This is a genomic window from Mesorhizobium sp. WSM4840, assembly GCF_055811755.1.
The window spans coordinates 55,642-248,067 of the sequence record NZ_JBVVQD010000007.1 but is presented as its reverse complement, the minus strand read 5'-3'; the positions used below and the strand labels follow the sequence as shown (position 1 = coordinate 248,067).

189 protein-coding genes, 1 tRNA gene and 7 pseudogenes (1 of these 197 only partly in view) are annotated in these 192,426 nt (G+C 62.9%); 94 read left to right on the top strand and 103 right to left on the bottom strand.

Annotation, left to right across the window (positions count from 1 at the left end):
- Positions 1-66: 66 nt before the first annotated feature.
- Positions 67-1,050 carry a GlxA family transcriptional regulator gene (locus AC0L3I_RS13000; protein WP_473527128.1) on the bottom strand — a complete coding sequence of 328 codons (984 nt, stop codon included), beginning with the start codon at positions 1,048-1,050 and terminating at the stop codon, positions 67-69.
- Positions 1,051-1,169: 119 nt separating this feature from the next.
- On the opposite strand from AC0L3I_RS13000, the gene bcoG reads away from it, so the two are divergent.
- The 7 genes from bcoG to AC0L3I_RS12965 all read left to right on the top strand — a co-directional run bounded on the left by bcoG (position 1,170) and on the right by AC0L3I_RS12965 (position 8,995).
- On the top strand, positions 1,170-2,081 hold the full coding sequence (gene bcoG, locus AC0L3I_RS12995; RefSeq protein ID WP_292179699.1) for a 3-dehydrocarnitine:acetyl-CoA trimethylamine transferase BcoG: 912 nt from the start codon (positions 1,170-1,172) through the stop codon (positions 2,079-2,081).
- 28 nt (positions 2,082-2,109) lie between these two features.
- A complete protein-coding gene (locus AC0L3I_RS12990; protein WP_473527127.1) occupies positions 2,110-2,739 on the top strand; it encodes an HD domain-containing protein in 630 nt (209 codons plus the stop codon).
- Positions 2,736-3,809 carry a 3-hydroxyacyl-CoA dehydrogenase NAD-binding domain-containing protein gene (locus tag AC0L3I_RS12985; RefSeq protein ID WP_473527126.1) on the top strand — a complete coding sequence of 358 codons (1,074 nt, stop codon included), beginning with the start codon at positions 2,736-2,738 and terminating at the stop codon, positions 3,807-3,809. Before AC0L3I_RS12990 ends, AC0L3I_RS12985 begins: the two co-directional genes overlap by 4 nt.
- A gap of 4 nt (positions 3,810-3,813) precedes the next feature.
- Complete coding sequence (locus tag AC0L3I_RS12980) at positions 3,814-4,977, top strand: acyl-CoA dehydrogenase family protein (protein WP_473527125.1); 1,164 nt, start codon at positions 3,814-3,816, stop codon at positions 4,975-4,977.
- A gap of 3 nt (positions 4,978-4,980) precedes the next feature.
- Positions 4,981-7,059, top strand: a complete 2,079-nt coding sequence (locus AC0L3I_RS12975) for an acetate--CoA ligase family protein (RefSeq protein ID WP_473527124.1) — start codon at positions 4,981-4,983, stop codon at positions 7,057-7,059.
- Positions 7,052-7,834 carry a carnitinyl-CoA dehydratase gene (locus AC0L3I_RS12970; RefSeq protein ID WP_473484408.1) on the top strand — a complete coding sequence of 261 codons (783 nt, stop codon included), beginning with the start codon at positions 7,052-7,054 and terminating at the stop codon, positions 7,832-7,834. Before AC0L3I_RS12975 ends, AC0L3I_RS12970 begins: the two co-directional genes overlap by 8 nt.
- Before the next feature lie 219 nt (positions 7,835-8,053).
- A complete protein-coding gene (locus AC0L3I_RS12965) occupies positions 8,054-8,995 on the top strand; it encodes an alpha/beta hydrolase (RefSeq protein WP_473484410.1) in 942 nt (313 codons plus the stop codon).
- 79 nt (positions 8,996-9,074) lie between these two features.
- Here the strand turns inward: AC0L3I_RS12965 and AC0L3I_RS12960 are convergent.
- From AC0L3I_RS12960 to AC0L3I_RS12940, 5 genes and pseudogenes are all read right to left on the bottom strand, one after another.
- Positions 9,075-9,242, bottom strand: a pseudogene (locus tag AC0L3I_RS12960) (FAD-binding protein); the annotation flags it as partial.
- 79 nt (positions 9,243-9,321) lie between these two features.
- Positions 9,322-10,308 (bottom strand): Gfo/Idh/MocA family protein, encoded by a 987-nt coding sequence (locus AC0L3I_RS12955; RefSeq protein ID WP_473484412.1) that lies wholly within the window; start codon positions 10,306-10,308, stop codon positions 9,322-9,324.
- A 166-nt stretch (positions 10,309-10,474) separates the two neighbouring features.
- On the bottom strand, positions 10,475-11,050 hold the full coding sequence (locus tag AC0L3I_RS12950; RefSeq protein ID WP_473484414.1) for a YceI family protein: 576 nt from the start codon (positions 11,048-11,050) through the stop codon (positions 10,475-10,477).
- 53 nt (positions 11,051-11,103) lie between these two features.
- Positions 11,104-11,682 carry a cytochrome b gene (locus AC0L3I_RS12945; protein ID WP_473484416.1) on the bottom strand — a complete coding sequence of 193 codons (579 nt, stop codon included), beginning with the start codon at positions 11,680-11,682 and terminating at the stop codon, positions 11,104-11,106.
- A 192-nt stretch (positions 11,683-11,874) separates the two neighbouring features.
- On the bottom strand, positions 11,875-12,765 hold the full coding sequence (locus AC0L3I_RS12940; RefSeq protein WP_473484418.1) for a LysR family transcriptional regulator: 891 nt from the start codon (positions 12,763-12,765) through the stop codon (positions 11,875-11,877).
- A 96-nt stretch (positions 12,766-12,861) separates the two neighbouring features.
- Here AC0L3I_RS12940 and AC0L3I_RS12935 point away from each other — a divergent pair, with 96 nt between their 5' ends.
- Positions 12,862-13,857 (top strand): aldo/keto reductase, encoded by a 996-nt coding sequence (locus AC0L3I_RS12935; RefSeq protein WP_473527123.1) that lies wholly within the window; start codon positions 12,862-12,864, stop codon positions 13,855-13,857.
- A gap of 172 nt (positions 13,858-14,029) precedes the next feature.
- Here the strand turns inward: AC0L3I_RS12935 and pheT are convergent, their stop codons facing one another.
- The 8 genes from pheT to infC all read right to left on the bottom strand — a co-directional run bounded on the left by pheT (position 14,030) and on the right by infC (position 21,157).
- A complete protein-coding gene (gene pheT, locus AC0L3I_RS12930) occupies positions 14,030-16,438 on the bottom strand; it encodes a phenylalanine--tRNA ligase subunit beta (RefSeq protein WP_473527122.1) in 2,409 nt (802 codons plus the stop codon).
- The gene (locus AC0L3I_RS12925) at positions 16,435-16,857 is read right to left on the bottom strand and encodes a GFA family protein (RefSeq protein WP_473527121.1); all 423 of its coding nucleotides are present in this window, start codon (positions 16,855-16,857) and stop codon (positions 16,435-16,437) included. The genes pheT and AC0L3I_RS12925 overlap by 4 nt, the downstream gene beginning before the upstream one ends.
- Positions 16,854-17,939 carry a phenylalanine--tRNA ligase subunit alpha gene (pheS, locus tag AC0L3I_RS12920; protein ID WP_473527120.1) on the bottom strand — a complete coding sequence of 362 codons (1,086 nt, stop codon included), beginning with the start codon at positions 17,937-17,939 and terminating at the stop codon, positions 16,854-16,856. The genes AC0L3I_RS12925 and pheS overlap by 4 nt, the downstream gene beginning before the upstream one ends.
- Before the next feature lie 95 nt (positions 17,940-18,034).
- Positions 18,035-18,436, bottom strand: coding sequence for a 50S ribosomal protein L20 (rplT, locus tag AC0L3I_RS12915; RefSeq protein WP_473484423.1), 402 nt, complete (start codon positions 18,434-18,436; stop codon positions 18,035-18,037).
- Between the two features lie 38 nt (positions 18,437-18,474).
- Positions 18,475-18,678 (bottom strand): 50S ribosomal protein L35, encoded by a 204-nt coding sequence (gene rpmI / locus AC0L3I_RS12910; RefSeq protein WP_006201248.1) that lies wholly within the window; start codon positions 18,676-18,678, stop codon positions 18,475-18,477.
- A 274-nt stretch (positions 18,679-18,952) separates the two neighbouring features.
- The gene (locus tag AC0L3I_RS12905; RefSeq protein ID WP_473527119.1) at positions 18,953-19,609 is read right to left on the bottom strand and encodes a methyltransferase family protein; all 657 of its coding nucleotides are present in this window, start codon (positions 19,607-19,609) and stop codon (positions 18,953-18,955) included.
- A gap of 239 nt (positions 19,610-19,848) precedes the next feature.
- Complete coding sequence (locus tag AC0L3I_RS12900; RefSeq protein ID WP_473484425.1) at positions 19,849-20,493, bottom strand: methyltransferase family protein; 645 nt, start codon at positions 20,491-20,493, stop codon at positions 19,849-19,851.
- Positions 20,494-20,620: 127 nt separating this feature from the next.
- A complete protein-coding gene (gene infC, locus AC0L3I_RS12895) occupies positions 20,621-21,157 on the bottom strand; it encodes a translation initiation factor IF-3 (RefSeq protein WP_077374810.1) in 537 nt (178 codons plus the stop codon).
- 211 nt (positions 21,158-21,368) lie between these two features.
- Between infC and AC0L3I_RS12890 the strand changes: the two genes are divergently transcribed.
- Entirely contained in the window at positions 21,369-22,145 is a 777-nt protein-coding gene (locus AC0L3I_RS12890; protein ID WP_473484427.1) for an alpha/beta hydrolase, read from the top strand.
- 104 nt (positions 22,146-22,249) lie between these two features.
- Here the strand turns inward: AC0L3I_RS12890 and AC0L3I_RS12885 are convergent, their stop codons facing one another.
- Positions 22,250-23,263 carry a 1-aminocyclopropane-1-carboxylate deaminase gene (locus AC0L3I_RS12885; RefSeq protein WP_292179742.1) on the bottom strand — a complete coding sequence of 338 codons (1,014 nt, stop codon included), beginning with the start codon at positions 23,261-23,263 and terminating at the stop codon, positions 22,250-22,252.
- A 171-nt stretch (positions 23,264-23,434) separates the two neighbouring features.
- On the opposite strand from AC0L3I_RS12885, the gene AC0L3I_RS12880 reads away from it, so the two are divergent.
- The 3 genes from AC0L3I_RS12880 to AC0L3I_RS12870 all read left to right on the top strand — a co-directional run bounded on the left by AC0L3I_RS12880 (position 23,435) and on the right by AC0L3I_RS12870 (position 25,495).
- The gene (locus AC0L3I_RS12880; RefSeq protein ID WP_473527118.1) at positions 23,435-23,899 is read left to right on the top strand and encodes an Lrp/AsnC family transcriptional regulator; all 465 of its coding nucleotides are present in this window, start codon (positions 23,435-23,437) and stop codon (positions 23,897-23,899) included.
- Between the two features lie 235 nt (positions 23,900-24,134).
- A complete protein-coding gene (locus AC0L3I_RS12875; protein ID WP_473484431.1) occupies positions 24,135-24,638 on the top strand; it encodes a DUF2852 domain-containing protein in 504 nt (167 codons plus the stop codon).
- Between the two features lie 98 nt (positions 24,639-24,736).
- Positions 24,737-25,495, top strand: coding sequence for a M48 family metallopeptidase (locus AC0L3I_RS12870; RefSeq protein WP_473484433.1), 759 nt, complete (start codon positions 24,737-24,739; stop codon positions 25,493-25,495).
- A 236-nt stretch (positions 25,496-25,731) separates the two neighbouring features.
- Here AC0L3I_RS12870 and AC0L3I_RS12865 read toward each other — a convergent pair whose 3' ends face one another.
- Positions 25,732-25,950 (bottom strand): hypothetical protein, encoded by a 219-nt coding sequence (locus tag AC0L3I_RS12865; protein ID WP_473484435.1) that lies wholly within the window; start codon positions 25,948-25,950, stop codon positions 25,732-25,734.
- Between the two features lie 110 nt (positions 25,951-26,060).
- On the opposite strand from AC0L3I_RS12865, the gene AC0L3I_RS12860 reads away from it, so the two are divergent.
- The 6 genes from AC0L3I_RS12860 (at position 26,061) to AC0L3I_RS12835 (ending at position 31,854) form a co-directional block, all read left to right on the top strand.
- Positions 26,061-26,720: a phosphoribosylanthranilate isomerase gene (locus AC0L3I_RS12860; RefSeq protein WP_473484555.1), complete on the top strand. Its 660-nt coding sequence runs from the start codon at positions 26,061-26,063 to the stop codon at positions 26,718-26,720.
- 86 nt (positions 26,721-26,806) lie between these two features.
- Entirely contained in the window at positions 26,807-28,057 is a 1,251-nt protein-coding gene (gene trpB, locus AC0L3I_RS12855) for a tryptophan synthase subunit beta (RefSeq protein WP_473484437.1), read from the top strand.
- A gap of 2 nt (positions 28,058-28,059) precedes the next feature.
- Entirely contained in the window at positions 28,060-28,899 is an 840-nt protein-coding gene (trpA, locus tag AC0L3I_RS12850; protein WP_473484439.1) for a tryptophan synthase subunit alpha, read from the top strand.
- Between the two features lie 95 nt (positions 28,900-28,994).
- A complete protein-coding gene (gene accD / locus AC0L3I_RS12845; RefSeq protein WP_473527117.1) occupies positions 28,995-29,921 on the top strand; it encodes an acetyl-CoA carboxylase, carboxyltransferase subunit beta in 927 nt (308 codons plus the stop codon).
- Between the two features lie 125 nt (positions 29,922-30,046).
- The gene (locus AC0L3I_RS12840) at positions 30,047-31,372 is read left to right on the top strand and encodes a bifunctional folylpolyglutamate synthase/dihydrofolate synthase (protein ID WP_473527116.1); all 1,326 of its coding nucleotides are present in this window, start codon (positions 30,047-30,049) and stop codon (positions 31,370-31,372) included.
- Between the two features lie 62 nt (positions 31,373-31,434).
- On the top strand, positions 31,435-31,854 hold the full coding sequence (locus AC0L3I_RS12835; protein WP_473484442.1) for a VOC family protein: 420 nt from the start codon (positions 31,435-31,437) through the stop codon (positions 31,852-31,854).
- Positions 31,855-31,895: 41 nt separating this feature from the next.
- Here the strand turns inward: AC0L3I_RS12835 and AC0L3I_RS12830 are convergent, their stop codons facing one another.
- The 13 genes from AC0L3I_RS12830 to AC0L3I_RS12770 all read right to left on the bottom strand — a co-directional run bounded on the left by AC0L3I_RS12830 (position 31,896) and on the right by AC0L3I_RS12770 (position 50,090).
- Positions 31,896-32,177: a cupin domain-containing protein gene (locus AC0L3I_RS12830; protein ID WP_065011517.1), complete on the bottom strand. Its 282-nt coding sequence runs from the start codon at positions 32,175-32,177 to the stop codon at positions 31,896-31,898.
- A gap of 225 nt (positions 32,178-32,402) precedes the next feature.
- Complete coding sequence (gene trxA, locus AC0L3I_RS12825) at positions 32,403-32,726, bottom strand: thioredoxin (protein WP_027152031.1); 324 nt, start codon at positions 32,724-32,726, stop codon at positions 32,403-32,405.
- Positions 32,727-32,800: 74 nt separating this feature from the next.
- Positions 32,801-36,313 carry a double-strand break repair helicase AddA gene (addA, locus tag AC0L3I_RS12820; RefSeq protein WP_473527115.1) on the bottom strand — a complete coding sequence of 1,171 codons (3,513 nt, stop codon included), beginning with the start codon at positions 36,311-36,313 and terminating at the stop codon, positions 32,801-32,803.
- Positions 36,310-39,432: a double-strand break repair protein AddB gene (gene addB / locus AC0L3I_RS12815; RefSeq protein WP_473527114.1), complete on the bottom strand. Its 3,123-nt coding sequence runs from the start codon at positions 39,430-39,432 to the stop codon at positions 36,310-36,312. The genes addA and addB overlap by 4 nt, the downstream gene beginning before the upstream one ends.
- On the bottom strand, positions 39,429-40,175 hold the full coding sequence (locus tag AC0L3I_RS12810; protein ID WP_473484557.1) for a nucleotidyltransferase family protein: 747 nt from the start codon (positions 40,173-40,175) through the stop codon (positions 39,429-39,431). The genes addB and AC0L3I_RS12810 overlap by 4 nt, the downstream gene beginning before the upstream one ends.
- Before the next feature lie 20 nt (positions 40,176-40,195).
- Complete coding sequence (tsaE, locus tag AC0L3I_RS12805; RefSeq protein WP_473527113.1) at positions 40,196-41,707, bottom strand: tRNA (adenosine(37)-N6)-threonylcarbamoyltransferase complex ATPase subunit type 1 TsaE; 1,512 nt, start codon at positions 41,705-41,707, stop codon at positions 40,196-40,198.
- Between the two features lie 8 nt (positions 41,708-41,715).
- Positions 41,716-44,280, bottom strand: coding sequence for a sensor histidine kinase (locus tag AC0L3I_RS12800; protein ID WP_473527112.1), 2,565 nt, complete (start codon positions 44,278-44,280; stop codon positions 41,716-41,718).
- Positions 44,281-44,468: 188 nt separating this feature from the next.
- Positions 44,469-45,869 (bottom strand): adenosylhomocysteinase, encoded by a 1,401-nt coding sequence (gene ahcY / locus AC0L3I_RS12795; RefSeq protein WP_473527111.1) that lies wholly within the window; start codon positions 45,867-45,869, stop codon positions 44,469-44,471.
- A gap of 215 nt (positions 45,870-46,084) precedes the next feature.
- The gene (locus tag AC0L3I_RS12790) at positions 46,085-46,381 is read right to left on the bottom strand and encodes an HPr family phosphocarrier protein (RefSeq protein WP_123146245.1); all 297 of its coding nucleotides are present in this window, start codon (positions 46,379-46,381) and stop codon (positions 46,085-46,087) included.
- On the bottom strand, positions 46,378-46,779 hold the full coding sequence (locus AC0L3I_RS12785) for a PTS sugar transporter subunit IIA (protein ID WP_473484455.1): 402 nt from the start codon (positions 46,777-46,779) through the stop codon (positions 46,378-46,380). The genes AC0L3I_RS12790 and AC0L3I_RS12785 overlap by 4 nt, the downstream gene beginning before the upstream one ends.
- Positions 46,780-46,940: 161 nt before the next feature.
- On the bottom strand, positions 46,941-47,402 hold the full coding sequence (locus AC0L3I_RS12780; RefSeq protein WP_473527110.1) for an HPr kinase/phosphorylase: 462 nt from the start codon (positions 47,400-47,402) through the stop codon (positions 46,941-46,943).
- A gap of 120 nt (positions 47,403-47,522) precedes the next feature.
- Positions 47,523-49,304 carry a sensor histidine kinase gene (locus AC0L3I_RS12775; RefSeq protein WP_095493999.1) on the bottom strand — a complete coding sequence of 594 codons (1,782 nt, stop codon included), beginning with the start codon at positions 49,302-49,304 and terminating at the stop codon, positions 47,523-47,525.
- Positions 49,305-49,388: 84 nt separating this feature from the next.
- Complete coding sequence (locus AC0L3I_RS12770; protein WP_023796909.1) at positions 49,389-50,090, bottom strand: response regulator transcription factor; 702 nt, start codon at positions 50,088-50,090, stop codon at positions 49,389-49,391.
- Positions 50,091-50,433: 343 nt separating this feature from the next.
- On the opposite strand from AC0L3I_RS12770, the gene AC0L3I_RS12765 reads away from it, so the two are divergent.
- From AC0L3I_RS12765 to AC0L3I_RS12750, 4 genes are all read left to right on the top strand, one after another.
- A complete protein-coding gene (locus AC0L3I_RS12765; protein WP_473484459.1) occupies positions 50,434-52,044 on the top strand; it encodes a phosphoenolpyruvate carboxykinase in 1,611 nt (536 codons plus the stop codon).
- 83 nt (positions 52,045-52,127) lie between these two features.
- A complete protein-coding gene (gene arfB / locus AC0L3I_RS12760) occupies positions 52,128-52,565 on the top strand; it encodes an alternative ribosome rescue aminoacyl-tRNA hydrolase ArfB (protein ID WP_473527109.1) in 438 nt (145 codons plus the stop codon).
- Between the two features lie 173 nt (positions 52,566-52,738).
- Positions 52,739-53,212, top strand: a complete 474-nt coding sequence (gene lysM, locus AC0L3I_RS12755; RefSeq protein WP_473527108.1) for a peptidoglycan-binding protein LysM — start codon at positions 52,739-52,741, stop codon at positions 53,210-53,212.
- Positions 53,213-53,451: 239 nt separating this feature from the next.
- Positions 53,452-54,069, top strand: a complete 618-nt coding sequence (locus AC0L3I_RS12750; protein ID WP_473527107.1) for an alpha-ketoglutarate-dependent dioxygenase AlkB — start codon at positions 53,452-53,454, stop codon at positions 54,067-54,069.
- Between the two features lie 44 nt (positions 54,070-54,113).
- Here the strand turns inward: AC0L3I_RS12750 and AC0L3I_RS12745 are convergent, their stop codons facing one another.
- The 10 genes from AC0L3I_RS12745 to hisB form a co-directional block, all read right to left on the bottom strand.
- A complete protein-coding gene (locus AC0L3I_RS12745; protein ID WP_473527138.1) occupies positions 54,114-54,557 on the bottom strand; it encodes a GtrA family protein in 444 nt (147 codons plus the stop codon).
- An 87-nt stretch (positions 54,558-54,644) separates the two neighbouring features.
- A complete protein-coding gene (gene coaA / locus AC0L3I_RS12740; RefSeq protein WP_258120878.1) occupies positions 54,645-55,604 on the bottom strand; it encodes a type I pantothenate kinase in 960 nt (319 codons plus the stop codon).
- A gap of 24 nt (positions 55,605-55,628) precedes the next feature.
- A complete protein-coding gene (locus AC0L3I_RS12735) occupies positions 55,629-55,955 on the bottom strand; it encodes a phosphoribosyl-ATP diphosphatase (RefSeq protein ID WP_473484467.1) in 327 nt (108 codons plus the stop codon).
- Between the two features lie 60 nt (positions 55,956-56,015).
- Positions 56,016-56,810: an imidazole glycerol phosphate synthase subunit HisF gene (gene hisF / locus AC0L3I_RS12730; RefSeq protein ID WP_473484560.1), complete on the bottom strand. Its 795-nt coding sequence runs from the start codon at positions 56,808-56,810 to the stop codon at positions 56,016-56,018.
- Complete coding sequence (locus tag AC0L3I_RS12725; RefSeq protein WP_473527106.1) at positions 56,807-57,643, bottom strand: arginase family protein; 837 nt, start codon at positions 57,641-57,643, stop codon at positions 56,807-56,809. Before AC0L3I_RS12725 ends, hisF begins: the two co-directional genes overlap by 4 nt.
- Entirely contained in the window at positions 57,640-58,389 is a 750-nt protein-coding gene (hisA, locus tag AC0L3I_RS12720) for a 1-(5-phosphoribosyl)-5-[(5-phosphoribosylamino)methylideneamino]imidazole-4-carboxamide isomerase (protein ID WP_473527105.1), read from the bottom strand. Before hisA ends, AC0L3I_RS12725 begins: the two co-directional genes overlap by 4 nt.
- 3 nt (positions 58,390-58,392) lie before the next feature.
- Positions 58,393-58,683 (bottom strand): DUF1330 domain-containing protein, encoded by a 291-nt coding sequence (locus AC0L3I_RS12715; RefSeq protein WP_473484473.1) that lies wholly within the window; start codon positions 58,681-58,683, stop codon positions 58,393-58,395.
- Between the two features lie 4 nt (positions 58,684-58,687).
- A complete protein-coding gene (gene hisH, locus AC0L3I_RS12710; protein ID WP_473527104.1) occupies positions 58,688-59,338 on the bottom strand; it encodes an imidazole glycerol phosphate synthase subunit HisH in 651 nt (216 codons plus the stop codon).
- Position 59,339: 1 nt separating this feature from the next.
- Entirely contained in the window at positions 59,340-59,816 is a 477-nt protein-coding gene (locus AC0L3I_RS12705; RefSeq protein ID WP_473527103.1) for a DUF2628 domain-containing protein, read from the bottom strand.
- A 3-nt stretch (positions 59,817-59,819) separates the two neighbouring features.
- Entirely contained in the window at positions 59,820-60,419 is a 600-nt protein-coding gene (hisB, locus tag AC0L3I_RS12700; RefSeq protein ID WP_473527102.1) for an imidazoleglycerol-phosphate dehydratase HisB, read from the bottom strand.
- A gap of 224 nt (positions 60,420-60,643) precedes the next feature.
- On the opposite strand from hisB, the gene hslV reads away from it, so the two are divergent.
- The 5 genes from hslV (at position 60,644) to AC0L3I_RS12675 (ending at position 64,958) form a co-directional block, all read left to right on the top strand.
- Entirely contained in the window at positions 60,644-61,195 is a 552-nt protein-coding gene (gene hslV / locus AC0L3I_RS12695; protein ID WP_192357920.1) for an ATP-dependent protease subunit HslV, read from the top strand.
- A 73-nt stretch (positions 61,196-61,268) separates the two neighbouring features.
- Positions 61,269-61,799: a GNAT family N-acetyltransferase gene (locus AC0L3I_RS12690; protein WP_473484479.1), complete on the top strand. Its 531-nt coding sequence runs from the start codon at positions 61,269-61,271 to the stop codon at positions 61,797-61,799.
- A 28-nt stretch (positions 61,800-61,827) separates the two neighbouring features.
- Entirely contained in the window at positions 61,828-62,427 is a 600-nt protein-coding gene (locus AC0L3I_RS12685) for a DUF2585 domain-containing protein (RefSeq protein WP_473527101.1), read from the top strand.
- A 4-nt stretch (positions 62,428-62,431) separates the two neighbouring features.
- On the top strand, positions 62,432-63,745 hold the full coding sequence (hslU, locus tag AC0L3I_RS12680; protein ID WP_473527100.1) for an ATP-dependent protease ATPase subunit HslU: 1,314 nt from the start codon (positions 62,432-62,434) through the stop codon (positions 63,743-63,745).
- Between the two features lie 253 nt (positions 63,746-63,998).
- Positions 63,999-64,958 (top strand): DUF1402 family protein, encoded by a 960-nt coding sequence (locus AC0L3I_RS12675; RefSeq protein ID WP_473527099.1) that lies wholly within the window; start codon positions 63,999-64,001, stop codon positions 64,956-64,958.
- Positions 64,959-65,110: 152 nt separating this feature from the next.
- Here AC0L3I_RS12675 and AC0L3I_RS12670 read toward each other — a convergent pair whose 3' ends face one another.
- Entirely contained in the window at positions 65,111-65,518 is a 408-nt protein-coding gene (locus AC0L3I_RS12670; RefSeq protein WP_473527098.1) for a cupin domain-containing protein, read from the bottom strand.
- A gap of 99 nt (positions 65,519-65,617) precedes the next feature.
- Between AC0L3I_RS12670 and AC0L3I_RS12665 the strand changes: the two genes are divergently transcribed.
- Positions 65,618-66,052: a DUF4437 domain-containing protein gene (locus tag AC0L3I_RS12665; protein ID WP_473527097.1), complete on the top strand. Its 435-nt coding sequence runs from the start codon at positions 65,618-65,620 to the stop codon at positions 66,050-66,052.
- Positions 66,053-66,219: 167 nt separating this feature from the next.
- Positions 66,220-67,166 (top strand): IS630 family transposase gene (locus AC0L3I_RS12660; RefSeq protein WP_473527096.1). Its coding sequence is split into 2 segments (ribosomal slippage): positions 66,220-66,558 and positions 66,561-67,166, totalling 945 coding nucleotides; the frame shifts between segments, so codons are not numbered across the junction.
- A gap of 55 nt (positions 67,167-67,221) precedes the next feature.
- Here the strand turns inward: AC0L3I_RS12660 and AC0L3I_RS12655 are convergent.
- Genes AC0L3I_RS12655 through AC0L3I_RS12645 form a run of 3 tightly spaced genes read right to left on the bottom strand, consistent with a single transcriptional unit; the run spans position 67,222 to position 69,933 of the window.
- The gene (locus AC0L3I_RS12655; protein ID WP_473527095.1) at positions 67,222-68,451 is read right to left on the bottom strand and encodes an NAD(P)/FAD-dependent oxidoreductase; all 1,230 of its coding nucleotides are present in this window, start codon (positions 68,449-68,451) and stop codon (positions 67,222-67,224) included.
- Positions 68,452-68,456: 5 nt separating this feature from the next.
- Positions 68,457-68,771, bottom strand: a complete 315-nt coding sequence (locus AC0L3I_RS12650; protein WP_473527094.1) for a MocE family 2Fe-2S type ferredoxin — start codon at positions 68,769-68,771, stop codon at positions 68,457-68,459.
- Positions 68,772-68,823: 52 nt separating this feature from the next.
- On the bottom strand, positions 68,824-69,933 hold the full coding sequence (locus AC0L3I_RS12645; RefSeq protein WP_473527093.1) for a fatty acid desaturase family protein: 1,110 nt from the start codon (positions 69,931-69,933) through the stop codon (positions 68,824-68,826).
- A 174-nt stretch (positions 69,934-70,107) separates the two neighbouring features.
- Between AC0L3I_RS12645 and AC0L3I_RS12640 the strand changes: the two genes are divergently transcribed.
- The 8 genes from AC0L3I_RS12640 (at position 70,108) to AC0L3I_RS12605 (ending at position 79,733) form a co-directional block, all read left to right on the top strand.
- The gene (locus tag AC0L3I_RS12640) at positions 70,108-71,139 is read left to right on the top strand and encodes a LacI family DNA-binding transcriptional regulator (RefSeq protein ID WP_473527092.1); all 1,032 of its coding nucleotides are present in this window, start codon (positions 70,108-70,110) and stop codon (positions 71,137-71,139) included.
- A 381-nt stretch (positions 71,140-71,520) separates the two neighbouring features.
- On the top strand, positions 71,521-72,462 hold the full coding sequence (locus AC0L3I_RS12635) for a sugar ABC transporter substrate-binding protein (RefSeq protein ID WP_473527091.1): 942 nt from the start codon (positions 71,521-71,523) through the stop codon (positions 72,460-72,462).
- A 153-nt stretch (positions 72,463-72,615) separates the two neighbouring features.
- Positions 72,616-73,692 carry an ABC transporter permease gene (locus AC0L3I_RS12630; RefSeq protein ID WP_473527090.1) on the top strand — a complete coding sequence of 359 codons (1,077 nt, stop codon included), beginning with the start codon at positions 72,616-72,618 and terminating at the stop codon, positions 73,690-73,692.
- 2 nt (positions 73,693-73,694) lie between these two features.
- Positions 73,695-74,462, top strand: a complete 768-nt coding sequence (locus tag AC0L3I_RS12625) for an ATP-binding cassette domain-containing protein (RefSeq protein ID WP_023796933.1) — start codon at positions 73,695-73,697, stop codon at positions 74,460-74,462.
- 127 nt (positions 74,463-74,589) lie between these two features.
- The gene (gene iolG, locus AC0L3I_RS12620; protein ID WP_473527089.1) at positions 74,590-75,591 is read left to right on the top strand and encodes an inositol 2-dehydrogenase; all 1,002 of its coding nucleotides are present in this window, start codon (positions 74,590-74,592) and stop codon (positions 75,589-75,591) included.
- A 23-nt stretch (positions 75,592-75,614) separates the two neighbouring features.
- Positions 75,615-76,409 carry an SDR family oxidoreductase gene (locus AC0L3I_RS12615; RefSeq protein WP_473484506.1) on the top strand — a complete coding sequence of 265 codons (795 nt, stop codon included), beginning with the start codon at positions 75,615-75,617 and terminating at the stop codon, positions 76,407-76,409.
- A 287-nt stretch (positions 76,410-76,696) separates the two neighbouring features.
- Positions 76,697-78,253: an acetolactate synthase large subunit gene (locus tag AC0L3I_RS12610; protein ID WP_473484508.1), complete on the top strand. Its 1,557-nt coding sequence runs from the start codon at positions 76,697-76,699 to the stop codon at positions 78,251-78,253.
- 388 nt (positions 78,254-78,641) lie between these two features.
- Positions 78,642-79,733: a 3-deoxy-7-phosphoheptulonate synthase gene (locus AC0L3I_RS12605; RefSeq protein ID WP_473527088.1), complete on the top strand. Its 1,092-nt coding sequence runs from the start codon at positions 78,642-78,644 to the stop codon at positions 79,731-79,733.
- A gap of 211 nt (positions 79,734-79,944) precedes the next feature.
- Here AC0L3I_RS12605 and AC0L3I_RS12600 read toward each other — a convergent pair whose 3' ends face one another.
- Entirely contained in the window at positions 79,945-81,054 is a 1,110-nt protein-coding gene (locus AC0L3I_RS12600) for a Gfo/Idh/MocA family protein (RefSeq protein WP_473527087.1), read from the bottom strand.
- Positions 81,055-81,209: 155 nt separating this feature from the next.
- Here AC0L3I_RS12600 and AC0L3I_RS12595 point away from each other — a divergent pair, with 155 nt between their 5' ends.
- From AC0L3I_RS12595 to phnN, 9 genes are all read left to right on the top strand, one after another.
- Entirely contained in the window at positions 81,210-82,055 is an 846-nt protein-coding gene (locus AC0L3I_RS12595) for a MurR/RpiR family transcriptional regulator (RefSeq protein WP_473488534.1), read from the top strand.
- 216 nt (positions 82,056-82,271) lie between these two features.
- A complete protein-coding gene (locus tag AC0L3I_RS12590; protein WP_473527086.1) occupies positions 82,272-84,206 on the top strand; it encodes a bifunctional 5-dehydro-2-deoxygluconokinase/5-dehydro-2-deoxyphosphogluconate aldolase in 1,935 nt (644 codons plus the stop codon).
- Positions 84,207-84,241: 35 nt separating this feature from the next.
- Positions 84,242-86,092 carry a 3D-(3,5/4)-trihydroxycyclohexane-1,2-dione acylhydrolase (decyclizing) gene (gene iolD, locus AC0L3I_RS12585; RefSeq protein WP_473527085.1) on the top strand — a complete coding sequence of 617 codons (1,851 nt, stop codon included), beginning with the start codon at positions 84,242-84,244 and terminating at the stop codon, positions 86,090-86,092.
- Between the two features lie 171 nt (positions 86,093-86,263).
- A complete protein-coding gene (gene iolE, locus AC0L3I_RS12580) occupies positions 86,264-87,181 on the top strand; it encodes a myo-inosose-2 dehydratase (protein WP_473527084.1) in 918 nt (305 codons plus the stop codon).
- Between the two features lie 47 nt (positions 87,182-87,228).
- Positions 87,229-87,441 (top strand): DUF3329 domain-containing protein, encoded by a 213-nt coding sequence (locus AC0L3I_RS12575; protein ID WP_473488530.1) that lies wholly within the window; start codon positions 87,229-87,231, stop codon positions 87,439-87,441.
- 308 nt (positions 87,442-87,749) lie between these two features.
- Positions 87,750-88,562, top strand: a complete 813-nt coding sequence (iolB, locus tag AC0L3I_RS12570) for a 5-deoxy-glucuronate isomerase (RefSeq protein ID WP_473527083.1) — start codon at positions 87,750-87,752, stop codon at positions 88,560-88,562.
- Positions 88,563-88,715: 153 nt separating this feature from the next.
- Complete coding sequence (locus AC0L3I_RS12565; RefSeq protein ID WP_473527082.1) at positions 88,716-89,423, top strand: DUF1045 domain-containing protein; 708 nt, start codon at positions 88,716-88,718, stop codon at positions 89,421-89,423.
- A gap of 92 nt (positions 89,424-89,515) precedes the next feature.
- A complete protein-coding gene (locus tag AC0L3I_RS12560; protein ID WP_473527081.1) occupies positions 89,516-90,655 on the top strand; it encodes an alpha-D-ribose 1-methylphosphonate 5-triphosphate diphosphatase in 1,140 nt (379 codons plus the stop codon).
- Positions 90,652-91,281: a phosphonate metabolism protein/1,5-bisphosphokinase (PRPP-forming) PhnN gene (gene phnN / locus AC0L3I_RS12555; RefSeq protein ID WP_473527080.1), complete on the top strand. Its 630-nt coding sequence runs from the start codon at positions 90,652-90,654 to the stop codon at positions 91,279-91,281. Before AC0L3I_RS12560 ends, phnN begins: the two co-directional genes overlap by 4 nt.
- A 172-nt stretch (positions 91,282-91,453) precedes the next feature.
- On the opposite strand, the gene AC0L3I_RS12550 is transcribed toward phnN, so the two are convergent.
- The 3 genes from AC0L3I_RS12550 to AC0L3I_RS12540 all read right to left on the bottom strand — a co-directional run bounded on the left by AC0L3I_RS12550 (position 91,454) and on the right by AC0L3I_RS12540 (position 95,234).
- Positions 91,454-92,449 (bottom strand): ABC transporter permease, encoded by a 996-nt coding sequence (locus AC0L3I_RS12550; RefSeq protein WP_473527079.1) that lies wholly within the window; start codon positions 92,447-92,449, stop codon positions 91,454-91,456.
- Positions 92,450-92,530: 81 nt separating this feature from the next.
- On the bottom strand, positions 92,531-94,078 hold the full coding sequence (locus AC0L3I_RS12545) for a sugar ABC transporter ATP-binding protein (protein WP_473527078.1): 1,548 nt from the start codon (positions 94,076-94,078) through the stop codon (positions 92,531-92,533).
- A 193-nt stretch (positions 94,079-94,271) separates the two neighbouring features.
- Positions 94,272-95,234, bottom strand: a complete 963-nt coding sequence (locus AC0L3I_RS12540) for a sugar-binding protein (protein ID WP_473527077.1) — start codon at positions 95,232-95,234, stop codon at positions 94,272-94,274.
- Between the two features lie 610 nt (positions 95,235-95,844).
- On the opposite strand from AC0L3I_RS12540, the gene AC0L3I_RS12535 reads away from it, so the two are divergent.
- Entirely contained in the window at positions 95,845-96,984 is a 1,140-nt protein-coding gene (locus tag AC0L3I_RS12535) for a LacI family DNA-binding transcriptional regulator (protein ID WP_473527076.1), read from the top strand.
- 288 nt (positions 96,985-97,272) lie between these two features.
- On the top strand, positions 97,273-98,205 hold the full coding sequence (locus tag AC0L3I_RS12530; RefSeq protein WP_473527075.1) for a polysaccharide deacetylase family protein: 933 nt from the start codon (positions 97,273-97,275) through the stop codon (positions 98,203-98,205).
- Positions 98,206-98,238: 33 nt separating this feature from the next.
- Here AC0L3I_RS12530 and AC0L3I_RS12525 read toward each other — a convergent pair whose 3' ends face one another.
- A complete protein-coding gene (locus AC0L3I_RS12525) occupies positions 98,239-98,562 on the bottom strand; it encodes a winged helix-turn-helix transcriptional regulator (protein WP_473527074.1) in 324 nt (107 codons plus the stop codon).
- Between AC0L3I_RS12525 and AC0L3I_RS12520 the strand changes: the two genes are divergently transcribed.
- Together AC0L3I_RS12520 and AC0L3I_RS12515 are read left to right on the top strand one after the other, a co-directional pair.
- The gene (locus AC0L3I_RS12520; RefSeq protein WP_473527137.1) at positions 98,561-99,592 is read left to right on the top strand and encodes an NAD(P)-dependent oxidoreductase; all 1,032 of its coding nucleotides are present in this window, start codon (positions 98,561-98,563) and stop codon (positions 99,590-99,592) included. The two genes, AC0L3I_RS12525 and AC0L3I_RS12520, sit on opposite strands and share 2 nt — an antisense overlap.
- Positions 99,593-99,711: 119 nt before the next feature.
- A complete protein-coding gene (locus AC0L3I_RS12515; protein WP_473488519.1) occupies positions 99,712-100,080 on the top strand; it encodes a hypothetical protein in 369 nt (122 codons plus the stop codon).
- On the opposite strand, the gene AC0L3I_RS12510 is transcribed toward AC0L3I_RS12515, so the two are convergent.
- Positions 100,072-101,148 (bottom strand): D-alanine--D-alanine ligase family protein, encoded by a 1,077-nt coding sequence (locus AC0L3I_RS12510; protein WP_473527073.1) that lies wholly within the window; start codon positions 101,146-101,148, stop codon positions 100,072-100,074. The genes AC0L3I_RS12515 and AC0L3I_RS12510 overlap by 9 nt on opposite strands.
- A 946-nt stretch (positions 101,149-102,094) precedes the next feature.
- On the opposite strand from AC0L3I_RS12510, the gene secDF reads away from it, so the two are divergent.
- Positions 102,095-104,650, top strand: a complete 2,556-nt coding sequence (gene secDF, locus AC0L3I_RS12505; protein WP_473488517.1) for a protein translocase subunit SecDF — start codon at positions 102,095-102,097, stop codon at positions 104,648-104,650.
- Here secDF and AC0L3I_RS12500 read toward each other — a convergent pair.
- The 4 genes from AC0L3I_RS12500 to AC0L3I_RS12485 all read right to left on the bottom strand — a co-directional run bounded on the left by AC0L3I_RS12500 (position 104,645) and on the right by AC0L3I_RS12485 (position 108,561).
- Complete coding sequence (locus tag AC0L3I_RS12500; RefSeq protein WP_473488516.1) at positions 104,645-105,766, bottom strand: cysteine desulfurase family protein; 1,122 nt, start codon at positions 105,764-105,766, stop codon at positions 104,645-104,647. The two genes, secDF and AC0L3I_RS12500, sit on opposite strands and share 6 nt — an antisense overlap.
- A gap of 49 nt (positions 105,767-105,815) precedes the next feature.
- On the bottom strand, positions 105,816-106,313 hold the full coding sequence (locus AC0L3I_RS12495; protein WP_473488515.1) for an EF-hand domain-containing protein: 498 nt from the start codon (positions 106,311-106,313) through the stop codon (positions 105,816-105,818).
- A 190-nt stretch (positions 106,314-106,503) separates the two neighbouring features.
- Positions 106,504-107,781 carry an MFS transporter gene (locus tag AC0L3I_RS12490; RefSeq protein WP_473488514.1) on the bottom strand — a complete coding sequence of 426 codons (1,278 nt, stop codon included), beginning with the start codon at positions 107,779-107,781 and terminating at the stop codon, positions 106,504-106,506.
- A gap of 3 nt (positions 107,782-107,784) precedes the next feature.
- The gene (locus AC0L3I_RS12485; protein WP_473488513.1) at positions 107,785-108,561 is read right to left on the bottom strand and encodes an MBL fold metallo-hydrolase; all 777 of its coding nucleotides are present in this window, start codon (positions 108,559-108,561) and stop codon (positions 107,785-107,787) included.
- Between the two features lie 37 nt (positions 108,562-108,598).
- On the opposite strand from AC0L3I_RS12485, the gene AC0L3I_RS12480 reads away from it, so the two are divergent.
- The gene (locus tag AC0L3I_RS12480) at positions 108,599-109,267 is read left to right on the top strand and encodes an ArsR/SmtB family transcription factor (protein ID WP_473527072.1); all 669 of its coding nucleotides are present in this window, start codon (positions 108,599-108,601) and stop codon (positions 109,265-109,267) included.
- Positions 109,268-109,290: 23 nt separating this feature from the next.
- Complete coding sequence (locus AC0L3I_RS12475) at positions 109,291-110,118, top strand: nucleoside phosphorylase (protein WP_473488511.1); 828 nt, start codon at positions 109,291-109,293, stop codon at positions 110,116-110,118.
- Positions 110,119-110,207: 89 nt separating this feature from the next.
- Here AC0L3I_RS12475 and AC0L3I_RS12470 read toward each other — a convergent pair whose 3' ends face one another.
- Complete coding sequence (locus AC0L3I_RS12470; protein ID WP_473488510.1) at positions 110,208-110,879, bottom strand: hypothetical protein; 672 nt, start codon at positions 110,877-110,879, stop codon at positions 110,208-110,210.
- Between the two features lie 264 nt (positions 110,880-111,143).
- Here AC0L3I_RS12470 and AC0L3I_RS12465 point away from each other — a divergent pair, with 264 nt between their 5' ends.
- A complete protein-coding gene (locus AC0L3I_RS12465; protein WP_473527071.1) occupies positions 111,144-111,518 on the top strand; it encodes a YbhB/YbcL family Raf kinase inhibitor-like protein in 375 nt (124 codons plus the stop codon).
- Between the two features lie 417 nt (positions 111,519-111,935).
- Here AC0L3I_RS12465 and AC0L3I_RS12460 read toward each other — a convergent pair whose 3' ends face one another.
- Both AC0L3I_RS12460 and AC0L3I_RS12455 read right to left on the bottom strand, forming a co-directional pair.
- Positions 111,936-112,625 (bottom strand): SRPBCC family protein, encoded by a 690-nt coding sequence (locus AC0L3I_RS12460; RefSeq protein ID WP_473527070.1) that lies wholly within the window; start codon positions 112,623-112,625, stop codon positions 111,936-111,938.
- Positions 112,626-113,050: 425 nt separating this feature from the next.
- Positions 113,051-113,224 (bottom strand): annotated as a pseudogene (locus tag AC0L3I_RS12455) (winged helix-turn-helix domain-containing protein); the annotation flags it as partial.
- Between the two features lie 234 nt (positions 113,225-113,458).
- Between AC0L3I_RS12455 and AC0L3I_RS12450 the strand changes: the two are divergent.
- Complete coding sequence (locus AC0L3I_RS12450; RefSeq protein ID WP_473527069.1) at positions 113,459-113,851, top strand: GFA family protein; 393 nt, start codon at positions 113,459-113,461, stop codon at positions 113,849-113,851.
- A 45-nt stretch (positions 113,852-113,896) separates the two neighbouring features.
- On the opposite strand, the pseudogene AC0L3I_RS12445 reads toward AC0L3I_RS12450, so the two are convergent.
- Positions 113,897-115,404, bottom strand: a pseudogene (locus tag AC0L3I_RS12445) (winged helix-turn-helix domain-containing tetratricopeptide repeat protein).
- 135 nt (positions 115,405-115,539) lie between these two features.
- Here AC0L3I_RS12445 and AC0L3I_RS12440 point away from each other — a divergent pair.
- On the top strand, positions 115,540-115,785 hold the full coding sequence (locus AC0L3I_RS12440; RefSeq protein WP_473527068.1) for a DUF1127 domain-containing protein: 246 nt from the start codon (positions 115,540-115,542) through the stop codon (positions 115,783-115,785).
- Positions 115,786-115,962: 177 nt separating this feature from the next.
- Positions 115,963-116,367, top strand: coding sequence for an alpha/beta fold hydrolase (locus AC0L3I_RS12435; RefSeq protein WP_473527067.1), 405 nt, complete (start codon positions 115,963-115,965; stop codon positions 116,365-116,367).
- Between the two features lie 32 nt (positions 116,368-116,399).
- Here the strand turns inward: AC0L3I_RS12435 and AC0L3I_RS12430 are convergent, their stop codons facing one another.
- Together AC0L3I_RS12430 and AC0L3I_RS12425 are read right to left on the bottom strand one after the other, a co-directional pair.
- Positions 116,400-116,930: a dihydrofolate reductase family protein gene (locus tag AC0L3I_RS12430; RefSeq protein ID WP_473488502.1), complete on the bottom strand. Its 531-nt coding sequence runs from the start codon at positions 116,928-116,930 to the stop codon at positions 116,400-116,402.
- Between the two features lie 124 nt (positions 116,931-117,054).
- Positions 117,055-117,993 (bottom strand): LysR family transcriptional regulator, encoded by a 939-nt coding sequence (locus AC0L3I_RS12425; RefSeq protein ID WP_473527066.1) that lies wholly within the window; start codon positions 117,991-117,993, stop codon positions 117,055-117,057.
- A gap of 150 nt (positions 117,994-118,143) precedes the next feature.
- Here AC0L3I_RS12425 and AC0L3I_RS12420 point away from each other — a divergent pair, with 150 nt between their 5' ends.
- The gene (locus AC0L3I_RS12420) at positions 118,144-118,566 is read left to right on the top strand and encodes a RidA family protein (protein ID WP_473488500.1); all 423 of its coding nucleotides are present in this window, start codon (positions 118,144-118,146) and stop codon (positions 118,564-118,566) included.
- 346 nt (positions 118,567-118,912) lie between these two features.
- On the opposite strand, the gene AC0L3I_RS12415 is transcribed toward AC0L3I_RS12420, so the two are convergent.
- Positions 118,913-120,784 carry a tetratricopeptide repeat protein gene (locus AC0L3I_RS12415; RefSeq protein ID WP_473527065.1) on the bottom strand — a complete coding sequence of 624 codons (1,872 nt, stop codon included), beginning with the start codon at positions 120,782-120,784 and terminating at the stop codon, positions 118,913-118,915.
- 128 nt (positions 120,785-120,912) lie between these two features.
- Here AC0L3I_RS12415 and AC0L3I_RS12410 point away from each other — a divergent pair, with 128 nt between their 5' ends.
- On the top strand, positions 120,913-121,209 hold the full coding sequence (locus AC0L3I_RS12410) for a hypothetical protein (RefSeq protein WP_473527139.1): 297 nt from the start codon (positions 120,913-120,915) through the stop codon (positions 121,207-121,209).
- Here the strand turns inward: AC0L3I_RS12410 and AC0L3I_RS12405 are convergent.
- Positions 121,160-121,393 carry a hypothetical protein gene (locus tag AC0L3I_RS12405; RefSeq protein WP_473527064.1) on the bottom strand — a complete coding sequence of 78 codons (234 nt, stop codon included), beginning with the start codon at positions 121,391-121,393 and terminating at the stop codon, positions 121,160-121,162. The genes AC0L3I_RS12410 and AC0L3I_RS12405 overlap by 50 nt on opposite strands.
- Positions 121,387-121,704 (bottom strand): hypothetical protein, encoded by a 318-nt coding sequence (locus tag AC0L3I_RS12400; protein ID WP_473527063.1) that lies wholly within the window; start codon positions 121,702-121,704, stop codon positions 121,387-121,389. Before AC0L3I_RS12400 ends, AC0L3I_RS12405 begins: the two co-directional genes overlap by 7 nt.
- 222 nt (positions 121,705-121,926) lie before the next feature.
- Between AC0L3I_RS12400 and AC0L3I_RS12395 the strand changes: the two are divergent.
- Together AC0L3I_RS12395 and AC0L3I_RS12390 are read left to right on the top strand one after the other, a co-directional pair.
- A pseudogene (locus tag AC0L3I_RS12395) lies at positions 121,927-122,052 on the top strand (LysR family transcriptional regulator); the annotation flags it as partial.
- 63 nt (positions 122,053-122,115) lie between these two features.
- Entirely contained in the window at positions 122,116-122,835 is a 720-nt protein-coding gene (locus tag AC0L3I_RS12390) for a LysR family transcriptional regulator substrate-binding protein (protein ID WP_473527136.1), read from the top strand.
- Here the strand turns inward: AC0L3I_RS12390 and AC0L3I_RS12385 are convergent.
- The 10 genes and pseudogenes from AC0L3I_RS12385 to AC0L3I_RS12340 form a co-directional block, all read right to left on the bottom strand.
- Complete coding sequence (locus tag AC0L3I_RS12385; protein WP_123146634.1) at positions 122,777-123,523, bottom strand: peroxiredoxin-like family protein; 747 nt, start codon at positions 123,521-123,523, stop codon at positions 122,777-122,779. The two genes, AC0L3I_RS12390 and AC0L3I_RS12385, sit on opposite strands and share 59 nt — an antisense overlap.
- 210 nt (positions 123,524-123,733) lie before the next feature.
- The gene (locus AC0L3I_RS12380; RefSeq protein ID WP_473527062.1) at positions 123,734-124,441 is read right to left on the bottom strand and encodes a peroxiredoxin-like family protein; all 708 of its coding nucleotides are present in this window, start codon (positions 124,439-124,441) and stop codon (positions 123,734-123,736) included.
- Positions 124,442-124,533: 92 nt separating this feature from the next.
- Entirely contained in the window at positions 124,534-125,886 is a 1,353-nt protein-coding gene (locus AC0L3I_RS12375; RefSeq protein WP_473527061.1) for a dihydrolipoyl dehydrogenase family protein, read from the bottom strand.
- Positions 125,887-125,900: 14 nt separating this feature from the next.
- The gene (gene cydB, locus AC0L3I_RS12370; RefSeq protein WP_473527060.1) at positions 125,901-126,899 is read right to left on the bottom strand and encodes a cytochrome d ubiquinol oxidase subunit II; all 999 of its coding nucleotides are present in this window, start codon (positions 126,897-126,899) and stop codon (positions 125,901-125,903) included.
- A gap of 18 nt (positions 126,900-126,917) precedes the next feature.
- Positions 126,918-128,285: a cytochrome ubiquinol oxidase subunit I gene (locus tag AC0L3I_RS12365; protein WP_473527059.1), complete on the bottom strand. Its 1,368-nt coding sequence runs from the start codon at positions 128,283-128,285 to the stop codon at positions 126,918-126,920.
- 17 nt (positions 128,286-128,302) lie between these two features.
- Positions 128,303-129,637, bottom strand: coding sequence for an NAD(P)/FAD-dependent oxidoreductase (locus AC0L3I_RS12360; RefSeq protein ID WP_473488540.1), 1,335 nt, complete (start codon positions 129,635-129,637; stop codon positions 128,303-128,305).
- A gap of 106 nt (positions 129,638-129,743) precedes the next feature.
- A complete protein-coding gene (locus tag AC0L3I_RS12355; protein WP_473527058.1) occupies positions 129,744-130,895 on the bottom strand; it encodes a patatin-like phospholipase family protein in 1,152 nt (383 codons plus the stop codon).
- 123 nt (positions 130,896-131,018) lie between these two features.
- Positions 131,019-131,802: pseudogene (locus AC0L3I_RS12350) on the bottom strand (3-hydroxybutyrate dehydrogenase).
- Positions 131,803-132,014: 212 nt separating this feature from the next.
- Entirely contained in the window at positions 132,015-133,214 is a 1,200-nt protein-coding gene (locus AC0L3I_RS12345; RefSeq protein WP_473527057.1) for an MFS transporter, read from the bottom strand.
- Between the two features lie 70 nt (positions 133,215-133,284).
- Positions 133,285-133,473 carry a hypothetical protein gene (locus AC0L3I_RS12340; protein WP_473488488.1) on the bottom strand — a complete coding sequence of 63 codons (189 nt, stop codon included), beginning with the start codon at positions 133,471-133,473 and terminating at the stop codon, positions 133,285-133,287.
- Between AC0L3I_RS12340 and AC0L3I_RS12335 the strand changes: the two genes are divergently transcribed.
- Together AC0L3I_RS12335 and AC0L3I_RS12330 are read left to right on the top strand one after the other, a co-directional pair.
- Complete coding sequence (locus AC0L3I_RS12335) at positions 133,431-133,892, top strand: GTP cyclohydrolase I (RefSeq protein WP_473527056.1); 462 nt, start codon at positions 133,431-133,433, stop codon at positions 133,890-133,892. The two genes, AC0L3I_RS12340 and AC0L3I_RS12335, sit on opposite strands and share 43 nt — an antisense overlap.
- A 13-nt stretch (positions 133,893-133,905) precedes the next feature.
- The gene (locus AC0L3I_RS12330) at positions 133,906-134,781 is read left to right on the top strand and encodes a patatin-like phospholipase family protein (protein ID WP_473527055.1); all 876 of its coding nucleotides are present in this window, start codon (positions 133,906-133,908) and stop codon (positions 134,779-134,781) included.
- A gap of 203 nt (positions 134,782-134,984) precedes the next feature.
- On the opposite strand, the gene AC0L3I_RS12325 is transcribed toward AC0L3I_RS12330, so the two are convergent.
- Positions 134,985-135,389 (bottom strand): DUF1223 domain-containing protein, encoded by a 405-nt coding sequence (locus tag AC0L3I_RS12325; RefSeq protein ID WP_473527135.1) that lies wholly within the window; start codon positions 135,387-135,389, stop codon positions 134,985-134,987.
- 39 nt (positions 135,390-135,428) lie between these two features.
- On the opposite strand from AC0L3I_RS12325, the pseudogene AC0L3I_RS12320 reads away from it, so the two are divergent.
- A pseudogene (locus AC0L3I_RS12320) lies at positions 135,429-135,638 on the top strand (redoxin domain-containing protein); the annotation flags it as partial.
- A 272-nt stretch (positions 135,639-135,910) separates the two neighbouring features.
- On the opposite strand, the gene AC0L3I_RS12315 reads toward AC0L3I_RS12320, so the two are convergent.
- The 6 genes from AC0L3I_RS12315 to AC0L3I_RS12290 all read right to left on the bottom strand — a co-directional run bounded on the left by AC0L3I_RS12315 (position 135,911) and on the right by AC0L3I_RS12290 (position 140,827).
- A complete protein-coding gene (locus tag AC0L3I_RS12315) occupies positions 135,911-136,819 on the bottom strand; it encodes an alpha/beta hydrolase (RefSeq protein WP_473527054.1) in 909 nt (302 codons plus the stop codon).
- A 66-nt stretch (positions 136,820-136,885) separates the two neighbouring features.
- Positions 136,886-137,476: a TetR/AcrR family transcriptional regulator gene (locus AC0L3I_RS12310; protein WP_473488484.1), complete on the bottom strand. Its 591-nt coding sequence runs from the start codon at positions 137,474-137,476 to the stop codon at positions 136,886-136,888.
- 240 nt (positions 137,477-137,716) lie between these two features.
- Complete coding sequence (locus AC0L3I_RS12305; protein ID WP_473527053.1) at positions 137,717-138,535, bottom strand: oxidoreductase; 819 nt, start codon at positions 138,533-138,535, stop codon at positions 137,717-137,719.
- A 424-nt stretch (positions 138,536-138,959) separates the two neighbouring features.
- Positions 138,960-139,036, bottom strand: a tRNA-Arg gene (locus tag AC0L3I_RS12300).
- 151 nt (positions 139,037-139,187) lie between these two features.
- The gene (locus tag AC0L3I_RS12295) at positions 139,188-140,672 is read right to left on the bottom strand and encodes an ATP-binding protein (RefSeq protein ID WP_473488443.1); all 1,485 of its coding nucleotides are present in this window, start codon (positions 140,670-140,672) and stop codon (positions 139,188-139,190) included.
- Positions 140,669-140,827 (bottom strand): hypothetical protein, encoded by a 159-nt coding sequence (locus AC0L3I_RS12290; RefSeq protein WP_473527052.1) that lies wholly within the window; start codon positions 140,825-140,827, stop codon positions 140,669-140,671. The genes AC0L3I_RS12295 and AC0L3I_RS12290 overlap by 4 nt, the downstream gene beginning before the upstream one ends.
- A 139-nt stretch (positions 140,828-140,966) precedes the next feature.
- Between AC0L3I_RS12290 and rpmH the strand changes: the two genes are divergently transcribed.
- The 5 genes from rpmH to yihA all read left to right on the top strand — a co-directional run bounded on the left by rpmH (position 140,967) and on the right by yihA (position 144,796).
- The gene (rpmH, locus tag AC0L3I_RS12285; RefSeq protein WP_008833937.1) at positions 140,967-141,101 is read left to right on the top strand and encodes a 50S ribosomal protein L34; all 135 of its coding nucleotides are present in this window, start codon (positions 140,967-140,969) and stop codon (positions 141,099-141,101) included.
- 16 nt (positions 141,102-141,117) lie between these two features.
- Positions 141,118-141,471 carry a ribonuclease P protein component gene (rnpA, locus tag AC0L3I_RS12280; protein ID WP_473488441.1) on the top strand — a complete coding sequence of 118 codons (354 nt, stop codon included), beginning with the start codon at positions 141,118-141,120 and terminating at the stop codon, positions 141,469-141,471.
- 13 nt (positions 141,472-141,484) lie between these two features.
- Positions 141,485-143,299, top strand: coding sequence for a membrane protein insertase YidC (gene yidC / locus AC0L3I_RS12275; protein ID WP_473488440.1), 1,815 nt, complete (start codon positions 141,485-141,487; stop codon positions 143,297-143,299).
- 202 nt (positions 143,300-143,501) lie between these two features.
- Positions 143,502-144,140 (top strand): CatB-related O-acetyltransferase, encoded by a 639-nt coding sequence (locus AC0L3I_RS12270; RefSeq protein WP_473488438.1) that lies wholly within the window; start codon positions 143,502-143,504, stop codon positions 144,138-144,140.
- The gene (gene yihA / locus AC0L3I_RS12265) at positions 144,137-144,796 is read left to right on the top strand and encodes a ribosome biogenesis GTP-binding protein YihA/YsxC (RefSeq protein ID WP_473488437.1); all 660 of its coding nucleotides are present in this window, start codon (positions 144,137-144,139) and stop codon (positions 144,794-144,796) included. The genes AC0L3I_RS12270 and yihA overlap by 4 nt, the downstream gene beginning before the upstream one ends.
- A gap of 99 nt (positions 144,797-144,895) precedes the next feature.
- Here yihA and AC0L3I_RS12260 read toward each other — a convergent pair whose 3' ends face one another.
- Complete coding sequence (locus AC0L3I_RS12260; protein WP_473488436.1) at positions 144,896-145,615, bottom strand: TetR/AcrR family transcriptional regulator; 720 nt, start codon at positions 145,613-145,615, stop codon at positions 144,896-144,898.
- A 161-nt stretch (positions 145,616-145,776) separates the two neighbouring features.
- On the opposite strand from AC0L3I_RS12260, the gene AC0L3I_RS12255 reads away from it, so the two are divergent.
- A complete protein-coding gene (locus AC0L3I_RS12255) occupies positions 145,777-146,958 on the top strand; it encodes an HlyD family secretion protein (protein WP_473488435.1) in 1,182 nt (393 codons plus the stop codon).
- An 82-nt stretch (positions 146,959-147,040) separates the two neighbouring features.
- Entirely contained in the window at positions 147,041-148,573 is a 1,533-nt protein-coding gene (locus AC0L3I_RS12250) for a DHA2 family efflux MFS transporter permease subunit (RefSeq protein WP_473527134.1), read from the top strand.
- Positions 148,574-148,717: 144 nt separating this feature from the next.
- On the opposite strand, the gene msrB is transcribed toward AC0L3I_RS12250, so the two are convergent.
- The 4 genes from msrB to AC0L3I_RS12230 form a co-directional block, all read right to left on the bottom strand.
- Positions 148,718-149,218, bottom strand: a complete 501-nt coding sequence (gene msrB, locus AC0L3I_RS12245; RefSeq protein WP_095494149.1) for a peptide-methionine (R)-S-oxide reductase MsrB — start codon at positions 149,216-149,218, stop codon at positions 148,718-148,720.
- Between the two features lie 215 nt (positions 149,219-149,433).
- Entirely contained in the window at positions 149,434-149,991 is a 558-nt protein-coding gene (locus AC0L3I_RS12240) for a fasciclin domain-containing protein (RefSeq protein WP_473527051.1), read from the bottom strand.
- Positions 149,992-150,210: 219 nt separating this feature from the next.
- On the bottom strand, positions 150,211-150,909 hold the full coding sequence (locus tag AC0L3I_RS12235) for an anti-sigma factor (RefSeq protein WP_473488460.1): 699 nt from the start codon (positions 150,907-150,909) through the stop codon (positions 150,211-150,213).
- Positions 150,906-151,445, bottom strand: a complete 540-nt coding sequence (locus tag AC0L3I_RS12230) for a sigma-70 family RNA polymerase sigma factor (protein ID WP_473527050.1) — start codon at positions 151,443-151,445, stop codon at positions 150,906-150,908. The genes AC0L3I_RS12235 and AC0L3I_RS12230 overlap by 4 nt, the downstream gene beginning before the upstream one ends.
- Positions 151,446-151,628: 183 nt before the next feature.
- Here AC0L3I_RS12230 and AC0L3I_RS12225 point away from each other — a divergent pair, with 183 nt between their 5' ends.
- Positions 151,629-153,125 carry an amidase gene (locus AC0L3I_RS12225; protein WP_473488432.1) on the top strand — a complete coding sequence of 499 codons (1,497 nt, stop codon included), beginning with the start codon at positions 151,629-151,631 and terminating at the stop codon, positions 153,123-153,125.
- A gap of 100 nt (positions 153,126-153,225) precedes the next feature.
- Entirely contained in the window at positions 153,226-154,119 is an 894-nt protein-coding gene (gene argB, locus AC0L3I_RS12220; RefSeq protein ID WP_095494100.1) for an acetylglutamate kinase, read from the top strand.
- Here the strand turns inward: argB and bchE are convergent.
- Positions 154,082-155,701, bottom strand: a complete 1,620-nt coding sequence (gene bchE / locus AC0L3I_RS12215) for a magnesium-protoporphyrin IX monomethyl ester anaerobic oxidative cyclase (protein ID WP_473527049.1) — start codon at positions 155,699-155,701, stop codon at positions 154,082-154,084. The genes argB and bchE overlap by 38 nt on opposite strands.
- Positions 155,702-155,820: 119 nt before the next feature.
- Positions 155,821-156,297: an Lrp/AsnC family transcriptional regulator gene (locus tag AC0L3I_RS12210; RefSeq protein WP_029347288.1), complete on the bottom strand. Its 477-nt coding sequence runs from the start codon at positions 156,295-156,297 to the stop codon at positions 155,821-155,823.
- Between the two features lie 135 nt (positions 156,298-156,432).
- On the opposite strand from AC0L3I_RS12210, the gene phhA reads away from it, so the two are divergent.
- Positions 156,433-157,269, top strand: coding sequence for a phenylalanine 4-monooxygenase (gene phhA / locus AC0L3I_RS12205; protein WP_192364451.1), 837 nt, complete (start codon positions 156,433-156,435; stop codon positions 157,267-157,269).
- A 237-nt stretch (positions 157,270-157,506) separates the two neighbouring features.
- Here the strand turns inward: phhA and AC0L3I_RS12200 are convergent, their stop codons facing one another.
- The gene (locus AC0L3I_RS12200; protein ID WP_473488429.1) at positions 157,507-158,268 is read right to left on the bottom strand and encodes a GGDEF domain-containing protein; all 762 of its coding nucleotides are present in this window, start codon (positions 158,266-158,268) and stop codon (positions 157,507-157,509) included.
- A gap of 161 nt (positions 158,269-158,429) precedes the next feature.
- Between AC0L3I_RS12200 and AC0L3I_RS12195 the strand changes: the two genes are divergently transcribed.
- On the top strand, positions 158,430-159,137 hold the full coding sequence (locus AC0L3I_RS12195) for a pyrimidine 5'-nucleotidase (protein ID WP_473488428.1): 708 nt from the start codon (positions 158,430-158,432) through the stop codon (positions 159,135-159,137).
- Positions 159,138-159,176: 39 nt separating this feature from the next.
- On the opposite strand, the gene AC0L3I_RS12190 is transcribed toward AC0L3I_RS12195, so the two are convergent.
- Positions 159,177-160,016, bottom strand: a complete 840-nt coding sequence (locus tag AC0L3I_RS12190; RefSeq protein ID WP_082982714.1) for an LOG family protein — start codon at positions 160,014-160,016, stop codon at positions 159,177-159,179.
- A 159-nt stretch (positions 160,017-160,175) separates the two neighbouring features.
- Between AC0L3I_RS12190 and dapD the strand changes: the two genes are divergently transcribed.
- The 6 genes from dapD to AC0L3I_RS12160 all read left to right on the top strand — a co-directional run bounded on the left by dapD (position 160,176) and on the right by AC0L3I_RS12160 (position 165,455).
- The gene (gene dapD, locus AC0L3I_RS12185) at positions 160,176-161,030 is read left to right on the top strand and encodes a 2,3,4,5-tetrahydropyridine-2,6-dicarboxylate N-succinyltransferase (RefSeq protein WP_473488427.1); all 855 of its coding nucleotides are present in this window, start codon (positions 160,176-160,178) and stop codon (positions 161,028-161,030) included.
- Positions 161,031-161,057: 27 nt separating this feature from the next.
- Positions 161,058-161,429 carry a DUF805 domain-containing protein gene (locus AC0L3I_RS12180; protein WP_473488426.1) on the top strand — a complete coding sequence of 124 codons (372 nt, stop codon included), beginning with the start codon at positions 161,058-161,060 and terminating at the stop codon, positions 161,427-161,429.
- Positions 161,430-161,450: 21 nt separating this feature from the next.
- A complete protein-coding gene (locus tag AC0L3I_RS12175) occupies positions 161,451-162,173 on the top strand; it encodes a hypothetical protein (protein WP_473527048.1) in 723 nt (240 codons plus the stop codon).
- 84 nt (positions 162,174-162,257) lie between these two features.
- Positions 162,258-163,427 (top strand): GGDEF domain-containing protein, encoded by a 1,170-nt coding sequence (locus AC0L3I_RS12170; protein ID WP_123146162.1) that lies wholly within the window; start codon positions 162,258-162,260, stop codon positions 163,425-163,427.
- Positions 163,428-163,659: 232 nt separating this feature from the next.
- Positions 163,660-164,859 (top strand): succinyl-diaminopimelate desuccinylase, encoded by a 1,200-nt coding sequence (dapE, locus tag AC0L3I_RS12165; RefSeq protein WP_473488424.1) that lies wholly within the window; start codon positions 163,660-163,662, stop codon positions 164,857-164,859.
- Between the two features lie 2 nt (positions 164,860-164,861).
- Positions 164,862-165,455, top strand: a complete 594-nt coding sequence (locus AC0L3I_RS12160; RefSeq protein ID WP_123146160.1) for a transporter — start codon at positions 164,862-164,864, stop codon at positions 165,453-165,455.
- On the opposite strand, the gene truA is transcribed toward AC0L3I_RS12160, so the two are convergent.
- Genes truA through def form a run of 4 tightly spaced genes read right to left on the bottom strand, consistent with a single transcriptional unit; the run spans position 165,452 to position 168,220 of the window.
- The gene (gene truA, locus AC0L3I_RS12155; RefSeq protein WP_123146159.1) at positions 165,452-166,207 is read right to left on the bottom strand and encodes a tRNA pseudouridine(38-40) synthase TruA; all 756 of its coding nucleotides are present in this window, start codon (positions 166,205-166,207) and stop codon (positions 165,452-165,454) included. The genes AC0L3I_RS12160 and truA overlap by 4 nt on opposite strands.
- A 16-nt stretch (positions 166,208-166,223) precedes the next feature.
- Positions 166,224-166,733 (bottom strand): GNAT family N-acetyltransferase, encoded by a 510-nt coding sequence (locus AC0L3I_RS12150; RefSeq protein ID WP_473488422.1) that lies wholly within the window; start codon positions 166,731-166,733, stop codon positions 166,224-166,226.
- Entirely contained in the window at positions 166,730-167,665 is a 936-nt protein-coding gene (gene fmt, locus AC0L3I_RS12145; RefSeq protein WP_473527047.1) for a methionyl-tRNA formyltransferase, read from the bottom strand. The genes AC0L3I_RS12150 and fmt overlap by 4 nt, the downstream gene beginning before the upstream one ends.
- A 9-nt stretch (positions 167,666-167,674) precedes the next feature.
- Positions 167,675-168,220, bottom strand: coding sequence for a peptide deformylase (gene def, locus AC0L3I_RS12140; RefSeq protein WP_473527046.1), 546 nt, complete (start codon positions 168,218-168,220; stop codon positions 167,675-167,677).
- 105 nt (positions 168,221-168,325) lie between these two features.
- Here def and AC0L3I_RS12135 point away from each other — a divergent pair, with 105 nt between their 5' ends.
- Entirely contained in the window at positions 168,326-169,585 is a 1,260-nt protein-coding gene (locus AC0L3I_RS12135; protein ID WP_473527045.1) for a DNA recombination protein RmuC, read from the top strand.
- Between the two features lie 4 nt (positions 169,586-169,589).
- On the opposite strand, the gene AC0L3I_RS12130 is transcribed toward AC0L3I_RS12135, so the two are convergent.
- A complete protein-coding gene (locus tag AC0L3I_RS12130; protein WP_123147327.1) occupies positions 169,590-169,994 on the bottom strand; it encodes a GFA family protein in 405 nt (134 codons plus the stop codon).
- A gap of 99 nt (positions 169,995-170,093) precedes the next feature.
- On the bottom strand, positions 170,094-170,924 hold the full coding sequence (locus AC0L3I_RS12125) for a transglutaminase-like domain-containing protein (protein ID WP_473488418.1): 831 nt from the start codon (positions 170,922-170,924) through the stop codon (positions 170,094-170,096).
- Between AC0L3I_RS12125 and AC0L3I_RS12120 the strand changes: the two genes are divergently transcribed.
- The 3 genes and pseudogenes from AC0L3I_RS12120 to sugE all read left to right on the top strand — a co-directional run bounded on the left by AC0L3I_RS12120 (position 170,854) and on the right by sugE (position 171,792).
- Positions 170,854-171,144 carry a hypothetical protein gene (locus tag AC0L3I_RS12120; protein ID WP_473488461.1) on the top strand — a complete coding sequence of 97 codons (291 nt, stop codon included), beginning with the start codon at positions 170,854-170,856 and terminating at the stop codon, positions 171,142-171,144. The genes AC0L3I_RS12125 and AC0L3I_RS12120 overlap by 71 nt on opposite strands.
- On the top strand, positions 171,137-171,262 hold the full coding sequence (locus tag AC0L3I_RS12115; protein WP_023801558.1) for a hypothetical protein: 126 nt from the start codon (positions 171,137-171,139) through the stop codon (positions 171,260-171,262). Before AC0L3I_RS12120 ends, AC0L3I_RS12115 begins: the two co-directional genes overlap by 8 nt.
- Positions 171,263-171,477: 215 nt before the next feature.
- Positions 171,478-171,792: pseudogene (gene sugE / locus AC0L3I_RS12110) on the top strand (quaternary ammonium compound efflux SMR transporter SugE).
- 87 nt (positions 171,793-171,879) lie between these two features.
- Here sugE and AC0L3I_RS12105 read toward each other — a convergent pair.
- A complete protein-coding gene (locus AC0L3I_RS12105; protein WP_023801556.1) occupies positions 171,880-172,308 on the bottom strand; it encodes a DUF6481 family protein in 429 nt (142 codons plus the stop codon).
- Positions 172,309-172,539: 231 nt separating this feature from the next.
- Here AC0L3I_RS12105 and AC0L3I_RS12100 point away from each other — a divergent pair, with 231 nt between their 5' ends.
- The 4 genes from AC0L3I_RS12100 (at position 172,540) to AC0L3I_RS12085 (ending at position 176,893) form a co-directional block, all read left to right on the top strand.
- Positions 172,540-173,601 (top strand): LLM class flavin-dependent oxidoreductase, encoded by a 1,062-nt coding sequence (locus AC0L3I_RS12100; protein WP_473527133.1) that lies wholly within the window; start codon positions 172,540-172,542, stop codon positions 173,599-173,601.
- 222 nt (positions 173,602-173,823) lie between these two features.
- On the top strand, positions 173,824-175,020 hold the full coding sequence (locus AC0L3I_RS12095; protein WP_473527044.1) for an AI-2E family transporter: 1,197 nt from the start codon (positions 173,824-173,826) through the stop codon (positions 175,018-175,020).
- Between the two features lie 94 nt (positions 175,021-175,114).
- Entirely contained in the window at positions 175,115-175,885 is a 771-nt protein-coding gene (locus AC0L3I_RS12090; RefSeq protein WP_473527043.1) for an arylamine N-acetyltransferase family protein, read from the top strand.
- Between the two features lie 6 nt (positions 175,886-175,891).
- A complete protein-coding gene (locus AC0L3I_RS12085) occupies positions 175,892-176,893 on the top strand; it encodes an LLM class flavin-dependent oxidoreductase (protein ID WP_473527042.1) in 1,002 nt (333 codons plus the stop codon).
- Between the two features lie 89 nt (positions 176,894-176,982).
- On the opposite strand, the gene AC0L3I_RS12080 is transcribed toward AC0L3I_RS12085, so the two are convergent.
- Positions 176,983-178,002, bottom strand: coding sequence for a LacI family DNA-binding transcriptional regulator (locus AC0L3I_RS12080; RefSeq protein WP_473527041.1), 1,020 nt, complete (start codon positions 178,000-178,002; stop codon positions 176,983-176,985).
- Between the two features lie 219 nt (positions 178,003-178,221).
- On the opposite strand from AC0L3I_RS12080, the gene AC0L3I_RS12075 reads away from it, so the two are divergent.
- Genes AC0L3I_RS12075 through AC0L3I_RS12065 form a run of 3 tightly spaced genes read left to right on the top strand, consistent with a single transcriptional unit; the run spans position 178,222 to position 182,098 of the window.
- Positions 178,222-179,808 carry a sugar ABC transporter ATP-binding protein gene (locus tag AC0L3I_RS12075; protein ID WP_473527040.1) on the top strand — a complete coding sequence of 529 codons (1,587 nt, stop codon included), beginning with the start codon at positions 178,222-178,224 and terminating at the stop codon, positions 179,806-179,808.
- Positions 179,805-181,133 carry an ABC transporter permease gene (locus AC0L3I_RS12070; protein ID WP_473527039.1) on the top strand — a complete coding sequence of 443 codons (1,329 nt, stop codon included), beginning with the start codon at positions 179,805-179,807 and terminating at the stop codon, positions 181,131-181,133. Before AC0L3I_RS12075 ends, AC0L3I_RS12070 begins: the two co-directional genes overlap by 4 nt.
- Complete coding sequence (locus tag AC0L3I_RS12065; RefSeq protein ID WP_473527038.1) at positions 181,130-182,098, top strand: substrate-binding domain-containing protein; 969 nt, start codon at positions 181,130-181,132, stop codon at positions 182,096-182,098. The genes AC0L3I_RS12070 and AC0L3I_RS12065 overlap by 4 nt, the downstream gene beginning before the upstream one ends.
- Positions 182,099-182,190: 92 nt before the next feature.
- Here the strand turns inward: AC0L3I_RS12065 and AC0L3I_RS12060 are convergent, their stop codons facing one another.
- Genes AC0L3I_RS12060 through AC0L3I_RS12035 form a run of 6 tightly spaced genes read right to left on the bottom strand, consistent with a single transcriptional unit; the run spans position 182,191 to position 189,486 of the window.
- Positions 182,191-182,652 (bottom strand): MarR family winged helix-turn-helix transcriptional regulator, encoded by a 462-nt coding sequence (locus AC0L3I_RS12060; RefSeq protein ID WP_095491183.1) that lies wholly within the window; start codon positions 182,650-182,652, stop codon positions 182,191-182,193.
- Positions 182,649-183,233: an amino acid synthesis family protein gene (locus AC0L3I_RS12055; protein WP_192358270.1), complete on the bottom strand. Its 585-nt coding sequence runs from the start codon at positions 183,231-183,233 to the stop codon at positions 182,649-182,651. The genes AC0L3I_RS12060 and AC0L3I_RS12055 overlap by 4 nt, the downstream gene beginning before the upstream one ends.
- A complete protein-coding gene (locus AC0L3I_RS12050) occupies positions 183,226-184,107 on the bottom strand; it encodes a UPF0280 family protein (protein WP_473527037.1) in 882 nt (293 codons plus the stop codon). Before AC0L3I_RS12050 ends, AC0L3I_RS12055 begins: the two co-directional genes overlap by 8 nt.
- Positions 184,107-185,648: a 6-hydroxynicotinate reductase gene (locus AC0L3I_RS12045; RefSeq protein ID WP_473488408.1), complete on the bottom strand. Its 1,542-nt coding sequence runs from the start codon at positions 185,646-185,648 to the stop codon at positions 184,107-184,109. The genes AC0L3I_RS12050 and AC0L3I_RS12045 overlap by 1 nt, the downstream gene beginning before the upstream one ends.
- Positions 185,645-188,584: a molybdopterin-dependent oxidoreductase gene (locus AC0L3I_RS12040; RefSeq protein ID WP_473527132.1), complete on the bottom strand. Its 2,940-nt coding sequence runs from the start codon at positions 188,582-188,584 to the stop codon at positions 185,645-185,647. The genes AC0L3I_RS12045 and AC0L3I_RS12040 overlap by 4 nt, the downstream gene beginning before the upstream one ends.
- Positions 188,585-188,622: 38 nt before the next feature.
- The gene (locus tag AC0L3I_RS12035; protein WP_473527036.1) at positions 188,623-189,486 is read right to left on the bottom strand and encodes an FAD binding domain-containing protein; all 864 of its coding nucleotides are present in this window, start codon (positions 189,484-189,486) and stop codon (positions 188,623-188,625) included.
- A 313-nt stretch (positions 189,487-189,799) separates the two neighbouring features.
- Between AC0L3I_RS12035 and pncA the strand changes: the two genes are divergently transcribed.
- Together pncA and AC0L3I_RS12025 are read left to right on the top strand one after the other, a co-directional pair.
- Positions 189,800-190,399, top strand: coding sequence for a bifunctional nicotinamidase/pyrazinamidase (pncA, locus tag AC0L3I_RS12030; protein ID WP_473488406.1), 600 nt, complete (start codon positions 189,800-189,802; stop codon positions 190,397-190,399).
- Positions 190,400-190,440: 41 nt separating this feature from the next.
- Positions 190,441-191,871, top strand: coding sequence for a sodium:proton antiporter (locus tag AC0L3I_RS12025; protein ID WP_473488405.1), 1,431 nt, complete (start codon positions 190,441-190,443; stop codon positions 191,869-191,871).
- Here the strand turns inward: AC0L3I_RS12025 and AC0L3I_RS12020 are convergent, their stop codons facing one another.
- A protein-coding gene (locus AC0L3I_RS12020) for an ABC transporter ATP-binding protein (protein WP_473527035.1) crosses the window boundary here: on the bottom strand, positions 191,872-192,426 show its 3' portion. It continues 165 nt past the right edge of the window; 555 of the gene's 720 nt are visible here — the last part of the coding sequence; the start codon falls outside the window, past its right edge — the gene reads right to left on this strand; its stop codon occupies positions 191,872-191,874. It abuts the gene before it with no gap.

Here is a 192,426-nt window from a genome sequence, read left to right as displayed (position 1 = left end):
CCCCTCAGTTGGGACAAAGCGCTCCAACGCAGATCACTTTCAAGGTTGACGCGAAAATCGCTTTCTTCACGGACGACTACGCAGCCTGACCGGTGCTTCGCCGAAAGCTCTGGAAAACGCCCTGGAAAATGCCGCGGCGGACGAAAACCCTGTTCGCCCGGCAATATCGGCCATGGCCACGCGCGTGTCGACCACCAGCCGGCGCGCGGCACCCAGCCGCAGCCTGAGATAATAAGCGCCCGGCGTCTCGCCGATCGAGTTGCGAAAGATGCTTTCCAGCGTTCTTGCCGTCACCCCGGCACGCTTCGCCACGGCAGCGATGGTCAAGGGCTGATCGACATGCGCTTCCATCAGCCGGATGGCTTGCGCCAGCCGCGGATCGTAGCCGTCGAGGCGGCCGAGCGAGACCAGCGGCTGCGCGTCGGTCGCCGCCCGCGCCTGGTCGTAGATGAAGACACTTGCCACATCGAGCGCGACGGCCATGCCGAGCCGCGTGCGGATCAGATGCAGCATCAGATCGAAGGTCGGCGAGGCGCCGCCGGAGGTGAAGACCGACCCGTCGATGACGTAGCGGTCGGGGCGTACATCGACGCCGGGAAAGGCCGACGAAAAATCCTCCATGTCCTCCCAATGGGTGGTGGCGCTGCGCCCCTCCAGCAGGCCGGCGCGTGCGACCAGCCAGGTGCCGGCTTCGACACCGCCGCAGGCGCGTGCGGCGCGCCCCGCACGGCGCAGGCCGGCAAGCAGGGCCGAGGTGGCATAGTTCTGCGTGCCGAACCCGGCGACGACGACAAGCATATCGGTTGTATCCGCCGCGTCGAAGCGGCCGCTGACCGCAACCGGCAGGCCGCATGTGGTGATTGGTGCTTCGCCGGTCACCGAAACCAGCCTGAAATCGAACAGCGTCTCGCCGGCAATACGGTTGGCGGCGCGCAGCGGATCGACGGTCGAAGCGACGCACATGATCGACGAACCGGAAAACACCAGCAGCGTCACCTTGAGCGGCGAGCGCTCGGCGCGAAAGATCGAAGGCTTTTCGTTTTTGATCATATGATCTTCGTAAAACGCAAAACAGTTTCCGGCAAGTCGGGCATTGTTGACATCTGTTCGATCGGGCCCATTTGGGGCCATGTTTGATCGGAGCCGTCTGTGCCGATTGGGAGAGTCCGATGCCGCTTGCAATGAACCGTGAGGTTTTCATTACCTGTGCCGTGACCGGGTCCGGCAGCTCGCAAGACCGCAGCCCGCATGTGCCGCGTTCACCCAAGCAGATCGCCGATTCGGCCATCGATGCGGCAAAGGCGGGTGCGGCGATCGTCCACTGCCACGTGCGCGATCCCGAAACAGGCAAGCCGCGCCGCGACGTGCACCTTTATCGCGAGGTAACCGAGCGCATCCGCGCGGCAGACGTCGACGTGGTGCTGAACCTGACCGCCGGCATGGGCGGCGATATGGTGTTCGGTTCGCCGGAAAACCCACTGCCGCTGAACGAGAAAGCCACCGATATGGGTGGCGCCACCAACCGCGTGGAACATGTGCGCCAGTGCCTGCCGGAGATCTGCACGCTCGACTGCGGCACGATGAATTTCGCCGAAGCCGACTATGTCATGACCAACACGCCCGGCATGCTGCGCGCCATGGGCGGCATGATGACGGCGCTCGGCGTCAAGCCGGAGATCGAGGCCTTCGACACCGGCCATCTGTGGTTTGCCAAGCAGCTGGTCGAGGAAAAGGTACTGGATCCGGACGCGCTCGTGCAATTGTGCATGGGCGTGCCATGGGGCGCGCCTGATGATCTCAACACCTTCATGGCCATGGTCAACAACGTGCCGTCGAACTGGAATTGGTCGGCGTTTTCTATCGGCCGCAACCAGATGGCCTATGCCGCCGCTGCGGTGCTGGCCGGCGGCAATGTCCGCGTCGGGCTCGAGGACAATCTCTGGCTCGACAAGGGCGTGCTGGCGACCAATGCGCAGCTGGTCGAGCGGGCGGTCAGCATCGTGTCGAACATGGGCGCAAGGGTCATCGGCCCGGATGAGGTGCGCAAGAAGCTCAACCTGACAAAGCGCGCGCCGCTTTGAACAAGTAATCGGTAGGGAGGAGCCGCCGATGAAGACCGTAAAATTCACCGCAATGAAGGACGGCGACCGCGACGATTACGCCTTCCTCACCGAGCACGAGATCGACTATGCGGCGAAGACCGGCGAACGGCTGCTTGACGCGCTTGTCCAACTCGACGAAGGCCTGTCCGGCTACAAGATCACCCGGCTCGGTCATTCACTGCAGGCGGCGACGCGCGCATGGCGCGACGGCGCCGACACCGACTGGCTCGCCTGCGCGTTGCTGCACGACATCGGCGACATCTACGCACCGTACAACCACGACGAATATGCAGCTTCGATCCTAAAACCTTTCGTGCGCGAGCAGTGCACCTGGGTGGTGGAAAAGCACGGCGACTTCCAGCGCCTCTATTATGCCCACCATCTCGGCGGCAATCCCCATGCGCGCGACCGTTTCGCCGGCCACCTTTATTTCGACGATTGCGACGAGTTCTGTGAGCGCTGGGATCAGTCGAGCTTCGATCCGGATTACGAGACGTTGCCGATCGACTTCTTCCGGCCCTTCGTGCTCGAAGTGTTCGCGCGCAGAGCCTATGACGCCACAGTGATCCGTGCCGGCGAACGCGTGCCCCTCATCGATTCCAAAGTAGCCAGGACAAGAACCGGAGCCTCCGCATGAGCATCATCACCAAGGCGGCTGCCATCGGCGGCGGCGTCATCGGCGCCGGCTGGGTCGCGCGCCTGCTCTTGAACGGCATCGACGTGTCGATCTTCGATCCCGATCCCGACGCCGCGCGCAAGGTCGGCGAGGTGATGAAAGGCGCGCGCCGCGCCTACAAGCAGATGCTGCCCGGCGGCGTGCCAAAAGAGGGCAAACTGACCTTTGCCAAGACCATCGCCGATGCCGTGGCCGACGCCGATTTCATCCAGGAAAGCGTGCCGGAACGGCTCGACCTGAAACACCGCGTGCTGGCCGAGATCGACCTTTATGCGCCGGCCAACGCCATTGTCGGCTCCTCGACCTCCGGCATTAAGCCGACCGACATGCAGGTGGCGATGAAGGAGCATCCGGAGCGGCTGGTCGTCGGCCATCCGTTCAACCCGGTCTATCTCTTGCCTCTGGTCGAGATCGTCGGCGGCGAACAGACCTTCCCCGAGGCCATCGAGGTCGCCAAGGAGATGTACGCCTCGATCGGCATGAAGCCGGTGGTCATCCGCAAGGAGATCGAGGCTTTTGTCGGCGACCGCCTGCTGGAGGCGGCATGGCGCGAGGCGCTGTGGCTGATAAAAGACGGCATCTGCACGGTCGAGGAACTCGACGACATCATGCGCTATGGCTTCGGCTTGCGCTGGGCGCAGATGGGCATGTTCCAGGTCTATCGCGTCGCCGGCGGCGAGGCCGGCATGCGCCATTTCATGGCGCAGTTTGGGCCATGCCTGAAATGGCCATGGACCAAGCTGATGGATGTGCCGGAGTTCAACGACGAGCTGGTCGACCTGATCGCCACCCAGTCGGACGACCAGGCACATGGCCTGTCAATCCGCGAGCTGGAAAAGATCCGCGACGACAACCTGATCGCGATCATGGAGGCGCTGTCGAAGCAGAACAAAGGCAAGGGCTGGGGCGCCGGCGCCTTGCACAAGGACTATACGAAGCAGCTCGCCAAGCTTGCAGCGAAGAAGCCCGCTATTTCCAAGGCGGCCGAAAAGGCCAACGCTGAAAAGCCGAAGAAAAAGAAGAAAGGCTGAGGCCATGGATTTTGGTCTTTCGGAAGAACAGAAACTCATCGTCGAGACGACGCGCGCCTTCGTCGAGAACGAGCTCTATCCGCACGAGCGCGAGGTCGAGCGCACCGGCGTATTGCGCCGCGAACTGATCGAGGAGATCAAGGCCAAGGCAATCGAAGCCGGGCTCTATGCCGCCAACATGCCAACGGAAGTCGGCGGCGCCGGGCTCGATACGGTGACCTGGCTGCTTTACGAAAAAGAGCTCGGCCGCGCCAATTACGCGCTGCATTGGACCTGCGTGGCGCGGCCTTCCAACATCCTTCTGGCCGGCACGCCGGAGCAGCGCGAGAAATATCTCTATCCCTGCATTCGCGGCGAGAAATGGGATTGCCTGGCGATGACCGAGCCGGGCGCCGGCTCCGATCTGCGCGGCATGAAGGCGACCGCCGTGCAGGATGGCGACGACTGGGTGCTGAACGGCACCAAACACTTCATCAGCCATGCCGATCTTGCCGATTTCGCCATCGTCTTCATGGCCTCGGGAGAGGAAGAGTCTTCGCGTGGAAAACGCAAGAAGATCACCGCCTTCTTCGTCGACAAGGGCACCAAGGGTTTTACGGTGCGTGACGGCTACCGCAACGTCTCGCACCGCGGCTACACCAATGCCATCCTCGAATTCGACGATTGCCGGCTGCCCGGAGCCCAGGTTCTCGGCGAGGTCCACAAGGGTTTCGACGTCGCCAATTCGTGGCTTGGCGCAACCCGCCTGCAGGTCGGCGCGACCTGTCTCGGCCGGGCCGAGCGGGCGCTTGGTCACGCCGTCGAATATGCCGCGCAGCGCCAGCAGTTCGGCCAGCAGATCGGCAAATTCCAGGGCGTGTCGTTCAAGCTCGCCGACATGGCGACCGAACTGAAGGCCGCCGACCTGATGGTGTTCGAAGCCGGCTGGAAGTACGATCAGGGCACCGTCACCGATCAGGACATGGCCATGGCCAAGCTGAAGGCCACCGAAATGCTTGCCTTCGTCGCCGACGAGGCGATCCAGATCCATGGCGGCATGGGGCTGATGGACGATCTGCCGCTGGAGCGCATCTGGCGCGACGCCCGCGTCGAGCGCATCTGGGAAGGCACTTCGGAAATCCAGCGCCACATCATTTCACGGGCGCTGCTGCGCCCGTTCGGGGGCTGATCAATGCACAGGCTTGAACGTCTTCTGCGCCCGCGAACGATCGGCGTGTTCGGTGGCGCGCAGGCCGCCGCCGTCGTCGCGCAGTCGATCAAGATGGGCTTTGCCGGCGAGATCTGGCCGGTGCACCCGAGCAAAGACGAAGTCGCCGGCCGCAAGGCCTACCGTTCGGTAGCCGATCTACCCGGCGCCCCCGACGCCGCCTTTGTCGGCGTCAACCGGCATTTGACCATCGAGGTGGTCAAGGCGCTGGCCGAACGCGGCGCCGGCGGCGCCGTCTGCTTTGCCGCCGGCTTCCTCGAGACCGAGGCCTATGACGAGGACGGCGAGCGGCTGCAGGCCGAGCTGGTCGCTGCGGCGGGCCAGATGCCGATCATCGGACCGAACTGCTACGGCCTGATCAACTATGCCGACGGCGCACTGCTGTGGCCCGATCAGCACGGCGGCATCAGGCTGGCCGAGGGCGGCCGCGGCGTCGCCATCATCACCCAGTCGTCGAACATCGCCATCAACTTGACCATGCAGAAGCGCGGCCTGCCGATCGCCTTTCTGATGACGGCCGGCAACCAGGCGCAGACCGGCCTCTCCGAAATGGCGCTTGGCCTAATCGAGGACGACCGCGTCACTTCGCTCGGCCTGCATATCGAGGCCTTCGATTCGGTAGCCGGCTTCGAAAGACTGGCCGCGCGGGCGCGTGAGCTGAAGAAGCCGATCATTGCCATGAAGGTCGGCCGCTCCGAGCAGGCGCGGCAGGCGACGGTTTCGCACACTGCATCGCTGGCCGGGTCGGATGCCGCCTCGGGCGCCTTCCTGAAGCGGCTCGGCATCGCCCGCGTCGATTCGATCCCGGCCTTCATCGAGGCGCTCAAGCTGCTGCACGTCACCGGCCCCCTGCCCGGCTATCGGCTGTCGTCGATGAGCTGTTCGGGCGGCGAGGCGTCTGTGATGGCCGACAGCGCCGAAGGCCGCAGGGTGAACTTTCCGACGCTGACCGATACGCATCGCGCCCACGTCAAATCGACGCTCGGGCCGCTGGTAGCGGTGGCCAACCCGCTCGACTACCACACGTTCATCTGGAACAACGAGCCGGCGATGACCGCCACCTTCACCGCCATGGTGTCGGGCGGTTTCGACCTCAACATGCTGGTGCTCGATTTCCCGCGCCCCGACCGCTGCTCGGACACCGACTGGTGGGCGACGCTGCGTGCCTTCGAATCGGCGCTGAAGACCAACAAGGCGCAAGGCGCGATCGTCTCGTCGCTGCCGGAGAACCTGCCCGAGGAATACACCGCCGGCCTGATGGCACGCGGCATGGTGCCGTTGTTCGGCATTTCCGAAGCCATGGACGCCGCCCAGGCGGCAGCCTTCATCGGCTGGGCCTGGCGCGAGCCGCAGGCGCAGCCGATCGACACCTCCGCTTCCGGGGCGCCGGCCGGCGACCATGTCACGCCTGATGAGGCCGAGGCGAAAGCGCGGCTGATCGAGGCTGGGCTTCCCGTGCCGAGGGGCGAACGCGCCGGCAATGCGGTCGAGGCGGTCATCTCCTCGATGGCGCTCGGCTTTCCGGTGGCGATGAAGGCTTTGGGCGTCACCCACAAATCCGAGCTCGGCGCGGTGCGGCTCAACCTCAGGGATGCCGAATCCGTCAGCACCGCCGCCCATGATCTCGATGCGCTAGGCACCGGCCTCTATGTCGAGCGCATGGTGCGCGACGGCGTCGCCGAGCTGCTCGTCGGTTTCACCCGCGACCCGATGTTCGGCGCGGTGATGACGCTCGGCACAGGCGGGGTGCTGGTCGAGCTGCTGCGCGACAGCGTCACTCTGATGCTGCCGGCAACCCGCGACGACATCGAGGCAGCGCTGCGCGGGCTCAAATTGTTCCCGCTGCTTGAAGGCTATCGCGGCCGGCCCAAGGCCGATGTCGCGGCGGCCATCGATGCGATATCAGGCATTGCCGCCTTCGTGCAGCAAAATGCCGGCGAGATCGAGGAGCTCGACATCAACCCGCTGATCGTCTGCGCGCAAGGCAAGGGCGCCTGGATCGCCGACGCACTGCTGGTGCTGGGAGAGAACAAAAATGTCTGACGTCATCACCACCCGCCGCGAGGGCACGATCCTCGAAGTCGTGCTCGACCGGCCCAAGGCCAATGCCATCGACCTGAAAACGTCGCGGCTGATGGGCGAGACGTTCAAGGCGTTCCGCGACGATCCGGATCTGCGAGTTGCCATCGTCAAGACCGCCGGCGACAAGTTCTTCTGTGCCGGCTGGGACCTCAAGGCCGCGGCCGGTGGCGATGCGGTCGACGGCGACTATGGCGTTGGCGGGTTCGGCGGACTGCAGGAATTGCGCGACCTCAACAAGCCGGTGATCGCCTGCGTCAACGGCATGGCGGTCGGCGGCGGCTTCGAGCTGGCGCTGTCCTGCGACCTCATCTACGCGTCGGATCATTCCTCCTTCGCGCTGCCGGAAATCCGTGCCGGCACGCTGGCCGACGCGGCAACGATCAAGCTGCCGAAGCGCATCCCCTATCATGTCGCCATGGACCTTTTGCTCACCGGCCGCTGGATGGATGTCGCAGAGGCGCATCGCTGGGGCCTGGTCAACGAGGTGCTGTCCAAGGAGAGGCTCGAGGACCGCGTCTGGGAGATCGCCCGGCTGCTCGCCGGCGGCCCGCCGCTGGTCTTTGCCGCGATCAAGGAGACGGCGCGGGTCGCCGAATCGCTGACCTTCCAGGACGCGATGAACCGGGTGACGCGGCGCCAATTGCCGACGGTTGACGCACTGTACGGCTCGGAGGACAATCTCGAGGGCTTTCGCGCCTTTGCCGAAAAGCGCGACCCGGTGTGGAAGGGGAAATGATACTGCGGAGATGATGGCGTTTCTTCCCACCCCCCTCTGGCCTGCCGGCCATCTCCCCCGCAAGGGGGGAGATTGGCAGCTTCGGCCCATCCGCCCTTCCTGCCGCGCTGGAGATTGGCGAAAGCCGATGCGACATCCAATCTCCCCCCTTGCGGGGGAGATGTCCGGCAGGACAGAGGGGGGTGTCCAGGCGAATTCATTGCGATCCGGTCAGCGCTCATGACCGACTACAAAAAACTCATAGACGCCGAGACATGGGCCTTCATCGAGCGGACCAATTCCTACTATCCGTCGGATACGATCGACTACACAATCGCCCAGCAGCGTCCGATCTACGACCGCATGTGCCGCGAGTTCTTTGCCGGCTATCCCCAAGGCGTGACGGCTGAAACCACCGTCATTGCCGCGCCCGCGCACGACGTCCTGATCCGCATTTATCGCAGCGCGGCGCCGAACGCCTCTGCGATGGTGCTCTATGTCCATGGCGGCGGTTTCATCCTCGGCGGACTCGATAGCCATGACGATGTCTGCGCCGAGCTTTGCGCTCGCACCGGCTATGAAGTGGTTTCGGTCGACTATCGGCTGGCACCCGAGCATCTGCATCCGGCCGCCTTCGACGACGTGATGGGCGCCTTCGAATGGGCCACCTCAACCTACGAATGCCCCGTCCTGCTTTGCGGCGACAGCGCCGGCGGCAATCTCTGCGCCTCCGTCAGCCATGCGACGCGCGGCCACGCGCGAAGGCCGATCGGCCAAATGCTGATCTATCCCGGCCTCGGCGGCGACCGCTCGCAAGGATCCTATGTGACCCATGCCGAGGCGCCGATGCTGACGGTGCGCGACCTCAATTTCTACAAGGATATCAGGACCGGCGGCGAGGACCGCACTGGCGACCTCACTCTGTGGCCGCTTGCCGACGCCGATTTTGCCAATCTGCCGCCGACCGTGGTGATCACCGCGCAATGCGACCCGCTGTCGTCAGACGGCGAGGCCTATCGCGACCGCGTCGTTGCGGCAGACGGCCACGCCTTCTGGTTCGAAGAGCCGGGGCTGGTGCATGGTTATCTCAGAGCCCGGCATACGGTCGGCCGCGCGCGCTCGAGCTTTACCCGGATCGTCGACGCGGTAGCGGTTCTGGGACGCGGCGAGTGGATCTGGTAAGGGGTCTAGCCCACCCCGCGTGATGCCGCGCGGCCGGCGCTGCGGCCCGGAAAAGATGCAGCCGCCGAGAAACGTGCCTTCCAGCGCCGCGTACCATGAGCGAATCGACGAGGAAGATGCCGCCGAGCGACTGGCCCGGCTCCTGGTCGACAATGATGGTCTTCTTGCCGGCCTCGGCCAGTTCGGCCGCGGCGACGAGACCGGCAAGGCCGGCGCCGACAATGATCGCATCCGCATCGTCAGCCATTTTGTTTGACTATGATCTTATCCGAAAACCGGTTCCCACTTTTCGCTGGCGCGGACCTTCGGTTCGGATCATGGTCAGCCTAAACCGTCTCCCAGCCTTCCTTCTCGCCGGCGCGGAAGATGGCGTCGATGACCTTCTGGTTGAGCACCGATTCCTCCAGCGTGAAGACGCGGTCCGTGCCGCCCTGTGCCGCCCGCGCGAACGCCTCGACCTCCAGCCGGTATTGCTGCATCCCGGGGAAGCGGAACACTTGCGCCTCGCTATGGTTCTGGTTGTGCAGCTCGACGCGATGGTGGTCATAGATTCCGGCGTTGAACGGCGAAAGCACCTCGATGAAACCCTTCTCGCCGTGGAATACCATCACCTGCCGCGCCGCCATCTGCGTCGACAGATAGAACGACAATTCGAAGTCGCCGAAATCGGCGCGGATCGAAGAATAGATGTCGGTGCCGAACGTCTTGTCGCGCTCGATCGTCGCCTGGACGCGCAGCGGCTCCTTGCCCGTCGAAAAGCGCGTCGACACCGTCGGGTAGACGCCGATGTCGGGCAGCGCGCCTCCGCCGAGGTCGAGCTGGTTGCGCATGTTCTTGGGATCGACATTGTAGTAGGAAAACGCGCCCTGCACATGGCGCAGCCGGCCGATGGCGCCGTTGGCGATCAGCTCGCGAACCTTGATCCACTGCGGGTGGTAGACGACCATGAAGGCTTCGCAGACGAGCACGTTTTTGGCGTCGCGCAGCTTGATCAGCGGCGGAATGTCGTTGGCATCGAGCGCCAGCGGCTTCTCGACCAGAACATGCTTGCCGGCCTCGATCGCCTTGGCGGTCCATTCGACATGCTGCGCGGTCGGCAGCGGGATGTAGACGCCGTCGATGTCCCTGGATGCGAGCAGCTCGCTATAGGAACCGAAGGCATGGGGCGCGCCGAAACGGTCGGCCAGGGCGCGGGCTTTCGACAGGTCGCGGCTGGCGATCGCCGACAGTACACCGTTCTCCGCCTCGACCATTGCAGGCAAAAGATGCTCGCGGCCGATCTTGGCCGTCGACAAAACACCCCATCGGAACATCAGGCTTCTCCCTCTTTAGATTGCAGGCGTCGAGGTTTGCCTGAAATCGGCAAAAAAGCCAATGAGAAGCATGGCAGCGAGCAAGGCGATCGTCTGCGGCTTGTTCGGATGCCGGCGCTGCCCCATAGCTTCTCTCCCCGCTCTCGCGGGGGCGAGGAAGAACCGCTCAACCCCTTCTACCTGTAAGCGTCATGTTGAAGTCGACGACGTTCGAATAGATCGGCGTGCCGACATCCATGCCGTAGCGCGACCGCAGCACCTTGCCGGTGACATGGAATTTTATCGTGCCTGCCTTGAGACCGGCGAGCTCGGCCGTGAACTTTTCCGAAAAAGTCTTGCCGCGCGCCGTCAGCCGACCGGTGACGAGGGCTGACGTCTCGCCGATGCGTCTCACGCTGGTCGAGCGGAACTGGATTTCCGGGTTGTTGGCGGCGTCGAACACCGCGTCGGAGCGAAGGAAGGCGTCGACGCGGCTCTGGCCGGTGCCGACGCTTTCGGGAAAGATGGTGATATTGACACGGGAGCGTCCGACATCGCTGTTGTCGATGCGGATCGAGCCCTTGAAGCGGGCGAAGGCGCCGGCGAGCCCGCCGCCGCCGGCCTTGCCGACGGAGAAACGGATGCTGGAACCGGCCGGGCTGATCGTGTAGCTGCCGGCAGCGTCGCTGAGCGCGACCGCCGCGAAAACAGGCATGGCAAGGCAACTGGCGACTGCTGCAAATCCGAAGATGCGTGCAACCATGGGCGTGATCCTTTTTTAGCGCCCTCGCCCTATTAACGAATGAGCCGCCTGCTCTATTCCGCGCTGTGATCCGACGAAGGCGTGATCATGCGCGTCAGTACTACGTCCTTCAGCCAGAAATGATGGCGCAGCGCCGCGGCGAAATGCAGGGCGACAAGTCCGATGCCGGCATAGGCGAGATACCAATGCGCCGAGGTCCAGAAGCTTTCCGCCGGGTCCGATTCCGCGAGTGGCAGGTCCGGCATGACGAACAGGTTGAACGGCACGCTCGGTATCTCCAGCATCGACACTGATACCAGTGCCCAGCCGGACAGAGGCAGCGCAAGCTGAAACACGTAGAGCGCAAAATGGACGAGCGGCGCCACGCGGCGCTCTAACGGCCCGACCGAGCGCGGCAGCGCCGGCACCGCATTGCCGAGCCGCCAGGCAATGCGCAGGATCACCAGCCCGAGCAGCAGAAAGCCGAAGGATTTGTGCAGCTGAATCAGTTCGAAGGCGGTGCGCTGGCTGGACACCCGCATCATAACAAAGCCGAGCACGAACTGGCCGATGAAGATCGCGGCGATCAGCCAGTGAAGGACGATTGCCGCCCAGCCGTAGCGGGTCGCAGAGTTTGTGATCCATATGGGCATGGGAAGTGAACGATGGCCGGGGCCGCCTTCTTCCACCCTCCCCCTTGTGGGACCCTTGTGGGGAGGGTCGCGCAGCAAATGCCGCCAAGCAGCTTTTGCGAAGCGGGATCTCGTAGGGCGCTACCCCCACCCCGTCTCGCAGCCTCCGCTTCGCTTCGACTGTGAGCCGACCCTCCCCACAAGGGGGGTGGCTTACCCGCTCATCTTGAAGAAATCGACGAAGGCTCGCAGCGCCGGCCGCATCTGGCGGCGGCTCGGATAGTAGACGAAAAAACCGTCGAAGGGCGGGCACCAGTCCTCCAGCACGCGAATGAGCTTGCCGTCGGCAATGGCATCGCGAACATAATCCTCGAATACGAAGGCAAGGCCGGCGCCGTCGATCGCCGCATTGGCGATAAGATGGTCCTCGTCGAGGATCAGCGGCCCTTGCACCGCCAGCTCGATCTCCTCGCCGTCCTTCTCGAATTCCCAGCGGTAGAGAATGCCGCTGGAGAAGCGGAAGCGGAGGCAGCGGTGACCGGCGAGATCGTGCGGATGGCGCGGTCTGGGCATGGTTGCGAAATAGGATGGCGCGCCGACGACGGCGCCGCGAAGGTTTGGCCCGACGCGCACCGCGATCATGTCGCGCTGCAGGCTCTCGCCGAGCCGGACGCCGGCGTCGAAGCCGCCTTCGACCACATCGGTGAAGCGGTCTTCGATGACGATCTCCAGCACGATGTCCGGATAGGCCGATGCAAAGGCGCCGAGCCGCGGCGTCAGCGCCAGATGCGCGGCGGTGCGCGGCACGGTCAGCCGAAGATTGCCGGCCGGCCGGTCGCGCGCCTCGACCGCCGCTTCCAGGGCCAGATCGATCTCCGACAGCGCCGGTCTCAGCCGCTCGAGCAGCTGCGCGCCCTCCTCGGTCGGGGCGACACTGCGCGTGCTGCGCGCCAGGAGCCGCACGCCGAGACGTGCCTCCAGGCTGGACACCGCATGGCTGACCGCCGATGGCGCGATGGCGAGTTCCCTGGCCGCGCCGCGAAAGCTGCCGCACTGGGCGACGGTTGCCAGCACCGCAAGCTGGGAAAGATGGGTTCGCGTCATTGATCTATTTCTTGGAACAGCCTGTGCAAATGAGAGCCGATTATCGAACGCGATGCAAGACGCTATTTCCGTCGCATCACAACAAGGAGACTCGTGATGCAAACCCGCAAGCTTGGAACTGAACTCGAAGTCTATCCGGTCGGCCTCGGCTGCATGGGGATGAGCTTCGTCTATGGCGGCCAGGAAGAGAAGGCGTCGATTGCCACGCTGCACCGCGCCGTCGAGATCGGCGTCAATTTCTTCGACACGGCCGAGGTCTATGGCCCTTACGAGAACGAGATCCTGCTCGGCAAGGCGCTGAAGCCGGTGCGCGACCAAGTGACGATCGCGACGAAATTCGGCTTCAAGATTCTCGAAGAAGGCAACGGCGTCGAGCGCATGGCGGGTGTCGACAGCCGCCCCGAGCACGTCAAGGCGGTCGCCGAAGCGTCGCTGAAGCGGCTGGGCACCGAGGTGATCGACCTGTACTACCAGCATCGCGTCGATCCCAATGTGCCGATCGAGGATACGGTCGGCGCCATGGCCGAGCTGGTGCGCGAGGGCAAGGTGCGCGCGCTCGGCCTGTCGGAGGCGAGTGCGGCGACCATTCGCCGGGCGCATTCGGTGCATCCGATATCAGCCGTGCAGAGCGAATATTCGCTGTGGAGCCGCGATCCGGAAGAAGAGGTGTTTGCCGTCTGCCGCGAGCTCGGCATCGGCTTTGTCCCCTACAGCCCGCTCGGCCGCGGCCTGCTGACCGGCACGATCGCCAAGCCCGAGGTGCTCGGAGCCGACGACTGGCGGCGTGGACTACCGCGCTTCCAGGCCGACGCCATGGCGGCCAATGCGGCTGTTATCGCGACGCTGGAGACAATGGCTGCGGAGAAGGGCGTGACGCCGGCGCAGCTGGCGCTCGCCTGGGTGCTGCATCAGGGCGATTTCATCGTGCCGATCCCCGGCGCGCGAAAAATCCGCCATCTGGAACAAAATGCGGCAGCGGCACAGATTGCGCTGAGCCAGGCGGAAGTGGCGGCGATTGGCGACGCCCTGTCGCCGGAGAAGGTCGTCGGCAAGCGCTACACTGAAGAGCTGCTGGCGCTGGTCAATGGGTGAACGGTGATCGACGGAGTAATCGAAACGGGGCGTTTCGGCGCCCCTTTTTCGAGCGCCGCGCAATGCAAAAATAATTGCAAGACGTGGGCGTGAGACACCCCCTCTGTCCTGCCAACTTCTGCGGAGATAGGCTCACCACGGCACAACAGTGATCGCCATGTGCCCGCAGCCGTCACGCCCGTAGCACGCCACCGGTCTGCTTATGCACATTCTCGACGATGCGCTTTGCCAGCGCCTCGAAATCCTCGTCGGTCAGCGTCTTTTCGACCGGCTGGATCGATACTTCAATGGCGATCGATTTCTTGGCTGCGCCGAGTGCGGCACCTTCGAAAACATCGAAGACCGAGACGTTGGTGATCAGTTTCCTGTCGGCGGCACTGGCTGCGCGGGTCAGTGTGCCGGCTTCGACCGCCTTGTCGACGACGAAGGCGAAATCGCGCTTGACCGCCTGGAAGGCGGACAGTTCCAGTCTCGGCTTGGTCCGCGTCGGCTTGGCCTTCGGCTCGGGCACGGCATCGACGAAAACCTCGAAGCCGCAGAGCGGCCCGGAGACGTCCAGTTCCTCCAGCGTCTTCGGGTGGAATTCGCCGAACGTGCCGAGAACGACTTTAGGCCCGAGCTTGATCGTGCCGGAACGGCCGGGATGATACCAGGCCGGGCCGCCGGCCTCGATCTGCAGCCGGTCGACCGGCGCGCCGCAGGCTTCAAGTGCTGCGATCGCGTCGGCTTTGGCGTCGAACACCCCGACCGAACCGGCATTGCCGGCCCAATGACGGCCGGAACCGTCGAGCTTGGCCGTGCCGCGCCGCACGCCGGCGGCGACGCGCCGCTGCTGGTCGGCCGCATCGCCCTCATAGGTGCCGGACACTTCGAACAGCGCGACATCGCCGATGCCCTTGTCGGCATTGCGCTGCGCGGCGGCGATCAGGCCCGGCAGCAGCGATGGCCGCATGTCGGACATGTCGGCAGCGATCGGGTTGGCGAGCTTGAGTGCTGTCTGGCCGCCGCCGAACAGTTCGGCATGTTTTGCCGGAATGAACGACCAGGTGACGGCCTCCATCATGCCGCGCACCGCCAGCGCCCGCTTGGCAGCGCGGGTGCGGACCTGCAGCGTCGTCAGGATTTTTGCGTTGACCGCATCGTGAGAACCAAGCGGCTGCGGAGCGATGTTGTCGACGCCATGGATGCGCATCACCTCCTCGACCAGGTCGGCCTTGCCATCGACGTCCGGCCGCCACGACGGCACCGCCACATTGACGACATCGCCCGCGCCTTGCGGCTTGAAGCCGAGGCGCGAAAGGATGTCGAGGCTCTCGTCCCTGGGCACCTCTATGCCGGTCAGCCGCTTCACTTCCGACAGTGGGAAGGACACGATCTTGGGTTTGTGGCCGCCATAGCCGGCCACCTCGATTTCGGTCGGCGTGCCGCCGCAGAAATCCAGCACCAGCTTGGTCGCCAGTTCCACGCCTGGCACCATGAATTCAGGGTCGACGCCGCGCTCGAAGCGGTAGCGTGCATCGCTGATGATGCCGAGCGTGCGGCCGGTGCGGGCCGTGGTGATCGGATCCCAAAGTGCGGATTCGATCAGCACGTCGGTGGTGTTCTCGTCACAGCCGGAATGCTCGCCGCCCATGATGCCGGCGATGGATTCGACGCCGTCCTGGTCTGCTATCACGCACATGTCAGGCGTCAGCGTGTATTCGCGGCCGTCGAGCGCCAGCACCTTTTCGCCGTCGCGCGCCCGGCGCACGGTAAGGTTGCCGGCGACCTTGTTCGCGTCGAACACATGCAAGGGCCGGCCGCGATCGAAGGTGACGAAATTGGTGATGTCGACCAGCGCGCTGATCGGCCGAAGCCCAATGGCGATCAGCCTTTGCTGCAGCCATTTCGGCGACGGGCGGTTTTTCACGCCGCGCACCAGGCGCAGCGCAAAACCGGGGCAGAGCTCCGGCGCCTCGATCGTCACCTTGACCGGGCACATGCCGCTGCCGGCATGCGGCATGATTGCTCCGCCGACGAGTCGGCCGAGGCCGCTGGCCGCCAGATCGCGAGCGATGCCGTAGACACTGGTCGCATCCGGCCGGTTCGGCGTCAAATTGATCTCGATCAACGGGTCGTCGAGATGCGCATAGGCGGCGAAGCTGGTGCCGACCGGCGCATCCTCCGGCAGATCGATGATGCCGTCATGCTCGTCGGACAATTCCAGCTCGCGCTCGGAGCACATCATGCCGTGGCTTTCGACGCCCCTGATCTTGCCGACCGTCAGCGTCACGTCGATGCCGGGAATATAGACGCCGGGTGCTGCAAAGGCGCCGATCAGGCCCGCGCGGGCGTTCGGCGCTCCACACACAACCTTCACGGGGGCCTTGCCGTCGCCGGTATCGACCGTCAGCACGCGCAACCGATCGGCGTCGGGGTGCTGCACCGCCGTCAGCACCTTGGCGATGACGAAGGGTTTTAGGCTCGATCTGTCGTCGACATGCTCGACTTCGAGGCCGATCGAGGTCAGCCGCTCGACGATCTCGGCCAGCGAGGCGTCGGTCTCGAGGTGATCCTTGAGCCAGGAGAGGGTGAATTTCATAACCGTGTTCCGTCTGGTCTGGGTACGCTGGTCTTCAAATGGCGCGGCAGCGCGTCGGGCATGTGCAGGAAGGGAAGCTGCTCGCGCACATGGGCGTGGTGGGTCGGCCTGAAATAGGCCGGCATGTCCATGGCGCCGAGCATGAAATAGATGTGGTCGGCCAGCCGCTCGTCGACATAGGCGATCGGCGAGCCGCAGATACCGCAAAAGGAGCGCGTCACCGGCCCGTTCTCGAACATCTTCAGCGCCTTGCCCGTGAAGGCGACCTGCTCGGTCAGGAAGCCGACGAAAGCCGACACCGGCGCGCCGCTGGCCCGCCGGCAATCGCCGCAATGGCAATAGCTGACATGGTGCGGCTCGGCCGAAGCCTCGAACCGCACGGCGCCGCAGCGGCAGCCGCCGGTGTGGGCCGCTGTCATGCGCTCAAGCCCCCGAATAGCGTCGGCATGTCGAGCGGCCGGAAACCGTAATGCGACAGCCAGCGCACATCGGCGTCGAAGAAGGCGCGCAGGTCCGGCATGCCGTATTTCAGCATGGCGATGCGATCGATGCCCATGCCCCAGGCAAAGCCCTGATATTCGTCGGGATCGAGCCCGCCATATCTCAGCACATTAGGGTGGACCATGCCGCAGCCGAGGATCTCCATCCAGTCGGAGCCTTCGCCGAAGCGCACCTCGCCCGGCCGCGAACGATCGCACTGGATGTCGACCTCCATGCTGGGTTCGGTGAACGGGAAGAAGCTCGGCCGGAAGCGCATCTTGACCTGCGGCACCTCGAAGAAGGCCTTGCAGAACTCCTCCAGCACCCATTTCATGTTGGCGACATTGGCTGATCTGTCGATCACCAGCCCTTCGACCTGATGAAACATCGGCGAGTGCGTGGCATCGGAATCCTGGCGGTAGGTTTTTCCGGGAATGACGATGCGGATCGGCGGCTTCTGCATCTCCATGGTGCGGATCTGCACCGGCGAGGTGTGGGTGCGCAAAAGCTTGCGCTCGCCCTTCTCGTCCGGCTGGAAGAAGAAGGTGTCGTGCATCTCGCGCGCCGGATGGCCTTCCGGGAAATTCAGCGCGGTGAAATTGTAATAATCGGTCTCGATATCGGGGCCTTCGGCGATGGCAAAGCCGAGATCGCCGAAGATCGCGGCAATCTCGTCGCTGACCTGGCTGATCGGATGGATGCGGCCGCGCTCGGCCGGCGATTGCCGCACCGGCAATGTGACGTCGACCTTTTCCGCCGCGAGCCGTGCGGCGATCGCCACGTCCTTCAGTTCGGCGCGCCGCGCGGTAAGCGCCTCGGTGATGCGGTTCTTGAGGCCATTGATAGCCGGGCCCTTTATCTGGCGCTCTTCTGCGCTCATCGAGCCGAGCGTCTTCAGCATTTCGGAGATCGAGCCCTTCTTGCCGAGCGCTGAAACACGCACGGCTTCGATCGCCTGCTCGTCGGCGGCCGACGCAATGTCGCTCATCAGGGAATTTTCGAGAGTTTCCATGTCACTCATGTTTCAGGCCCGATTGGAGGCAAAGAAAAACCCGCGCCAGCCCTGCCAGCGCGGGTTTCCCAAATCAAGTGTCGAAGTGCTTGGGAAGGCGCTGGTTAGGCTACAGCGCTTTCAAAAGCGTTCGGCGTGGTGTTCTTGAGGTATTCGAGCGCTATCTTGGCCTTGGCCACAAGTGCGGCAAATGCCTGCGGCTCGTGGATGGCCATGTCCGACAGGATCTTGCGATCGATCTCGATGCCGGCCTTGTTGAGACCGTCGATGAAGCGGCCATAGGTCAGGCCATGCTCGTGGGTCGCGGCATTGATGCGCTGGATCCACAGAGCGCGGAACGAACGCTTGCGGTTCTTGCGGTCGCGGTAGGCATACTGCAGCGACTTTTCCACCGCCTGCTTGGCGATGCGAATGGTGTTCTTGCGGCGGCCATAAAAACCCTTGGCGGCTTTCAGGACCTTCTTGTGCTTGGCGTGCGAGGTGACGCCTCTTTTTACGCGTGCCATGTCATGATCTCCTTAAAACGTTGTCCAGCCCGAATGCCTTAGAGGCCGTTCGGCAGAAAATTCTTGATGACCTTCTTGCCATCCGGTTCAGCCAGAACCATCGTGCCGCGGGCATTTCGAATGAACTTGTTGGAACGCTTGATCATGCCGTGACGCTTGCCGGCCGCAGCCGACAGGACTTTACCCGTACCTGTGATCTTGAACCGCTTCTTGGCGGCTGACTTGGTCTTCATCTTGGGCATTTTGCTACTCCGTTATGTGCGCATCATCGCGCTTTTTGTTCGCTTCAGGCCGACCAAAGCCCGAAAAGCAAATGAAACCGCCACGGCATGCCCTGCCGGGCGGTTTTTGGGAACGGCGGTGCTATACGTCAAAGCGGGCCGGCGCGCAACACCTGCAAGGATGCGACGCTCTGTCCAGTGTCAGGTATTCCCATGACCTTATCCGAACTGGAGGTCAGCGCAGCAAAACCGGTTCCCATTTTGGCCGTCGCAGACCTTCGGTTCGGGATCTTGCCTATGGGAGACGGAAAAGCACCGGCAGTATGCCCGATAGTTGGGCGCCGTCGATCGATTCGAAAAACGGCAGGGCAACGAGGAATACCAGTCCGTCCAGCAGCGTCGTCCGCAGCAGGCGCGGCTTGAAGCTGCCGGTATCGCCTTCCTGATACAGCGAAAGCTTCGGGAAGAAGCGCGGCACCCGCGCCATATAGGTCTGGAATGGAGTTCCGAAGGCCTCCTTCAGGAACTTCTCTTCGCGCAGGATGACGACATGAAAGGCGGCGGCGCAAATCATCGCGAAGCCGATCGCCGCAGTGATCGAGCCCATCTGCGCGCCGACGCCGGCGGCAGCTATCGAGGAGAAGACATAGAGCGGATTGCGGGTGATCGAATAGGGTCCGCCGGTAACCACCTGGGAGGATTTGCGTCCGCCGATATAGAGCGTCGACCACAAGCGCCCGACAATGCCGAGAAAGATCAGCAGGACGCCGACCATTTCGATCGTTTCGTGCGGCACGCTTTCGGGAGGAAAAGCAGACTGGCCAAACAGCAGCGCTGCGAACATGACGACCACGAGGGCGGCAAGCACCATCCTGCGCGCGTGCTGATATCTGCTCAGCGCACGCTTGGCCTGCGCTTGTTCGGCCCGCGCCGATTTAGCTTCATTAAGCATGTCGGGAATCCGATCGTCGAGGAACTTCGCCAGCGATCGCAGCGTCTGGCCAAGAAACAGGCGCCCCGCCGATCGCCGGGACGCCTTGCAAGATGATTCAGGCGAATTTAATGCATGTCGCCCAAAAGCCTGCCCACGGGCTTCACCCGAGGTGCGCAGCGGTTTTGGGACAACGACGCGCGAGGAAAAGAAGCGAGAAGGCGGGTAGCATGTCCGCCTCCTTTGCCTGCCCATCCGGCTCAATACAGCCAGAAGAGGACGGGAATTACCCCGCTTTCCTGTCCGGACTCGATGAGTTCGAAAAACGGTATGGAAGCCACGAACATCAAGCCGTCGCGCAGCGTATGATTGAAGATGCGCGGTGTGAAGGTGACTTCGGCCTGATCGCGATAAAGCCGGGGATTGGGAAAAAACCGCGGCACGCGTGCGATGTAGTCCTTGTACGGCGCCCCGAGCACGGTCGTCAAATGCCGTTCCTCGCGCAGCGTGACGATGTAGAACGCGGCCGCGCACAAAACCGCCGACGCCACCGAGACGATCACGCTGCCGGTCTGGGCGCCGATGCCGGCGGCCGCTACGGTGGAGAAAAAATACAGCGGGTTGCGCATCACCGAATATGGGCCGGTAGCAACCACTTCGGCCGACTTGCGGCCGCCGATATAGAGGATCGACCAGAGCCGCCCGCCGATCCCGATCAATAGCAGGGCGATCCCGTACTGCCCCTCTATGCGTTCGTGGCCCAGTTCATCGTGCGTGGAGCCGCCGAAGATCAGCAAAGCGCAAAAAGCTCCGATCAGCAGTGCCAGCAGGACGCGCCGGCGCCGCTGATAGCGGCCCATTTCGTCGAACGACTTTTCAATCGGAGAACGTGCCGCAGCGGCCATGGGACAATCCTTTCGCCGCGAGGACCGGCAACCAGAATCCTTGTCGATGCAACTTGCGGAGAAATCATGGCGGAGACAAAAACAACAAAAGGCCGCCGAAGCGGCCTTTGCTTTTGACGGGATCGCTTTAGCGGGGCGCCAGCACCATCATCATCTGGCGGCCTTCGAGCTTCGGCTCAGCTTCGACCTTGGCGATCGGCGCCACTTCCTCGCGAACCTTGTTCAGAAGCTGCATGCCGAGTTCCATATGCGCCATCTCGCGGCCGCGAAAGCGCAATGTCAGCTTGACCTTGTCACCTTCCTCGAAAAACCGCCGGACCGCTTTCATCTTGGTCTCGTAATCATGGCTGTCGATGTTCGGGCGCATCTTGATCTCCTTGATCTCAATGACCTTCTGGTTCTTGCGCGCCTCAGCCGCCTTCTTCTGGTTGGCGTATTTCAGCTTGCCTAGATCGAGAATTTTTACGACGGGCGGCACTGCGTTGGGCGATATCTCGACCAGATCGAGCCCAGCCTCTTCGGCGAGCAGCAATGCGTCGTTGATGGAGACATCGCCATGGTTGTGGCCTTCGGCGTCGATAAGTTGGACCCGGGGAACCCGGATGTCACGGTTGGAGCGCGGGCCCTCCTTGGTGGGCGCCGTTGCTTTGAAAGGTCTGCGAATGGTCGTGGTCTCCTTGAGCCGTTTCGTTCAGGGTTTTCAATTCAGATTGCGAACGCGCCAATGTGGTGAGCGCGCGGCCGGAGTCAATAGCACAGCGTTCACAGGAAATCACCCTGTTCCCTGACTTCAGCCTGTACCAAACGAAGAAAGTTGCCGAGCACTTTTCGTTGAACCGCCAGCTGTGTCAAAAGACCTGCGTGAGGAGTGAGCCATGACCGCACCGGTTTTTATCGATGTCGACGGAACCAGCATTGCTGTCAGGCGCGCTGCGGGTGCCGCGCCAGGCATCGTCTGGCTCGGCGGCTACAAGTCGGACATGCTGGGCACCAAAGCCGAGAAGCTGGCGGAATGGGCGAGCGGACAAGGCCGGGCATTCCTGCGCCACGACTATTCCGGTCATGGCGAATCGGGCGGCGCCTTTGCCGATGGCACCGTCTCGAAATGGCTTTCGCAAAGCCTGGCTGTCTTCCACCATTTCACGCTAGGCAAGCAGATCCTGGTGGGCTCGTCGATGGGCGCATGGATCGCGTTGCGCATGGTCCAGGAATTGCGCCAAGAATTGCACAAATCGGGCGAGAACCGCATCGCCGGCCTGGTGCTTCTGGCGCCGGCGCCGGATTTCACCGCAGAGCTGGTCGAGCCGGCGCTGACCAAAGCGCAGAAGCGCGATCTTGCCAAAAAGGGTTATTTCGAGGAGCCGTCGGACTATTCGGCCGAGCCTTACATCTACACCCGTGCGCTGATCGAGGACGGCCGCAACAACCTGACAATGAACGGGCCGATCGACACCCACTGCCCCGTCCACATATTGCAAGGGCTGGCCGATGCAGACGTGCCGCCGAGCCATGCGCTGAAACTGGTCGGCCTGCTGCCGGCCGACGACGTCACGCTGTCGCTGATCCCCGACGGCGACCACCGCCTGTCGCGGCCTCAGGATCTCGACATGCTGGTGCGGGCGGTCGACGCCATGGTGCTGCAGGCAGGCTAAGAGACATGCGCATTCGTCGCGGCCGGCTGCAGCCCTCCTGGAATCCCTGTCTGCCGGCGGACGCGGATATCGTCAGAGGGATACGTGCTGCAACTAAAAAGCATTCAGCCGTTGCGGAATGTGTAAGCATATCCGTTGATGGCTGGAGCACCGCCGAGGTGGGCGTAGAGCACCTTGGATCCCTTGGGAAAATAACCCTTCTTCACGAGATCGATCGTGCCCTGCATGGATTTTCCCTCGTAAACCGGATCCGTGATCATGCCTTCGAGGCGCGCGCAGAGACGGATTGCTTCCTTCGTCTCCTGAGAGGGGACGCCGTAGACCGGGTAGGCATAATCCTCGATCAGGACGACATCATCCTCATTGAGCTCCTTGCCGAGTTCGACCAGCGTCGCGGTGTTCTGCGCAATGTTGAGTACCTGCGCCTTGGTCTGCGCCGGGGTGCAGGATGCGTCGATGCCGATCACGTTGCGTTCGCGGCCGTCCTTGGCGAAGCCGACCAGCATGCCAGCATGAGTTGAACCGGTGACGGTACAAACGACGATGTAGTCGAAGGCAAAGCCGAGTTCCTTCTCCTGCGCGCGGACCTCCTCGGCGAAGCCGACATAACCCAAGCCGCCATATTTATGCACCGAAGCCCCGGCCGGAATCGGATAAGGCTTGCCACCCTTCGCCTTCACATCCGCGATCGCCTGCTCCCAGCTTTCCCTAATTCCGATATCGAAGCCCTCATCGACCATCTGGACATCAGCGCCCATAATCCGGCTCAAAAGGATGTTGCCGACGCGATCGTAGATGGCATCTTCATGGGGTACCCAGCTTTCCTGCACGAGGCGGCATTTCATGCCGATCTTCGCCGCGACGGCCGCCACCATGCGCGTATGGTTGGATTGAACGCCGCCGATCGAGACCAGCGTGTCGGCGTTTGAGGCGATCGCGTCCGGGATGATGTATTCGAGCTTGCGCAATTTGTTGCCGCCGAAGGCGAGGCCGGAATTGCAATCCTCTCGCTTAGCGTAGAGATCGACCTTCCCGCCGAGGTGAGCGCCGAGCCGCTCCAGTTTCTCGATATGGGTCGGCCCGAAGGTGAGCGGATAGCGTTCGAATTTCTCGAGCATGAGAGTGCCCTCTCTTGTTCCTGTTCATTGCGATGTGATGCGGTGAACACTATCATCTTTGCCTTGAAAGGTGCTATCAAAGATCGGACTTAAAATGTCCGAGGCATCGCCTAACAGCGCGGAATTGTCATATAGCTTCAATTTTCAACGCCAATATCGGAAGAATCTTCCATGCGAGCACCGCTCGACCGGATCGACCTGAAAATGTTGCGCCTGCTCCAGGACAACGGACGACTGACCAATGCAGAGCTGGCGCAGTCGGTCGCTGTCAGCCCGGCGACGTGCCACCGCCGCACGCAGCGCTTGTTCGATGAAGGCTACATCAGCCATGTCAGGGCGGTGGTGATACCGCAGAAGGTCGACAGAGGCGCGCTGGTGATGGTTGGCGTCGTCCTCGACCGCTCGACCCCGGAGAGTTTCGCGGATTTCGAGAAGGCCGTCGCGAAACTGAAATTCATCCTCGACTGCCATCTGGTGGCGGGCGACTTCGACTATTTTCTGAAGATCAGGGTCGGCGACATGGCGGATTTCAACCGAATTCACGGAGACCAGTTGATCGCATTGCCCGGCGTTCGCCAGACGAGAACCTTCTTCGTGATGAAAGAGGTCGTCGATAACGCACCCCTGGATTTTTGAAACGGACATCCGAAGCATCAAGTCAATGCACCGGCGCCGGACTTTCGCTGCAGAACCGTCGGCCACCTTGCTTGCCGGCCTGGTCGTTCTTTCCCTTGAATCGGTCAAAAAGCGATAACCATTTCAAATGCTTGTCCGGTTTTGGCTGCGACTGTCTTGAATAGCCGTTTTTCCCTTCCCATTTCGATTCCACGCAGCCGGGATTGGCTGTCTCCAACTGAAGGATTGGGAGAAAATGAACACATCTGCATTGATCCGTCCGGCTTGGACGCCGGCGACCATCGCACTGATGGTGATCGGCTTTATGGTGTTCTGGCCGCTCGGCCTCGCCATGCTCGCCTACATCATCTGGGGCGACCGGCTTGAAGGCTTCAAGCGCGACGTCAACCGCGCGACCGACGGCATCTTCGCCGGCTGCCGCCGCGGTTCCGACAGAGCGGCGCGCTGGGGCCACGGCTCCGCCCGCACCGGCAACGTTGCTTTCGACGACTGGCGCGAAAAGGAACTCGAGCGGCTCAACGAAGAGCGCCGCAAGCTCGACGAGATGCTGAGCGAGTTCGACGAATATGCCAGGGAATTGCGTCGCGCCAAGGACCAGGAAGAGTTCGACCGCTTCATGGCGAACCGCAACAAGTCGACATCGCCCACAACCGGCGGCCCCACAAGCGGCGGATCGACCGGCTCGACGGGGACTGGCAAACGGGGTGGCAAATCCACGCCAGGCTTACTGGACGAGTAAGGCACTTGCCCCGATAAATAATCAAACACGGCGTCGCGTCAGCGGCGCCGTTTCTTTTTTGTTCTATTCGTTTTCCTCGAATCACGTATCGTCCCGCCATGTCATTCGGCTTCTTCCGCAACCTGACCAAACCCAGGCCCGCCCCCGTCGTGGAGCGAGAGCATTGTGTTGCCGGCCGCACGCTGCCGCTCAAGATCGTCGAGAGCGACCGGGCGCGGCGCCTGACGCTGCGGATCGATTCCGGCGGCCGCGGCTTGCGCATCACCGTGCCGCCGGGCCTGCGCCGTGGCGAAGTGGAAAAATTCCTGGACCGCCACCAGGACTGGCTGGAGCAGCGGCTGGCCAAGGTGCCCAACCGGCCGCAGGTGCGGCCCGGCATCAAGATACCGGTGCGCGGCGTGCCACATCGCATTGTTCATGAGCCCTCGAAACGCGGTACCGTCACGCTGTCGTGCGACGAACGCGGTCCGCTCATGATCGTGCATGGCGAGCGCGTGCACCTGCCGCGCCGCATCGCCGATTTCCTCAAGCGCGAGGCCAAGCGCGAGATCGAGCGGTTGGTGGTCAAGCACACCGGGACGATCGGCAAGCGCGCCAAGGCGATCCGCTTCAAGGACACGTCGAGCCGTTGGGGATCGTGCACCTCCGACGGCAATCTGTCCTTCTCCTGGCGCATCATGATGGCGCCGCGACCGGTCATAAATTATCTCGTCGCGCATGAGGTGGCGCATCTCAAGGAAATGAACCACGGCCCGAAATTCTGGAAATTGTGCGAGCAGCTCTGCCCCGACACCGAGCGCTGCAAAGACTGGCTCAAGCGCAATGGCGGCGCGCTGCAAGCGATCATGTTCGAGTAGAATGCTTGTAGGGAGCGGAATAAAAACTGTAGCGATCCTTCGCGCCCCCTCTGTCCTGCCGGACATCTCCCCCACGAGGGGGGAGATTGCCAGCTTCAGCGTCTTGCTGACTCCTGCGACGGGTGGAGATTGGCGAAAGCCGGCGTGACGTCCGATCTCCCCCCAAGTGGGGGAGATGTCCGGCAGGACAGAGGAGGGCGCTGTCCCGCCGGCATCAATAGGTTCTGCACTGCCGGTCAGTCATCATTCGCCGCGTTCAACTCCTCAGGGCGCAGCCCCTCGTCGGTATGGCGCGGCCATGGCAGGAAGTCCTTCTTGAAGGCGTCATTGCTGAAATAGTCGAGCGCGCGGTGTGCCTCGGCGCCGTTGAAGGCGGCCTTGTCCATCAGATGAGCAATGACCTCGCGGGCCTGCGCGACCTTCTGCCTGAGTTGGGCGACGGTTTCGTCTGCCATGCTTGTTTGCTCCCGCCTGTACTATCTGAAGTAAGGTAGCGCGTTCCGCGCTGGTGGCAAACAGGATGCTTTTTCTCGACTCTTTTGCCGTTTCGTGCCAATCCCGCGGCATGGCGCTCGACATCAAGATATGCGGATTGAAGACCGACAAGGCGCTGGCCGCGGCATTGGCCGGCGGCGCCAGCCATGTCGGCTTTATTTTCTTTGCCAAAAGCCCGCGCTATGTCGAGCCGGCGGAAGCCGGCCGCTTGCGTGAAGCGGCAATCGGCAAGGCCAAGGCGGTTGCCGTGACGGTCCACGCCGGTGATGCGTTCCTGGATGAAATCGTCGAAAAAATGCGCCCGGACATGCTGCAGCTGCATGGCTCGGAAACGCCGGAGCGGGTGGCCGAGATCAAGGCCCGCTATGGCCTGCCGGTGATGAAGGCGCTGCCGGTCAGCGAGGCTGCCGACCTGGAGCGGATAAGACCCTTCGTCGGCATTGCCGACCGTTTCCTGTTCGACGCCAAGCCGCCGAAGGGTTCGGAACTGCCGGGCGGCAACGGCATTGCCTTCGACTGGCGCGTTCTGGCCGGCCTTGACGCAGGCGTCGATTACATGCTTTCCGGTGGGCTCAACGCCGCCAATATCGGCGATGCCTTTCGGCTTGCCAACCCGCCCGGACTAGACATTTCCTCGGGCGTGGAAAGCGCGCCAGGCGTCAAGGACCCGGCGCTGATCGAACAGTTTTTCCGGGCCGTCAGAGCCGCGCGGGATACCCGCGCAGCCTGAAGGATAGAACCCGGAGCATGTCTCGGAAAATAGGAAACCGGTTTTCCGACAAGGACAAGCTCCAACCAAGAAGTAGGAGATCGGCGATGAACAAGCCGGCGATACCCAATTCCTTCCGCACCGGACCCGACGAGCAGGGCATGTTCGGCATCTTCGGCGGTCGTTTCGTTGCCGAAACGTTGATGCCGCTGATCCTCGACCTCGAGCGGCACTGGAACGAGGTCAAGGACGATCCGGATTTCAAGGCCGAACTGACTGACCTTTCAACCCACTATGCCGGGCGGCCGTCGAAGCTTTATTTCGCCGAAGGCCTGACCAGGCATCTTCGCGAGGTTTCCTCGGCGAAGGGTCTTGGGGGCGGCGCAAAGGTCTATTTCAAGCGCGAGGATTTGAACCACACCGGCTCGCACAAGATCAACAACTGCCTCGGCCAGATCCTGCTGGCCAAGCGCATGGGCAAGAAGCGTATCATCGCCGAGACCGGCGCCGGCCAGCATGGCGTGGCGTCGGCCACCGTGGCGGCGCGTTTCGGCTTCCCGTGTGTCGTCTATATGGGCGCCACCGACGTCGCCCGGCAAAGCCCGAACGTCTTCCGGATGAAGCTGCTCGGCGCCGAGGTGCGGCCGGTCACTGCTGGTCACGGCACGCTCAAGGACGCCATGAACGAAGCTCTCCGGGATTGGGTGACCAATGTCGAGGACACCTATTACCTGATCGGCACTGCCGCCGGCCCGCACCCCTATCCGGAGCTGGTGCGCGACTTCCAGTCGGTGATCGGCATTGAGGCGCGCGCCCAGATCCTCGAACAGGAAGGCCGGCTGCCGGACACCATCATCGCCGCCGTCGGCGGCGGCTCGAACGCCATCGGCCTTTTTCACCCGTTCCTCGACGACCGCAGCGTAAAGATCATCGGCATCGAGGCCGGCGGCCGCGGCCTCGACGGCATCGAACATTGCGCCTCGATGAACGCCGGCGCGCCCGGCGTGCTGCACGGCAACCGCACCTATCTCCTGCAGAACGCCGACGGGCAGATCATGGACGGCCATTCGATTTCGGCCGGCCTCGATTATCCGGGCGTCGGGCCGGAGCATTCCTGGCTGCGCGACAGTGGCCGCGTCGACTATGTGCCTGTTCTCGACGACGAGGCGCTGGAGGCGTTCCAGCTGACGACGCGCGTCGAAGGCATCATTCCGGCGCTCGAATCCGCCCATGCCATTGCGCATGCGGTGAAAATCGTACCCGCCATGGACAAGGACCAGATCGTCATCGTCAACCTGTCCGGCCGCGGCGACAAGGATGTGCATACGGTGGCCAATATGCTGGGCATGGAGATCTGATCATGACCACCCGCATCGACCGACGCATGGCCAAGCTGAAGGCCGAAGGCCGCCCGGCGCTTGTCACCTATTTCATGAGCGGCGACCCGGACTATGACACCGCTTTGTCGATCATGAAGGCGCTACCCACGGCAGGCGCCGACATCATCGAAATGGGCATGCCGTTTTCCGATCCGATGGCCGACGGCCCGGCGATCCAGGCGGCCGGCCTGCGCGCGCTGAAAGGCGGCCAGACGCTGGTCAAGACGCTGAGGATGGCTTCTGAATTCCGCGCCACCGACGATGAAACCCCGATCGTTTTGATGGGCTACTACAATCCGATCTACATCCACGGCGTCGACCGCTTCCTCAGGGATGCGCTGGCCAGCGGCATCGACGGGCTGATCGTCGTCGACCTGCCGCCGGAAATGGATGAGGAGCTTTGCATTCCGGCGCTGAAGGCCGGCATTAATTTCATCCGGCTGGCGACGCCGACCACCGACGACAAGCGGCTGCCCAAGGTGCTGCAAAATACCTCCGGCTTCGTCTATTACGTGTCGATGACCGGCATCACCGGCTCGGCGCTTGCCGACACCGGCAAGGTGGCGGCGGCGGTGAGGCGCATCAAGGGCCATACCGACCTGCCGGTCTGCGTCGGCTTCGGCGTCAAGACCGCCGAGCAGGCGCGCATCATCGGAGCGTCGGCCGACGGCGTCGTCGTCGGCACCGCGATCGTCAATGCCGTCGCCAATGTTCTGGGGCCGAAGGGTGAAAAGACCGCCGACCCGGCCGAGGCGGTCGCCACGCTGGTCAGCGGGCTTTCGCAAGGCGTGCGCGCGGCCCGCCTTGCTGCCGCCGAATAGTCTTGATCTTCTGGTTGACCATGATCTCCAGTGAAAACCGGTTTCCACTTTTCGGGATCATGGTCTAACTCTTCGTCAGGACAGGAGCCGACGCGATGAACTGGATCACCAATTACGTTCGCCCGAAGATCAATTCGATGCTCGGCCGGCGCACCGACATGCCTGAGAACCTCTGGATCAAGGATCCGGAGACCGGCGAGATGGTCTTCCACAAGGACCTGGAGCAGAACCAGTTCGTCATCCCGTCCTCGGGCCACCACATGAAGATCTCGGCCAAAGAGCGGCTGAGATTCTTCTTCGACGACGGCAAGTACGAGATGCTCGAAAACCCCAAGGTGGTGCAGGATCCGCTGAAATTCCGCGACGAGAAGCGCTACACCGACCGGCTGAAGGACGCCAAGGCCAAGACCGGGCTGGAGGACGCGATCATCAATGCGCTGGGCACCGTCGAGGGCCTGCCGGTGGTGGTGACCGTGCAGGACTTCGCCTTCATGGGTGGCTCGCTCGGCATGGCCGCCGGCGACGCCATCGTTCGTGGCTTCGAGGTCGCAGTGCAACGCAAGCGGCCGCTGATCCTGTTCGCGGCATCCGGCGGCGCCCGCATGCAGGAAGGCATCCTGTCGCTCATGCAATTGCCGAGAACCACGATCGGCGTCGATCGACTGAAGGAAGCCGGTCTTCCCTATATTGTCGTCCTGACCAACCCGACCACCGGCGGCGTCACCGCCTCTTACGCCATGCTGGGCGACGTGCACATCGCCGAACCCGGCGCGCTGATCGGCTTTGCCGGGCCGCGCGTCATCGAGCAGACCATCCGGGAAAAACTGCCCGACGGCTTCCAGCGCTCCGAGTATCTGATGGAGCACGGCATGGTCGACATGGTGGTGTCGCGGCTGGAGATGCGCCAGACGATCGCGCGGCTCCTGAAAATGCTGCTCAAGCTGCCGGAAGAAGAAAAGCCGCTGGAGCCGGAAATCCTGCCGCCGATCGCGCTCCCGGCGGAAGCACGCCCGCAAGCCTGACGCGACATCCGTCGTCGCTAACCGCGATTGCGCGCCATCTGTGGCGCTGTAGCATCTTGATTTCGCGCATGATCCTTTCCGAAAATCGATTTTCGATTTTCGGGGTCATGCGCTAGGATTCTCCCATGACCACGCTTGCCGCCGACCGCGAAATCGAAAGCCTGATGTCGCTTCATCCGAAGGGCTTCGATCTTTCGCTCGACCGCATTTCGCGGCTGCTGGAGCGGCTTGGCAAGCCGCAGGACCATCTGCCGCCGGTCATCCATATCGCCGGCACCAACGGCAAGGGCTCCTGCGCCGCGTTTTCGCGGGCGCTGCTCGAAGCGTCCGGCCACCGCGTCCATGTCCACACATCGCCACATCTGGTGAACTGGCATGAGCGCTACCGGCTGGCCGCCGATGGCGGCGGCAGGCTGGTCGAAGACAAGGTCTTCGCCGACGCCATCGCCCGCGTCGCCAAAGCCAATGAAGGCCAGAAGATCACCGTCTTCGAAATCCTCACCGCCGTCACCTTCCTGCTGTTTTCCGAACATCCGGCAGATGCCGTCATCATCGAGGTCGGTCTCGGCGGCCGCTTCGACGCCACCAATGTCATCAGCGAGCCGGCGGTGTCGGTGATCATGCCGGTCTCGCTCGACCACGAATCCTATCTCGGCGACCGTGTCGAACTGATCGCCGCCGAAAAGGCCGGCATCATCAAAGCCGGTTGCCCGGTGGTCATCGGCGCGCAGGAAAGCGAGACGGCGCTGCAGGTGCTTATCGAAACCGCCGAGCGGCTCGACTGTGCCGCCTTCGTCTATGGCCAGGATTTCCTCGCCTTCGAGGAAAACGGCCGGATGGTTTATCAGGACGAAGACGGGCTGATGGACCTGTCGCCACCGCGCCTGCCGGGGCGCCACCAGTTCGCCAATGCGGCGGCGGCTATTGCGGCAGTCAAGGCGGCGGGCTTCGAAATCAGCCATCGCGTCGCCGACAAGGCGATGGCCAAAGTCACCTGGCCGGGGCGGATGCAAAAATTACCGCAAGGCAGGCTGACGGAACTGGCGCCAAAGGGCGCCGACATCTGGCTCGACGGCGGCCACAATCCAGGCGCCGGCGTGGTCGTCGCCGAGGCATTGGCCGAGCAGGAGGAAAAGAACCCGCGGCCGCTGTTCCTGATTTCCGGCATGATCAACACCAAGGACCAGAGCGGCTATTTCCGCGCCTTCAAGGGCCTGGTGCGGCATGTCTACACGGTACCAGTGAGCCTCAGCGAGGCCAGCGTGCCGAATGACGAACTGGCGATCCGCGCCGTCGAGGCCGGCCTGTCGGCCGAACCGGTGAGCTCCGTCGCCAACGCGCTGATGCTGCTGCGCGACACGTGGGACGGACCGCCGCCGCGCATCCTGATCAGCGGCTCGCTCTATCTGGCCGGCGCAGTGCTGGCCGAAAACGGCACGCCGCCGGTCTGAGGCGCTGGTTCACCAGGCCACGATGACGCCGGATTTCGTCAGATCACCGCGAGGAGCCAGTCATGATCAAGGTAAAGCAGCTCGCTCACGTTTGCATCTTCGCGGATGACCTCGAAGTGACGCGAAGCTTCTATCGGGACGTCCTCGGCATGGACACCCAGTTCAACTTCCTGCGCGACGGCAAGATTTTCGGTTTCTACCTCAATTGCGGCAGCCGCAGCCACATCGAGGTGTTCCAGAAAGATGAGGCCAGCTATAGCGACTTGAACCAGATCAACCACTTCTGCCTCGAAGTGGAAAACATTGACGCCGCGATCGCCCACGTAAGGTCGAAAGGCGTTGATATCACTTCAAAGAAACACGCGTGCGATGATACCTACCAGGCATGGATTCGCGATCCTAACGACGTGAAGATAGAACTGTTTGAATATACCGAGAAAAGTGCACAGTTCGTCGGAGGCGATCGTATCGCGGATTGGTGACCGCGCCTCCAGCCCTGGCGGCCTGAGACGGCCTTGGTGGATTACTTCAGCTCGATCTCGATGAAGGCGTACTCGCCTTCATTAGCATTGATGACGTCATGCTCCACGCCCTCCTTGCGGAAATAGGGCGCCCCCTTCTTCATTTCGGCGAAGGATTCGCCGTCCTTGGTCAGGAGCTTGAGCTTGCCGTCCATCAGCGGCACGATGACATAATCGTGGCCATGACGGTGCCAGCCGGTGTTGTCGCCTGGGGCGAAGCGGTATTCGGTGACGATGACGCGCTCATTGTCGATGAAGACGGTGGCCTTGGCGGATCCGGTCATGTCGTTCTCCTGCTTTAAGCCAGACAAGAGCATGAGGCGGCAAGTGGCGAGTGCCAGGGCGGACCAGCGCATGACCCAGAAAATCGGATTCGATTTTCTGGGTCATGCGCAAGATCAAGTCCTACAGCGTCCTTTGCGCGTCCAAGAGGACGCGCGGCGCTGTAGATGACGCCACGAAAAAGCCCGGCGCGAGGCCGGGCTTGAATGCAGAGATTCAGGGTCGGATCAAGCGAGATTGCCATTGATCCAGTGCGACAGCGCTGTCTTCGGCGCGGCGCCGACCTTCATGTCGGCCATTTCGCCGCCCTTGAAGATCATCAGCGTCGGGATCGAACGCACGCCGAACTGCGCGGCAAGCTCGGGATTCTCGTCAATATTGAGCTTGGCAATCTTGACCTTGCTGCCGAGTTCGATGGCGATGTCTTCCAGCGCCGGCGCGATCATCTTGCACGGCCCGCACCACTCCGCCCAGAAATCGACCACGACCGGCTCCTTGGCATCAAGCACATCGGTCTGGAAATTGCTCTTGTCGACCTTGACGGTGGCCATGCGAAAATCCTTTCGAGAGTTATTGTCGCACCAAATGTGGTGGTGGTCGCGCCCTTCTTCAAGCAGCTGTTGTGTCACGCTCCCGTGAGTCGGGCAAGGGCGTCGTCCATGACCACCGGCGGCAGCTCGATCAGCCGCGGCGCTTCCGTGAACAGCAGCGCCGCCGAGACCTCATGCCGGGGATAAAGCGGCTGGAGCAGCGCGCGATAGAGCGCGAGTTGCAGGACATAGGCCGGTGGAACGTCCGACAGGATTGCAGGCGCCGGCCGGTTGGTCTTGTAGTCGACGATCGACACCTTGCCTGATGTGACCGCCAGCCGGTCGATCTTGCCGGAGATCGAGCGCAGCTTGCCCTTGACCTCCAGGCTGCCCATGACCGCGACTTCAGCGCGTGAATTCGGCGCAAACAGCTGATCGAAACGGCTGTCGGCAAGGATCGCTGCCACCGAGGCCAAGGCCTTGTCGCGCTCGGTTTCAGGCCATTGCGCCCCGGCGCACCTGAGATAGCGCTCAGCGGCATCGCGGCGTTCGGCCTCCGCAATGCCGGGCAGCATCTGCAACAATTTGTGCAGCGCCAGCCCCCGCATCACGGCAAAGCCAGGCTCCGCCTCGGTGTCCAGCACCGGCGAGCCGGTGTCGATTACCGCTTCCCTGGCCTCGTCGATCAATGCCGAGGCACCGGACGGCGACAGCGGCCGCGGCAGATCCTCGAACGGCGGCAAGGGCTGGAACAGGGTCTTCGGCAACGGCTCGAACTGTAGCGTCTGCCGCGCCTCTTCGGCGGCCGCCAGTGCGACGGGCGGCAATTTTGTCACGTGAAAGCGATGCACGGTCTCGCCGGTGGCGGGGTGCTGCCGCTCGATGCTTTCGCGGGCGCCGACCAGCGCGCGGCTGACGATCGAATGCCAGGTGCCGGCGTTCGGTGCCCGCTTGCCGTGATAGCCGCAGACGATCAGCCGGTCCTCGGCGCGGGTCATGCCGACATAGAGCAGCCGGCGGTATTCGTCGTCGGCCAGCTCGCGAGCGCGGACCGAAGCGGCCCGCGAAAATCCATTGGCGACATCGCTGGCCGAGCGCCAGAGATAGCCCTTGCCGTCCCAATGGTCGCCCGAGCCATCGAACGGCATCAGTCTCGGCAGATGCTGGTCGCTAAACGGTGCCGAGCCACCATCGACCAGGAACACGACAGGCGCCTCCAGGCCCTTGGCGGCATGCACGGTCATGACGCGAACCTCGTCGCGGGTCTGGTCCATTTCACGCTTGATCTCGGGGCCGGCATTTTCCAGCGTCGACAGGAAGGATTCCAGTCCCGGCAGGCCGGTCCGTTCCTCGGCCAGGCAGAAGCTCAGGAACTCATCGAGGATGTCGCCGGCTTCCGGCCCGAGCCGCGCGATCATCTTCTTGCGCAGGCCGTCGCGGGCGAGAGCCCCGGCATAGAATTCGAACACCGGCTTGAATGCGGCCTCATCAGACCATGTGTCGAGTTGGGCAACGATTGCGGCCAAGGCGGCGCTTTCGCCGGCTTGCTGCCTGAGCGAAGCGATCACTGAGAGGCCGGACGGCCGCTCGCCGGCGAGCGCGAAAAGCATCTCTTCCGAAATATCGAAAATCGGGCTGCGCAGCACGGCGGCAAGCGACAGATCGTCCTCAGGCTGGACAAGAAAGTGGCCGAGCGCGATCAGGTCCTTTACCGCGATATGGCCGGGCAGGCTGAGCCGGTCGGCGCCTGCGACCGGTATGTCGCGGCGCTTCAGTGCGCGCGTCAGCGCATGGACGAAACGATCGCGCTTGCGCACCAGCACCAGCACATCGCCGGGCCGAAGCTTCTTGCCGCGGCCTTCGATGATCTCGCCGGCGCCGATCCAGCCGGCAATGGTCGCCGCGACGTTTTCGGCGACACGCACCGCCGGCGCATGGGCGTGGTCGACGGCTTGTGTCCAGTCGTCGGGTTCGTCGACGACGTCGGCACCGATCGACGGCCAGACCTCGACATAGCCCGGCGCATCGGTGCGGATCGCCTTGTGGTTCAGCGGATCGGGATCGTGGCTGATGCCGCGCCGCACGACCGGGTCGGCAAAGACACGGTCCACCGCCGCAAGCACGTCGTCGGTCGAGCGGAAGGACCAGGTCAGCTTGAGATCGGCGAAGGCGGCGTTGGCGTCGCGCACCCTTCCGGAAAACAGCAGCCTTGACTCGGCGAAGGAATCGGGCGCCGCTCCTTGAAAGGAATAGATCGACTGCTTTTCGTCGCCGACGGCAAAGACCGTGCGGTGAACCGCGTCGCGCGCGCCGAGCCCGGCAAAGAATTCCTCGGCCAGCCGCTTCACCACCTCCCATTGGTCGGGACTGGTGTCCTGCGCCTCGTCGAGCAGGATATGGTCGATGCCTTGGTCGAGCTTGTATTGAACCCATGGACCGGCATCGGGCCGCGCCAGGAGATTGACCGTTCGGGTGATGAGGTCGTTGAAGTCGAGAAAGCCGCGCGCGCGCTTCAAATGCTCGTAGCGGGCGATCAGCCAGTCGGCGATGGTCAGCGCGGCAAGTGTGCCCTCGACCATCCTGAACAAGGCCAGCCGATCGGAGATTTCGAGGATGGCATCGGCCGCCGCCTGATAGCGCTCGGCAAGATCCGGCAGCCGGTCGAGCAACGCTTTCTTGAACGTCTTTGCCGGCTCATAAGGCTCGCCATCCGCCCGCAGGAAGGCTTTTGCCAGCAATTGCAGCCGGCGAACCGGATCATTCTCGGCGAAGGCAAGATGGGCGTAGGGCAGCAAATTGTTCAGCACGATGCGGGCATCGGCGGCTTCGGCAGCGCGGGCAAAGGTGACGAAATAGTCCGGCAGGAAGCCCGGCAGCGGCCAGACGGACGCCGCCAGGCCTTCGGCGGTAATGCCGGCACGAAACCTAAACTCGTCGAAGAGCGCCCGGAAACCATCGCCGCCGGCCGCGCTGATGAAGGCGCGCAAGCCGTCGCGCTTGCGCACGATCTCGGCCAGCAACGCGTCGAGCCCATGTTCGCCGCCGCGCTCCAGAATGGTGGCGAATGCCTCGGCCAGTCCCGCATCGCCGGCGGCCGTGCCCGAGATCATGTCACGGCGGGCGGCGGCGAAGAGCGACGCCTCCATCTGCGGATCGAGCATTTCGAAATGGGCCGGTATGTTGGCCTCTAGCGGAAACTGGTGCAGCACCGATTCGCAGAAAGCGTGGACGGTCTGGATCTTCAGCCCGCCCGGTGTCTCCAGCGCCTCGGCGAACAGCCGGCGGGCGCGGCGCATGGTTTCGCGATCGGGTTGGCGGCCGTCCAGCGCCGCTATCTTTGTTGCCAGTTCGGCGTCGCCAAGCGCCGTCCATTCGGACAGCGTCGAAAACACCCGGTTCGACATATTGGCGGCGGCGGCGCGGGTGTAGGTCAGGCACAGGATCTTCGATGGATCGGTGCCGCGCAGCAAGAGCCTGATGACGCGCTGGGCCAGCACATGGGTCTTGCCCGATCCGGCATTGGCCGACACCCAGGCGGAATTTTTCGGGTCGGAGGCGCTTGCCTGGCTGGCGTCGGTGTCGGTCGGGATGGGATAGGCCTTCTTCATGCCTCCCCTCCTTCGTCGTCGGCGTCGCCGCCGGCGGACCATTCGAGCACGCGGGCGAGATGGTCGTAATCGCCGTCGGTCTCGCCCTCGCGGAACGGCAGCGCGCGTGACAAATAGCCGGTCGTCGGGTCGGCATAATGGATCAGCAGTTTTTCGAGCCGCGCCCAGGCCTCCTCGGCGAGATCGGCGGCGGTTCGCGGCTTGCGGTTGTATTCGAGGATGGATTCCTCGAATACCTCGCCGTTCGGCTTCAGCCTGATGAAGGCCAGCTGCGACGGCTCGCGCGCGCCAAGCCCTTTGAAGGCGCCGCGCCTGAGCAGCGCGCCCTCGAGCGCCAATTGCGGCGAAAGCAGCGTATGGGCCTGCGCCTTGGACGGCGAGGAGCCGGTCTTGTAGTCCAGGATGTCGGCCATGCCGCCAGCCAGGAGATCGACGCGATCGGCATAGCCGGACAGCGTCACGCCGGACTGGCCGACGCCGGTTTTCTCGGCGCGCTCCTCGGCGTGGCGCCGTGTCACGGCGAAGGCGCGGCCGCGCTCCCATTTGATGATGCCGGCGGCGAGCTTTTCGAAGCGTGGCCACCACACCGCCTCGACATCGGGAGGAAGGGCCGCCTCGGCAAAGCATTGGCGGCCGGCGGCGATGAGGCCGTCCAGCGCCTCCGGCACAAGCGGATCGGCCACTGTCCGCGAGAAAAGATGCAGGATGGCGTGAAACAGCGTGCCGCGCTCGGCGGCGCCCGGGTCGCGGATGACCGGATCGAGCGGCATCAGGCCAAGAATCCTCCTGGCATAGACTGCGTAAGGGTCGCGCCGCAGCGTCTCGATCTCGGTGACGGAGAAATGCTGAGGCCGCACAGCCAGCGGCGGCTTCGGCTGCGGTCGCGGCGCGAAGTCTCTTCTTTCGCCGGCATCGAGCGCACGGGCCCAGGACAGGAATTCATCACCACGCCGGCGAAGCACCGCCGCATGGTCCTTGCCGATGAAGGTCAGGAGGCGTTGCAGCCAGCGCGACGGCACCGCCGGCGCGTCGCCCGAGCGGGCGGAGCGCGCCAGCACCACTTTCTTCGCCCCCATCGCCATCTGGAAATCATGGGCGGCCAAGCCGATGCGCCGTTCGGGCGGTTCGAGATCGATGCCGGTCTTCATCAGCCGCGACATGAAGCGGTCGCTTTCCGGCTTGCGCGGCCACACGCCCTCGTTGAGCCCGCCAATGACCAGCGTGTCGACGTTCTGCAACCGGGCTTCCAGCGCACCCCAGATGGCGATGTTCCTGTCGGTGCCTTGTGCCGGCTTGACGGTTTCGGGCGCGATCAGCGCCTCCATCACGTCAGGCCATTCGTCCGCCGCGAAGGAGAACGACGCCGAGGCAGCGACCAGCCCGCGCAAGAGCTCGGTTAGCTTTTCGCCGGCATCGCCGGCATAGAGCTCGCTCAGGCTACCATCCGCGGTGCGGCCAAGACTTTCGAGCGCGACGACGTTGGCCCGGGTCAATTCGGCAAGATCTGTTTCGGCTTGACTGCGAAAGGCGATCAGCGGCGCCAGCGCGGCGGCAAGGCGGATGAGCAATTCGCGGGCGCCCTCGATGTTTCGCACAGTCAGGCGGGAGAACCAGAAAGGCGGGCGGGTGCCGTTGCCCACGCCGGTGAGACGGGCCTCGAAGAGCTCTGGCAGCAATGCGATGTCGGGGCGGCCGGTGCCGCCGCGCAGCGCCACCAGTTCGACGATCTCCGCCGCACGACGGACGCTTGCGCGTTCCAGGCCGAGGCCAAGCAGCGGGTGCTTGAGCAGCGACAGCAGGGCGACCGGGTCGCCAGGACGGAACACAGCCTGAAGCGCCAACCTGAGCAGGCTGGCGGCAGGCGTGTTGGCGAGCGGCGTGCCGCCCGAATCGTCGGCGACGACGCCAAAGCGCAAGAGCTCGACTGAGACGCGCCGCGCCAGGGCGCGGTCGCCGGTGACGAGTGCAGCGCGCTGGCCGGGGTGTTCGACGGCACGTTTGAGCGCGACGGCGATCGCTACGGCTTCGTCGCGTTCGCCGGCGGCTTCGAGAAGCGTCACGTCGACGAAGGCGTCAATGATGTCACCGGCGGCGAAACCGGCGCGCGTCTCGGCCCACAGCTCAGTGGTTTCGGCAGGCCGCAGCGCCTCGCCGACAAGGGCGGCGCGCAGCGTGAGCGGCCTTTTGGCAATGGCGATCTCCTCGACATCGCCGCGCAGCACGCCGATCTTGCCAATCAGTTTTGCCAGGCCGTATTGCGGATGGCCGAGCAAGGCCGGCCGCGCGCCGGGCGCCGCAATTGCCTGGAATGACGGCTCATCCAGCATCAGGTCGAGGCCGGGCAGCACGACCGCGCCGCTGGGCAGGCCGGCGATCACCGCGAGCAGTTCGGCGGTGGCGGGAATAGACCCGGTGGAGCCGGCGGCGATCACCGGTCCGGCCGGCGGATTGCGCTTCAGCCGTGCTGCTTCCAGCCTTATCAGCGCATTGCGATGCGCGGCCGGGTTGGAGCGATTGCGTTCCTCGAGGAGGTTGGGCCAGTTTTCGGTGACGATGCTCAGGAAATCGAGCGTCACTTGCCACCAGCCGGCGAGGTTGCCGGTCACCAGATCGGCGAGCTTGGTCCAGTCCGTACCTTCCGTCTCGATCTCGTCCATCAGCCGAGCCAGGTCGCGCGCCAGCCAGATGGCGTCGGCGGCGGAGGCCGGCACGACGATCTCTTCGTCGAAAAGTGCCGCGACATGCGCCGGCAGGCGGCGTTTCCAGGCGCGGACCAGCGGCGCCAGCAGCAGCAGGCGCTCGATCGCGGCGATCGGCGGTGCGAGCTCGATGGCGGCCGACGCGTCGGCCTCGAATGAAGCTTCGTCATCGTCGAACTCGCCGAGCGGGCGGATGACCGGCAGAATCGCCGAGCGGCCGCCGAGACGGTCGACGAATACGCCGCGCAGCGCCCGTGCGGCTCGGCGCGTCGGCACGTAGATGGTGGCGTCGGCCAGCGCCAGCGGGTCGCCGTCGAAGCTGAAACCGGAAACGAGGCGCCCTGACAGCAGGGCCTCGGCCAGCGTCGGCAGAAACGGCGCTCCGGGCGGGATCGAGAAAACGCGGCGGGAGCCGCTCATTTCAACTCGGTGAGAGCGCTGGTCAACTCGGTAAGAGTGCCGGGCGACTCAGCAAGAGCGGTGGCAACGGCCGCTTCCGCAAGCGGAATGGCGTCGGGCGTGCCGACGGTGATCCAATGGCCGTGCATCACCATGCCGTACAGGCGGCCGGCTGCGATGGCCGCATCGAAATAGGCGTTGAGCGAGTGTGGGCCGGCCGGCGCATCCTTGAAAAGCCTGGGATGGACGATCGCCGCGCCGGCATAGATCAGGCCTGTCGGGTCACCTTTCGAACGCCGCAAGGCGCCGTCCGGCGCCATCAGGAAATCGGTGCCGCCGCTGTGTCCGGTTGCTGACTGGGGATCCGCGAGCATCAGCAGAATATCCATTCTCGCCGCGTCCCATGCAAGGGCGAGGCGGGCAAGGTTGGGCACGCCGCTATCGATCCAGAAGGTGTCGGCATTGACGATGTAAAAGGGAGCCCCTCCCAGTTCCGGCAAAGCATGGACGATACCGCCGGCGGAATCGAGCAGTCTTTCGCTTTCGTCGGAAATGACGACGCGCGGCGCGCGGCGCGCGGCGACGTGGGCGACGATCTGCTCGGGAAAATAATGGACGTTGACCATGGCCTTGTCGACGCCGGCACGAGCCAAGCTGTCCAGGCTCCAGTCGAGCAACGTCTTTCCTGATATCTTGACCAGCGGCTTCGGCATTGTGTCGGTGATTGGCCGCATGCGCTTTCCGAGCCCGGCGGCAAGCACCATTGCGGTTTTGAGGCGTGTCGTCACAGCGACCGTTCCTCCAGTAGGCCGTGGGTGGTATAGAAATCCCGCAAGCTGGCCAGCCCGGGATGCGCCAGCGCCCGCCGGAGATAATCGCGAATGCGCGGCAGGTGTTTCAGATAATAGGGCTTGCCGTCGCGCTTTTCGAGCCGGACGAAAATGCCGAGAATCTTCGAATTGCGCTGCGCCGCCATGATCGCATAGGTCTCGACGAATTCGTCTTCGTTAAAGGCGCCAGCCTTATGGCGCGCGGCGATATAGGCGTCGAGCGTTCGCCGCTCGATCTCAGGCGAAAGCGTGACGCGCGCATCCATGGCCAGCGAGGCGAGATCGTAGGCGGACGGGCCGATCAGCGCGTCCTGGACATCGACGATGCCGAGGCGATCGTGACCGGTACGCTCGCCGCGCCAGATGATGTTGGGCGAATGAAAGTCGCGCAGCGTGAGCGTGTATTCGCGCCCCTCCAACCGGTCGAGAACCGCATTCCATTCCTTTGTATAGCCGGCGCGCAATGCATCGCTTGCCGGGGCGCCTGATATCGCCGGCACATACCAGTCGAGCAGCAATTCGGCTTCGATCATCATGGCGTCGCGGTCGAAAGGCGGCACGTCGTGAAACACACCGGGCGCGGCCTCGATGCGATCGGGCCATGCCTTGCCGTGCATCATGGCAAGCAGTTCGGCAGCCGCCGCGTAGCGCTCCGCCGCCGGCTGACCGTGCTGGCCGAGAAATCCCTCCGAGCCAAGATGCTCCAGCAGAAGAAAGCCCTGGTCCAGATCCTGCGCGTGGATTTCCGGGGCGCTGACGCCACCGGCCCGCAATGCCCGATCGACGGCGACGAAGGCCGCGACCGATTGCGCGGTGCGGGCGATCACCGCATAGGGCTTGCCGTCGCGGACCGGCGGCCCGAGCACTAGCCGCGGCGAGTTCATCAGCACGCGCGGCGGCAGGCCGGCCAGCGAGACGATCTCATAGGAGCGGGCCGAGGCGTCGCCGATAAAATAGCGTCTTTGCGCTTCACCCCAGCCAGCTCTTTCGAGAAACTCGCGCATGGCCAGCGATCGTGCCGCTCGCTCGACGGCAGCGCCTTGTCCCGACAATCTCGCCAGGCGTCCGTCGTCCTGATGGACCAGTTCGATCAGAACCGAAGTCTTTGGCAAATAGGCCTCTGCCCGTTCCGGCCATTCGACCAGGGCAGCGCCTTGCGCCAGCGCCTCGTCGAAACCCAGTTCGTCCAGTTCGGACGCCGAGGACAGGCGATAGAGGTCGAAATGATGGACGGGAACACGCGCCTCATAGCTCTGGACGAGCGTGAAGGTCGGGCTCGGCACGTCGAGACCGGCATCGTCGGTCATTGCCCTGATCAGCGCCCGCGCCAAACTCGACTTGCCGGCGCCGAGATCGCCTTTGAGCGCCAGCACGTCGCCGGGGCGCAGCGACATGGCCAGATCCTCGCCCAGCCTTGCGGTCGCAGCCTCGTCGGCGAGAAAACGCTCCAGCACCACGCCTGTCATCGAGCGCGCTACTCGGCCGCCGCGCGGATGCCGGACGGCGTATCCGGAAAGGCACAAATGACGGTGGTGCCCTTGTCCTTGCCGGTCTCAATGCGGACGCTGCCGCCATGCAGCTCGACAAAGCTCTTGACGATCGACAGACCGAGGCCGGCGCCGCGCCGGCGGCCGCCATTGGTGCGCGGTTCGAAACGCCGGAACACCGAATCGAGCAGGTCGGGCGGCATGCCGGGACCATCGTCGTGAACGGAGAATTCCACGCCTTCGGCAAGCGAGCGACAGGCGAGCGTGATGGTGCTCGCCTCCGGAGCGTAGTTCGCGGCATTGCTCAGCAGATTGTAGAGGATCTGGCGGATGCGGATTTCATCGCCGTGGAACGTCTTTGGCGCGGTGGCCGCGTCGATCTTGAGCCTGATCGAATGCTCTTCCAGCCGGTCGGCAACAAGTTCGGCGGCGGCGGCGATGGTCCGGTCGACGTGAACTTCGGAGATGTCGAGCTCCATGATCCCGGCATCCACGGTTGCCAGGTCGAGGATGTCATTGACGATGGTGAGCAGGACCGCGGAAGACGAGCCGACATGCTCGACATATTCGCGCTGCTTCTGGCTCAATGGCCCGGTCGACGGCAGCGAAAGAAGCTCGGTGAAGCCAATGATGTTGGTCAGCGGCGAGCGCAATTCGTAGGAGACGTGCTGCACGAACTCGTTCTTGAGCTGGTCGGATTTCTCCAGCGCCTCGTTCTTGTCCTTCAGCGCACGCTCGACATTGACGCTGTCGGTGACGTCGACGAAGGTCATCATCACCTGCCCGTTTGGCAGCGGGATCATCGCGTAGCGCAGCACGGTGCCGTTGTTCAGCTCGGTCTGGCCGTGGCGGTCGCGGCGCTCGTCGTCGAAACCGGTGATGGCGGCAACGAACCCGCGCCAGGGGCTGTCGGCGGCGCGCCGGTCGCACAGATCGCGGATCGTGGAGACGTGAATGTTGGGCTTGGCGGCGTCAGCGTCCAGCCCCCAAAGTGCTGCGAATGCCGGGTTCGACAATCTGAGCCTGCCGTCCGGGCCGAACACGGCCACGCCTTCGGCAAGATTGTCGAGCGTCTCGCCCTGAACCCGCACCGCGGTCTGATAGCGGCTTTCAAGGTCCATCTTCTCGGTCAGGTTCTCGAATACCCAGGTCACGCCGCCCTTGGGTTGCGGATTGGCGACGACGCGGATGGTCTTGCCGTCCGGCAGATGCCACCAATGTTCCTGCGACTCGACCGCGCGATAGGCGCCAAGCAGGCTTTCCTTCCAGCGCCGCCATTCGGGTTGCTCGGCGATCTTGCCTTCGCTGCGCAGCCGATCGAGCAACAAGGCGTTGTCGGGAGCGCTGTGCAGGAAGCCGCTGTCGAGACCCCATAGTTTCTGGAACGCCTGGTTGAAAAACCGCAGCTTTTCGTCGGTATCGAAAATCGCCACGGCGGTGTTGAGCTGATCGAGCGTGTCGGCGTGGCTCCGCACGGTCCGCTCATATTCGTTACGGATGGCTTCGATGGCGCTGGTGTCGCAGGCAAGACCCGCCGAGCCGTCGGCGCCAGCGAAGTCGGTCACGGCGAACATGCGGCGGTCGCCTTCGATCACGGTGGAAAGCGCCTGCTCGAAGACGGGATGCGACTTGTGCTGCGCAGCGATTGCTTCGCGCGCCTGGCCACCCAGGAATTCCTTCGCGTCGCGAACTGCAGCTTCGGCGTTTTCCGCCTCGACCGCCTTGGCATAGGCGCGGTTGACCCATTTCAGCCGCCCGTTCGCCGTGCGCAGCCATGCTGGCATGCTGAGTGCGTTGAGAAGGCCGAGCATGGTGTCATAGTCGGCGGCGAGACGCTGGTTCTCGATTTTCAGCCTGGCCTCGCTTCGCTGCGTTTCTGAAAGCGAGACGAAGCGGACGACCACGTGTGCTGCGCTCTTGCGCCCGTGCACTTCGAGCGGCGCACCGGCCTGCGATTCGATGACGAGATCGAACGGCTTCGCCTTTTCCCGCAGCCCCGCCACGGCATTTTCGAGCGCCGCCGCCGAGCGCGGCATCAGCCAACGGCCGAAGGCGAGGAAGGCGGCACGGTCTTCCGGAGCGCCGCTTTCAACGGGCAATGTCCCGACGAGCTCGGGCTTTTTGTTTTCCGAGGCCCATACGACGACACGCTGGCCGCGCAGGTTGAGCAGCGCCTCGGAGCGCTGCAGCGCAGCATTGACGTCGGCCAGGCGGGCTCTGAGTTCGACATTCTGCGCCGAGGTGCGCGCCCGTTCGCGGATCAGGAAAATGGCCGAGACAAGTGCGGCACCCATGACGCCGACAAACATCGCGAGTTGCATGACCTCGACCGTGCTGACCGACAGCCCGGCTTTGGACGCAGCAGCGGGTCCAGCATGTGCCGAAAGGCCAAGCAGCGGACCGACGAGCGCGGAAGAAGCAAGCAATTTTCCGACGCGGCTGCCAGCGCGCCATAAGAGGCTTCCGCCTCTGGCAGCGGAACCCATGGTCACCGAATCGTTGTGGCCGCCGGAAACGGCCTGTCCCGCGCAAGGCGGGTAATCCCCCGGCATGTCCTGGTCCTCTTCGCCGCCTGAATGCAAGACCGCCCTGATGCGGGTGTCGGCCCTCGTCCCCGGACCCGCGAATCAGCACCATAGCGCTTGCGCGAATCGGCGTGAAGAATCAATCAGCGCAAAAATAAAGCCGGGCGAAAAGTCAATCGCCCGGCATCAATATCTAGTGGTAATTTCCGCTGTGGTTAATAGCGGTAGTGTTCCGGCTTGAACGGTCCCTGCGGGGTCACGCCGATATAGGCGGCCTGTTCGCCGGATAGTTCGGTAAGCCGGGCGCCGAGCTTGTCGAGATGCAGGCGCGCGACCTTTTCATCGAGATGCTTCGGCAGCACATAGACTTGGTTCTGATACTGGCCGGGCTTGGTGTACAGCTCGATCTGGGCCAGCACCTGGTTGGTGAAGGACGCCGACATGACGAAGCTCGGGTGGCCGGTGGCGTTGCCGAGATTGAGCAGGCGACCTTCGGACAAAAGGATCATCCGCTTGCCGTCCGGGAAGGTGATCATGTCGACCTGCGGCTTGATGTTGGTCCACTTCAGGTTGCGCAGCGACGCCACCTGGATCTCGTTATCGAAGTGGCCGATATTGCCGACGATCACCATGTCCTTCATCGCCCGCATGTGGTCGATGGTGACGACATCCTTGTTGCCGGTGGTGGTGATGATGATGTCGGCGGTCGGGGCGGCATCTTCGAGCGTGACGACTTCGAAGCCGTCCATCGCCGCCTGCAATGCGCAGATCGGATCGACCTCGGTGACCTTGACGCGGGCGCCGGCGCCCTTGAGCGATGCCGAAGAGCCTTTGCCGACGTCGCCATAGCCACAGACGACCGCAACCTTGCCGGCCATCATCGTGTCGGTGCCGCGGCGAATGCCGTCGACCAGCGATTCCTTGCAGCCATATTTGTTGTCGAATTTCGACTTGGTCACGCTATCGTTGACGTTGATCGCCGGAAACGGCAGCAGGCCCTTCTTCTGCAACTGATAGAGCCGGTTGACGCCGGTGGTGGTCTCTTCGGTGACGCCGCGGATCGCTTCCTTCTGCTTGGTGAAGAAACCGGGCGATGCCGCCATCCGCTTCTTGATCTGGGCAAACAGGATTTCTTCCTCCTCGCTGCCCGGATTGGAGAGCACATCCTCGCCGGCTTCGGCACGCGCGCCGATCAGGATGTACATGGTGGCGTCGCCGCCATCGTCGAGGATCATGTTGGAGGTGCCGCCATCGGCCCACTGGAAGATCTTGTCGGTGTAGACCCAGTAGTCCTCGAGCGTCTCGCCCTTGACGGCGAAGACCGGAATGCCGGCCTCGGCGATGGCCGCGGCCGCATGGTCCTGGGTCGAGAAGATGTTGCAGGAGGCCCACCGGATATCGGCGCCGAGCGCCTTCAGCGTTTCGATCAGCACCGCCGTCTGGATGGTCATGTGCAGCGAACCGGTGATGCGCGCGCCCTTGAGCGGCTGCGCCTTGCCGAATTCTTCGCGGCAGGCCATCAGGCCCGGCATTTCGGTCTCAGCGATCTCGATCTCCTTGCGGCCCCAGCCGGCAAGCGAGATGTCGGCGACCACACAGTCATTGCTACCCGTCATGGCAGTGCTCCGATGTGAATTGTCTTCGGGATGCGCCCGCGCCGGAAGGCGTGTCGAAGGGCGCGAGTTGCCGGCCTGACTAGCAGATCGTCGGTCGGACGACAATGGGATATAAAGAAATCTTTATCCGTACATGTCTTCGGAGGCGCACCGGCGCGAAACCGGAATCGATTTTCGGAAGCACCATGCCCAAAGGACGCGCGGTGCTCTGGGCGTCAGGACTCCTCGCCGAAGCGGGAGGCGACCAGTTGCTCCAGTGCGTCGATCACCTGCTCGGCCTCCGGGCCGCTGGCGGTGACGCGGATCGAAAAGCCGGGGCTCGCCGCCAGCATCATGAGGCCCATGATCGAGGTGCCGCCAACCGTGACGCCGTCCTTCTCGACCTGGACGGAGGCGTCGAAGCCGCTGGCGACCTGAACGAACTTCGCCGAGGCGCGGGCATGCAGGCCACGCTGGTTGACGATTGGAAATTCCCGGACGATGTCACCCTTCTTGGCCGACAGCGCGTTCATTTGCTGCTCAGCAGCTGGCTGGCGACATTGATGTATTTGCGGCCGGCCGCCTGCGCCTCGTCCAGCGCTACGCTCATATTGTCGCCCTTGCGAATGCTGGACAGCTTGATCAGCATCGGCAGGTTCATGCCGGCAATGACTTCGGTACGACCGGATTCCATCACCGAAATGGCGAGATTGGAGGGCGTGCCGCCGAACATATCGGTCAAAACGATGACGCCTGCCCCGGTGTCGACACGGGCAACGGCATCGACGATGTCGCTGCGGCGCTGCTCCATATCGTCATCAGCGCCGATCGCCACGGTCTCGAAACTGTCTTGTGGCCCGACGACATGTTCCACGGCATGGCGGAATTCGGCGGCCAGTTGACCGTGCGTTACAAGCACGAGTCCGATCATTCTTTGGTGGCTCCCGTCATCGCCGCTTCATAGGCGTTTCATGCTCGCCGGCCATGCAGGCGGCGGGAGCGCTATCTTGTCGACGCGAGGCGCGTTGACAAGCCCAAAATTGCACCGGCGCAGGCCATTTTGACGCATTGCAGCAAAAATTTGAAATTGGATTATACGAAAGGCGCAATTAGCAGCCGCGCCATCACGGCCGGCAAGGCCGCCGGAACATTGCGTTCGGCAAGATCAATGCGCGGCACCGGACAGCCCGCAATGGGCTCGCTGACATCTTCCTGGAAGCGGGCCACCTCGCTTGCTGGCACCAGCCGGACGCGAAGGTCGATCACGCCGCCGGGCTCGAACAACAATGGCCGCGGGCCGAATCCAGGCACCTCGGCGAGGCCGGCGATGGGGCTGGGCACCCGGCAGACCAGCCGCCCCGCGTGATCGGCGGCGAGGAGCCTGTCGTCACCGATCAGCCGCGAAAACAATCCATGCCGGCGACAATGATCGACGAGGGCGAGAGCCAGCGTCGTCTTGCCCGAGCCGGACGGTCCCGTGATAAGGACACCACGCTCGCCGATCAGGATCGCCGTGCCGTGAATGTTCTCAGCCTGCACAGTCGGATCAGGCATGATCTTGTCCGAAACCCGGTCCCCACTTTTCGCTGCCGCGGACCCTTTTTTCGGGATCATGCTTTTTGGTTTACGCATGATCTTGTTCCGAAAACCGGTACCCACTTTTTGGATCATGCGTCAGCCTTCGGCCGGCAGTGTCACGACGAAGCGCGCGCCCTTGATCTCGCCGGGTTTGGTGCCCGGGATGTTCTCGGCGGTCAGCGTGCCGCCATGGGCTTCGACGATCTGCCTGCTGATCGACAGGCCGAGGCCTGAATTCTGGCCGAACGCCTCGCCGGCCGGCCGGTCGGTGTAGAAGCGTTCGAAGATGCGGTCGATGTTGTCGGCCCTTATACCGGGACCATTGTCGTCGACGGTGATGATGTTGACCTTGCCGGCGCGCGCCAGAGATATGGCAATGTGGCCGCGCTCTTCAGGAACGAAGGAGCGGGCATTCTCGATCAGATTGGTGATGACCTGGCCGATCCTCAGATCATGACCGGCGACGAAGTAGCCTTTGACGCCCTGCGGCAGCTTGGCGACCTTGAATTCGATCTCGACCGTCTTCTTGTTGCGCGTCGCCGTGCGCGAAACGTCGACCAGATCCGTGATGAATTTCTTGAGATCCACGGTTCCTGCGTCTTCCCGCGCGAGCTCGGCGTCAAGACGGGAGGCGTCGGAAATGTCGGTGATGAGACGGTCCAGCCGCCTGACGTCGTGCTGGATGATCTCCATCAGCCGGCCGCGCGACGTGTCGTTCTTGGCCAGCGGCAGGGTCTCCACCGCGCTGCGCAGCGAGGTCAGCGGGTTCTTCAATTCGTGCGAGACATCAGCCGCGAAACTTTCGATCGCCTCGATGCGGGCGTAGAGCGCATTGGTCATGTCGCGCACGGCGATCGACAGATTGCCGATCTCGTCCTGCCGGTCGGAGAAGTCCGGGATTTCCTCGCGATTCTTGACGCCGCGCCGCACCCTGACCGCCGCCGCCGACAGCCGGCGCAGCGGGTTGGCGATGGTCGAGGCGAGCAGCATCGACAGGATGGCGGTGACAAGGGCGGCGATGCCGAAGACGCGCAGGATCGCCTTGCGCTCGGCCGCGACGATCTTGTCGATGTCGCCGCCTTCCGTCGACAGCATCAGCACGCCGAGGACGGCGCGGAAGCGCTGGATCGGCACGGCGACCGAAACAATCTGCTCGCCCTGTTCGGAGATCCGCACGATGGTCGACGGGCTGCCGGTAAGCGCCTTGACCACCTCCGGAAATGCAGCGCCATTGCCGCCCGGCTGTTCATGGTAGACCGGCAGCGCGGTGTTGCGGAAGAAGTCGAAGACGAATTTCTGGATACGTTCCAGAAGGTCGGGCTCTTCCTTGTCGGTCGGCGGCAGATCGTAGCGAAGGATCTGGCCGCGCGAATAGAGATGGCGGGAATCGAGCAGCAGATTGGCGTCGCGGTCATAGATGCGGGCGCGCGTCCGTGTCGGCGAAATCAACCGCCTGAGCACCGGCGCGACGCGCTCCGGATTGATCGGAAAATCCAGATTGTCGAGCTGATCGGAGCCGGGCCCCAGGCTTTCGCCGGCCTGCAGTTCCAGCAGCTTTTCCGGATCGATGCTGATCGAATCGGTCTCGACCGTCGCCGATGCCGCGATCGCGCCAGCGATGATCTCGCCCTGGGTCATCAGGCTTTCGACGCGGGCATCGATCAGCCCGTCGCGAAACGTGTTGAGGTAGAGAATGCCGGTGACCAGGACGGCCAGGCCGGCGAGGTTGAGGAAGAGAATGCGTCGCGTCAGGCTGGAAAAGATGTGGTGGCCGAGGAAGCGGCGCATCGGCACCGTGATTCTCGACAGGAATGCCGGCAGAATCCGCGACGGGCGCCGGGCGCCCGTCCGTCTCACTCGCTCTACGTCCACTGCCATCGAATAGCAGCCCCCGCTCAGTTTTTAGTTTTGAGCATGTCGTTGTCCCAAAACCGGGACCACTTTTGGGCGACATGCATCAATTCATGCTTCGCGGAACCGATATCCGACTCCGTAAAGGGTTTCGATCATCTCGAAGTCATCATCGACGGCCTTGAACTTCTTGCGAAGCCGCTTGATGTGACTGTCGATGGTGCGGTCATCGACATAGACCTGCTCATCATAGGCCGAATCCATCAGCGCATCACGGCTTTTTACCACACCGGGGCGCTGAGCCAGAGAATGCAGGATCAGGAATTCGGTGACGGTAAGCGTCACCGGCTCGCCTTTCCAGGTGCAGGTGTGACGCTCCTGGTCCATGACAAGCTGGCCGCGCTCGAGCGAACGGGCCTGCTGGTTGGGCGTCTTGGCCGACGCCTCGCGGGCGCTGGCACGGCGCAGCACGGCGCGAACCCGCTCGACCAGAAGACGCTGCGAGAAGGGTTTACGGATGAAGTCGTCGGCACCCATCTTGAGGCCGAAAAGCTCATCGATCTCGTCGTCCTTGGACGTCAGGAAGATCACCGGCAGGTCGGATTTCTGGCGCATCCGGCGCAGAAGCTCCATGCCGTCCATGCGCGGCATCTTGATGTCGAGGATGGCGAGGTTCGGCGGGCGCGCCGCCAGGCCTTCCAGCGCCGACGCCCCATCCGTGTAGGTTTCGACGCGATATCCCTCCGATTCCAGGGCGATCGACACCGACGTCAGAATGTTGCGGTCGTCGTCGACAAGCGCGATTGTTGCCATTTCAAGTGGCTCCCTCATGAGCTGTCCCTTCTTTGGTCGAGAAGGGGCTTTTGCAGGACAAATTAGGTACAAAATGTGGCACAGGCTTCGTCCGCTGTCACGAGCGGCATGCCGGCGGCCACGATTTCACCTCAACATGGATTGGACCGTTAAAGACCGCCAATCCTGTGGGCAACCACCTGACTTTTTGCACATATAAACGATTTAAACAACTTTCAAAATATTTAAATCGATTAATTATTTGATATCATTTGGCTTTTCTGGTTCTCACCGTTACAGTCTCCTTGTGGGGGCTCCGGAAATTCGCCGGCCAGGATGCTGCAAATCGAAGAAGGAACCCCTCATGTCGGAAGCCGGCAAACGCAATCCCGCATGGGCGATCGATCGGATCGGCCTAACGACTACAGGCGCGGTGCGCTATAATTTCGGGGAGGCCGTCCTTTACGAGGAAGCGGTCCGCCGCGGCGAGGCCCGGCTCACGGCGCATGGCGCGCTCGTCGCCGAGACCGGGCAGCACACCGGCCGCTCGCCCAAGGACAAATTCGTCGTGCGCGACGAGACCACCGGGCCGCATGTATGGTGGGACAACAACAAGGCGATTTCGCCAGCCCAGTTCGACACGCTGCTCGCCGATTTTCGCGCCCATGCGGCGGACAAGGATCTTTACGTGCAGGATCTGGTCGGCGGCGCCGACGAGGACTTGAAGCTGACGACCAGGGTCGTCACGGAGCTTGCCTGGCACTCCTTGTTCATCCGCAATCTGCTCATTCGCCCGGAAGCCGCCGAGCTCGAGCATTTCGTGCCTGACATGACGATCATCGACCTGCCGTCGTTCCGCGCCGATCCTGTCCGCCACGGCACCCGCACCGAAACGGTGATCGCCGTCGATCTCTCTCGCATGATCGTGCTGATCGGCGGCACCTCCTATGCCGGCGAAATGAAGAAGTCGGTGTTCACCGTACTCAACTATCTGTTGCCAGCGAAGGGCGTGATGCCGATGCATTGCTCGGCCAATGAAGGCACCGGCGGAGATGCGGCGATCTTCTTCGGCCTCTCGGGAACCGGCAAGACGACGCTGTCGGCCGATCCGTCGCGCACGCTGGTCGGCGACGACGAGCACGGCTGGGGTCCGCATGGCATCTTCAATTTCGAAGGCGGCTGCTATGCCAAGACGATAAAGCTTTCGGCCGAAGCCGAGCCGGAGATCTTCGCCACCACCCAACGCTTCGGCACGGTGCTGGAGAACGTGGTGCTCGATGCGGGCCGCGTGCCGGATTTCGACGACGGCAGTCTCACTGAAAACACGCGCTGCGCCTATCCGCTCAATTTCATCCCCAACGCCAGCAAGACAGGCCGCGCCGGTCACCCGAAAAACATTATCATGCTGACCGCCGACGCATTCGGCGTGATGCCGCCGATCGCCCGGCTGACTCCGGCGCAGGCGATGTATCATTTCCTCTCCGGCTATACCGCCAAGGTGGCTGGGACAGAAAAGGGCGTCACCGAACCCGAAGCGACGTTTTCGACCTGTTTCGGCGCACCGTTCATGCCGCGCCATCCGTCGGAATACGGCAATCTGCTGCGCGAGCTGATCGCCCATCACGGTGTCGATTGCTGGCTGGTCAACACCGGCTGGACCGGCGGCGCCTATGGCACCGGCAAGCGGATGCCGATCAAGGCGACGCGGGCGCTGCTTGCCGCGGCGCTCGACGGCTCGCTGAAAGGGGCCGATTTCCGCACCGACGCTAATTTTGGTTTCGATGTGCCGGTGGCGGTTGCGGGCGTCGACCGCGCCATTCTCGATCCGAGATCGACCTGGGCCGATACCTCAGCCTATGACCTGCAGGCGGCGAGGCTGGTCGGCATGTTTGCCATCAATTTCGAAAAATTCGAAGCTCATGTCGACGCCATCGTGCTCGGCGCCGCCCCACGCATGCGCGAAGCCGCGGAATAATCGCCGGCTGGATATCTGCATCTCAAGGCCCGACCCCGGGGAACGGCCTTTTCTTTTTTCGTCCGCCGCGCCATGACTGCAGCATGAGCGCCGACGACAAGATCATCATCGCCGACGATGCGGTGATCCATCCGGATGACCTGCACGAGGACTTCATCCGCTCGTCCGGCCCTGGCGGCCAGAACGTCAACAAGGTGGCGACAGCGGTGCAATTGCGCTTCGATGCTGCGAATGCGCCGGGCCTGTCGGAGCGCGTCCGCGCGAGAACCATAAAGCTGGCTGGCCAGCGCGCCACCAAGGACGGCGTCATCGTCATCGAGGCCGGAAGCTTCCGCACGCAAGAGCAGAACCGGGCGGACGCCCGGGCGCGGCTTGCGGAACTGGTCGCCAAGGCCGCCGAACCGCCGCCACCGCCGCGCAAAAAGACGAGGCCGTCGAAAGGCGCGGTCGAAAGGCGGCTGAAGACCAAGGCTGGACGCGGCACAATCAAGAAGCTGCGCGGTCGGGTGGACGACGATTAGAGCGACGCGCGTCCACCTGGACGCACAAGTGCGCTCTGCATTTTTGTAACTACCCATCGTGCGAGCGATTCCGGTTTTCGAACCGATCGGTAGGCGCGACATCAATTGCGCGGCTTCCAATTCAAGGTTGCAGGTGGCAAGTTCGGTATTCGCCACAGCAAGGGAGACCGCAGATGGGCATGTTTGATTTCGTCAAGGGCGTCGGCAAGAAGCTCGGCTTCGGCGACGATGAGCCGGAGCCGACCGCCGATACGCTGAAGAAAGAACTCGATTCGCACGCGCTTGGCACCGACAATGTGGAAGTCGACGTCAAAGGCGATACGGCTGTGCTGAAAGGCGTAGTCAAGGATCAGTCGATCTTCGAAAAGGCCGTCATCGCCGTCGGCAACACGCTCGGCGTGTCAAAGGTGCAGGCGGACGAATTGCAGGTCGCCGCACCCGAGGCCGGCACTCCCGCTGCCCCGGCCAAGGAACCGACCTTCTATACGGTCAGGAAAGGCGACAACCTCTGGAAGATCGCCGAAAAGAGCTACGGCAAGGGCAAGGGTGCGAAGAACACGATCATTTTCGAGGCCAACAAGCCGATGCTGACCCACCCGGACAAGATCTATCCGGGGCAGGTTCTGCGCATACCGGACCTCGATTAAGGTATGTTGATATTCAGGTGATGCCGGCCTGCAAATGGCCTGCGCTTCCGGTGCTCACGCACTTAAGTACGCTCCGTTCCGGTTCTCGGAAACCCATTTTCGGCTCGACCCGACCTGAATCTCACCACACCTTAAGCTGGCGATTGCCATCCACGGACAAGAACGGCGGCTTTCGGGTCGCCGTTGTTGTTTGTTGGTGGCATTGTCCGCCAGATGAACCTGATGATGCGACCAAGCTGATGCTCGTTTTGCCCAAAGGCGTCCGCCACATGCCCGGCTATCTGTCCCGCGCGGTGCAGGAAGCGCTGGTCGAAGATGTGAGACGGGTCGTGCAGGAGGCTCCCCTGTTCGTGCCGGCCATGCCGCGCACCGGCAAGGAGATGAGTGTGCGCATGACCAATTGCGGCTCGCTCGGCTGGGTCACAGACAAGGAGCTCGGCTATCGCTACCAGCCGACGCACCCGGTGACCGGAACGCCCTGGCCGCCGATCCCCGACATACTGCTGCAGCTGTGGCGGGACGTGTCAGCATATCCCCATCCGCCGGAGGCGTGCCTGGTCAATTTCTATTCGCCCGACGCGAAGATGGGCCTTCATCAAGACCGCGACGAGATCGATTTCTCCGCGCCGGTCGTCTCTGTTTCACTGGGCGACGATTGCCTGTTCAGGGTCGGCCAGAGCACGCGCGAAGGCGGCACCAAATCGTTCAGGCTAAAAAGCGGCGACGTCGTCGTGCTTGGCGGCGAAGGCCGCCTCTGTTTCCACGGCGTCGACCGTATTTATCCGTCGACCTCGGCACTGCTGAAGAATGGCGGACGGATCAATCTTACGCTGAGGCGGGTGACCTATCCTGGCTAGAGCCGTAAGCACGGATTTTTGCAAAAACCGGCACCCGCTCTGGGTCACGGCCCAGGCCTGACGCTGCCGGAAAAGATCCAGCGTTCGAGAACGACAAAGTTGACCACGGGAATGAGAAGGCAAGTGAGCAGTATCGGAACTGCGACCGGCAGGCCGAACTGCCCGACGAGGAGCAGCGGAAGGAGATAGGCGATGGCAAGACCGAAACCGGTCAGCACGGCGAAACGCGGCGCTTCGAATTGATGCGAGCCGGCCGACATGAACGTGAAGAACTTATGGCCGAGATAGGAGAATATTGCCGCGACCGCGTAGGCGGCGACGGAGGCTGTCGCCGGCGGCAGGTATGTTGACCCGGCACTGGTGAAGAGGCTGGCACAAAGCGCGTAGAGCACTGTGGCCGCAAGCCCCACCGAGGCGAATTTGAGAAGCCGGCGCGGAGCAAGTGTTCCGCGCCAGGCGGAAATGTCAGGCCGGCGCAATGCAGGCATATTGATCACCGGCTGCTCCCCACAAATGCTCTGGAATTGGCAATCGAACGATAGCGGGCACTGCCTAAAGCGCCGTTAACCGCTTCGTTACAGCTTCCTGAGCGCCACTTCCTCGACCAGATGATTGGCGCCCTTGCGCAGGATGAGATCGGCGCGGGCTCGCGTCGGCAGGATGTTCTCGCGCAAATTCTTCAGATTGATGTTGGTCCACAGGCCCTCGGCGATGGCGCGGGCCGCTGCCTGCGAAAGTTGCGAATAGCGGTGGAAGAAGGAGTCCGGATTGCGGAAGGCGGTCTCGCGCAGCCGCATGAAGCGGGCGATGTACCATTGATGGATCAGCTCCTCTTCGGCATCGATATAGATGGCGAAGTCGAAGAAATCCGACAGGAAAGGCACGATCTTGCCGTCCTTCGGCAGCTTGCCCGGCTGCAGCACGTTGATGCCTTCGAAGATCAATATATCCGGCCGGTCGATAGTCTGGAACTCGCCGGGAACGACGTCGTAGGTCAGGTGCGAATAAACAGGCGCGCGGACATTGCGCTGCGCCGATTTGATGCCCGACAGGAAACGCAGCAATGCGCCGACATCGTAGCTGTCGGGAAAGCCCTTGCGCTCCATCAGATTGTTGCGGCGCAGGATTTCGTTGGGAAGCAGGAAGCCGTCAGTGGTGATCAGATCGACCTTGGGGCTCGACGGCCAGCGCGCCAGCAATTCCTTGAGCACGCGAGCCGTGGTCGATTTGCCGACCGCGACAGAGCCGGCAATGCCGATGATGAAGGGCGTTTTGACGACATCCATCGCGTTGAAGAAGGCCTGGCGCTGCCTGAACAGAAGCTGGCTCGCCTCGACATGGGCCGACAAAAGCCGCGACAGCGAAAGATAGATGCGCTTGACCTCTTCGAGGTCGACCGGGTCGTTGAGCGAACGCAGGCGACGGACCTCGTCCTCGCCGAGCGTCATCGGCGTGTCGGCGCGGAACTGCGACCATTGCTCCGCCGAGAAAAAACGAAAGGGCGAATATTTCTCGGTGGGGGCGAGCTGGTCCATCGAGTTTCCTACCCTCCGCAGCGATCAGCCCCGGTCCTGCCGAGACGCCTTTTCGGCGATGCCCGAACGACCGGTGCGGCGTTCGAGTTCGGTCAGGACATCGGCAAGCGGAATGCCGGCGACGCCCAGAACGACAAGCCAATGATAGATGAGATCGGCGCTTTCCGAAACGAGAGCCTGTCTGTCACCGCCCACGGCCGCGATCACCGTTTCGACCGCCTCTTCGCCGAGCTTCTGCGCCGCCTTGTCGATGCCGCGCGCGAACAGCTTTGCCGTCCACGAATCCGGATCGCCGGAATGCGCGCGTTCCCTGATGATTGTCTCCAGCTCGGAGAGCGAAAACTCAACCATAGCGCCATCTATCTGCTTGTTTAAGCATGATCTTTCCCGACAACCGGCTCCCACTTTGCTTTAGAGCCGATCACCTAGGGTGTCCAGCCGCATCGGCAGGCCGGCGCGGGCCATATGCGCCTTGGCTTCGGCAATGCTGTAGGTGCCGAAATGGAAGATCGATGCCGCCAGCACCGCGCCGGCATGGCCGTCGCGAATGCCCTCGACCATGTGATCGAGCGTGCCGACGCCGCCGGAGGCGATGACCGGCGCACGCACGGCGTCGGCTACCGCGCGGGTGAGCGCGATGTCGTAGCCGGCCTTGGTGCCATCGCGATCCATCGACGTCAGCAGGATCTCGCCGGCGCCGCGATCGACCATCTGCTGAGCGAATTCGACCGCGTCGATGCCGGTCTTCTCGCGGCCGCCATGGGTGAAAATCTCCCAGCGGGCGGGCTCGCCTTCGGCCGACACTTTCTTGGCGTCGATGGCGACGACGATGCACTGATTGCCGAACTTATCGGCCGCCTCGGCGACGAAATCGGGATTCTTCACCGCCGCCGTGTTGATCGACACCTTGTCGGCGCCGGCCAAAAGCAGCTTTCTTATGTCGGCGACCTGTCGTACGCCGCCGCCGACGGTCAGCGGCATAAAACATTGTTCGGCGGTGCGGGCGACGATGTCGAAGATGGTTTCGCGATTTTCGGACGAGGCGGTGATGTCGAGGAAGCAGAGCTCGTCAGCGCCGGCGGCGTCATAGGCCTTGGCCGCCTCGACCGGATCGCCGGCATCGACCAGGTCGACGAAGTTGACGCCCTTGACGACGCGGCCGTTCTTGACGTCGAGACAGGGGATGACACGGGCTTTCAGCATCAGATCCTCCCAAGCGCGGCAAGAAAATCGCCAAGCAATTGCCCGACGACAGGCGGAACCTCGCCCTTGGCGTCAAAGGCAGGATCGTAGGCAGACAGGGTGACGCCGACTATCGGGATCGATTTGGCCAGCCCGCAAACCAGTTGCCGCAGTTCCTCCGGATTTGGACCTCCCGGCCGTGCATAGCGGTTCACCTGCAGCACATCCGGATCGTGAACGTCCAGATCCAGATGCAAATGGACTTGGGCCGCGCCGGCCGCCTTGAGCCTTCCGACATTGTCGAGTGCATCGGTCCATTGGGCGCGAATGATCGGCAACGTCTCTAGAAGCCGCCTTTCATCGGGATCGAGGTCGCGCGCATCGACCAGCATGCACCGCGACGGGTCGATCGCCTGGAAGCCGGGAATCGCTGACGTCATCGGGCGCCAGCAGAGCCCCAGCGTCGTCGCCAGCGCCATGCCGTCGAGAAAGCCGTAGGCGGACGTCTCGGGCGTGTTGAGATCGCCATGCTGATCGATCCAGATGATCGAATCCGCGGTATCGCCAGCCACCGCACCGGCGGCGGTCAGGCAATTTCCGGCGAGCACGATGGGAAAACGCTCATCGTCGCGCGCCATGTCGACCTTGGTGGCGACTGCCCGACAGACCGCGAAACCTGTCGCGATTTCGCGCTTCTGGGCATCGCCGACCTCGCCGATGTCCTCGACGATGACATCATGGCCGCCCAAGGCAAGTTCATCGACAAGCCCGCCGGCAATGATGGCGTCAGGGCCCTGGCCAAAGCCGGCGTGGTAAAGGCCGCTGTCATAGGGTGCGAGGATAATCGAGAGTTTCATCGCGCCCTCGCCTTCTCCGATCCTGCCGCCAGGATGGCCAGTGCCTCGGCCGGATCGATACGCCCGTCATATAGCGCGCGGCCGGAGATGGCGCCTTCGAGTTTTTGCGCATCGGGCATGGTCATGCGCACGATGTCGGCGATCGAGGCGAGCCCCCCGGAGGCTATGACCGGGATCGAAACCGCTTCGGCGAGATCGATGGTGGCATCCCAGTTTATGCCGGTCAGCACACCGTCGCGGTCGATGTCGGTGTAGATGATGGCGGCGACGCCGGCGCCCTCGAACTTCCTTGCCAGTTCGATGACGCCGAGGCTCGAGGCCTCGGCCCAGCCCTCGACCGCTACCTTGCCGCCCTTGGCGTCGATGCCGACGGCGATCCTGCCCGGGAACGCCTTGCAGGCCTGCCTGACCAGATCCGGATCGCGCACCGCCACCGTGCCGAGAATGATGCGGGCCAGCCCGCGATCGAGCCAGTCCTCGACCTGCGCCAGGGTGCGGATGCCGCCGCCGAGCTGCACCGGGGTTTTTGTCGCTTTGAGGATGGCGCCGACCGCCGCGCTGTTGACGCTCTGGCCCTTGAAGGCGCCGTTGAGGTCGACGACATGCAGCCATTCAAAGCCCTGTTGCTCGAAAGCCCTGGCCTGGGCGGCCGGGTCGTCATTGTAAATCGTCGCGGTCGCCATATCGCCGTGCTTCAGGCGCACGCACTTGCCGTCCTTGAGGTCGATGGCCGGGAACAGGATCACCGTTCAGGCGCCTTCAACAATGACGAAGTGACCGGTCGAGGCGGCAAGCCTGTACTTCAATGCCTCCCGGTATTCAGGCGACTCGTAGCATTCTATCGCCCTGTCGTAGGACTCGAACTCCACCAGGACGTGGCGGTTGCCTGTCGCCCCTTCCGGGTTCGCGTAACGCCCCGCACGCACGGGAAACTTCGCACCATATTTCGCAAACGCCGCCGCGTTCGCCTCGATATATTGCTTGTAGCCCTCGGGATCGCGGACATCGATCATCGCCATCCAGTAGCCTTTCTTGCTCATTATCCTAGGGCCTCCAGCGCAGGAAATTGGTGATCAGCGCCAGGCCAAGCGCCTGGCTCTTTTCGGGATGAAACTGCGTGCCGGCGAGATTGTCGCTGACAACAGCGGCCGTCACCGGACCGCCATAATCGGCAATCGCGAGCACGTCGTCGGCTTTCCTGGCGTCGAGATGATAGGAGTGGACGAAATAGGCGTGCAATCCCTTGGTGCCGGTCGGAATGCCGGAAAACAGCGGATGCTTGCGCGTGAGCTCGATCGTGTTCCAGCCGATCTGCGGTATCTTTAGCGCCGAATCGGCCGGGGTGATCTCCTTGACGTCGCCGGCGACCCAGCCAAAACCTTCTGTAACAGTCTTTTCCAGGCCCCGCTCCGACATCAGCTGCATGCCGACGCAGATGCCGAGGAACGGCCGCCCCTTGACGGTCGCGACCTCCTCGACCGCTTCCCACATGCCGGCCACAGCGCGCAGCCCGGCCGCGCAATCGGCATAGGCGCCGACGCCGGGCAGGACGATGCGGTCGGCGGTCCTAACACGCTCGGCGTCGGCGGTCAGGTCGATCGCGGCGGCTATACCGGCTTCATGCGCGGCGCGCTCGAAGGCTTTGGTGGCCGAGCGCAGGTTGCCCGAGCCGTAGTCGATGATCGCGACCCGCATATCAGGGTCTTCCCGGAGCGTGGTTCAGCCCCAGCGCGATGCCCATCTGCGCTGGCCGGGCATGGGCTGGATCCGGGATGATGCGTTGCGCGGGCGCTTGCTCATCCGAATGCGTTTCGGTTTCCAGCACATAGCGCGTATCGGCATCGTCGATCCTGTCGGCCGCGATAACTCCCCATTCATGCCAGCCACGACGGCGCAACGCGGCAATCCGCAAGGCCTGACCTTCCAGACCGACGTAGAGCGATACAAGCAGCGACAGCAGCGGGCCGGCGAGCCCAAGGTTCAATCCTTCGGCAAGCATCGAAAGGAGAGCCATGGCGACAAACGCCAGTGCTGCCTCGATCCACAACCGGTGCCAGAGCAGCCACAGCGGCGGCACGAGGAAGCCGAGCCAGGAAAACCCATCACGGACAAAGGCCGTTGTGTCAGGCTTTTCGCCGCGGCCCGGCGGTTCCATCACGACGTAGATCGCCATCGCCTATCCCTTCAGAGATCCCTTGGTGGAAGGAACCGCGTCCGGCTGGCGCGGGTCGCTTTCAAGCGCGATGCGCAGCGCACGCGCCACCGCCTTGAAGCAGGTCTCGGCGATGTGGTGATTGTTGGCGCCGTAGTGGTTGGTGACATGCAGCGTGATGCCGGCATTCTGCGCCAGGGCCTGGAAGAATTCGCGCACCAGTTCGGTGTCGAACGTGCCGATCTTCGGCGACGAGAACGCAACGTTCCAGACAAGGAAAGGACGGCCGGAGACGTCGATCGCCGCGCGCGTCAGCGTCTCGTCCATGGCGAGATCGACCGAGGCATAGCGCATGATGCCGCGCCGCTCGCCCAACGCCTTGGCCAGCGCCTGGCCGAGCGCGATGCCGGTGTCCTCGACCGTGTGGTGGTCGTCTATGTGCAGATCACCCTTGGCCTTGATCGTCATGTCGATCAGCGAATGGCGCGACAGTTGGTCCAGCATGTGGTCGAAGAAGCCGACGCCCGTCGAAATATCGGATTTTCCCGAGCCGTCGACCTGGACCGATACGGAGATGTCGGTTTCCCCAGTCTTGCGGCTGGCGTTGGCGGAACGGGGCGGCATGACCTCATCCTTGTCCAGAGTTCAGGCGTTCCAAGCGTCCACATGCTTGAAAACGAGAGCCTTCTAGCAGCATGATCCGGCGATTGCCAGTTGCCATGCCAAGGGATATCGAGCCTGGCGGATGGCCGGTTGGCAATCATCGGACCTATGCATACATATGGTCGATCAAGTCACTCGTAACGCGCCAATCGCCTTTTCGGGACCGGTGCTGATCGGAGCAGAATATGTCGAATGAACTGACCATGCACGCCACGACGATCTTGACCGTGCGCAGGGGCGGCAAGGTGGTGATCGCCGGTGATGGCCAGGTCAGCCTTGGCCAGACGATCATGAAAGGCAACGCCAAGAAGGTGCGCCGCATTGGCAAAAGCGGCAATGTCATTGCCGGTTTCGCCGGCGCCACCGCTGATGCCTTCACGCTTCTGGAGCGGCTCGAGGCTAAGCTCGAACAATATCCGGAGCAATTGACGCGGGCCTGCGTCGAACTCGCCAAGGACTGGCGCACGGACCGCTATCTGCGCCGGCTGGAAGCGATGATGCTGGTTGCCGACAAGTCGGTCTCACTGGCGCTGACCGGCACCGGCGACGTGCTCGAACCCGAACATGGCGTGATGGCGATCGGTTCGGGCGGCAACTACGCGCTGGCCGCGGCGCGCGCGCTGATGGACTCCGACAAGGATGCCGAAGAAATCGCCCGCAAGGCGATGCAGATCGCATCCGACATTTGCGTCTACACCAACAACAACTTTGTCATCGAAACCCTCGATGCCGGCTGAGCCGATCGCTGGCCATGATCCCGAAAAGTGGAAACCGGTTTTTGCTTCGCTGACCTTCGGTTCGGAGAAGATCATGGCCAAACAAGAAAATAGATATGACTTTCGGCCGGTGACGGAGGCGGACCTGCCAATGATCGCGGCATGGCTGGCCGAGCCGCATGTCGCGGAGTGGTGGGACGATCCCGAGACGGAGATCGCCCAGATCCGCGAACACATCGACAGCATTTCCGTTGAGCCGCTGATCATCGAGCTCGACGGCGAGCCGATCGGGTACATGCAGAGCTACGACCCGCATCTGGAGGACGGCCATCCCTACAGCGACCAGCCGTTCGGTACGCTCGGCATCGATCTGTCGATCGGCAGGCCTGAGCTTATCGGACGCGGCCACGGCTCGGCGATTGTCCGGCAGTTCGTGGAACAGCTGTTCGCGGAAGGGGTGCCGCGTGTCATCATCGACCCGGATCCATCCAACGGACGAGCGATCCGTGCCTATGAAAAGGCCGGTTTCAGAGCTATCGATCGAAGGCAATCGGAATATGGCGACGCCGTACTGATGGCAATCGATGCCGAAGAGGGCGATGTAAAAGAGGGTGACGCCGAATAGGGCGACGCCGAAGAGGGGCAGTAACAACATGAGCACAACCGGCGCCGACAAGACCGTCTCGGCCTATGAAGACAGTTGGCGGATGGGGCTTCTGCTCGTCCTCGGCCTGATCATATTCCAGGCCGGAGCCCTTTACGGCATGGGCCGAACGCCGATCTGCACATGCGGCTATGTCAAGCTGTGGCACGGCATCGTGCAGAGTTCGGAGAATTCCCAGCATATTTCCGACTGGTACACATTCTCGCACCTCATCCACGGCTTCCTGTTCTATGCGCTGGCCTGGTTTCTGTTCCCGCGCTCGCCGATCGGGCTCAGGCTGGCATTTGCGGTCGTCATAGAGGGCGGCTGGGAACTTCTCGAGAACAGCCCTTTGATCATCGAGCGCTACCGCGCCGGCACGATCTCGCTCGACTATTACGGCGACAGCATCATCAATTCGCTGGCGGACACGCTGGCGATGGTGCTGGGATTTGTGATGGCGCGCAGGCTTCCTATATGGGTGATCGTGACCCTGTCCGTCATCTTCGAATTCGGTGTTGGCTACATCATCCGGGACAATCTGACACTCAACGTGATCATGCTGCTGCATCCGTTCGAGTCCATCCGGCAGTGGCAAAGTGGAATTTAGGAATATGAGCACATTTTCGCCCCGCGAGATCGTTTCGGAACTCGATCGCTTCATCATCGGCCAGAAGGACGCCAAGCGCGCCGTGGCCATCGCCTTGCGCAACCGCTGGCGCCGCCAGCAGCTCGAAGGCCAGATGCGTGAAGAGGTGATGCCGAAGAACATCCTGATGATCGGCCCGACCGGCGTCGGCAAGACCGAGATCTCGCGCCGCCTGGCACGCCTTGCCGGTGCGCCGTTCGTCAAGGTCGAGGCGACCAAATTCACCGAGGTCGGCTATGTCGGCCGCGACGTCGAGCAGATCATCCGCGACCTGGTCGAGATCGCTATCGGGTTGGTGCGCGAGAAAATGCGCGAGGATGTCAAGGCGCGGGCCCATATCAATGCCGAGGAACGTGTGCTGGAAGCGCTCGTCGGCAAGACGGCGAGCCCGGCCACGCGCGACAGTTTCCGCAAGAAGCTGCGCGACGGCGAGCTCGACGACAAGGAGATCGAGATCGAGGTGAGCGATACCGGCACTGGCGGCATGCCCGGCTTCGAGATCCCGGGCATGCCGGGCGCCAATATCGGCGTGTTGAACATCAACGACATGCTGTCGAAAGCGATGGGCGGCCAGAAGACCAAGACGCGCAAGACGACGGTGAAGGAATCCTACGCAGTGCTGGTCGGCGACGAGTCCGACAAGCTGCTCGACCAGGAGGAGGTGGTGCGCAGGGCGCTCGAATCGACCGAAAACGACGGCATCGTCTTCCTCGACGAGATTGACAAGATCGCCTCGCGCGAAGGCGGCATGGGTGCCGGTGTTTCCCGCGAAGGCGTGCAGCGCGACTTGCTGCCGCTTGTCGAAGGCACTACGGTCGCGACCAAATACGGGCCGGTGAAGACGGACCACATCCTGTTCATCGCATCGGGTGCGTTCCACGTTGCCAAGCCGTCCGACCTGCTGCCCGAACTGCAGGGCCGTCTGCCGATCCGCGTCGAGCTGCGTGCGCTGGAGAAGGACGATTTCGTCCGCATCCTGACCGAGACCGAGGCCAGCCTGATCAAGCAGTACATCGCGCTGATGAAGACCGAGGGCGTCGATCTCGTTTTCACCGACGACGCCATCGATTCGCTGGCCGGCATCGCCGTCGATCTCAACGCCAGCGTCGAGAACATCGGCGCCAGGCGGCTTCAGACGGTGATGGAGCGGGTGCTGGACGAGATCTCCTATGACGCGCCGGACCGCCATGGCACGGCGGTGACCATCGACGCCGCCTATGTGCAAAAGCATGTCGGCGACCTGTCCAGAAACACGGATTTGTCGCGTTTCATCCTGTAGCAGGCGATCCATCCTACAAGAAATGGGCCGGGCGAGCCGGCAAGTTCTGAAACGTGTGGCCAAATGGAAGCATCCGGCCAGCTTTTGTCTTGCCAGGCGCAAGGGCTCTCGACTCCCCATCCAGCTTTACCTAGTTTGCCCGGCAACTACAGCGCCGCGCATCAGTTGGGCGTGCAAGGGGCGTTATTCAGTTGGTTTTGCGCATGACCCCGAAAATCGATTCCGGGGTTATGCGCTGTTGCAGGCGGCGCGCATGAAAAAACTGATCCTCGTCATTCTCGGGCTGACGCTGGCGACAGCCATGTTCGCCGCCGAAGCGGCGACGATGGTGCCGCCGGGCAACAGTCATGCCGAGCAGCCCAACATACCGGGCGCCTCAAACCGGCGCACCCATGCCACCAACACCACCTTCCAGGCAAAATACAGCAAGGTCTATGCGCTGCTGCAGCACGACGCCGGTCTTCGCGGCAAGATCAGCCAAGCGGCGGCGACCTATGGCATCGACCCGATGCATATCGTCGGCGCCATCGTCGGCGAGCACACCTACAATGTCGACGCCTATGACCGGCTGCAGACCTACTACGTCAAGGCGATCTCCTATCTGTCGAGCAAGCTGTCCTTCGCCTATGAAGGCGAGGACATCACCGATTTCGTGCAGCGGCCGCAATTCCAGGAATGCGCCGGCAAAACGGATAGTTACACGCTCTGGGAATGCCGCGAGCAGGTGTGGAACCAGTCCTTTCGCGGCAAGACTGTCGGCGGCGAGATCTTCCCCGACGACCGCTTCGGCGCCACCTTCTTCCAGCCCTATTATGCCGGCCAAACCTTCGGCCTTGGTCAGCTCAATCCGCTGACCGCGTTGCAGATGAGCGATCTCGTGCACCAGGTTTCCGGCCTGCCGAAGCTCGACGTCGGCGATCCGAACGCGGTCTACAAAACCATCATGGATCCGGACCTGACACTGGATTATGTCGCAGCGACGATCCGGAAATCGATCGATGCCTACCAGAGCATTGCCGGCTTCGACATATCGGGCAATCCCGGCATCACATCGACACTCTACAATGTCGGCAATCCGGAACAGCGCGCCCATGCGCTGAAGGCCGAGAACGACAGGCGCCGCGACGCGGGCGAACCGGAGAAGCTGCCCGAGGAAAATTACTATGGCTGGCTGGTCAACGACAAATTGCCGGAGCTGAAGGCGTTGTTTTAGTGGTGAAATCCGACTCTTGGTGCCTGACGACCACAGCCGCCCTGGGGTTGAGCTGCTGTTGGCGAGAGCCGATACAAGAGCGCAAATGCAGTGGACGACGCACTCGGCCAAGGAGCCTATTGCCCTTGATGCAATCCCTTGCATCCGCGCACTTAGGCTCGGGGTTCGCGCCCGCTTCGGAAGCGTTCGTAAGCGCCTAACTTGTCCGGGAGGGTTTCCTGTGGTCCGCTTGAAGGCACGGCTGAAAGCGGCTTCGGAAGGAGAGCGAGATCGGTCACCGCGCTATCAGGGTCGTCGGCGATGGCATGTTTGGTGCCATGCGGCAGGAGCACGACATCGCCCTTGTCCAGCCGCTTCGGTTCAGACCCCTCGACAAGCACCCAACAGGTGCCTTCGGCCACGAAATGGAAGCGAATTCCTTTTTGGAATTGCAGGCCGATGCCCCAAGGCCGCGTCACCTCGGCCCGGCAGTAACTCACCTCCGCTGGCCTGAGATCACGCAGGAATTGTCCAAGAAGGGCTACGACGGGATCGGCAGAATTGGATGATCGAGCATACATCTCGGACGCAATATCATTGTTCGTCCGCCATTCCACAATAGGCTTCTCCCCTGCTACCAATAGATTCGTGGCAACGTGGCAACATTGAGGGAGATGTCGGTGCTTTTTCCAAAGCTCGTGGCGGCGATAGCCGCAGTTGTTATCCTGCCGTCTCAGACTTACGCCCTGGAGAATACATACCTGCCCGTTGAGAAGGTGCCGTATTATGAGGAAATGCCTGGCCAGCCCCACCGACTGGGCCCCTTATGGGGCAAGCGCGATGTGGGTCCGGCCGGAACGCTGCTGAAAGTCCCCGGGGGATGGCAAGCACCCATACATGCACATACGGCAGACTATCAGGGCGTTGTCATCGAGGGCATCTGGAGCCACTGGGTGCCCGAAACGGGCGAGGGCAAAGGGATCGAGCTGCGGCCCGGATCATACTGGACCCAGAAGGCAGACGAGATGCACGCCGATGCCTGCATGTCCGAAAAGCAGTGCGTGATCCTTCTTATCAACACCGAGCCTTATTCCACTCTTTTCAAGAGCCGGTAGCTGGGCAACAACAATGCAGTGTGACCTGGACGGGCAGAGGCCCAATGGCTACCAAGCGTCGGATTGTCACCACTAGAGCGGGATGAATTGAGTCTGAATCGAAGGGGGATTCCCGAAGGCGCGCAAATCAGATTCAACCTGCTGGCTGGGTCAGGAGGCCAGCATGGATGGGCAAGCCTTACTCGATGGATCTTCGCACGCGGGTGGTAGCGTCGGTTGAGCGGGAGGGCCTGTCGCGACGTCAGGCGGCAGAGCGCAACGGGGTTGGAATCAGCACGGTCATCCGATGGGTGCGCCGCTTGCGCGAGACGAACAAGCTGACACCCGGCAAGATGGGTGGGCACAGACCGAAGAAGATTGCCGGAGAGCATCGGGAGTGGCTGTTGGTACGCTGCCGGGCGGCGGAGTTCACACTGCGCGGTCTTGTGGCCGAGCTTGGCGATCACGGCCTGAAGGTCGATTACCGCTCGGTATGGGAGTTCGTCCATGCCGAGAAGCTCAGTCACAAAAAAAGACGCTGATCGCCAGTGAGCAGGATCGCCCGGATGTGGCGCGCCGGCGGGCACAGTGGGCAAAGTATCAGGACCGCATCGATCCTTCCCGCCTGGTGTTCATCGACGAAACCTGGACCAAGACCAATATGGCGCCGCTCAGAGGATGGGCGCCGCGCGGCGAGAGGATCAAGGCCAAGGTGCCGCACGGTCATTGGAAGACCATGACCTTCTTGGCGGCACTGCGCCAAGACCGTGTCGATGCACCATGGCTGATCGACGGACCGATCAACGGCGAGCGTTTCCAGCTCGATGTCGATGCGGTTCTCGTCCCAACCCTCAAGCCCGGTGACATCGTCATCATGGACAATCTCGGTTCGCACAAGGGCAAGGCCGTGCGCCGTGCCATCCGCTCGGCCGGCGCCAGGCTGTTCTTGCTGCCCAAATACTCCCCCGACCTCAACCCTATTGAGAAATTCTTCGCCAAGCTCAAGCATTGGCTGCGCAAGGCTGCCAGGCGAACGGTCGAGACCGTCTGTGACGCCATCGGCCAAATCCTCGGCACTGTCACGTCAACCGAATGCAGAAATTACTTCATCGAGGCCGGCTTTGCGCCAACCTAAATTCATCCCGCTCTAGAGCGACAAGCGTTCCGCCAGTTCCGGAACCCGCACCGGCTCACGCCGCCAGCAGCGACTTCAGCTTGATCGTTTGCGAACCGAGCGCCTCAGGCGCCGGTTTTGCCCGCCTTGCGATCAGCATCTCGGCCAACCTTATGTCGCGGGCCACTGAATTGCCTGGGCCGATGCCGCTCGCCGCGACCAGCCTGCCGTCCTCGGCCAGATGGAAAAGGATGAAGGCGCCGTCGTCGAGGTCGCGGCGCACGACCTTGCTGCCATCGTCCGAAAGCCCAGCGATCTGCAAGGTCAGGCCGTACTGATCCGACCAGAACCATGGCACCGCCGCGTGGGCCTCACCGGCGCCAAGCATGTTCCTGGCCGCAAGCGCGCCCTGCTCCTGCGCGTTGCGCCAGGCCTCCAGCCGCACGCGCCGGCCGCCATAGACGGCAAGCGGAAACGAGCAGCAATCGCCGGCGGCGAAGATGTCCGGATCGCTGGTGCGAAGCTCGGCATCGACCGCTATGCCGTTGTCGATCGTCAGCCCCGCCTCCGCGGCAAGTCCGGTCACTGGCACGGCGCCGATGCCGATCACGGCCAGATCGGCGACGATGTCCTGTCCGCCGGCAAGCGCGATGCGCACCTCGGCGCCGTCGTCGGCGATCGCCGCGATGGCGTCGCCGCACAGGATTTTCACGCCTTCGGCTTCATGCGCCTCGTGGATGATTTTGGCGATCTCGGCCGGCACGCCGCGAGTCAGGATGCGCGGCTGCGCCTCAATGATAGTGACCGTTGCCCCCAGCCTGCGCGCCGCGGCGGCAAGTTCGAGGCCGATGAAGCCGCCGCCAACGATGGCAATGCGGTTTCCGGCGCTGAGATGGGCGCGAATGGCCAACGCGTCGTTGAAGGTCCGGAGATAGACGCAACGCGCTCCAAGGCCGGGCATCGGCAGCTTGCGCGGCACCGACCCGGTTGCCAGCAAGAGCTTGTCGTATGGCAGGATCGAGCCGTCCGACAGGCGCACGCCATGCGCCGCGCGGTCGATCGCCATCGCCTGAACCGAATGGATATGCCGGATCGATCTCTCGGCCAGGATCTCATCGCTGGCGACCGCTTTGATCACGGGCACATCGCTGGCCATCGCGTCTTTCGACAGCGGCGGCCGCTCATAGGGCAGATGCGGTTCGTCGCCGACCAGCGTCACCGGGCCATCATAGCCAAGATCGCGCAGCGCCAAGGCAGCCCGCCCGCCGCATTCGCCGGCACCGATGATGACCATCCCTTTCGTCATCACCGTCACCCGATCTGAATGAGGATTTTGCCGGCGTCGAGTTTGACCGGATATGTCCTGAGATTGACGCAGACCGGCGCGCCCCTTGCAGCACCGGTCTTGTAGTTGAAGCGGCCATTGTGCTTCGGGCATTCGATGATGTCGTCCATCACCAGCCCGTCGGCCAGATGCACCTTCTCATGCGTGCAAAGACCGTCCGTCGCGAAATATTCGTCGTCGGGGCTGCGATAGATGGCGAAGGTGCGGCCGCCATGGTCGAACCGCATCACGTCCTCTTCGTCGATGTCTTCGGAATCACAGGCTTCGACCCAGTCGCTCATCAGTCCTCCCGGCGGTTTTTTGCTTGGCCAACTTGCCCGGCACGGGCGCATGTCATTCCGCTGCTGCCGCGACAGCATCGTTGTCGTTGTGGAATTCCTCGCGATAGGGCTTCGCGGTCGGCGGCAGCGCGCGCTTGAGGAAATAGTCCTCATTGCGCAGCTGGCGCAGGAAGGCAGGCACCATCTCGCGATAGCCGGCCAGGATCGACGGCGTCGGCGCCGGCAGATCGTGCTTGATCAGCTCATGCAGCCTCGGCAGCGCGTGATAAGGCACCATCGGGAACATGTGATGCTCAACATGGTAGTTCATGTTCCAGTAGATGAAGCGGCTGATCGGGTTCATGTAGACGGTGCGGCTGTTGAGGCGGTGGTCGATGACATTTTCGGCGAGGCCGCCATGCTGCAGCAGGCCAGTCATGACGTGATGCCAGGCGCCGTAAAGCCTGGGCAGCCCGACCAGCATCAAGGGCAGGAACGACCCGCTATAAAGTGCCAGCGCGATCGTCGCGGCATAGATCGCGGCCCAGATGCGGGCAATGCGGATCGCCTTTGGCTGCTCCTGCTCCGGAATGAAGGTCTTTTCCGCCGGGCTGATGATGCCGGCCGCATTGCGAACCATGTCGGCCATGGCATGCCAGGCATCAACAATGCCGAAGAAGTTGAGCACGACGCGCAACAGGTCCGGTGGGCGCATCACCGCGATTTCCGGATCGCGGCCGACGATGATCGTATCGGTGTGATGCCGGGTATGGCTCCAGCGCCAGGTCACCGGATTGCGCATGATCATGAAGCAGGCGATCTGATAGATCGCATCATTCATCCACTGCGTCCTGAACGCGGTGCCGTGACCGCATTCGTGCCAGCGTGAATCGGTGGAAGAGCCGTAGAGGACGCCATAGACGAAGAAGAACGGCACGCACCACCATGTGCCCCAGAACCAGGCGCCGCCCGCGCCGCTCAGGATCAGGGCACCGAGCCAGATGGTGGTGTCGCGGATCGCCGGCCCGTCGGAGCGCTGCATCAGCTCCTTCATCTGCTTTCGGGGCACGTCGGTGTGATACCATTCGGCCGCGGCCAGCCCCGTCTCGACGGCAAGCTTCGCGTCGCGGCCGAGCAGGCTGTAGTCGCGCCAGGACGGTGCTGCGTCCATCGTTGCGTCCATGGGAGTACCTCCACCAGCGCCCTACGATCCGCCCCGGCCAATGACCGGGCCGCGGTCGCAAGCATCGTAGGCTAGAAATAGCGCCAAGCCATGATAGGCTCAATATCACAAAGATAGTTTCTATCATTTCCCATCAGAATGATGTAGACTGCTTTGGCAAGCGAAGAGACAGCCATGGCAAAACGGCCGACCATCACCGATCTGGCGCGCGCCTCCGGCGTCAGCGTCGCCACCGTCGACCGGGTGCTGAACAATCGCCTGCCGGTGCGTGAGGAAACCGCGCGCCGTGTCTATGAGGTCGCGACCGATATCGGCTATCACGCCGCCGGACTGATCAAGCAGCGGATGCGCCAAGAACTACCGGAGTACCGGCTCGGTTTCCTGCTGCTGAGGGGCAATGATGTTTTCTACAGCGATTTCGCGCGGGAGCTCGAACTGGCGGTGTCGCAATCGCAGCGCTTCCGCGGCGTCGCAACCATCGACTTCGCCAGTTCTCTGGCGCCCGACGAGATCGCTGCCCAGATGCGCAAGCTGGCGGCGAAATCCAGGGCCGTCGCCCTTGTCGGTCCGGACCATCCGACGCTGACGGCAGCCGTCGAGACCCTGAAGGCAAGGGGGCAACCCGTCTTCTCCCTGCTATCCGACTTTGCCGCCGGCATCCGCGAAGGCTATGTCGGCCTCGACAACCGCAAGGTCGGCCGCACCGCGGCCTGGATGATCGCCAGGGCGGCGAGGAAACCCGGCAAGGTCGCCCTTTTTGTCGGCAGCCATCGCTTCCATGGCCATGAGCTACGCGAGATCGGCTTCAGATCATTCTTCCGCGAGCATGCGCCGGAATTCGCGGTGCTGGAGACGCTGGTCAATCTGGAGGCCAACCAGGTGACCCATGATGCGATGATCGATCTTCTGGCGCAGTACCCGGATCTTGCCGGCTGCTACGTCGCCGGCGGCGGCATGGAAGGCGCGGTCTCGGCGCTCAGGGCAGCGAGGCCCGTAAATATGCCGGTGGTCGTCTGCAACGAGATCAACGCCGAGTCGCGCGCGGCGCTCGCCGACAACATCCTGACCATGGTGATTTCGACGCCGCTGGCAGCACTATGCCGCGAGCTTGTCGGGCTGATGGCGCATGCCATCGAGGCAGGCGCTGCCAATGCGCCGGGCCAGACCTTCCTGCCGTTCGATATCTATCTACCGGAAAACATCTAGGTTCGGGCAAAACACCTGGGCTCAGACAAGGCATCCAGGTTCAGATCGGACACCACGATGCGTCAGCAATGATGTGAACCATCAGCCTGATGGATTCTTGCAGAAGATTTACCGACCCTCAGCCGCGTTTATCCGAAAATCCGGCATCCGCTTTCGGAATCTCCTTGACGCCCGCACGCAGAATGGAATAAATATTTCACTAGATAGGTATTTTGGTTCTTTCGTTCCGGAACATCTGTTTCAACGGAAGGCGTGGCGTTCCAGTCGACGCGGAAATCGCCATCGGGAACGGGGATGGCAATAGGGAGAGATTCCCTGGGAGATCGGGGATTCCGGGTAGATCGGTGCAGCCGGACACCAATTCTGTGGAGGAGAAATAAAATGAAGAAACTGCTGTTGGGCGCCGCATTCTTGGCGCTGATGAGCTCGTCCGCCCTCGCCGCCAAGATCGGCGTTTCGATGGCGCTGTTCGACGACAATTTTCTCACCGTGCTGCGCAACGGCATGATCGAGCAGGCCAAGGGCATGGAGGGCGTGGAACTGCAGGTCGAGGACGCGCAGAACGACGTCGCCAAGCAGCTCGACCAGATCAAGAACTTCGTCGCCTCGGGCGTCGACGCGATCATCGTCAATCCGGTCGACACCTCGGCCACCCAGGCAATGTCGGACGCCGCGGCTGCGGCCAAGGTTCCGCTGGTCTATGTCAACCGCGAGCCGGTCAATGTCGACACGCTGCCCGACAACCAGGCCTTCGTCGCCTCGAACGAGGTTGAGTCAGGCACTCTCGAGACCCAGGAAGTCTGCCGCCTGTTCAAGGAGGCCGGCAAGACCGAGGCCAATGTCTACGTGATCATGGGCGAGCTGTCGAACCAGGCCGCGGTGCAGCGCACCAAGGACATTGACGACGTGATCGCCACTCCGGAATGCGGCTTCATCAAGATCATCGACAAGCAGACGTCGAACTGGAAACGCGAGGAAGCGCAGAACCTGATGACCAACTGGCTGTCGACCGGCACGCCGTTCGATGGCGTGATCGCCAACAATGACGAAAGCGCCATCGGTGCGATCCAGGCCATGAAGGCCGCCAACATCGACATGAAATCGGTTGTCGTCGGCGGTGTCGACGCCACCCAGGACGCGCTTGCCGCGATGCAGGCGGGCGACCTCGACGCGACCGTGTTCCAGGACGCGGCCGGCCAGGGCGCCGGGGCGCTGGACGCCGCGCTCAAGCTTTCCAAGGGCGAGGCGGTCGAACAGAAGGTCTACATCCCCTTCCAACTGGTCACGCCGGCAAACATCGACAAGTTCCTTAAGAAGAACTGAGGCTGCGAGACCGTTTCGATAGGGAGCGGCGCGTCAGAGCATCGGAACCGGTTTGGGGTAATCCAATGTTCAAGCAAAAGAAGCGCCGTTCCTCTTTTCCTTATCGCCGTAGACAGGCGGCGGGAGGGCGACTGCTGACGGAGGAAGCAAGATTTGGCACAGACAACCCATGGCGTCGGCGGACTCAGCTATGATGCGAAGAAGCGCACATGGCCTGCCGAATTCAACGTTTTCCTGGCGCTCATCATCCTTGTCGGCGCCTTCGAGCTGATAGGCCGGGTCTTTCTTGGCGACAGCTTCCTGTTCAACACCCGCCCCAATGTCGATACGATCTTCAACGAGGCGCGCCTGCAGATCATCATCCTGCAGGTGTCGATCGTCGGCATCATCGCCATTGGCGTGACGCAGGTGATCATTTCCGGCGGCATCGACCTTTCCTCTGGTTCGATCGTCGGCGCCACGGCGATGATCGCCATGAGTTTCGCCCAGGTGGCGACGGTCAACGGCAACCCTAATCCCAAGGCGATGTTCCTCGCGCAAGGCTGGACCGACCTGCCGGTGATCGTGCCGGTGCTCGTCGCGATCGGCTGCGGCCTGCTGGCGGGCCTGGTCAACGGCTCGTTGATCGCCTACACCCGCATTCCGCCTTTCATCGCCACGCTCGGCATGATGGTCACCGCGCGCGGCATCGCCAAATGGTGGTCCAAGGGGCAGCCGATCTCGTTTCCCACCGAAAGTTTCGCCGCCATCGGCAAGGGGCTGATGCCGGTCATCATCTTCATATCGCTGGCAATTCTGTTCCAGCTGATCCTGTCATACACCAGGTACGGGAAGCACTGTTATGCCATCGGCTCCAACGAGGATGCCGCCCGCATGTCCGGCATAAATGTCCAGAACCACAAGATCCTCGTCTTCGTCATTGCCGGTATCCTCGCCTCGCTTGCCGCCGTGGTGCTGAGCTCCAAGAACCTCACCGCTCAGGCCGGCATGGGCGTGATGTACGAACTGGACGCGATCGCCATGGCGGTCATCGGCGGCGTCTCGCTGTCGGGCGGCCGCGGCTCGATCATCGGAACGGTGATCGGTGCGCTGATCTTCGGCGTCATCATCTCCGGCTTCACCTTCCTGCGCCTCGACGCCTATTACCAGGAGATGGTCAAGGGCGTGATCATCATCGGCGCAGTCGTTCTCGACCAGTGGCGGCAGCGCCTGCGGGCAATGAGGGCTTGATCATGTCAGACATCGTCCTGAAGACCGAAAACCTGACCAAATACTATGGCGGCGTGCATGCGCTGGAAAGCGCGAACTTCGAACTGCGCAAGGGCGAGCATGTCGCCATCATGGGTGACAACGGCGCCGGCAAATCGACCTTCGTGCGCCAGATCACCGCCGTCGAGCAGCGTACCAGCGGCAAGGTCTGGTTCGACGGCAAGGAAGTGAACTTCGCGGGCCCGATCGCGGCGCGCGAGGCGGGCATCGAAACGGTGTTCCAGAACCTGGCGCTCGCCGACGATCTCGACGTGCCATCGAACCTGTTTCTCGGCCGCGAAAAGGTGCTTTTCAATCTCGGGCCTTTCTCGATCCTCGATCGCAAGTTCATGCGCAAGGCGACCGAGGCAGCGTTGATCCGCACGGCGGTCAAGATTCCCAACCTTTCCAACACCATCCGCCACATGTCGGGCGGCCAGCGCCAGTGCGTGGCGATCGCCAGAACCGCTACCTTCGCTTCCAAGCTCATCATCATGGACGAGCCGACGGCAGCACTTGGTGTGCAGGAGACGATGCAGGTCGAAAACATCATCCGCACGCTGAAAGCCAATGGCGAGCCGCTGATCCTGATCAGTCACAACATGCGCCAGGTGTTCGACCTGGTCGACCGTATCGTCGTCTTCCGGCGCGGCCGCATCGTCGCCAATCTGCGCAAGCAGGACACCGACGGCAACGACATCGTCTCATACATCACCGGCGCCAAGACCGGGGAGGCAGAACTTGCGGCCTAGAATGGATGCCGAGGTGGCGGGTCATCAGCGCGTCGCCGGTCTGCTACGATCAGAAAACCGCCTGCGCCTCTTTGCCTGACAGGCAGGCGCGGACACACTTGCTTTCGAACCATCCCAAAGGATTCCCATGCCTCTCCGTTTCGCTCTTCTCGGTGCCGGTCGTATCGGCAAGGTCCATGCCCGCGCCGTGGGTTCCAATCCGCAGGCCAGGCTGGTCGCCGTCGCCGATGCCTTCGAGAAAGCGGCGACCGAGCTGGCGTCGGCCTATGGTGCTGAAGTGCGCAGCATCGAGGCCATCGAAAAAGCCGGGGATATCGATGCGGTCATCATCTGCACGCCGACCGACACCCATGCCGATCTGATCGAGCGGTTCGCCAAGGCCGGCAAGGCGATCTTCTGCGAGAAGCCGATCGACCTCGACGCCGGCAGAGTGGAGGAATGCCTGGCCGTGGTCGACAAGGCCGGCGCCACTTTGATGGTCGGCTTCAACCGCCGCTTCGATCCGCATTTCGCCGCCGTGCGCAAGGCGATCGACGACGGCGCCATCGGCACCGTCGAGATGGTGACCATCACATCGCGCGATCCAGGCCCGCCGCCGCTCGACTATATCGGCCGCTCGGGCGGCATCTTCCGCGACATGACCATCCATGATTTCGATATGGCGCGCTTCCTGCTCGGCGAGGAGCCGGTGGCGGTCAGCGCCCATGCCTCGGTGCTGGTCGACAGACAAATCGGCGAGGCCGGCGATTTCGACAGCGTCAGCGTCATCCTCGAAACCGCCTCCGGCAAGCAGTGCATCATCTCCAATTCGCGGCGCGCCACCTACGGCTACGACCAGCGCATCGAGGTGCATGGCTCGAAAGGCATGGTCGCGGCCGAGAACCAGCGGCCGGTGTCGATCGAGCTAGCCAATGAAAAGGGCTATACGCGCCCGCCGCTGCACGACTTCTTCATGACCCGCTATCTCGACGCCTACGCCAACGAGATCGCCGCCTTCATCGCGGCAGCGACGTCAGGCAAGAAGGCGGCGCCGAGCGGCAAGGACGGGCTCGTCGCGCTGAGGTTGGCGGACGCGGCGCTGAAATCGGCTAGGGAAGGCAAGACCATTCGCCTCGACAACACAGTCTGACTATCAAGCACAGGAGCAAGGCGATGAACGGTTCCGCCGGTCGCAATTCCGAAACACGCGCTATCGTCACCGGCGGCGCGCAAGGCATCGGCTTCGCCGTCGCCGAGACGCTGGCCGACGAGGGCTGCCGCGCCCTGGCGCTGGTTGGCCGTTCCAGGGAGAAGGGCGACAAGGCGGTCGCCGCACTTGGGAAAAACGGCGTCGACGCCATCTTCATCAGCGCCGACGTCTCGGTGGTGGCCGACTGCAAGCGGGTCGTCGAAACGGCGATCGCTCATTTCGGCACCGTCAATTCGCTGGTCAACGCTGCCGCCACCTCGGCCCGCGGCTCACTGGTCGAGACCACCGAGGAAACATTCGACCAGATATTTCAGACCAATGTGCGCGGCCCCTTCTTCCTGATGCAGGGTGTGGTGGCACACCTGCTCGACCGCAAGGCGCCCGGCTCAATCGTCAATGTGCTGTCGATGTCGGCGCATTGTGGCCAGTCGTTCCTGGCGCCCTATTCGTCGAGCAAGGGCGCACTGGCGACGCTGACCAAGAATGTCGCCAATGCCTACCGCAGCAATCGCATCCGCTGCAACGCCGTGCTGCCCGGCTGGATGGATACCGAGGGCGAGGCGATCGTGCAGAAGAAATGGCACGACGCGCCGGACGACTGGCTGGAAAAGGCCGAGGCCGCGCAGCCGATGGGCCAATTGGTGAAGCCGGACCAGCTTGCCTGGCTGATCAGCTATATGGTCAGCTCGCAGTCGGGCGTCATGACCGGGTCGCTGGTCGATTACGACCAGAACATTGCAGGGTCGTCGCCGGAGTAGCATCATCAGACGGTGGGTGGTGTCTCAGTTTGAATTTCGGCTGTGGGTGGTTTTCTGCCCTCCGCCTCGCCAATCGGAACGAGCAGGCAGCGCCAGAAGCGGAACTACAAATGCGCAGCCAGGAAGGTCCGGCATCGCCCCCGAGGCGGACCTTCCCAAAATTTGCCCGGAAGCCCGCGCCCTGCCCCATTGATGCCCAATGCGGCTTGTGCAGCTCTGAATAAGTAGCCATTGTGAAGGTGAGGCCATCGGGGGCGCACGTGAAGGCAGACAGTCAAGCTGTTCGTATGAACGGGGCGGATGTCCTCGCTGAAGTGCTTTTGGCGAATGACGTGACGGTATGCTTCGCCAATCCGGGAACATCGGAAATGCATTTCGTCGCGGCGCTGGATCGCAAGCCAGAATTGCGATGCGTGCTCGGTCTCAGCGAGGGCGTCGTCACCGGCGCTGCCGACGGCTACGCGCGAATGACCGGTCACCCCGCCGCAACCTTGCTTCACACAGGACCAGGGCTTGCCAATGGGTTGGCCAATTTGCACAACGCACGCCGCGCCCGCACACCGATGATAAATATCGTGGGTGACCATGCTTCCTATCACCTTCCGCTCGACGCGCCGTTGGCCACGGACATCGAAGGACTGGCAGCGCCGATGTCGAATTGGGTGCGTCGCGTCAACGGTTCCCTGGATGTCGGCCCTACGGCTGAGGCGGCCTATCGTGCCTCGTTGTCGCCGCCAGGAGTTGCAACGATGATTCTGCCTGCCGATGCTGCGTGGGGAGAGGTTGCCGCGCCTTCGCCTTGGCGAAAGATATCGATCGACACACCTCGCTCGCCCGATCCTCAAACGGTGCGAGCGGTGGCAAGAGCCATCCGCGCCAATCCGGGGCGCGTCGCAATCGTTGTCGGCGGAACCGCTGCGCGCGCCGACGCGCTTGCCATCGCAGGCCGGATCGCGACTGCGTGCGACGTTCGGCTCTTCAACGAAGTGTTGGTAGCCCACACTCAGCGTGGCCTCGGGCGAGTCGCTCCGGTGCGCATTCCTTATCCGATCGACTTGGCGCTCGATGTCTTGAAGGACCTCGACCTGTTAGTTCTTGTCGGCGCGCCGGAACCGGTGGCGTTCTTCGCGTATCCAGGAAAGCCCGGTAGGTTGGTTCGGGATGATTGTACAGTCCTGACGCTGACCAAGCACGGCGAGGATTTGAAGGGAGCGCTGGAAGCACTGCATGACGAACTCGGCGTGAAGCGAACGCAGTCCCTGCAACTGATCGCGCCAAAAGGAGACGAAGGCTATCCAGTTGGACAACTGACTGACGATGCGGTTGCGGTTATTGTCGCGCACAAAATTCCCGACAACGCCATCATATGCGAGGAGGCAATAACCTCTGGCCGACGGTTCTTCGCACTCTCCGCCTTCGCGGCTCCACATGACTTCATCTCGCCGACGGGAGGATCCATCGGTGACGGCATCCCTCTGGCAACGGGTGCTGCTGTCGGGTGTCCGGATCGAAAGGTAATCAACCTCCAGGCCGATGGGAGCGCCATGTATACCGTGCAGGGGCTTTGGACCCAGGCCCGCGAGCATCTCGATGTGACGACGATCATCTTCTCAAATCGGACTTACGCAATCCTCCACGCCGAGATGCGTAACGTTGGGGTCGCCTCCATCGGGACAAATGCTCAACGAATGCTCGATCTCGATAATCCCCCAATCGATTGGGTCTCCCTTGCGCGCGGTTTTGGCGTCGAGGCAGCAGTTGCCACCACCTGCGAGACGTTCAGTACGCTGCTTGATGCGGCCTTGTCGCGCCAGGGGCCGTTTCTCATCGAGGCACGATTATGAAAGTGCCTAATTGGCAAAGGCGCTGCGTGTTTTTTCCGGCTCAAATGACAAAAGTTCCACCGCTTTCGAACCTTGCATGGCGACCACATAAAGGTCGCCTTGGGGTCAAGGGCGTGAATTCGGCACGAGCGAACGAACTTCCGCAACGGGTCGTGAGCCGAAATTCAAATAGAGACACTACCGACGCGTGACAAGCGCTCCGGCTTCGGCTATAGGGCTGACATGATCCACCTGACCGCCTCGTTCTGGTATTTTAGCTACGGCAGCTCGCTGGCGGCGGGAGGATTGCGCTCGATCTGAAGATTGCAGCAACAACATCCGATCAGCCGCCAGACCTGGCGGCTTTTTTGTTTCAGCCGGCAGGTCTCCCAACCAGGAGCAGAAAGCCGTGTTGACCACCACCGACGATCTTCGGGTCAAGGAAATAAGGGAATTGAGTACGCCGGACCAGGTGATGCGGGAGATACCGCGCACGCTGACGGCGACGCGCACCGTTGCCGCGGCACGCAACGCCATCCACGCCGTGCTGACCGGCGCCGACGATCGGCTGATCGTCGTCGTCGGCCCCTGTTCGATCCACGACCCGGCCGCTGCCGTAGACTATGCCAGCCATCTGGCGGGGTTGCGCGAGAGCCTGTCGGACCGGCTGGAGATCGTGATGCGCGTGTATTTCGAGAAGCCGCGCACGACGGTCGGCTGGAAGGGCCTGATCAACGATCCCGACCTGGACGGCAGCTTCAACATCGACAAAGGACTGAGACTGGCCCGCAACGTGCTCTCCGCCGTCAACAATCTCGGCCTTCCGGCGGCGACCGAATTCCTCGACATGGCGACCCCGCAATACATTGCCGACCTCGTCGCCTGGGGCGCGATCGGCGCGCGCACGACAGAGAGCCAGATCCATCGCGAACTTGCATCCGGCCTGTCCTGCCCGGTCGGCTTCAAGAATGGCACCGACGGCAATTTGCGGATCGCCGCCGAAGCGGTGAAATCCGCCGCTCAGCCGCATCATTTCATGGCGGTGACGAAGGGCGGGCGCAGCGCCATCGCGACGACCACCGGCAACGAGGACTGCCACGTCATCCTGCGCGGCGGCATCGTGCCGAACTATGACGCGACGAGCATAGCTGCCGCCTGCGCGGAACTCGGCCGGATCGGCGTAGCGCCACGGCTGATGATCGATGTCAGCCACGCCAACAGCAACAAGAAGCCGGAGAACCAGCCGACGGTGGCGGCTGACGTGGCGGGCCAGGTCGCGGCAGGCGATGAGCGCATCATCGGCGTCATGATCGAGAGCAACCTCGTCGCCGGCCGGCAGGACATCATGCCCGGCAAGCCGATCGTCTACGGCCAGAGCATCACCGATGGCTGCATCGACTGGGCAACCACCGAGACGGTGCTGCACGGCCTTGCCGACGCCGTCGAGCGGCGCCGATCAGCGCGACGCGCTATCATCTCCAGCCGTCCGGGCGCCGCCTGAAGCTTTCACCTTCTCCCCTTGTGGGAGAAGGTGAATCGGCGCGCAGCGCCGAGCCGGATGAGGGGTGCCGGACGGGATGCTGCGTTAAAAAAAGGAATGATTTTAAAGGCTTATAACTTCAAAGGTAGCGATCCGTCCAACACCCCTCATCCGACCGAGCTTCGTTCGGCCACCTTCTCCCACAGGGGGAGAAGGTGAGCCAACGCCGGCGCTACCTCACATCAACCCAGCGCAGTTCCTCGAATGAGCTCGCCATGGCATGCACGGTGCGCTCGATTTCGAGGCCCCCGTCGAAATCGATGATCCGCGCCGGCTTGCCGGCCAGCCGCGTCAAAAGCTCCCGGCATTCGATGATCTTGAGATCGTTGAAGCCAAGCCCGTGGCCGGGTGCCGGCAGGAAGGCGTCGTAGGGCTTGTGATGCGGCGCCACCAGGATGGTGCGATAGCCTTGCTCGGTCGGCCGGTCAGCGGTGAGATAGAGCTGGAACTCGTTCATCCGCTCCTGATCGTACAGGATCGAGCCCTTCGAGCCGAAGACCTGGATGGCGATCCGGCCCTTGCGGCCCCAGGCCGAACGGTTGACCAGCAGCGTGCCGGCAATGCCGTTTTCGAGATGCATCAGCACGCTGGCGATGTCGTAGGTCTCAACCGCCCGGCGCCCGCCCGACGCGACGCGGCGATCGGCATAGGGTTTTGCCATGTCGCACATGACGCGGGCGACGCGGCCGAACAGCACGGCGACCAGCGACAGCGGATGCACGGCGAAATCGTCGAGCGCACCGTAACCGGACGCCGCCTCGTGCTTCCAGAAGAACTGCGCCTCCGGGTCGGCCATGAAATCCTCGTCCATCTCGATGCGCAGATGGTTGACCTCGCCGATGATCTTCTCGTCGAGCAGCGCACCGATATGGCGGATGGCCGGGTTCTGGATGTAGTTGTAGCCGAGCGCCGCCACCTTGCCGGACTTTTGGGCCGCCGCCGCCATGGCTTGCGCCTCGGCAAAGCTCGGCGCCATCGGCTTTTCGCACCACAAATGCTTGCCGGCTTCGAGGATGGCGATGGCCATCTCCGGGTGGAACTGGTTGGGCGTGGTCAGCGAGACGATATCGACATCCGGATCATCGACGACAGCGCGCCAATCGCCGGAGCCCTTGGCGAAGCCGAATTCGGTGGCACGGCGTTTGGCAAGGTCCTCTGTGACCTCGCCGAGATGGACCAGCCTTGGCTTGGCCACGTCGGGAAAGACGGTGCCGACCGTGTTCCAGGCGATGGCGTGACACTTGCCCATGAAGCCTGTGCCGATAAGACCGACTCCGACCATTTCCCTTGTCTCCGCTGCCAGGACGATTTTGTGTGGATGAATTAGTCCATTTTATCCAGAAATGGAACGCATGCCTCATTTTTTATGGCCTTCTTGCACAGGCTCGCTATGATGGGGCACACACGGCATCGATTGATGGCTTAGGCGGAGCGACGATGGACGAACGGGTGCCCCGCGATTTCGAAACGCTGCGTTCGACGATCCTGGAACGGCGCCATAGCCTGCCCAAGCGCATCGCGCAGATCGCCGCCTATGCGCTCGACAATCCCGACGATATTGCCTTTGGCACCGCCGCCAGCATTGCCGCCTCCGCCGGCGTCCAGCCTTCGACCTTGATCCGCTTCGCCCAGCAGCTCGGCTTCGACGGCTTCACCAGCCTACAGCTGGTGTTTCGCGAGCGGCTGCGTGAGCGCAATTCGTCCTATGACGAAAGGCTGGCGGCATTGCGCGCCAAGGCCGAGGAAGGCGCCGGTCACCGGGCGATTTTCGACGGCTTCGTCGCCGCGGCCAGCACCTCGCTCAACGATATTTCAGGCAGGTTGAACGAAGACCATTTCGAAGATGCGATCGCCCTGCTTGCGAAGGCGGAGACGATCTATGTGCTGGCCAAGCGCCGCTCGTATCCGGTCGCCTCCTACATCGCCTATGCGCTGGGCAAGCTCAAGATCCGCAACCAGCTGATCGAATCGGCCGCCGGCCTCAACGCCGAGATGATCAGCTTTGCCTCGCCCAGGGATGCCGTCATCGCCATCAGTTTCTCACCCTATGCCCCGGCGGCCATCGAGGAGGCGCGCGTCATTTCCGAGCAAGGCGTGCCGATCGTGGCGATCACCGACAGTTCGTTTTCGCCGCTCGCCCAGTTCGCCAAAGTCTGGTTCGAGGTCGCCGAGGCCGATTTCGCCGGCTTCCGGTCGCTGTCGGCAACGATGGCGCTGGCCATGGCGCTGACCGTTGCGGTTGGCGAAAAGCGGCGCGATGCGGGCAGGAAGCGCAAGGCCTAGACAACTTTTCTCTTGTTTGACCATGATCTTTTCCGAAAACCGGGCGCCACTTTTTTGCTTCGCTGACCTTCGGTTCGGGATCATGGTCTAGCACTTTTCAGTAAAGGAATGCGCGTTCCATATTGACTATGGATTGGAATTATTATTTCATATTGCCGGCGCCACGCTGCCGCTCGCGCGTGTTACCCAAGACAACAAGGCTGATGGGAGGTTCGAATGGGCGAAGCCGTGGACGCGAAACATGCGCCGCTCGACGTCATCACCATTGGCCGCGCCTCGGTCGACCTCTACGGCCAGCAGATCGGCTCGCGCCTGGAGGACATCACCTCCTTTGCCAAGTCGGTCGGCGGCTGTCCGGCCAACATTTCGGTCGGCACGGCGAGGCTCGGCCTGCGCTCGGCGCTGCTCACCCGCGTCGGCAACGAGCAGATGGGCCGTTTCATCCGCGAGCAGTTGACACGCGAGGGCGTTTCCGTGGCCGGCCTCAGGACCGACCCGGACCGGCTGACCGCGCTGGTGCTGCTGTCGGTCGAGGACGAAGGCGTCTCGCCGATGATCTTCTACCGCTCCGACTGCGCCGACATGGCGCTGGCGGAGGAGGACATAGATGAGACGTTCATCGCTTCGGCACGTGCGATCGTCGTCACCGGTACGCATTTTTCGCGACCCAACAGCGACGCCGCGCAGCGCAAGGCGATCCGCACTATTAAGGCCAAGGGCGGCAAGGTGGTGTTCGACATCGACTACCGCCCTAATCTCTGGGGTCTCGCCGGCCATGCCGAAGGCTTCGAGCGCTACGTGAAATCCGACCGGGTCTCCGCCCAGCTGAAGACAGTGCTGCCCGACTGCGACCTGATCGTCGGCACCGAAGAAGAGATCATGATCGCCTCCGGTGCGGATGATTGCCTGAGCGCGTTGAAGACCATCCGCTCGCTGTCCAAGGCCACGATCGTCTTGAAGCGCGGCGCCATGGGCTGCATCGTCTATGATGGGCCGATCAGCGATGATCTCGAAGACGGCATCGTCGGCAAGGGCTTTCCGATCGAGGTCTACAATGTGCTCGGTGCCGGCGATGCCTTCATGTCGGGCTTCCTGCGCGGCTGGCTCGGCGAGGAAAGCCTGGAGACGGCGGCGACCTGGGCCAATGCCTGCGGCGCCTTCGCCGTGTCGCGGCTGCTCTGCGCGCCGGAATACCCGACCTTTGAGGAACTGCAGTTCTTCCTGAAGAACGGCAGCAAGCATCTGGCCTTGCGCAAGGACGAGGCGATCAACCATATCCATTGGGCGACGACGCGCCGGCGCGATATTCCCTCGCTGATGGCGCTGGCCTGCGACCACCGTATCCAGCTCGACGATGTCGCCGCGAAAGCCGGCGCCGATCCGTCGCGCATCCATGATTTCAAGGTGCTGACGGTCAAGGCGGCGGCAAAGGTTGCCGCTGGTCGCGCCGGTTACGGCATGCTGCTCGACGAAAAATACGGCCGCGAGGCGATGTTCGAATTCGCCCGCCATTCCTTCGCCTGGCTTGGCCGGCCAGTCGAATTGCCCGGATCTCGGCCGCTTCGTTTCGAATTCTCGCAGGATATCGGCTCGCAATTGATCGAGTGGCCGGTCGACCATTGCATCAAGTGCCTGTGCTTCTATCACCCCGACGACCCGGAGGCGCTGAAGACCGAGCAGCAGCAGAAGCTCAAAAGCCTGTTCGAGGCCGCGCGGAAAGTGGGGAGAGAACTTCTCATCGAAATCATCGCCGGCAAGCACGGCAAGCTCGACGACACGACGATCCCACGGGCGCTGGAAGAACTCTATGCGCTTGATATCAAGCCCGACTGGTGGAAGCTTGAACCGCAGGCTTCAGCTGGGGCTTGGGCAAAGATCGAAGCGGTGATCCTGAAGAACGATCCGTGGTGCCGCGGGATTGTGCTGCTCGGCCTGGAAGCGCCACAGGACGAGCTGGAAGCGGCCTTCGCCGCCACCGCCAAGGCGCCCATCGTCAAGGGCTTCGCCGTCGGACGCACCATCTTCATCAACGCGGCCGAACAATGGCTTGCCGGCAAGATGTCGGACGACGAGGCGGTGGCCGACATGGCGTCGCGCTTCGAGAGGCTGACCGAGGCATGGCTTGCCGCGCGCGGCCGCAAAGCAGCATAAGAAGGCGCGGCATAAGGACTGCGGAGGAAAACAACATGACCAAGACAATCCGCCTGACGATGGCGCAGGCGTTGACCCGCTTTCTTGCTCGCCAGATGACCGAGATCGACGGCAAGAAAATGCCGATCTTCGGCGGCGTCTGGGCGATCTTCGGCCATGGCAATGTCGCCGGCGTCGGCGAGGCGCTTTATCAGGTGCGCGACGAATTGCCAACCTTTCGCGCCCACAACGAACAGGCGATGGCGCATGCGGCGATCGCCTACGCCAAGGCCAATTTTCGCCGACGCTTCATGGCGGCCACCAGCTCGATCGGCCCCGGAGCGCTCAACATGGTGACGGCGGCAGCACTTGCGCATGTAAACAGGTTGCCTGTCCTGTTTCTCCCCGGCGACGTTTTCGCCAATCGCATCCCCGACCCCGTCCTGCAGCAGGCAGAGGATTTCTCCGACGGCACGGCGACGGTCAATGACTGCTTCAAGCCCGTGTCGCGCTATTTCGACCGCATCACCCGGCCCGAGCAGATCATCCCGGCGCTCAATCGCGCCATGCAGGTGCTGACCGATCCGGCCGAATGCGGACCGGTGACGCTGGCGCTCTGCCAGGATGTGCAGGCCGAGGCCTATGATTACCCCGAGAGCTTCTTTGCCGAACGGGTCTGGACCCAGCGCCGACCGCGTCCGGACCGCCAGGAGCTGGCGGCCGCGGTGGCAGTACTGAAGGGCGCGAAGAAGCCATTGGTGATTGCCGGCGGCGGCGTGCTTTATTCGCAGGCTTCCGGTGAATTGGCGAAGCTGGTGCAAGGCGCCGGTATCCCGATCTGTGAGACACAGGGCGGCAAATCCTCGCTTCCGGACGATCATCCGCTCAACATGGCGGCGGTCGGCGTCACCGGCACTTCGGCTGCCAACCGGCTGGCTGAAGAAGCCGATGTCGTGCTTGCCGTCGGCACCAGATTGCAGGATTTCACCACCGGCTCGTGGGCGCTGTTCAAGAATTCCGGCAAGACCATCATCGGGCTGAACGTCCAGCCTTTCGACGCGGGAAAACACCAGGCGCTGCCGCTGGTCACTGATGCGGCGGAAGGGCTCGCCGAGCTTGGCGCGGCGCTGAACGGCTGGAAGGCGCCGGCTGCCTGGACCGACAATGCTACCAAGGGCAAAAAGGACTGGCAGGCCGATGCCGGCAAGGTGGCGGCGTCGACCAATGCCGCCTATCCGTCCGACGCGCAGGTGATCGGCGCCGTGCAGCGCGCCATGGGCTCCGGCGTGATACTGCTTCATGCCGCCGGCGGCCTGCCCGGCGAATTGCACAAGCTTTGGCAAGCCGGCGCGCCCGGCTCCTACCACGCCGAATACGGCTTCTCGACCATGGGCTACGAGATCGCTGGCGGGCTCGGCGTGAAGATGGCCAAGCCGGGTGAAGAGGTCGTCGTGATGATCGGCGACGGCTCCTATCTGATGCTCAATTCCGAGATCGCGACCTCGGTCATGCTCGGCCTCAAGCTGACCATCGTGCTGCTCGATAACAGGGGCTATGGCTGCATCAACCGGCTGCAGATGGCGACCGGCGGCGCCAACTTCAACAATCTGCTGAAGGACGCACGCCACGAGATTATGCCCGATATCGACTTCGCCGCGCATGCGGCAAGCCTCGGCGCCATCGCCGAGAAGGTTTCGTCGATCGCCGGGCTGGAAACGGCGCTGGCAAAGGCGAAAGACAATAGCAAGACGACGGTACTGGTCATCGACACCGACCCACTGGTGTCGACCGATGTCGGCGGCCATTGGTGGGATGTCGCCGTGCCGGAAGTTTCTTCGCGGCCGCAGGTCAACGCCGCACGCAAAGCCTATGAAGAAAAGCGGCGGATGCAGAGTGTTGGTGATTGATGTCGGCGCTGCCCCTCACCCTTACCCTCTCCCCGTTAGGACGGGGAGAGGGGGTCGCGAACGTTGACGTTTGTCCCTTCTCGCCGTCCTTACGGGGAGAAGGTGCCGGCAGGCGGATGAGGGGCAGCGCCGACGAATGAAAATTGAACGAACTGACATTGGAGTGACGACTTGAAAGCCAAACTGGGCATGTCTCCCATTGCATGGTGGAACGACGATCTTGCGGAACTCAGCGATGACGTGTCGCTGGAAGAGTGCTTGCGCCAGTCGCGATCGGCGGGCTTCACCGGCATGGAAATGGGCCGCCGTTTTCCCAGTGATCCGAAAATCATGCTGCCGATCCTGAAGGAGGCCGACGTGACGCTCTGCGGCGGCTGGTTCTCCGGTACGCTGGTCGACGAAGACATGGCCAAGAACAAGGATCGCATCCAGCCGATGATCGATCTGTTCAAGGCGGTGAACGCGCCTTGCATCGTTTACGGCGAGGTCGGCCGCTCCATCCAGGGCGACCGCTCGAAGCCGCTCGCCACCAAGCCCAGGCTTTCGGATGACGAGATGAAAGCCTATGCGAGGCGCCTCACGCAGTTCGGCGAATGGTGCGCCGAGCAGGGCATGCCGCTCTCGTATCACCATCATATGGCGGCGGTCGTCGAGACCGAGCCGGAGCTCGATGCCTTCATGCGCTACTCGGGTGAAGGCATTCCCCTGCTGCTCGATGCCGGTCACCTGGCGTTTGCCGGCGGTGACGTTCTGCACGCCATCGACAACCATCACCAGCGCATCAACCACGTGCATGTGAAAGATGTGCGCATGGGGGTGATTGAAAAACTGGATCGCCAGAAGCAATCCTTTCTCGATGCCGTGGCGCTTGGCGCCTTCACGGTGCCGGGAGATGGTTCGCTGGATTTCGGTGCCATTGTGGAAAGGCTGGCGAACTACGGCTATGAAGGCTGGTTCGTGGTCGAAGCCGAGCAGGACCCGAAGAAGAATCCGCCGCTCAAGATGGCGCAAGTCGGCTACAAGGAGTTGATGCGGGTGATGACGGCCGCCGGCTACACGGTTGCAACACAGGGCTTCCCCAATGCTTGAATGCAGTATTCCCGGCGAAGGGCTGATCCGATGCGGGGGTTGATCCGATGAAGGACTCTGAGCATCCGTTCTTCCGGCCTTTGTGGCGGCGCGTTGCCATCGTCGCGGTCTGCCTGGGCTGGGCCGTGGTCGAGTTTGCCACCGGCGCGCCGTTCTGGGGCACGATCGCGCTCGGCTTCGCCGGCTATGCCGTCTGGCAGTTCTTCTATCTCTACAAGCCGGCCGACGGCGGCAAGGATCCGGCCGAGCCGAAGGAATGATCGGAATCCATGGCGCAGAAGTTTTTGGATCGGATACCGCGTGACTGACAGATCGCATGCGTCGGCGATTGGCCGGTACACCCCTCGCTTCGTCATCCTAGGGCGGAGCAAGGAGCGCAGCGACGCGGCGCAGACCCTAGGATCCATGCCATGACTTCGAAGTATTATGACGGTGCAGAATTCTGCTCCGCTGTGCCCTTCGGCCAAGGTTACGGCATGGATCCTAGGGTCTTCGCGACGGAGCTTCGCTCCTGCTTCGCCCTAGGATGACGAAGTTGGAATTCGAGTGTCGAGGATAGGAGACCTCAATGTCGAAACTGCTGGTCAAAGCCGATAAGGGGCATGGCCGCGTCGCCCATGTGACGCCGCAAAACGCCGGCTGGACCTATGTCGGTTTCGATCTGCATCGGCTGCGGCCAGGCGAAATAGCCTCCGGACAAACCGCGAACCGTGAAGTCTGCCTGGTGTTCGTCACCGGCAAGGGCAAGGCCAAGGCCGGCGGCAAGGATCTCGGCCTGCTCGGCGAACGCATGTCGCCCTTCGAAGGCAAGCCGTGGTCGGTCTACGTACCGCAGGGTTCTGACTGGTCGGTGACCGCCGATACCGACCTCGAAGTCGCGGTCTGCTCGGCGCCGGGGCTTGGCGGCGGCCTGCCGGTCCGCGTCATTGCGCCGAAGGATCTCGGCCAGGAGGTTCGCGGCAAGGGCACCAACACGCGCTATGTCACCAACATCCTGCCGGAAGGCAAGCCGGCCGATTCATTGCTGGTGGTCGAGGTCATTACGCCCGGCGGCCATACATCGAGCTATCCGCCGCACAAGCATGACCAGGACAATCTGCCGGCCGAATCCTATCTTGAGGAGACCTATTACCACCGCCTCAATCCGCCACAGGGCTTTGCCTTCCAGCGGGTCTACACCGATGCCGATCGGAATGGCGCTCGTTCGCTCGACGAGGCGATGGCAATCGAGGACGGCGACGTCGTGCTGGTGCCAAAGGGCTATCACCCTTGTGCCGCCTGCCATGGCTACGACCTCTACTACCTCAACGTCATGGCCGGGCCGAAGCGGACGTGGAAATTCCACAACGCGCCCGAGCACGAATGGCTGATGAAGGCCTGAGGCGCTGCCCGTCCGGGTCGGCAAACTGGCCCAAGGCGAAAAAATCGTCGGCTAATGACCCGCCTGAACAACTTTGTTATCAGGAGCGATCATCAGCTTCGTCATTTCGTCATGCAAATCGCCTATGGCAGCGGGAGTTGACGAGGACTTTCGATGCGCTACGCTATCTATTTCACACCCCGGCAGGACGAACCGCTGGCGCGGATCGCCGCCAATTGGCTCGGCCGCGACCCGTTCGGCGCCGCCACGAGGCCGGTCGAGGCCGTGGGCGAACTGTCGGCGGCGGAAGTCGCCTTCCACACCGCTTCGGCACGCCGCTACGGCTTTCATGCGACACTGAAGGCGCCCTTCCGGCTGGCTTCGAACGAAACGGAAGGCGCGCTTCGCGCGGCACTGGACGATTTCGCCGAGACGACGCCGATGGTGACGATCCCACGGCTGGTCGTCAGCCAGATCGACGGCTTCTTCGCGCTGGTGCCGGAAGGACCGCTGCCGGCGCTCAACCGCTTCGCCGACGACGTTGTGCGCGACTTCGACCGTTTTCGCGCGCCGCTGAGCGAGGCTGAGATCGAACGGCGCAGCCCTGACTCGCTGAAGCCGGATGAATTCCGCAATCTTTGCCAGTGGGGCTACCCCTATGTCTTCGGGACCTTCCGGTTCCATATGACGCTGTCCGGCCGTGTCTCGTCACAGGAAAGCCCTCGTCTTCGCGCAGCAATCGACAGCCTGTTTGCGCAGGTCCTGCAACGGCCGGTGCCGGTGGACGCACTGACCCTGTTTGTCGAAACCGAACCTGGCGCCCCGTTCATGGTGCTTTCCCATCACGCGCTCGGGCGCCGCCCGGCCAGAAAAACTGCCTGAAATGGCCATTTGTTTTAACCGCATTTGTGCAACGCCAATTCACCCAATCGGTGATTCCAATTGGCTGCAAAATGCTCCAAGGACTGCCTGAAATGACCACCGAGACCGTTCTCAACAATGCCCGCATCGTGCTTGCCGACGAGATCGTCGAAGGGTCGATCGTGCTGCGCGACGGCTTGATCTCCGGGATCGATGCCGGTGCCGGCCGGAGCGGCGAGGACATGGGCGGCGATTTCATCATTCCCGGGCTGGTCGAGCTTCACACCGACCACCTCGAAGGCCATTACGCGCCGCGGCCGAAAGTGCGCTGGAACCCGATCGCCGCGGTGCTCGCTCACGACGCGCAAGTGGCGACCGCCGGCATCACCACCGTGCTCGATGCCTTGCGCGTCGGTATGGACGACGACGCCGACATGAATTCGGCCGACATGCGCAAGCTGGCCGATGCGATCGAGGACAGCGTCCAGCAGGACCGGCTGCGGGCCGACCATTTCATCCATCTGCGCTGCGAGGTTTCGGCGCCGGATTGCCTCGCAGCCTTCGCGCATTTTGACGGCGATGACAGGATCAAGCTGGCGTCGCTGATGGACCATGCGCCGGGACAGCGCCAGTTCGTCGATTTGGAAACCTATGCCTATTACTACCAGCGTAAGCTGAAGCTGACGGATCGCGAATTCCAGCAATTCTGTGAGAAGCGGATGGCGGAGTCGGCGACGAATTCAGGGCCGAACCGCGCCTTCATCGCTGCTGCCTGCCATCAGCGCGGCATCGTGCTGGCCAGCCATGACGACGCCACGACCGGCCATGTCGACGAGGCGATCGAACAAGGCGTCCGCGTCGCCGAATTCCCGACGACCAAAGAGGCCGCAAAAGCTTCGAAGGCGGCAGGGCTCGGGGTGCTGATGGGCGCCCCGAACGTCATGCGCGGCGCTTCGCATTCGGGCAATGTTTCGGCCCGCACGCTCGCCGGCGAAGGCCTGCTCGACATATTGTCGTCCGATTACATTCCCTTCAGCCTGATCCAGTCGGCGTTTTTCCTCGGCGACGTGGTCGACGGCATTTCCCTGCCTCAGGCGGTCGCCATGGTCTCGAAGAACCCGGCCGAGGCAGTCGGCCTCTCCGATCGCGGCGTCATCGAACAGGGCCGGCGCGCCGATGTGGTTCGTGTACGTCTCGACGACCATGTCCCGGTTGTCCGCACCGTCTGGCGGCAGGGACGCCGGGTCGCATGATGCCGTCGGCGTTGATCAAGCGTGAATTGTCGGCTGCGGCGTTTCCGATCCGCGACGGCGTCTTCGTCGCCGTCGTCGGCCCGAGCGGCGCCGGCAAGGACACGGTGATCGGCTATGCCCGGTCGCTATTTTCCGACGAGACGCGGCTGGAGTTCGTCCGCCGGGTCATCACCCGGCCGAGCGATATGGCAAGCGAGGATCACGACACGCTTGCCGATGCGGCCTTTGTCGAGGCGGAAGCGGATGGCGCCTTCGCCATCTCCTGGGAGGCGCATGGCTTGCGCTACGGCATCCCGGCTGAAGTCGACCGGTCGGTCGCCAACGGCCGCGTCGCCATCGCCAATGTCTCCCGCGCCATCATCCCGGCGCTGCGTGATCGTTATGCCAATCTGGCGATCGTCGAGATCACCGCTTCGCCGCAAATCCTGGCCGAGCGACTGGCGATGCGCGGCCGCGAGTCGCGCGGCGAAGTGCTGGCGCGGCTGGCGCGCAGCGCCAATGTGGCGTTGTCCGGACCAGGCGTCACCTCGATCGACAATAGCGGCCCGCGCGAAGCGGCCGGCGAGCGCTTTGCCGACGTGCTGCGCAAGGCGATGGCGTTTTCGGACATGTCGGGCTTAATTTAAGGCTGCGTCTTCCCTTCTCCCCTTGTGGGAGAAGGTGGATTGGCGCGTAGCGCCAAGACGGTTGAGGGGTGCTGGCCGGAGCTCGGTCGGCGTCAAGCTGGAACACCCCTCATCCGGCCGAGCTTGGCTCGGCCACCTTCTCCCACAAGGGGAGAAGGGAGAGGCGGAGCGGCTACTCCGCGGCAGCGCCAGCTGCGCCTTTGCGGGTTGCCTCCAGCATCAGCCGCCGCTCCCGGTACACGCCCCATTGCTGGTCGACCAGCACGCCAATGAGGATCACGCCGCCCATCACTGCGAAATTGAGCGAGGAGGGGATGCCGAGCAGGTTGACGAGGTTCTGCAGTTCCTGCAGCAGGACCGTTCCGAGGATGACGCCGATCAGCGAGCCCTCGCCGCCGCGCAGCGAGAAGCCGCCGAGCACCGCTGCCGCTATGGCATAGAGTTCGTAGAACTGGCCGTGGCTCGCCGGCGAGATCGAGCGCGTGTACATCGCGAAGTAGATCGCCGATAGCGCCGTCAGCACGCCGCAGATGACATAGGCCGCCATGACAACGCGGCCGGTGCGTATCCCGGAATATTTCGCCGCCTCCTCATTCTTGCCGATGGCGTAGAGATAGCGGCCGAACACCGAACGATGCAGCACCACCCACATCACGATGGCGATGACGATCAGCGCTATGAAACTGTTTGGCACGCCATGGAATCGCCCCGCGGTCAGGAATTCGAGCTCCGGAAAGTTCTGTCCGAAAGCAAAACCCGCCGTGCCGTCGGCAGTGTAGAACCGCGCGACGCCGCGATAGATCAAGAGGCCGCACAGCGTCACCACGAAAGGCTGCAATTTGAGCCGTGTGATCAGCCAGCCATGTGCCAGCCCGATGATGCCGCCGAGCACGAGGATCAGCGGCAGCGCTGCCGGCCATGCCATGCCGCGCGTGGCGATGAAATCGACGAACAGGACGCCGAGCAGCGCGACTACCGAGCCGACCGACAATTCGATGCCGCCGGTGATGATGACGAAAGCCTGGCCGATCGCCAGGATGCCGAACAGCCCGATCAGGTTCGATGTGTTGGCGAGGTTGATCGGCAGCAGGAACCGCGGATTGATGATCGCCACCACCGCTCCCACCACCAGGATCAGGATCAGCAGGCCGAGATCTTTCTTGCTCATCGTCTTCTCCCCAATGCCTGCCTAGGCAGGTTCCGCAAAAGTGCTCCGCGGTTTTGCGACCAGGACCTGCGCAAACAAAAACTATTTCGGCTGTTTGCCAACGGCCAGCAGCAGCACGTTTTCCTGGCTGAACTGTTCCTTGTCTAGAATGCCTGAGATCTGGCCCTCATGCATGACAGCGATGCGGTCGGAGACGCCAATCACCTCCTCCATGTCGCTGGAGATCATCAGCACGGCGACACCGGCATCGGCCAGTGCGCGCATCAGCCCGTAGATCTCGGCCTTGGCGCCGATGTCGATGCCGCGCGTCGGCTCGTCGAGGATCATCACCTTGGGGCTCATGGCAAGCCATTTGGCAAGCACCACCTTTTGCTGGTTGCCGCCTGACAGCGTGCCGGTGCGCGTCGCCACCGAGGGCGCCTTGATGCCGAGATTGCGTTTCTGCTTCTCGGCGGTGACGGCTTCGGCGCGTGCAGAGACCAGGGATCGCGGAGCATGCGCCGGCAGATTGGGAAGCGAAATATTCTGGGCAATCGACATATCGAGCAGGATGCCGGTCAGCTTGCGGTCTTCCGGGACGAGGAATATCCCGTTGGCCACAGCGTCGGCGGCCGAACCAAGGACCAGATCCTTTCCATCAAGCTGGAGCGCACCGCCAAGGCTCTTCTCGATGCCGAAAAGCACACGCGCCAGTTCGGTGCGGCCGGAGCCGACAAGACCCGCCAGGCCAAGGATTTCGCCACGCCTGACGCCGAGATCGACCGGCCGGTCGGGATAGGCGCTGGTGCGAATGGCTTTGGCCGACAGGGCGACGGTGCCGGGCGGGCGCGCCGATTCTGCCGCCTTCTCCCTCTCCTTCAGCATGCGGCCGATCATCAGCTTGACCATCTGGTCGTGGTTGATGGCGCTCTTCGGCAGCGTGCCGGCAAGCCTGCCGTCCCTCAGCACGACGACGCGATCGGCGACCCGCTCGACCTCGTGAAGGCGATGCGAGATGAAAATGACGCTGATCCCCTCCGCCTTCAACGCCTTGATGACATCGAGCAGCTTGTCGGTTTCGGCAAGGGGCAGGCTCGATGTCGGTTCGTCGAGGATGACCAGCCTTGCCTCGATCGACAGCGCCTTGGCGATTTCGACCATCTGCTGCTGGGCAAGGGACAGCGTCGATACCGGCGTGTCGGTCGAAAAATTGGCGCCCACCCTCTTGAGCAGCGGCGCCGCCAGCGCGCGCAGCCTGGCCCGGTCGACGAGCCTTAGCGGACCGGCGCGCACCGGCTCGCGGCCGAAGAAGATGTTGGCGGCAACGTCGAGATTTTCGAACAGGTTGAGTTCCTGGTGGACGAAGGCGATGCCGGAACCGATGCTGGCTTCGACGGTCAGCCCGTCATGGGCGACGCCGTCGACGGTGATCGTGCCGGTGTCGGGAGTGGTCACGCCGCCGAGGATTTTCATCAGCGTCGACTTGCCGGCGCCGTTTTCGCCGACGAGACCGATGACCTCGCCAGGCCTGACCTCCATTGAAAACCCATCCAGCGCGACCACGCCGGGATAGGTCTTGCGCACGCCCTCAAGGCTGAGGAACGGGGCAATCGTGGATGCGCCGATGGATGCGTCGGAATAATTCATCATGCCTGACAGCAGCCGGTGGGCCGTTGTTTGAGCATGATCTCCAGCGAAAACCGGTTCCCACTTTTCGCTGGCGCGGTCCTTCGGTTCGGGATCATGCTCGTAGCTCCATCTGCAGACTGACGACCCTCGCAGGGTTCGTCAATGCGAGCCGCCGGCCCGAAGCGAACCTCGAGCCGGCGCAACTGCCTTCGTCCTAATTGCCGGACATCGCCTTCAGATTGGCGGCATAGTCGTCGACGTCGTCCTTGCCGATGATCTTGGTCGGCACGATGATCAGCCCGTCGGCGGGAACGCCCGACTTGTCGTCCTTGAGATAGGCGGCCATCAGCTTCATGCCCTGATAGGCCCATTCGAAGGGCTGCTGCACGACGGTGGCGGCGACGGTGCCTTCCTTGACGCCGCCCAGCGTGATCGGATCGTCGTCGAAGCCAACGACGGTGATCTGGCCGAGCTTGCCGGCGTCGCGCAGCGCTTCATAGATGCGCGGCGTGTTGTAGGAATAGAAGCCGACCATGCAGGTGACGTCGGGGCTGGCGACCAGCGCGTCCTCGACGTTCTTCTTGGCGCGGGCCTGGTCGATGTCGTCGCCACGAACGTCGATCAGCTCGATCTTGGTGCCGGCGAGCCCTTCCTTCATGCCTTCGATGCGCTCCTTGGCATTATCGGCGCCGAGCAGGCCGACGAAGCCGAGGCATTTGCCGCCGTCGGGCATCGCCTTCTTGGCGATCTCGGCCGCCTGCTTGCCGGCATCGATGTTGGACGAGCCGATATAGGCGACCCGCTTGGTCTGCGGCGCGTCGCTGTCGGTGGTGAACAGCGCCGTCTCCGAGGCGATCTTGTTGAGCCCGTCGGTAGACGTCTTGGGATCGACGGCCGAAACCATGATCGCCTTGACGCCGGCCGTCACCAGATCGTCCATCAGCCGCTGCTGGATGGCGACCGACGACTGCTCCGGATATTTGAGCTCGAGATTGTAGTCGGGCAGTTCGGCCTGGGCCTTCTTGACGCCGGCTTCGGCCGCCTTCCAGAAATCGGAAGCGCCGTTGACGACGAAGGCCAGCGTCGGTTTATCCTGGGCACGGGCAATCGCCGTGATGGACAGGCCGAGAGCCAAGGCCGCGGCAGCGACGGACGCATTTCGTATCGCAGATTTCATGTTCAACCTCCCATTTGATTCAGTCATTTTCGCTGATCTGAACTTGTCGAATGCGGCTGGACGCCTCCTCCTCAAGGGGTGCTGGCAGCGAAAGAACGGCGCCATTCCAGCCGCGATTTTGGACTTTAGAGACTCATTGGCTGTTCGTATAGTCGGATTTGTCTGACATTTCCGTAATTGCGTGGTGTTGCTTTGCCGGCCCAAGAGCCGCGGATGCCGCGCCACGCGCCTGCTTCCCGTCATGGCCCGTTCAGTCCCGAGCCGGGCATGACGAATTGACAATAGAACGCTCACGCCTATTAGTAAATAGTATTAGTCTCTGGTTGGAAACCTGGTGCCGCTGGCGAATGGTCTGCCTGCCGTGTGGTGAGAAAGGGAGGCTTCCGAAGCCGTCTAACCGCCTTGAAATTGGCTCACATTCCCAGCAATCGATCTTCCAGAACCGCGTATCGCTCTCTACGCGCTGCTAGCCATTCGGCTGCCAGGATGATAATAACGATTAATCGAGTGCCTGTTTTATAAACCGAAGCGTCGTCGGCCGTCCTGCCGTCCTTAATGACGTCCAGGACGACCTCTGGCTAGCCAAGCCGGGAATTTGGAACACAACGCCATGAGCGAACCGACGGATCTGCGCGATCCTGCCCTTGAAGCCTCCCGGCGCCGAAAGCCATCGGCCAAGAATCCCAAGAGTCGCGTCACCATGACCGATATCGCCAGGGCCGCCGGCTGCTCGCAGGCAACGGTTTCGTTCGTCCTCAACAACACGCCAGGCATAAGGCTCTCGCAGCAGACCCGCGAACGGGTGATCGAGGCCGCGCGGGGTCTCGGCTATGCGCCACCAGCCTTCTCTGCTCTTCGCAGCCCTATCGCCTCGTTCGAGGGGCTGGACGGGGTGATCGGCTTCGCGGTCGATCAACTGGCGACCAGTCCCGAAGCGGTCGTCGCCATAGAAGGAGCGCGCCAGGCCTCGTGGAATGCCGGGAACGTCGTGCTGGTCGCGCAGACTTTGGGTGATTCCGTCATGGAGCCGCGCGCGATTGCGGCACTGACCAAGCGAGGCATTTCGGCGCTGATCTACATGACCATCTTCACGCGCGAGATCGCCGCGCCCGACTATCTCTACGACCTCGATATCCCGGTCATCCTGCTCAATTGCTATACCGCCGACTACGCCTTCCCCGCCGTGGTGCCGAGCGAAATCGCCGGCGGGCAGAGCTCCACCCGCCACCTGATCAGCCATGGCCACCGCCGCATCGCCACCATCACCGGCGAGCCGTGGATGCAGGCGGCGCAGGATCGGTTGAAGGGCTACCGCCGGGCGCTGGCGACGGCCGACATCCCGTTCGATGCGGAGCTGGTGGTCGAGGGCGACTGGTCGGCGAGCGCCGGCTACGCCGCGACCGTCAAGCTTCTGGCGCTCAAGGACCGCCCAACCGCCATCTTCTGCCAGAACGACCGCACCGCGATCGGCTGCTACGAAGCGCTGAAGGAAGCCGGCCTGCACATCCCTGGGGATATTTCGGTGATCGGCTATGACGACGAGGAAATCGCCCGGCATCTGTTCCCGCCTTTGACGACGTCGATCCTGCCGCATATGGCGATGGGGCAATGGGCGATCGAGCAATTGGAAGTCCCTGCACCGCCCGGCCGCGGCCGCTACCCCATTACCAAGCTTGAATGCCCGCTGGTCGAGCGGGAATCGGTCAGTGCTCTGGCGCCTGGGCGCACACACGGACTGACAGCCAGCTGAGCACCTCCAGACTCCCGTCAATGCAAACGCCGTACTGATGCCGCTCCAAACCAGACAGGCGCCCCCGCAAAGGGCGATGGCCCCGACATTGTCGCCTGGCATGGTGGATCGGGATTCTTGTATCCCGAGTTCTGCGGATTGACATACGGTTTGCTGCAGTCTGGTTGTGGCGAAATCCTGGATCCAAGGGTAAATCTGATCGGGCTCGCCGTTTCGCACGGGCTTCGAGTCCGATCTCCTCGCTGACCCGTACATGCGGATCAGCAACCCGCCAGGAGTTGTACTGCCATGAAGCTCCAGCATCGCTACGGCCCGCCGCGCGATTTCGTCGGTTACGGCCGGCGGCCGCCGCAGATCATCTGGCCGGACGGACGTCTGGTCGCAGTCAATCTCGTGGTCTGCTACGAGGAAGGGTCGGAATATTCGCTGTTCGAGGGCGACAGCCATAGCGATGGCTGGGGCGAATATCCGTTGTCGGCGCCGGCCGGCATCCGCGATCTCGGCACCGAAACGCATTTCGAGTATGGCAGCCGCGTCGGCATCTGGCGCATCGCCAGACTGCTCGAGCGACACGGCGTCCACGCCACGATCTCGAGCTGTGCCGAGGCGCTGCGGCGCAACCCGGAGGTGACGGCATGGCTGCGCCAATCGGGTCACGATCTGCTCGGCCATGGCCTGCGCTGGACCGAACAATGGACCCTGAGCCGTGACGAGGAGCGCGACCATCTGCAGCGCGCTGTCGCGCTGTTCATCGAGCTGCTCGGCGAGCGCCCGATCGGCTGGAACAGCCGTTCCTTTCCCAGCGTCAACACGCGCGACCTCCTGATCGAGGAAGGCGGCTTCCTGTACGATTCGGATCCGTGCAATGACGACCTGCCCTATTTCGTGCCGGCACAGAACGGGCGCCTTCTGGTCGTCCCCTATTCCAAGACCTTGAACGACAGCCGCTATCTGTTCAGCCCCGGCTATGTGACGCCGAAGGACTTTGTGGACAACGTCGAAGCCTATCTGGACTTCCTGATCAGGGAAGCCAGGGAAGAAGGCGCGCGCATGATGACGATAGCAATCCATGCGCGGTGGACCGGCCAGCCCAACCGGGCCGCGGCATTGGAAGGCATAATCGAGACGGTTCTGTCCAGGCCGGAGGCCGTCTTCATGCGCCGCAACGATATCGCCCGTTATTGGCTGTCGCTGTTTCCGGCCGAGGGCGAAGCGCCATGAGGCAACGTCCAACTCGCATGGCGAACGGCATCCTTAAGCATCGGTGCGGGAAGGGAATTGCTCACCCCAACGGCATAACGCCTCTGCTCCAGCATTGAGCGCCGCTCCGCTTTCTGTCAACGAGTAGACGACTTTAGTCGGCGATCCCGGATAGACTTCTCGGTTCACAAGCCCGTCAGCCTCCAGTTCGCGTAATTTCTGCGTCAGCATCTTTTCACTGATCGCCGGAATCGACTGCCTCAACCGGCCGAACCTGCGAGATGCCGTTCCAAGCTCGCAAAGAATATCCACTTTCCACTTCCCTTCGATCGCCTTGATCGCGGTTGCGAAGCCGCAATTGCCCGTCGGCTTATTCATGATGCTCTCCTTACCGTCGGGTAACCACTTACCTCCAGGTGCGTATTGTGCGCGCCATTCACTCCGACATACCTCTGCCCTTGACGGCAAAACCATGGCGCCGCGCGCCTATTGCGTTGTGGGGACGGGTCGTATGGGATCGGCGCTCGCCCGCGCCCTGCTCCGGTCGGGATATCGGACGACGGTCTGGAACAGGACGAAACAGAGGGCCGAACCGCTGGCCGCACTCGGCGCCACTGTCGCGGGGTCCGTCCTGGAAGCTGTCAATGCGGCTGAAATTATCATTGTGAACGTAAGCGACGACCAGGCAACCGCTGCAGTTCTGCACAACGATGCTGTTGCTTCAGCCATTCGCGGCAAGCTGGTCGTGGAACTCACATCGGGAACGCCGCATGGCGCACGCGAAGCCGCTGAATGGTTTGCCGAGCACGGAGCCAGCTATCTCGATGGCGCGATCATGGCCACGCCGGATTTCATCGGCACAGATGCCGGGACGATACTGATCTCGGGGCCAAGGCAGGCTTTCGACGCGAACGAGGAGATGTTTCGTGCCTTGGGCGGCAATGTCCAGCATATCGGGGAAGAGCCGGGACGTGCGAACGCACTTGATAGGGCGCTGCTCGCTCTCATGTGGGGCGCGCTGTTCGGCACGCTGCATGCGATCGCCGTGTGTCAGGCCGAAGAGATCGACCTCGGCGAGTTGGCTCGGCAGTGGACCGCAACAGCGCCTGTTGTTGAGGGGCTTGTCGCCGACCTCATCAACCGGACGAATGCTGGCCGTTTTGCCAGCGACGACGAGACGCTCTCGTCGATCTCCCCGTACTACGGCGCATTCCAGCATCTCCTGGAGCTGATGGAGGCGCGCAAGATCGACCGCTCCGTGGTCGACAGTTACGACGCAATCTTCCAACGGGCGATTGCAGCTGGCCACCTACATGATGATTTCGCGGCGTTATCGCAATTTCTGGAAAGTCCGGATAAGAGATCTCTCCGATCCGGACCGCGCGAGGGATCCCTTCTGGCTGGCTGAGCGGATTTGGTCTCCGGCCTTATTGAGGCGGACCACGCTTTGCCGTCGGCCGACGGGTTCGGGCTTTGTTGTCCGAGCGTCGGCCGAGTCAGACCAGTGGCCTACATTAGGGGAATAGAATGCCTTTGACGCTTCTCATCGATTCGTATTGTGCTGCTTGGTCCGATCAGAACGCCGAGCAGCGGCGGGCGTTGCTGTTACCGATCTGGAGCGATGGCGCGACATACACGGATCCTACAGTCCATGCGACTGGCGCGGAAGAACTGCTCGCGCACATCGCAAGAGTTCTGGCCAAGCATCCCGGTGCCCGCATCCTACGGACAAGTGACGTGGATGTTCATCATGGGATCGCACGCTTTGCGTGGAAGTTTGTGGTGCCTGATGGATCGTCCTTCCCTGAGGGTTTGGACATAGCCTTCCTCGACTCTGGCCAGAAGCGAATAACGCGTATCATCGGCTTTTTTGGGCCGTTGGCACGGTCAAGCTGATCGACCAGCGCGTGCCAGCCCGTGCGCCACCAGCCGATCGATGATCTCGGAATAGCTGACGCCGCTTGCCGCCATCGCCTTGGAATACATGCTGATATCGGTGAAACCGGGAATGGTGTTGAGCTCGTTGATGAGGACGCGCATGTCCGGCGTCACGAAGAAATCAACGCGGGCCATGCCGTCGCAGCCGACCGCACGGAAGGCCTTTGCCGCCATCGCGCGGATACTGCCTTCGATCTCCTGCGGCAGTTCGGCCGGGACTTTCAGCGCTGCGCCGTGCTCGTCGATATATTTGGCGTCGTAGCTGTAGAAACCGTGGCTCTGTGCCGGCACGATCTCGCCGGGACGGGAAACGAAGAGGCCGCCTTCCGTATCCTCCAGCACGCTGCACTCGATCTCGCGGCCTCGAATGAATTCTTCGGCCAGCAGCTTGCGGTCGTGCCTAAAGCCTTCTGTCAGCGCTGCCTCATAGTCTTTTTCAGCCGAAACCTTGCTGACGCCGACAGAGGAGCCCTGCCGGGCCGGTTTGATAAAAAGCGGAAGCCCAAGCGCGCTCTGCAGTTCCGCAAAGGCCGGCGCGCCGCCGTGGTGGATTGTGACGGACCGCGCGGCGGGCAAGCCCGCCTCACTCAGCAGCCGCTTGGCAATGTCCTTGTCGAGGGCTGCGGCCGAACCGAGAATGCCGCAGCCGGCGAGCGGCACGCGCGCCACTTCCGCCAGCCCCTGCACGGAGCCGTCCTCGCCGTGGAGGCCGTGAAGGGCGGGAAACAGGATGTCGACGTCAGGCAGTTCGTGGGCCGCGCCACGGGTCGGGATCGCCATCATCCGTCCCTGCCCGCCCGGCACGAGGCAGACTTCGGTACCGCTCGATGGTTTCGCCAGCGTGCCATTCTCGAAGCTGCTCAGCAGCCATTGTCCTTCGCCGGTGACGAAGACGGGAACGGCATCGTATTTCGCGGGTTCCAGCGCACGCATGATGTTGGTTGCCGACAGCACCGAAACGTCATGCTCGGCGGAGCGTCCGCCAAAGAGCACGGCAATACGCAGTCTTTTCGAGGTGTCGGCCATGAGCGTCTCCAAAATGGTCTGGCAGGAATACCGGCAGTGGCACGTTAGGCCGCGTCCCGGCGCGCAGCCTGAACGTTCCCCGAGAAAGCCAGGAAAGCTAGGCAGATGAGCCCTGTTCGGGGCATTCTTCTCGTTGGTTATTCGTATAGGAGTGTACGCGCCTACTCCAAGCTACATCGAGTGGTGCTCTGGAGCGGCCTCCTCCTTTGTGCTCCTCGTCGAAAAGGAAGCGCATCGGCCAACGCCTTTGAGTCCGTGAAAGGTGCGCTTCAATTCGCAATGCAAGTGCTGTAGTTAGACAAAGAGTGCGGCCTGCCGCTTACTGAGGCAACGAAGGCGAAAGCGTATTAGTCGCAGTGTTATGAGAGCCGTACCGGTGAGATGAGACGAAGCGGTCCAAGACAGGCTAGCACAAGGCCCGGCGTTCTGCTCAGCGCGGGTGCTGGCCTGCGGCTGCTCGCTTCGTTACTCTTTCTGATCTGGACCATTCCTGCGGCAACAGCCGACCAGGTCGGACAGGCCAAAGAGCAAATGAGGCTCGCTGCGTCCAAACCAGTCACACACCCGACTATCATCATTGCCCGTGGCATTGCGCGCCACCTTGGTGCTGAGACTTCCCGTTTCAAAACGGGAACGCCTGCCATTGCGGGAAACGGCAAGCCCTTTTGCATAATCCCGGATTTGCGCCTGCCGCTCGAAACCGCGTCAGCCGCATCGTTTGGAATAGGGTCTGAAGACCGGCCCAAACTGTCGCCGATCCGCGCCTTCGATGCGCGCGCGCCTCCGCTTCTCCCGGCATGATCCTGGCCGCGCGACCGCGGCCCCCGACTCCCAAAACTTTCACATCGCGTTTCGTTCGGGCTCTCGCCGAGTTGCTCGCCGATCGGAACGCCAAAGCTCTTGTCGGAGGCGGTTTCCGCCCGATATGGGCTGAACGGACAAGAACATGCTGCATTTTTCGCGCTGGAAGACCATTCTCATCTGGCTGACGGTCCTAGCCGGTATCCTGTACGCAGCTCCCAATCTGGTTCCCGCCTCCACTCTGGCATCGCTGCCGAATTGGCTGCCAAAGCAGCAACTGACGCTGGGCCTAGACCTGCAGGGCGGCTCGCACATCCTGCTCCAGATCGATCGGCAGGACCTCGCCAACGAACGCCTCGAATCGGCACGCGACGAGGTCCGCACATCGCTGCGCGATGCCCAGATCGGCTATACCGGGCTTGCCGGCACCGCCAATTCCATCCAGGTCCGCATTCGCGACCAAGGCCAGATCGAAGCTGCGAAGACCGCACTCGAAAGATTGACACAGCCGATCTCGACCGGCCTTTTCATGAGCGGCTCGGTGACCGAGATGGAGATGGCCGAGCCGGAACCGGGCCTGCTGCGTTTTACGCTGACCGAAGCCGGGGTCGACTACCGGATCGCCGCGGCGCTGACTCAATCGATCGAGGTGGTTGGCCGACGCGTCAACGAACTCGGCACGACCGAGCCGATCATCCAGCGACAGGGATCAGAGCGCATCATGGTCCAGGTGCCGGGCCTGCAGGATCCGCAGCGGCTGAAGGATATTCTCGGACAGACGGCGAAGCTGACCTTCCAGATGGTCGACCAGTCGATCCCGGTCGAGGAGGCGATCTCCGGCCGCCCGCCGGCGGGCTCGACGGTGATGTATTCGACTGACGAGCCGCGGGTTCCCCATCTGATCGAGAACCGGATCATCGTCTCCGGCGAAAACCTCGTCGACGCGCAGGCAACCTTCGACCAGCGCACCAACGAGCCGGTGGTCTCGTTTCGCTTCGACAGCCGCGGCGCCACCCGCTTCGGTCAGGCTACTCAGGCCAATGTCGGGCGCCTGTTCGCGATCATCCTCGACAACGAGGTGATCTCCGCGCCTCAGATCCGCGAACCAATCCTGGGCGGCACCGGGCAGATATCCGGCAGTTTCACGGTGGAGAGCGCGAACGACCTTGCGGTCCTGCTGCGCGCCGGCGCACTGCCTGCCGACCTCACCATTGTCGAGGAACGCACCGTCGGTCCGAGCCTCGGCAGCGATTCGATCGAGGCGGGCCAGTTCGCGTCGATCATCGCCGGGTTCCTCGTCGTCGGCTTCATGCTGTTCGCCTATGGGCGACTGGGACTGATCGCGAATGTCGCGCTCCTGGCCAACGTCGCACTGATCATCGCCGTCCTGTCGGTTCTTGGGGCAACGCTGACGCTGCCTGGCATCGCCGGCATCGTGCTGACGATGGGCATGGCGGTCGATTCCAACGTCATCATCTTCGAGCGCGTCCGCGAAGAGAACCGCCAAGGGCGCTCGATCGTGCAGTCGATGGATTCCGGGTTCAAACAGGCGCTGGCGACCGTCGTCGATGCCAATGTGACGACGCTGATCGCCGCCGTCATCCTGTTCTTCCTCGGCTCAGGGCCGATCAAGGGGTTTGCCGTCACCCTCGCCATCGGCATCGTCACCACCGTGTTCACGGCCTTCACGCTGACGCGCTGGCTGGTCGCATTCTGGCTTCGCCGGCAGCGCCCGAAAGCGATGCCCAGCGGTGTCATGCGCCTGGTGCCCGACGACACGCGGGTGCCGTTCATGGCATTCCGAAAGTACGCCTTCACGCTGTCCTTGCTATTGTCGATCGCTTCGGCTGCGCTGTTCTTCACTGTCGGCATGAACTACGGCATCGACTTCCGCGGCGGTTCGAGCATCGAGGTGCAGGCAAAGGGCCAGCAGGCCGATATCGGCGACATCCGTGAGCGGCTGACGGGCCTCGAACTGGGTGAGGTGCAGGTGCAGGAGTTCGGGTCGACCCGGGACGTGCTGATCCGCATCGGCACCCAGGGGGGCGGCGACATTGCCGAACAGTCCGCCGTTGAGAAAGTGAGGAGCGCACTCGAGACCGACTACGAGTTCCGCCGCATCGAGGTTGTCGGTCCGACAGTGTCCTCCGAACTCGCGTTCAACGGCACAATGGGCGTGCTCGCCTCGCTGCTGGCGATGCTCGTCTACATCTGGATCAGGTTCGAGTGGCAGTTCGGACTCGGCGCCATCATTTCGACGTTCCACGACGTGATCCTGATGGTCGGCTTCTACGTCGTCGCGGGCATAGAGTTCAATTTGACCTCGATAGCCGCGATCCTGACCATCGTCGGCTATTCCATCAACGATACGGTTGTTGTCTATGATCGGGTCCGCGAGAATCTGCGCCGCTATAAAAGGATGCCGATTGCCGAACTGCTCGACCTGTCGATGAACCAGACACTGGCGCGAACGGTCCTGACCGGCGTGACCACGCTGTTTGCGTTGGCGGCGCTTTCGATCTGGGGCGGCGAGGTCATCCAGTCCTTCACGGTCGCGATGATCTTCGGCATCCTCGCCGGCACCTATTCCTCCATCTTCGTCGCCGGGCCGCTGCTGATCCTGTTCAAGCTCCGGCCGGGCGCCCTCAGCCCAGAGGAAACCGCAGCGGCGAAAGAACCGCCGGCGCGACAGGCCTTATGATGTGACGGCTCGAAGCTGATCCACGACAGCGTCGGTTTCGGCGCTGGTCGTGGCTCGACCAAGACTGAAGCGAACGGCGCCCATGCCGAGCTTCTCGGGCACGCCCATGGCCGTGAGCACCGGGGAGAGCTCGACCCGGCCGGCGTGACAGGCCGAACCGGTCGACACCGCGACGCCGTCGAGACGCGAAAGCACCTCGGCACCGATCATGCCGACGAATGAAACGCTGAGCGTGTTGGGAAGGCGATGCTGAGGGTGCCCGTTGAGCGCGACACGGTCGCCAAAACTCTCCTGCAGCGCGTCCCAAAAGCGATCACGCAGCACGCGGACGCGTGCCATCGGCTCCAGGTCGCCGGCGAGCGCACAGGCGGCGCCGAGGCCGACCGCCAGCAAGGCGCTCTCGGTGCCTGCGCGACGGCCATGTTCGTGCCCGGCGCCATGGATCAGCGGCTCGAGCCTGAGCCCGCTTCGGACATAGAGCGCACCGACACCCTTCGGCGCGTAAAGCTTGTGGCCGGCGATGGTCAGCAGATCGACGCCAAGCGTGTCGACCTTGGTTGGAATCTTGCCGACCGACTGCGCAGCGTCGGTGTGAAACCGGACGCCATGCTCCCGCGCAATGGCACCGATCTCCTCGATCGGCTGGATCGTGCCAACCTCGTTGTTGGCGTGCATGACGCTGATCAGGATGGTGCGCGGCGTAATGGCACGACGCACATCCTCGGGATCGACCCGGCCCGTGCTGTCAACCGGCACATAGGTCACTGCCGCGCCGAGCTGTTGCTCGAGGAACCGGCAAGGAGCGAGAACGGCCGGATGCTCGACCGTGGTGCTGACGATGTGCTCGCCCTTGTCCCGCAGGGCGAAGAACGTGCCCTTGATCGCCAGGTTGTTGGCCTCGCTGCCGCCACTTGTGAACACGATCTCGTCGGGTGCGCAGTCGAGCAGCGCCGCAACCTGGCAGCGGGCCTTCTCCAGCGCAGCCTTCGCCGGCATGCTCGCCCAATGGCCGCTCGACGGATTGCCGAAAGCCTCTTCAAGATATGGCCGCATGGCAGCCGTGACCGAAGGATCGATCGGCGTGCTGGCGTTGTAGTCGAGGTAGATCGATGTCATGCCCGGGAGCCTCCTTCGCGGTTTGTCGCCCGGCGATCAGCTTGCGCGGCTATTCCCGCATGAATGCCTGAACCTCTTCGGATGTCACTTTGCCGTCCTTGTTTGCGTCCACCTTGTCGAAGATTCGCTTATGGATGGCGGTGATCTCTTCGAAGGAAAGTGCGCTGTCACCGTCCGTGTCGGCAATGGCGAACATGATCTTCATCATGTGCCCGCGCATGCGCATCATCGGCATTGCGCCCATCATGCCGGGCTGCATCATCTCGCCCATCATGCCCTGACCCATGCCTTGGCACATCATGCCCCGGCCCATGCCTTGGCCCATCATGCCCTGGCCCATCATGCCGGGAGGCATCATGCCGGGTTGAGCGGGCTGTGCACCTTGGTCTTGTCCCGCCATACCTCCAGGCTCGGGAGACGGCGCCGCCTGCGCGACTGTCGTATCGTGGGGATCGGCTGCGGTTGTTTGCGCGGCGGCTGTAGCCGTCGCACCGGCGGCGACAGTGGCGGCGAGCGTGGCCGCGCGCATCAGTGCAATCAACGTCATAATATGCTCCTTCCTCTCATGGGGCTCGGCAGAGCTCGTTCCAACTCGCTGGCGGCTCTGCGGCCGGAGATGCTTTCAGCTCTTTCCCTACTGCCGGCAAACCGCCGGTCGCGGTCAAATTTCAATGTAAGCCAAAGGCGTGGCGAATTTGCGCCGGATCAATTGCTCGGGCAGCGATCTGCCGCCGCTGTCATGTTGCCCTCCTCGAGGACGGATGGGGCTCGGTCTCGCTCATCACAACAGCCACGACCAACCCTGAGAGAAACGTCAGCGCGGCGATCGATGTGATCGCCCATGACAGCCCGAAGCTGTCGGCGATGAGGCCGGCGGAGAGCGCCCCGATCGCGTAGCCGAGATCCCGCCAGAACCGGTAGACGCTGAGTGAGCGGGCGCGCCAGGTCGGATGCGAGGCATCGGAGACGGCTGCGATCAAGCTCGGGTAGACCATCGCCGTGCCGAGGCCGAGCAGAAGGCTGCCGACGATCCACCACTCGAACTGGCGCGTCGCTGCGGTGAGAAACAGACCGGCGGCCTGAACCCACATGCCGGCGACGATCAGGCCTCTGCGCCCCCAGCGATCGCTCAACGGACCCGTGGCGATCTGCAAGACACCCCATGTCGCGGGATAGATCGCCTTGAGGATGCCGATGCGCTCGACACCGAGGCCGAAGGACGCGAAGAACAACGGGAAAATGCCCCAGCTCATGCCGTCGTTGAGATTGTTGACGAGACCGGCCTGCGAGGCGGCAAACAGGTTGCGATCCCCGAACGAGGTGAGCGCGAAGACCTGCCTAAAGCTGATCGGCGCGGACTGCTGCGCGTGGGATGAGGCCTCCAGCCGAACGTGGCCGCGCGTGTCGCGCACGAGCAGGATCGACAGTACGGCACCGAGGACGGCATAGCCGATGCCGAGATAGATCGGCACTGGCCGAAGTCCGTATTGCGAGGCGAGATAGCCAGTGAGGAACGCCGTCACCCCAACGGCGAGATAGCCGGCGAACTCGTTGAGGCCGACGGCAAGGCCGCGCGACTTCGGCCCGACGAGATCGACTTTCATGATCACCGTCATCGACCAGGCGAGCCCCTGGTTGACGCCGAGCAATGCGTTGGCCGCAATCACCCATTCCCAGGTCGGCGCCCAGATGATCATGAACGGCACCGGCAGGCCGACCAGCCATCCCAAAACGAGCACGCGCTTGCGGCCCCACGCGTCGGCAAGCTGGCCCGAGACCAGATTGGCCAGCGCCTTGACGACGCCGAAGCTGACGATGAAGGAGACGATCAGCGTCGTCGACGTGACATGGAACTCCTCCGATCCGATCAGCGGCACCACCGTTCGTTCTATTCCGACCATGCCGCCGACAAAGGCGTTGATCACGACGAGCAGCGCGAATTGCGGCCAGTTCTCCCTGAGGCCGAGCCTGACAGGTGAACCCGCCTTGCCTGGAACCGATGCCGCTTCGTCCATGGCTCAGGCCGCCGCCGCAGCCAGGGCGGAATTGGCGGCCCGGAGCGCCGCGGCCTCCGGCGGAGCCGGCGGAATCTCGGCGAGCATGAAGCGAATGAACGCGGCTTCGTCCTCGATCCGGAGGGCCTCGTTGTGGCGTTTCTCGAAACCGATGGTCGACCACGGCTTGCCGCTCAGGCGCCGGCCGCAGACCGAGCCAGCATAGGCGCCGGGGAGCACCTCGACATGATCGGGAAGAGCCTTGAGCCGACCGGCGCTGCGAAACAGATCCTTTGCGCCTTGCTCGGCGCTGACGGCGAGTTCGGTGCGACCGAGATCGCCGGCCATCAGCGTGTGGCCGGTCAGCACGAACCACGGCTCGTCGGCACGCGTGCGGTCGCTGACGAGAAGGCAGATGTGCTCCGGCGTGTGACCCGGCGTGTGCAGGACGGTTGCGGTGACGTTGCCGAGCGAGAGGACCTCTCCGTCGCGCACGCCTTTGAACGGGAACGCAACATCCGCCTCCGCCGAGAGCACGTAGGCGGCGCCCGCCGCTTCGGCGAGCGCGCGGCCGGCAGAGAGATGGTCGGCATGAACATGCGTGTCGACGACGAAATGGATGCGCATGCCGGCGTCTTCGGCGGCACGCAGGTAGAACTCGATGTCGCAGGCCGGATCGACGACGGCCGCAGCTGCTTTGCCGCCGCAACCGAACAGGTAGGAGACGCCGACCGGATCGGTGTGAAGGAACTGGCGAAGGATCATGGTCTTGCGCTCCTCGTTGCAAAGGGCTAGAAACATTCAATCATTCCGCTGAATGTTTCACTGAGGAGAAGCCGTGTCAAGCACCGGACCGAAACAGGCGATCTACACGAGCCTTGCCGAAGTGGCTCAGGCACTCGGCCATCCGCACCGGCTCGAGCTTCTGGAGCACCTGGCGCAAGGTGTGCGCAGTGTCGAGGACCTCTCCGCGCGAGCCCATCTGAGCTTCGCCAACACGTCGCGCCACCTGCAGATCCTGCGGCGGACGCGTCTCGTCGAGACGGAGCGCCGCGGCAAGCACGTGCTCTATAGCCTCGCCGGCGACGCCGAGGTGGTGGCGCTGATCAAGGCGCTCGGCCGGGTCGGCGAGCGAAACGTGGCCGAAATCGGCCGCGTCATGGCCGACTACTTCCGCGCTCGCGATGCAATGGAACCGGTGTCGCGAGACGATCTCGTCTCGAGGCTGCATGACGGCATGGTCACGGTTCTCGACGTGCGGCCAGAGGACGAGTTTGCGGTCGGACATCTTCCAGGCGCCCTCAACATCCCGCTGGCCGAGCTGGAGCGTCGCTTAGGCGAGCTAGAGGCAGATCGGGAAGTGATCGCCTATTGCCGCGGCCCCTATTGCGTTCTGTCGTTCGAAGCAGTCGCCGCCTTGCGAGAGCGGGGCTATCTCGTCCGTCGGCTCGAGGACGGCTATCCCGAATGGAAGGCCGCCGGCCTGCCGGTCGAAACGGCCGCCTGAAGCAGAACACTGGGGCGCATCCCATGGATCAGAAGCCCGCATGGCTGATCGTGAACCACAAGGATCATGCTTCTCCTTCCGTGTTCCGGCCGGAGGCGCTGTTGCGCGAGGCGCGCCGGCAGAAGCGACTGCCGCTCGCCGCTGTCCCTCCGGTGTGTGTCCTCGATCCCGACGGCGACGTGGTGCGGCACCTCAAACTTGCGGGACAGAGCCGCGCACACGAGGGGTGGGCGTGTTACCACACCGAACTTCTTGCCTTCGATCTCGACGGCGTCGGAGAGGTCGGCATCATCGGCTGCGCGGTGGGCGCCTCCTTTGCGGTGCTCGTTGCCGAGCAGCTTTTTGCGGCCGGCTGCCGGCTGCTCGTCAGCATCACATCCGCCGGCCAGATCACCGACAACGGACCCACGCCATACTTTGTTCTGATCGACCGCGCTCTCCGGGACGAGGGGACGAGTTATCATTATCTGCCGCCGGCAATCTTCGCGGAGGCGCCAGACGCGAGGCTTATCGCTCGCATTGAAGACGCCTTGTCGGGGCTTTCCGGCATTGTCGCCCGCCGGGGCTCAACCTGGACGACCGATGCTCCTTATCGCGAAACCGAGACCGCGATCGCATCTGCGCGGGATCTGGGCGCCCTCGCCGTCGAGATGGAAGCCGCGGCTTTGTATGCGTTTGCCGCTGCAACACACCACCCCGTCGTGTGCTTTGCGCATGTGACGAACGCCATGGCGCAAACCGAGGGAGATTTTGAGAAGGGCGAGGCGAACGGAACAAAAGCGACGCTCACGGTCATCGCCACAGTTGCACGGGTTTGGCTGTCCTCCATCGAAGCCGAACTGCACGCATAAGCAAGCGGGATATAGCGAGCCCAGCGACCATCCTTCTGAGGCGTATACGCCCTGACCAAACATCTATCCGCCGGTCCCGGTCGGCATGGTCATACCGTCGGCCGTGCCAAGGCGGCCTCGATCACTCCCTCGTAATCCTTGCCGAGGCTTGTCCTGATCAGTGCCGCCAAGAGACGCGGGAAGTCACGCCGATCGACCAGCCCCGCCAGAGCGCGAGCATCGTTTCCCAACCCCAGTTGCACCGCTGCAGCAAGCGCCTTCGTGTCGGCATAAGGATAAAGCTCGGGCCACGCGACCTGCACCTCGCGGCAGAAGATGTCGGCCCCCACATCACCGATACCTTTGAATTCCTTCAGCAGTTGTCGTTCCGTCGCCGGATCGTTTCGCGCGAGCCCGCGCAACGCCCGAAGGTCGCCGCCGTATTTGCTCAGAAGCAGGTGCGCGGTGTCGCCCAGCATCCGCGACGTGCTCTCGTCGTAGCGGGCGTACCCTGCATGGTTCAGCACGCGCGTCCGATCGGCCCAGGTCGCCTCCGCCATTCTGCGCGGGGTGGTCCAGCCCTGATCGGACAGAGCTTTCGCCGCCATGAGTGCAAGCTTCGCGCTGATGCGGGTGCTGAAGAGAATTGATGCGCAGAGCCAGCGGAAGAGCGGTGAAGGCGTGTTTTTCTGGATATCGATTCCCAGTTCCGAGCAGTAGGTGCGGCCCGAGCGGTCGAGCAACGCTGCCACGATCTGCTCTCTTGCCGGTTTTCGCGCCATGTTCGAGGTCCGCACAGCTCCGCCTGTTCTAGGCGAAACGCCTGCCGCCGCTGGCAGTTCCGAGCTCCCGGCCCGGAACAACAACCTGCAGCACCCGCCGCACACAAGCCAGCGCGCGAGGTGAAGACCGGAACTTGCGTGGCTGAGAATGCGTTGGACCGGAAAACCCGGAGACAGTGGAGGCTGTCACCATGCGGGTAGGGAGCGATGCGTTGGACCGGAAAACCCGGAGACAGTGGAGGCTGTCACCATGCGGATAGATGTTTGGTCAGGGCGTATACGCGCGAGCTCGCGCTCCTTTTTGAGGGGGTGACGCCAGCCACGCACGAGCCGTGGGTCCATTGGCTCGTCTATAAGATTCCGGCGGACGCCGAAGATCTGCCCAGCGGTTTCAAGCATGCACGCGAGCCAGAGGAGCCGATGCACGTGCTGCAAGGCAGCAACGGACTGGGCAATATCGGCTATGACGGGCCATCGGGCACCGTTGGCCGCACCTATCGCTACCGCATTCGGCTTTTCGCGCTTGACCGCACCATGGATCTGGAGCCTGGACTCGACTGGAAGACGTTCGAGCGCGCGATCAAAGGGCACGTGCTGGACCAGGCGGAGCTCCACGCCCGCTACGAGCGACCGGGATGATGCTGGCGGCGGCGTCAGTTGCCGGCGTCGTCGGGCAAAATTCGTGACTGCTGCATGCGTGCGCGACGCTAACCATAGGGCGCTCGAGCCCCCTGATTAGCGGCTGCAGCGACGCCAATGAAACGTGGCGGCTGGCTCCCGCCCACGTAAGTCCACTTTAGCCTGTACCCAACCGAAGGCGGCCTAAATGCATGTCGCCCAAAAGTGCGCAGCGGTTTGGGGGGGGACGGACTGAGAGCAACCGCGGTCGAGCACGAGGCTCAGCCCTTTGCCCTAGGCAAAACGCCTCGCAATGGAGATTGAGAACGCGGGAGATTGAGAACGCGGGGGAGATTGAAAACCGCGCGCTCCTATATTGCGCGTAGACCAGACGGTTGCGTGACCGGCTCCTACTCCGCGGAAGTTGGGAAATGTTTTTCAAGCCAGGTTCGCCACCTTGGCTCCTCCCGTTTTGCAATGCTCGCTGCATCGTCGCCAAAGAGGAAAAACCGCACGGACAGGAATGTCATCCCACCCATCGGCAAGGCGAAGAGGTGCGCGAAGCCCGGCGCTGGCTGGTCCAGCCGCACCACCAGTTCGGGACGCCAGGCCCAAGGGTTCAACCAGCTTTCGCCATGCATCGGCTAAAGGTTCAGAGGACGGGACCAAGAGCTGAAAGGCCGAGCCGTGCTGCCCGGGAAAATGCGTGAGGTAGAGGCGGAGCAGGCGGAAGAAAGCGATCCATCCATGGCTGTGGCCCTCGAACTGGTCGTCCCAATCATCAGAAGTCGCGAACCAACGATGGACCACGCGAACGGTGCAAAGCCCACCGGATTTTGCCTCAACGGTCCATTCCGTCGCTACCGTTCCCGGCTCACCCGGTGCTTCTGCGACAAACCGCTTGGGCGGCTCCCAAGCTGCGATGGTGGCGACCGCATCCATGCTTCCATCGGCAGCGAAATGCGAAACGGCGGTTCCTCCGATGCGGCCTTCGAGTTCGCTCGGCACGAACCATTGAGATATTCCAGGTCCCGTTGCGATCGCGTTCCAGACGTCCTCCGGTGTACCGGGGACATCCACTTGCGCCTCGACCGAGCGATTGCCGGCCGTGTCTTTTTTTGCTGGCATTGAACGTCCTTTCCTTGCGGATTGGCTGGTGAAGGATGCGCCGTCACGACAAGGCGATGGGACCGTCCCTGCGGCGCAGTATCGTCGTGATAGCGTGCCGCGAGCGTGGTGATGGCCTCGGTCAAATCACGCGTGAACGAGGCGCGGTCGGCGGCGGAGCGGAAGCGGATTTCGGTGTCGATCGCCAAGGTCGCCAGGCGTTTGCCGGCATCCGTTGCGGCGCGTTGGAGGGCCCCGATCTCCCGCACCAGCCGAGCGCCGAGCGCGATGAGGTAGCTCGCCGACAGGCGGTCCGGGGTGCGGTCCGGATCGGCGCCGACGGGACCCAGTGCGCTCGTCGAGACGACATAGCTTGTGGCGCTCGCCACCATGAGCCGCTCCGTCAGGCCACCCCACTTCCGCGTGTCTGCAACTTGGACAAGCCCGTGCTCCTCCAGAGCATGCAGGTGGTAATTGATCTTCTGCCGCTTGAGGCCGAGGCGTGTGGCGAGGGTGGCGGCCGAGGCGGGCTCCCGCAGTTCCGAGAGGAGCTGACTCCGAACGGGCTCCAACGCGGCGGCGGCCGCGCTCGGGCGATCTATGACTTCGATATCGAGCATGCAGCCCTCACATTGACAAGCTTTCCTGTCAAAGCTGTTGACGAGTATATTTGTCAATAGCGAAAGGATCGTTTCGTCCCGAAAAGCCGACGCTCCCAAACGGCATGCGGCTGCAGCGAGCGACCTATCTGTCGCCACTACCGAACGCATCCCCCCGCCCGCAGCCGGGCAATTGCAATGACAGTGCCGTTCGTTGTAGCCATTGCGACCGCTTGATTTTGGAGGAGATGCAGCATGGACCGATTCACTGGCGGTTGCCTGTGCGGCAACGTCCGAATTGTGGCGTCGGGACTCCCATACCGGGTCGGCATTTGTCATTGTCTCGACTGCCGCAAGCATCATGGGGCGCTTTTTCACGCTTCCGCAGTGTTTCCCCAGGGTGCGGTGACGATCGAAGGCGAGACGCGCGACTACGCCGGGCGGTTTTTCTGTCCCCGCTGCGGCTCGACCGTTTTCGGACGTACCGCAGACGAAGTCGAAGTGAACCTAGGATCCTTGGACGCCCCTGACCAACTGATGCCAAGCTACGAAAGCTGGATCATCCGTCGCGAGTCCTGGTTGCCGCCGTTTCCGCTCACGAGACGATACGAGCGCGATCGTGACGCAACGAGTCGCTTTGAGGAATAGTCGCACGAACGGTGCGAAAGCGTTTGGGAGGTCACGCCGGCAACGTCACTCCGGAAGACCGGCCCTGCGGAAGCCATCAACGAAATGCTCGAGAGTCGCCGCGTCGCGGAATGGCTCCGTCGTGGCCCAGTGGCGCGTGGTGAAATGCGGGTTGCCGACGAGGAACAGTTCGGCCTCTGCGCGCGCCTCGTCGAGCCGGCCCAGTTGGGCAAGGCTTGCCGCCAGGAAGCGGCGTGAGCTTGTACGATAAGTCTCTTCCCTGCGCAGTGTTTCGACAGCGGCTTCGTATTCGCCGGCCGCATATTGCGCCTGACCGAGTGTCAGATAGTACCAACTTGCCGGAAACGGGTTCAGCCGGAACGCCTTGCGAATGTGCTCAAGGCCTTCCTCGACCCGTCCGGCCAGGACCGCGATGTCGGATAATGCCGCCCAGGCATCGGCCTCGTTCGGGTCGAGCTCGATCGCCTTGGCGAATTCCGCATCCGCCTCGGCGAAGCTGCGCTCATAGGAAAGCAGGTAAGCCAAAACCCAGCGGCAGCCGGCATCGTTGGGGTCGATCGCCACGGCTTTGCGCGCCAGTTCCAAAGCAACGCTACGGGACGTTTCGGTTGGTCCGCCGGAATGCACCCATCCCATCCAGTGGTTCATGGCGAGCCAGCGATAGGCCTCGGCATATTCCGGATCGAGCGAAACCGCACGGGTGAGCATCAGATGCGCCTCGCGCGCCGTCTGCGGCGAATCATCCATCAGCTTGCGCGCCCGCACGCAGAGATCGTAAGCCTCGAGATTTTTGGGCCGATTGCGCGGCGGCGGTGCGCGCAGCCTGCCGAGCAACGCCTCCACGATCTTGCCGGTGACCTCGTCCTGAACGGAAAAAATATCTTCCAGGCTGCGATCGAACCGTTCCGCCCAGAGATGATCGCCACTCACCGCGTCGACTAGCTGGGCGTTGATGCGCACGCGCCCCGCAGCGCGTCGTGCGCTCCCCTCCAGCAGGTAGCGCACGCCAAGGTCCTGTGCGATATCGCGCACGTCCATCGCCTTTCCTTTATAGGCAAGAGCCGAGTTGCGTGCGATGACGAACAGGCCGGAGATCCTGGAGAGGTCGGTGATCAGGTCTTCGGTCAACCCATCCGCGAAGGATTCCTGCTCGGGATCGTTGCTGACATTGACGAAGGGCAGCACGGCTATCGATGGCTTGCCGGGCAGCGGCAAAGATTTTCGCTTCGCGCCACCGAGCTGTTCGACGGCCCCCGTGAAGCGGTAGCCGACGCGCGGAACCGTGGCGATCCATTCACCGCCGTCGGCGGCCGGACCAAGCAGCTTCCGCAGCGACGCGATCTGGACCGTGAGGTTGCCTTCCTCGACGGCCGTGCCCGGCCACGCCGCGTCCATCAACTCGGCTTTGCTCAGATTTCGCCGGGCCGTCCAATGAGTGCCGCAAGCAACTTTAGCCCGCGGTAACCAACGGCAACGGGGACATCGTTGCGAAGCAGCGCTCCCGCACCGGAATCAAGCACGAACGGACCAAAGGCAAAGCGCGATCCCTGCATGCGGCGTATCTATAGCCGGTTTGGAAGTTTTGAGAACTATTTGGGAGAGCTTAATTACGACGCTGTTCGTATCCTACAGAATTCAGCCTCTTTCAGGTCGAGGGTCCCCGGACCTTCAAACCTATGGAGGTTGTTATGAACGATATCCTTGCATCAGCCCCGCATCAGGCAGCGCGGCCGGGAACGCCCGTGCGGCCGGCGGAAATGTCGCGCCGGCACCTGACGACCCTGCGAAGCATTATCGCGGTCTGGGACGAGCGGAAACGCTTTCGCTGGGAACTTGAGCAAATGTTGAAGGACAATCCTCATTTGATCGACGATATCGGTCTGACGAGACGGCAGGTCGAGGCAGAGATCGCCAAGCCCTTCTGGCGGCGATAATCCTCGTCGCCGCAAGATCGCGAAGCCGATACCGTCATCCTCGTCCTTGGGTGCGCCAAAAGCATCTCGGAACAGTACTCGCTCGCGCCGGTCGCTGCGCGGACACTGACAAATATGCGACCATGAGGAAGACCGGCCTGGTCGAATCCGACAAAAGAGAACGAAGCGAAGGCGGCCGTGCATCTGACGTTCGAATTCACGGGCGGGCAATATACGGGCGGTCTGCCGGAGGAGGTCGCCGCGACGATCAGAGGCGAACCCTGGGTCGAGGACTGGAACGTGATGAATCTTCCCCGCCGCATGGAGACCCACCGCGCGCTCATCGCCGATTATAAGAGCCACGCCGCGCGTTTCGATGCGATCGCCGGTTATCTAGAAAAATGGCAACCGCCGGCGCTTATGCTGTGGGGCCGTCACGAGCCCTATTTCGATATCGCGGAAACGCTGTCCTGGATGCAGGATCTGCCGCGTATGGAGGCGCATATTTTCGACGGCGGGCATTTCCTGCTTGAGACGCATGCCGAACCAGCACTCTCCCTCATGATCGAGTTCATCAAGCGAACACAGGAGAGACTCACATAGTTCCCGTCGCTTTAGGCCGGCGAGTCCCGAGATCAAGCAGGGACGTAGGTCAACCTGATAACGTCCTCGCCAATCCGATCATTGGTCATAAGGCGGAGCGGCGGCCGGGGGCCGGCGAAATATGGCTTGCCGTGGCCAAGCACGACGGGGTGCAGGTAGATTCGATACTCATCGATCAGGCCAAGTTCGGTGAGGCTTCGCGCCAAGTCCGGGCCAGCAACTTCGATCTCCCCGTCGCGCTCGGCCTTCAGCTCGCGGATCGCGCCTTCAAGATCATCCCCAACAAGCGTGGCGTTGGGGCCAACCGACTTCAACGAGCGCGAAACGACCCATTTCGGCTGGTTCCGCCACGCCGCCGCGAAGGCGTGTCGCTCTGCATCCCATTCAGGATGATCGTCGTCCCAGTAACGCATGACCTCATACATTTTGCGACCGTACACACTGCCCGCCTGCCTCTGAGCCTCCTCGATGAAGTGGCGGAAGAGCGTGGGGCCTGGCGCAAACGCCATATGGTCGACGTAGCCGTCCAGGGACTGGTTCATTCCGAAAACGAGCTTAGCCATACCCGCCTCCTTTCCTCACGCGGCACATCCGCGCGGTTCTGACTGCGTTATGCAATCGGTTGTAAGCTAGATCGACTGATGGCGATCGACAGAAGCGAGAAATCATGCCGGATCTCCTTCTGCACTACGATTGCCCGGATTGCTGCTTCTTTGATCCAGTTAAGGTTCTTTCTTTCGCAAGTCCCTTCACGACATCGAGAAAAGCCCGCAGTGCCGGCGGCACGGCTCGATGTCCGGGATAGTAGAGCGCGACCCCTTCCGGAGCGGGCATCCATGCGGTCAGGACCTTACGCAGCCGGCCATTGGATATGGCCGCTTCGGCGGCCCAATCCGCCACATAGGCGACGCCCAGACCCTCTATTGCGGCTTCGACCATCAGTTCCTCGTCATCGAGGACGATGGAGCCGTTTGCGTCGATCACGAGTTCCTGGCCGGCGCGTTCGAACTCCCATCGATAGAATTTGCCGCTGGGCATACGATGGCCGATGCAACGGTGGCGTTGCAATTCCTCGGGCGTTCCCGGGTCGCCGAAGCGATCGAGATAGGCGGGCGAGGCGACACAGATGAACGTCAACGGGCGTGCAAACGGCACGGCGATCATGTCCTTGGGGACAGATCCGAGGAGGCGCACGCCGGCATCGAACCCGCTGGACACGATGTCGATGAGCCGCCCCTCGACGACGATGTCCACGGTCACGTCCGGATGGCGCTCCGCCATCTGCGGAAGAACCCAGCGAACGAGAAGCCCGGCCACCAATCGCGGTGCGTTGATGCGGACCGTGCCCGCGACATTGCCCCGGAACCCCGCGACGCTGTCGAGCGCCTCGTCCAGCGAGGCGAGCGCCGGCTGAAGGCGGTCGAGCAACCGGAACCCGGCTTCTGTCGGTGAGACGCTGCGTGTGGTGCGGTTCAAAAGGCGCACGCCCATGCGTTCCTCGAGCGCACGCATCGCATGGCTCAATGTGGAAGGTGCCGTGCCGATCTCGTCCGCTGCGCGGCGGAAGCTGCGGTGTGTGGCAACGGCCACGAAGGCGGTGAGATCGTTGAGCGACGGGCGGGGCATTGATGGGAATTTTGCATCATCGCATGCCGATTTCAACGGCTAATGCGCGCAATGCGATTGCCCTATCTCCTGCTTGTTTCAACTCGGAGATACCCCGGCTCCGGCCCGCTGCCGGTCCGCTCCCGTTATCAAGACAGAAAGGAACACGAAATGCCTGCACGTGACGCCATCTATCCGGCCAACCGCCACGCGTTATACGATATCCACCGCTATTCCGCAGCCATTCGCTCCGGCGATCTTCTCTTCGTGTCGGGTCAGGTCGGGAGCCGTGAGGACGGCTCGCCCGAGCCCGTATTCGAGGATCAGGTTCGGCGGGCCTTCGCCAATCTGCGCGCGGTCTTGGCCGCCGCCGGGTGCAGCTTCGACGACGTCGTCGATGTCACCACCTTCCACACCAACCCGGACGAACAGATCGAAACGGTGCTGGCCGTCCGGGCGGAAGAGATCGGCGGACCTCCCTACCCGAACTGGACGGCAGTGGGCGTCAATTGGCTTGCCGGCTTCGATTTCGAGATCAAGGTCATCGCCCGCATCCCTTCGACGACGAGCAGTCATCCGGCGGACAAGCGCTGATCGCTCGCCCTGCAGTTTCTGTATTGGCGATTGCACCCGGACGGCGGAAACGGCAGCGCGGCGCGCCCCGGCACGGGCTCGCGATGTCCGTCCAACGATCAATATGCTTTGCCTTGGGCCAAAATACGTCATTCGGCCGCAAACGATTCGAACGTTTTCACCACCGATCACCGCCGTTACTACGCTCTCTCGCCTCTTGGCTATTTCGCGCTCCTCGCGCGGACTTAGTTCCAGCGGCAATGGGCGGCAATTTTCGGTGTTGGCGTGGTGGAAATGGCAAAATTGGCGCGCCGGAGAGGATGAAACTGGGCACCGCTATGTGATTGAAGTCGCTCTGTAAAAACTCTCAGCCGGTTTCAGGAGCCTTGGCCTGTGCGAGGTCCTGCAGGAACTCTTCCATCAGCGGCCTGTCACCGAACCGGCGGTAAGCGCGCTCTGCTTCCAGCGAGAATGCCGGGTGCGCCTCGACCAGCTTTGCCATCGTCTGCTGGGCTGCCTCGACCTCTCCGCCCCCGGCCTGCAAAGCGGCCTGAATCAGAAGGCAGTTTGCATCGCGCGGCGCCCGGACCAGGCATTCCTCTATGACGGCGGAAGCCTCATCGCGGCGGTCAGCCGCGTAGAGCGCCTGCCCGTGCACATAGGCATAGTACTCGGGCGCCATAGGATGAAGGCGGCGGGCCCGCTCTGCGTTGGCGACGGCATCATCATATTCCCCGAAGCGAACCTGCGCCTTTGCAAGCGCCATCATGCTGTCGGGATCGTTAGGGTTGAGCTCCACAGCGCGCCGTGCGGCCTGCAAGGCGCCTGAATAGTCGCCCTGCACGGCAAGCCCGAAGCTGATGACCTGATAGCCAAGGCCAAGATTGGGATCGAGACGGACCGCCTGCCGGGCTTCGCTAAGCCCAAGATGGAGCTCCGGCGCGTTTGCCCGGCCGTCACCGCTCTGCGCCACGCTGGCGATAAAGGTCAGCGCGAGGCCTGCGCGGGCGGCCGCATAGGACGGGTCCATTTCAAGGGCGCGCTGGTAGAGGCCCCGCGCTTCCAGAATGTCCTGCGGGTCATTGGCGCCGTGCCGGTAGCGGTTGCGGGCCTGCAGCACGAGGTCATAGGCCTGCAGATTGTCAGTCGGGCGCTCCGCTGCCGCCGCCGCCTCGCTCCTGCCGATATAGGGCGCGATCTGCGCGACGATTTCAGTGGTCAGCTCGCTCTGGACGGTGAACACGTCGGCGACCTGCCGGTCAAAACTGCGCGACCACAGATGCGCGCCTGTCTTTACGTCGATCAGCTGCGCCGACACGCGAAGCTGGTCGCCTTCACGGCGGGCGCTGCCTTCAACCACATAATCAACGCCGAGCTTCGCCCCGAGCTTGCGCACGTCCGTACCCTGCCCGTGCACGGCGTAGGTGGAATCGCGCGCGATTACCTGTAACTCTGAATTGCGGGCAAGGGCTGTCGTCACATCTTCGGTCAGTCCGTCCGCGAAATACGATTGCTCGCCGCTGCCGCTCATCGCGGCAAAAGGCATGACCGCCACTGACGGCCGGGGGTCGGCGCGGCTCTGGTCCATCGACAAGACCCCCGGGATGCGGCTGACCATGGCTGCCAGGGGGAGCGGCTGGATTTGGGTGCCTATGAGGATGAGGGCTATGGCGGCCGCGCCATAAGACCAGCGGGCGGCGGTGCTGCGCAGCACCTGCGGCACCTGCCGCCATGGCGACCACGGAGAGCTCGCGCGCCTTACGCGGTAGACGTTGAGAAGTTCGGGAATGTTCTTGGCCCGCCTGCGGCCGATGCGGACGAACCTGTCCGCGCTGTTGCGTTCGGCCGCCATCACCACGGCGCCGCTGACGAATATCTGCCCTGGATCGCACATGGCCTCAAGACGGGCGGCCACATTGACGCCGTCGCCGTATACGTCGCCGTCATCTTCGATGACATCGCCAAGATTGATGCCGATGCGCAGCTCGAACGGGCCCTTGTCGAAGCCTTCCTGGATGGCCAGCGCCGCATCAACCGCTTCGTTGACGCTGGGAAACATGGCGAGAAAGCCGTCTCCCGCCGTCTTGACGATGCGCCCGCCATGGCGGGCAGTGGTCGGGGCAATGAGCTCATCAAAAACAGCGCGCAGCTTCGCGTAGGTGGAAGCCTCGTTTTCAGCCATCAGCAGGCTGTAGCCAACGATATCGGCGGCCATGATTGCCGCGAGCTTGCGTTCCATCAGCATTATTCCTGAGCGGCGGGCCATGCACGGACTATTACTACTGACACTTAGGCAACGCACAGCCCAAGATTAGACCCATAATCCCGGATAGGCTTATCAACACAGCTCACAAATGCGTGACGATTGTGGCCTATACCGTTCTGACCTTCGTCAGCCATCATCTGTTTCGTCCGGAGCCGTCCGTCGCCGCACTGGCGGAGGGCGACGCCGCATTGAACGGCCTGGGTCTTGCCTGCCTGCCCGACCACGCGCTGCGCCCCTTCCTTGCTGAAGGACGGCTTCAGCAGGTGCTTGAGGACTGGTGCCGCCCTTCCAGGCTATCATCTCTATTATCCAAGCCGCCGCCAGAATTCCCCCGCGGAGCCGCCGGGGCTACCGGTTGTCATCAGTTTGATGGCCCGTCGCCGACAGACACTTCGTGAGATGATATCGTCGAATCCCACCGCCAATCGTCTTGCTACTCGGGGTCGCGGCGACCCTTTCGTCCGTGAGCCGATAGTCATTCACAAGGTAGAGATTCAGCGCCGCTGACTGCAGTTCTGAGGTGCTCAACACGATTTTGACGGCACTGCGTCTTCGGCATTCTTCTTCGGCATATTTCAGCATCGCTCGGGCAATTCCGCGTCTACGGAAATGGGGGCAACATACATTCGTCGCAGTTCCATTACTCCCGTTACAGCGGTTTCCAGGCCAAACATGCCGATGACCGCGCCGCTATGTTCGGCGACCCAGAAGCCTCCCTCTCGCTCATCGTAATATTGGCAGATGCGTTCGATTTCCTCGCGCAAGGATAGGACGATGTAGGTTTCGAATTGCGCAGCCAAATGCTGCGGCGCGAGCAGTCTGTTGACAGTGACAAAGAGGTCTCGCACCGCAGACGCGTCCTTGTCAGAGAATGGTCTGATCAGCATACCCACCACCCGGCCTAGCTCCAGAGTCTACGCATCCCGCCGTGAGCCACCACGTCATTTGCCACAGCTTCAAGCTCCTCATCTGTAGCGGTGTCAGATGTTCTCTCTCCCTACCGCTTTTGGGCACAACGCCGTGCTAACCGTCCTTCGAACCGCGCGTCCATTGATCGACTCGAGAATACGTCTTAATACGTGACCAACCTCACGTCGCGTTAAGGGCCACCACGAATGGAAATGCAGCAGGTTCGCTATTTCCTGGCGCTCTCCAGCACGCTCAATTTTACGCGGGCTGCTGAGGAGTGCAACGTCACTCAGCCGGCGCTGACGCGCGCCATCAAGAATTTGGAAGATGAGCTTGGTGGCGAGCTCATCCGACGTGAGCGTCAGCATTCGCATCTGACCGAGCTCGGTCGCCGCATGCTGCCATTCCTGCAGCAATGCTACGACGCGGCGAGTTCTGCGAAGTCACTCGCCAAGGCTGTCAAAAGCAGCGATGTTGCGCCACTTAACGTTACGATCTCCAACAGCATCAACATAGCGCTGATGATATCGCCATTTAGCGAGCTCTTTCGTGCCTACCCAGGTGTTCACCTCAAGATCAGCCGCGGCGCTCCGACGATCGTGGTCGAGGCGCTCAAAAATGGCGACGCCGAGCTGGCGATCGCCGGCCCGCTCGGGCAGGCCTGGGACAGGATCGACACGTGGCCGTTGTTCGATGAGGAGATCGAGTTGGTGGTCAATTCAGAGCACCCGCTCGGCAGACGCAACGAAGCCGATGTCGCGCTGAGTCAACTGGTTGGTGAGCCGATACTGAGCCGGGTCGATTGGGAGACGAGCGAAGACCTGTCCCGCACCTTGAAGGCCAATGGGTTGGCGCATGAAGCGGCACATGAAGTCGAAACGGACCATGACCTGTTGGCGCTGCTGGAGGCCAACGCTGGGGTAGGCTTTGTTTCGATGACTGCGCCACGCTCACCCAACGTTCGCAGGCTCAAATTGCGCGATATCGATATTTCCCGAACCGTGGCCGCCTATAGCGTAGCGGGCCGGCAGCGTGCGCCTGTCGCCACGACGCTGCTCAACCTGTTGCGCGCAACCGACTGGTCAACCTTTGGGGTTCGCGAGCCTGCTCGATAGCCGCAAGCAGGTCGTCAATTTCCATTCGCTGGCGATAGTCGGGATCAAGGTAGCGCGCTGTGATGATGCCGTCGGTGCCGACAATGAAGGTTGCCGGAATCGGCAGGAACCAGGCGGCATTGCCCTGATAGCTGGGCACATCCCAGCCGGCGCCCCCGATCAGCGTTTCCATTTCCGTCCCGACCCAGATCGCCAGGTTCAGCGACAGCGCATAGCCATTGTCCATGTCGGTGAGGAAGGGAAAGGATGCAGCCGCCTCCTCTTTCAACGTCGTCGTGAATTTGCGCCGCTCGGGCACAATCGCCACGAACTGGCCGCCTAATTCAGTGATTTCCTTCTCGACTTCAGCCATGCCGATCGCATTCAACCGGCAATAGGGGCACCAGTGTCCGCGCTGGAAAGAAATCGCGGCGGGTCCTTTTTGCAGGATTTCGGCTAAGCCGACCAGCCTGCCGTTCTCGTCGGGGAGCAGAAACGGCGGCATTACATCGCCGGGCGCCGGTGCCATCGCGCCCGCACGCTGGTCCTGCAGGCGCTGCACCATCCGGTCGACCGCTTCAGCGAAGGTGGTGCTGAGCGAGCGCACTGCATTGGCGATCACCGCCATCCGCTCGTTCAGCGGCGCATCAAGCGCGATCGCAGCCTGGACGGCCTCTTCGAGCTTCACGACCAATTCATTGGCAGCCATGACGGCAACTCCAAATTCGCAGTTCTGCGCAGTGTAGCCTACTGCCAGCCAACGTCCATGCCGTAGATTCATGAAAGGTTCGCGAGACGATGCCTTTTTCGCATGGAAACGATGAGTCAAAGTAATGCGGGTCACTCAGATGCCAGAAATCGCCGCCACCCCGCCCAGGACGACGCTCGACTTGGTCAACGTTCGGTCGGCCTCTCGCAGTCAGCGAGCGCGCTCGAGCGCGGACACCAGGTCCTCGATCTCCATGCGCTGCTGGTAGTCGGGATCGACATAACGCGCTGTGATGATGCCATCAGCGCCGACAATGAAAGTGGCGGGGATCGGCAGAAGCCAGGCGGCGTTGTCCTGGTAACTCGGCAAGTCGTCACCGCCGGCGCCAAGCAGTTGCTGCATTTCCACGCCGATCCCGATCGCCAGATCGAGCGAAAGTGCATAGCCATTGTCCATGTCGGTCAGAAACGGGAACTCAGCCCCGACCCGGTTCTTCAGCGCCGTTGAGAACTTTCGCCGCTCCGGCGTGATCGCCACGACCTGGCCGCCCATGGCAGCGATCTCCTGCTGCACCTCGACGATGCCGATCGCGTTCAACCGGCAGAAGGGGCACCAATGCCCACGCAGGAAAGTGATCGCCACCGGCCCATTCGCGAGGACGTCGGCCAGGCTTACCAATCTGCCGTCCTCGTCAGGGAGCAGAAAGGCCGGCATGGCATCGCCGGGCTTAGGCGCCGTGGCGCCTGCCCCCTTGTCCTGCAGCCGCATCACCATGCGGTCGGCCGCGTCTGCGTAGCTGGCGTCGAGCCTTCGTATTGCCGCAGCGATCACCGCAAGCCGTTCGCTGAGCGGCGCGTCGAGATCGATCGCCGCCTGCACCGCCTGTTCGAATGTCATGACTTGTTCAACTGCAGCCATATGCAAAGTTCCGCATTTTCTCATGATAATCATGATCCAAACGCATTCCGTTCCTTCGCGGTCGCAGCTGGTGATGTCCACCGTGGACTGGCTCACATCATGTTCTTGTTGTCCGACGAGAATGTCGGGAAACCGTAGAGATTGTCGGCGAGATCGGTCGCGGTGATGCCGTGCCGCATGGCGAGTGCAAAGATGTGGATCAACTCCTCGCCGGCATGTCCGACAACGTGGGCGCCGAGGATATGGTCGCTCTCAACCCCAACGATGATCTTCGACCACGCCACGGTCTCGGCATAAGTCCTGGCCGACAGCCAGCCGCGCATGTCATTGACCTGCACCTTGATTCTCAGTCCGCCCTCGGCGGCCTTGGCCTCGGTAAGGCCGACACTGGCCACCGCCGGCACGGTGTAGACCGAGGATGGAATCTGGCCGTAGTCAGGCTGGTGCTTCGCGCCTTCGACGATGTTGCGGCCGACAATCCGGCCCTCATAGGTAGCGATCGGCGAAAGCTGGGGTGAGTTCCACACGGCATCCCCGCAGACATGAACGGCAGGGTTCGAGCGCGAGCGCAGGAACGCGTCGATTTCGATACGGCCGTCACGGTGTGCGACGTGCCCCGCGCCGAGATCAAGACCGTCAGTGTTGGCGATTCGCCCTGCGCAATTGACGACGCGATCGGCTTCGATGGTATGCTCGGAGTTGTCGTTGGCGAACAGCACGCGCAGGCGTTCGCCGACTCGGTCGATCCGTTTCACTAGGGCGAGCGTTAGCAAGGGCATGCCGATGCGCTCGCTTTCGCTGCGGATCTGGTCCACCGCGTCGGGGTCGAAACCGCCGAGCATTTGCGGCAGCGCCTCGAGGATAGTGACCCTGACGCCGGCGCGGGCGTAGACGTGGCCGAGATCGAAGGCGATGACGCCGCCGCCGATGAACACGACATCGCTTGGCAACGCACGGTCGCTCAGCACGTCATCTGAGGTCGTCATCAATTCAGCGCCGGGAAAGCACAGCTCCCTTGGCCTTGAGCCGGTGGCAATCACGATGCTGGCGGCGTCAAGCTGGCGCTCGCCGACCCGGACGGCATTGCTGCCGACGAATGCCGACTCGCCGTGGATGACGTCGACGCCGCGCATCGCCATCACGCCGGCCAGGCGATCGGGAATGTCGCGGACCATCGCCTGCTCGCGATCGATCAATGCGGCCCAGTCGAGGCGCGGGGCGGCAACCGTGATCCGGTGCTCGCACGCCCTCTCGATCTCGTGCAGCGCGTGGCCTGCCGCCACCAACACCTTCTTCGGCGTGCAGCCGCGATTGGGACAGGTGCCGCCGAGATCCCGCGCTTCGACCATCGCCACCGAGAGCCCGGCTGCCCGTGTCGCCACCGTGACGCCCATGCCGGCATTGCCGCCGCCAAGGATCACGACATCGTATTTTTCGGTCTTCATCAGGTCCTCCGGGCTCAATGATAGGCGACCGATTTGCCGAGCTTGCCGCGGAACACCCAGTAATTGTAGCCGGTGTAGACCAGCACGATCGGCAGCATGATAGCGATTCCAGCCAGCAGGAACATTTGTGAGCGAGGCGCGGCGGCGGCTTCCCAGATGGTCATGCTGTACGGCACGATGTGTGGGTAGAGGCTTGTGCCTAGGCCGACGAAGCTCAGGCTGAAGATGGCGACCATGCACAGGAACGGGGTTCGCTCCGCGCCGGTCACCAGCCCGCGCCACAGCTGAAGCAGCGCCATCGCCGTCAGCAGCGGCACCGGTACCAGATAGAAAAGGTTCGGCAAAGTGAACCAGCGTGCGGCGACCATTGGATGCATGAAGGGCGTCCAGATGCTGACGAGCACCAGAAAGGCAATGAAGACCGGCAGCAAATGGAGCGCATTGCGCCGTGCCCGCGCCTGCACTGGTCCCTCCGTCTTCATGATGAGCCATGTCGCGCCGTAGAGCGCATAGCCCGCGACAAGGCCCAATCCGCACACCAGCGTGAAAGGCGACAGCCAGTCGAAAGCGCCGCCGGCAAAAACGCGTCCGTCAACTTCGAATCCGCCGACGACAGTGCCGAGCATCACGCCCTGCACGAATGCCGCAAGTGCTGCACCGGCGCTGAAGGATAGATCCCACCAGCGCCGCGAAGTGCCGGACTTGAAGCGATACTCGAAAGCGACGCCACGAAAGACCAGTGCAAACAGCATCAGCATCGCAGGCAGATAAAGGGCCGGCAGCAGTATCGCATAGGCGACGGGAAACGCGCCGAATAGTGCAACGCCGCCGAACACCAGCCACGTCTCGTTGCCGTCCCAGAACGGTGTCAGCGAGCCCATCATGTGGTCGCGGTTCTCGCCTTCCGGATCGAGGAAGAACAGGATGCCGACGCCGAGATCGAAACCGTCGAGCAGCACGTACATGAACAGCGCGAAGACGACGACCGATGCCGATATGAATGCGAGATCCATTTGAACGTCCCTCCCTACTCAGCCGGCATCATGGCGCTTGGCGATAGTCGGCTCGGTTGCGGACGGCAGCTCGACCCGGTCGTCCGGGCCATGCCAGACGAGCCGGGTGAGGAAATAGGCGTAGGCGGCAAGCAGCACGTTGTAGACCACGAAGAACAGCACCAGCGACGTCGCTACCGATGCGACCGGCAGCCGCGAAGCCGCGTGGAGCGTTCGAAGCACGCCGTAGACAACCCAGGGCTGGCGCCCGACTTCGGCTGCAGTCCATCCGGCCAGCGTCGCCACAAAGCCGAGCGGGATCATCGCCACATGAACGGTGAGCAAGAGCCCGCTCTCGTGAAGCCGGCCTTTCCACCACCACAACAGGTTCCAGCCGGCGACGGCGAGCATTAGCACCCCGATGCCAACCATCACCCGGAAAGCCCAGAATGCCGTGAGGACGTGCGGCCGGTCCTGCGGGGCGAATTCCTTGAGGCCGCGAACCTCGCCGTCGAGGCTGTGCGTCAGGATGAGGCTCGCGAGCCTGGGGATGCCGATTTCGAAATGGTTGGCTTCTGCGCCTTGGTCCGGCCAGGCAAACAGTAGCAGAGGTGCGCCGGCCATCGTCTCCCAGCGGCCCTCGAACGCCGCAATCTTGGCCGGCTGATGCTTCTCCGCGACCAGACCGCTGGCGTCGCCGACGAAGATTTGCAAGGGAACGAGGATCGCGAGCGCGGCGACTGCAATCGAATGAGCGCGGCGCGCCACCTTCGGTGGCCGGTCCATGAGGAGGTGCAGCGCCGAGATGCCGGCCACGACGAACATCGCCGTCACATAGGATGCCAGCACCATATGGAGGAACCGGGTCGGCAGTGATGGGTTGAAGACGACGTCGAACCAGCTGTCGACGAACAGCCGGCCGCCTTCGATGTGGAAGCCAGCCGGGGTCTGCATGAACGAGTTCGCTGCGATGATCCAGAATGCGGAAACGAGCGTACCGAACGACACCATGGCCGTCGCAAAGAAATGCATGCGCGGACCGACCCGGTTCCAGCCGAACAGCATGATGCCGACGAACCCGGCCTCGAGGAAGAACGCCGAAAGCACCTCGTAGATGAACAACGGTCCGAGAACGTTGCCGGTGACGTCGGCGAACCGGCTCCAGTTCGTCCCAACCTCATAGGAGAGCACGACGCCGGTGACCACGCCCATGCCGAAGGTCAGCGCGAACACTCTCGTCCAGAATTTGTAGAGCAGTTCGTAGATTCGATCGCCGGTCTTGAGCCACAGGCCCTCGATCAGGACGAGGAAAGCCCCAAGTCCGATCGTCAGCGTCGGGAACAGGATGTGAAACGCGATCGTGAACGCGAATTGCAGACGAGAGAGCAGGACGGCATCAAATTCCATGTCGCGCTCCCGTCGGCTCAGTGCAGTTTGACGCGTGGCTTGGTACGGCCAGCCACGATCGCAGCGATGGTGTCGAGTCCGGTTTTGAAGGTGCCGTGGATCGCCTGCAGATGCATCTTGTAGAGCGCCCGGTACATCAGCCTGGCGATCAGCCCCTCGATCTTGAGCCCACCAACGACATTGCCGAAGGTACGGTAGTCGGCGAGTGAGACCAGCGAGCCGAAGTCGCGGTAGTGGAAGGCCGGCAGCGGTCGTCCGTTCAGCCGCGCGGCGACAACCTTGACGAGGTGATCGGCCTGCTGGTGGGCGGTCTGTGCGCGTGGTGGTAGCGGCGTTTCCTCACCGGGTAGGACGCAATTCGCGCAATCGCCGATAGCAAAGAGATTCTCGTCGCCCTTCACCTGCAGCGTCTCGTGCACGACCAGGCGGTTTATGCGATCGGGTTCGAGGCCGTCGAGATTTTTCAGGAAGTCCGGTGCCTTGATGCCGGCTGACCAGACAACGAGCTCGGCCGGGAGAAACAGCTTGTCGCCAAGCTTCACTCCGTCCGGCGTCACTTCGGTTACTCGCACACCGCAGCGTATCTGAATCCCAAGGTTGACAAGCAGCTGTGCGGAGTCGCGCGACAGGTGCTCCGGCAAAGCCGGGAGGATGCGTGGTCCCGCTTCGATCACGGTGATCCGGATCAGTTTCTCGAAATCGATGTTGTCGAGGTTGTGCGACGCGATTTCCCGCATCGACTTGTGCAGCTCGGCGGCAAGCTCGACGCCGGTCGCCCCGGCGCCGATGATGGCGCAGTGCAGCTGACCCGGCGACAGCGGCTCGTATTGCGCATTGGCGCGAAGGCACGCGTCGATCATGCGGCGGTTGAAGCGGGCCGCCTGCTCGGCGCTGTCGAGCGCGATCGCATTCATGGCGGCGCCGGGGGTTCCGAAATCATTGCAGACGCTGCCCACCGCCATCACCAGCGTATCGTAGCCGAGCACTCGCGGCGGAATGACCTGCCTGCCGTCCTCATCGAGGCTGGGCGCGACAAGCACCTGGCGCTTACTGCGGTCGATACCGACTACCTCGCCGATGCGATAGCGATAGTGATGGCCATGCGCATGGGCGATGTATTCCACTGAATCGCTTGTCGCATTGAGCGAGCCTGATGCGACCTCATGCAGCAACGGCTTCCAGATATGGGTGCGGTTGCGGTCAACAAGCGTGATCGAGGCACGCCGTCGTTTGCCAAATTTCTGGCCGAGCCGCGTGGCAAGCTCCAATCCGGCCGCGCCGCCGCCGACGATCAGCACCCGATGCAGCGAGGCATCCTTGTGGGACGGCGTTTCCGGGATGCCGGCGAACATGTCCTTCTCCGGCGCCGCGCCTGGCACGACTGCGATTGGTGGCGTCATCGATGTCACGGCATGCATTGCAATAGCTCCTCGCGGGGATCGGGAAACCGGATGGTTTTCATTCGTTCGATTCGTGGATCACGACGCCCTGCAGCATGTCGACGTCGCACTCCCACGGTTTTTCTGACAGCACGCGCTCGGCATGCGCGTAGCCGGCTTGCCAGCGCGAACGGATGCCGGAGCGGGTGAAGTCGATGTCCTTGGTGTGATCCTCGCCGCCGAGCCGCGGCGACAAGAGCCGCACTAGGTGCATGATTGTGCTGCATCCATAGGAGGCGAGTTCCTTGACCATCGGATCGTCGCGCTCGGATTCGGGAATGTGCTTGACTAGCTCGCGCACGACGTGGCGCAGCCGATGTAGTTGTTCCTGGCGGGCGACGTGGCTCTTGCCGCGGCTGGCATATTGCAGGTCCTTCAGGCGGCCCATCACCTGCCAGATGGTCTGCGGCTCGGAGCCGGAGGGCTGCCACATGTTGACGGCGAAGATGAGCGAGTCGCGGCGCGGCCGCTCGTCGAGCACGACTTCGATGGGCGTGTTCGAATAGACGCCGCCATCCCAATAGGGCTCGCCATCGATGCAGACCGCCGGGAAGGCCGGGGGCAGCGCCCCCGACGCCATGACGTGCGCCGGACCGAGGTCCATTTCGCGCGTGTCGAAGTATTTAAGCTGGCTGGTGTTGACGTTGACGGCGCCGACAGTCAGCCGTGTGTGCTTCTCGTTGAGGTAGTCGAAGTCGACCAGCCGGGTCAGGGTCTTCTTCTTCGGATCGGTCGTGTAGTAAGACGCGCGCTCGACACCCGCCGCGTGGTTGACGCCGAACAGCGCGGTCGGATTGGGCTCAAAGAAGCCCGGAATGCCGCGTACGATGGTATTCATGTTGGCAAAGGCGTTGCCAAGGAAAGGCGCCGACCACATCAGGTCGAGCGGACTGCCCTTGCCGACCTGATCCCAGAATTCCTGCAGCCGCGGCAGACGATCTTCGGGCTTGTTGCCTGCAATCAGCACGGCGTTGATGGCGCCGATCGAGGTGCCGATCACCCAGTCCGGATTGATGCCGCCCTCGACCAGAGCCTGGTAGACGCCGGCCTGATAGGCGCCGAGCGCGCCGCCGCCTTGCAGCACCAAGACCGTCTGCGGCTTCGCCGCGTGGTCGGCCATCGGCAGCACGGTGACCTTCGCCTCGGGGGGATTTCGGGTCATCTTGTTCATCGCTGCTGTCCTTGCTTGCTTGCGTACGATCCCGAAGAGCGGATCGCTCTGCCGGCAAGATCGAGTGCAGATTCAATTTGCTGGGGCGTCTTGCTGCGCGTCCGAGGAACGCGCAGGGGCGCCTCAATGTGCAGTCCAGCCGCCCTCGATCGGCAGGATCGCGCCCGTGATCGACGCTGCTTCCTCCGATGCCAGGAACAAGCAAAGCGCAGCGACCTGCTCTACGGTGACGAATTTCTTGGTCGGCTGCGCAGCGAGCAATACGTCCTTCACCACTTGCTCTTCGGTGATGCCGCGCGCCTTGGAGGTGTCGGGGATCTGCTTTTCGACGAGCGGCGTCAGCACGTAGCCAGGGCACACTGCGTTGACGGTGATCCCTTGCTCGGCAACCTCCAGTGCGACCGTCTTGGTCAGGCCGGCGACGCCGTGCTTGGCAGCAACGTAAGCCGACTTGAAGGGCGAGGCGACCAGCGCAATGCGCGGATGCGACATTGATGACGCGGCCACATTTGCGTTCCTTCATTCCACTGAGCGCGCGTCGGATCGTGTAGAACGACGCCATCATGTCGATTGCGACAACGGCTTCCCATTTCTCGACGGGGAATTCATCGATCGGCGCAACGTGCTGGATGCCGGCATTGTTGACCAGGATGTCGACCGCCCCGAACTCGGCGATCGCCTTGTCCATCATGGCCGTGATGGCGTCTCCCTTGCTCATGTCGGCGCCGTCGTAACGGACTGTCACGTGGTGTTCGCTTGCGATGCCATCCCGCAGTTTCTCGATTTCCTTGGTGTCGCCGAAGCCATTAAGGACGATATTGCAGCCTTTGGCCGCGAATGCCTCTGCAATGCCTTGGCCTATGCCGCTGGTCGAACCCGTCACAAGTGCTGTTTTTCCTCGAAGCATCATGGTTCTCCTGGCTCTCTAGGCAACTGCAGCCGGTTCCTTCCGGTAGCTCGTTTCAGAAAAGCAGTGTGGCCGGCCTGCCAAAGGATCGGAAATGCCGTTTGGACATTGAAATGATAGCGATCTCGCAACGTGGCCTCTGGGCAGCAAGGTTACGGCCGAACCGCGGAACAAAGGCCGCTGTCGATCGCCGCCGCAGGCGATCCCGCTGACTAGTTGTTCGGGGCCGTCAGCACACGTGCGAGTGCCATCGCGGCGATCAGGGCTGCGACGAGAACCGCCACGCACGCAGTCCATCCCAACCGGTCGAAGACCTGGCCGAGGACAAAACCGCCGACGAGACCACCAGCATAGTAGGAGGCGAGGTAGATCCCGCTTGCCGCTGCCTTGTCGCGCTTGGCAGTGCGGCCGACATGGCCTGTTGCAATCGCCTGGGCGAGGAACGTGCCGACCGCGACCAGCGCCATGCCGGCAAGCACGACGGACAGGCTGGTCGACAGCAGCGCGGCAAGCCCTGCGATCGCCAGGGCAAGCGTCAGCGCTATGCCGCTCTTCGGGCCGAAGCGCCTGGCGACGCGGCCGGCCAGCGGCGTCGTGATCATCGATGGCAGGAACACGAAATAGACGAGGCCGAGCGCCATCGGCGACAGGCTGATCGGCTGGGCGGTGAGCTGGAAGTTGACATAGGTGAACGTGCCGATGAAAACGAACAGGATGAGGAAGCCGATCGCGAAAGAATGGAGCAGCTGGCGATCTCTGAAATGCGTGGTCCAAGCGTGCATACCAGGCATCGCGCCGCCGGTCGCCATCATCCGTTCCGTCTTCCTAAGCGTCAGCGCGACAAGCAATGCGCCCGCAATGTTGAGAGCCGCGAAGGTCAGGAAGTTGGTCGAGATGCCGAACGTATCGGCGACCGCCGCCGACATGATACGGCCGAAGAAATTGCTGGCGACATTTCCGGTGACGTATGCGGCGAGCGCGCCGGTCGCCTGCGCTGGCGAAAAATGCTCGGCGAGATAGGCCACGGTCAGCGTGAAGGCGGTCGACATACAGAGCCCTTGCGCGACCCGCAGCAGGGCAAATGTCGTGATGTCGTCGGTCATCGAAAGCAGCGTCGTCGGAATGGCGAGCACCGCAAGGCTTATCCAGATCCCGTTGCGCCGATCGACGTTGCGGCCGAACAGCGCAACGACGATGCCCGCAATGGCCATGCCGAACGTGCTCGCGTTGACCGCAAAGCCCATCGTCGCGCGGCTTACCCCGAACTTTATCACCAGCGACGGCAATATCGCCTGCGTGGCGAAGAGATCGACAAGCGTAAGGAAAGCGATGAGAGCTATGAGTCCGAATCGCCAACTGTCAGCGGCGACCATGCGTAGCGTGGTAGGGGCAGTCTGTTCGACGCTGGTCATTCATATTCTCCGGGAACGATTCGACGTTCCGTACCTGAGCGGACTGGTGGCGGCGCGAAAGGCCGCCGGTTCACGTCGTGTGCTCGTCCATGGCAGCCGGCAGGATATCGGTCGAGTAAAGGATGGCCGGCACCTTGCCGTTGTTCTGCCAACGGGCGAGCAGACCGAATTCGGCGAACGCTGCAGTGGAGCCGAGCAGGACAAGGGCGAGGAGCAATGGCTCAAGCCAGGTGTGGGACGCAATCACTTCATAGGCCATGTCCAGTTCTCCTCCGTGGGGCCCAACGTATGGGGCGGGGTATGACGGGAGTGTCACTGGCCAGGCGCACAAAGAGAAATGCTCTATGTCTTTCGTTTCCATACCAAAAACCTATCGTATGCAGGCAAAACAGGTTGCTTGGCGACTTACATCAGCTCCCTCTGCGCCCCATCCTTGGTCGTCAACGCGACCTTGTAAGACGGCGGCGCCCAAGGAGCTGGCGACTGAATTCCACGCGCGACTTCACTCGATTGCCCCGCTGCGCGCGGCGCTTGCAGATACAGGAGCGCCTGATGTACGATACCGCTCTCGCAATCGACGACGCCGTGCAGCCAGACAGAATCGCTGTCTTCATCGAGGCCGAGCATGGCTGGATGACGTTACGCGGGGTCCGTGCGCATAGCTCGCGCATAGGCTAAGGGGGCCGTACCCATGCCCAGCGATGGCGCTCGACGCAAAACGGCGTTTGTCCTTGCAGGCGGGGGCAGCTTTGGCGCCATTCAAGTCGGTATGTTGCGTTCGCTCGCGCGCCTCGACATTTCAGCGGATATGGTTGTCGGCTCAAGCGTCGGCGCGCTGAACGGCGCCTACTACGCGGGCAACCCAACGATTGAAGGAGTCCGGGAGTTGGAGACGATCTGGCGCGGATTGCGTCGGAACGACGTGTTTCCGCTGACATGGCGGACGATGGTCGGATTCTTGCGTCGGCGGGATTTCCTTGTCGCGTCGGACGCGCTTCAGGGGCTCGTCGACCGTCATCTCCCCTACCGCAACCTCGAGGACGCAAGCATCCCGGCCTACGTCGTCGCCACCGACATACTGTCGGGCGGAACCGTCGTGCTGTCGAAAGGTTCAGCCGCGCAAGCCATCATGGCGAGTGTCGCAATACCGGCGGCCTTCGCACCGGTGCAATTCAATGATCTCTATCTTGCCGACGGCGCGGTATCGAGCAACACGCCGATCAAGGTAGCAGTCGATCACGGCGCGCAGCGCCTGATCGTCATGCCCACCGGTTTTGCCTGCGCGCTCGACAAGCCCCCCGTCGGGGCGGTTGCAAACGCGCTGCATGCACTGACCTTGCTGATTGCACGGCAGTTGATGACCGAATTGCAAGGGCTTGACGACCGCATTGATTATTTTGTCGTGCCACCACTGTGTCCGCTAGTCGGATCGCCCTATGATTTCTCTCATACGAACGAGTTGATCGAGGAAGCTGCATCAAGCACCGACGCTTGGCTCGCCGATGGAGGCCTCGATCGTCCGCGCATCATTGCGCATCAATTGATGTCCCACAAGCACACGAGTTAGCTCGCCGTTGCCGACATTTCACAGCAGTAGATGAAGCGCGGCTAGTGGATGGGTCGTGGGATAGACCCGCCAATGCCGTCGGCAAAAGGGCGCCTCAAGAGATCTTGAGGCCGCCCATCGCGGGAACGGAAATGGACGAGGGGGACAGCCTCCCTGTGTGGCTTTGACACAAGATCATTCCCCCGATAACTATCTGCTTTTATTTAACCATCTGCCCTATCAATCATTGCGACAATTTCACAGAACGTAGTGGCTGCGATGATAGGGCCGCCGTTCTTCTCCTGCACCAATATCGCCGTGCGCAGCGAGCCGGCGCGAGTCGGCACCGCCAGCGTGGCCTCTCCCCCGCTCCACTGGCCCAGCTTCACCAGATCGCGGACGACGTGAGAATGGGGCAGTCTGTGACTCTTGTTCTCGCCACGTGCGACCGGCACCTCGATCACCTTCGGGTCGTAGCGAACCAACCATACGTCTGTGCTGCCTGCAGGGGCTTTCCCGCGCCCGATCGTCACGTAGCCATCAGCCAATCTCACGTCCGGCCCTTCGTTGGAGCGCGCGTCCCCGAGCAGACCCTCTACCTCGGAGAGGCGATTGCCGACAGTGCTGATCCGCCCGGAGCGGATAGGGCTACGCCGTGCAGCGGTTGAGGCCTACACTGTCCGTTCTGCCGGCGCCATGTCGCGGCGATGGCGCAACTCAAGCCGGCCCTGCGTGAGAAAGGCGTTGAATGCCTGGCGGTGGTCATTACGCCGGTCGAGCGAGCGCAGCTCTATTTCCGTTACCACCCGGCCCCCGATCTTCTCGCCGCATCCGACCCGAAGCGGGCCTCGCACCGTGCTTTCGGCTTGCGCCACCTCTACGGGCTTAGCCGCACCAGTATGTGCCAACGTCGCCGAGGGACCCCGATTCTGGCGTTCGCGGGCGGCACCAGCCGGTCGCTGTCGCCGTGGACGATGAGCACCTGGGCCGACCGCCGACGACCACTCTGCGGGCGCCTGCAGGCCCCAGCGGCGCAGGGCGGTCGGCTCGCGCGGTACGTCCCCGGGCTGGCCGGCATGTCGTGCCCCGTCGTGCGTTCCTTCAGCCGCGCGAGGTAGGCGCGGGCGGCTGACCTGTCGTGTACGTCCGTTCAGCCGCCGTTGAGTGCTTCGTCCAGTGCCGTCGTCTGGGCCTTGACGAAGGCCCGGGAGATGGCGGCTTTCGCTTCGATGGCGTCGAAGTTGTGGTAGGCGCCGGGCACTACGTGCAGGGTGCTGGCGACGCCCGCCTGCTGCAGTCGCCGGGCGTAGGTGACGTCCTCGTCGTGGAACAGGTCGTTGGTGCCGACGCCGATCCATGCGGGCGGCAGGCCAGAGAGGTCGTCGTAGCGGGCCGGCGCGGCCAGCGGGGGCACGTTGCCGTCCGCGGTGGCGGGGCCGAGGTAGGAGCGCCAGCCGAACCGGTTGCTGGCCGGGCTCCAGAGGCGGAGCCGCCGCGGGTCAATGTCGGTGCGGGTGGTGGTCCGGTCATCCAGCATTGGGTAGGACAGCAGTTGCAGAACCGGACGGATCTCGCCGCGTTCCTTCGCCAGCAGCGCCAACGCGGCGGCCAGACCACCGCCGGCGCTGGCGCCACCGATGGCGATGCGTGCGGGGTCGATGTCTGGTTGGCGGGCGAGCCATTGCAGCGCGGTGTAGCAGTCTGCCAGCGGCGCCGGAAACGGGTGCTCGGGCGCGAGCCGGTACTCCACCGAGACGACGACGATGTTGAGCTGATCGGCGATCCGGCGGCAGAAGCCGCTGTCCTGCACCGCGTCGCCGAGCACCATTCCGCCGCCGTGGATCCACAACAGTGCCGGAGTCCGAGGCCGGGCCGAAGCCGGGCGGAAGACGTGTACTGACACATCGGCGTTCACGGATACGACCTGCGCGTCCGGCCGCCGAGTGATCCCGGTGAGCTTGGTGAGGACACGGAGCGCGGGAAGCGTTCGGGCGTTGATGATGGTGCGGGGAAGGAACCGCGCGGCTCGCAGCTGTGGGTTGAAGGGTTGCTCGGTCATCGTGTTCCTATCTGATGGAGGGCGACGTCGCCGGGAGTGCCGGGGGGGTAATCGCAGAAATGAAGGTCATGGTCGGAGCTCGGCGTCCACCAGGGCCAGGGCGTTGCGGAGGCCCTGCTCGAGGAGGTCGTCGGAGAGCTGTCGGTCGGTCAGGGCGCGGGAGAGTTGTAGCGTCCCGGCCATCAGGCCGAGGAGGCTGAGCGCCTTCACGCGGGCCGAGGGCGGATCTTCGGGTGCCATGCGGGCGGCGAGGCCGTCGATGACGACCAGCACGCCGTCGGTGTACGCCTGCCTGATTGCGTCCGCGCTGCGCCCGATCTCGTCGAGCAGGGCGGCGTTGGGGCAGCCGTCGCCGGGATTGTCCCGGTGGTGGGCCGACAGGTACCAGCGCACGAGCTGTTCGAGCCCGGCCGGGCCGGGCTCCGCCAGCTCGACGATGTTCGCGTGCAGTGTGTGCAGTTGGTCGGTGACCGCCTCCGCGACGAGGCTGTCCTTGGATTCGAAGTGGGCGTAGAAGGCGCCGTTGGTCAGGTCCGCGTCCTTCATGAGCGTCGCGACTCCGGAGCCGTCGATACCGTCCCGCTTGAGCCGTCGACCGGCCGTCGCAATGATCCGCTGCCTTGTCTCCTGCTTGTGTTCTTTCGTGTAACGCACCATGCGTTCCTCTATCTCAGCCGGGCTTGCGCTCCGGATACTACTATGGCCAGGTCAGTGTGCAGCGTTGGCAAGGAGAGCCGGGACGTTGATCCTCGCGGTCTGCACTTTCGAGTCGTGGGGCTCGGGGAGCCCGCCGTTGGTGATGTACGGTGCGTGGTGGCGGGCCGTCTGCTGGCTCTGCTGCTGCATGACTCTCCTCGGTAGACCTGCGAATGACTGGTTAGTGGATCTCGGCAGCGATCAGCTCGGCATCCGGTTGAATCTGCGGATGACGCGGTCGAAGATCCGCGCCGGGGCGACGCGGTGCACCGCGTTGATGATCCGGGCGGTCGTACCGGCGGTGCGCCGTAGTTTCGGGTTCCGGTCGGTGGCCGCCGCGACGATCACCTTGGCGACGACGGCGGGGTCGTCGCCGCTGCTGAGGTTCTTCTCCAGCAGCTCGTCGTAGTTGCGCCGTCCCGCCGCGTAGAGCGGCATGGCGGTATCGGCCTCCACGCTGTGGCCTGCGAACGGAGTGTTGATCGGGCCGGGCTCGACGAGCAGGACCCGGACGCCGTAATCGCGAACCTCGTGGTCCAGCGACTGGGAGTAGCCCTCGACCGCGTGCTTGGTCGAGACGTAGAGGGCCATGAACGGGCTGGGGACGAACCCGCTGAGGGAGGAGACATTGATGATGCGTCCGCGGCCTTGGACGCGCATGTGCGGCAGGACCGCCTTGGTCGTCCGCATGACGCCGTAGACGTTAATGTCGAAGATGTCCTGCGTCTGGGTGATCGAGAACTCCTCGGCTGCGCCGGTTGTGCCAACGCCGGCGTTGTTGACCAGGACGTCGATGTGCCCGAACCGGTCGATCACCTGCTTGACCGCTAAGGCGACCGATTCGTCGCGGGTCACGTCGAGGTCCAGGTAGCTCACCCCGGCGGGCGCGGTGTGTTTTGCGGTGTTGCGGCCGGTTCCGATCACCTGGAAACCTGCGGCGGCCAAGGCGATCGCTGTGGCCTTGCCGATGCCTGAGGTGGCGCCTGTTACGAGCGCAACCTGCGGAGTTGTTGTCATCATAAGCTCCTGAAGTTTTGAATTACGTTCATACGACAATAGCCGTTGGGCGGTCGCAAGGCAAGGATTAAATTATGTTCGTACTCTCATGGAGGGCGAGACGAGGACCACAGGGGGCCGGGCGGTAACGGTAAGCGGTCTCGCATGGGCCGGCCTTCGAGCTCGAAGTGGATTGCATCTGCGATCCAGCGACCGTGGTCGAGGTCCTAGAGGGCTATCTGGCGACGCTGATCGTCGATGGCCGCAGGCAGGCAGCTTTCGGCCCCTGAGCGGTCAGGACGTGAACTGTTCACACAGAGGCGTTGCCGATCTTTCGCTGCGCCCGCTCAATCGCGCGCTGCACTATCCGAAACTACAAAACCGTTTCAAAAACCGTTTCAGTTTGCTGATTTGAAACGGTGCAACTTGGCTAAGCTTTTGAGATTATTGGCGCGCCCGAAGAGATTCGAACTCCTGACCCCCAGATTCGTAGTCTGGTGCTCTATCCAGCTGAGCTACGGGCGCGCAACAGGCCATGCTTTGCATGGCCCGCGATCCGATCCTTGACGACCGGCCGCGATGTGACGTGTTCCCTAGCGACTGAATTTCCGAAAAGCAAGCCGATCCGGCAAAAGTTTTGCTGTTGTGCCTTGACGAGGATCGGGCGGGGCAAGGATCAGGCCGGGCGGCGCAGGCCGTTGCGGGCCTGGTCGAGCCGGACCGGCTGGTCCGGAATGGTAACCGCGAATGCGGTGCGGCCGCCTCTGCTTTCGACAAGCTCCACCGTGCCGCCATGGGCGCGGATCAATTCATAGGCGATCGCCAGGCCAAGGCCGGTGCCGCCGCTGCGGGCCGAGCCGCGAAACGCCGCGAACAGGTTCTCGCGCGCCTTCGGCGGCAGGCCGGGGCCGGTGTCGGTGACCGTGATGCGGCTGACGCTGCCGACGCGCTCGGCCGACACCTCCAGCCGGCGTACCACCGCACTTTCCGCGTCCGCCGCCATCGCCTGCACGGCGTTGCGGCAAAGATTGGTGAGCACGCGAAAAAGCTGATCGGAATCGGCATCCACCTCGAAAGCCAGATCGACGGCGTTGACGAATTCGATGCCGCCTTCGGTGTCGAGCAGGCCGTGGACGTCGTCGACCAGCTGGCGCAGCCTGAGCCTGCGGCGCGAGGGCGGCGGCTCCTGGGTGCGGCCATAGGCGAGCACACCTTCCGAATAGGATACGGCACGATCGAGCGCCCGCAGCAGTTTCGGCGCGAAGGCCTGCACGGTCGGGTCCTTGACCTGGCGCAGACGGTCCGACATCAGCTGCGCCGACGCCAGGATGTTGCGCATATCATGGTTGATCTTCGACACGGCGAGGCCAAGGTCGGCGAGATGTTTCTGCTCGGAGAGCATCTTTTGCAGCCGCTCCTGCATCTGCGAGAGCTCGCGCTCTGCAACGCCGATCTCGTCGGCGCGGGCGGCAGGGTGGATGATCCGCCCGGGGTCGTCCGGCGCCTCGGAAAAGGCCAGCATCGAGCGCGTCATCGTCCGGATCGGGCCGATCATGATCAGGTCTATGGCTGCATAGACCAGCATGGCGGTGAACAACGAGATCAGCAGCGAGACGAAGGCGACGTTGCGCGAATAGATGAGCATGGCATTGCGCAGGCTGTAGTCGGGCATGATCAGCTCGAATTCCTTGTCGCTGTCGCCGACCGGGCCGAAAACGCGCAGCATCCGCTCGCCGCCGAAAAACAGCGTGTCCAAAGCGCCGGTCATGCCCGCGACCAGGCCGACATTGGCGATGTCGATATGCTCGTCGACCTGCGGCGGCATCTCAGCCACGACCAGAAGCCGCGAGACACCCCCGTCGCGCACGGCGATCGCCTTTGCGCCGATCGCCATCAGCACATCGTTCTGGGCGGCGCGGGACAGCGAGGCGGGCTCTCCCTGCACCAGCACGATCGAGACGGCCGCAGCGGTGCTCAGCCTTTCCTTCAGCCAACTCATCCGGTAGCTGGCGATCCAGGGCAGAAAGATAAGGACCTCGGCCAGGAGCACGAAGACGATGGTGAGCAGCAGGAGCTTGGTCGACAATCCTCGCGACAACGGCACCCTCCGGGCGGCGGTCGTCGCCCGATCGGTCCTTTCATCGGATAGGATTTCACTCATGCTGCTTTTTTCTTCACGATCACTTGATCGAGCGAGATTAGGCTATTTTCGGCTTTTTTGCCAATTTCATCCTTCGTCCCAATACGGGATAAGGCCGCCCAGACTTCAGCCATCGGACTGACGGTGCCGGATGTCGGCGCCGGATTGACTTCCAAAACCCTTCTTTCTATAAGCCCGCTCACGCTCGGGCCATTCGTCCCGGCGCGGTTTCGATCGCGCCAAAACCGGCCGGGCAAAGCTCCTGTTACAGAGTGACAGAATCAAGAAGGGCCGCACCCCGCGGTATTAAAACAAATGAAGCGTACCTACCAACCGTCCAAACTCGTCCGCAAACGCCGGCACGGTTTCCGTGCCCGCATGGCCACCAAAGGTGGTCGTGGCGTCGTCGCAGCCCGCCGCAACCGCGGTCGCAAGCGGCTCAGCGCCTGAACGGAAGACGAGATCGTTGCCCGCAACCGGCAAGCCAGTGGGAGCACATCCCAAGCGGCTTCTGAAGCGCGCGGAATTCCTGGCCGTCCGGCGTGGCGAAAAGCGCCGCGGGCGGCTTTTTCTCGTCGAGGTTCTGGACCGCAGCGACGCAGAGGCGCCTCGCGTCGGCTACACGGTCACCAAGAAAGTCGGCAACGCAGTCGCCCGCAACCGCATCCGGCGGCGACTGAGAGAAGCCGTGCGCACGCATGCCGCGGGTGACATGAAGCCTGGCAATGACTATGTCATCGTCGGGCGCGAAGATGTGCTTACCATTCCGTTCGGCCAGTTGAAGGCCGAACTCTCCCGCCGACTGCGCGGAACACGATAGGCCAAGGCTTTCGATGGAAAACAACCGGAACTTCTTCATCACCATCGCGCTGTCGGTGCTGATCCTGTCGCTTTGGCAGTATTTTTACGTGCTGCCGCACAGCGAGGCGCAACGCGAGGCGGCCCGTATCGAAGAGCAGCGGCTAGCGGAGCAGAAGAAGGCGGCCCAAGGCACCAGTCCGGGTGGCAGCGAAACGCCGGTGCCGAAGCAAGGTGCCATTCCTAGCGCACCGGGAACCGAAGGCACGACGCCGGCCGGCCGCGAGCAGGCGCTGGCATCGACCAAGCGCGTCAGGATCGACACGCCGAGCCTGGAGGGCTCGATCAACCTCACCGGCGCTCGTCTCGACGACCTCAAGCTCAAGCACTACACGCTGACGGTCGACAAGAACTCGCCCGAGATCGAACTGCTCAACCCGGCAGCGCTGCCTACGGGCTACTATGCCGAGATCGGCTTTGTCGGCAGCGACAAGACCGGCACGGTGCCGGGCCCGGAAACCGTGTGGACCGTCGACGGCAATACGACGCTGACGCCGGCGACCCCGGTCACGCTGAGCTTCACCAACGACAAGGGCCTGACCTTCAAGCGCACCTTCTCCGTCGACAGCGACTACATGTTCACGGTGTCGGACACGGTGCAGAATTCGGGGTCGGCCGCCGTTACCCTGTCGAATTACGGTCGTGTTACCCGCTTCGACAAGCCTGCCGTTGCCAGCATCTATGTGCTGCATGAGGGGCTGATCGGCGTCACCGGCACGGAAGGCCTGCAGGAACACAAATATGCGGCGGTCGAGGAGGACAAGCAGTTTACGCCGGGCAAGTCGACCGATGGCTGGCTGGGCATCACCGACAAATACTGGGCGGTGACGCTGGTTCCGACGGAGAAGCAGCCGTTCCAGCCGCGTTACGCCTATTTCGAGGACGGCCGCCCGCGCTACCAGGCCGACTTCCTCACCGACCCGATCACCGTTGATGCCGGCCAGTCGGCGACGGTCGAGACCGAAATCTTCGCCGGCGCCAAGGAAGTCGCCAAGGTCAACGCCTATGCAGAAGACCGCAACATCAGGCTGTTCGACCGTTTGATCGACTGGGGATGGTTCATCTGGATCACCAAGCCGATGTTCTATCTGATCGACACGCTCTACAAATTCTTCGGCAATTTCGGCGTGGCTATCCTGGCCACTACCGTCGTCGTCAAGGCGCTCTTCTTCCCGCTCGCCAACAAGTCCTACGCGTCGATGGCGAACATGAAGAAGGTGCAGCCCAAGATGCTTGAGATCCGCGAGAAATACGCGGACGACAAAATGAAGCAGCAACAGGCGATGATGGAGCTCTACAAGACCGAGAAGATCAATCCGCTCGCCGGCTGCTGGCCGGTGGCGCTGCAGATTCCGGTCTTCTTTGCGCTCTACAAGGTGCTCTACATCACCATCGAGATGCGGCACGCACCGTTCTTCGGCTGGATCCAGGATCTGGCGGCGCCCGACCCGACCTCGATCTTCAACCTATTCGGCCTCATTCCGATCGCGCTACCGGATATGTTGATGATCGGCGTCTGGCCGCTGATCATGGGCGTGACCATGTTCCTGCAGATGCGCATGAACCCGACGCCGCCCGACCCGACGCAGGCCATGATCTTCACCTGGATGCCGGTGGTCTTCACTTTCATGATGGCGGGTTTTCCGGCCGGCCTCGTCATCTACTGGGCCTGGAACAATCTGCTTTCGATCATTCAGCAAGGCGTGATCATGAAGCGACAGGGCGCCAAGATCGAGTTGTGGGACAATCTGGTCGCGCTGTTCCGGAAGAAACCGTCACCGGCGGAATAGCCGGCGCTCCCTTTTTGCGAATCCAGGAAAGCCCCGGTTCGAACGGGGCTTTTTTCGCACAAGCCGAGCCGCCGGCGAACGGCGAAACCAGTCGGCCCGGCGGTAGACGCCGCCGCGGATGATCCGCTGCGCACGCGGTTGGTGCTGCCGGGCGGATCGCGCTATTTTTGACCTGCCTGTTTTTTCGTCGATGGAGCCATCTATGATAGGACCCAACCCCAACATCAAGCACCCGATCCCGATGCATACCCGCGTCGGCTTCCTGAAGGGACTGGTCACGGCGCCGAATATCGAGATCGGCGACTTCACCTATTATGACGATCCGGACGGGCCGGACAAATTCGCCGGGCGGTGCGTGCTGCATCATTATCCATTCATCGGCGACCGGCTGATCATTGGCAAGTTCTGCGCCATCGCCGAGGGCACGCGCTTCATCATGAACGGCGCCAACCATGCCATGTCCGGCTTTTCGACCTATCCGTTCAACATCTTCGGTCATGGCTGGGAAGAGGGTTTCGACCCGGCAACCTGGTCGAGAGAATTGCGCGGCGACACAGTGGTCGGCAATGATGTATGGATCGGCATGGAAGCGGCGATCCTGCCCGGCGTGACGATCGGCCATGGCGCCATCGTTGCGGCAAAATCGGTGGTGACGCATGACGTGCCACCCTATGCGATCGTCGCCGGCAATGCGGCCAAGGCGGTGAAGATGCGCTTCGACGACAGGACCATCCGGCGGCTTTTGGCGGCCGCGTGGTGGGATTGGCCGGTGGAAAAGATCAGCCACAATCTCAATGCCATTCGTGGCGCCGATATTTCTCTTCTGGAGGCAGCGGTTTGAACGCGTTGAACAAGACCGTGATCGGCATAGAGCTGTTCACGCGGCCGTGGATCTTCATCCGCGGCGTGCCGGCAATGAAATTCCTGCCACCTGAAGGGCCGCCTGAGATCGCCTTTGCCGGCCGCTCGAATGTCGGCAAATCGTCGCTGATCAACGCGCTGGTCAATCAGAAGGGACTGGCGCGCACATCAAATACGCCGGGGCGGACGCAGGAACTCAACTATTTCGTTCCGGGCGGATTTTCCGGCGAAGGCGCCGATCTGCCGCCGATGGCGCTGGTCGACATGCCGGGCTACGGCTACGCCACCGCGCCCAAGGAGAAGGTCGACGACTGGACGAAACTCGTCTTCGACTATCTCAAGGGCCGCGTCACGCTGAAGCGGGTCTACGTGTTGATCGACGCCCGCCATGGCATCAAGGCCAAGGACGACGAAGTGCTGTCGCTGCTCGACAAGGCGGCGGTATCCTACCAGATCGTGCTGACCAAGACCGACAAGATCAAGGTGGCCGGTTTGACGAGGCTGACCGAAGAGACACTGCAGAAGATCAAGAAGCGGCCGGCCGCGTTTCCGTTCGTTCTCGCCACGTCGTCGGAAAAGAACGAGGGCCTCGAGGAATTGCGCGCGACGATCGTGCTGGCGGCCAATGGCGGCTAATGCATGTCGCGCAAAAGTGTGCAGCGGTTTTGCGATAACGACATGCATAAACAACAACCTAAAGCGCGTCGCGTGAGGCCGGTCAAAACGCGACGCGCTTTAAGACTTTGCCTCTAGGGCAATCGTCTGGGTGCTTTCTTCCGCGGCAAGCCTTTCGGTGCCGTAAGCCTTCAAGAACATGCCGACGCCCGACCTGACGATGTGGTCGATTTCATCCTGGCTCGGGGCTTTGGTGCGGTAGGCGAATATGCACTGACGGAAAAGGCCCGCCAGGCACAGTTCGGTAAACTGATAGGCGGCAAGATCGACATCGTCGATCTTGAGCAGGCCGCGCTCGATGGCGGCATTGAGAAAAGCAACGACCTTGTCATGGCCGCGTTTCGGGCCGCGTTCGTAAAAGCGCGCGCCAAGTTCGGGAATCCTGTCCGACGCGCCGATTACCGTGCGCTGCGCCTGGATGACCTTGGCCGAGGTGATCTTGAGGGACAGCACCTTGCCGAACTTCACCAGCGTCTCGCGAAGGTCGTCGGCGCGGTCGAGCATATCGTACATGTTCTTGAAGATCGTGCCGCGTTCTTCCTCGATCAGCGCTTCGAACAGCTCTTCCTTATTGGCGAAGTAGACATAGATCGTGCCCTTGGAAACGCCGGCCTCGCGGGTGATGTCGTTCATCGACGCCGCTTCAAAGCCCTTGTCGATGAAGACACGACGCGCGCCTTCGATGATCTGGCTGCGCTTGACCGGGTCCTGTCCCGCCGCCGGGCGGCCGCGACGCAGGCCATCCAGCAGCTCGCACTGGTCCTTGTCGGGTTCGGTCATAACGTCACACCTCGAAAAATATTCGAACCGATCGGTTCGATCGCCCTTGATATGGGCCTCTCTCCGCGCTAAGTCAACGTTCGCATCGAACCGAACGGTTCAGTATGACTAATTTTTCAGAGAGATGCCCAGTTTCCAGAGAGAATGCCAAGAGAGATCCCATGTCCTCGAACGCGACCCCCACCGCCGAAGTCCGTCCATTCCCCAACGCCAAGGTTGCGCCAGCAATCGAAGCGCCGAACCCACCGACTGAGCCCGCAATAAGTCCTCCGGCCGAGGCACCGGCGAAAAAGAAGCGTTCGGCACGCTCCTTTCTGTTGCCGATCATCGCGCTTGGCTTGCTGGGCGCAGGCGCCTCGTATGGCTACGATTACTGGACCGACGGACGTTTCATGATCTCAACCGACGATGCCTATGTCCAGGCCGACATGGCGTTCATCTCGCCGAAAATCTCCGGCTATGTCGATCAGGTCAAGGTGACCGAGAACCAGCAGGTCAAGGCCGGCGACCCGCTGCTGGTCGTCGACAATGGCGACTACAAAATAGCGGTCGCCCAGGCCGAGGCGCAGATCGCCACCTTGAGCAAGACTCTCGACCGCATCGACGCCCAGACCGAGGCGGCACGCGCATCGCTCGAGCAGGCGCAGGCGCAGAAGACCGCCGACCAGGCCGCCGCCGCCAATGCGGCGCGTGTTCAAGCGCGCGCCGCCCAATTGCTAAAGACGCATGTCGGCACCCAGGCTCAACTGGATGATGCCCAGACCGCGGTCGAGCAGGCCAATGCCGCCCTTGTAGGCGCCGACGCCCAGATCGCGGCGGCTGAGGCCAATATCGGTGTGCTCCAGGCGCAGCGCGTGGAGACGGCAAGCACGCTGGCGTCGCTGCAGCTTGCCCGGGACAAGGCCGCGCGGGACCTGTCCTTCACCGTGCTGCGCGCGCCCTATGACGGTGTCGTCGGCAACCGCTCGGTCGAGCAAGGCGACCTGATCAGCCCCGGACAGAAGCTCGCCGTCATCGTGCCGATGGACAAGCTCTACATCGTCGCCAATTTCAAGGAGACCCAGCTTGCCCGCCTGGTGCCTGGCGAAAAGGTCAGGATTTCGGTCGACGCGATCGACGGCCAGGATTTCGAAGGCACCGTCTCGTCGCTGGCGCCGGCATCCGGCGCGGTGTTCTCGCTGCTGCCGCCGGAAAACGCCACTGGCAATTTCACCAAGGTCGTGCAGCGCGTCCCGGTTCGCATCGACGTGCCGGCGGCTGTGCTGAAGACAGGCAAGCTGCGCGCCGGCCTCAGCGTCGTCGTCGCCGTCGACAGCCGCACCGCACCGGCCGCGTCGAACTGAGCGACCGCTTGGGAGCAATGCCGTGGCAACCGCAACCTTGACAGCAGGATCGCCGCCGGCGAGGCCGGCTACGCCTGATACCATTCCCACACGCCGCATCATCGCCTTCCTGGCGATGGTGTTCGGGATGTTCATGGCGATCCTCGACATCCAGATCGTCTCGGCCTCGCTGGCCGAGATCCAGGCGGGTTTGAGCGCCAGTTCCGACGAAATCCCGTGGGTGCAGACCGCCTATCTGATCGCCGAAGTCATCATGATCCCGCTGTCCGGTTTTCTCAGCCGGATGCTGTCGACGCGCGTGCTGTTCACCGTCTCCGCGGCTGGCTTCACCGCGGCCAGCGCGCTGGCGGCGACCGCCACCAACATCGACCAGATGATTGTCTACCGCGCCATCCAGGGCTTCATCGGCGGCGGCATGATTCCAAGCGTCTTCGCTGCCGCCTTCACCATCTTCCCGCCGTCGCGTCGCGCCATGGTGTCGCCGATGATCGGCCTGGTGGCGACGCTGGCGCCGACCATCGGCCCGACCGTCGGCGGCTACATCAGCCATGCCACGTCCTGGCACTGGCTGTTCCTGATCAATGTGGTGCCCGGCATCCTGGTGACCGCCGCGGCGTGGTCGCTGATCGACTTCGACAAGCCCAATCTCAGCCTGTTCCGCAAGTTCGACTGGTGGGGCCTTGCCGGCATGGCGGCCTTCCTCGGCTCGCTGGAATATGTGCTCGAGGAAGGTCCCAACAACGACTGGCTTCAGGACCAGGCCGTGTCCGTCTGCGCCATCCTGATGACGGCCGGCGCGGTGCTGTTCTTCTGGCGCGCCTTCACCGCAGAGGAGCCGATCGTCGACCTGAAAGCCTTCGCCAATGTCAACTTCGCTTTCGGCTCGCTGTTCTCGTTCGTCATCGGCATCGGCCTCTACGGCCTGACCTATCTCTATCCGGTGTACCTCGGGCGTATCCGCGGCTACGATTCCCTGATGATCGGCGAGGCGCTGTTCGTCAGCGGGCTGGCGATGTTCGCGACCGCGCCGATTTCCGGCATCCTGTCGCGCAAGATGGATCCGCGGCTGATGATGATGATCGGCTTCTTCGGCTTCGCAGCCGGCACCTGGCGCATGACCTATCTGACCGCCGACTGGGATTTCTGGGAGCTTTTGGTGCCGCAGATCCTGCGCGGCGCCTCGATGATGCTGTGCATGGTGCCGATCAACAACATTGCGCTGGGAACGCTGCCGCCTGACCGGCTGAAGAATGCATCCGGCCTGTTCAACCTCACCCGCAATCTCGGCGGCGCTGTCGGCCTTGCCGTCATCAACACCGTGCTGATCGATCGCAACGCCTTCCACTACGCAAGGCTGGCCGAGCATGTGCAATGGGGCAGTGCCGAGGCGCAGACCAAGCTGCAGAACATGACGCTCGACTTCCAGCAGAATGCCGGCCTGGACGCGTCCAAGGCGGCGATCTCCAAACTGTCTGCTATGGTCCAGCAGCAGGCTTCGCTGCTGTCCTTCATGGACGTGTTCTATCTCTTGACGGCGCTGTTCGCCACGCTGGCGATCTTCACCATGGTCATCCGCAAACCGGCAGAACCGGCGGGCGGAGGTGGCGGACACTGATAGCGCAACTTTGCGCGTCCAAAGGACGCGCGGCGCTCTAATGCATGTCGCGCAAAAGTGCACAGCGGTTTTGCGATAACGACATGCATAAGACAACAGCCTAAAGCGCGTCGCGTGAGGCCGGTCAAACGCGAGCGCTTTAGGTCAGGCGGTGGCCGGCTTGAAGGTCAAGGCGACGCCGTTGATGCAATGACGCAAGCCGGTCGGCGGCGGGCCGTCGTCGAAGACATGCCCGAGATGACCGCCGCAGCGGCGGCAATGCACCTCGGTACGGGTCATGCCGAGGGACCTGTCCACGGTCATGCCGACGGCGTTGGGAATCTCCTGCCAGAAGCTCGGCCAGCCGGTGCCGGAATCGAACTTCGTCTCGGAGGAATAGAGCGGCAGGTCGCAGCCGGCGCAGGCGAAGATGCCCTTGCGGTGTTCGTTGAGCAGCGGGCTGGTGCCGGGATATTCGGTGCCTTCCTTGCGCAGCACATTGAAAGCCGCATCGGACAGGATCGCGCGCCACTCGGCCTCGGTCTTGGTGACCTCGAAGGTTTCGGTCGCGTGTGCGTCCTGCGGCCGGCCCATGCGCAGCGCTGCTGCCGTGCCTGCCAACAATGCCACAGCGGCACCGCTCCAAAGAAAATCGCGCCGGATCATCACCATTCCTCCTATGTCCTTTGCCAAATTCGGCCGTCACATGGAAATCAAAAGCTGGTGACGGCCAGCTCCCGACAACGGGCACTCCGCACCTGCCCCACGCCTACAGCGGACGACGCGGAGTGTACGGTTGCCGATTGCGCGGGTCACGCAAGCGGAACCCGCGCACTCGGCATCGTGCCTCAGCCATATCTTCGCTGGCGACGACCCCTTCGTTACATCTTCGGCAGGAGAACCTTGTCGATGACGTGGATGACGCCGTTCGACTGCTCGACATCGGCGACCGTCACGTTGGCGACATTGCCGTTCTCGTCGGTCACGGTGACCTTGCCGCCATCGGCCTTGAGCGTCAGTTCGCAGCCACCCGCCGTCTTGACCTTGTGCGCGCCACCATCGTCCATGGCCATCTTGGCGACGTCGGCGGCCATCGCCTTGGCACCAATGACGTGGCAGGTCAGGATCTTGACCAGCTTGTCCTTGTTTTCGGGCTTGAGCAGCGTGTCGACGGTGCCGGCCGGAAGTGCTGCAAAGGCCTCGTTGGTCGGCGCGAACACGGTGAAGGGACCGGCACTCTGCAGCGTGTCGACGAGACCACCGGCCTTGACGGCCGCGACCAGCGTCGTGTGATCCTTCGAATTGACGGCGTTCTCGACGATGTTCTTGGTGGCATACATGGCGGCGCCGCCGACCATCGGATTTTCGGCATAGGCCGCGGTGGCGAGCGCGGAGACGGCGACCGTTCCGGCAAGCAAAAGGGTGGCGAACTTACGCATTATTTCTATCTCCTCAGTTTATTTCTTCCCCTCTTTTGGGGCGCAAGGAGATACGGGGGATAAATGCCCGAGTTTCGCCCGTTCAGGAGAAAATTTTATTTTTTATAACGGCGAGCATGATTTTCAGGGCAGGAACCTTACAGCCTGCATGCTTCCAAGCTAACGTCACCACAGGCGATAGATTTAAAATCTTCTCGAAAAGTCGGCAGACAGAGGCGATCAGATGCTCTTCAGATCGCCCGCAGCGACCACAGGGCCGGTCGGCTGGCCGGTCGGCGAACCGCCGGCCGGTTCAAGGCTGACCGCAAGAACGGCGCCCTGCGCAAGTTTTTCCTGCACGGCCGGGGAGATGGTCATACGCGCGGTCTGACCGGCCGGGATGACGCCCATCGAGACCGGCGCGTTCTTGCCCTCGATCATCCACAGCTCGAAATCCTTGCCGGCGGCGCGCTCGCCGGAGACATGCGACAAGCCAACCTCGCGATGGGCGGCGTCATAGACGGCAAGGTATTTGACGTCGCTGCCGTCGGCAGCCAGCGAGGCGATGAGCCGCGGCTGCTCGACCGGCGGATTGAAGTACGGCACGGCGACATAGATCGCCAGCGCCGCGACAGCAGCGGCGGCAAGGCCGCGCCAGAAGGCAAGGCTCGACCACAGACCGGCGCGAGGCCCTGCAACGAACAGCCGGCGATCCAATGCCTCCTTGACCCTGATCGGGGGCTCTGTCTCCGGATAGGCGGCGGCCATCGGCGAAAGATGCGCCTCCCAGGCATCGACAAGGCGCGCGAAAGCGGCGTCCGCGTCGATGCGGCGTGACGCGATCTCGCGTTCGTCCGCGTCAAGCACGCCAAGAGCGTATTCGGCGGCGAACAGGTCGTCGCCCCCAGGTTCCGGTCCGCTATCCTCTGCCGGCGTCATCTTTCCAGACACTCTCTGAGCTTCAACAGGCTGCGCCGCAGCCAGGTCCGCATCGTGTTCAGCGGCACGCCATGGCGTGCGGCCAGTTCGGCATAGCTTTCGCCGTCCAGATAGGCGCCCCGGACGGCCGCCGCCCGGTCCTTTTCCAATTCATCGAGACAACGATAGATGCGCTCGGATTCACCGTCCGCAACAGCCGCAGCCTCCGGTCCCGGCGCCGGATCGGCCACGTCCAGCGCGGCATCGATGTAGGCGGCAGGCTCTCGCCGCGCCCTTATCCGGTCGATCGCATGATTGCGCGCAATGGCCACCAGCCAGGAAATCGGGCTTAGATCCGAGACGGCGAAACGATCCGCCTTCGTCCATATCTTGACGAAGACCTCTTGCAGCGCCTCTTCTGCCTCTCCCCGGTCCTTCAATACACGAAGGCAGACGCCAAAAAGTTTCGCGCTGGTCTGCCGGTAGAGCAGATCGAACGCAGCCCGGTCCTTCATCGAAGTCCGGACAATCAGATTGCTGATATCCTGCGGCGTCATCGGCTGTCAAATTAGGCGATTGCAATCTATTTGCAACGGCGGAAGCGTTCTGGGCAGCGAGAGCGTCGTGAACTTCGATTGCCAAGAAAAGAGCCGATTTTGTTTGAGCATCGGATTTTCTCAAAACCGGTTTCCACTTTTGGGTCCGATGCTCTAGCTTGCCAATATTTGGGGGAAGCAAGAATGTCCGTCGAACAGGCCTTGTGGGAACATGACGCAATCGGCCTGGCCGGCCTGGTGCGCAAGGGAGAAATCTCGCCGCAGGAGCTCATCGATGCGGCGATCGCGCGGGCCGAGGCCACTCGCCCGGACATCAATGCCATCGCCGAGCCGCTTTACGAGGCGGCGCGGACGCGGGCGAAAACCATCGACCGCAAGCTGCCACTGGCCGGTGTGCCCTTTGCCCTGAAGGATCTCGGCATCGCCATGAAAGGCGTGCCGACGCACGGCGGCAGCCGCATTCCGGCTTTCGTTGCCGATTTCGACTCGGTGATGACCGAACGCCATCTGGCCGCCGGCCTTGTCCCGATCGCCACCAGCACCTCGCCCGAACATGGGCTGAGGCTGATGACCGAATCCACCGCTTTCGGCATCACCCGCAATCCGTGGAATACGGCCCATACCAGCGGCGGCTCGTCCGGGGGTGCGGCGGCGCTGGTCGCGGCCGGCGTCGTGCCGGTGGCACATGCTTCGGATGGCGGTGGCTCGATCCGTGTTCCCGCCGCCTGCACCGGGCTGGTCGGGCTGAAAACCTCGCGCGGCCGTGTGCCGCTGTCGCCGCTCGTCACCGAAAGCTGGTACGGTCTGGTCGTCGACCACGCCGTTGCCCGCTCGGTCCGGGATTCGGCCTTGCTGCTCGACCTGACGCATGGACCCGATCCGCTGTCACCGTATGCGGCGCCGCCGCCGAGGGGAACTTTTGCCGCCGCGGCGGCGCGCGACCCCGGCAAGCTGAAACTGGCCGTCTATCGGAAATCGCCGCTCGGCCTGCCGATATCGGCCGAGACGCTGACGGCGCTGGACACGGCTGTGGCATTGGCGCGCGAAGGCGGCCACACGATCGAGGAGATCGATCTGTCCTATATCGGCCGCGACTTCATCGCCGACTTCGCCAGGACGGTGGCTGCGGCAGTCGCCGGCGCGATGCGCATTGAAGTCTTGCGCGTCGGCCGCTCCGTTTCGGGCGACGTCGAGCGCGCCACGCGTCTGATGAGCCGCTTCGGCGAGATCGTCTCGGCCGGCGAGATCTACGCCGGCCTGCAGCGGCTGCACGCCACGTCGCGCCGCCTGATCACCGAGACCGCGCCGTACGATGCCGTGCTGATGCCTGTTATCGCCCATCCGCCGCTCGCCTGCGGCGCCATGGACCCGAAGGGCGCCGATGCGTTCATAGAGGACGTGCTCGACAGGCTGCGGCTTGCCCGTCTGCTGAAATTCAAGCCGCTGTTCGGCCAGTTGATGGACAAGAGCCTATGGTTCACCCACTGGCCGGCGATCCAGAACGTCAGCGGCCAGCCGTCGATCGCGCTGCCTGTCCATGTCACCGATGCCGGCCTGCCGCTCGGCATCCAGGCCGCCGGCCGACCCGGCGACGAGGAGACCTTGTTGTCCTTCGCCGCGCAAATGGAAAAGATTTCGGGATGGCAGGAGCGGCGGGCGCCGCTGCAGTTGCCGGCATAAAAGCGGGCCGATTTCACCTGATGTGACAGCAAAGCCGTTTGCCCCCTGCTCCAATTCCCGCTAAGACGCCGCCGTTCATGCCAAGCTGGGAACCATGCCGATGACGGACCTCGCCGCCACCGCCGAAATGCAGGCCGCTCTGCTTTCGAGGGCGCTGCCCTATATGCAGCGCTACGAAAACAAGACGGTCGTGGTGAAATATGGGGGCCATGCCATGGGCGACATTGCACTCGGCAAGGCCTTCGCCCGCGACATCGCGCTGCTGAAACAATCCGGCGTCAACCCGATCGTCGTCCATGGCGGCGGGCCGCAGATCGGCGCCATGCTGAGCAAGATGGGCATCGAATCGAAGTTCGAGGGCGGCCTGCGCGTCACCGACCAGAAGACGGTCGAGATCGTCGAGATGGTGCTGGCCGGCTCGATCAACAAGGAGATCGTCGCGCTGATCAATGCCGAGGGCGAATGGGCGATCGGCCTGTGCGGCAAGGACGGCAATATGGTTTTCGCCGAAAAGGCGCGCAAGACCATGATCGACCCGGACTCCAATATCGAGCGCGTGCTCGATCTCGGCTTCGTCGGCGAGCCGATCGAGGTCGACCGCACGCTGCTCGACCTTCTGGCGCGGTCCGAAATGATCCCGGTGCTGGCGCCGGTGGCGCCGGGCCGCGACGGCCACACCTACAACATCAATGCCGACACCTTCGCCGGCGCGATTGCCGGTGCCTGCCAGGCGACACGCCTTCTGTTCCTCACCGACGTGCCCGGCGTGCTCGACAAGAACAAGAAGCTCATCGATGAGCTGACCGTGGCCGAGGCCAAGGCCTTGATCAAGGACGGCACGGTGTCGGGCGGCATGATCCCCAAGGTCGAGACCTGCATCGAGGCGATCGAGCGCGGCGTCGAGGGCGTCGTCATCCTCAACGGCAAGACGCCGCATTCCGTGCTGCTCGAACTGTTTACCGAACACGGCGCCGGCACGCTGATCGTGCCTTGAGCGCAGGCTGACAGCTTGCCGGGCATTGTTGGGCCCAGGCGCTCGGCGAAATCCCGATGGCGGGTTCGGCAGGCTTGCGGACCTGATGTACGAACGTCATCGATTGCTCTTCCTCGTCCTGCGGTGCACCCCAGAACGCGGCCAGCGTCGGCCCGTCCTCAAGACGGCGATCCCGCGCGAGAAAGCCCCAGACTTCACGGAACCAGACGCGGCGGCCGATTTTCGTATACCAGCGCATCGAATGCCGTTGCTCTGGATCCTTGTGGAACAGGATGCGCGCCAGGGCCTTGGGCCGGGACTGCACCGCCAGTTCGATCAGTTTGACGCTGAAGAACAGCATCCACGGCTTGAGCCGGGTCATCTGCAGCACCTGATGCTTGTAGTCCCACAGGCGGGCGTCCAACTGGACCACCTTGCGGTCTCTGCCGATCCGGAAGAACGGCGTCCAGCGGTGCGGCGTGACATAGAGCGCCTGGATCTGATCCGGGTCATAAGCGATGAGCTGGCGAAAACCGCGCCAGAGATCGCGAAAACGCTCGTCCTCGAAACCGGCCACCCAGGTCGCCATCGACAGGATGCCATTGAGGCGCAGCAGCCGGATCGCCTCGCGGTCGGATGAAGTGCTGCCGCCCTTGCGGATCAACGCAAGCGTCTGCTCGTCGGTGTTTTCCATGCCCAGCAGCCAACGGATGACCCCTGCCTTGCGGTAGAGATACAGGCTGTCGGCATCGCGAACGATGTCGTCGGCGCGGGTTGAGCCGACGATCAGCACCGGCACGTTCTGCGCAATCATCGCATCGAGAAAGGCGCGCCAGGCTTTTTTGGACGAGGTCGGGTTCTCGTCGGCAAGGTTGATCAGCTCGACGCCGTGCTCGCGGTGCAGCCAGGCGATCTCCTGCGCGAATTTCACGGGGTCGCGATGCCGCCATCGCGTCCAGAAGCCGCGCTGGCCGCAATAGTTGCACAGATGCGGGCAGCCTCGGGAAAACTGCATGACCACCGCGCGCTTGCCGCCCCAATAACTGTAACGACTGACATCGATCAGGTCCCAGCCGACGCGGTATTCATCAAGGTCGGCGATGGTGCCTGCCGGCTTGGTGGCAAAGGGACGGCGCAAATCGTCGCGAAAGGCGATGCCCGCCACGTTAGACAGCGGCCGGCGCCTGTCCAGCGCCTCGACCAGGGCTACGATGGTCGCCTCGCCTTCGCCGCGCACGATGAAGTCGAAGACATCCGTTTCGGCAAGGATGTCGCGCCAGTGATAGGTCGGGAACACACCGCCATAGATCACCATCGTCGCCGGGCCGCGGTGCTTGACCATTCGTGCAATCTCCAAGGCTGTCGGGTGCGCCGAGGTCGAACCGGAATGGCCGATCAGAATGCAATCGGGATGATCGCTCAACGCATCTTGCACAGCCGCGGCAAGCGGCATCGGTCCGAACTCGGCATCGACGAGCCGCACGTCATGGCCGGCGTCGATCAGGGGGCCGCCCAGTGCCAGCAGGCCGAGCGGCGGCAAATGGTCGTCGGGCACGCGGCTGCCGATTGCGGTATGCGGCGGATTGATCAGGACGATTTTCATGAAGGACCTTTTGCGATGGCGGTCCGGTCATCCTGGTCGGCGATCTGGGCCTGCAGCTGGCCCGGTTCAGCAGTTTCCGTGCTGCTTTTCCGCAGAAATGCAGACGGCGAGATATAGACTCATCGCCTGAGGTGCCCAAGCGGTACGTGGCCCGGCCCCTTGATGTTCTGCAGCACGAGCTGCGTGTGGACATCGCGCACGCCGTCGAGCCGCATCAGCCGGTGCATGACAAAGGCGTTGAGCTCATCGACCGACGGCACCATCACATGCAGCAGGAAATCGTAGTCGCCGGTCATCGTCCAGCAGGACGACACCTCGTCCATGCGCTGCACGGCGGCGATGAAGGTTTCGGGCGAACCGTCGCTGTGGGTTACCAAGCGCACCTGAATGAACACTTCGACCATCAGGCCGATGGCGCGGCGGCTGAGCACAGCGGCAAAGCCCTTGATGATGCCGGCGCTCTGAAGAGCCTCGAAGCGGCGCGCGCATGGCGTCGTCGAAAGGCCGATCTCCTGGGCCAGTTCGGACACCGGCTTGCGCCCATCACGCTGCAAGATATCGAGCATCTTGATCTCAAAATCGTCAAACTGAGGCACTTTCACTCTCCTGCAGCTTTTCTGTGGTGGCTTTTACCTCAAATCGCCTGTTCGGGCCATCATCAAAGCGGATTTGCCTCACCGGACCCGGCTAAACTTTTATAATGTTAGTCGTGATTTCCAGGGAGAACAGCCATGACGATGAGCGTTGCCGATTACGCCCGCGAATGCGCGGCACAAGGCCTTCGCGGCGACTATTCGGTCTGCCGTGCCGATTTCACCGTTGAGCAGAGCTACAACTACACTGCTGACGAGCAGGCGGTGTGGCGTACACTGTGCGACCGCCAGACGAAGCTGACTAAAAAGTTGGCACACCGGTCCTATCTCGACGGCGTCGCCACGCTGGGCCTGCTCGACAAGATTCCGGATTTCGGTGTCGTCAGCGAAAAGCTGCGCAAGCTTACCGGTTGGGAAATCGTCGCCGTGCCGGGCCTCATTCCCGCGCCAGCCTTCTTCGTCCACCTCGCCAACCGCCGCTTCCCGGTGACCAACTGGCTGCGGACGAAACAAGAGCTCGACTACATCGTCGAGCCGGATATGTTCCACGACTTCTTCGGCCATGTGCCGGCGCTGACGCAGCCGGTCTTTGCCGATTTCATGCAGATGTATGGCGAGAAGGCCGAGCATCTGATCGCGCTCGGCGGCGACGAGATGATCAGCCGCCTCTACTGGTACACTGTCGAATACGGGCTGATCCAGGAAGCAGGCCAACCGCTGAAGGCTTTCGGCGCCGGGCTGATGTCGTCCTTTGCGGAACTTCAATTCGCGATTGAAAGCAAGGACGCGCACCATGTCCCCTTCGATCTGGAAACGGTGATGCGCACCAGCTACGAGATCGACAAGTTCCAGCGCGCCTATTTCGTGTTGCCGTCCTTCGACGTTTTGCGCGATGCCTTCCAAAACGTCGCCGAAATGGCAGCGATCATCGGACGCCACAAGGGCAAGCCGCCGCTCGACCCGGCGAAACTTTAGATGCTGGGCAGGCTCGGACGCTCCAGCCGATCGGCGCCGGCGTTATTGGTGGCGCACTGTGGCCACGATCCCTCGGCAGGCCGGCTGAGCCGGCGTTCTACACGCCGATTACCTTGCCGAGGTGGTCGCCCAGCCGGCAGGCCACTGCCAATTCCGTGCCAAGACCTAGCTGCACACTTTGCTTAAACCGTGTAAGCGGCCCGGCTGCGCCCAAACAGCGTCAATGAGCGGGACCGCTCAGGCCGCTTCGGAAATGTCCCTGTCCAGGATGGCCAGATTGCGGCCGCGATGCTTGGCCTGGTAAAGGCGGTGGTCGGCGGCACGCATCAGATCCGATACGCCGGCATCCTCGCCGCAGGTGACACCGCCGATGCTGACGGTGAGGGGTATGACCCGCTCATCGACGGGACGGAAGCGGATCAGCTCGACTTCACCGCGAATGCGTTCGGCGACGCGTTTGGCTTCCTGTTCGGTGGCGCCGACCAGAAACGCACCGAATTCCTCGCCGCCGATGCGGCCGATCACGTCGCCGCTGCGCACGCCGCGCTCGATCGCGCTTGCAATCAGAAGCAGCGCCTCGTCGCCGGTCAGATGGCCGTAGCTGTCATTGATGATCTTGAAGTGGTCGGCATCGATGATCAGCAACGCACCGCGATCGGATTTACGCCGGGAGGCCTCGAGCGCCGCAAAGAAGCTCTCGCGGTTGAGCATGCCGGTCATGTCGTCGCGGCTCGCCTTTTCCGACAGGCGCCGATGCGCTGCGGCGAGCTGTGCATGAGCGCGGGCGAGGTCGCGATGGGCGCTTTTCAACCTCTCACCCTGCCAGAAGGTGTAGGCGCTAGCGATCCAGGCAAGCGCGAGCGGGCAGACCGTTGATGTTAGCCAGATCGTGCGGTTGAACGGGAAGCCGATTGCCGGGACGATGATCAGCGTCAACAAAAGCGAGGCCGCGACGGAGGCGAAAGCGACGGCGGCAGACTTCAGAAATATGCGGCTCATCGCTGGTTCCCCCTGAACCGACTCTGTGCCAGCAAGCCCTGAATGCCACCTTTCGGCGATGCTTAAAATTTGAATCATGGCGCCATTTTCGCCACTCGCAACGCGCATAAGTTGTGGATAAAGCCTCTGCCAAAAGCACTGTTTCGTGCCATAAGGATTGCATGACCACGCTCCCGGATCCCGCCCGTTTTGCCCATGTCTCCGACTGGGTGTTCGACCTCGACAACACACTCTATCCGCACCATTCGAACCTGTTCTCGCAGATCGACGTGAAGATGACCGCCTATGTCGGAGAACTGCTGACGCTGCCACGCGACGATGCCCGCAAGCTGCAGAAGGAACTCTACCGGGAATACGGCACGACGCTGAACGGTCTGATGGCGCGCCACGGCATCGATCCCGACGATTTTCTCGAGAAGGTCCATGATATCGACTATTCCTGGCTGGTTCCCGATCCCGTTCTCGGCACCGCCATCCGCCAGCTTCCCGGCCGCAAGTTCATCTTCACCAATGGCGACCGCAGGCATGCCGAACGCACCGCGCGCCAACTCGGCATCCTTGACCATTTCGACGACATCTTCGATATCGTCGCTGCCGGGCTGAACCCCAAGCCGGCGCGCCGCACCTACGAGAAGTTTGCGGAACTCCACGCCGTCACCGGCCACAATGCGGTGATGTTCGAGGATCTGGCCCGCAACCTGTCCGTGCCGAAATCGCTGGGCATGACCACGGTGCTGGTCGTGCCGCGCAACTTCGAGCCGACCTTCTCGGAGATCTGGGAACGTGACCCGGCCAACGAGGACGATGTGGATTTCGTCACCGACGACCTTGCCGAATTCCTCACCGCGATCGTCGACGTCACCGCTTGAGGCAGTTGCTTCGTGCAGCCGGATCGATACAGCCCACGGCTAAAGCTTGTAGAAGCGGCTGATGATCCCCCAGGCCTCGTCGGCGGTGTCGACGAAATCGATGATGTCCTGGTCGCCGGGGGTGATCGTGCCTTGCTCGGCGAGGAAATCGAGGTCGATCGCCCGTTTCCAGAACGCCTTGCCGAACAGGATCACCGGCACGCGCTCCATGCGGCCGGTCTGGATCAGGGTCAGCGTCTCGAAGAATTCGTCCATCGTGCCGAAGCCGCCCGGAAACACCGCGACAGCCTTGGCGCGCATGACAAAGTGCATCTTGCGGACAGCGAAATAGTGGAAGTTGAAACATAGCTCCGGCGTCACATAGGCATTCGGCGCCTGCTCGTGCGGCAACACGATGTTGAGGCCGATCGACGGTGCGCCGACATCGTCGGCGCCGCGATTGCCGGCTTCCATGACCCCGGGTCCGCCGCCTGTCACCACGACGAATTCGCGATAATAAGAGGTGGCCGACTGCTGCGAGCAGAGGCGGGCGAATTTTCGCGCTTCCTCGTAATATTTACTGTTTTTCTCGAGGTTCTTCTTCTGCGTCTCGTTTTTGGCTGCCCAGGCTTCACCGTCCGGCTCGGGGATGCGCGCCCCGCCGAACAGGATGACGGTCGAGCGGATGCCGCGTTCGGCCAGGATCATCTCCGGCTTCAACAGTTCGAGCTGCAGTCTGACCGCGCGCAATTCGCGCCGCGTCATGAAGTCGGGATCGTTCCAGGCCAGCCGGTAGGTCTCGGCACGCGTCTGCGGCGTGTCCGGCACGCTTTTCGACCGCTCCAGATCCTCGTCCGAATGCGGCAGCGGCGTCCACCCCGCCTTTTCCATAGGAGTCATATTACCTACCCGTCCAATTATTCACTTGCCCAATTATTCACTGGCGCCGTCCCGTGACGCAGCCGCGATTGACCCTCACCAAGCCTTCACATAGGGTCCGGCGACTTTCAAAACAGGTTAAGGTGCGGCCCCTTAACAGCTTGGTAATGGAGCGAATTCATGTCGAAGCCCGAACTGGCGAGTCTCGAAAACACAGTCGAAGAAGCCTTCGAGGAACGCGAGACGATTTCGACGGCAACCCGCGGCGCGACGCGCGACGCCATCCAGTCGGCGCTCGACCTGCTCGATCGGGGTATCGCCCGCGTTGCCGAGCGGCAGGCCGACGGCAAATGGCATGTCAACCAGTGGCTGAAGAAAGCGGTGCTGCTGTCGTTCCGGCTCAACCCGATGGAGATCATCAAGGGTGGTCCCGGCCAGGCTGTGTGGTGGGACAAGGTGCCGTCGAAATTCGACGGCTGGAGCGCCATCGATTTCGAGAAGGCAGGTTTCCGCGCCGTGCCGTCGTCGATCGTGCGGCGCTCCGCCTATGTCGCGCCAGGTGCCGTGCTGATGCCGTCCTTCGTCAATGTCGGCGCCTACGTCGACAGCGGCACCATGGTCGACACATGGGCCTCGGTCGGCTCCTGCGCCCAGATCGGCAAGAATGTGCATCTGTCGGGCGGCGTCGGCATCGGCGGCGTGCTGGAGCCGATGCAGGCCGGCCCCACCATCATCGAGGATAATTGCTTCATCGGCGCACGCTCCGAGGTGGTCGAAGGCTGCATCGTGCGCGAGGGCTCGGTGCTCGGCATGGGCGTCTTCATCGGTCAGTCGACCAAGATCGTCGACCGCGCCACCGGTGAGGTCTTCTACGGCGAAGTGCCGGCCAATTCCGTCGTCGTCGCCGGCTCGATGCCCGGCAAGCCGTTGCCCAATGGCGAGCCCGGTCCGAGCCTCTACTGCGCCGTCATCGTCAAGCGCGTCGATGCCAGGACCCGCTCCAAAACCTCGATCAACGAACTGCTTCGCGATTGATCGTTCGCAAAAAACGGACGCACCCGCTTGCTCGACAAACCTCGATTTCTATGGCTTTTCTTCAGCCTTTCCGGGCGAGTGAACCCCAGTGCCTACGTTTTGGCCGGTCTTTTGCCGCTCCTGGTTCAGCTTTTCCTGCTCTACCAGTTCTCGCGAACGCCGCTAGGCACTGCCGCAAGTCAGTACTGGGCGCTCGCCTGGTGGATCGCCGTGGTTGTCTCGACATGGTCGACCTTTGCGCTAACGGCGAAGCGGTTCCATGATTTCGGCAAGCCTACCTACTACGCATTGATCTCTCTCATCGTCGGCGCCATTCTCCTTATTATTTTGGCCTTCTTCAAAAGCGATCCCGGACCCAATCGCTACGGCAAACGCACCAATGCGCCGGCCGAATCCTGAGCGCCGGTCGGGTATCTAGCCATGCGCTACCGCACGCTTGATTCGAAACTGATCATCGAAACTGCCGAGCGACTGGAAAAACGCGTCTCCGAGCGTTTTCCCGATGCAGGCTTGCGTGGCGTCGCCATCGAACTCGTGTCGCTGTCGCGTGATCTGGCCAAGGCGGCGAAGGCGCTGGAAGCGCCGATCTGGTGGCTGCGCGGCGTCGTCATCGCCGCCATTGCCGCCGGCGCGCTGATGTTCCTGTTCGTCGGCACCATCCTGCCGCTCGGCCGTATCTCGGGAACCAACGATGCCGTCCAGTCGGTGCAAGGCATCGAATCCCTGATCAACATGATCATCCTCGCGGTGCTCGGCTTCCTGGCCCTGATCCGAACCGAGGAGCGCATCAAGCGCAAGCAGGTGTTTCGCAAGCTTCACGGCTTGCGATCGCTGATCCATGTCATCGACATGCATCAGCTGACCAAAGATCCGGCAGCGCTTTCAACCGATTTCAAGCCGACATCGCATTCACCGGCACGCATAACCGACCGTGCCGATCTCGCCCGCTACCTCGACTATTGCTCCGAAATGCTGTCGATCACCGGCAAGATCGCCGCGCTGTTCGCCCAGTCGGTCAACGACAATGTGGTCGTCGATGGTGTCAACGACATCGAAACCCTGAGCTCCAACCTGTCGCGGAAGATCTGGCAAAAGATCACCCTGATCGACGGTTCGTTGCGGTCGGCTCGTCCAGGTACCTAAGCTAATCTTAATCACCTTGGTCCAGCATGCCCGTGGAGACTGTGTCGCCCGGCACGGAGCGCTCGACTGGCACACGACGAACCCTTGGCCAACCCGAAAACGCGCGGAAAGCGAAGTGCCGGCGCGCGGCTGTTCGCCTGGTTTTCTTCGCCGATGAGAGCGGAACCGGAAGCTGTCCGTGCGCGGCTTCTCGATACCGCCTTCGACCGCAAATTCGCTGTCCTGTTCGGCACCATCAGCGTCCTGGTGCTGGCAGTCAGCGCCGCGGTCGTCACCGGCGACCGGTGGCCTTACGCCTGGATCGCGGCCGACCTCATCCTGTTTGCCGTCCGCTTCCTGCTGATGCGGGAATGTGAGCGGGCCCGCAAGCGTGGGGGAACGGGGCCGCTGGCAGGCCTCATGGCCGCCGGGGGCCCGTGGTCGGTGATTTTCGGCCTCGGCTGCTATGGCTGCGTCGTCAGCGGGCATATGGCGCTCGCCGTTTTGGCTGCCCTGAATGTCGCAGGCGTCGTCGGCGTGGTGTCGTCGCGCAACGCAGCGACTCCGCGCTACGCCATATTCGTTATGCTGGCCGTAGGCCTGCCTTTCCTGGTTGGCGCGCTGTTTTCTCCAGCGCCCGGAATGTCTATCGTCGGATTTCAAGTGCCGTTCTATGTGGCCGGCGTCATCATCGTGTTGCTTCAAAATCATGCGATTAACGCCCGCATGATCCGCGCCGAACTGGACAATCGCGATCTGGCGATCAAGGACGCCCTGACCGGCCTGCCGAACCGCATCTTCCTCCAGGAGAAACTGCGCGGCATGTGCAGCGAGCTTGCGGCGCCGGCCGCAAACGGCGGCAGGCCGTTTGCCGTGCTCAGCATGGATCTCGACGGCTTCAAACACGTCAATGACCGCTTCGGCCACGCGGTCGGCGACATGCTGCTGCGCAAGGTGGCCGAACGATTGAAACGCGCTTTCCGAGCGGGGGATGTGGTCTTTCGCATCGGCGGTGACGAATTCGTCATCCTGCTGCCCGACACATCCGAGATTGAAGCCACCTACCTGGCAAAGCGGGCCATTGAGAAGATTTCGGTGCCTTTCGACCTTGGCGTGGGCACCGCAATACCCATCGGGTTGAGCATTGGAAGCGCCTTTGCGCCTGCCGACGGCGGCGAGCCGGAACTCCTCCTCACCTGTTCCGATCACGCGCTCTACGAAGCCAAGCGCACCGGCAAGGGCCGTTACTGGGCGCATGTGCGGGCCGCGAACTGACGATCCTAGTGAGCATTGGGCCTTTTGTCGCCTCCGTCCATCCAATATCCAGCCTAAAAGCGCGTTGGGTCTGAAGCGATTCGTGCGACGCGCTTTAAGCCCGAGCGCATGCTTTTGGGCGACATGCGTTAGGCCTTCGACTATACGCCATGAGAACCATAATGTCGGCGGGATGGCTGGCCCTTATGTCTGGCCGTGACAGGCCTTGCGCTTTCGACTATCGCTTTTGCCCATGACGTTGCCGACCGATCCTGCTGGAAATCTCGCCGCCCTCATCCGCTGCCCCTCGGTGACGCCCATTGAGGGCGGGGCACTGAGCACACTGGAAACAATGTTGAAACCACTCGGCTTTTCCGTCGAGCGGCCGGTATTTTCCGAGGACGGCACACCCGATATCGAAAATCTCTATGCGCGGCGGTCCGGCAACGGTCCGCACCTGATGTTCGCCGGGCATACCGACGTGGTGCCGGTCGGCGACGAGGCCTCATGGACGCATCTGCCTTTCGCCGCCGAGATCGCCAAAGGCGAGATGTTCGGCCGCGGTGCCGTCGACATGAAGGGCGGCATCGCCTGCTTTATCGCCGCGGTGGCGCGCCATCTCGGTTCGAAAGGCGGTCTGAAAGGCTCGGTCTCGCTGCTGATCACCGGCGACGAAGAAGGGCCGGCCATCAACGGCACGACAAAGCTACTCGAATGGGCGGCCGCCAAGGGCGAGAAATGGGATGCGTCGATCGTCGGCGAGCCGACCAATCCCAAGGCGCTGGGCGACATGATCAAGATCGGCCGGCGCGGCTCTTTGTCCGGCAGCATCATCGTCAGCGGCCGCCAGGGCCACGCCGCCTATCCGCAGCTTGCCGACAACCCGGTGCGCGGGCTGATGACGCTGGTCGACGCCTTGCTGCATCCGGTCTTCGACAAAGGCACCAAGGACTTCCAGCCGACCAATCTGGAGGTGACCTCGATCGATGTCGGCAATCCAGCCACCAATGTCATTCCGGCAAAGGCGACCGCCACCTTCAACATCCGCTTCAACGACACATGGACCGCCGACACCATCCAGGCGGAAATCCACAACCGTCTCGACAAGGCGGCGAAGCGCAAGAAATACCGGGCCGGCAAGACGACCCCAGTCGATTACGAACTCGTCTGGCGCGACCGGCCGAGTCACGTCTTCCTCACCCGAGACGACCGGCTGATCGAAGCGCTCAGCGGTTCGGTCAAGGCGGTGATCGGCAGGAAGCCGGCGCTTTCCACCTCCGGCGGCACCTCCGACGCGCGCTTCATCAAGGACTATTGTCCGGTGGTCGAGTTCGGGCTGGTCGGCAAGACCATGCACATGGTCGATGAACGCGTCGCGCTTGCCGACCTCGAGACGCTGACGCAGATCTATCAGCGTTTCATCGAAGACTGGTTCGAGCGAGGCATACCGTAATCATGCTTTCGTCGGATGAAACCTATGCTTCGCTGACCGGCGCCTGGCGACTGATGCTCGGCAAGGCCGACGGGCTGCGCCAGCTCGACCTTTCGGCCGACGGTTTCTGGAATTCCTTCTTCGCCATCATCGTCGCGGCACCGGCGCTGATCGTCGGCTGGGTCGGCCTTGCCAACGAGATCGGCGATCCGAATGCATTCGCGGGGCGCTTCAGCATGCTGATCCGTCTGGCGACGGTCGACATCGGCGCCTGGGTGTTGCCGCTCGTTGGCCTTGCCCTGGTCGCGCCGCGCGCCGGCATTGGCGGACGCTTTGTCCACTATGTCGTCGCCAGCAACTGGGCGTCGGCGATCATCGCCTGGCTGATGCTGCCAGCGGCGTTGATCAGGCTTTTCCTGCCGTCCACCAACGAGTTCGCCGTACTGGCGTCGCTGCTTTTGTTTGCGTTGTCGATGATCCTGACCTGGCGGATGACAAACGTCGCCATCGGCAGGGGCGCGGCTGTCGGCACCGCCGTCTTCGCCGGCATGTTCGTGGCGTCGCTGGTCATTCTGTTCGGCCTGCAGGCGCTGCTCGGCATCGGTGCGCCGAATTAGTCGACTTTCGGATAATCTACCCCAACGAGAAAAAGGCCGTCGGGCGGCGCCACCTGGCCACAGGCTGCACGGTCGCGCGCGCCGAGCGCCGCCTTCAGGTCGGCAATTGTCCAGCCGCCTTCGCCGACGCGCTTCAGCGAACCGACCATCGAGCGCACCTGATTGTGCAGGAACGAGCGCGCCGAGGCTCGCACTTCGATCACGTCCCCCAGCCGACTGACATCCAGCCGATCGAGCGTCCGCACCGGGTTGTCGGCCTGACATTGGGTCGAGCGGAACGTGGTGAAATCATGCCGCCCCAGCAGCACCTTTGCCGCCTCGTGCATGGCCTCGGCGTCGAGCCGCTTCGGCACCCACCAGATCTTGCCCTTGTCGAGTGCCGCCGGCGCGCGCCGGTTGACGATGCGGTAGAGATAGTGGCGGCCGATCGCCGAGAAACGCGCATCGAAGCTATCAGGCACGACGGCCGCCTTGAGGATGGCGATGCGCGCCTTGGCCGTTTGCAGGTGGGCATTGACTGCATCGCGCACCTTGTCATCAGGCCATGCCTTGACGAGATCGACATGCGCCACCTGACCGGTCGCATGGACGCCGGCATCGGTGCGGCCGGCGCCGCGCAGCGAGACCCGTTCGCCGCAGAATTTCTCGATCGCCTGTTCGATCGCCTGCTGCACCGAAGGTTGGTCTGCCTGGCGCTGCCAGCCGGCATAGAGGCTGCCGTCATATTCGATGTCGAGGCGAAAACGCGGCATTCCTAGCAGGATGAGGTTAGGCGGCGAGCGCGGAGCTAAAAGCCGAAGCATAGACCAGCTTGCCGGTCTCAGGCGCCTCGCCCCAGGCCAGCGCCTGCAGGGCTTCGCCCTGATACTCGCTTTCGAACCTTTCGGCGCGCGCATGACTGTAGCCGAAGCGGCCATAATAAGCGGGATCGCCAAGCACAACCGCCAGCACCTCGCCGGCGTCCTTCAGCCGGATATGCGCCTCGCGGACCAGCGCACCGCCGATGCCAGTGCCATGGAATGACGGCTCGACCGCCAGAGGCGCCAGCGCCACCGCCGGAAAGCTCTTGCCGCCGTTCTGCACGAAAAGCCTCGAAAACAGGATATGGCCGACCACCTGTCCATCTTCTTCCGCCACCAGTTCGACGATGGCATCGCCGCCGCTGACCAGCGCGTCGACCAGTCCGGCCTCCGCCTGCTGGCCGAAGGCGTGTTCCTCGACGAGGCGGATCGCCTCGCGGTCCCGCGGCGTTGCCGCGCGTATCGACATCATGCTCATGAGAATTTCATTCCTTCTTCGAGCTTGGCCCCGCGCAGAAATTCCTGCGCGGCAATGGGCCTTCCGCCCGCACGTTGAACTTCGACCGGCCTGATCGCGCCTGACCCGCAGGCGACCGTCAGCTGGTCGTCGAGAATTCCTCCCGGCTCGCCGGCGCCATCCGAAAGCGTCGAGCGAAGCAGTTTCAGCCGCTCCAAGCGGCCGCCAATTTCGGTCTCGCACCATGCGCCGGGAAAGGGCGACAGGCCGCGAATATGATCGTGGACTTCGCCAGCAGGCCGCGTCCAGTCCACGCGCGTCTCCGCTTTATCGATCTTTTTGGCGTAGGTCACCCCCTCCGTCGCCTGTGCGGTGAATGTCAGGGCATCCCGTTCCATTCGTGCCAGCGCTTTCGCCATCAGCGCGGCACTAATGTGCATCAACCGATCGTGCAGTTCGCCGGCCGTCATGTAGGGGCCGATGGCGCATTTTTCGACCATCGCCACCGGGCCGGTGTCCAGGCCCTCCTCCATCCGCATCACCATCATGCCTGTCTCGGTATCGCCAGCCATGATGGCGCGCTGGATAGGGGCGGCGCCGCGCCAGCGTGGCAACAGCGACGCGTGACCATTGAGGCAGCCGAGCCGCGGCGCCTCGAGAATTGGTTTAGGCAACAGCAATCCATAGGCGACGACCACGGCGACATCGGCCCGCAGGGCGCGGAACGCCTGCTGCTCGGCCTCGCTTTTCAGCGACGCTGGCGTTCGCACCTCGACGCCCAGCCGCTCCGCCTCGCGCAGCACCGGCGACGGCGTCAGTTCCAGGCCGCGGCGACCGGCGGCGCGCGGTGGCTGGGTATAGACGGCTTCTATCTCATGCCCGGCTTCGGCGATCGCCCGCAGCGTCGGCACGGAGAATTCGGGCGTACCCATGAAGATGACGCGCAGGGGCATTTTTGAGCCCTATCCCACCAACTTACCCGGCGCCTTGCTGCCCGGCGTCTTCTCCCTCGCAAGCTTCTTGAATTTCTTCACCACCATGTCGCGCTTCAGTTTCGAGATGTGATCGATGAACAGAACGCCGTTGAGATGGTCGATTTCGTGCTGCAGGCAAGTCGCCATCAACCCTTCGGCCTCGATCTCCTGTAGCTTGCCGTCGCGATCGAGATATTTCACCCGCACAGCGGCGGGGCGCTCGACCTCGGCATAGTAATCCGGGATCGACAGGCAACCCTCCTCGTAGACCGAGCGCTGATCGGCGCTCTCGAGGATCTCGGGATTGATGAAGACATGCGGCGCCGGCGGCTCGTCTTCCTTGGCGAGGTCGATCACCAGCATGCGCAGCGGCTCGCCGACCTGGATCGCCGCCAGACCGATGCCCGGCGCATCATACATCGTGTCCAGCATGTCGTCGGCCAGTTTGCGCAAAGCGGCGTCGACGCGCTCGACCGGTTTCGAGACCTGGCGCAGGACGGGATCGGGAAGGATGATGAGCGGCTTGATCGACATGGCGTCTCACCTAAGACCTCGCACGAAAAGCGTCAACCGGGGCATTTGCAGCGCCGTTCACGTTTTGATCTGTGCCGTCAGGCCGAATCATCTATGCTGCCCCGTATGAATGACCTGACCTCCATCCTGTCCGAACCAATCGCCCGGCTCGGCGCCACCACGATCACGCTCGGCTACGCACTGGCATTCGGCGCGATCCTGTTTCTGGGCCTGTTCGTGGCGCTCGTCGTCGCGCTCTGGCGCTCGGCCAAGGCGCGTGCGGTGGCTGCCGCCGAAGCCGCCGACCACGCCCGTGACGCGGAGGCGCGGATGGCCGGCATTTTGCAAAGCCAGGCCGAGATGCAGGGCCGCATGGGCGCCATCGCCGAAGTGTTCGGGGCGCGGCAGGCCGAACTCACACAATCGATCGGTCAACGCCTCGACGCGATGACCGGCCGTCTTGGCCAGACCATGACCGAGCAGACGAAATCGACGCATGAGAGCCTCGCCAGACTGCAGGAGCGGCTGGCGGTCATCGATACGGCGCAGGGCAACATCCAGTCGCTCGCCGGCCAGGTCGTTCAGCTTCAGGCGATCCTCTCCAACAAGCAGACGCGCGGCGCCTTCGGCCAGTCTCGCATGGAGGCTATCGTCGCCGACGGCCTGCCGCACGGTGCCTACGAATTCCAGGCGACCTTGTCGAACGGCAGCCGGCCCGACTGCCTGGTGAAGATGCCGAATGGCGCGCCCGCACTTGCCATCGACGCCAAGTTTCCGCTGGAAGCCTGGAACGCCATCCGTGCCGCCGAAGGCGTCGATTTGCAGAAGGTCGCAGCCCAAGCGTTTCGGCGCGACATCGAGGTGCACGTCCGCGATATTTCAGAAAAATACCTGATCCAGGGCGAGACGCAGGACACCGCCTTCATGTTCGTGCCGTCGGAATCGGTGTTCGCGGAGATCCACGAGAATTTCGAGGGGATTGTCCACAAGGCGCACCGTGCCCGAATCGTCATCATCTCGCCGTCATTGCTGATGCTGTCGATCCAGGTCATCCAGGCGATCCTCAAGGACGCCCGCATGCGCGAGCAGGCGCATCTGATCCAGGGCGAAGTCATCCGGCTGATGGAGGATGTCTCGCGCCTCGACGAGCGGGTGCGCAAGCTGCAGAGCCATTTCGGCCAGTCGGCCAAGGATATCGACGATATCCTCGTCTCGACGTCGAAGGTGACCAAGCGCGGCCAGAAGATCGAGGCGCTGGAGTTCGGCGCGCAGCCGACGGAGGGCGACGCCGGATCGGGGGCCAGCGCGAAGGCCGAAGCGGGTGCGCGCGTCGCCGACTCCAAGACCGGTCAGCTGAGACTAAGGGTCGTCGAAGGCGACGACTGAGAGGCTATTGCTCCTCGACGGTCGTCATGCCTTCGAACTCCGGCAGCCAGTGCAGCGCCGAGCGGTGCCATATCTGTTTTCTCGGGATCAGTTGTTCGCGCTGCCGCGCCGTGCCGACTCTGATGCCGTAGACTTTCGGCCCGTCGCCGACCGACGTGGCATAGAGGTGCGAACCGCACTCGCCGCAAAAGGCCTGGGCGCGCCTGGCGCCGCTCGATGCGATCTTGATGTAGATCTTCGGCGTGCCCTTGGTGATCCGGTAGTGGTCCTCCGGCGCCGGCACGGTCACGCGGAAGGCCGTGCCGGTCAGCTGCTGACAATCGATGCAGTGGCAAATACTGGTCTTTTCCGGATCGACCTCCGCTTCGTAGGTGATAGCGCCGCAATGGCACCCGCCGTCGATTTTCATCTTCGCTCCTCCCTTCGGCTGCGCCTCGACGCGTTCGAGCTTAACGGCGCAGCCGCCGCAGTTCCACAGGCATTCACAACGCGCGAAGCATCCGGCGGTTCAAGACTGCTGCGCCGACGCCTGTTCGATGACCTCTTCCGTCCAGACCTTGAAGCCGGCCAGCGTGCCCGGCCCGAAAATATGGGTCAGCGGCACATCGGCTGCGTCGCGGCCGGAGGCGATCAGGATACGGCCGATGCGCGGCGCATTGTTGCGCGGATCGAAGGCATGCCAGCGGCCGCCGAGATAGACCTCCATCCAGGCGGCGAAATCCATGTCCGACCACGGTTTCGGCAGGCCGATGTCGCTGATGTAGCCGGTGCAGTAGCGCGTCGGGATGTTCAAGGCGCGACAGAAGGCGACGGCGAGATGGGCGAAGTCGCGACAGACGCCGCTTTGCTCACGATAGGCCTCTGCCGCGGTGCGCGTCGGCCGCGCATTGCCGTAATTGAAGATAATGTGGTTGTGGACGAAATCGCAGACCGCCTGCACGCGTGGAATGCCGAGCGGTGTGTGGCCGAACAGCCGCCACGCCTCGCTCGCCAGCACGTCGCTCTCGCAATAGCGGCTGGGCAGCAGGAACAGCAATGTCTCCGACGGCAGGTCGCGCACCTCGTGCTGCCACGCCACCAGATCGCCGATCTCGAAGGTTCCGGGATCGCGGATCACCGCGTCCGTGCCGAAGGTAAAGCGCCCGGGCGGGGCAACAAGACGGTTGCACCAATTGCCGAAACTGTCGCGGTAGCTCTCGATCGGTACCGGCGGGTTCGAGGTCAGGAAATCCGGCCGATCGAGATCCGACGCGCGGGAATAGTGGACGTTGAGCATCGCGATCAACGGCGTTTCCTGCGGAAAATCGAAGCTCATCTCGCAGCCGATATGGATTCGCATTGTCGTCCTGACCGGCCTGCCGGATCATCACCCGGCGAAGGCACGGGCTGTGCTGCAGTGCAAAAAAGGATCATCGCACGGACCAGCGCGGTTTACGAGCGAATTAGAAACGGTTGACGGCCGCCGGCTGACGCAGGCGCGCCAGATTATGCCTCTTGCGGTCGGACGTTTCTCTTGGTTCATTTCGCTTGCCACAATCGGAGGAACGAATCATGGCTAAAGGTGCGATGAAGGCGGGCAAAGAAGCCCGCAAGCCGAAGAAGGACGCAAAGAAACCCGCCGCTGCCCCGACCCTGAAAGCGCCGCCCGTCAAGGCGACCAAACTCAAGGACAAGTAAGCCTCGGCGTTTCGGCGCAAGGTCATGACCGACGGCATTTCAGGACCAATCGACATCCAGCGATTGGTCCTGAAATGCCGTCGGCGCTGCTGTTGATTGGGCACCCGAAATTTCCATATCAATGCAGCGAAGGCGACTTCGCGATCAATGCAGCGAAGACGACTTCGCGCTTTCCGAAAAGACCGGGACGACCCGCAATCCAATGGAGCGTTCCGATGTCGTGGATTGTTCTCTTGTTCGCTGGCCTGTTCGAGATCGGCTGGGCGATCGGCCTCTAATACACTGATGGTTTTTCGAAGCCGCTGCCGACTGTCCTGACGGTTGTCTCGATGGTCGTCAGTCTTGCCTTGCTCGGACTGGCACTGAAGATGCTGCCGGTCGGCACGGCCTATGCTGTGTGGACCGGCATCGGCACCGTCGGCACGGCGCTGCTTGGCATCTGGCTGCTCGGCGAGCCTGCGACCGCGATCAGGCTGGCCTGCATCGCACTCATCGTCTGCGGCATCATGGGATTGAAACTCGCGGCCTAGTTTTGCAGCAAGGCCGCAGCACAAACGCCTTCAGGGCCGCTGCAAGGCGGCCCTGAATTTGATTGGTGAAATCGGGCTGTAGGAGCGCTAGCGAGCGGAAAAGCCCGGAGGCGTCCTGCCGGTGCGCTGCTTGCGCGCCGCATAGCGCGCGTCGCGCTTGGCCTTGCGCTCGGCCTCGTCGGCAAGCAAACGAGCGATGCGCTCGTTCTCTTCGGCTTCCCGGATCTTCGCTTCCGCCTGCGCCGCTTCTTCCGCAGCAATACGCGCTGCTTCGGCAGCAGCTTCGCGCTCGGCCTTTTCGGCAGCTTCGCGCGCCAGCTTTTCCTGCTTCAGCCTGGCCTTTTCGGCCTCGCGTATCGCACGGGCTTCGAGGATTGCCTTGCGTTCGGCCTGTCGTGCCAGCACCGCTGGATCGTCCGCTGCCGGCTTTGCCTTGAAGCGCTCGAGAAGCGCCTTCTTTGCCTCGTTTGCGGCATTGCGCCGCTCGAAAACGTCTTTTTCCCTATAGATAGCCAAGTCCACTTCCCTGGAGTCAATTTGCGAGGCTTACATACGCGTGAAAACCCAGAGTTCAAGCGCCAAAACGGTATGCCAGCCATGAAATTCTGAGCTGTTGCAGCCGGGAGACGCCTTTTCGGCTGAATTCGGCTGAAACGGACATGCACTGTTCACCATCCGGCCCTCTGGCGGCGCGGCGGACTGGTCGCTACCTGTAGCGCGAAAAACAAAACGCCAGGATGACAGATGATGGAACTCGGTCTCTACACCTTCGCCGACGTCAGTCCGGAACCGGGCCCAGGTGCCATCGGTGCGCATGAGCGGCTGCGCAACCTGATCGAGGAGATCGAGTTGGCCGACCAGGTCGGCCTCGACGTGTTTGGGCTGGGCGAGCATCACCGTCCCGATTATGCGGCTTCAGCGCCGGTCGTGGCACTGGCCGCAGCGGCCGAACGCACCAGGCGTATAAAGCTGACCAGCGCGGTCACCGTGCTTTCCTCCGACGATCCGGTTCGTGTCTTCCAGCAGTTCGCGACGCTCGACCTTCTGTCAAGCGGCCGGGCCGAGATCATGGCCGGGCGCGGCTCGTTCATCGAATCCTTTCCGCTGTTCGGCTACAATCTCGAAGATTATGATGAGCTCTTTGCCGAAAAGCTCGACCTGCTGCTTGCGATACGCGACAGCGTCAAGGTGACCTCGTCGGGCAGGCTGCGCGCTCCGATCAACGATCGCGGCGTCTACCCCCGCCCGTTCCAGGACAGATTGCCGATCTGGATCGCGATTGGCGGCACGCCGCAGTCCGCCGCGCGGGCCGGCGCACTCGGCCTGCCGCTGGCGCTGGCTATCATCGGCGGCGAGCCGGCGCGGTTCGCGCCGCTGTTCGACATCTACAGGGAGGCGGCCAAACGGGCCGGCAACGATCCGGCTGATCTCGCCACCAGCCTCAATGTCCACGGGTTCATCGCCGAGACCACCGACCAGGCGGCTGACGATTTTTATGGGCCGCAGGCCGAGGTGATGAACCGCATCGGCCGCGAGCGCGGCTGGGGTCCGACGTCGAGAGCACATTTCGACCAGTCGCGCGGCCCGAGCGGCGCGCTGTTCGTCGGCAATCCAGAACAGGTGGCCGAAAAGATCGTTGCCCAGCACAAGATATTCGGCAACGACCGCTTCCTGCTGCAAATGGCAATCGGCACCATGGCGCACGCCACGGTCATGAAGGCGATCGAACTCTACGGCACCAAGGTGGCGCCGATCGTGCGCAAGGAAACGGCGAAGGCCATTCCCGCCGTGGCTGCGCCAGCCGCCTGATTCGCCGGCAAGATCGTAGGGCTAAGGTCATCGTCAGCGCCGGCTAACGCATCGGCCCGCAATCGGAATCGATTTTCGGAAAGCACGAGGCGTAGATTCAAAAGTGTTAGAGCGTACTTTGTGCGTCCAAGCGGACGCACGTCGCTCTAACGGAACCTTGAAGCCGCAAAGACGTTTCCGCCAACAGCGTACACCAATCGCAGTGTGCCGCCGAGGGTCAGAATGAAAGCCGAACCCGCCGCTTCGGGCGCCGCAGAGAGCCCGGATCCGCGCGTCGAGGCGCGTGCGGACATGCACCTGATTCGTTCGCTGCTCGTCGGCATCTTCATCCTTATGGCGATCTACGCGCTCTCCTTCGCCCGTGCCTTCTTCATGCCGGTCATCCTGGCTTTCCTGCTAGCGCTGACGCTGACGCCGATCGTCCGCTTCCTGCGCAAACACGGCATGCCCGATGTGATATCGGCGACACTGCTCGTGGTGCTGTCGGTCAGCATCCTTGCCGTGGCCGGCTATCTGCTCAGCGGCCCGGTCATCGACCTCATCAATAACACCTCGGTGATTGGCCAGCAGCTGACCGAACGTCTCGCGCAACTGCGGCGTCCTTTCGAAAGGATCATGGAGATTTCGCGGCAGATAGAGGGACTGACGCAGACCTCCCAAGGGCCGGGCGTCCAGCGGGTAGCCATGGCGCAATCAGGCCTTCTCCCACAAGCCGCCAGCAATTTGCTGTCGGCGGGCACCAGCCTCATCATCGTCTTCGTCCTGTCGCTCTTCCTGCTCGCCTCCGGCACGATGTTCTATGAGAAGATCGTCGAATCCTTCCCCAGTCTCAGCGAAAAGAAGCGGGCACTGCGCGTCGTCTATGATGTCGAACGTGAAATCTCGCACTACCTGCTTACCGTCGCCGTCATCAATACATGCCTGGGCGTGGTCATCGGACTCGGCCTCTGGGCCCTCGGCGTGCCCAACCCGCAGGTCTGGGGCGCAGCAGCGGCTCTGCTTAATTTCCTGCCCTATATCGGGGCGCTGATTACGATCACGCTTGTCACGATCATCGCGCTGATCAGCTTCGACAGCATCTCCTACGCGCTGCTGGCGCCGGCCTTCGTGCTGTTGTGCGATACCGTCGAAGGCCAATTCGTGACGCCGACGGTGGTCGGCCGGCGCCTAGAGATCAACGCCGTGGCGATCCTCATTGCAATTGCCTTCTGGTCCTGGCTGTGGGGTTTCGTCGGCGCGCTGATGGCGGTGCCGCTGCTGGTCGTCATCAAGGTGTTCTGCGATCATTTCGACGGCCTCGGCCACGTCGGCAATTTCCTGGCGGCGCAGCATACGGCGGTGGTTGAAGAAGAACTCATCGAGGAGATGGACAGTGCTGCAGCGCAAACCGGCGCGCGGCGTTTGCGGCGCCCGGATTGAATGCCTATATCGAGCCGGTCAAAGCCGGGCTCCCTTCCATGACCGACATCTCCTTCGACATCGACGCCTATTTCGCCGCATCGGATACACCGGCTTGAGGGACACTTCGCTGGAAACGCTGAAGTCGCTCCATCTCTTACACCCGCAGGCAATCTCGTTCGAAAATCTCGATCCGTTTCTAGGCCATCCGGTTCGTCTCGATCTCGCCTCGCTGCAGGAAAAGATCGTCGCTCGGGGTCGCGGCGGCTATTGCTTCGAGCACAATCTCATTTTCATGCATGTGCTGAAGGCGCTTGGCTTCGTCGTCAGCGGCCTTGCCGCACGCGTTCTTTGGGGCCAGCCCGATGATGCCATAACCGCACGGAGCCATATGTTGCTGCGCGTCGAACTCGACGGCCGAACCTACATTGCCGATATCGGCTTCGGCGGACTGACGCTGACAGCGCCGCTCCTGCTTCGACCGGGTCTCGAGCAAAAGACCCCACATGAGACATTCCGCATGATTGCGACAGGCGATCATTTTCGGCTGCAGGCCAATGTCGGCGGCGATTGGCGGACAATTTACCGCTTCGACATGCAGCAGAACTATGAGGTCGACTATTCGGTCAGCAACCATTTCCTATCGACCCACCCAACCTCGCACTTCCTTTCCTCCGTAATCGCGGCACGAGCCTTGCCGGGCCGCCGTTATGCGCTCCGCAACAACCGGCTGTCGACGCATCATCTCGGCGGCCGTACCGAGCAGATCGAGATAGCGACAGCCGCCGAACTCGCCGACGTGCTGGAAGGCCCGCTCGAAATCGCCATTCCCGACCGTGCAGCCTTCGAGGCCATGGCGCGACAAAAGAAAATCCTGGAGGCCTAAGACGCCATGACCGCTCTTTCCGTTCTCGACCTGTCGCCGATCGTCGAAGGCAGCAACGCTTCGCAATCGCTCGCCAATTCGCTCGATCTCGCTCGCCATGCCGAGCGGCTGGGCTACAAGCGCTACTGGCTGGCCGAGCATCACAATATGCCGGGCATCGCAAGTGCGGCCACATCGGTCGTCATCGCCCATGTCGCCGGCGGCACCAAGACGATACGCGTCGGCGCCGGCGGCATCATGCTGCCCAACCATTCGCCGCTGGTCATCGCCGAGCAGTTCGGCACGCTGGCGGCGTTGCATCCCGGCCGTATCGACCTCGGCCTCGGCCGGGCGCCGGGCACTGACATGGGCACGGCGCGCGCGCTGCGCCGCAACCTCGAGGCCGGCGCCGACAGTTTTCCGCAGGATGTCGTCGAGCTGATGGGCTATTTCCAGCCGGCCGAAGACGGCCAGCGTATCCGAGCCGTGCCCGGCGAGGGCGAGCAGGTGCCGATCTGGATTCTGGGCTCGAGCCTCTATGGCGCGCAGCTCGCAGCCATGCTCGGCCTGCCCTACGCCTTCGCCTCGCATTTCGCACCGGCCGAACTCGACCACGCACTGGAGATCTATCGCTCGCGCTTCCAGCCGTCGAAACAGCTCGACAAGCCCTATGTCATGCTCGGTCTCAACGTGTTCGCGGCGCCCTCCGACGCCGAGGCGCGGCTGTTGTTCACTTCGCTGCAGCAGGCCTTCGTCAATCTGCGCACCGGCCGGCCCGGCCGACTGCCGCCGCCGGTCGAAGGGTACGAGCGCGACCTCGACCCGATGACCAAAACCATGCTTGGCCAGGCGCTGTCCTGCGCCGTCGTCGGCGCCCCGGAAACGGTCGGGCAAGGCATCGAGGCGTTCGTGCAGCGCACCGGCGCCGACGAGCTGATGGTTACCGCGCAGATTTTCGACCACGCAGCGCGGGTGCGGTCGTTCGAGATCCTGGCCGACATCCACAAATCGCTGTCGGAAGCGGCATGATGGTCTTTCTTATTTGATGCATGTTGTTATCCCAAAACCGCTGCGCACCCTCGGTTCAAGCCCGAGGGCATGCTTTTGGGCGACATGCATCAGGCGCTGACGCTTTGTGCGATCGCCCCCAGTGGCCGGCATGAATTGCGGATCATCAGGCGTCCCTTGAGCGCCAGCTTGCGCGGCGGCGCGTCCCTGTTTCCGGCGAGCCGGTCGAGCAGCAGATTGGCCGCCTGCTCGCCGATCGCCTTGACCGGTTGTGCGACCGTGGTCAGTTGCGGCTGGAACACGTCCGACCATGGAAAATCGTCGAAGCAGGCGACCGAAATATCCTCGGGGCAGGACAGCCCGATATCGCGGATCGCCTTCATGGTGCCGATCACCATCGGGTTGTTGGCCGAGAAGATCGCGCTCGGGCGGTCGTGCAGCGAAAGCAGCTGCATCGTCGCGTTGTAGCCGTCGACTTCATGGAAATTGCCGAAACGGACGAGCTCATTCTCAACCGGCAGACCGGCGGCCTGGAGTGCCTCGCGATACCCTGTCATGCGTTCATGCATGGGCGAGATGTCGAACGAGCCGGAGATGTAGCCGATCCGCCGGTGGCCGAGATCGATCAGATAGCTGATGGCGTCGAACACCGCGCGCTGGTTGTCGAGAACGACGGTGTCGGTATCGACGCCTTCGCAAACGCGGTCGAGCAGCACCACCGGCACGTTGGCGTCGTCGACAATTCTCTTCAGGATCGCGCCGTCGCCAACGCGCGCAACGATCAGCCCGTCGACCATCCGGTCGAGCAGCAGCCTGATCTGGTCATCCTGCGTGTTCAGATCCTCGTCCGTGCAGCACAGCATAACCGCATAGCCGGCGCGGTCGAATGCCTGCTGGATAACCGAAACGACATCGGTGAAGAACGGATTGGTGATGTGGGGAACGGTAAGCCCGATGGTGCGGGTCGTACCCATCTTCAGGCTGCGGGCAATCGCGTTGCGCTTGTAGCCGATGTCTCGGATCGCCTGTTCGATGCGCTGGCTGAGCTCGGGACTGACGGTCGCGGTGCCGTTGATCAGCGCCGAGACGGTGGCGACCGAAACACGCGCCGCTTCAGCCACGTGCAGCATGGTCGGGGCCGTGGACTTTCGCTGCTTTTTTCGCCTTGACGCCATCATTTTCGAAACGTTTCACCGCCCTCTGGCTGCAATACCTACGGAATCTCGCAGATTTGCGCAAGAATTGAAATGCATCAATCCCGTCTCATCAGATACCGGCTTGACATGATCGAAACGTTTAGATTAGCGTTTGAGACATTCGACGACGACGGAAGGGAGGCCGTTCTTGTCATGGAGCCTGGCAATTCCAGCACGTCCGGAGATGTTGCGGCTGACGCCGACCCGGCCATCGTTCTGAACGCCGAGCACATCTCCAAGACCTTCGGCGGCATCGCCGCACTTGTCGATGTCGGCTTCGACCTGCGGCGCGGCGAGGTCCATGCGCTGATGGGGGAAAACGGCGCCGGCAAGTCGACGCTGATGAAAATCCTCTCCGGCATCTATACGGATTACGACGGAACGGTGAACGTCGATGCCCATCCGGTCCGTTTCGCCGGGGTCCGCGACGCCGAGCATGCCGGCATCGCCATTATCCACCAGGAGCTCAATCTCGTCCCCGAGCTCAGCGTTGCGGATAATATCTTCCTGGGGCGCGAGAAGCTGATCGCCGGACTTATCGTTGACCGCAAGGCAAGCAGCCATGCCGCCGGCGCCCTGCTGCATAGGCTCGGTATCGAGCTCAACCCGGAAGCGCGGGTCGGCAGCTTGCGCGTCGGCGAGCAGCAGCTGGTCGAGATCGCCAAGGCACTGTCGATGTCGGCGCGCATCCTGATCATGGACGAGCCGACTTCGGCGCTTTCGCCGGCTGAATGCCAAAGGCTGTTCCGGATCATCCGCCAGCTCGCCGACCGCGGGGTGGCGATCGTCTACATCTCGCACCGCATCGACGAGGTCATGCATCTGGCCAGCCGGGTCACCGTGTTTCGCGATGGACGCCACGTGCTGACCGAGGCGATGGCAAAGCTCGACGAAGACACCATCATTTCGGCGATGGTCGGGCGAAACCTGCTTGCCTCTTCCCAGGAAGAGCGTGGCCCCAGCGGCAGGGTCGTCCTCTCCGTAAGCGGCCTGTCGCTGTCGAAACCAGACCGCCACGGCTGGCGCACCGCGCTCGACGCCGTCGGCTTCGATCTTGCCGCCGGGGAAATTCTGGGGATAGGCGGGCTGCTGGGCTCGGGACGCACCGAAATCCTGGAGACCATCTTCGGCTCCAGCGGCGGACGTGCCGACGGCGAAATCCGGCTCGATGGCGAGCCGGTGGAAATCCGATCACCGCGCGACGCCCGCCGGCTCGGCATCGCTCTGGTGACCGAGGACCGCAAGACGCAAGGCCTGCATCTTCAGGCCTCGATTACCGACAATGTCGCGCTGCCGCTGGTCGGCGCGCTGGCGCGGTTCGGCCTTCGCTCGCGGGCCGCCGAGCAAGGCCTGGCGCGGCAAGCGGTCAAGGCGCTCGGCATTCGCTGCGGGACCATCGAGCAGCCGGCCGGCACACTGTCCGGCGGCAACCAGCAGAAGGTCGTCATCGGCAAATGGCTGGCAACGCGGCCGCGGGTGCTGTTGCTGGACGAGCCGACACGCGGCATCGATGTCGGCGCCAAGCGCGAGATCTACGATCTCATCTTCAAGCTGGCGCGAGACGGGCTCGCCATTGCCGTCATCAGCTCGGAATTGCCGGAGCTGCTGCATCTTTCCGATCGCATCCTGGTCATGGCCGATGGTCGCCAGACGGGGATCCTCTCGCGCGCGCAAGCCAGCGAGGAGGCCATTATGCGGCTCGCGGCGCCGCGCCGGACCATGACGAGGCCTGCCGCATGAGCATCTTGAACATCCTGTCCCGGACGAAGCTCTATTGGGGCCTGATCGCCATCTTCCTGATCGGCGTGCTGGGCTCGCCGATCAGCTCCAAGGGCAACAACATCTTCCTGTCCTACGGCAATCTGCTCGATGTGCTGCGCCAGGTGTCGACCACCGGCCTGATCGCCACCGGCATGACGGCAGTGATCATCACCGGCGGCATCGATCTTTCCGTCGGCTCGCTGATGGCGATCTGCACCGTGGTCTGCGCCATGCTGCTGACGGTTCCGGGCGTCACGCCGGCGGTGGTGCTGGGGGTACCGACAGTTGCGGTGGTCGCCCTTTGCCTCGGCATTCTGGTCACCCGCTTCATCTTCCTGAACATCGAAAAATCCCGCGCCGGCCCGCAGACCACCCACGCCATCAGGCTGGATAGCGTTCGTGGGCTGGTCACGCCCGGCATCGTCGGGGTGATCCTCTGCAGTCTCGTGCTGTGGTACCTGCTGCCGCAGGTTGGCTCAAAGTTCGGCGTGGTCGGCGTGTTGCTGGTGGCGCCTTGCGTCGGCCTGCTGTTCGGCGCACTCAACGGCTTCATCATCGTTGCCGGGCGGCTGCAGCCTTTCATCGTCACGCTGGCGATGATGGTGACGGCGCTCGGCATCGCCCGGCTGACCGCCGGCCAGAACAATGCGGTGCTGCCGGTCTACACCGGGTCGAACGCCACCGCCGATTTCGAGATGCTGCGCTCGCTGGTCTTCGGCGTGATTCCGATGCCGGGCCTGTTCTTCCTCGGAGCGATCCTGATCTACGGCGCGGTGCTGCGCTTCACCCCGTTCGGCCGCTACGTCTATGCCATCGGCGGCAATGAAGAGGCGGCACGGCTGTCCGGCATCGCCGCCGGCCGCGTCAAGATCGCCACCTACGCCATGTCCGGGCTGCTGGCCGGCGTGGCGGCGGTGCTCTATGTCGCGCAATATAGGCAAGGCAAGCCGGATGCCGGCGCCGGGCTGGAGCTCGATGCCATCGCCGCCGTGGTCATCGGCGGCACCAGCCTGATGGGCGGACGCGGCAGCCTCATCGGCACATTCTGCGGCGTGCTGATCTTCGGACTGCTCTCGAATATCCTGCAATTGCACAACATCAATTCGAACCTTCAGCTCGTACTGAAGGGGATGATCATCATCGGCACCGTGCTCGTCCAGGAGCGCAATGCCGTTGATCTTCTCTTCTATCTGCGCCTGGCAATTGCGCCTCTCTGGGGCGGGCAGGCGCGCAAGGAAACGACCGCAGCAAAGCGGCCGTCAAAAGAGACCCCGTCTCTAAATCTTGGAGGAAACAAGAAATGAAACGACGTGAATTGTTGAAGCTCGCCGTTGTCACCGCGGCACTGCTGACCACGACCGCGCTTTTGGCCAGCGGCAACGCCTACGCGCAGGACAAGAAGTGGAAGATCGGCTTCTCGCAGGTGACGACCATCGAGCCCTGGCGCGCCCAGTTCAACAAGGACATTCTGGCTGAGGCCGCCAAAAATCCGGAAGTCGAGCTGATCGTCACCGACGGCGAGGACAAGACGGAAAAGCAGGTCGCCGATGTCGAAAACCTGATCCGCCAGGAAGTCGACGCGCTGCTGGTGTCACCGAAGGAATCCGCTGGGTTGACCGGCGTCGTGCAGCAGGCGATCGACGCCAAGATCCCGGTCTTCGTGCTCGACCGCAACGTCGAGACCAAGGACTACACGCAGTTCGTCGGCGGCGACAACAAGCTGATCGGCCGGGCTGCCGGTGAATACGCCGTCGAATTGCTCGGCGGCAAGGGCAAGGCCGCCGGCAATGTCGTCGAGATCTGGGGCGGAATGGGTACTCAGCCGGCACATGACCGCCATGACGGCTTCCATGAATTCACTGACAAGGAGCCGGGCATAAAATATTTGCTCGACCAGCAGTCGGGCGACTGGAAACAGGACCAGGCCTACAACATCATGGCCACGGCACTGCGCAACAACGAGAAGATCGACCTCGTCTATGGTCACAACGATCCGATGGCCTACGGCGCCTATCTTGCCGCCAAGGATGTCGGCCGCGAGAAGGACATCAAGTTCATCGGCATCGACGGCCTGCCCAATGAAGGCGTGCAGCTTGTTGCCAATGGTGAGCTGACGGCGACGTTCACCTATGTGACACCGGGTGCCGAAGGGCTGCGGCAGGCGATCAAGTTTCTGAACGGCGAGAAGGTCGAAAAGACCATCACGCTGCCGACGCAGAAGATCACCAAGGAAAATGCCGCCCAGATCCTGAAGGACAACGGCCTCTGAGACGAAGTCGTCGATGACGGCGCCCTCTCCCCGTTCTACGGGGGAGAGGATGCCGGCAGGCAGGTGAGGGGCAGCGCTGACCAAGGCCGCGCTCACGCCAGCTTGGCCAAAAGCCTCATGAAAATCGCGGCCTCCTTGGCCGAAAGCGGCGCCAGCGTTTCCTCGGTGATCTCGCGGGCGATCGGGATCAGCCGCTCGACGGCATTGCGGCCTTCAGCGGTCAGATTGACCAGCAGGCGCCGTTTGTCGACCTCATGCTTGGAAAGCTCGACCAGGCCGCGCGCCTTGAGCCGGTCGATGACACCTTTCACCGTCGCGGCGTCCATGGCGATCAGGCTGCCAAGCTGGTTCTGCGAGGTCTCGCCGACATCGTGCAATTTGGCCAGGGCGGCGAATTGCGGCGGTGTCAGGTCGGCAATGTGCGCGGCGAAGATCGAGACATGGCGCTGGTGCGCCTTGCGCAGGATGAAGCCGACCTGCTCCTGCAAGCGGTAATCGTTTTCGTCAGGCTCCTCTGCCTCGACCAGCTTGAGCTTGATGTCTTCGGCGCTCACCGCAGTCCGTCCCACGCCTTGATGTCTTTTGCCGCGAGGCCGCCCATGCGGTCGTGCACGCGCGGGCCGCAGGTCATGGCGAGGCAGAACAGGATCTCGTCGGGACGCGGCCCGTCGCTAATGCCGACCTCCATGGCATCGAAATGACTGCGCACATAGGCGGCGTTGATATGGCCGAGCGGCACGTCGAGCCGCGAGCCGAACGCGCCGACCTTCTTTGCCGATGGCACGATCGCCTTGGCGTCGCCGAGCCGCTCGCGCATGGCATAGCCGCCAGGCACATGCCACAGCGCGCCATGCTCCAGCTCGCCGGCGATACCGACGATGGCGCCCTTGCCGTAGCCGTCGATCTGTTTCACGTCGCCACCCAATGCGGCAATCAGCTTGTCGGAGAGCAGCAGCCCGAGCGGCTTCAGATCGTCCATGGCGCTCTGGAGGTCTTCCACGTAACGGCCGGCGAAAGGGTTCTTCACCACCGCCATGGCTGCGGCGCGGCGGCGCGGCACCTTCGCCACCGGCCCGCCCTCATGAAATATCTCCTCCGTCAGCACCGCAATCTTGCGGATCGCAAACTCAGGCATGGGCAATTTCCTTCCTTGATTTCTCGTTGGGCGCAACGAGCGCCATGTGACCGGCGATCCGTGCCTGACCGGCAAGGAACAGGGCTGAAGCGGCAATCAGGCCATGTCGCCGAAACTCTTCGGCGACGGCGATCCCACTGTCGAGCGCGGCGGCTATTTCGCCTGATGAAAGCGCGCCGACGGCTTGGGTGACCAGGCGATCGCCAAGGTCGCTGTCGGGCGCCAGATCGCGCGCCGGCATGCGCTCGACGGCGCCATGACCGGGCAGGTCGACGGCGTTGCCGATCAGGGTCGCGGCGGCATCGGCTTCAGCACCGGTCCGCGCCAGTACGGTAACAGCGTCGGCGATGCCGAGCGAAAAGGAACGGCCGCGCCAGCCGCTTGTCGCGATGCCGCGGATCCCGTCTTCGGCACGGATCGTGATCCGGTCTGCCAGTCCGTGGCCCGTCCCGGCAATGGCGACGGTCATGGACCGGCCGTTGCCGAGATGGATCGCGCTGTCGCCGCCATTGTTGACGTAGGCGCGATCGAGCCGGCGGCCAGCCAGCACCGCACCAAGCATTTCGTCGGCTACCGAACCGGCGACCGCGGCCATCGGCGTGATGAATTGTTTCGCCAGCGGAACAACCGCCGACTCCATGCGTCGCGCCGTCGGGCCAGCGAAAGCACGTGGTCGCGACGAGGCCGGGCGGCGCAGTTCTGGCAATTCGTCGACGAGCTCCTGCAGGATTGTTTGAAACCGCGCCACCGCCTGGCCATAGGCGGCGCGGCATTCGTCCGCATCGCCAAATGCCTCGATGATCAGGTCGATCGGGCCATGATTGAGATGCAGCCGCCTGCCGTCCTCAAGCCAACGTACCTGCGGCCCGTTCATCACCCGACCCCGTTGCCGGCTGCACGCCGCAACTGCGCCAGCGGCGGCCACGGATTGCGGGCCGGCGCAGCCGTGCCGCGGCGCGGGTTGAGATACTCGCCACCTTTGGCCAGAATGTCGTCAACGCTGCGGATCTCGGCTTCGTAGCCGCCGAGCCTGATATAATCGTCGCGGCGCAGGGTGAACTCGATCGGCGCCACCAGCGCCGGCGTCGGCACATAGCCGAAGGCGCCTTCCGGCACGCGGGTGACATCGACCATCAGCGTGATGCCGCCGCCCGGCCAGACATAGACCGGCGCGCCGCCGACCGTCACATAAGTCGTCAGGCCCTGCACCGAGCGGGTCAGATTGACCGGATTCTCGGTGACCCCGGCGCGCAGCGAGCCGCCGGCACCGCCGACGAACAGCACGGTGCATAGCGCCGGCTCGCAATTCTCCTCGATCAGGCCGACGGATTTCTGCAGCCGCTCGGGGAATGGTTTCTGCACCGGCTTCAACGCGTCGTCGAGCTCGTAATAGGCGAACTGCTCGCCGGTGGTCGAGACCATAAGCAGCGACAGGCCGGGACGCGCGCCCTTCTTCGCATTCCATTCGCCAAGGATCGACAGCGGATCGGAAATGCTGGTGCCGCCCCAGCCGAGGCCCGGCTCTGACACCTTGAAATAGCGGCCCGGCGTCGAACGGCGGCCGACGATTTTTATCCCCGTGTCCTGCCAGCCGAGCACCTTGCCCGCCTGATGCTCGGAGACGACGCCGGTGATGTGGTCGTCGACCACCACCACCTCGTCGACCAGGCCGCGCCACTGGGTGGCGAACATGCCGATGGTGGCAGAGCCGCAGCCGACGCGCATTCGATGTTCGAGCTTGCCGTCGATGACCGGCGGCTTGCCGGCTTCGACGATGACCACAGCGCCGCCGTCGATAGCGAGCTCGACCGGCTTGCGGTTGCATAGATTGAGCAGCGCATCGCAGGTGGCGCGACCTTCGGCCTTGGAGCCGCCGGTCAGATGATGCACGCCGCCCAGCGACAGCATCTGCGAACCATATTCGCCTGTCGTGACATGGCCGATCGCCTCGCCCGCCGAGCGGACCGTCGCCGTTTCGGGGCCGATATGACGGTCGGTATCGATCTTCACCTTGACGCCGCAGTAGGAGAAGATGCCCTCGGTGACGACGGTGACGAGATCGACGCCTTCGACCTCCTGGCTGACGATGAATGGCGCCGGCTTGTAGTCGGGATAGGTGGTGCCCGCGCCGATCGCGGTGACGAAGCGGCGGCCGGTGTTGACCAGTTCGCCGTCCCATTCTTCGCCCTCGGCGACAAACGGCACGACCGCGCCGCCGGCCTCGGTCGCGTGGTCGAGGATGGTCAGCGGATCCATCCGCACGATCCTGCCGCCGACGTTGCCGTAGCGATCACAGGCGCCGGTGCGGCCATCTGATATGTAGCACATGACCGGGCAGGCATCGCAGCGGATTTTTTCCGCCACCTGCTTCTCGCCGGGATCATGCGTCTCGAAGCGTTCGGCAAGCTCGCTCATCGGCGTGCCTCCTTGTCGCGTATCGCGGCGCGGATACGGGTCGGCGTCGCGGGAATTTTGGTGACCAGGACGCCGGTGGCATGGCGGATGGCGTTGAGGATCGCCGGCGCCGTCGGGATCAGCACATGCTCGCCCAGACCCTTGGCGCCAAAGGGTCCTTCCGGATCCGGAACTTCGATCAGGATAGTCTCGATCGGCGGCACGTCGCCGATCGTCGGGATCAGGTAATCGTGCAAATTCTCGGTGCGGCCGGGAATGTACTCCTCCATCAGCGCCATGCCGATGCCTTGTGCGATGCCGCCCTCGATCTGGCCTTCGGCGAGCAGCGGATTGATCGGCTTGCCGACATCATGCGCTGCGGTGATCTTGATCAGCTCCACCGTGCCGAGCTTGAGGTCAACCTCCAGTTCGGCGATCTGCGCGCCGTAGCCATAAACGGCATAGGGCTTGCCCTGGCCCTTGGCGTCGAGCGGCAGGGTCGGCGGGTCATAGCTTTCCTCGGCGCGAAAGACCAAGTCGTCGGCATCGGCCTTCAGCGTGGACAAATCGATATGCCGTGTCGCTTCGCCCTCGCGGATGACCAGGCTTGTGCCATCGAGAGCGATCGCGGCTTTCTCCGACACATTGGCGAAGCGCAGCACAGTCTCGCGCAAGGCGCGGCCGGCTTTTTCGGCGGCCTTGCCGGTCACGAAGGTCTGGCGCGAGGCGGACGTCTTGCCGGCGTCCGGCGTGATCGCCGTGTCGGCGCTTTTCAGCCGGAATTTTTCCAGCGGCAAGCCAAGCGCGTCGGCGCAGATCTGGGTGATGACCGTGTTCGAGCCTTGCCCGATATCGACTGCGCCCTGATGCAGGACGACATCGCCAGAGGCGGAGATGCCGACCCTGATGGTCGACGGATTGGGCAGCGAGGTGTTGCCACAGCCATACCAGCAGGAGGCGACACCGACCCCGCGTCTCCTGCTGTCATTGGCACTGTTGAATGTATCGGCATCGACAAGCGCACGCATCCAATGCGGCCGCAGCGCTTCAAGGCACTCGGCAATGCCGACGCCCGCTTCCAGCTTCTGGCCGGTAACCGTTTCGGAGCCGTTACGAAGGCAGTTCCTAACGCGAAAATCGAGCCGATCCAGCCCAAGCTTTTCGGCCAGCTCGTCGTAGAGCGTTTCCTGCATGATCGTCGCCTGCGGCACGCCGAAACCGCGGAAGGCGCCGGAGATCGGGCCATTTGTGTGAATGGCGCGGCCCTCTGCGCGATAGTTCGGCGTCGCATAGGGACCGGAGGCATGCACCGGTACGCGGTTGGCGACGGTCGGTCCCCAGCTCGCATAGGCGCCGGTGTTGAAATCGCCGGCAAAGACCATGCCGGTGATGCGGCCATCGGCATCGGCGCCGATGGTCGCCGTCATCTCGGCGGGATGACGCTTGGTGGTCGAGATCATCGATTCATGACGGGTATAAGCGAGTGCCGCCGGCCGCCCGGTCTTGATCGCGACCAGACCGATCAGCGGCTGCAACGAAACGTCGAGCTTGGAGCCAAAACCGCCGCCGGTGGCGGTCGGCACGATCCGCACCTTGTCGACGGCAAGGCCAAGCACCTTGGCCACGTCGTCGCGGTCCATGTAGGGCGCCTGCGTGCAGGCGACGACGACGAGCGTACCGTCGTCCATATAGGCATAGCCGGCCTCAGGCTCGATGTAAGCGTGCTCGACATAGGACGTGTCGATGGCGCCCGAAACGATGAAGGCAGCGCCGGCAAGGGCGGCCTCCGGGTCGCCGCGCTCGACAAAGCCTGATGTGAGCAGGTTTGTCGGCCGGTTCTCGTGGATCAGCTGCACGCCGCCGGCCTGCGCCTCGCAAGGCTGCAGAAGGTGCGGCATCTCGGTCCAACGAACAGGAAAATCCGAAAGATCGAGATCGAGGATGGCCTCGCGCTCGCCGGCAACCAGCGCCACCGCCTCGCCACGAAAGCGCGAAAAACCTTCAGCCAGCGCCGGCTGGTCGGCAAAAGGCGCAATGACGCCGAAGCAGTTCTTTCCCGGAATGTCGGCAGCGGTGAAGACGCCGACGATGCCGGGATGGACTTTCACCCAGGCGTCGAGATCGCCGAAGGCGAAGCGGGCGTGATAATGCGGCGAGCGAACCACCAGCACCGCCAGCGCGTCGGCCGGGAAGGAATCGCCGCCGAATTTTTCGCCGCCGGTAACTTTCGGCAGGCCGTCGAGCCTGATCGGAGAGGAACCGACGGCGTGGCCTGAGATTGGCATTTTGCGGTCAAGGTCGAGATCCAGCCGCTGACGTTGGTGCTGCCCGTCACCCTCCCCCTCTCCCCGTGAAAGACGGGGAGAGGGGGACGCCGGCGCTGGAGCTTGTCCCTTCTCCCCTTCACAATGCGGGGAGAAGGTGCCGGCAGGCGGATGAGGGGCAGCGCCGTCGGTCGAGAGTTCGCTCGCGAAACGTCCAGCATTCATCACCGCAGCGATGATCTTGCGGTAGCCGGTGCAGCGGCAGAGGACGCCGCCCAGCGCATCCTGGGTTTCGGCCTCGGTTGGGTTGGGCGTCCTCTCCAGAAGTGCTGTCGCCGCGATTAGCAGGCCGGGGGTGCAGATGCCGCACTGCGCCGCGCCATGATCGAGGAACGAGGCTTGCAGCGCCGACAATCTGCCGTTTGCGAGACCCTCGACCGTCGTCACCACGGTACCAGCGGCAGAAGCCGCTGACATGAGGCAGGCGCAGACGGGTTCGCCGTCGACGAGCACCGTGCAGGCGCCGCAGTCGCCGGCGTCGCAGCCGATCTTGGTGCCGGTCAGGCGCAATTCGTCGCGCAGCACCGAAGAGAGACGGCGAACCGGCGGCACGCAGACAGAAACGGCGGCGCCGTTGACCTCGAAGATGATGTCGACGCGTTCCATGCTCATGCCAGGCTGAGCCATGCTCATGCCAGGCTGAGCTTTGGTCATGCCAGGCTGCGCTTTGCTCATGCCGCCACCGCCTTGTCATTCAACGCGTGACCCGCGGCACCGAGAACGGCGCGGGCGACAATCTCGCGCGCGGCGTCCAGCCGGTATTCGGCGCTGCCGCGCACATCGCCGATCGGCGACAACTCGTCCATCGGTGCAGACTGGATCGCAGTGGCGAGGGCGTGGTCAACCGGGAGGCCGCGCAAGGCTGCTTCGACGCCCGAGAGACGCTTGGCGACAACCGAACAGGACCCGACGGCGACGGCAGCGTTGCCGACGAGGCCATCCTCAATGGTCAAGCGGGCCGCCGCCATGGCTATCGAAATGACGAGATAGCGACGCGCGCCGAGCTTCACGAAAGCCGACGTGCCGGTGGCCGCGTTTTTCGGCACGCGGATGGCGGTGACCATTTCGCCCGGCTGCAGTTCTGTGCGGCGGTTTCCCAGGATGAATTTTTCCAGCGGCAGATGGCGGACCATCGCAACCGTGCGCAGTTCGACCTCGGCGTCGAGGACGAGCAGCGCCGGCACGCCGTCGGCGGCCGGAGAGGCATTGCAGAGATTGCCGGCGATGGAGGCGACGTTCTGGATCTGCACGGAGCCGACTTCTCGCGCCGCCTGCTTCAGCGCATCGAAAGCCGCCGGCAGCGGATGACGGACAAGATCGGTCCAGGTCGTGCGCGCACCGATAACCCAATGGACCTCGGTTTCGGCGATACCGCGCAGCATTGCGAGACCGTTGATGTCGAGGACATTTTCGCGGAAAGGCGTGGCTCCTTGCGTCGGATAGAAATCGGTGCCGCCAGCAAGAATGCGCCACGGAGCCTCGCCAAGCAAAGCGAGCGCCTCGTCTATGGTGGTGGGTTTCGCGTAACGGATCACGCTTTGCCTTCCCAGAAAAATGGGCCTCCTCGAAAGGGGCTTCCCGACGGAGCCTTTCCGGCGTCCGAACCGGTCAAATTCATTCGTATGCAAATGATATCAAGCCGGCAGGAATTGTCAAAGCCAGAGTTTTGCGCCAGCGCCGGCATCGGCGCGACGGCACGCATTTGTTACGCCGTTGGAGTTGACGCAGCCGGCCATCTGGTCAAGTTTCTGCATCCGTTGCGTCAGCGGCATTTTTCGGTGGGTTCGAACACCGGATTCCACGTTTCGGCAGACTTCATGCCTCCGGGACAAACAAGAGGGAGGCTCCATGGCCGACGAAGCGCTTGTTATCATCGACCTGCAGAACGATTTCTGCCCAGGCGGCGCGCTGGCGGTGACCGGCGGCGACGAGATCGTGCCACTGGTCAACGATCTGATCCGGCGGACCGAGCATGTCGTGCTGACGCAGGACTGGCATCCCGCCGGCCATTCGAGCTTTGCCTCCAGTCATCCCGGCAAGCAGCCGTTCGAAACGATTGGCATGCCTTACGGCCAGCAGACGCTGTGGCCGGACCACTGCATCCAGGGCAGCCTGGGTTCGGATTTCCATTCGGGCCTTGCCTGGACCAAGGCCGAACTGGTGATCCGCAAGGGCTTCCGCCCGGAGATCGACAGTTATTCGGCTTTCTTCGAGAACGACCATGCGACGCCGACTGGCCTTGCCGGCTATCTCCAGGAGCGCGGCATCGACACGTTGACCCTGGTCGGCCTGGCGACCGATTATTGCGTCGCCTTCTCGGCGCTCGACGCGGTCAAGCACGGCTTTCACACAACAGTGCGGCTCGACGCCTGCCGCGGCATCGATCTCAATGGCTCCGTCGAGACGATGCTGAACCGAATGCGCGATGCCGGCGTGACGCTGGCTTGAACATCACCAATCGCATTCGACACACTTCCAGAGGGGGCTTTATGCGGTTTGCGGCGGCTTTGACGGCGGGCGCTGTGGTGGCAGTCGCAACCCTGTTTCCAGGAATAGCGCTCGCAGCCGAGGCCCACGAGTTGCCGGGCGAAACAATGTCGCTGTGGTGGGCGCTGCCCTTTGCTGGCCTGCTTCTGTCGATCGCCACTGGGCCTTTGCTCTTCCACCATGTCTGGGAGCATAACTACGGCAAGATCACCTTCTTCTGGGCCGCCCTTGCGGTCGTGCCGCTGGCGGTTGCATTCGGCATGCCTTCGGCCACGGAGGCGGTGCTGCATGCGCTGCTCACCGAATATATGTCGTTCATCATTCTTCTGTTTGCGCTGTTCACCATTTCGGGCGGCATCCTCGTCGCCGGCAACATTCACGGCACGCCGCTGGTGAATGCCGGACTGCTGCTGATCGGGGCGATGCTCGCCTCGGTCATCGGCACGACCGGCGCCTCGATGATCCTGATCCGGCCGATCCTGCGCGCCAACGACAACCGGCGGTTCAACGCCCATGTCGTCATCTTCTTCATTTTCCTGGTGTCCAACATCGGCGGCTCGCTAACGCCGCTCGGCGACCCGCCGCTGTTCGTCGGCTTCCTGCGCGGCATCGATTTCTTCTGGACCACCACCAACCTCTATCAGGAGACACTGTTCGTCGGCGGCCTGGTGCTCGCGGTCTTCCTGGCCATGGACATCATCCTGCATCACCGCGAGGCTGGTGCGCCGAAGATCAAAGATCCGACACCGGACACGAAGGTGCGCATTCGAGGCCTGCCCAACGTCCCGCTGCTGGCCGGAGTGATCGGCGCGATCCTGCTTTCCGCGACCTGGAAGCCAGGCGTGGCTTTCTCCGTCCAGGGCGTGAGCCTTGAATTGCAGAACCTCGTGCGCGACGCGATCATCCTGGCGCTTGCCTTCCTTTCGCTCGGCGTCTCGCGCAAGAGTCACAGGCAGGCGAACAACTTCCACTGGGAGCCGATCGCCGAGGTGGCGAAACTGTTCGCCGGCATCTTCATCTGCATCGTGCCGGTCATCGCCATTCTCAGGGCCGGTGCCGACGGCGCGCTGGCGCCGCTGGTCTCGCTTGTCAGTTCGCCCACGGGCGAGCCAAACGACCTTGTCTATTTCTGGATGACCGGAGCGCTGTCGTCCTTCCTCGACAATGCGCCGACCTATCTGGTGTTCTTCGAGCTCGCCGGCGGCGATCCGCAGCATCTAATGACCACCTTCGCCTCGACGCTGGCGGCGATCTCGACCGGCGCAGTGTTCATGGGCGCCAACACCTATATCGGCAATGCACCGAACTTCATGGTCTACGCCATTGCCAGGCATCGCGGCGTGAAAATGCCGGGCTTCTTCGGCTACATGGCGTGGTCGGGCGCGGTGCTGATCCCGATATTCCTGATCGCGGGTTTTCTGTTCCTTGGCTGATCAGACGACGCCGACATAGCGGCGGACCGCCGACGGATCGGCGCGGAGCTCCTCGACATCGACGGTCTCGCGGTTGCGGCCGTTCTCGATGAACGAGACACGGTCGGCGACGGACAGCACGGCATCGACGCGCTGCTCGACCAGGATCGTCGAGACACCAAGGTCGCGCAGCTTCGACACCGTCTCGCGGATCCTGGCGATCATCGACGGCATCAGCCCTTCGGTCGGCTCGTCGAGCAGAAGCACCTGCGGCTCGAGGCACAGGGCCCGCGCCATGGCCAGCATCTGCTGCTCGCCGCCTGACAGCGTGCCGGAGCGTTGTCTCAGCCGCTGGCGCAGCAGCGGGAAAAGGTCGAGCACGTTTTCGCGCGTCGTCTTGCCCTTGCCGCGCGCCATCAGGCCGATCTCGATGTTTTCCGCCACCGTCATCTCGGCGAACAGCCGCCGGCCCTGCGGCACATAGGCGACGCCCGCCTTCGGCACGTCATGCGCCGGCAGGCCGGTCAACTCCTTGCCGTCGAGCCTGATCGAGCCGGCGCGTGAGGGAACGAGGCC

Coding starts and splice junctions, on each gene's coding strand:
- AC0L3I_RS13000 (WP_473527128.1), bottom strand. CDS start 1,050: ATGATCAAAAACGAAAAGCCTTCGATCTTTCGCGCCGAGCGCTCGCCG.
- bcoG (WP_292179699.1), top strand. CDS start 1,170: ATGCCGCTTGCAATGAACCGTGAGGTTTTCATTACCTGTGCCGTGACC.
- AC0L3I_RS12990 (WP_473527127.1), top strand. CDS start 2,110: ATGAAGACCGTAAAATTCACCGCAATGAAGGACGGCGACCGCGACGAT.
- AC0L3I_RS12985 (WP_473527126.1), top strand. CDS start 2,736: ATGAGCATCATCACCAAGGCGGCTGCCATCGGCGGCGGCGTCATCGGC.
- AC0L3I_RS12980 (WP_473527125.1), top strand. CDS start 3,814: ATGGATTTTGGTCTTTCGGAAGAACAGAAACTCATCGTCGAGACGACG.
- AC0L3I_RS12975 (WP_473527124.1), top strand. CDS start 4,981: ATGCACAGGCTTGAACGTCTTCTGCGCCCGCGAACGATCGGCGTGTTC.
- AC0L3I_RS12970 (WP_473484408.1), top strand. CDS start 7,052: ATGTCTGACGTCATCACCACCCGCCGCGAGGGCACGATCCTCGAAGTC.
- AC0L3I_RS12965 (WP_473484410.1), top strand. CDS start 8,054: ATGACCGACTACAAAAAACTCATAGACGCCGAGACATGGGCCTTCATC.
- AC0L3I_RS12955 (WP_473484412.1), bottom strand. CDS start 10,308: ATGTTCCGATGGGGTGTTTTGTCGACGGCCAAGATCGGCCGCGAGCAT.
- AC0L3I_RS12950 (WP_473484414.1), bottom strand. CDS start 11,050: ATGGTTGCACGCATCTTCGGATTTGCAGCAGTCGCCAGTTGCCTTGCC.
- AC0L3I_RS12945 (WP_473484416.1), bottom strand. CDS start 11,682: ATGCCCATATGGATCACAAACTCTGCGACCCGCTACGGCTGGGCGGCA.
- AC0L3I_RS12940 (WP_473484418.1), bottom strand. CDS start 12,765: ATGACGCGAACCCATCTTTCCCAGCTTGCGGTGCTGGCAACCGTCGCC.
- AC0L3I_RS12935 (WP_473527123.1), top strand. CDS start 12,862: ATGCAAACCCGCAAGCTTGGAACTGAACTCGAAGTCTATCCGGTCGGC.
- pheT (WP_473527122.1), bottom strand. CDS start 16,438: ATGAAATTCACCCTCTCCTGGCTCAAGGATCACCTCGAGACCGACGCC.
- AC0L3I_RS12925 (WP_473527121.1), bottom strand. CDS start 16,857: ATGACAGCGGCCCACACCGGCGGCTGCCGCTGCGGCGCCGTGCGGTTC.
- pheS (WP_473527120.1), bottom strand. CDS start 17,939: ATGAGTGACATGGAAACTCTCGAAAATTCCCTGATGAGCGACATTGCG.
- rplT (WP_473484423.1), bottom strand. CDS start 18,436: ATGGCACGCGTAAAAAGAGGCGTCACCTCGCACGCCAAGCACAAGAAG.
- rpmI (WP_006201248.1), bottom strand. CDS start 18,678: ATGCCCAAGATGAAGACCAAGTCAGCCGCCAAGAAGCGGTTCAAGATC.
- AC0L3I_RS12905 (WP_473527119.1), bottom strand. CDS start 19,609: ATGCTTAATGAAGCTAAATCGGCGCGGGCCGAACAAGCGCAGGCCAAG.
- AC0L3I_RS12900 (WP_473484425.1), bottom strand. CDS start 20,493: ATGGCCGCTGCGGCACGTTCTCCGATTGAAAAGTCGTTCGACGAAATG.
- AC0L3I_RS12890 (WP_473484427.1), top strand. CDS start 21,369: ATGACCGCACCGGTTTTTATCGATGTCGACGGAACCAGCATTGCTGTC.
- AC0L3I_RS12885 (WP_292179742.1), bottom strand. CDS start 23,263: ATGCTCGAGAAATTCGAACGCTATCCGCTCACCTTCGGGCCGACCCAT.
- AC0L3I_RS12880 (WP_473527118.1), top strand. CDS start 23,435: ATGCGAGCACCGCTCGACCGGATCGACCTGAAAATGTTGCGCCTGCTC.
- AC0L3I_RS12875 (WP_473484431.1), top strand. CDS start 24,135: ATGAACACATCTGCATTGATCCGTCCGGCTTGGACGCCGGCGACCATC.
- AC0L3I_RS12870 (WP_473484433.1), top strand. CDS start 24,737: ATGTCATTCGGCTTCTTCCGCAACCTGACCAAACCCAGGCCCGCCCCC.
- AC0L3I_RS12865 (WP_473484435.1), bottom strand. CDS start 25,950: ATGGCAGACGAAACCGTCGCCCAACTCAGGCAGAAGGTCGCGCAGGCC.
- AC0L3I_RS12860 (WP_473484555.1), top strand. CDS start 26,061: ATGGCGCTCGACATCAAGATATGCGGATTGAAGACCGACAAGGCGCTG.
- trpB (WP_473484437.1), top strand. CDS start 26,807: ATGAACAAGCCGGCGATACCCAATTCCTTCCGCACCGGACCCGACGAG.
- trpA (WP_473484439.1), top strand. CDS start 28,060: ATGACCACCCGCATCGACCGACGCATGGCCAAGCTGAAGGCCGAAGGC.
- accD (WP_473527117.1), top strand. CDS start 28,995: ATGAACTGGATCACCAATTACGTTCGCCCGAAGATCAATTCGATGCTC.
- AC0L3I_RS12840 (WP_473527116.1), top strand. CDS start 30,047: ATGACCACGCTTGCCGCCGACCGCGAAATCGAAAGCCTGATGTCGCTT.
- AC0L3I_RS12835 (WP_473484442.1), top strand. CDS start 31,435: ATGATCAAGGTAAAGCAGCTCGCTCACGTTTGCATCTTCGCGGATGAC.
- AC0L3I_RS12830 (WP_065011517.1), bottom strand. CDS start 32,177: ATGACCGGATCCGCCAAGGCCACCGTCTTCATCGACAATGAGCGCGTC.
- trxA (WP_027152031.1), bottom strand. CDS start 32,726: ATGGCCACCGTCAAGGTCGACAAGAGCAATTTCCAGACCGATGTGCTT.
- addA (WP_473527115.1), bottom strand. CDS start 36,313: ATGAAGAAGGCCTATCCCATCCCGACCGACACCGACGCCAGCCAGGCA.
- addB (WP_473527114.1), bottom strand. CDS start 39,432: ATGAGCGGCTCCCGCCGCGTTTTCTCGATCCCGCCCGGAGCGCCGTTT.
- AC0L3I_RS12810 (WP_473484557.1), bottom strand. CDS start 40,175: ATGGTGCTTGCCGCCGGGCTCGGAAAGCGCATGCGGCCAATCACCGAC.
- tsaE (WP_473527113.1), bottom strand. CDS start 41,707: ATGACAGGCGTGGTGCTGGAGCGTTTTCTCGCCGACGAGGCTGCGACC.
- AC0L3I_RS12800 (WP_473527112.1), bottom strand. CDS start 44,280: ATGCCGGGGGATTACCCGCCTTGCGCGGGACAGGCCGTTTCCGGCGGC.
- ahcY (WP_473527111.1), bottom strand. CDS start 45,869: ATGACGGGTAGCAATGACTGTGTGGTCGCCGACATCTCGCTTGCCGGC.
- AC0L3I_RS12790 (WP_123146245.1), bottom strand. CDS start 46,381: ATGAACGCGCTGTCGGCCAAGAAGGGTGACATCGTCCGGGAATTTCCA.
- AC0L3I_RS12785 (WP_473484455.1), bottom strand. CDS start 46,779: ATGATCGGACTCGTGCTTGTAACGCACGGTCAACTGGCCGCCGAATTC.
- AC0L3I_RS12780 (WP_473527110.1), bottom strand. CDS start 47,402: ATGCCTGATCCGACTGTGCAGGCTGAGAACATTCACGGCACGGCGATC.
- AC0L3I_RS12775 (WP_095493999.1), bottom strand. CDS start 49,304: ATGGCAGTGGACGTAGAGCGAGTGAGACGGACGGGCGCCCGGCGCCCG.
- AC0L3I_RS12770 (WP_023796909.1), bottom strand. CDS start 50,090: ATGGCAACAATCGCGCTTGTCGACGACGACCGCAACATTCTGACGTCG.
- AC0L3I_RS12765 (WP_473484459.1), top strand. CDS start 50,434: ATGTCGGAAGCCGGCAAACGCAATCCCGCATGGGCGATCGATCGGATC.
- arfB (WP_473527109.1), top strand. CDS start 52,128: ATGAGCGCCGACGACAAGATCATCATCGCCGACGATGCGGTGATCCAT.
- lysM (WP_473527108.1), top strand. CDS start 52,739: ATGGGCATGTTTGATTTCGTCAAGGGCGTCGGCAAGAAGCTCGGCTTC.
- AC0L3I_RS12750 (WP_473527107.1), top strand. CDS start 53,452: ATGCTCGTTTTGCCCAAAGGCGTCCGCCACATGCCCGGCTATCTGTCC.
- AC0L3I_RS12745 (WP_473527138.1), bottom strand. CDS start 54,557: ATGCCTGCATTGCGCCGGCCTGACATTTCCGCCTGGCGCGGAACACTT.
- coaA (WP_258120878.1), bottom strand. CDS start 55,604: ATGGACCAGCTCGCCCCCACCGAGAAATATTCGCCCTTTCGTTTTTTC.
- AC0L3I_RS12735 (WP_473484467.1), bottom strand. CDS start 55,955: ATGGTTGAGTTTTCGCTCTCCGAGCTGGAGACAATCATCAGGGAACGC.
- AC0L3I_RS12725 (WP_473527106.1), bottom strand. CDS start 57,643: ATGAAACTCTCGATTATCCTCGCACCCTATGACAGCGGCCTTTACCAC.
- AC0L3I_RS12715 (WP_473484473.1), bottom strand. CDS start 58,683: ATGAGCAAGAAAGGCTACTGGATGGCGATGATCGATGTCCGCGATCCC.
- hisH (WP_473527104.1), bottom strand. CDS start 59,338: ATGCGGGTCGCGATCATCGACTACGGCTCGGGCAACCTGCGCTCGGCC.
- AC0L3I_RS12705 (WP_473527103.1), bottom strand. CDS start 59,816: ATGGCGATCTACGTCGTGATGGAACCGCCGGGCCGCGGCGAAAAGCCT.
- hisB (WP_473527102.1), bottom strand. CDS start 60,419: ATGCCGCCCCGTTCCGCCAACGCCAGCCGCAAGACTGGGGAAACCGAC.
- hslV (WP_192357920.1), top strand. CDS start 60,644: ATGTCGAATGAACTGACCATGCACGCCACGACGATCTTGACCGTGCGC.
- AC0L3I_RS12690 (WP_473484479.1), top strand. CDS start 61,269: ATGGCCAAACAAGAAAATAGATATGACTTTCGGCCGGTGACGGAGGCG.
- AC0L3I_RS12685 (WP_473527101.1), top strand. CDS start 61,828: ATGAGCACAACCGGCGCCGACAAGACCGTCTCGGCCTATGAAGACAGT.
- hslU (WP_473527100.1), top strand. CDS start 62,432: ATGAGCACATTTTCGCCCCGCGAGATCGTTTCGGAACTCGATCGCTTC.
- AC0L3I_RS12675 (WP_473527099.1), top strand. CDS start 63,999: ATGAAAAAACTGATCCTCGTCATTCTCGGGCTGACGCTGGCGACAGCC.
- AC0L3I_RS12670 (WP_473527098.1), bottom strand. CDS start 65,518: ATGTATGCTCGATCATCCAATTCTGCCGATCCCGTCGTAGCCCTTCTT.
- AC0L3I_RS12655 (WP_473527095.1), bottom strand. CDS start 68,451: ATGACGAAAGGGATGGTCATCATCGGTGCCGGCGAATGCGGCGGGCGG.
- AC0L3I_RS12650 (WP_473527094.1), bottom strand. CDS start 68,771: ATGAGCGACTGGGTCGAAGCCTGTGATTCCGAAGACATCGACGAAGAG.
- AC0L3I_RS12645 (WP_473527093.1), bottom strand. CDS start 69,933: ATGGACGCAACGATGGACGCAGCACCGTCCTGGCGCGACTACAGCCTG.
- AC0L3I_RS12640 (WP_473527092.1), top strand. CDS start 70,108: ATGGCAAAACGGCCGACCATCACCGATCTGGCGCGCGCCTCCGGCGTC.
- AC0L3I_RS12635 (WP_473527091.1), top strand. CDS start 71,521: ATGAAGAAACTGCTGTTGGGCGCCGCATTCTTGGCGCTGATGAGCTCG.
- AC0L3I_RS12625 (WP_023796933.1), top strand. CDS start 73,695: ATGTCAGACATCGTCCTGAAGACCGAAAACCTGACCAAATACTATGGC.
- iolG (WP_473527089.1), top strand. CDS start 74,590: ATGCCTCTCCGTTTCGCTCTTCTCGGTGCCGGTCGTATCGGCAAGGTC.
- AC0L3I_RS12615 (WP_473484506.1), top strand. CDS start 75,615: ATGAACGGTTCCGCCGGTCGCAATTCCGAAACACGCGCTATCGTCACC.
- AC0L3I_RS12610 (WP_473484508.1), top strand. CDS start 76,697: ATGAACGGGGCGGATGTCCTCGCTGAAGTGCTTTTGGCGAATGACGTG.
- AC0L3I_RS12600 (WP_473527087.1), bottom strand. CDS start 81,054: ATGGTCGGAGTCGGTCTTATCGGCACAGGCTTCATGGGCAAGTGTCAC.
- AC0L3I_RS12595 (WP_473488534.1), top strand. CDS start 81,210: ATGGACGAACGGGTGCCCCGCGATTTCGAAACGCTGCGTTCGACGATC.
- AC0L3I_RS12590 (WP_473527086.1), top strand. CDS start 82,272: ATGGGCGAAGCCGTGGACGCGAAACATGCGCCGCTCGACGTCATCACC.
- iolD (WP_473527085.1), top strand. CDS start 84,242: ATGACCAAGACAATCCGCCTGACGATGGCGCAGGCGTTGACCCGCTTT.
- AC0L3I_RS12575 (WP_473488530.1), top strand. CDS start 87,229: ATGAAGGACTCTGAGCATCCGTTCTTCCGGCCTTTGTGGCGGCGCGTT.
- iolB (WP_473527083.1), top strand. CDS start 87,750: ATGTCGAAACTGCTGGTCAAAGCCGATAAGGGGCATGGCCGCGTCGCC.
- AC0L3I_RS12565 (WP_473527082.1), top strand. CDS start 88,716: ATGCGCTACGCTATCTATTTCACACCCCGGCAGGACGAACCGCTGGCG.
- AC0L3I_RS12560 (WP_473527081.1), top strand. CDS start 89,516: ATGACCACCGAGACCGTTCTCAACAATGCCCGCATCGTGCTTGCCGAC.
- phnN (WP_473527080.1), top strand. CDS start 90,652: ATGATGCCGTCGGCGTTGATCAAGCGTGAATTGTCGGCTGCGGCGTTT.
- AC0L3I_RS12550 (WP_473527079.1), bottom strand. CDS start 92,449: ATGAGCAAGAAAGATCTCGGCCTGCTGATCCTGATCCTGGTGGTGGGA.
- AC0L3I_RS12545 (WP_473527078.1), bottom strand. CDS start 94,078: ATGATGAATTATTCCGACGCATCCATCGGCGCATCCACGATTGCCCCG.
- AC0L3I_RS12540 (WP_473527077.1), bottom strand. CDS start 95,234: ATGAAATCTGCGATACGAAATGCGTCCGTCGCTGCCGCGGCCTTGGCT.
- AC0L3I_RS12535 (WP_473527076.1), top strand. CDS start 95,845: ATGAGCGAACCGACGGATCTGCGCGATCCTGCCCTTGAAGCCTCCCGG.
- AC0L3I_RS12530 (WP_473527075.1), top strand. CDS start 97,273: ATGAAGCTCCAGCATCGCTACGGCCCGCCGCGCGATTTCGTCGGTTAC.
- AC0L3I_RS12520 (WP_473527137.1), top strand. CDS start 98,561: ATGATGCTCTCCTTACCGTCGGGTAACCACTTACCTCCAGGTGCGTAT.
- AC0L3I_RS12525 (WP_473527074.1), bottom strand. CDS start 98,562: ATGAATAAGCCGACGGGCAATTGCGGCTTCGCAACCGCGATCAAGGCG.
- AC0L3I_RS12515 (WP_473488519.1), top strand. CDS start 99,712: ATGCCTTTGACGCTTCTCATCGATTCGTATTGTGCTGCTTGGTCCGAT.
- AC0L3I_RS12510 (WP_473527073.1), bottom strand. CDS start 101,148: ATGGCCGACACCTCGAAAAGACTGCGTATTGCCGTGCTCTTTGGCGGA.
- secDF (WP_473488517.1), top strand. CDS start 102,095: ATGCTGCATTTTTCGCGCTGGAAGACCATTCTCATCTGGCTGACGGTC.
- AC0L3I_RS12500 (WP_473488516.1), bottom strand. CDS start 105,766: ATGACATCGATCTACCTCGACTACAACGCCAGCACGCCGATCGATCCT.
- AC0L3I_RS12495 (WP_473488515.1), bottom strand. CDS start 106,313: ATGACGTTGATTGCACTGATGCGCGCGGCCACGCTCGCCGCCACTGTC.
- AC0L3I_RS12490 (WP_473488514.1), bottom strand. CDS start 107,781: ATGGACGAAGCGGCATCGGTTCCAGGCAAGGCGGGTTCACCTGTCAGG.
- AC0L3I_RS12485 (WP_473488513.1), bottom strand. CDS start 108,561: ATGTTTCTAGCCCTTTGCAACGAGGAGCGCAAGACCATGATCCTTCGC.
- AC0L3I_RS12475 (WP_473488511.1), top strand. CDS start 109,291: ATGGATCAGAAGCCCGCATGGCTGATCGTGAACCACAAGGATCATGCT.
- AC0L3I_RS12470 (WP_473488510.1), bottom strand. CDS start 110,879: ATGGCGCGAAAACCGGCAAGAGAGCAGATCGTGGCAGCGTTGCTCGAC.
- AC0L3I_RS12460 (WP_473527070.1), bottom strand. CDS start 112,625: ATGCCAGCAAAAAAAGACACGGCCGGCAATCGCTCGGTCGAGGCGCAA.
- AC0L3I_RS12450 (WP_473527069.1), top strand. CDS start 113,459: ATGGACCGATTCACTGGCGGTTGCCTGTGCGGCAACGTCCGAATTGTG.
- AC0L3I_RS12440 (WP_473527068.1), top strand. CDS start 115,540: ATGAACGATATCCTTGCATCAGCCCCGCATCAGGCAGCGCGGCCGGGA.
- AC0L3I_RS12430 (WP_473488502.1), bottom strand. CDS start 116,930: ATGGCTAAGCTCGTTTTCGGAATGAACCAGTCCCTGGACGGCTACGTC.
- AC0L3I_RS12425 (WP_473527066.1), bottom strand. CDS start 117,993: ATGCCCCGCCCGTCGCTCAACGATCTCACCGCCTTCGTGGCCGTTGCC.
- AC0L3I_RS12420 (WP_473488500.1), top strand. CDS start 118,144: ATGCCTGCACGTGACGCCATCTATCCGGCCAACCGCCACGCGTTATAC.
- AC0L3I_RS12415 (WP_473527065.1), bottom strand. CDS start 120,784: ATGGAACGCAAGCTCGCGGCAATCATGGCCGCCGATATCGTTGGCTAC.
- AC0L3I_RS12405 (WP_473527064.1), bottom strand. CDS start 121,393: ATGCTGAAATATGCCGAAGAAGAATGCCGAAGACGCAGTGCCGTCAAA.
- AC0L3I_RS12390 (WP_473527136.1), top strand. CDS start 122,116: ATGCTGCCATTCCTGCAGCAATGCTACGACGCGGCGAGTTCTGCGAAG.
- AC0L3I_RS12385 (WP_123146634.1), bottom strand. CDS start 123,523: ATGGCTGCCAATGAATTGGTCGTGAAGCTCGAAGAGGCCGTCCAGGCT.
- AC0L3I_RS12380 (WP_473527062.1), bottom strand. CDS start 124,441: ATGGCTGCAGTTGAACAAGTCATGACATTCGAACAGGCGGTGCAGGCG.
- AC0L3I_RS12375 (WP_473527061.1), bottom strand. CDS start 125,886: ATGAAGACCGAAAAATACGATGTCGTGATCCTTGGCGGCGGCAATGCC.
- cydB (WP_473527060.1), bottom strand. CDS start 126,899: ATGGATCTCGCATTCATATCGGCATCGGTCGTCGTCTTCGCGCTGTTC.
- AC0L3I_RS12365 (WP_473527059.1), bottom strand. CDS start 128,285: ATGGAATTTGATGCCGTCCTGCTCTCTCGTCTGCAATTCGCGTTCACG.
- AC0L3I_RS12360 (WP_473488540.1), bottom strand. CDS start 129,637: ATGTTCGCCGGCATCCCGGAAACGCCGTCCCACAAGGATGCCTCGCTG.
- AC0L3I_RS12355 (WP_473527058.1), bottom strand. CDS start 130,895: ATGAACAAGATGACCCGAAATCCCCCCGAGGCGAAGGTCACCGTGCTG.
- AC0L3I_RS12345 (WP_473527057.1), bottom strand. CDS start 133,214: ATGACCAGCGTCGAACAGACTGCCCCTACCACGCTACGCATGGTCGCC.
- AC0L3I_RS12335 (WP_473527056.1), top strand. CDS start 133,431: ATGGCTCAAGCCAGGTGTGGGACGCAATCACTTCATAGGCCATGTCCA.
- AC0L3I_RS12340 (WP_473488488.1), bottom strand. CDS start 133,473: ATGGCCTATGAAGTGATTGCGTCCCACACCTGGCTTGAGCCATTGCTC.
- AC0L3I_RS12330 (WP_473527055.1), top strand. CDS start 133,906: ATGCCCAGCGATGGCGCTCGACGCAAAACGGCGTTTGTCCTTGCAGGC.
- AC0L3I_RS12315 (WP_473527054.1), bottom strand. CDS start 136,819: ATGACCGAGCAACCCTTCAACCCACAGCTGCGAGCCGCGCGGTTCCTT.
- AC0L3I_RS12310 (WP_473488484.1), bottom strand. CDS start 137,476: ATGGTGCGTTACACGAAAGAACACAAGCAGGAGACAAGGCAGCGGATC.
- AC0L3I_RS12305 (WP_473527053.1), bottom strand. CDS start 138,535: ATGATGACAACAACTCCGCAGGTTGCGCTCGTAACAGGCGCCACCTCA.
- AC0L3I_RS12295 (WP_473488443.1), bottom strand. CDS start 140,672: ATGAGTGAAATCCTATCCGATGAAAGGACCGATCGGGCGACGACCGCC.
- rpmH (WP_008833937.1), top strand. CDS start 140,967: ATGAAGCGTACCTACCAACCGTCCAAACTCGTCCGCAAACGCCGGCAC.
- yidC (WP_473488440.1), top strand. CDS start 141,485: ATGGAAAACAACCGGAACTTCTTCATCACCATCGCGCTGTCGGTGCTG.
- AC0L3I_RS12270 (WP_473488438.1), top strand. CDS start 143,502: ATGATAGGACCCAACCCCAACATCAAGCACCCGATCCCGATGCATACC.
- AC0L3I_RS12260 (WP_473488436.1), bottom strand. CDS start 145,615: ATGACCGAACCCGACAAGGACCAGTGCGAGCTGCTGGATGGCCTGCGT.
- AC0L3I_RS12255 (WP_473488435.1), top strand. CDS start 145,777: ATGTCCTCGAACGCGACCCCCACCGCCGAAGTCCGTCCATTCCCCAAC.
- msrB (WP_095494149.1), bottom strand. CDS start 149,218: ATGATCCGGCGCGATTTTCTTTGGAGCGGTGCCGCTGTGGCATTGTTG.
- AC0L3I_RS12240 (WP_473527051.1), bottom strand. CDS start 149,991: ATGCGTAAGTTCGCCACCCTTTTGCTTGCCGGAACGGTCGCCGTCTCC.
- AC0L3I_RS12235 (WP_473488460.1), bottom strand. CDS start 150,909: ATGACGCCGGCAGAGGATAGCGGACCGGAACCTGGGGGCGACGACCTG.
- AC0L3I_RS12230 (WP_473527050.1), bottom strand. CDS start 151,445: ATGACGCCGCAGGATATCAGCAATCTGATTGTCCGGACTTCGATGAAG.
- AC0L3I_RS12225 (WP_473488432.1), top strand. CDS start 151,629: ATGTCCGTCGAACAGGCCTTGTGGGAACATGACGCAATCGGCCTGGCC.
- argB (WP_095494100.1), top strand. CDS start 153,226: ATGACGGACCTCGCCGCCACCGCCGAAATGCAGGCCGCTCTGCTTTCG.
- bchE (WP_473527049.1), bottom strand. CDS start 155,701: ATGAAAATCGTCCTGATCAATCCGCCGCATACCGCAATCGGCAGCCGC.
- phhA (WP_192364451.1), top strand. CDS start 156,433: ATGACGATGAGCGTTGCCGATTACGCCCGCGAATGCGCGGCACAAGGC.
- AC0L3I_RS12200 (WP_473488429.1), bottom strand. CDS start 158,268: ATGAGCCGCATATTTCTGAAGTCTGCCGCCGTCGCTTTCGCCTCCGTC.
- AC0L3I_RS12195 (WP_473488428.1), top strand. CDS start 158,430: ATGACCACGCTCCCGGATCCCGCCCGTTTTGCCCATGTCTCCGACTGG.
- AC0L3I_RS12190 (WP_082982714.1), bottom strand. CDS start 160,016: ATGACTCCTATGGAAAAGGCGGGGTGGACGCCGCTGCCGCATTCGGAC.
- dapD (WP_473488427.1), top strand. CDS start 160,176: ATGTCGAAGCCCGAACTGGCGAGTCTCGAAAACACAGTCGAAGAAGCC.
- AC0L3I_RS12175 (WP_473527048.1), top strand. CDS start 161,451: ATGCGCTACCGCACGCTTGATTCGAAACTGATCATCGAAACTGCCGAG.
- dapE (WP_473488424.1), top strand. CDS start 163,660: ATGACGTTGCCGACCGATCCTGCTGGAAATCTCGCCGCCCTCATCCGC.
- AC0L3I_RS12160 (WP_123146160.1), top strand. CDS start 164,862: ATGCTTTCGTCGGATGAAACCTATGCTTCGCTGACCGGCGCCTGGCGA.
- truA (WP_123146159.1), bottom strand. CDS start 166,207: ATGCCGCGTTTTCGCCTCGACATCGAATATGACGGCAGCCTCTATGCC.
- AC0L3I_RS12150 (WP_473488422.1), bottom strand. CDS start 166,733: ATGAGCATGATGTCGATACGCGCGGCAACGCCGCGGGACCGCGAGGCG.
- fmt (WP_473527047.1), bottom strand. CDS start 167,665: ATGCCCCTGCGCGTCATCTTCATGGGTACGCCCGAATTCTCCGTGCCG.
- def (WP_473527046.1), bottom strand. CDS start 168,220: ATGTCGATCAAGCCGCTCATCATCCTTCCCGATCCCGTCCTGCGCCAG.
- AC0L3I_RS12135 (WP_473527045.1), top strand. CDS start 168,326: ATGAATGACCTGACCTCCATCCTGTCCGAACCAATCGCCCGGCTCGGC.
- AC0L3I_RS12130 (WP_123147327.1), bottom strand. CDS start 169,994: ATGAAAATCGACGGCGGGTGCCATTGCGGCGCTATCACCTACGAAGCG.
- AC0L3I_RS12125 (WP_473488418.1), bottom strand. CDS start 170,924: ATGCGAATCCATATCGGCTGCGAGATGAGCTTCGATTTTCCGCAGGAA.
- AC0L3I_RS12115 (WP_023801558.1), top strand. CDS start 171,137: ATGGCTAAAGGTGCGATGAAGGCGGGCAAAGAAGCCCGCAAGCCGAAG.
- AC0L3I_RS12100 (WP_473527133.1), top strand. CDS start 172,540: ATGGAACTCGGTCTCTACACCTTCGCCGACGTCAGTCCGGAACCGGGC.
- AC0L3I_RS12095 (WP_473527044.1), top strand. CDS start 173,824: ATGAAAGCCGAACCCGCCGCTTCGGGCGCCGCAGAGAGCCCGGATCCG.
- AC0L3I_RS12085 (WP_473527042.1), top strand. CDS start 175,892: ATGACCGCTCTTTCCGTTCTCGACCTGTCGCCGATCGTCGAAGGCAGC.
- AC0L3I_RS12080 (WP_473527041.1), bottom strand. CDS start 178,002: ATGCTGCACGTGGCTGAAGCGGCGCGTGTTTCGGTCGCCACCGTCTCG.
- AC0L3I_RS12075 (WP_473527040.1), top strand. CDS start 178,222: ATGGAGCCTGGCAATTCCAGCACGTCCGGAGATGTTGCGGCTGACGCC.
- AC0L3I_RS12070 (WP_473527039.1), top strand. CDS start 179,805: ATGAGCATCTTGAACATCCTGTCCCGGACGAAGCTCTATTGGGGCCTG.
- AC0L3I_RS12065 (WP_473527038.1), top strand. CDS start 181,130: ATGAAACGACGTGAATTGTTGAAGCTCGCCGTTGTCACCGCGGCACTG.
- AC0L3I_RS12055 (WP_192358270.1), bottom strand. CDS start 183,233: ATGCCTGAGTTTGCGATCCGCAAGATTGCGGTGCTGACGGAGGAGATA.
- AC0L3I_RS12050 (WP_473527037.1), bottom strand. CDS start 184,107: ATGAACGGGCCGCAGGTACGTTGGCTTGAGGACGGCAGGCGGCTGCAT.
- AC0L3I_RS12045 (WP_473488408.1), bottom strand. CDS start 185,648: ATGAGCGAGCTTGCCGAACGCTTCGAGACGCATGATCCCGGCGAGAAG.
- AC0L3I_RS12040 (WP_473527132.1), bottom strand. CDS start 188,584: ATGAGCATGGCTCAGCCTGGCATGAGCATGGAACGCGTCGACATCATC.
- pncA (WP_473488406.1), top strand. CDS start 189,800: ATGGCCGACGAAGCGCTTGTTATCATCGACCTGCAGAACGATTTCTGC.
- AC0L3I_RS12025 (WP_473488405.1), top strand. CDS start 190,441: ATGCGGTTTGCGGCGGCTTTGACGGCGGGCGCTGTGGTGGCAGTCGCA.